The following is a 178307-nucleotide window of genomic DNA, read 5'->3' as shown; positions in this document are numbered from 1 at the left end:
AGAAGACTTATAAAATAAGTCTTCTGAATAGGTCTTTAACCTTCTTTATTTTTTAGATAGTTTTCATATTCATCTTCTCGATGTCTTAAGAAAGGGCTAATACCACTTTTATGTGCAGCTCGAGATAACATATGTCCGGCTACAGGAGAAGATAACAAAATAAAAACAATTGCTAATAGTAATTTTCCACTTACTAATTGATGAGATCCGTATAAAAATAAAAATGCAGCTAGTAATATACTTATAATACCTAAAGTAGGTGCTTTCGTTGCAGCATGCAATCGAGTATATACTTCAGGAAACCGTATAATACCAAGAGCACTTGAGAAAATGAAAAATGTACCAAATAGCAGTAAAAAAATAATTATTATATTCATAATAATGCTAATCAAGATCTCGATCTCGCTCAATGATAACACCCATTTCAATATATTTTGCCAAAGCTAATGTGCCGATGAATGATAGTATGCCAACTAATAAGATAACATCATTCAGCTTTGTTGTGACTAATAAGATAGAGGTTAACGCTGCAGTTGCCATTAAACATACACCGATCACATCTAATGCCGTTGCTCGATCGGGATTTGACGGACCTACTAAAACACGATAGATGAGCAAAATGAGTGATAAAGCAATACCGACAAAACAGATAATAACAGCTATATGCAGTAGTTCTTCAACTTGGTGTAACACTTCAATCATTTTGTCACCTCCATTATAGCTTTTTCAAATGTGTTTTTTATATCATTAATTGATTCCTGAATATCATCAATATGCATCGCATGTATGAAAATTTTGGATTGGTCATCCGATATAGCAACTGACAATGTTCCAGGAGTTAACGTAATGAGATTGGCAAGCAATGTAATTTCCCAATTTTTCTTTACATCAATTGGTAAAGCAAATATTCCAGGCTCGACATCCGGTTTTCTTTTATAAACTATCTTAACTATATCAATATTTGATAAAATCAATTCCCGGATAAAAATAAGAAATAAAACGATCATTTTATAAATTGGTGCTAAATAATAACGGCTTGGGAAGAACCGATTTAAAAGTAAGAGTAACAGTGCACCTAATATATATCCAAAAAGAAAGGTGGTGAATGTATAACTTTCACTTAAAAACATCCACATAAAGGATATAATTACGTTCACTACTATTTGAAAGGTCATAAGTTCTTTACTCCTTTAAAACAGAATTTATATAGATTTCTGGATCAAGTAAATAATTGGCTGTTGTTTCAATGTAAGGGTAAATGAATTCTGCACCAACCCCTAATAGTACAGAGAAAAATAAGAGAAATACAATCGGAAACAGCATTCCAGTCATTTGTTTTTTTACAAAGTTTTCTTTTTTCTCTCCCCAGAATCCATATATAAATATTTTCATTACAGAGTAGAGAATTAATAAACTAGTAAGTAATCCTACAATAGCTATAATGACATGATCGGATTGAAACGCTCCTTCTAAGAGCAGTAATTTTCCTATAAACCCACTGAAAGGTGGTATACCAGCCAAGACAAACGCTGCTACAAAAAGAATCCAACCCAACTTCGGATATTCATGAATTAGGCCGCCCATTTTTCGGAGATCTGATGTTCCAGCTCCATAAGCAATTACCCCGACGATTAAAAAGAGAGCCGCTTTAATAATCATATCATGAATTAAATAATACACAGATCCGCTTAATCCACTTTCATTGAAAAGTGCCAGTCCTAATAAGATAAATCCGATAGATGGAATTACATTATATGCAATCAATAACTTAATATTTGTCGTTGATAGAGCACCGATCACACCAAATATCATTGATAGGCCAGCAATTACAATGAAAAAGGTTTTCGTCATATCCATGTTTATATCAAAGATCAATGTATATATTCTAAGGATGGAATAGATACCAACCTTCGTTAAAAGTGCTCCAAATAATGCAGAAACTACCGGATTAGGTACAATATAGGAATGTGGCATCCAGTAATAAAGCGGAAATAATGCTGCTTTCGTAGCAAATACGAAAAATAATACAATACCGATTGTTGTTAAAATACCTTGCTGATCTACTTCCTGTACTCGTTCAGCAATATGCGCCATGTTAACTGTACCAACTACAGCATATAAAAAAGCTACTGTCGTAACAAAAACAACGGAAGAAAACAAGTTAATTAGAACATACTTTAACGATTCTCTTAGTTGTGTTTTATTTCCTCCAAGAACAATTAACCCATAGGAAGCCATTAATAATACTTCAAAAAATACAAAAAGGTTAAATAAATCGCCAGTCAGAAATGCACCAGAAACTCCACTGATCAATAAAAAAGTAAACGTGTAAAAATAATAGCTTTCCTTTTGATCAGAAACTAATTTTGGTGCAATAAACAGACAAGCAACAGATAAAATGTTGGTTGTCACAACGAGCAATATAGACAGTGGATCAGCAACAAAAATGATGCCGTATGGTGCTGGCCAACTACCAGTTTCTAAAATGATACTACCGGATTCAAATACTACACTTGCAATATAGGCAGTAACCGCTAGATTAATTAAAATAAGTACTTTTGAAATAAATCGTGCAATGCTTAATTTATTATGGAAAAAAGCTACTAAAATCCCTGCAAATAACGGGATAATAATAGGTAAGACAGCTAAATTACTCATATTCAGTACCCCTCAATTGGTCCATGTTATCCGTATTATTTTCTTTGATAGTCCGATAAGCTAACACAAGTACCACACTTGTTACTCCAAAACTGATGACAATGGATGTCAAAATTAATGCATGAGGCAGTGGATCCGTGTACTGTGTTACTCCCTCTTGGATAACCGGTGGTTGTCCTCGTTTTAATTTCCCCATTGTCAAAATAAATAAATGAGCAGCATGTGAGACCAATCCAGTGCCAATCGCAATCCGCAATAACTGCTTTTGTAATAAATTATAGATTCCGGTTGCAAAAAGAATCCCGGCTAAAATACAAATGATAAATTCCATTATTTTGCCTCCTTATTATTTCTAACTTTAATGAGGCCAAATACTGCAAGTCCTGCAAGACCTAAAACAGCAATTTCGAACAAGGTATCAATTCCACGCATGTCAACTAATATAACGTTAACGATATTTTTCCCGCCACCAACTGGAAGCGATGTTTCAATGAAATATTCCGATATTTTATCAAACCATGTACTACTTAGTGCTGAAATCCCAATCATGGTCATTAAAAGACCAAAACCAATTGAAACAATTAGATTAAATGTAATCGTTGATTTTGATTCATTACGTTTAGTAAGTCGCGGAAAGTGGTAAAAACATAATAAGAATAAAGCCATCGTAATGGTTTCTATCACTAGTTGAGTTAGTGCTAAATCTGGGGCTCTATATAAAACAAATAATATAGCAACACCATAACCTGTTATCCCTAGGATTAAAATGGCAGCAACATTATGATTCGAGAACAATGTTCCGATTGCAGCTACAGTGATTGCAATGACCACAACGATTTCAATTGTAGTAATGGAAGCTAAATCAGTAAAGTCAATTGAAAATCCATCCGTGTTATACATAAAAATAAATGAAAAAGTCACGAGTGCTCCAAGAATAATAATCATGTAAAGTCGCAATGATCCTGTCATATACGTGTTTGTAGTTTTATTACTGAGTTTATCAAGCGATTTTATTGATGAATCATAAACATGGTTGAAGCTTAATCTTCCTGGGAATATGTTATAAATAGTTGCCCATGATTTTCTAGTTAATGCTAAAATTGTTCCAATCAAAACGACAATTAACGACATTATAAATGGTGTTGAAAGTCCATGCCAAAAAGCAATTGTTTCGACATTAGCTGTAGGACTGATACTTGCTGCAGCATGAGCTAAAAATGTCTGATTAAAAGAATTTGGGATAAGACCAATAGTAATAACACCAAGAACTAATATAATTGGCGAAATTAACATTCCAATTCGCGGTTCTTTTGGTTTGGAAGGTAAAGACACTTCTTTTGTTTTCTTGCCTCCGAAAACTCCAAAAAATAAATACATAGAATAAACAAATGTAAAAATGCTCCCTATGACTGCTAGATAGGGGATGATTGATGCAAGTATCGCCGAAATCGAACTTGAACCTGCTTGCAATCCTATTGTTGATTCAAAAAATAATTCTTTACTATAAAAGCCATTTAAAAAGGGAAGTGGAAAACCGGCCATTGAAAAGGTACCAAATAATGCCAATGTAGCTGTGATCGGCATAAGTGTAAATAGTTTACCAAGTTTTCTAATATCTCTTGTACCAGTTTGAACATCAACAATTCCTGCAACCATAAATAGACTTCCTTTAAAGGTTGCGTGGTTCAAGATATGAAAAACTGCAGCAAAAATAGCTATATTTGTACCAAATCCTAACATTGCCATAATCATCCCTAGTTGGCTAATTGTAGAATAGGCTAAAATAGCTTTTAAATCAGTTTGTCTAACGGCCATATAAGAACCCCAGCATAAAGTGATGATTCCAAAAATACTTACGATAATAAAGAACCATTCGTAATTTGAAAAAATCGGGAAAAATCTAGCAACTAGATAAAGTCCAGCTTTCACCATTGTTGCTGAGTGAAGGTAAGCACTAACAGGAGTAGGCGCTTCCATCGCATCTGGCAACCAGATATGAAATGGGAATTGAGCCGACTTAGTAAAGGCCCCGAGTAAAATAAAACCTAGTGCTAAAGGCAAATATTCACTATTTAGAATGAGATCCGTTCTCTCAATCATTGTTTGAATATTTGTTGTTTCTGTGATAACGGATAATAAGATAAATCCACCAAACATACTCAATCCACCGAAAATTGTTATGAGCATTGATTTCAAAGCACCATATCTGGAACGTTCTTTAAAATGCCAGTAACCAATTAACAGGAAGGAAGAGATTGATGTTAGTTCCCAAAATGTATAAAGGATAAAAACGTTATTCGACAATACAATTCCTAACATGGCTGACATAAACATTAATAAGTAAACATAAAATTGTCCCAATCTTTCAGAACGATCTAAATAAAAGATGGAATAAAGCACAACAAGCGATCCAATTCCACTTATAAGAAGAACAAATAAGAGGCTTAGACCGTCTAAATAAAGATCGAAATTAATATGTAGAGAAGGTATCCAATTATATGTTTGGGAAAGAGGTGTAAAGTTTGTCCCTATAAATTGTAGAAAATAAAGAAATATTGCAAAGGGTACAAAAAAAACAAAAACGCCGGTATGAATTTTATCTTTCAACTTACCGATCGATGGAACAAATAGTGCGATGAATAACGGTGCTAATACTGCGAAAATCATTACTTTGAGATCCTCCATTCTGCAACAACCATTTAAACTAAATTAAAGAATATATATCATAACAATTAGTATAAAGCTATTCATTTAAAAAATAAAGAATAATAGTAAATCGTCTATTTTTGTTGAATCGCTCTTCGATTTATTTCTTCTTCTATCATCTGAATGAAATCTCTATTTAACTTCAATTGTTTAGCTTTTTCATATGCTTCTAATAACAATCTGTCCGATAAGCAGTCCATACGTATACTCCTTTACACGAAATTATCTTGAATTTAATTTATCATGAAATGAATTGCTGAACAAGCAGTGACTTATGCACATTATGCTGTAGGTAAGTTGTTAGTTATTTGTTTATTTTCTCATGTAACATTGATGAACCAACGATTCTGATGTTAATAAAGTTATCCACAAGTTGAAAGAGCGGTGAAATTTGTCGAACACTTTATATGATTTGCACATAATAGACATAGATATACAAAATGTGAGAGTATATTATAATAGATACAAATGATTATGTAGTATTATAATTACTTGAGGTGAGTATTTGTTAAATTTATTTTTACCTAATAAACATGTAAATAGTATTTTTGATGTAACACCTGAATTTTTACAAACTGAAGGAAAGAAAGGAATTATCGTTGATTTAGATAATACGCTCGTTCCTTGGAATGTAGAATATGCAACGGAAGAAGTAATTAACTGGTTAAAAAAAATGAAGGATGCAAACATTAAAGTTACTATCTTCTCAAATAATAATGAGGATAGAGTAACTGTTTTCTCTGAACCATTGAAAACCCCTTTTGTATTTAAAGCAAATAAGCCACTGAAGCGTGCATTCAAACAAGTTAATGAACAAATGCAATTAAACCGAGACGAAATAGTTGTCATCGGTGATCAATTGCTTACTGATATTCTTGGAGGTAACCGTGCGGGATTTTATACGATATTAGTTGTTCCTATTGTGCAATCTGATGCTCCGATCACGAAGTTTAACAGAAATATGGAAAGACTTATTTTAAATTACTTTTACCGAAAAGGTAAATTAACGAGGAGAATGACAGGTGGAGAATAACTTAATTTGCGAAGGTTGCGGTGTTGAATTACAAACAATTAACGAAAAGGAAATTGGTTATATTCCTAAATCCTCATTGGAAAAGAATAATTTGTTATGTAAAAGATGTTTTCAGCTCCGTCACTATAATAAACACGAAACAGTAGCTCTTGAAAGTGATGATTTCCTAGATATGGTTAGTTCGATAAATACTACCGATTCTTTAGTAGTTCATCTAATTGATATATTCGATGTTGAGGGTACATTATTAAAGAGTTTACCAAGAATTGTAGGAGCAAACCCTATCTTGTTAGTCGGTAACAAAGTTGATTTACTGCCTAAGTCGACAAATCAGCGTAAGCTAAAACATTGGTTGTTCAGTAAAGCGAAAGAAGCGGGAATAAATGTAGTTGATGTCTATTTAATTTCATCTAGTATAGGTCACCAGCTAGATGAATTAGCAGTTGAAATGGAATACCGTCGTCAAAGTAAAGATATTTATGTTGTTGGTGTAACGAATGTAGGGAAATCTACATTTATTAATCAGTTTATAAAAAGATCAACTGGAGTAAAAGAAGCAATTACAACATCTTATTTTCCGGGAACAACGCTTGGTTTTATTAAAATTCCATTAGATCGCGATAGTTCTCTTATTGATACACCAGGAATAATGAATCGCCATCAAATGGCACATTATGTGTCCAAAACAGATTTAAAAGTTATCACACCTAAAAAAGAAATAAAGCCAAGAAATTACCAGTTAAACGAGAGTCAAACACTATTTTTTGGAGGGTTAGCTCGCCTTGACTTTGTAAAAGGAGATAAGCAAACCTTTGTTTGTTATTTTGCAAATGAAGTACCTATTCATCGAACTAAACTAGAAAATGCTGATTCTTTATATGAAAGACAAGTTGGCGAATTATTATCCCCGCCAGATGAGGTAACATTGAATGAATTACCGCCATTAGTAAAAAATTCATACCGTATCTCAGATGAATATACAGATATCGTTTTTCCAGGATTAGGCTGGGTAACAATTCTAAATGGTGAAGTAACAGTGAACGCTTATGCTCCTAAAGGTGTCGCTGTTTCAATTCGTAAATCATTTAATTAAGTATATAGGGGGAAAATCATGAAATATAATTTAGGGTTAATCGGATATCCTATTAAGCATTCATTATCACCATGGATCCATGAACAGTTTTTTAGGCGTACAAATATAGAAGGTACGTATTCAATTTTTGAGATAGACAGTCATCGCTCTTTTTCAGAAGCGATAAAACAATTAAAGTCAAAAAATCTACACGGATTTAATGTCACAGTACCATATAAAGAAAAAATCTTAGACTATCTTGATGAGTTGGATGGACAGGCAGAGCAAATTGGAGCAGTCAATACTGTTCTTTGCAAAAATGGAAAGTGGATTGGATATAATACAGATGGAACTGGTTATGTACGATCTCTTTTAACTAAATTCCCGTCTCTAGAAAAAAATAATAATCTCAAAATTTTACTTTTAGGTGCTGGAGGGGCGTCGAAAGGAATATATTATGCTCTAATTCATAAAGGATTCCGAAATGTTTCAATTGCGAATCGTTCAACGGAAAAAGCTCAAAACTTGTTGGACAATCAAACAATTGGTAACGTTCTTACGTTAAATGAGGCAGAGAAGACTTTATCTGAATTCGATATTATCATCCAAACTACGTCTGTAGGAATGAAGCCTCACGAAGAAAAAAAGATAATATCTTTGACGAATGTAAATGAAAATGTCATCGTAAGTGATATAGTTTATCAACCATTAATGACAGCATTTTTACAAGAGGCAAAAAGTTTACATAGATCTATTCATTTTGGACATACAATGTTATTATATCAAGCACAGTATGCTTTTGAAATTTGGACGAATACAAGACCAGAAATGGAAAAACTGGATGAGCAGTTACAAATTATTTTGGAAGGTTGATTCATATGTTATCAGGGAAACAAAAGAGATTTTTACGTGCAAAATCTCACCATTTAAAACCAATATTCCAAGTTGGTAAAAGTGGTGTGAATGAAAATATGATCGAACAAATAGTAGATGTTTTAGAAAAAAGGGAATTAATAAAGGTGAATATTTTACAAAATTGTCTTGAAGACAAACATGTTGTGGCAGAACAATTATCTGAAGGAACTGAAGCTGAAATAGTCCAAATAATTGGGAATAATATCGTATTATATAAAGAATCTGAGAAGAACAAGACCATAATATTACCTGAATAATAGTTAGTAGAAATGGATAGAGGCAATGATGAAAAAAGTTGGTATTTTAGGCGGCACTTTTGATCCACCACATATCGGACATTTTATTATCGCTGATGAAGTAAAGCATGCATTATCTTTAGATGAGATTTGGTTTATTCCAACGAATGAACCGCCTCACAAAAGGCAAGCGATGATGTCTAATCAACATCGGATTGGTATGTTAGAAGAAGTAACGAAAGAATTTTCTTATTTTAAAGTGAATACAATTGAAATGGAACGGATAGGTAAATCATATACGATAGAAACAGTGAAACAATTAAAAAAACGTTTTCCAATGATACAGTTTTACTTTATTATTGGTGCTGATATGGTAGAATATTTACCACATTGGCAAGAAATTAATGAGCTAATAAAATTGATTCAATTTGTTGGGGTGAAACGTTCCGGATATACATTAAGCACAGATTATCCTATTCTTGAAGTAAATATCCCATTAATTGAAACTTCTTCAACTGAAATAAAACAAAGAATTATCGAAGAACGGCCTATCCATTTTTTCGTACCTGAACAAGTATATTCATATATAAAGGAGCATCGATTATATGGATTTAAATGAGGCTCGACAAATTGTGAAAAAAAGATTAAAAATAGCTCGTTATGAACATACACTCAGAGTAGAAGAAACCGCAGTAGAATTAGCAAAAAGGTACAAAGAATCTACCGAGAAAGCTGCATTAGCGGGAATATTACATGATATTGCAAAATGTGATCCTACACATCAGTTAAAAGATTCAATTTATTTCTATCAATTACCAAAAACACTTTTTAACTATAATAAAGAACTTTGGCATGGCCCAGTTGGTGCAAGGGTAGTTGAAAAAGATTATGGTGTTACGGATCAAGACGTCTTAAATGCAATATATTATCATACGACAGCTAGAGAAAAGATGAGTAAGCTAGAGAAAATCGTATTTGTAGCAGATTATATTGAACCGGGGAGGAAATTTCCAGGTGTGAACGAGGTAAGGGAAATTGTAAATAAAGATCTTGATTTAGCTGCACAAAAGGTATTAAAAAATACGATCATTCATTTAGTAAATAAGGATATAAAAGTCTATCCAGACACATTTTTAGCGTATAATCAGTTTACGAATAGTATGAGAGGGGTCGATTAAGTGAACTTAAAAGAAAAACTCGAAATCGTAGTAGAGGCTTGTGAAGACCGTAAAGCGGAAAACTGTGTTGTACTTAATATGCAACATGTAACACCAGTTACTGATTATTTTGTCATTTGCCACGGAAATAATGAAAGACAAGTACAGGCAATTGCGCGTTCAGTTAAAGAATCACTTGAAGAAAAGGGCCATGAAATAAAAAGAATCGAAGGATTTGAGCAAGCTCGTTGGATTTTAATCGATATAGGGGATATCATTTGTCACATCTTTCATAAAGATGAAAGAACGTATTATAATTTAGAAAGACTTTGGGGAGATGCGAGCGAAGTATCTATAGGAGATAACAGTTAATATGTCTTATAATCGATTTGCATATATTTATGATATGTTAATGAATCACGCGCCATATGAGCAATGGGTGAACTTTACGAATGCTCTCATTCATCAAAGTAACAAAGAAATTAAATCAATTGTGGATTTAGGTTGTGGTACGGGTGAAATTGCAATCCGATTGTCAGATCTGGGTTATGATGTAACAGGAGTAGATTACTCAACGGAGATGTTAACTGCAGCGGCTCAAAAGGCGTTAAATCGCAACAAAAAGATATCTTGGATAAAACAAGATATCCGCGATTTGGAAGGATTTAACAAAATTGATTTAATGGTAAGTTACTGTGATGTTATAAACTATATCACGGAAAAAGAAGATTTACTCGATGTGTTTAAACGTGTCCATGCAAGTTTAACAGAACAGGGTATGTTTATTTTCGATATTCATAGCATTTACTATGCTGAAGAAAAGCTTATTAATCATACATTTGCGGATGTAACCGAAGATATAGCTTATATTTGGGAATGTGAACAGGGTGAGAAACGTGGAGAAATGTATCATTACTTAACATTTTTTCAGAAAGATAAACAGCATTATTCACGATTTGACGAAACGCATCATCAGCAGGTTTATGAAATAAATGTTTATAAGGACTTATTAAAAGCAAGTGGATTTTCTAAAATAGATATTTATGGTGATTTTTTAATAGAAAATCAATTTTCGGAAAAAAATAGTGAACGGATTTTTATATGTGTTCAAAAATAGCTGGAAGAATCTCTACTTCTTAGCTATTTTTATTTTTTTATCCATTTTACATCTGCATAGTATCTCTTTATAATAATAGTGATCTTTCATTCAATAACTGGGAGGGAAGTGAGAATTATTGTCTTTTTTATCGAAAAAAAATGTACTTGTTTTTATTAGTGTTTTATTTTTGTTTGTCGGTTTTTTATTTGTGAGAAAAAAAGAAATTAAACAAGTAGAGAAAGAGATAGAGTTTAAAGATACGTTTGAATTTGTTGAAGAAATAGAAGAAGATGAACAAAATGAAACGATGATGATCGATATTAAAGGGGAAGTTAAATATCCTGGAGTATATGAGATTACTCAGGGCACAAGAGTGATTGATATTATTAAAGAAGCTGGAGATTTTACAAGTGAAGCAGATCAAAATAATATAAATTTATCGCAAATACTCCAAGATGAAATGGTTGTTATCGTACCAAAAAAAGGAGACGAAGTTACTGTAACTGATTTTCAAGGTGGAAGCGATGGTCAAAAAATCAGAATTAATCAAGCGTCAAAAGAAGAAATTGAAACATTAAACGGAATTGGACCTGCAAAAGCCCAAGCGATTATTGATTATCGGGAAGAGAACGGTTTATTTCAGAAAGTAGAAGACCTCTTAGAAATTAATGGTATCGGTGAAAAAACATTGGAAAACTTTAAAGATGATATCATTATTCCATAACGAATAATAGAAGGAGACGAAATAATGGAGAGAATTTCTTGGGAACAATACTTTATAGCGCAAGCGCGCTTAGTTGCATTAAGAAGTACATGTACGAGATTAATGGTTGGAGCAGTAATTGTAAGAGAAAACCGAATTATTGCTAGTGGATATAATGGCAGTGTTGCGGATGGAGATCACTGTATTGATGATGGATGTTATATTGTAGACGGGCATTGTGTTCGAACAGTTCATGCAGAGGCAAATGCGTTACTCCAATGTGCAAAATTCGGTGTTGCAACAAATAATACAGATCTATATGTAACTCATTTTCCATGCTTACAATGTTGCAAACAAATTATACAAGCGGGTATAACTCGAGTGTATTATGAAGCTGATTATCGGAATCACGAGTTGGCGATGCAGTTATTTAAGGAAGCGAATGTACAAATAAAAAAGATACAGCTAAAAGATGTACAAATAATTGTGTGATAAACGTGAAAAAGGGACAAGTGAGGTGATTACTGCTCCTTTTGGAGAATGTGAATGGCTAAAAACTTTTGGTATGTTATTGCATTTAGTTGTGTTGTAAGTGTAATTACTTTAAATACTGAAAATCTGTTTTTATTTTGTTTATTTATTGTATGGCTTCTATTTTTATTTTATCGTAAAAAAGTAACGATGTCCCTCTTATCTTTGGCACTTATTTCTCTTTTATTTTTCTATTTTTATCTCCCTCCAACGACCCTTTCTATTTTATCCGAGGATAAAGTCAAAGAGCAATATACTGGTATAATTGATAGTCCTGTTACAATCACGGAACAAAAGATAGAGTTTATATTAAAAGAAACAAATCGAAAAGACCCTATCCTCGTTTTACACTTTTTAGATGCTGAAGAGAACAGAGACGCACATCAATTTCTAACACTTCGTTATGGTGCAACCTGCACAGTCGAAGGGGTGCTTGAAAGACCTGCTCATGCAAGGAACCCATACCAATTTGACTACGAACAATACCTTCATAAAAAGGGTATAACCAACCAGTTAATATTAGATTCCTTAGACTCCATATCTTGCGAAGATAATTCTTTTTTTGAATATCTTTATTCTTTTCGTATGAAATTGATCAAGCTAACTAGCGATAAATTACATCCAGAGACGGCATCTTGGTTACATGCTTTAGTGCTTGGAGATGATAGCTTACTAGATACTGAAATAATTGAGTTGTTTCAAAGATGGAGTCTGTCACATATATTAGCTATATCAGGGTTACACATTGGAATAATTGTAGCAATTCTTTACGTAGGGCTAGTTCGTTTCTCTATCACTACAAAAGAAAGAGCGAATTGGTTCTTAATCATTTTCTTACCAATATATGCTGTAATGGCAGGTGGACAGCCGTCTGTATGGCGTGCTAGTTTGATGGTCTTATTCATTTCAATCATTCAAAAAGCAAAAATTAAAATCAACTATACAGATGGAATAAGTATCATATTCCTTTTCCTCGTTTTATTCGATAAGTATATTATTTATCATATTGGGTTTCAACTGTCTTTTGCAGTTACATTTGGTCTGATTCTTTCCCAAAAATGGATTGCAAATGCAAAGTCTAATATAGAACGTATTTTCCAAATAAGTTTTGTTTCTCAAATGGTAATCCTTCCTCTTCAGGTACATTACTTTTTAATTTTTCAGCCATTGTCAATTTTGTTAAATGTTATTGTCGTACCTTATTTCTCTTTATTTGTTATTCCGTTCATGTTTAGTTTACTATTTATATCATTTTTACCAGATCCTTTAGTTGACTTTATGGAAGATTTTTTTATTTTCATCCATCAAATTGTATTATGGTTTATTCAAAAAGTAGATTCTTATTTGAACTATCCTTTATTAATTGGTGATTTTCCTTTTTATTATGTTTGTATTTATTATCTTTTATTTGTATTAATGATGGTAAATTTAGAAAACTTTCGGCTAATACGTTCATTTAGATACGGATTATGTTTAATCGCTCTTCTTACCTTTCTATCTTTGCGACCTTTCTTTTCTCCTGTTGGGACGGTTACTATGCTAGATATCGGTCAAGGGGATGCATTTATCATTGAGTTGCCTTATCGAAAAGGTGTTTTTATCATTGATGCAGGTGCTTCATTTTCGTTTCATGATTTTGCACCGACTGATAGAGTGTATAAACAAATCATTCGTCCGTATTTGCAAGGAAGAGGGATTTATAAAATTGATACTATTTTTCTGAGTCACAATGATCTAGATCATTCGGGAAGTATGAGTTATATTTTAGAAGAAATTAAGGTTGATGAAGTAGTGATAAATGAATATCATGCTCTTCAATATGAGGAAATTGATTTAATAAATCAGCATCAAATTGCTCTGACAATTGCTAAATTTAATGAAATAATAGAAAGAAAAGGTCAACTTTTTCAAGTGCTATCACCAAAAACAGATAAAAATGACGAAAACGAAAATTCACTTGTCATTTATACCAGCCTTGGCGGAAAAGGATGGCTCTTTGTAGGTGATATTGGAAAAGAGACAGAACGGTCAATAATCAATTACTTTCCAAAATTACATATTGATGTATTAAAGGTAGGACATCATGGTAGTAATACTTCAACAGATACAGCATTTATTCAGTATACTAAGCCTGACTATGCATTAATTTCGGCAGGAGTGAACAATCGTTATGGACATCCAACAAAGGAAGTGCTTCAAACGTTAAATGAGCAGGCTGTGATTGTATATCGTACTGATCTTCAAGGAGCAGTTCAATATCATTTCATCGGCACAAACGGGATTTTTAAATCATTTTTAGAAGAATAGCAATGTAGAGACAATACAAGGATCTAGTTTAAACATAGTATATGAATCGTAATAAAAAAAGCTTGTAGTGAAATAGGTTTCATTACAAGCTTAGTGCTTTTATAAGCATTTTTAAGTTTTCATATGTATTAGTTGATAAAACTAATTACTGTTCCAATGGCAAAAATCAATACAAAAAATACAAAAGAATAAATAAACCCAGCTGCTGCATGAGGAATATCATTACTTTTTTCTTGTGGATCTCTTTCAAATTCGTTCATGTTCTTCGCCTCCTGTATCTGTACATAGTATAAAATAAAAAAGGAAATAAATCTAGTAACAACAAATAAGTTCTAAATACACATAGCTGATTAATGAATTTATTATAGTATGTGCTTAAATTATATCAATAATGAAAGAATTTTGCTATTATTATCAGTGAACGACCTTGTAAAGGAATGAATGTGATGTCGTCATTAAATCAAGTGATCACTGATCTAAGAAAAGGCCAAATTAAACCTGTCTATTTACTGTATGGGACAGAACAATATTTTATTGAACAATTTAAACAAAATCTTACTCATGTATTATCAAGGGAAATTAGTGAAGATATAACTACATATGATTTAACAGACATCTCGATTCAGGAGATAATTGTCGATGCTGAGACAATTCCGTTTTTTAATGAAAAGAAATTATTTTTTTTGAGTGAACCGACTTTTTTAAAAACAAAACCCGACAGTATTTCAGTCAATCACGATCTAAAGAAATTAGAATCGTATATAGAAAACCCGGCAGAATTCACTGTCATTGTTATCGTCGCTGCATTTGAGAAGTTAGACGAAAGGAAAAAGATTACAAAAACCCTTAAACAAAAAGCAGTTACTGTTGATTGTAATCCGATAAAAGATAAGGAATTACGAAAATGGATTCAGTTTATGGCAAAACAATATAAAATTAACATGGAAGAAGAAGCGTTATTTTTACTGGAAACTGAATTTGGCAATAATCTCTATCTACTTCAACAAGAGATGGAGAAGTTAGCTTTATTTGTTGGTGAAGAAGGAATGATTACAGGTGAAATAGTCAAAAATGTTGCTTCTTCTTCATTAACTTTTAATGCATTAGAGCTTGTAGATGCTGTATTAAAAAAAGATTTACATACGGCAATAAAAATTTATAAAGATTTAGAAAAACAAAAGGAAGAACCGATAGGATTAATTGCTTTACTGGCATATCAATTTAGAGTTATATATCAAGTGAAGTTGCTAAAGCAAAACGGATTTGCCAATCAGCAAATACAAAAGGAAATCAAAGTTCATCCTTATGTAGTTCAATTGGCTGCAAAAAGAAGTGCAGCATTTAGTGAAGAAAGATTATCTGCTATTATAAATGAATTGACTAATACGGATATGGCAATTAAGACCGGGAAAATGGATAAAAATTTGGCATTTGAGATGTTGTTATATCATTTGATTAAGGAACCAGTTTCATACGAAAGAGTTTAATGTATTTTAAATACTTAAAACAAAAAAGCGATCATAGTTGATCGCTTTTTTAAAAATTATGCAGTAACTTTGTTTAATTTTTGAGATAAACGTGCTTTATGGCGATTTCCGTTGTTTTTATGGATAACACCTTTTTGTACTGCTTTATCAATTACTCTTGCAGTTGATTGAAATGCTGTTTTAGCATTTTCCACATCATTTGCCTCGATTAATTTTTCAACCTGTTTAATATGAGTACGCATGTTTGATTTAATAGCTTGATTACGTTCTCTCTTTTTATTATTAGTATTTACTCGTTTGATCGCAGATTTTAAGTTTGCCATGGGGTCACCTCCTGTTATAACCTAAGTAAGTTTACTATACCATTTCAAAATGTTTTTAGGCATCTGGGTATGAGGTGTCCAATTTTAATAATAAATATAATTATTGGACAAAACGTATTTTATCAGATAAAGCACTCTATTTCAATTGTTGTACATTTTTTATTTTAAAAAAGGAAATACTATAAGTCCCATTAATATATGAAAAGGGACGTGTAAAAGATGGAAAAAGGTCAAGAAAATAAAGATGAAAAGCAATATGGCGTTCGTACGGACCTTGCGGTTGAAGCAAAGGATATGTATGTTGAAAAAGAAAAACAAACTGATAAAGTTCCGGGAGTTCGTGTGAAAGAAGATACATATCGCGATGTAAAAATAAGCCATATAGAAATTTCCAAACAAGGGGAAAAATCATTAAATAAAAAGCCTGGTTCATATATAACCATATTTGCTGAAGGTGTAAAAAAACAAGATACAAAAATGCAGACAAATGCTTCAAAAGTATTGGCTGTACAAATCCAAAAGATCATGAAGAAAAATAACATTGAACAAGGGAGTAAAGGGTTGATAGTAGGTCTTGGAAATTGGCAAGTTACTCCAGACGCTTTAGGACCAATGACAGTAGAAAAAGTAATGGTGACCAACCACCTTTTTGAATTAAATTATGAAACAGTATCGAGTGGATACCGACCTGTTGCTGCTATATCCCCGGGTGTTATGGGTGTGACAGGGATGGAAACAAGCGATATTATATTAAGTATTATTGATAAATTTAAACCTGAATTTGTCGTTGTCATTGATGCACTTGCTTCTCGATCCATTGAGCGGATAAATGAAACAATTCAAATAACAGATACAGGAATTCATCCAGGTTCTGGTGTAGGAAATAAACGGAAAGAACTTAGTAAGGAAACGTTAGGCATTCCGGTAATAGCGATTGGAGTGCCGACAGTGGTAGATGCAGTAACGATTGCTAGTGATACATTGGACTATTTATTAAAGCATATGGGCCGTGAATTAAAGGAAAAGGATACACCAAGAAGTACTTTGCTACCAACAAACATACCAATAAGACATGAAAACTTAACAAATGATGATTTGCCGGATGAGGAAAAACGTAGCACCTTTTTAGGACTAGTCGGCAATTTGAGTGACGTAGAAAAAAGATCACTTTTAGAAGAAGTCCTTTCTTCTTCTGGACGAAATTTAATTGTGACACCGAAAGAAATTGATGGGTTTATGATTGATATGGCACATCTTATTGCCCAAGGAATAAATGCAGCTCTACATGAGAAAGTAACAGTTGATCAAGATGCCCACTATACAAGATAATTATTGTGCTAGTCCTTAGACAAATTCGTTAGTCATAGAGAGATCCGAACTTGGTTCAATTAGAATCAATTCGGATTTTTTCTGCTTTTTTTAAGATTGTGTTGCTCTCGGGAAATAAACTGTGTAGTAACTAAAATTAAGAATTCCATCTATTGAACCCAGATGCATCTTTGATTTGCGCTCATGATTTAAAAGTAGAACGATATAAACCGAAAAGTAGAACTGCACAGTAAAAGAAGGTACGCTACGGAAATATGCTACGCTTTTCGCGGGCGGCTGTTGAGCCTCCTCGGGCTTTGCCCTGTGGGGTCTCACCGGTGCCTTTCCTCCCGCAGAAGTCTACGCATATTTCCTTCGCTAGAACAGAGAAATTATAATTAAGAGCAAACGTGATCTCAAAGTGAAGAAATTGTGTGAAATTTATTTTAGGTAATTACCAGTTTCGTTTATATTTAAAATTCAATTAATGTTCTATTTAGACATAAGACATCATAGTTTAATATAGGTATCTTAATATAAAAGGTGAGTTGATGTCTTTATGTTTGAGCGATCAAGTAAGCAAATTATGAAAAAAATGCAGTCTTTTTATAAACAAATTTTTGTATTAATTGTTCTCATTATTTTACTATTTACGACAATTGGGATCATCACAACTACTAAGCCCTCATCACGATTATCATCTTCCGTCTTTTCAACGTGGACAAGCAATGTGGATCAGTCTATCTTCGCTTTACTGTTTAGTATGGAGAATAGAGAATTTGATCTTGTTTATGGAGTTACCCCAGAACAACCGTTGACTGAAGTTTTATTTAATGTCGCTACTAGTATAAAATTAAATGATTTAAAAAGTTTACTAGGACAAGAGATCCCTGGGTTTTTAACTTACGAAAATAAAGTAATAGTGGCAGGAGAGGGATTAAATGAACTTAGTAGTTTTGCCCACGAATCCGGTCCCCCACTTGAAGATATATTAGAAGATCGAAAAGCTGTTGATGACTCTACCAAAGAAAAACCAGAACCAAAGGATCAACCTTTTTCAACGGAAGGGAGAAAGGTAGTCTTTCTTTATAATAGTCATAATAGAGAATCCTTTTTACCTCATTTACCTGATGAGCAAGATTCAAATCGTGCCCATCATGAAGAAGTTAATATAACGAAAGTAAGTGACAGAATAGCAGAGGGATTAGAAGCAAATGGGATTGGTTCCTATGTAGACGATACGGATATAATGAAAGTTTTAAATGAAAAAGGATGGAAGTACGGAAGGTCGTATGAGGCATCCAGACCTGTCGTGCAGGAAGCGATTAGCCAAAATAAAGATCTGCAATATGTTATGGACATTCACCGAGACGCCCTACCTAAGAGTAAGACAACGAAAGAGATTGACGGTGAATCCTACGCGCAAATTTTATTTGTTATCGGAGCGGATAATAAAAATCATGAAAAAAACCTTGCTCTGGCAACGAAACTTCATAACTTAATCGAAGAAAAATATCCTGGCTTAAGTAAAGGTATCATTACGAAAGAAGGGTCAAAAGGAAATGGAGTATATAATCAAGATTTGCTGGATAATGCTCTTCTCTTAGAAATTGGTGGTTATGAAAATAGGCTAGAAGAAATGTATCGATCAGCAGATGTTATTACCGAGACATTTAGTGAATTGTACTGGGAAACAGAAAAGGTGAACAATTAGGAGGGATTGAAATGTCAAGGTTTATTATGATCTCATTATTGCTACTCGTTTGTTTTTTTGGAGGAATTTCGTATGGGTCCTTTGAGCAAGATCGACAAATTAATGTGCCGGAGATAGAGGAAGAACATTTAGAAGTCGCGAAGGTTATTGAACCGACGACAATAGATCCGGAACCTATCACTCATTTGGAAGAGGAAGATGTTCTTGTTCATAAAACAGCAACATTTTTTGAAAAAATGGTTTCTGGCATGTATGAATTAATCATCAATATTTTATATCAAATTGCTAACTTGTTTTTTGATTGAGAAAAAATAGAGTATAATACATGTATATAAAACAATGCTATCAAGTGATACTATTGAAACAATCTAATCGTATTGATATAATCCTTAATAGGAAAATGTGTTTTAATATATTGGGTAGTAGTGTAGGAGTGAGCACCAACAAATGAAAAATAGACAAAGAAATGTACGGAACTTTTCGATTATTGCTCATATTGATCATGGAAAATCAACATTAGCAGATCGGATTTTAGAAAATACAAAAGCATTAACAGAACGAGAAATGAAAGAGCAGTTTTTAGATGCAATGGATTTGGAGAGAGAACGAGGAATTACAATCAAGCTTAATGCAGTTCATCTAGAGTATAAAAGTAAAAATGGAGAAGACTATATTTTCCATTTAATTGATACACCAGGACACGTCGACTTTACATATGAAGTGTCCCGAAGTCTTGCGGCCTGTGAAGGAGCTATATTAGTTGTAGATGCTGCACAGGGAATTGAAGCGCAAACCTTAGCTAATGTTTATCTCGCTTTGGATAATGATTTAGAAATCATTCCTGTCATTAATAAAATTGATTTACCAAATGCAGATCCTGAACGAGTAACGAAAGAATTAGTAGATATTGTCGGTATTGATCCGGATGATGTAATTCTTGCTTCGGCAAAAGAGAATATTGGAATTGACGAAATACTTGAGCGGATCGTAGAACGTGTACCTGCTCCTGAAGGAAGTGTAGATGCTCCATTAAAGGCATTAATATTTGACTCACTGTATGATTCATACCGTGGAGTAATCGCTTCTATTTGTGTGAAAGAAGGGCAGGTTAAAGTTGGAGAAAAAATAAAAATGATGGCGACTGGAAAAGATCATGAAGTACTCGAACTTGGAGTACTAACCCCAAAAGCCGTTCATAAAGATGTACTTACTGTTGGGGATGTAGGGTTTCTTACAGCAGCAATTAAAGAAGTAAAAGACACGAGGGTTGGAGATACAATTACTACAGCTGAAAATGGAGCAGTTACTCCGTTGCCAGGTTATAGGAAATTAAATCCGATGGTGTTTTGTGGATTGTATCCAGTTAATTCAGAGGATTATAACCCACTACGTGAAGCATTAGAGAGGTTAGAACTTAATGATTCATCCCTTCAATACGAGCCTGAAACTTCACAAGCTTTAGGTTTCGGATTCAGAAGTGGTTTTCTAGGACTGCTCCATATGGAGATTATTCAGGAAAGAATTGAACGAGAATTTAATATTGATTTGATTACAACAGCACCTAGTGTTATTTATGAAGTTAAAAAAACAGATGGAGAAGTTATTAAGGTTGATAATCCAACGTTAATGCCAGATCCGCAATCAATTGAAGAAATTTTAGAACCATACGTAAAAGCATCTATTATGGTTCCCAATGATTTTGTAGGTCCAGTTATGGAGCTATGTCAACGAAAAAGAGGGCAATTTATTGATATGCAATATTTAGATGATATTAGAGTCAATGTTATTTATGAATTGCCACTATCTGAAATTGTATTTGATTTCTTCGATCAATTAAAGTCAAATACAAAAGGTTACGCATCATTAGATTATGAATTTATCGGTAACCGCCCATCCAATCTAGTCAAAATGGATATCCTATTGCATGGAGAGGCGATTGATGCATTATCTATCATTGTCCACAAAGATTTTAGTTATAATCGAGGTAAACAAATTGTGGAGAAATTAAAGGATTTAATACCGAGACAGCAATTTGAAGTACCCGTTCAAGCCGCGATTGGTAATCAAATTGTTGCTCGATCTACCATTAAAGCAGTCCGAAAAGACGTAACTGCGAAATTATATGGTGGGGACGTAACTAGGAAACGTAAATTATTAGAGAAGCAAAAAGAGGGTAAGAAACGGATGAAAATGGTCGGATCTGTTGAAATTCCACAAGAAGCATTTATGTCGGTCTTACAATTAAATGACGATAAATAAACTGTGAGAAAATGGTTGGTTTAGTACCTGCCGTTTTCTTTTGTTTTTTAATGATTTTTTTATTATTAAAAATTGCAGGATTCAAAAGACATCTTAATTGACAAAAAAAAATCGATTTGATAATTTATTAGTAGTATTAGCACTCGAAAGTAGAGAGTGCTAACAGAGGTGGATATCATGTTGACAGAAAGACAACTGCTCATATTAGAAACTATAATTGATGATTTTATTCATACGGCTCATCCAATTGGTTCTCGTGCAATTTCAACAAAAGAATCGATTAATTTAAGTGCTGCAACCGTTCGAAATGTCATGGCAGATCTTGAGGAATTAGATCTATTAGAGAAGACTCACTCTTCATCAGGTCGTATTCCTTCTGAAAAAGGATACCGCTACTATGTCGATCATGTGATATCTCCAACAATAAAAGAAAGAGAAATAAATATTATTAAGAACATTATCCAAGATAATATTATTGAATTTGAGCATATTGTTCAGTTATCGGCGGAAGTCTTATCACAGTTAACGAACTATACTACAATTATACTAGGACCAAACGAAGTAGATGCTACATTAAAGCAAATCCAACTTATTACATTGTCATCGCAGACAGCGGTCGCAATATTAGTTACTAGTACAGGGCATGTAGAACATAAATCTATACCTATTCCTAAGGGGATCGATGTTTCCGATTTCGAGAAAATGGTAAATATACTTAATGATCGTTTAGTCGGAGTACCTATTGTAAATTTGGCACATACACTTAAGACTGAAGTATATGAACTCATGAAAAAACATATTAAAGAGTATAAACTTATGTATGAATATATTAAGTCAGTTATTCGTTACGACGAGCAGGCCAAATTATACGTTGGAGGACAATCGAATATTTTAATCCAACCGGAATTTAAAGATGTCGATAAAATTTACGAATTTTTTACGATGTTAGAAGATGAAGCTGAAATTATTAAATTATTAGCTAATCAACATGATGGATTAAAAGTTACCATTGGGAATGAGAATGAAATTGAAGCTATCAAAAACTTTACCTTAATTACTTCCACTTATAAATTAGGTATGAATCAATTAGGTACAATTGCTTTGTTAGGTCCAACTAGAATGGAATATCGAAAGGTGATTACTTTATTAAAATCTCTTTCTAATGAAATGACTGACTTACTTTATTTAACTTTAAATAAGTAAAGTAACTTGTAGATTTGCTATAGGTAATAGTTTATTTTGTAAGAAATTCATGTTATGGTTTATCGTGGCAATTAATATTGGAGGTGCCTTAGATGGAAGAACAGGGCAAAGAAACAACAATCACTGAAGAAGAGACTAAGACTGAAACTAATGAATCCGAGATAGAGACAGCTGATTCGTCTTCAGTAGAATTTGAATCTAATGAATCAGAAGAACCTACTAATTTGGAGGAATTAGAGCAAGAGGGCTCAAATAACGAAAAGTTAGAAGGAGAAATTAATAAGTTAAACGAAGAAATCGAGCAATTAAAAGATCGCCTTCTTAGAAATCAGGCAGAGTTTGATAATTATAAAAGACGCACACAAAAAGAAAAAACTGCAGAGCGAAAGTATAAATCCGAAGAATTGGCCACGGAACTTTTGCCTATATTAGATAATTTTGAACGTGCACTACAAACTGAAATTTCTGATGAAAACAAAAGCTTTATGGAAGGTATGAAAATGGTTTATAACCAGTTCCAGACAGTCCTCGAGGCGCAAGGAATTAAACCAATAGAAGCTGTTAATCAGGAATTTGATCCAACAGTTCATCACGCAGTAATGCAAGTGGAAGAGGAAGATTTAGAATCAAATACTGTTGTAGAAGAACTCCAAAAAGGATATATGTTAAAAGATAAAGTGATACGACCAGCAATGGTTAAAGTAAATAAATAGAAGATGTCGTAAAGGAGAGTTTTATATGAGTAAAATAATTGGAATTGACTTAGGTACAACAAATTCTTGTGTAACGGTTATGGAAGGTGGAGAGCCGGTTGTTATTACAAACCCTGAAGGAAACCGTACAACTCCATCTGTTGTATCATTTAAAAATGGAGAAAGACAAGTAGGGGAAGTTGCAAAACGACAAGCAATTACAAACCCTGATACTATTCAATCTATTAAACGTCATATGGGAACGGACTATAAAGAAACGATTGAGGGGAAAGACTACACTCCTCAAGAAGTATCGGCGATTATTTTGCAACACCTAAAAAGTTATGCGGAAGATTATATCGGAGAAAAAGTAAGTAAAGCTGTTATTACAGTGCCAGCTTATTTTAATGATGCAGAGCGTCAAGCAACAAGAGATGCTGGAATTATTGCAGGCTTAGAAGTTGAGAGAATTATTAACGAACCAACAGCAGCAGCGCTAGCTTACGGAATTGATAAAGAAAATGAAGATCAAACGATTTTAGTCTATGACCTTGGTGGTGGAACGTTTGACGTATCCATTTTAGATATAGGTGATGGTACATTCGAAGTTATCTCAACAGCCGGAGATAATCGTCTTGGTGGAGATGATTTCGATGAAAAAATTATCGAATATATGGTTCAAGAATTCCGTAAAGAGAATGGTATCGATTTATCACAAGATAAAATGGCAATTCAGCGATTAAAAGATGCAGCGGAAAAAGCGAAAAAAGATTTATCTGGAGTAACACAAACTCAAATCTCATTGCCGTTTATTACTGCGGGTGAGGCAGGTCCATTACACTTAGAATTAACGTTAACAAGAGCAAAATTCGATGAATTGACATCAGAACTTGTTGAAAGAACAATGATTCCAGTTAAAAAATCATTATCAGATGCAGGATTATCTGCAAACGATATTGATAAAGTGCTTTTGGTAGGTGGATCAACTCGAATTCCAGCTGTACAAGAAGCGATTAAAAAAGAAACTGGTAAAGAACCTTCTAAAGGTGTAAATCCTGATGAAGTAGTTGCTTTAGGAGCAGCTATCCAAGGTGGAGTTTTACAAGGTGATGTAAAGGATGTTTTATTACTTGATGTTACACCACTTTCATTAGGTATTGAAACAATGGGCGGAGTAACAACAAAGTTAATTGAACGTAACACTACGATTCCTACTAGTGAATCACAAGTATTCTCAACAGCTGCAGATAACCAAACTGCTGTAGATATTCATGTACTACAGGGAGAGCGCGAAATGGCAGCTGACAATAAAACGTTAGGTCGTTTCCAGTTAACTGATATACCACCTGCACCTAGAGGGATTCCACAAATTGAAGTAACATTTGATATTGATGCTAATGGTATTGTTAATGTTCGTGCAAAAGATTTAGGAACAAATAAAGAACAGTCCATTACAATTCAATCATCTTCCGGATTATCTGATGATGAAATTGAACAAATGGTGAAAGATGCAGAAGAAAATGCAGAGGCTGATAAAAAACGTCGTGAGGAAATTGATCTACGAAATGAAGCAGATCAGTTAGTATTCACTACAGATAAAACCCTTAAAGACTTAGGTGATAAGGTATCAGAAGACGAAAAACAAAAAGCTGAAGCTGCGAAAGAAGAACTCAAGAAAGCACTAGAAGGTGACAATCTTGAAGAAATTAAAGCGAAAAAGTCAGCATTAGAAGAACAAGTTCAACAGCTTTCAGTAAAGTTGTATGAACAGATGGCTCAGGAGCAACAAGCACAGCAAGGGTCTGAAGCTGGTGACTCAAATAAAGGTGACGATGTTGTTGATGCAGACTATGAAGAAGTAGATGATGATAAAGATAAAGCTGAAAAGTAATACGTACTAGAAAAGTCAAAGTCAGGTTATTCTTGACTTTGACTTTTTTTGAGAGAATACAAAATTCTATCCTTATAATGGGTTTTAATAGATTTGCTTATAAGAAGTAAACAATGCTATGATTAAGAGTATTGAATTCATGGTTTCAGGAGAGTGAATGAGAGTTGAGTAAACGAGATTATTATGAAGTCTTAGGCATTGAGCGTGATGCTACAAAAGACGATATTAAAAAGGCATATCGTAAATTAGCTCGTAAATACCATCCGGACGTCAACAAAGAGCCGGATGCAGAAGATAAATTTAAAGAAGTTAAAGAAGCATACGAAGTATTAAATAATGATCAAAAAAGAGCACAATATGATCAATTTGGTCATGCAGGAACACAAAATCAAGGCTTCGGAGGCGGAGCAGATTTCTCAGGTTTTGGCGATATTTTTGACATGTTTTTCGGTGGAGGTTCGCGAAGAGATCCGAATGCTCCGCGTCAAGGTGCAGATTTACAATATACGATGTCATTAACATTTGAAGAAGCGATTTTTGGGAAAGAAACAGAAATCTCTCTACCTAAAGAAGAAACATGTAATACATGTCATGGTTCTGGTGCAAAACCGGGAACTAAACCTAAAACATGTACTCACTGTCATGGCTCAGGTCAATTAAATACAGAGCAAAATACACCATTTGGCAGAGTGGTAAATCGTCGAGCTTGTCATTATTGTCAAGGAACTGGGAAAATTATCCCTGAAAAATGTTCTACGTGTGGTGGAACTGGCCGTGTGAAAAAGCAAACTAAAATAAAGGTATCTATCCCTGCTGGTATTGATGAAGGACAGCAGATCCGCGTTTCTGGTAAAGGTGAACCTGGAATAAACGGGGGGCCTCCAGGAGACTTGTTTGTTATTATTACAATCCAACCACATGAATTCTTCAAAAGAGAAGGAGATCATATATTTTTAGAACTTCCACTCACATTTGCCCAAGCGGCTTTAGGGGATGAGATCGAAGTACCAACTGTTCACGGAAACGTAATGTTTAAAATTCCTGCAGGAACCCAAACAGGAAAAACATTCAGATTAAGAGGTAAAGGTTCACCAAATGTTAGAGGGTATGGGCATGGTGACCAACATGTCAAAGTAAGAGTAGTTACACCTACTAAATTGTCCAGTCGACAAAAAGAATTATTAAAGGAATTTAATCAAATTGCTGATAATAACCCAATAACGGAAGATGATGATTCTTTTTTTAAACGTTTTAAGAAAGCATTTAAAGGTGAATAAATATTAAGCACTGAAAATGAAATGAGTGAGCTAAATGGATTGGATAGAGTTAACTGTACAAACGTCTAATGAAGCTTGTGAATCAGTATCTAATATATTAAATGAATTAGGAGCCAATGGTGTTGTGATTGAAGATCCGGCAGACTTAATCAGAGAAAAAAGGGATCGATTTGGCGAACTATATGAATTAGATCCAAGTAAATATCCTGTTGAAGGAGTAAATATTAAAGCTTATTTTCTAAACAATACTATTTGGCCGGAAAAAGAACAGAAAATTAAACAGCAAATTAATAAGTTAGAATCGTATAATATTCCACTAGGCAAAAATAAATTAGTCACTAAAATAGTACAGGAAGAAGATTGGGAAAACGAATGGAAAAAATATTTTAAGCCTGCAAAAATTACAGAACGATTTACAATTGTTCCTAGTTGGGAAACATATGAAAAAAGTTCTCCAGACGAGCTTATTATTTCCATCGACCCGGGAATGGCGTTTGGTACAGGAACACATCCAACAACTATTTTAAGCTTAAAAGCATTAGAGGAAGTATTACGCCCAAACGATCTTGTAATAGATGTTGGGGTAGGATCGGGAATTTTAAGTATTGCATCTGTGCTACTAGGGGCAAAGCATGTGTATGGGTATGACTTAGATGAAGTCGCGGTTAAAAGTACTCAAATAAATCGAGATAAAAATCAGTTAGAAAATAATATAACTGTTGAGCAAAATGATTTGCTAAAAGGTGTTCATAAAAAAGCAAACATTGTCGTTTCAAACATATTGGCAGATATCATATTGCGATTAATCGATGGAGCTTGGGATAATTTACTTGAAGAAGGATATTTTATTACATCTGGTATTATTGAAGCAAAACAACAAATGGTAATAGACGCACTTGAAAATAAAGGGTTTCACATTATCAAAATAAATCAATTTGAAAATTGGATTAGTATTGTTGCCCAAAAATAGAAAGTATAATATAGTAGGTGGAAAAAGTGCAGAGATACTTTGTTCCTGAAAATAACTGGAAAGAAAATAGTATTAAAATAAAAGATGAAGATGCTCACCATATTGCGCGAGTAATGCGGTGTAATCCGGGAGATAAAATTGTATGTGTACACCCAGATGGCCAAGTAGCGAAATGCCAGATTCATACAATTGAAAAAAATGAAGTGAATGTACAAATAATAGAATGGCTTGATGAAAACACGGAGCTGCCTGTTCATGTTACAATTGTTCAAGGCTTACCAAAAGGAAATAAGTTAGAATTCATTTTACAAAAAGGAACCGAATTAGGTGCAGCTGAATTTTGGTTGTGGAAGTCTGATCGTTCAATTGTGAAGTGGGATGATAAAAAATCAGCACAAAAAATTAAAAGATATTGTAAAATAATTAAGGAAGCCAGTGAACAATGTCATCGGAATAAAATTCCAAATTTGAAAGAACCGATGACTATTGATCAAATTATTCAAGCAAGCAATGAATATGACGTGAAATTATTCGCATATGAAGAAGAAGCTAGGACAGCTGATTACGTCTCTTTAAGTTCTCATTTAATAGAAGTAAGTAGCGATAATTCAATCATCATTTGCATTGGACCAGAAGGTGGATTATCGTCTGAAGAGGTGTCTACATTAAAAAAGAACCACTTTATCCCGGTTCGGTTAGGACCAAGGATATTAAGAACTGAAACGGCTTCTTTATATGCTTTAGCTGGCATTTCGTATCATTTTGAAGAATTGAGGTGGAATTAGTATGCCTACAGTTGCATTTCATACATTAGGCTGTAAAGTTAATCATTATGAAACAGAAGGCATTTGGAATATGTTCAAAGATCATGGCTATGAGCGCGTTGATTTTGAACGAATGGCAGATGTTTATGTTATCAATACATGTACTGTCACGAATACAGGTGACAAAAAAAGCAGACAAATTATTAGACGAGCAGTGCGTAAAAATCCAGAAGCGATTGTCTGTGTGACTGGTTGTTATGCTCAAACTTCACCTGGAGAAATATTAGAAATATCAGGAGTAGATGTTGTTGTCGGTACACAAAATCGAAAAAATATGATTCAGTTAATCGAACAACATCAAGAAACACGGCTACCAATAAACGGTGTGGCAGCTATCATGCAAAACCGTGTATTTGAAGAAATGGATGTTCCTGAATTTTCTGATCGTACACGAGCATCGTTAAAAATACAAGAAGGCTGTAATAATTTCTGTACATTTTGTATCATTCCATGGTCACGAGGGCTTCTTCGATCTCGAGACCCTAACAATGTAATGGAACAAGCGCAAAAATTAGTTAATGCCGGATATAAAGAAATTGTACTAACAGGCATTCATACTGCAGGATATGGAGAAGATATGCAGGATTATAATTTTGCCAGATTATTAAGGGATCTTGAAGAAAAAGTTCATGGGCTTAAAAGGATACGTATCTCTTCTATTGAAGCAAGTCAAATTACCGATGAAGTTATTGAGGTCTTAGATCAATCCAAAAAAATCGTGAGACATTTGCATATTCCGTTGCAGTCTGGTTCAAATACGGTCCTTGCAAGAATGCGCCGGAAATACTCAGCCGATTTTTATGCAGAAAAGGTAAGGAAAATAAAAAAAGCTTTGCCTGGGTTAGCAATTACATCAGATATAATTGTTGGTTTTCCAGGAGAAACAGAGGACGAGTTTTTGGAAACATACGAATTTATTCGAAAAATTGGTTATGCCGAATTGCATGTTTTTCCATATTCAAGAAGAACTGGAACTCCAGCAGCCAGAATGGATGATCAAGTTCCAAATGAGATAAAAGAAGCACGTGTTCAGAAAATGATCGCTCTATCAAATGAATTAGCGGCAGAATATGCTAAGCCATATGAAGATACGGTTTTAGAAGTAATACCTGAAGAAAAAAGTTCATTGAAAAGCGGGCAACTAATTGGATATACGGATAATTATTTAAAAGTTCAATTCGAAGGGCCGGAAAGCTTAATTGGTTCGATCGTACGAGTGAAAATTAAAAAAGCCGGTTATCCTTTAAATGAAGGCATTTTTGTAAAAGTAGCAGACCAATTAAAGTCTAGTTAACCTATTGAAATGAATGTAATAACGAATAATAGATGTTGACCCATTCTAAACCTTATAATATAATTGTAACAGGCATATTTTAAGAACACGTATGTATGTCTATCTAATATTGTTTTATACTCCGGAGGGAGGGAAATTAGTATGCCGAATACAACTCGAATTCGAAAAAATGAATCTATAGAAGACGCACTTCGTCGTTTTAAACGTAGCGTTTCTAAAAGTGGTACACTATCAGAATATCGTAAACGTGAATATTATGAGAAACCTAGCGTACGTCGTAAGAAGAAGTCTGAAGCCGCAAGAGCACGTAAACGTAAATACTAAAGAAGGTGCACGAGATGTCATTATTAAACCAGTTAAACGATGATATGAAACAAGCTATGAGAGATAAGGACAAAGAAAAGCTCAGTGTTATTCGCATGGTTAAAGCTTCCCTGCAAAATGAAGCAATCCATCTCGGGGTAGATACGTTAAAAGAAGAAGATGAACTGACGATACTGTCTAGGGAATTAAAGCAGCGAAACGATTCTCTTAAAGAATTTACAAACGCAGGTCGCGATGATCTCGTTGAAAAAATAGAAAAAGAGATTGAAATACTTCAAGTATATATGCCAAAACAACTATCTGAAGAAGAGATAGAAGACATTGTATTAGATACAATTAATGAAGTTAACGCTAATTCTAAAAAAGATTTTGGCAAAGTTATGGGTGCAATAATGCCGAAAGTCAAAGGGAAAGCTGACGGGGCATTCGTGCAAAAACTCGTCCAAAAACATTTACAGTAACTTAATAGGCAATCAGTTCTATAAAATGATCCTTCACCATCTAATTTGTGTGGAAGGATCTTTTTATTTTTCCTATCCATGGTAGATAAGAGCAGTATTTGAAGTTTTAATTGAGTGGTAAAGACATTTAAGAACTGACAAACAGAGATATTAAATACAACGGATATATTGAGGTGTTAATAACACAACAAAAGTGATTAAACGTATGTCATATGGCATTAACGCTTTGAAAGACTACGTAAAAAGATACTATTGAGACAAGCGATTAGGTCTATAATTTAAGAAAAGGAAAAGCAAAAAGAGAAAGCGGAAATACAGAAGTAGATGAAAAATGATGTCTTACAACTAGGGTAATTCAATAATTAGCAACCCAAATATGTGTAGACTCCAGTGGGAAGAAAGAGATCGGCGAGACCCCACAGGGCAACGCCCGAGGAGGCTTGACACTCGCCCACGGAAAGCGAAACATATTTGAGTTGCGGAGTCCACTCATAATTTCCTATAAAAAATTTATCCTTTTCAACTACTTCTGTATACACCACCACATTTGGCAGAGAGCCTAATAAACTATCCATGAATGTACAACGAAGTTTTTAACACCATTTAACGATATATTTAATGATTCAGAGCATGAAATATGGTACGATGAAGTTACTACTATGAATGGTATATAGGACAAAATAGGTGGTGATAAACTTTGTCCAAATATGGTAAAACAACTTGGTTATTTTTAACTTTCTTCCTACTTCTCTCCTTGTCTTTTAACCCTACCTTAGATAAAAGTCAGGCTAATGGCGAGAATAAATTAGTTTATATTATACCAATTGAAAAAGAGGTGGAAAGAGGGTTAGAAGCATTTTTAACCCGTTCTACTAATGAAGCTATTGAAGCAGGGGCAAATCATATTATTTTTGAAGTCGATACTCCTGGAGGACGTGTAGATTCTGCAGGTCAGATTGGTAAGTTATTACAATCGCTGGACATTCCTACAACTGCTTACATCGTAAATGAAGCATTATCAGCAGGATCCTATATTGCTTTAAATTCAGATACTATTTACATGAATCCGAATGCGACAATGGGAGCTAGCGGAGTGATTACGGGTGATGGAAATGCAGCAGATGAAAAAGCTCAATCGGCATGGATTGCAGCCATGAAAAGTGCCGCTGAATCTAAAGGAAGAGATCCGCAGTATGCCGTCGCGATGGCTGATTCATCGATTGATTTACCTGAATATGGTGCACCAAAGGGAGCATTTTTAACATTAACTCCGACTGATGCTTTAGAAGTAGGTTATGCAGAGGGTATTGTGCAAAATCGTGTGGAACTATTACATGAATTAAATTTAACAGATGCTACAGTTGTTGAAACAGAAACAACATTTGTAGAAGAAGTTGCACGCTTTGTAACAAATCCAATCGTGATTCCTATTTTATTATCAGTTGCCAGTTTAGGGCTTATTGTAGAATTATATTCCCCAGGTTTTGGAGTACCAGGTACAATGGGACTTGTTGCACTAATGTTATTTTTTTACGGGCATATAATTGCCGGGCTTGCCGGAATGGAAGCAATTATCTTACTCGTCATGGGAATAATTTTAATCATTTTGGAGTTTTTTGTGGCAGGTGGTATTTTAGGATTACTTGGAGTAGGAGCGATTATTGGTGCTTTGTTTTTAGCTGGTTATGATATAGGCCATATGTCATTAAGTATATCAATAGCATTTATCGTTGCGATTATAGCATTTGTTATCTTATTTAAATGGGTTGGAACAGAGCGCGGTATATTTAAAAAGATTATTTTACGAGATCGTACTACTTCTGATTTAGGTTATATTTCGATTGCAGAACGTCCAGAATTAGTAGGGAAAGAAGGAATAACTGCAACACCACTTCGCCCAGCAGGAACAGCAGTTTTCAATGAAGAACGAATTGATGTCGTTTCTGAAGGAGGCTTTGTAGAAAAAGATAAACATGTTATGATTGTTCAAGTAGAAGGCATGCGAGTAGTAGTTAGAGAAATTAATTAAACTAGGAGGAAATAAATATGGATTTAGGATTTACTCAAGTAGCTCCAATTATCATTATTGCGCTCATTTTAATTGCGCTCGTTATTTTATTTACTTTCGTACCAGTTGCACTGTGGATTAGTGCTTTGGCTGCTGGTGTAAAAGTAGGATTATTTACATTAGTAGGTATGCGATTACGTCGTGTTATTCCTTCACGTGTTATTAATCCTTTAATTAAAGCTTATAAAGCTGGATTAGATGTGAATACGAATCAACTGGAAAGTCACTATCTGGCCGGTGGTAATGTGGACAGAGTAGTAAATGCATTAATTGCAGCTCATCGAGCGAACATCAATTTATCGTTTGAACGTGGAGCAGCAATTGATCTTGCTGGAAGAAACGTATTAGAAGCAGTTCAGATGAGTGTAAACCCTAAAGTGATTGAAACTCCGTTTATAGCAGGTATCGCGATGGATGGTATTGAGGTAAAAGCTTTAGCTAGAATAACCGTCCGTGCGAATATCGACCGACTTGTTGGGGGAGCTGGAGAAGAAACAGTCATTGCCCGTGTTGGAGAAGGGGTAGTTAGTACAATCGGTAGTTCAGAAACACATAAGAAAGTATTAGAAAATCCTGATTCTATTTCTCATACCGTATTAGCTAAAGGATTAGACTCGGGAACAGCGTTTGAAATATTGTCCATCGATATTGCAGATGTAGATATCGGTAAAAATATTGGCGCAATGTTACAGACTGACCAAGCTCAAGCTGATAAGAATATCGCTCAAGCAAAAGCAGAAGAGCGTCGTGCGATGGCTGTTGCTTTAGAACAAGAAATGACAGCGAAAGTCGAAGAAATGCGTGCGCGTGTTGTTGAAGCTGAAGCAGATGTTCCAAAAGCGTTAGCTGAAGCATTACGTTCAGGAAATATGGGTGTAATGGATTATTTAAATTATAAAAACATAAATGCCGATACAGATATGAGAGACACAATTGGAAAAGTATCGAAGAAAGATCATCACGAACCAGGAACAGATGAAACAAAGAAATAAGATAAAAGCCAATAATAAGGAGGCTTAAAAATGGAAAGCTTCTTTGATTTTATATTTGGAAACATCTTTATTATCATAATAATCGTTGGAGCGATAATTAACTTTCTCAGTAAAGGTAAGCAGGAAGAAAAAAAGCAAAGCAGAACACCTGAGAGACCCCAACCTGCTGTACCAGACGTAAGAGAAACTAAAACATATGAAAAGGCACGGGAAACTCTTCATGAGGCAAGGAAGAAGATCGAAAGAGAAGCGGAAATATCAACTAGATCAATCGAAGAACAAGTACAAGAGCAGTATGATCGATTACGTAGTCAATATCAAACTTCCCAAGACCTGGAGTCCGATTCTTTACAATCGAAGTATCGTCAGTCTGGGCTTGAAAAACAAGTAGAAGCTCAGCGGACGGAAGAGGGTAACGTTCGTGTCAACGTTAATGTGGATAAGAAATTAACACATAAAGGACTAATTGAAAGTGTGATTATGGCAGAAGTTTTAGGACCACCAAGGGCACTAAATCCATACCAAAATATTATTATGAAAAGAAAACAAAGATAATTTTAAAACCATCTGAAAATCAGATGGTTTTTTTTACGTAACAATTTAATAATAAGTTTCTAATAAACATGTTCTTATCTTTTTCCTACAAACATATTTATATGAAGAGGGGAGAAATGTTGAGTGAGTTATATGAAGAGAGTTATAAAACCTTTTGTCAATAAGCAATTAACGCTACCTTCTGACACATTGTCTCTTCCAACAGTAACAATTACTGGTGACAATCGTATTGCAATTGAACAACAGTACAAATTATTATCCTTTTCAGAAACGGAAATTACATTACAATGTGAAAAAGGAACACTCAAAATAGAGGGAAATCAGTTAATGATTAAGCTGATGTATCCACGGGAGATAATTTTAGAAGGCTCTATTAAAGAGGTCCGTTTTCAACCATAAAAAGTAATCAAAGAGGGAGGATATATGAAACGAGTACAAGGTAAGAATATTGTAGGTTATATTACTGTACAAGTTCAAGGAGAACAACCAGAATATTTTTTTCAGCTATGTGCAGATCAAAATATCATTGTTTGGAATGTTAAAAAGCTTAATAACAAACAATGTTTAGGTAAGGTATATCTTGTCCATTTAAATAAAGTAAAAGCAATTGCTGATCAATCTCCTTACACGATAGAAGTAATAAATAAAGGTGGTTATTTAAATCGTCTTGAGCGATTATGGAATCGAAAAGAATTAGTAATATCTATTGTTCTATCGATTTCAATTCTATTTTTTCTATCAAATATTATATGGAAGGTAGAAGTAAATGGGGTAACAGAAGATATTGAAAATAAATTAAATAAAGAATTAGCTGCTTACGGTTTATATGAAGGAGCATGGTCCTATTCTTTGGAGTCTTTAGATATTGTACAGCAACAAATATTACATAAAATACCTGAATTACTGTATATAGGAATTGAAAAAAAGGGGACAACCTATACGGTAGACGCAGTTGAAAAGCTGATAGTAAAAGAAGAGGAACCTTTACCTGCTCAGCATTTAATAGCAGCTAAAAATGGTATCATACAAAAAATGTTTATTAAAAAAGGCTCGCCCGCAGTAACCATTAATGATTACGTACAAAAAGGGGATTTACTCGTCAATGGAACCCTAGAAGAAGATCCAGATGAAGAAGATGAAAACGAAGAAATACCAACGAACAATAAAATAATTATATCTGCTGAAGGAAAAGTGTATGCAACTACATGGTATGAAATATCAGTTAGCAGTTCCATGTATCACCACGAAGAGAAATTAACAGGTGATAAGCACAAAAAGTATTACTTGAATATTGGGAATGTAGAATTACCAATTTGGGGTTTTAAAGAGGTTCCATATGAGCAATTTTTTGAAGAAAAAATAAATAATCCTTTATACCTTATTAAATGGAAATTACCTTTTTCGGTCACTGAGAAAACAATTTATAATAAAGCCTCATTTAATCAGGTAAGAAGTGAAGAAGAAGCGAAAAATATTGCGATTGAACACGTTAAAAATGACTTACAATTAAAGCTTGGAAAAGACTCCGAAATAATAAAATATTATGTTTTGCATGAATCAGTAGAGAATGGTAAAGTTAAACTGAACTTATATATTAGCGTTTTGGAAAATATTGCAATAGGAAAAATAATCAATATTGATTAATGCAAAAAGGAGTTAAATAATGGAGGATAACTTGGAACAAATTGACTTGCAAATAAATAATTCAAATGAGGCTAGAGAGTTATTCGGGAATAACGATAATTTTCTTAAACGAATTGAAGAGCAGTTAGATGTTAGAATTATAACGCGAGGAGAACAAATTCAAGTTTCAGGTCGGCATATTAAATTAGTTGAAGTTGTTTTAAATACTTTATTGAATGTCATTAAAAAAGGGCTTATAATTACGGAAAGAGACGTATTATATGCTATAAAACTTGCAAAAGAAGGAAAAATAAATCAATTCGAAACATTATTTGAAGATGAAATTACTAAAAGTCATAGCGGAAAGTCTATCCGTGTTAAAACGTTAGGTCAACGAACGTATGTTAATGCTATCCAAAAACATGATTTAGTTTTCGGAATTGGGCCAGCCGGAACTGGTAAAACGTATTTAGCAGTTGTTAAAGCTGTACACGCATTAAAAGATGGCCAGACAAAACGGATTATCTTGACAAGACCGGCTGTAGAGGCGGGAGAAAGTTTAGGATTTTTACCGGGCGATTTAAAAGAGAAAGTCGATCCGTATTTAAGGCCGTTATATGATGCTTTAAATGATGTGTTAGGTAGAGATCAAGCTGCACGATTAATTGAGAAAGAGATAATAGAAATTGCACCTTTAGCTTATATGCGGGGTAGAACATTAGATAATGCCTTTGTTATTTTAGATGAAGCTCAAAACACAACACCGGCGCAGATGAAAATGTTTCTAACCCGATTAGGATTTGGTTCAAAAATGATTATTACTGGAGATATTACTCAGGTAGACTTGCCAAAAGGTGTTGAATCAGGACTAAGGGTTGCAAATAGGCTGTTAACAAGCGTTAAAGAGATAGCATTTGTTTATTTAGAAGAATCAGATGTTGTTCGTCACCCGCTTGTACAAAAAATTATTCACGCTTATGAAAATAACAATTAATCATCTGGTATTAAAGGGCGGCAATTGGGGTGGATGTAGTGAAGAAAGTTTTAAATAAAATATTTTCAATTTTTAACCATAAATCTAAATGGGTTGCTGTATTTTTGCCTATCTTCATTTTAGGTGTCTTTTTCTTTTTTATAACGATGAATAATGTTTACTCGCAAACGTACGATGTAGAGCGATTTGATCGTGCAAAAGAAACAATTCGATCTCCGATTACAATGGAGAATGAAGTGGAAACGGAGCGGAAAATGCGTGAAACGGTCTTATCGGTTGGGGATCGCTATACGATATTAGAAGAAATAACGGAGGAACAGCTTAATTATTTAAATGAAATATTTGATGCTGTAGACACTCTGACAAACGAGCCAAAAGTAAAAAAAGGCAAAAATGACAAGGAAGACGAAGAACCAGTAGAACAACTAACTTATGAAGAAATCGTTTATCAATTACAAGAAATCTTGTCATCTGAAATTACTGATAAAGTCGACGATATTGTTTTTATGCACTTAATTCAACTAGAAGAAAAAGAACGTACTCATGGAAAGGAAGTATTTTTAAAAGCAACTAAAAAAGTTCTGAACAGTGGGGTACGTATTGAAAATATTCAAGGTGCAAAAGAAGAAGTCAGTTCGGTTATTAAATACTCAACATTACAAGCAGATGTTAAAGAAACGTTGGAAGAACTTATAGATTTTGCAATAGTCGAAAATTCGTTCTTTGATGTGGAAAAAACAATGGAAGCAAGAAAAGAAGCTGCTAGTAACGTTGAACCGGTTATTATTAGAAGCGGGGATATTATTGTACGTGAAGGGCAAATTATTACGAATGAAATATTTGAAGATTTAAAACTTGTAGGTTTATTAAATAAACAAAAAAGCATCTATCCAGGAATTGGGTTGACTGTATTCATAATTATGATCGTCGGTTTAATCGGGTATGAATTAAATCGATTATATAGACGTGAAGAATTAGATAAAGGAAAAATATCAGCTGTTATTTTAATTAGTATCATTTTAATAGCGTTGATGAAAATTGTCAGCTTATACACAGATCAGCTTAACCAGTTATACTTATTGGTCCCGATTGCTACAGGGGTCATGCTCTTAAAAATACTTATTTATGAACGAATCAGTATTGTTTTTTCTATTGTCTATTCTATCCTAGGAAGTATTATATTTAATGGAGAAATACCTGGTACGTTAAATGTAGAAGCAGGACTATACTTTTTCTTTTTTCAAATGGCAGGCATTGTTTTTTTAACGAATATTAAAGATAGAGGTACGATAATACGGGCAGCATTTGGAATGGCTATAATAAATATTATGACTATTTCCATGTATATATTACTTTCATTTGAAAAATTTGAATTAGTCAGTTTGCTAATTCATTCCGCTTTTGGAATTGGGGCTGCTGTTTTATCTGCGGTATTGACAATTGGTCTATTACCATTTTTTGAGACTGGTTTAGGGATACTTTCAGATGGAAAATTACTTGCTTTGGCAAATCCAAATCAACCCCTTCTACGCAAATTATTAACTGAAGCGCCGGGAACATATCACCACTCAGTGATGGTCGCTAATCTAAGTGAATCTGCTTGTGAAGCAATTGGCGCTAATGGATTACTTGCTCGTGTAGGGTCATATTATCACGATATAGGAAAAACTCAAAAACCTCATTATTTTATTGAAAATCAAGTTGCGATTCGTAATCCACATGATTTTATCGAACCTAAAAAAAGTGCTGAAATTATTATTAGTCATGCAACAGAAGGCGCAAATATGCTAAAAGAACACAAGTTACCTAAAGAAATAATTGATATAGCTATGCAGCATCATGGCACATCTCTAGTAAGTTATTTTTATCATAAAGCGAAAGAAACAGATGAGGAGGTCAAAGAGGAAGATTTTCGTTATCCTGGACCAAAGCCATCTACTAGAGAAGGAGCAATTATCTCTATTTGTGATTCGGCGGAAGCAGCAGTTCGATCATTAAAAGAACCTTCACCTGAACGTATAGAAGAAATTGTTAGCTCGATCGTTAATAATAAACTAATGGATGGCCAACTAGATGATACACCGATCACGATTGAAGAGTTGCATATTATACGGGAAACAGTTTGTGAAGCACTAAAAGGTATTTTTCACTCCAGAATACAGTATCCGACGAAGGAGGCAAATTAAATGACGATAGAAATTGATATAACGGATAATACAAATACTTTATCCGATTCTCATATTGGACTATTAAAAGAAGCATTATCTTTCGCTGCAAGTAAAGAAAAAATTATGAATGAAGTAGAATTATCACTAAGTATTGTTGAAAATGAAGAGATGAAAAAGTTAAATAATCAATATAGAAATAAAAATGAACCTACGGATGTATTGTCTTTTGAAATGGATAATCCTTTTATGGAACTGGACAATGAGATTTACCAGGGGCCACTCCAATTGGGTGATATTATTATTTCGATTGATAAAGTAAAAGAACAGTCGATTCGTTTTAATCATTCATTTGAAAGAGAACTAACATTTTTAGCTATCCATGGTTTCCTTCATTTGTTAGGGTACACACACGATGATAAAGAGAATGAAAAAATTATGTTCCAAAAACAAGAGGCTATTTTAGAGGAGTTTAGTCTTGAAAGATAAACGTAAAAACGGAATTGGGATGAAGTTTGCATTAAATGGGCTAAAAGAAGCCTTTCTTCGAGAGCGGAATTTCCGGATACATCTTTATATTGCATTAATCATCGTTATCATTAGTTTTTATTTTAAATTATCAAACATAGAATGGATGTTCATTATCTCTATGATCAGTTTGGTATTACTATCCGAATTAATAAATAGTCTAATTGAACGTCTGATCGATTATTTAAAGCCGGAAATACATCCGCAAGCAAAAATTATTAAGGATATATCTGCTGCTGTCGTCCTAATTTCTGCAATCACCTCAGTTGTTATTGGATTTATTATTTTTATTCCTAAGATTTTTTGACCCGATAAGGGTTTTTTTATCGCATAGGAAATTACTCAACTTTCGCAGCGTAATAAACCTTAGAAGAATTAGGGAGTATAGAGATCCATATCCGTAGTTGATTTTTGAGGTAACTAGTTGCTTGAAAATACAATTATATTCCAAAATATTTTCATCGTCGCATATGATGAAAACTGTGCAGTAAATAAATATTTAGGGATGAACTGATAAAACCGCTGCGGAAATATGTTTCGCTTTCACCACGGGCATAAGAGCGATATCTGTTCGAGCTGCGCTTACGCTTGCTTTCACAGTGTCTCCTTTACCATGGGCGGCTGCTGAGCCTCCTCTCTCGCTTTGCTCGTTGCGGGGTCTCATCTAGGCCTATGCTCCCATAGGAGTCTTCACATATTTCCTCCGCTAGGATGGTAACTGTTGACTAAATTTAGATGCCGACATTCTTTCTATTGAATAAAATTTACATGCTAGCGTAGGAAAAATACGAAGACTCCTGCAGGAACAGCAAATGGTTCTCGATGGGACGAACGTTAGTGGCAGTCCCACGAGTCCGAAGATCCCTGTAGCTTCTCGTTAACGAGAAGCTACAGAAGCTGAGGCCGTGCCCGCGGAAAGCGAAGTATTTTTCCGAAGCGGTTTCCGGAAATTAATAAAATTGATGCAGTTACTGCGCAGTTTACGTACTTTTATGCAAATAGCTTTATCATGATTAAGGTTGTCAAGACTCTAATTGGAAGCATTTATGAGTTAATCGACGTATCTGCTTAAACTCACTTTGTTGGTGCGAAAGTTGAGGAAATTATAATTGTACTTTCAATGTGCTTAACTTACAGAAAGAGCTTCGTCTTGCATAATCACTCGACGACTAGCAAATTTCGATCTTCTTCCTACGATGAAGAAGACATGCTGATTGGCTTTAGACAGATGCTTTGACGCCCTTATACCGTTGGGGAATAGTCAACATTGGCTCTTAGTAGCTGCCGTGTATCCTTTATTTCATTAGAAGCTCTCCAATTTGTACGTCGATAAACGGCCGTCTTAAGCTTTTAGTTCTTTTTCACTGATTGAGTAAAGATGAATATGTTGAAATGTATCCATGAATAATTTTGCGAAAAGTTGCGAAAAACATCTTTCTTTTATAAGCTTTGTCGAAATCATTAAATTTTAATCTGTTATGTAGTATTATATGTAAAATAACAGGACAATCAGGAGGAGCAAAATGACAGAAGAACATCACTCAGGCTTTGTCACTATTATTGGAAGACCAAATGTCGGTAAATCAACTTTAATGAATCAAATTATCGGTGAAAAGATTTCCATCATAAGTGACAAAATACAAACTACACGACATACGATCCACGGAATTGTTTCAGAAGAAGATTCACAGATTATTTTTATCGATACCCCGGGAATTCATAAACCAAAGCATCGTCTAGGTGACTTTATGGTTGATGTATCGATTCAATCTTTAGAAGATGTAGATGTAGTTTTATTTATGATTAATGCAAAAGAGGGATACGGAAAAGGTGATGAATTTATACTAGAAAAGTTAAAAAAAGTTTCTAGTCCTGTTTTCTTATTGATTAATAAGGTTGATTTAATTCATCCAGACCAGTTGTTTCCAATTATTGATCAATATAAAGATAAATGTGATTTTGAAGAGGTAATTCCTATTTCGGCCTTAAATGGAAACAATGTCGGCAATTTAATTTCTTTAATTAAAAAGCATTTACCTGTAGGGCCAAAATATTACGACGAAGAACAAATTACAGATAAAACAGAGACATTTTTGTATAGTGAATTAATTAGAGAGAAAGTATTAATTCACACAAAAGAAGAGGTACCTCATTCCATTAATGTGATGATTGAGAAGATGGAGGAAAGAAGCCACAATAGAATATATATTCAAGCAGTGATCATAACAGAACGAAAATCACAAAAAGGTATTTTAATCGGAAAACAAGGTAGTATGCTTAAAAAAATTGGGCAGGAAGCGAGAAATGAAATTGAAACAATGACGGATAAAAAAGTGTATTTAGATTTATGGGTAAAAGTTCAAAAGGATTGGCGTAATAGACAGTCATTATTAATGCAATATGGTTTCAATAATGAATAACATTGGTAAAAATTAATATTCATTATTGTTCTGATTTAGGAAATTCTAATAGTAAGTTACATTTTCAAAATACAACAAAATAAAGGAAAGGAAGGTTTCTTGTGAACAATATGATCTGGAATTTATTTCTGCAAACAGGAAACGTTGAAACCTATTTATTGTTGAAACAGTTAGAAAATGAACAGCTAGAAAAGGAAGAACTAAAGAGCGAAGATATTGCAACCTTTCAAACAAAAATGTAGCATATAGTATTGAGGAGAAAATTATATGCTAAAACAAGTTGAAGGAATTGTCTTAAAAACCCGGGACTACGGGGAAACTCATAAAATAATTACTATTTTTACAAAACAAATGGGTAAATTGACAGCAATTGCACGTGGTGCAAATAAGCCTAAAAGTAAATTAAGTTCACTATCACAAGTTTTTATCCGAGGAGAATTTTTAATTTATGTTACGAAGGGACTTAGCACGTTACAACAAGGAGGTATTATTAAATCCCATCGTCACATTCGAGAAAATATTGAAAAAACTGCTTACGCATCTTATATAATTGAATTAACAGATAAGTTATTGGAACAGAGTGAACCCGACCCTTTTATATACGATCAACTTTGTCAAACACTTGATTGGATTAATGAGAAGGAACTATTTATGATCCCAGTCATGATGTATGAAATGAAAATGTATAAAAAGGGTGGTTTTGCTCCAATTGTTGATCAATGTGTAAACTGTGGTAAAAAAGAACATCCTTTTATATTTTCAATTCAAGAAGGGGGCTTACTATGTGTCGAATGTTCACATTTAGATCATAGAGCAATTAGGCTTGAAAATTCCATGTCGAGATTAATGACAATTTTTGGGAGTGTCGGACTAGAGCGAGTTGGAAATATTTCAGTAAAAGAAAAAAACATCCAGCTTTTACGGACGCTTTTAAACCATTATTATGATCAATATGGGGGTTATGTACTTAAGTCAAGAAAATTCTTATCCCAATTAGATTTGTTTAATGAATAAAGATAAAATGATTTTTGTTGCAAAAGACCAGAAGATTGTGTATGATTTATTTGTAACAATATGCAACGAAGGGGATAAACGTGTTGTATTCCTATTTATAGCGAGTCCAGGAAGGTGAGAGCTGGATAATAGCACAATGACGGAGGCACCCTGGAGCATTTATAATTAATAAAGTGGCTGGAAACAATTAAGTGAACAGCAAATAGGGTGGAACCGCGGGCAAGAATCCGTCCCTATGTCTTTTTATAGAAAAAAGGCATAGGGACGGATTTTTTTGTATGAAATGACGCAAAAAACACTCTTGTATCAATCTAATTTTAAGGAGAGAAGCAATGAATATCCAAGAAATGATTTTAACGTTACAAAACTATTGGTCAAAACATGACTGTATTTTAATGCAAGCCTATGATGTAGAAAAAGGGGCAGGGACAATGTCACCAATGACTTTATTAAGAAGTCTTGGTCCAGAACCTTGGAATGTAGCTTATGTAGAGCCTTCACGTAGGCCTGACGATGGCAGATATGGTGAAAATCCAAATAGACTTTATCAGCATCACCAGTTTCAAGTGATTATGAAGCCATCCCCGGATAATATTCAAGATCTTTATTTAGAGTCACTAGTTAAGTTGGGAATTAATCCATTACATCATGATATTCGATTTGTAGAAGATAATTGGGAAAATCCAACACTTGGAGCCTCAGGTCTCGGATGGGAAGTTTGGTTAGATGGAATGGAAATTACTCAATTTACTTATTTTCAGCAAATAGGTGGATTAGAGGCAGACCCAGTTGCGGTTGAACTTACGTACGGGATTGAAAGATTGGCTTCTTATATTCAGGATAAAGAAAATGTTTTTGACTTAGAATGGGTAGATGGAGTTACGGTTAAAGATATTTTTCTTCAGCCGGAATATGAGCACTCAACATATGCATTTGAAACATCAAATACAGAGACACTATTTACTTTGTTTTCGCTATATGAAGAAGAAGCGAAAGCGACAATGGAAAAAGGGTTGATTTTTCCGGCATATGATTATGTTCTAAAATGTTCACATACATTTAACTTATTAGATGCGAAAGGTGTCATTTCGGTAACGGAAAGAACAGGTTATATAGCTAGAGTTAGGAACTTAGCAAGAAGCATTGCGAAGGCTTATATTAAAGAAAGAGAGCGCTTAGGATTTCCAATGCTTAAAATGGAGGAAAAAAATAATGAGTAAGCATGTATTATTTGAGATTGGTTTAGAAGAATTACCAGCAAGATTTATTGATCAAGCAGAAAAACAATTATACAATCTTACGAAGAAGTGGTTAGAGGAAAATCATATACAATTTGAAAAAATCAAGACATACTCCACTCCTCGCCGTCTTGCAGTTCAAATTCATTCGATAGCGGACTATCAAACGACAATAACCGAAGAGGTAAGAGGGCCCCAAGAGAAAATTGCAAAAGATGAGAACGGTGAATGGTCAAAAGCGGCAATCGGTTTCACTAAAGGACAAGGGAAAAATCCAGAAGATATTTATATGAAAGAAGTGAAAAATACCCGATATATTTTTATAGAAAAACGAATTGATGGGAAAAAAACGGAGGATATTTTACCAGGTTTTGCAGATATCATTTCATCCATTCATTTTCCGCAAACAATGCGGTGGGGAAGCGATACATATCGATTCGCCCGACCGATCCGTTGGTTAGTCGCCCTTTATGATAATAAAGTTATTCCGTTTGAAGTAGCTCATGTTAAAACAGATAATGTGACATATGGACATCGTTTCTTAGGAGATAAATGCATTCTTACTGATCCATTAATGTATGAAACTATGCTGGAAAAAAATTATGTAATTGCTGACCCATTTAAACGAGAAAAGATTATTGTTGAACAAATTGACGAACTTGCAAAAGAAACGGGCTATTATATTTCGGTTGAAAAAGATTTACTGGAAGAAGTGAGAAACTTAGTTGAATACCCTACTGCTTTTTATGGACAGTTTGAAGAAGAATATTTAAATCTTCCATCTGAAACGTTAATCACTTCTATGGCAGAACACCAACGCTATTTCCCTGTATTGACAGAAGAAAATGGTTCATTACTTTCTTATTTTGTCGGTGTGCGTAATGGAGATGACAAAGAAATAACAAATGTGATTCGTGGAAATGAAAAAGTCCTACGAGCTCGCTTGGCAGATGCTGCTTTCTTTTATGATGAAGATCAAAAGCATTCCATCGATTTTTATTTGGAAAAACTTAAAACAGTCGTTTTTCAAGACAAAATAGGTACGATTTACGAAAAATCGCAAAATATTTCTTTGATTACACAAAAAATCTGCAATCAATTAGGTCTAGATGAAAGGCTAACTAATTTAGCCGTAAGAGCAGCCGAAATATGTAAATTTGATTTAGTTACTGATATGGTAAATGAATTCCCTGAATTACAAGGAATTATGGGAGAAAAGTATGCACTTCATTTTGGTGAAAAAGAAGAAGTTGCAAAGGCTATTAAAGAGCATTATTTACCTGTTCAATCAAATGGCAGCTTGCCGAGTACTGAAGTAGGGGCTATCGTAGCTATCGCTGATAAACTCGATACAATAATAGGATGTATTTCTGTAGGACTCGTACCTACCGGTTCACAGGATCCTTATGGTTTGAGAAGACAGGCCATTGGAATCTTACGAATTTTATTGGATCAGAAATGGGATCTTTCTGTTGAAAGCTTGCTAAACATTACGGAAGATCTGTACGATATAACGGATGAAAAAATAAAAGAAGATATTCATCATTTTATAAAAAATAGAGCCACCTATATTTTAACGGAACGAGAGATTGAACAAGATGTAGTTAAATCAGTAGTAACTAATCAAGTTGGAATTTTTTATTATACAGCAGAAAAAGCAAAATTATTATCACAAAAAAGAAATGATGACTCATTTAGACCGGTGCAAGAAGCGCTTGTTAGGGTAATGAATTTAGGTAAGAAACATCAAGAGAATGTAATAGAAGAGTCTTTATTTCAAACAGATTCTGAACAACAATTGTACAACACATTCTTATCTATTCGCGATTCATTTTCGAAAGCAGAAACAAAAGCGGATGCGGAAGAAGCTCTTTCACAGTTAAGTAAACTAGCAGAACCAATTCATACATTTTTTGAACATAATATGGTAATGGCTGAAGATGAACGGATCAAACGAAATCGTCTTTCACTCGTATATCATCTTTCCAATCTAATTGAACAGTATGCAGATATGACCCAAATTGAATGGAAACAACATCAATAGTAAGTAAAAAGCCTATATCAGCTTAATATAGATATAGTTGAATAGGCTTTTTCTTTTTATCACTATTTATACTATAATAGTACGTAAAGGAAGCATCACATGGAGATAGGTAGGTGGTGAAAAAGTGGAGTTATCAGAGCGTCAAGAAATAATAATAGAAATTGTAAAAGAAAATGGCCCAATTACTGGGGAACAAATTGCTGAAAAATTAAATTTGTCAAGAGCAACATTGCGGCCAGACCTAGCTATCTTAACAATGGCAGGCTATTTGGATGCGCGTCCGCGTGTCGGTTATTTTTTCACAGGTAAAACAGGCTCAGAACTGCTTACAGAAAAAGTTAAAAAATTTAAAGTGAAACAATTTCAGTCTGTACCAGTAGTAGTTAAGGAAGATGCTTCTGTATATGATGCGATTTCAACAATGTTTCTTGGGGATGTGGGGACTTTATTTGTTGTAAATGAGCCTGGTTGCTTAACGGGTGTGCTATCACGGAAAGATTTACTTCGTGCCAGTTTAGGGAATCAGGATTTAAATAATATACCCGTACATATTATTATGACTCGTATGCCGAATATAACTGTGTGTCGATCCGAAGATTTACTTATTGAAAGTGCCAAAAAATTAATCGATAAACAGATTGACGGCTTGCCTGTTGTCAAAGATATGCCAGAAGGTTTACATGTTATCGGAAGAATTACTAAGACAAATATTACAAAAGCATTTGTAGAATTAATACTTGATGAACAAGTTTAGAAAGAGGGATAAAAAATGAATAGTCCATCTGTATATGTGTTATCAGACTCAGTCGGTGAAACTGCCGAACTCGTTATTAAAGCTGGATTAAGTCAATTTACTAATGGAAATTATAAAATTCAAAGAATCCCTTATGTGGAAGATAAAGCAACGATTGATGAAACGTTAGAAATTGTTAAAGATAAGACAGCATTGATCGGATATACATTAGTAGATCCAGAATTAAGAAATTATATGAACAAAAGAGCAAAAGAAATGAATATTGAAGTGGTAGACTTTATGGGCCCAATGATGGAAGCAATGGAAAGAACGTTTAAACACGAGCCCAGACTAGAACCAGGATTAGTTTATAAATTAGACAAAGATTATTTTAAACGAATAGAAGCCATTGAGTTTGCTGTTAGATATGATGACGGACGAGATCCTAGAGGAATATCTCGGGCAGACATTGTACTTATTGGCGTTTCTAGAACATCAAAAACCCCATTATCACAATATTTAGCACATCAGCGTTTGAAAGTTGCAAATGTTCCAGTAGTTCCAGAAGTAGATCCTCCAGAAGAACTGTTTCGTATTGATAAGTCAAGATGTATTGGACTTAGAATTAGTAGTGATAAATTAAATGAAATTCGAAAAGAAAGATTAAAAGCTCTTGGTTTGGGAGATCATGCAACATACGCAACGTTAAAGCGAATCGATGAAGAACTTACTTTTTTTAATAAGATAGTTGATAAAATAGGTTGTGAAGTTATTGACGTATCAAATAAGGCAGTAGAAGAAACTGCAAATATTATTTTACAAAAATATCGGAAAGATAAAAGCATAATTGACTAGACAATATAATACATATATACTATAATGTTATGTTGTACTAAGTATGTACGTTTAGAAAATGATATATTTGGGAATATAGTAAGTAAGTATGGATATTTTAGACGAAACATTCCTTCTTTAAAACAATGAAATATTAAAAGAAGGAACTTTTTTTTCGATTTGTTAAAAAGATTGTCGAAACATGCAGGAGTTTTTAAGGATCGTATAGAATTAGTATATTATCAGTAAAGATGAGATTTGGTGGTGGACATGTTTACAGAGATACCTGAAGACGTCATTGAAAGCATTCGAGGAGAAAATGACATTGTTGAAGTAATTGAAGAATATGTTCAATTAAAAAAACAAGGTCGAAATTACTTTGGATTATGTCCTTTCCACAGTGAAAATTCACCATCATTTTCTGTTACGAAAGAAAAACAAATTTTTCACTGTTTTGGCTGTGGTAAAGGTGGGAATGTCATCACATTTTTAATGGAAATGGAGACATTTACTTTTATAGAGGCTATACAGTTTTTGGCTAATAGAGCAGGAATCCAATTACCTGAAACTCGTTCAAATAAAACATCCTTATCTGATGAGGATCAGCAATTATTATCTGCATATGATTGGCTTACTAAGTATTATCACCATCTTTTAAAATATGCTGACGATGGAAAGCTTGGCTTAGAGTACTTTCAAAATAGAGGATTAAATGAAAATACTATGGATGAATTCCAACTGGGGATTGCCCCATTGAATAGTGAATTTACTGTACAGTTCTTAGAAAAAAAAGGTTTTCATCCTCAACTCTTAGTGAAAGCTGGTTTATTATCGCCCCGGGAAAACAATGAGTTTGTTGATCCCTTTCGGGGAAGAATAATGTTTCCAATTAAGAATCATTTAGGAAAAACAGTTGGTTTTGGTGCGAGAGCATTGCAAGATCAAACTCCCAAATATTTAAACAGTCCAGAACATGCATTGTTTCATAAAGGAAGTATTTTATACAACTTTAATTTAGCTAAAAATCATATTCGAAAACAGAATGAAGTAATCCTTTTTGAAGGGTATATGGATGTAATTACAGCCTATCAAGCAGGTATAAAAAATGTAGTTGCTACTTTAGGTACATCATTAACGGAACATCAAGCTCGCTTATTAAAGCGTTATGTTGATACAATAATTATTTGTTATGATGCAGACGAGGCTGGAGTAAATGCAAGTTATCAAGCTGCAACATTGTTAAAGAATATTGGTTGTGAAGTAAAAGTTGCAGAAGTAAAGAATAATATGGACCCGGATGAGTATATTTCTGCTCATGGCGGTGAAGAGTTTATTAAGCAAGTTATTGATTATAGCAAAACATATTTTAAATTTTTTATGTATGTTAAAAAGAGGGATTATAATCTTTCTATTGATAGTGAAAGAATTGCTTATATCGAAGAAATAATAAAACAATTAGCGACAATCGAAAGTCCGATTGAGCGAGAATATTATGTGAATGAAATTGCAACAGAGTTTAATTTATCAACTGAAATTATACAATATGATATTAACCAATATAAAAAAAGAAACAATTTAAAGGATAACACAGCAAATAACAGTAATACTAATACAAAACCTTATACGTATCAAAAAGTGATGATTCAGCCTGCATATCAAAATGCCGAAAGAAAATTAATGGCTCATATGTTCAAACACCCATTTATTATTGATAAAGTACAAGAAAAATTGGGTGTTGGATTTAATATAGATCACCATAAAATTATTTTAACTCATTTATATGCTCTTTACGAAGAGAAAAATACGGTCAATGTAAGTGAACTGATTGATAAACTTGAAGATGATTCATTAAAGAAAATTGTGACTGAATTAGCATTAACACAGGTCAATGATGCAATTACCGAAGAAGAAATAAATGATTATATTCATCAAATTAAAATGGAGGCCACTGATATCACTTATCTTCGTACTTTAAGAGAAAAGCAAAAAAGCGAACAAAATCCAATTTTGGCAGCAAAAATTGGATTAGAAATAATCGAAATTGAGAAACAGCTCAAAAAGATGAAATAAGTTTGTAATAAGGAGGGAAGGGGACTTATGTCAGAAAATAAATCTTCTCAAACAATGGAAAATGATGCAACACTTGAGCAAGTAAAAGAAGAATTGCTCGAAGCGGGAAAAAAGAATGGTGTATTAGCATATGAGGAAGTAGCAGATCGTTTATCAACTTTTGAGATTGAACCAGAACAAATTGATGAATTTTATGAGTACCTCGAGGAGCAGGGTGTAGAGGTTATTGGTGATGCTGAAGATGAAGAGGCATTAAAAGAGGACCTAACCAATGAAGATAATCTAAGAGACCTCAGCGTACCATTAGGCATTAAAATTAATGATCCAGTTCGAATGTATCTGAAGGAAATCGGCAGAGTTGATTTATTAACGGCAGAAGAAGAAGTTAAGCTTGCTCAACGTATTAAACAAGGTGATGAAGAAGCAAGTCGCGCGCTTGCAGAAGCAAACTTACGACTTGTTGTCAGTATTGCAAAACGGTATGTTGGTAGAGGTATGCTTTTTTTAGATCTAATTCAAGAAGGGAATATGGGTCTTATTAAAGCTGTAGAAAAATTTGATCATGAAAAAGGATTTAAATTTAGTACGTATGCAACATGGTGGATTAGACAAGCAATAACTAGAGCCATTGCAGATCAGGCACGAACTATCCGGATTCCAGTTCATATGGTAGAAACGATCAATAAATTAATCCGTGTTCAACGTCAATTGCTACAAGATCTTGGAAGAGAGCCTACACCAGAAGAAATTGGAAAAGAAATGGAATTATCTCCAGCAAAGGTGAGAGATATTCAAAAAATAGCTCAAGAACCAGTTTCGTTAGAGACACCAATCGGTGAGGAAGATGATTCTCATTTAGGTGATTTTATTGAAGATCAGGAAGCAGTTTCTCCATCTGATCATGCCGCATATGAATTGTTGAAGGAACAATTAGAAGATGTCCTTGACACACTTACTGATCGTGAGGAGAATGTATTACGTTTGCGTTTTGGGTTAGATGATGGTCGTACCCGTACTCTTGAAGAAGTAGGAAAAGTATTTGGTGTTACACGAGAACGAATTCGTCAAATTGAAGCAAAAGCGCTTAGAAAACTGCGTCACCCTAGTAGAAGTAAACGACTTAAAGATTTTCTAGAATAATTTCATAATGTCCTTCATTATGAAATTATTTACATAATTTTCATAACTCTATCCTTTAATTACTTAGGTTATGTATTATTACTTTAAACTAAAAGGATTTTCGAGTAGAATAAGGATAGTCTTAATTCATAAGAAATACATAACAATTACATAAGGAGGAAGTAGCGTCATGAAGAAAAATGTTCTCCCATTTGGAATCATAGCTATCGTAGGTATATTTGCAGCGATTATAGTCTTTTATATTGGCGTTTATCAACGTGATGATATTCGACTTGCTGAAGAAAATGGCGGAGAAGTTGAAGAACAGGGAGAAGTTGCAACAGATCCTGAAGAAATTTTCTCTAAATCATGTGCTAGCTGTCATGGTGATGATTTATCCGGAGGAGCTGGCCCTGACTTGACGAAAGTAGGAAGTGACCATTCAGCTGACGATATTCATGAAATTATTATGAATGGCCAAGGAAGTATGCCAGGCGGTCTTGTAGGAAATGAAGAAGCAGACTTACTAGCTGAATGGCTAAGTGAAATGAAATAATTAACATAATGTAATTTTTAGTGTAAGCTTTCTGTACAAACAGAAAGCTTTTCTCGATTTTATACAAATATAGGTGAGTATGATGAAAATAGAGTCAAAATTATCACATCGATTAAAAATGATCGCGTCTTTTTTAACCGCTAAAACATGCTTTGCTGATATTGGTTCGGATCATGGCTATCTTCCATGTTATGTTTGTTTACACGATCCATTTGCTCAAGCAATTGCTGGCGAAGTTCGAGAGGGCCCGTACAGAAGAGCAATTGAAACAGTACAACAATATGACCTGGCGAAAAGAATAGAGGTCAGATTAGGAAATGGTCTCGATGTGATTCAGGATAACGATCATATTAATGAAATTGTAGTTGCCGGTATGGGTGGTAGCCTGATAAGTAAAATACTTGCGAATGGGTCGAAAAAATTAAATCATGTTAATCGGCTTATTTTACAACCTAACAACCATGCTCATTTAGTACGACAATGGTTATTTCATAATGGATATTCCTTAGTGAATGAAGTTATTATGGAAGAAAATGATCATATATACGAAATAATTATTGGTGAGAAAAAATCAGAAACTTTGTATCAAGAAACAATGTTAATTGAAAAACAATTTATGTTTGGACCAATATTAATAAATGAAAAAACTCCTGTATTTTTAAAAAAATGGGAGCATGAACGAATTAAATTACTACATGTTATTCGTCAGATGAAACATGCTAAAAACATGGATGAAGAAAAACTTACTCTATATGAGACCCAGTTACGGTGGATTGAGGAGGTTTTATCGTGAAACAAATTACTCATGGACAGATTTTTAAAGCACTTGAACAATGGGCACCGACAGATTTAGCATATGATTGGGATAATGTCGGGCTTCAAGTAGGGACTGCTGAAGATAAAACAAAGAAAGTTTTAGTTACCTTAGATGTAATAGAGTCTGTTGTGGATGAAGCAATTGAGCAAGAAGTTAACTTGATCCTGGCACATCACCCGCTTATCTTTAAACCATTAAAGCAAATTAATTTTCAAACAGTGAAAGGAAAAGTAATTAAAAAGCTAATTGAACATAATATTACTGTTTATGCTTCGCATACTAATTTAGATGTTGCGGAAGGCGGGGTAAATGATTTACTTTCTGAAGCTTTGAAAGTAAATCATACGAAGCCACTTGTCGATATAAGGACAGAAGAATTCTTAAAACTAATCGTTTTTGTCCCGGAAACATATGCTGGACAAGTAAGAGAGGCTCTAGGTGATTCAGGGGCAGGTTATATTGGTAATTACAGTCATTGTACATTTCAAACTTCTGGGCAAGGTACTTTTATGCCTATGGAAGGAACAAACCCGTATATTGGCAGTAAAAACAAATTAGAAATTGTAAATGAAATTAAAATTGAAACAATTATTAAGGAAAAAGAGTATAAACGAGTGCTTTCAGCAATGAAAGAAGCTCATCCATATGAGGAAGTCGCGTATGATCTGTATCCATTAAAACATATTGGCAATTCTATTGGCCTAGGCCGTATTGGTACGTTAGAACGTCCGGTTAAAGTTCAAGAGTTATGTAATCAAATTAAAAAAGCTTATCAAATCAATCACTTGCGAGTGACAGGTAATCAAGATAAAATGGTTAAATCAGTAGCAATCATTGGTGGCAGTGGTGAAAAATATTTGTACCACGCGAAAAAAATGGGGGCAGATGCATTTATCACTGGTGACGTAACCTTCCATATGGCACAGGATGCACAGGAAATGGGACTGACTATTATTGATGCTGGTCACTATATTGAAAAGATTATGAAGCAGGCTACGAAAGAATTCTTACTAAAAAAACTACCAGATTTGCCAATCATTGAGTCAAAAGTAAATACAGATCCATTTCAATTTGTTTAATTGAAAGGAGTATATAATGTCTGAAATTAATTTTAAACAAATAGGTTTAAATAATACAATATTAAATATAGTTGATAAGCTTTACTTTCAAACGCCTACAGAAATTCAGAAAGAGGCAATACCCGCAATATTAAATGGTAAAAGTATTATTGGTCAATCCCAAACTGGTTCAGGAAAAACTCATGCTTATTTATTGCCATTACTTAATAGAATTGATGAATCTTCACAAGAAGTACAAATAGTTATCACGGCACCGACAAGGGAATTATCGATGCAAATATACGAAGAGATTAAAACGATGACTACGTATGCTAATAAAGAGCAAGTATGGATTTCACGATTAATTGTCGGCGGTGTTGATAGACAGCGTATGATAAAGCAACTAGAGAAAAAGCCTCATATTGTAGTTGGGACGCCAGGTCGAATTTTAGATATGATCAATGAGGGAGCTCTTTCTATCTATTCAGCAACTTCGTTTGTCATTGATGAAGCAGATTTGATGCTGGATTTTCGTTTTATTGATACGATAGACGAGCTGCTAGTTCGGAGCAAAAAAGATGTACAACTTTTAGTTTTTTCTGCTACGATTCCACAACAACTTCAGCCATTTTTGAAGAAATATTTAGCTCAACCAATTCATATTAAAATAGAAAATGGGATATCTCCTGAAAAGATGGAACATCGCTTGATCGAGATTAAGCATCAGGATATTGTAAATAAAATAATGGACATATCCGAAGTTATTCAGCCATATGTAGCAATTTTATTTACAAATAGTAAAGAGTCAGCCAATGAGTTAGGGGACAAATTGGTAGAAAAAGGTTTAAATGTAGGTGTCCTACATGGCGGTTTAACAAGTCGTGAAAGAAAAAGAATGGTAAAAGCAATTTTAGATCTTCGCTATCAATACATTGTCGCGACAGATTTAGCATCTAGAGGTATCGATATTAAGGGTGCAAGTCATGTAATTAATGTGGAGTTGCCAAAAGAAGTTGAATTTTATATACATCGTGTTGGTAGAACAGCAAGAGCGGGATTATCGGGTACTGCAATCAGCTTTTTTAAGGAAGAGGATACGTCATTAATTGAACGTTTAGAAAAGAATGGGATTACATTTACTTTTTCTGATGTTAAAAATGGGGAATGGATTGAAACGAATCGTTTTAATAAACGCCAGTTGCGAAAAAATGTTTCAACTAAACTCGATAAAGAAGCATGGAGTCGAGTAAAAAAACCTCAAAAAGTAAAACCAGGCTATAAAAAGAAAATGAAGAAACAACAAGAACGAATAAAGAGTCGATTAAAAAGAGAAGGTCGTAGAAATAGAAAATAACGGGGTGGAAAAAATGGTAAACTTAGGTTCTCATGTATCGATGAGTGGAAAGAAAATGTTGTTAGGGTCTAGTGAAGAGGCTGTTTCTTATGGGGCAAATACATTTATGATTTATACAGGTGCACCACAAAATACGAGACGAAAGCCTATTGAAGAGTTAAATATTGCAGCGGGACTAGCACATATGAAAGAAAATGGTATAAATAACATCATAGTCCACGCACCATATATTATAAATATTGCTAACACAATAAAACCAGCCACTTTTGAATTGGGAGTTACTTTTTTAAAAAATGAAATTGAACGAACAGAGGCTTTAGGAGCACGTCAAATTGTTTTACATCCAGGCGCTCATGTGGGAGCAGGGGTTGATGAGGGTATTAAGAAAATTATTGAGGGTTTAAATGAAGTCATCACAAAGGATCAAAAGGTGCAAATAGCATTAGAAACAATGGCTGGTAAAGGAACGGAAATTGGTAGAAGTTTTGATGAAATTGCTAAAATTATTGATGGAGTAACACATAATGAAAAATTAAGTGTTTGTTTAGATACTTGCCATATTCATGATGCAGGATACCATATTGCCGATGGTTTTGATGATGTTCTTAATGAATTTGATAAAATTATTGGTGTAGACCGTATCAAGGTAGTACATGTGAATGACAGTAAAAATGAACGTGGTGCACAAAAAGATCGCCATGAAAATATCGGATTCGGACATATTGGATACAAAGCATTACATTATGTTATTTTTCATGAAGAATTCAAAGATATTCCAAAAATTTTGGAAACACCGTATGTGGGGTCAGATAAGAAAAATAAAAAGCCACCATATAAATTCGAAATTGAAATGATAAAAAATGGTACGTTTGATGAAAACCTTCTTAATAAAATAATGCAATAATATGTAATAAATAACATAAATGAATTCATAAATACTCCATAAACTATACCTACCTAATCGAAAAGGGGGTTTAGCTATTGGAAAATCAAAATTTAAATGATCCGTCAAAGGACAACCTTCTAAATGATGCTGACCATCCTATTGCCGAAGATATTAATACTAATCGACGATTGGATAATGAGCATATTTTTAAAGAAGAAACGGCAGCAGAAATGTTGGAGGACCCACCTACGCCAATCGGTGAAAATAGAGATGAACGTCGTGATTTTGATCGAGATAATGAAGATCGACATGAGGAAGTACAAAATATGTATGGATGGATCGCGATCGCACTTAGTGCAATTTCATTCTTCATAATACCAATTCTATTTGCGGGCGCAGGAATCATTGTTGGATTTATTGCAAGAAATAGAGAAGCACCTATTTTAGGTAATACTGCTATTGTTATTGGTGTTTTATCAATTCTTGTGCGGCTTTTTATTTTACCTCTTATATAAATGATTAACAATTAGACAAAAAAAGGAATTCGAATTGATTTATGTATTTAATCAATTCGAATTTTTTTAGTTTTGTACAAGGTCCTTGTAAACCGGAAAATAATAATACTCCCCGGGTGTTAATTCTAAGGAATTCACATTCGGATTCAGGTTATTAAAATCATCCAATATATTTTCCATTGTCATATCATTTAAAACTTCTCCATTAATATGTTCAGTTACAGATAAAATAGTATCACCTGTAGTTGTTTTTATTTTTATTGATTTAAATCCATTATCCACATATAAGGGTAAACTTGATGAATTATTTGTTATATTTGTTTCTTTTTTAATATCATTATACAAACTTACAATTAACAGTATAATAAAAGTATACAGACAAATTTTTTTAGTAAGCGACATATACATATCACATCCGGAAATTTATTTATTAGGAGGTACTCATATGGATGCAATTTTTTCTACTGATTGGATTGGTTTTGTTATTGTGGGATTGGGTACATTATTCTTAATAGGAGAAATTCTTGTTAATATGAGAGGATTCTTTGGTATTTTAGGAATAGGTTTTATTGTTTTATATTTCTATATGTTTTTAGTAGACCCATCTGTTTTTATAACTATGCTTATTATTTATTTTGTTAGTTTATTACTAATAATCATCGATGGTAAAATTTTAAATGACGGAACACTTGCAACGTTGGGACTTGCAGGAATGATCTTGTCTGTTACAATAGCAGCTCCTAACTTTTACGCAGGTTTATACGCAGTTATCGGGGTATTATTAGGTGGTGGATTGTCTTTTACTTTCCTTAAAATATTTAAAAGACGAAACATGTGGAGTAAAATTACGCTAAAAGACCGTTTAACAAAAGAAGCTGGTTATTCTTCATTGAATAAGGAATTTGAATCATTAGTAGGAAAAGAAGGCATAACATTAACAGATTTACGCCCTGTTGGTACAATTTTAATTGATGAAAAGGATTATAGTGCAATTTCCAATGCACAATGGATAAAAAAAGGCACAAAAGTCCAAGTTACACAAGTAGATGGGACACGAATTTTAGTGAAGGAAATATAAGAAAGTCAAATGGCCTTATATCGTTTGTAAATTTAATGTTAAATATCCGAAATATACTTTACATCTATTTAATATTTCATAATAATAGGAGTGTAATATTATTATGTGCTCGGAGATGATTAACAATTGACAGAATCAATCGACTTACAATCCATTCTCTTTGAATTTATTGGTGGTTTAGGGATCTTTTTATTAGGAATTAAATTTATGGGAGATGGTCTCCAAAAATTTGCTGGGGACAGGCTACGTGATATTTTAGACCGGTTTACAAGTAATCCATTTCTAGGTGTACTTGCTGGAATACTTGTTACAGTGCTTATCCAGAGTAGTTCTGGGACAACGGTATTAACTGTTGCATTAGTTAATGCTGGATTCATGACATTTCGACAAGCAATTGGTGTCATTATGGGAGCTAATATCGGTACTACTATTACAGCTTTCATAATTGGTTTAGATATTGGAGAATATGCGTTACCAATTATTGCAGTTGGTTGTTTTATGTTATTTTTCTTTAAAAGTCAAAAAATAAATGTGATTGGACAAGCTATTTTTGGATTTGGTGCATTATTTTTTGGTTTAGGGTTAATGAGTAACGGGATGAAACCATTACGATCTTTAGAAGCTTTTCACGATTTAACTGTTAATATGAGTGATAATCCGATATTAGGAGTAGTAATTGGTACAGTTTTTACACTAATTGTGCAAAGTTCTAGTGCGACAGTCGGTATTTTGCAAGGATTATTTTCCGAGGGTGCAATCACATTACATGCTGCAATACCTGTACTGTTTGGTGACAATATTGGTACAACAATAACAGCAATATTAGCATCTATCGGTACTTCTGTTGCAGCAAGAAGAGCTGCTTTTACCCATGTCACATTCAATGTTATCGGAACAGTTATATTTATGATTATATTAGGATTTTTTGTAAGTTTTGTAATGTTCTTACAAAGTACATTTAATCTTAACCCAGAAATGACGATAGCCTTTGCTCACGGAAGTTTTAATATAGCTAATACGATTATCCAATTCCCTTTTATTGGTGCTTTAGCGTGGATCGTTACAAGGATAATACCAGGGGAAGATGTGACAATAGAATACAAACCTCAGCACTTAGACCCAATCTTTATCGAACAATCTCCCACTGTAGCGCTCGATCAAGCTAAATCTGAGATTATTCGTATGGGGGAATACAGTGTAAAAGGTTTAGAAGAAACAAGCCTATATGTTATGACCCAACAAGAAAAACATTCAGAGATGGCAATGCAAATAGAAGGAGCATTGAATAATCTGGATAGAGAAATAACGAATTATTTAGTTAGCATTTCAAGCAAAACATTATCAGAAGCAGACAGTTCTAAACATACTGCGTTAATGGATAGCGTTCGTGACATAGAACGAATAGGAGATCATTTTGAGAACATTATAGAATTAATGGAATATAAAATTTCGAATAAGATAAATTTAACAGAACATGCACATGAAGATCTTCATGAAATGTTTGATTTAACTATTTCCACTGTAAATCAGGCTGTAAAATCTCTTGAATCATTGGACAGAGAAGAAGCATTAGCTGTCATTCAAAAAGAGGATCAAATAGATAAGATGGAAAGAAGTTTCCGAAAAAAGCATATTATTCGTATGAATGAAGCTCTTTGTACAGGATCGGCTGGAATTGTATTTGTCGATATTATAAGTAATTTAGAAAGAATAGGGGATCATGCAGTAAATATTGCTGAAGAAGTACTTAATGGAAACCAATAATTCCTCTAAAAATAAATATTTTTAAAAAAGGATTGACAAGATATAAATTCCATGGTAAATTATATCTTGTCGTCTCTTTTAGGGATAAATTATTTACTTAATAAATTCATTTTATTTTATATACATATTTCATTGGACAAACTGATCTCAAATCTATTATAATATCCAAGGGAAGCAAAAGTGAAAGTAAAATGAATGAGATTTTTTACATAGCACTATCTTAAAGTAAGCTGACTTCATATAATAGTATGAGGACAGCGGAACAAATAAACATAGTTAAGAAATAAACTTTTCTACAATTCTTATTCCACAGTAGCTCAGTGGTAGAGCAATCGGCTGTTAACCGATCGGTCGTAGGTTCGAACCCTACCTGTGGAGCCATATGGCGGCGTAGCTCAGCTGGCGAGAGCGTACGGTTCATACCCGTGAGGTCGTGGGTTCGATCCCCTCCGCCGCTACTTATAAGGACCCTTAGCTCAGTTGGTTAGAGCTATCGGCTCATAACCGATCGGTCGCAGGTTCGAGTCCTGCAGGGTCCATTTTAAACTCGGAGGAATACCCAAGTCTGGCTGAAGGGATCGGTCTTGAAAACCGACAGGGGTGTCAAAGCCCGCGGGGGTTCGAATCCCTCTTCCTCCTCCATATACATGAAATACATATTTCTAGGCTCGATAGCTCAGTCGGTAGAGCAATGTGTATTTTTATAAAAAATACACCATCTGCGCCGAGGACCCACTGGACCGTAGGCGACTAATCCGAATAGTAAACGAATAACTGAATTACAATACTACTATTATCATGGCTCGATAGCTCAGTCGGTAGAGCAAAGGACTGAAAATCCTTGTGTCGGCGGTTCGATTCCGTCTCGAGCCATATAAACAAGCGAAAAGCTTGTTTTTTTATTTGTGTATCATTTGGAATACAGTATCCTATTTATGCTTCATCATTTTTTACCTTTGTTAATTAATAAAAAGTGCTAAAGATTTGCACCTTTATTAAAGCTTTGATAACCTTTACATGTAGGGATTATAAAATTAAGGAGAGGATAACATATGTCAAAGTTTGAGTTACCTGAATTACCATACGATTACGATGCTTTAGAGCCAACAATCGATAAAGAGACAATGAATATTCATCACACGAAGCATCACAATACTTATGTAACAAACTTAAATGCAGCTCTAGAAGGACATAGCGACTTGCAGAGTAAGTCGATTGAAGACTTAGTAAGTGATTTAAATGCAGTTCCAGAAGATATTCGTACAGCAGTACGTAATAATGGTGGAGGACACGCAAACCACAGCCTATTCTGGAAAGTCCTTTCTCCAAATGGTGGCGGTGAGCCAACAGGTGAATTAGCTGATAAAATTAATGAAAAGTTTGGTAGCTTTGATAGTTTTAAAGAGGAATTTGCAAAAGCTGCAGCAACACGCTTTGGCTCTGGTTGGGCTTGGCTAGCTGTTAATAACGGTGAGTTAGAAATAACTAGCACACCAAATCAAGATAGTCCTTTAATGGAAGGTAAAACGCCAATTTTAGGCCTTGATGTATGGGAGCACGCTTATTACTTAAATTATCAAAACAGACGTCCAGACTACGCAAAAGCGTTTTGGGATATAGTTAATTGGGATGAAGTAACTAAAAATTATAATGAAGCAAAATAACAAAAGGCACAGGATAAATTCCTGTGCTTTTTGTTTTATTTTTTTACATATCTCACACTTTAGTTGCTCACACTATACTTACTAAAGGAGCGCTTAGAGATATGTGGAAGTTTACATCGCATTTTTTTGATCAAGATAAGACGAATAGGGATTTAATTTTACTTTTAATCATTGGTGGCCTTTATTCTTTGGGGATATTTTTATCCAATACATTTGTTAATGTGTTTTTATGGAGACAAACGAATGACTTTTTAACGATTGCAAATTATAATTTAGCAATTTTTATTTTTCAACCGCTAACTTTTATTCTTGCGGGAAAATTAGCTAAAAAAATTGATCGGATAATTGTATTAAGGTTAGGAGTTATTTTTTTGTCTGTATTTTTTCTCACTGTATTAATAATTGGAGATAAAGCAGCAAAATATAATTTCTTACTAGGGTGCTTATTAGGGATCGGTTATGGTTTTTACTGGCTAGCTTTTAATGTATTGACGTTTGAAATAACTGAACCGGAAACCCGGGATTTTTTTAATGGATTTATGGGAGGCCTAGAGTCACTTGGAGGAATGATTGGACCAGTACTCGCAGGATTTATTATTGATAAATTAGCAACTGATATAGGGTATACAACTGTATTCTCGATTTCATTTTCTTTGTTTATTCTCGCTGTAATCTGTAGCTTTTTTTTGCATAGAAGGAAAGCAGATGGTAAATATGGATTAATTACGGTAATGAAAGAAATGAAAAGAAATAAAAATTGGCAAAATGTTATAAAAGCTAATGTCTTTCAAGGAATGAGAGAAGGAATATTTGTTTTTGTCGTAACAATTTGGGTATTCCTCATTACTAAAAGTGAATTTGCACTTGGGATGTTTAATTTGTTTCTTAGTGGATTTTCTTTTGTCTTTTATTTATTAGTAACAAAGATAGTAAAACCGACATTACGTAAAAGAGCTATTCTTTTTGGAAGTATGATTATTAGTTTGTCTGTCTTTATTATTTTATTTGATCTGTCTTATACTCGCTTAATCCTTTATGCTATTATTATCGGTATAGGTTATCCGATTATAAACGTTCCATTTAATTCGATGAGCTATGACGTAATCGGTACAAGTGAATTTGCAAAAAAACTTCGGATTGAATATGTTGTAACGCTAGAAATATTTGTGAATGCAGGAAGAATTATATCCGTTCTAATTTTCATATTGTCGATTATGTATTTTAAAGACACAAAGCCAATTCCTGTATTACTTGGTTTGTTTAGTCATGCATATTTATTTATTTATCTTTTTATGAGACAAGTGAATTTATCTTATGAAAAATAACCCCATATTAATTAAAATTCCTCTAATATAATGATATAATTAATTAGATAAAATTGTTTATAAAGGGGAATACGAATATGGTTCAGAAAAAGAAAAAAACGTCACGGATTCCCTTGCGTTTAAATCTTATATTTTTTGCAGTATTTATTTTATTTTCTATACTAGTAGTCCAATTGGGAATCGTACAAATTTTGCAAGGGGAAAGTTTTCAGGAAGAAATTGATCGGACAATACAGGATACTTCAAGATCACCTGTTCCAAGAGGGAAAATTTATGATCGGAATGGGGAATTAATCGTTGATAATAAGCCACTTTACTCCATTACATATACACCACCAAAGCGTGTACAAGCTAATAATAAATTAGAGTTGGCTGAAGAATTAATTGATTTTCTTACCATTAATGAAGAAGGACTAAAAAAAATAACCGAGAGAAATAAAAAAGAATATTGGTATTTGAAAAATACCGAAGAAGCATTGGAAAGATTATCTGAAAAAGAGAAGAAAGAGCTAGATGATATTGAACAATATGATCTTATGTTAGAAAGGATCACTGATGAAGATATCGCTAATTTTTCGGATGAGGAACTACAAGCCATAGCAATTAAGCGAGAACTTGATAAAGCATATGCTCTCACTCCAGAAGTGATAAAAAATAAAGATATATCTGTCCAAGAGTATGCTCAAATTGCTGAACATTTAAGTGAGCTTCCAGGTATTAATGCGACAACAGATTGGGAAAGAAAGTATTTATACAAAGATACATTAAAATCTATCATTGGTTCAATTACTTCCCAGGAGCAAGGAATTCCTGCCGAAAAAGAAGAGTATTACTTGACGAGAGGATATAATCGAAATGATCGAGTCGGTAAAAGCGGATTAGAGGAACAATATGAAGATATACTTCGTGGCAGAAAAGAACAGGTCCAATACACTACAACAAAAAATGGAGAAGTTATTGGCTCGGATATTGTTGTACCGGGTGTACGAGGAAAAGATCTTGTTTTAACAATTGATATGGAATATCAGGAGCTTGTAGATGAAATAGTTTTAAAAGAATTAAAAGCAGCAAAAAGTCGAGGAAATTATTGGTTAGAAGATGCACTTGCTATCGTAATGAATCCTAAAACAGGTGAAATTCTTGCTTTGAGCGGACAACATTATAATCGGGAGACAGGTGAATATGAAAATACACCACATAAAGTGTTGTATGATGCACATCGACCAGGTTCATCTGTTAAAGGAGCAACCGTATTGGCTGGATTGCAGTCAGGTGTGATTTCACCTGGAGATACTTTTAATGATCGCCCGATACAAATTGCCGGTACTCCACCAAAAAAATCATACAAATCACTTGGTCCTGTAAACGATATGACTGCTTTAAAGTATTCTTCTAACGTTTATATGTTCTATATTGGGTTGCGAATGGGTGGAGAGTATAGAAACCCGTTTCCAAATGGTTCGTCGGCAACGTTTAATATTGAAGGTGTTCAAACAATGCGTAATTATTTTAATCAATTTGGTTTAGGGGTCAGTACAGGAATCGATTTTCCTTTTGAGTCAACTGGATTTGTTGGTCCGGCTGATCGACCAGGTAATTTGATGGACCTTGGGATTGGACAATATGATACGTATACAGTATTGCAACTTGGACAATATGTTTCGACCATTGCAAATAATGGTTACCGTGTACAACCTCATCTTGTAAAGGAAATAAGACATCCTTCTAGTAACGATGAATTAGGACCAATTGATACGGTGATTCATCCAAATGTGTTAAATGAAGTAGATATAAACCCCAATTATATTAAACGTGTTCAAGACGGTTTTTGGAAAGTGTTTAATGAACAAGGTGGTACAGGTTACACAAACTGGGCAGGAAGAAGTTATCGTCCCGTAGGAAAAACGGGTACTGCTGAGAATGAAGTGTATCAACCAGATGCTAATGGAGAGATAAAGAAAGTAGCTGATGTGGAAAATTTATCTTTAGTCGGTTATGCCCCTTATGATGATCCAGAAGTTGCTTTTGCCGTTATTGTACCTCAATTAGGTAAAAATAATGGACATCATGTTAACCATAAAATTGGCCGCGGACTTTTGGATACGTATTTTGAGTTAAAAGAGAAACGTGATAAAAATAACGCAGATGACACGGAAGAAGAATGATTGATTTAAACGTCTTAATTTGGTCGTTAACCACTTAAGGCGTTTTATTGCACTTTGAACAGTTACATTAGAGCATAATAAAACAGCCTAGCAAATTGCTAGACTGTTTTATTTTATAGGATTAATCTCCAGGATAAGTAGTGACTGTTTCAGCTAATTCTTTAAAACTCATATCACTATTTACTTCAAAAGTTCCAAGTTGGATATAAGGACTATAGTCATTATCTTCAAGGTATTTAGCGAATTTTTTGGAATCTTTAATTATTTTCTTTTCAACTAAAATATCTGCAATATCTTGAGAAACAACTCCGGACTTTGTAGTAAATTTAGCTTTTATTACTTTTTCCTTATCATCTTCAGCTTCTTCTTTTTCAGCTTTTTTTGTATCTTTTTTATCTTTATCAGCCTTTTCTTGCTTTTCCTTTTCCTTATCCTTATCCTTTTCATCTTTGTCTTCAGCTTTATCTTTTTGTTTATTATCGTCTTCTTTAGATGCTTGTTCCTGTTTTTCCTGCTCTACAAAGAAAGAGTAAGAAATAAATTCATCATCTGTAATGACGCGATAGCCATCTTCTTCTACTTTTGTAATCAATTCATCAACTGGTACATTTTCAATTGATTCTTTTGAACTATTATCAAAAAAATTAAAACCGAGCATGATTATTGCTGAGCTTAATAATCCAATTGAAAAAAATCGTATTGGTTGTTTCATCGTATTCATTAATCTCCTTACATACTATATATTATGATTCAGGATTGTTTGAACATCGTGACTGGATAAATCAGTTTGACTTGAAATATCTTCAGTTGAATAACCCTGCTGATGCAAATGATACACCTTTTGTATTAAAAGGGGTTTATCTTGTACTGATTTTGGGATCTGAGTATCATGTTGAAAGCTGTTCTCTGTTAACAGTTCTTCTTCAAGGACTTTAAGTTTTTTCTTAATTTGATATGTATCTTGCATGGTAACAATTGAAATTTGTTCTATTTGATCTTCTAAATTTTTGAACTTGTCCGACATGAAGAAAGAACTAATGAACAGAATAAGAGCAATTACAATTATAGATACTAATAAATAAACCATATTTCTACCTCCTCCACAATCTATTTTAACATTATACTATGAATCTTTCTATTTTTGCTAAGAAAAAAATTAAAGTTAATACTTATTGCGTGATTCACATGTATCTGTTATCATTATTAAGGGTAAAATAAAATAGAAATTCTGATTTAAGTGATTTGGAGGGATAGAGATGCGTGTAAATATTACACTTGCTTGTACGGAAACAGGAGATAGAAATTATATCACTACAAAAAATAACCGTAATAATACAGAACGTATTGAATTAATGAAATACTGCCCACGTCTAAGAAAACATACGTTACATCGTGAAACAAAATAAGTAATAGATTATAAAACTCTTTCCAAACAATTGGATAGGAGTTTTTTATTTTTTTAAAAGAAACAAGCTTGTATAGTAAAAAAAATTCCTTTACGAATCATTTTAATCACTTATGAAGAAAAGAATCAAGTAATACGTTACAATAACGTTGGGGTGTAATCATTGAAAAAGTCAGAACTGAGAAATGAAATGATACAAAAATTAAAAAATATAGATGTTTTCGAAAAGCAACAGATTGAGGAAAGACTTTATTATCAATTATTTAATTCAAGTTTATGGAAAAATTCACAAGTAATCGGAATAACATGGTCTTCTGATTTGGAGTGGAATACAAAGCCCATTATTGATCTTGGTTGGATGGAGCATAAGGAAATTTGTATTCCGAAATGTAAGCCAATTACAAAGGAAATGGATTTTTATCTGATAAATAGGGAAGAAGATGTTCTAAGAGGTTTTGGTAATTTAATGGAACCAGATGATAAAATAACAAAAAGAATATCTAAGAGCCAGATTGAATTATTAATCGTTCCAGGGATTGTGTTTAATAATGATGGATATCGAATTGGATTTGGTGGTGGCTTTTATGATCGTTTTTTAAAAAATTACCACCATAAAACAGTATCTCTATTAAGTAAACATCAACTTTTGAAAAACGTTGATTTTAATGAAGAACATGATATCCCAGTTCAATATATGATTACAGAAGACAAGTGTATAAAGTTGTAAAAAAACTCTTCATTAAGCATAACTACTTATTATGAATGATAAAATGGTAGGAGAGAAGGAGGTGGAGTATGTTTATTACAGAGCAGTATTATATGTATCAATTGGCTGATGATCTTATTAAAAATGATCAATATGAAATGTTACATTTAAATCCGACAACTGATGAAGTATGGCTAGAGAAATATGAAAAAAATGTATCTAAAGTAATTCGACTTATTCATAAAGGATTTGATTGGAAAAATCATTTAAAGTCAGATGTTACTTCCGTTTTTCAACGTGTTCAGACGATGAAACAGTTTTTAATCGGCAAAAATATTGAAATTTATAACGTTTATGTCGCTTCTCATGAACCAGTAGACGATTGGGAAATATTAAAAAAACCAATGCAATTAAAGGCAAAGAAACCTTTAAAAATGAAACTGTTTTATCTCACTGAAGAAAATTATAGCCGTGAGAGAGCAAGACTATTAGAGCAAGTAAATTCAACTGCAATGGAAGAACAGAGCCTCCTTCCGGAATTTGAACAAGAGAATGCGGTTGCCATTTATAAAATGAAGTTAAGTAAACTATTACGAGAGAAAAACAATGAAATGGAAAAGGTTTTTACATATGGAAAGCCAATTTTCACATATGTATTCATTGTACTTAACTTATTTATGTTCTTAATGTTAGAAATAAATGGTGGAAGTACAAATATAGAAAATTTGATTCAAAGTGGGGCAAAATATAATCCGGCTATTATACATGGGGAGTGGTGGCGTATCGTAACGTCCATGTTTCTACATATAGGCCCATTCCATCTTTTCATGAATATCATTGCCCTTTATTACTTAGGAATGACGGTTGAACGAATATTTGGTTCAGTTCGATTTATTATTATCTATTTTTTAGCCGGAGTTGGTGGAGGGCTTGCTAGTTTTGCATTTAATTCCCATGTTTCAGCTGGCGCTTCTGGTGCATTATTTGGTCTATTTGGTGCTTTATTATTTTTCGGCTTTATCTATAAAAAACTTTTTCTACAAACGATGGGAAAGAGTTTAATTGTTATATTAGTGATTAATTTGGCAATTGGCATCGCACTACCTCAAATTGACATGGGTGCTCATATTGGCGGATTAATTATGGGATTTATCACATCAGCTATAACTTATGTACCTGCTAAACAAAATCGTTTTATTCAGCTTTCTGCCTTTATTATTTATATTACATTTACAGTTCTTTTAATTAGTATTGGTTTCCGGCTGAATTCCTTAATCTAAACGTTGGATTAATTTTTGCTTTTGGTTGTTTAATTCATAGATGACTAACAAATGGCTATTATCTTTAGCAATCATGATTAGTGGTACATAATGGCTATTTTGTTCGTTTTCTTTCTCTTTAAGTAAAACAATATAGTTTTTATATAAACCTTCCCAAAGTTGACCGATAATTTTTTCGGTCTCTTTTTTGGATCTATTCGGTAGAGTTGCTTCTTCATATTCAATTAATTTAGTTAAAGGAAAACTATCATACTCATCTTCTTGGATGTTGAAATGGTTAATTAACATATTCCAGTGATAAAACAATTGTTGTTCTGTCATTTCATTCAGTTTTATTTTCCAATTCTTTTCAAGCGTATTACTTGGTTTACGAAAAGCGTGAATTTTTCCATCATCTTTGATAAAATAAAGATGATCACTTGTCATTTTTTGGATACTTGAAATTTGTTCATCTGGATAATGAATTTCTCCATGATGAAATGAAATTGCTTGTAATAAGCTGCTGTTTTGTTGTTTGAATCGCTTTTGCAGTTCCAAGTGATCCAAATGTTGTTTCCACATACTCTGAATACCTTTAAATTTTCCATTTTCAAATAATAATGATACATCTTGTCTTAAATAAGCAATTTCACTGCTTGTAGAACTTATAGACCATTCAATTTCTGCATCATTTGATATAATAGTAATATCTGTTACAGAATCATCGAAAAATACTTGCTCATCAATTGGAAAATATTGCATCGTAGCAATCGATAGTTTACTTTTAAATATGTAAAATAGACTAAAAAAAGAGATAATAAAAACAACAATAACTACATACTTATGCATGTCCAACATCCTCTATTTTGTGGTTTTGTACATTATATGATTTAGAAAATAGTTTATTCGATATAGAGTTGGTGAAAGAATGAAAACAGTATATGATGTACGCACAATCCTTAAAAGGTTTGGTATCTTCATTTATACAGGTAATCGTATAGCCGATCTTGAGTTGATGCAGACAGAAATACGAGATTTGTACAACGCTCATATAATTGATATAAAAATGTATCAGCAAGCGATACTTGTTTTAAAGAGCGAAATCTCAGAAGAAAATAATAAGGTTTAATTTTATAAAGAATAGGGAATAGAAAAAAATGATTATTTATAATTTTAGGAGGATTTTTCATGGAAACTAGGCGGATAAATATACCGCTTTTTCTCCTTGCGGGTTTCATATTTGGTGTAAAGACGTATATTGTTTATCGTTTTATCTTCCAAATTGAAATAGATAATTTTATGCAAGAATTGATCATTTTACTCAATCCATTTATTACGTCCATTGTTTTCTTCGGAATTAGTATATGGATACAGAACCCTCTCAAGCAAAACGCTTTTATTAGATACAGCGCGTTAATCGGAACAATTATTATCTACTTTAATTTATTATTTTATCGCTCATTTACAGATTTCATAACGATCCCTCAATTGTTCCAAACGAGTAATTTATCTGATCTTTCAACGAGTATCATCTCATTAATCAAAATTTATGATATTTTATTATTTGTGGATGTACTAATCATCTGGTATCTATGCAAAAAGTTAAAAGATTCAGGAATCAAAGTATATACGAAACGAAACAAAATTTTAGCATTAGTAATCTTTTTATTAATGCTGTCTGGTAATTTCCTATTAGCAGAGATGGAAAGGCCACAACTATTATCACGTGGATTTGACCGCGAGTATTTAGTAAAAAACATAGGTATATTTTATTTTCATGTTTACGATATAGTTGTCCAATCTAAAATGCGTTCACAGCGAGTCTTAGCGGACGATAATGATTTAATAACGATTAAAAAATATTTAAAAGATGAGGTTCGCAGTGATCAGAGATCTAATCTATATGGAATAGGAAAAGAAAAAAATATTATTTTCATTTCAGCTGAATCCGTTCAATCATTTGTCATAAATAATGAATTAAATGGTGAAGAAATTACACCTTTCTTAAATAGCTTGGTCCACGATAAAGATACTTTTTATTTTGAAAATTTTTATCATCAAACCGCTCAAGGAAAAACATCTGACTCTGAATTTTTAACGGAAAATTCATTATATCCGTTACCCGGTGGAGCAGTTTTTTTTACACATGCACAGAATGAGTATCATGCAATGCCCGAAATATTAAAAGAGAATAATTATGAATCAGTTGTTTTTCACGCGAATACAAATAGTTTTTGGAATCGAAATCAAATGTACAATAGTTTAAATATTGATCAATTTTACGATAAAGATTTCTATGATGTGTCTGAAGATAATGAAATAGGCTGGGGTTTGAAGGATAAAGAATTTTTTATACAAACGCTCCCTTATTTGCGTGACTTGGATCAACCATTTTATGCTAAGTTAATAACGATAACAAATCATTTTCCCTTTGAACTGGATGAAGGAGATCGTACAATCGAACCATATGATTCTAATTCCAATACATTAAATAATTATTTTCCCACAGTACGATATATGGATGAAGCTATTGAACAATTTTTTATACAGTTAAAAGCAGCAGGGTTGTACGAAGATTCTATCATTATTATTATGGGAGATCACGATGGAATAAGTGCTAATCATAATAAAGCGATGGCAGAGTTTTTAGATAAAGAAGAAATTACTCCTTATGACTATTTACAATTACAGCGCGTACCTTTTTTTATTCACATACCGGGATATGGCGAAGGGGAAGTAATGTCGAAAATTAGTGGGCAAATTGATATAAAGCCAACCGTTCTTCATTTGCTTGGAATTGACACTGAACATGATATCTATTTTGGAAATGATTTATTTCACGATGATCGTAAAGGATTTATTGTTCAGCGAAACGGTAACTTTATTAGTGAAGAATATCTTTATACAAATAATACTTGTTATGATCGTGAATCAGGTGATGTCATTGGAGTTGACAGTGAGGGAAAAGAGGATGGAACGCCTTGCACCCCTTTCAAAGCGGCAGTTCAGCAAGAACTAGAATATTCGGATCAGATTATTTATGGTGATTTATTTCGGTTTATTGATTTTGAAGCAAAATAAATTTATTCATATAAAAAAGCTTGTAGAAAAAGTTTTCTACAAGCTTTTCTTATTGACAAATTGAAGCGTTTGTTAAACTGCATACGATTGTCATAACAGAGAAAAATCCGAAGCTTAAAGCTGCTGCAGCCGAAAAAGCCAATGCGAAGTAGTTTTTAATTTTAATTTGTTTAAGAAAAGATACAACAGAAAGTAAAGCAACAATTAGTAAAATAATTGCTAAAATCATTTTAATTACATCCTCCTTATGTACATGGTAAAATGAAAAAAGATTGCTATTTAATGATTATGTAATAAATGAAATTACCTCATAGCTATACTATATTTTATAGCATCTATATTCATTTGTCGAGTTATATTCCTTTTTGGACATTTGAATTACCTATCATTATTAACTGGAGGGTATCCAATGCATGTAGAAACCTTTTCATTAGGTCCTTTAGGTACAAATTGTTATATCATAAGCAAGGACCATCAATGTCTTATTATTGATCCCGGTGGCGATCCGCATATAATAGAGGACTATCTTATGGAAAATAAACTTACACCACAAGCTATTTTACTAACCCATGCTCATTTTGATCATATAGGTGCGGTGGATGAGATTAGGAACAAATACAAATTGAACGTATATTTACACAATAAAGAAAAAGATTGGTTAGAAGATGCCACATTAAATCGGTCCATATTATTTCTAGGAAGTGACGGATTTGTGACAAGTCCACCTGATAAAATTATTCAGACTGGAGAGCTTAAAATTGGAGAATTCGTTTGTGAAATAGTTCATACTCCAGGACATTCTCCAGGCAGTGTTTCGTTTATATTTAGAGATCATGATTTTGTTGTGAGTGGAGATGTATTATTTAATCGTGGTATTGGTCGCACAGATTTACCGGAAGGAAGTATCGAACAGTTAGCAAACAGCATCGTTACTCATTTATACACGCTTCCTGACCATTTTACAGTTTATCCAGGACACGGGCCTGCTACACAAATAGGGGATGAGAAAAAAGCGAACCCGTTTACTTTACAATTTTACAGACCTTAACGAGCCTAGATGAACAGCAGCTCTTAGATACAACCCATTATAGAAATCCGAACGAATAATATGTTAAACTTGAACATTTTATTCGTTTGGATTTTTCATTTAAAATATTTGATAAGGTAAACATCATGGAAATTCACTTGAAATTTATACTAATTTCCGTTCATTATTTTTTAAGTAGTAATTTAAGAGTGAAAGGGAAAATACCAAACCACTTATTACTAACTGATAAAGTAGAATTATTTTGTTTTTGTACTTTTCGTTCCTGTTTGGTTTTATTCATATGAGAAACAATCTGTTCAGTTATAAATTTTACATAGTCATTGTGAGACATACAGTTCATTCCTTTAATAATTTATTCATTATTATTTGTTAGTGAAAGTTATTTTATACCCATTAATAAATTTAATTGTAATAAAGCTTGTAAAAAAAGCAGGAATGATATAAGATGATGTCGAAGAATATATTAGAGTGTTGCTTTTAGTAGGGAGGTGATGATTTGACAAATCCTGCAGCAACATTTATAAAAAACCTTCTGGATGATGCTTGCTCCAAAAATGCCTCTGACATTCATTTCTATCCATTTTCTGACCAAGATAAAACAAACATCTATTTTCGATTACTGGGAAAACGAGAGTTCTTACGATCCATCAATAAATCAGTTTATCAAATGATTTTAACCTATCTAAAATTCACTTCAGGTATGGATATTGGAGAAAATCGCATACCACAAAACGGTACACATCTTCACATAAATAAAGATAAACAATCCTTTTATTTACGACTTTCAACCCTTCCTTTAGCGAATGCAGAAAGTATTACTATTCGCATCCTTCCGCAGCAAGAAAACTTCACGCTTGAACAACTATTTCTTTTTCCTTTTCAATTTCAAAACATAATAAAATGGTTAGATCGTCCATCAGGAATTATTTTATTCACAGGTCCTACCGGGTGTGGAAAAACAACAACGATGTATGCATTGCTGGAATATATGTTGCAAGAAAAATCTTTCCAAGCGATTACATTAGAAGATCCGGTTGAAAAGAAATTAGATGATATTTTACAAGTGGAAGTTAATGAATCGGCCGGAATTAACTATCAGACAGGATTAAAAGCAGCTTTACGTCATGATCCAGATATTTTGATGATTGGTGAAATTCGTGATCAAGAAACAGCTGAATTTGCATTTCAAGCATCTTTAACTGGTCATTTAGTATTAAGTACTTTACATGCTAAAGATGCAGTAGGAACAATTGAGCGTTTACTGGATCTTGGTGTGAATCGCGTAGAATTACAACAATCTTTAATTGCGATCGCTGCGATTAAACTAATCCCGATTGAGAGGTTGGGGAAAATATACCGTCGTGCCGCAATTATGGAATTACTAGACGGAGAGATTCTCACAAATATAATTAAAAACGATATTCATGCCAAAAGTGATTTTCAAACATTTAAATATTTGAGAGAGAAGGCATATTTATATGGTTTCATATCTGAAAAAACGTTTAAGAATTACGAATATTAGGCCAGATGTTAAGGAACAGATACAACTTCGATTTTTACAACGTCTTCATCGCTTATTAAAAAGCGGTTATTCTCTTTTAGCTGCTTTAGAAGTTATGCAATGGGACCAGGAACTTAAACAGTCAGCTGAAAAAGTAGAAAATGCGTTAAAAAAGGGAAACCCAATTGATGAAGCATTTGATGAGGCTTCCTTTCATCGAACTATAGTAGCATATTTATATTTTGTACGAATAAACGGGAATTTGTTAGCTAGTCTTGAAAAATGTTTAATCATGTTTGATAACAGAATAACGTACAGAAAAAAATTTGTTCAAGTTATTCGTTATCCAATTGTGTTAAGTTTTACATTTATTATCTTACTTGTTTTTCTAAAATATTCCGTATTACCTTCCTTTTTAGAACTGTTTACCACAAATACCGAATCCTCTAATGCAGTTCTTTATTCCATTATTACAATTGATTTAGTTAGCACATTATTTATTATCTTGTCATTGATTTTTTTCGTTGGATTAGGGGTCTGGACATCTGTAAAAGAGAAAATTTCTGTTCAAACTCAAATTTCTATCTTCAAAAGAATACCAATATTAAAAAGTTTTACTAAGATGCAAACATCCTATTACTTCTCTACCCATTTGAGTATGTTTTTAAAGGCAGGATTAACCCTCAAAGACACACTAACAAATATGAGTGATCAAGATAAATTACCAATTGTTTCGTATTACAGTTCATTGATGATAGACCAGTTTTCAAATGGTCTGTATATTGATCATTTACTAAAGGAATTACCTTTTATAGACAAAACGTTAGCAAATTTATTTCAAAAAAATATGAATGCTTCCACTTTAGCGAATGATTTAGCTATTTATGCTGACTTTTTAGCGGAGGATATGGAACAAAAGGTAATGCGATTCATAACACTTATACAGCCACTGTTCTTCGTATTACTAGCTTGTTTTATTATTTTAGTATACATGACATTAATGTTACCGATGTTTCAATTAATACAAACAGTTTAGGGGGATAGATAGATGTATAAAAAAGAGGACGCTTTTACGTTGATAGAAATGTTAATCGTATTAACAATAATTACAGTGCTTATTTTATTAGTAGTTCCCAATTTAACCGATAAAAGTACTACTATACATGATCGTGGCTGTGAGGCTTTGGTCCAAACCGTACAAGCTCAAGTAGGGGCGTATCAATTAGATAAAGGAAAAAAGCCGAATTCATTGGATGAGTTAAGGAAAGAAGACTATATAAAAGAGGATCAAAAACAATGTAAAAATGGAAATACTCTGTCATTAAATTCTAATGGTACAGTTATAGTAAATGAAACAAATTAATGGGTTTACATTGTTTGAAATGCTGCTCACCATTGTTATATTGGCTAGTTTAGTTCTTCTTGCAGTACCATCAATTTTTTCTACGATTCAAAAACAAGAGATAGCCCAATTTTTTAAAATATTGGACTCTGATATTTTATATATTCAAAATCAAGCTTTAGGAACGAGGCAAAATGTACGAATTGTTTTTGATCAGGAATATTATGCAGTTTTAACGGAAAGGCAATCGGAAGAAATCAAAAGGTATTATCCTAAACAACTAACACACGAAGTAAAAATAAATAATCGATTATCATTTAGTAATAATGGAACTGTGATCAATCCAACAACATATCTTTTTAAAGATAAAGATACAACCTATCATTTAGTATTTCCATTAGGTAAAGGAAGGCATTACATTGAACAACAATAATGGTTTTACCTTACTCGAAGTATTAGTCGCTATAAGTATTCTATTTATGCTTGTAGCGACAATTATACCTATTCAGTTACTCTTAATGCAGGAGCAAAAGATACTTCAAGACCGCAGAAAAATTTCGTTTACCTTACATGATCGTTTACAGGATAACATTATTAATAATAATGATCCCTTTGAGGAATATAGTGAATTAAACAATAAGAGCGTATTATTTCTTTTTTCAAACGAAAACGGATTAATGAAAGGATGTGCGTCATGGGAGAATGTTAAACAAAAACAAGAAACCATTTGCTTTTATGGATATAAAGAAAAATGAACAAGGTGTCACTTTTATATCAATGTTGTTAACACTTTTCATCATTATTATTACCATGCCGATTATTATCCATTTCCTCAATTATGTTCATCCACTTCATCATGAAGAAGAACTTTCAGCCCAACAATTTTTTGTTTTTATCCGTAACGATATCATCATGGCACAACATGTTTACAGCCAAAATAATAAAATTTATTTTCAATTATCTTCCGAAGAAACAGCAGTGATCGAGCAGTACAAAGACATTGTTCGACGGCAAGTAAACGGAAGGGGACATGAGACGTATATACGAAATGTTGACACGTTTACGGTTGAGCAATTAAAGGATACGGTGAAAATTATTTTAACGAATAAAGAGGGGAGTACATATGATAAAGCGTTTAGTCTCTATGAATGATAGAGGTTTTTTCCTACCGTATGTATTAGCAATCAGTGTAGTAATCTTATGTGTAATAGTTACTTCATTGACAATTTATAATAATGAACGTAAAATGACGCATATGTTGTTAGAACAGCTAGAAGTTGAAACGCTTTTTCAGATGAGTAGAGTTCAATTTAAAGAAGATGCCTTGTATAAAATAAATGATAGAGGGCAAATTACGTATGAATATCCGAATGGTACAGTTATAATTCAGTTTGTCTTGGAAGATGAGCAGAAAGTTTCATTAGATTTTAGTATTAAATCTACAAATGATTTTTTAACTGAATTTCACCATATTATTCATCTTGAAGATAATATAAATGTCACAGGATTGTAAAAACTGTATACTATTTTCGAAAATTATTCAAATCAACATATGATTTATTTACTTTATTTGAAACGTAGTTTATAATGAGTTTGTATTAGGTTACATAAAAGGAGGGGAAAAAGCATGGATCGTATGTTTCGTGTGCTTGCCTTTTGGACAGGAATGTTTACTATTATGTTCTATGTTGGAGATATGTATAATACTGCAGTCTTATTCCTAGTTCAAACGGCTTTTTTCCTAACGCTTAGTTATCTGAAGCTGTCAGAACGAATGTATATGTATTTGTTCGGTGCGTATTTAACAGTGTTTATGATTGGGTTTACATGGTATACTGAATTTATTTTAGTACCTGGATTCGGTCACTAAACAAAAATCCTCTACTAATAGGATGACCATTTCCTGATTAGTAGGGGATTTTTACTTTTTTGGGAATGTCTCTTGTAAATATAAGAGACCTCCATTAATTACTTTGTACGTAATTTTGGGTTGTAATCTTGCATGAATATCTTCTAGTTCTTTTTCCAGTTCTTCTTGTTTATTCTCCTCATCATTATTTTCATAAAAATGATGAATCATGGCAATCTCCTCTTGCAACAATTGTAATGAATCACTAGCCCAAGTATGATCTTGTTCTAAAATATAATGATGAATATAGTTTTCAATCCTTAAAAAACCACTATTTATTTTTATTAATGGAGAGATCGTATAACATCTATCTGAAATAGTTGGAGAAAGTGAAGCGGCCTCTAATTCTTGCATCATATCAAACATAAATGTACCATTTATTAAGTTAAGGCCAATCGAGAAAAGTTCCTCTTTTTTTTGTTTACCTTCATATATAATACAAAAATTGGTTAACAACCAAGGGTGTAATATTGTATTTTTATCTACATTTAACTCTTCAAAGAGATGGATAAATTTTGCATTGGCACCAAGATGATTATTTATTTGTTGTAATCTTGGACTGCCAAAATGGATCCATTCCCCTTTTTCTGCTGATTTTTCCGGATCCAGAATGAAAGTTATTTTTTTAGGTTCCCCTTTATTTCCTGTTGCTTCAATATAATGCCAATAAAATGGTCGATTCATTAAAGCCTTGTCCATTTCTATGGTTAGTTGGACGGATAAGATTCCTGGTTCATTTTGAATAACTTCACAATGATGTGAAGTGAAATAGTTTATTAGAAATTTTTCAATGTCAATTTGATTAACCGTGTTGTTGTTCTTCATTGTGCTGATCCCCTAATTCATGGACGACAGAAACAAAATTATCCATCTTAATTTTCATTTCACCAATGGAGTTCGAATTTTCCATAATATGCATAAATTCATCTTCTAAACTGCTAATTTGCAATGTCGCCAAAATTTTATCTAACTTACCGATTACTCGTTCAAACACATCGATTTTGTCATATAATAAGTTCATGATATGTTCTTCTAATGTATTCTTAATTGCAAAATTATAAACGTGGATATCATTCTCTTGACCGTAACGGTGTATTCGGCCTATTCGTTGTTCTAATCTCATCGGATTCCAAGGTAAATCATAATTAATAATATAGTTACAAAATTGCAAGTTAATTCCTTCGCCACCCGCTTCTGTTGCAAGGAAAACTTGAGCGTTGTCTTTGAAAAGTTGACGGATCCAATCTTTTCTACCTCGTTTTAATCCCCCTCTAAAGGCGACTGAAGTGATATTATGCTGCTGTAAATACCATTGTAAATAATACTGAGAGGCACGGTATTCTGTAAATACGATTACTTTTTCATCTCCGAATTGCTTAATAAGTTCTACTAGTTTTTTTGCTTTAATATGGTGTGGAAGCATTGCAATCTTATTCATAATATCTTCACTTGCTTGTTTTAAACGTTCATTTTTACTGTTTTGAAGTGATAAATAGCAGGCCTCCCGCGATGAACATAACTCTCTTAAAAATGTTATTTTAGATAAACTGGAAAAGGAGTTTAGGAAATCATTCAATTCATTGTAAACTTTTTGTTCTTCAGCTGAAAAATTGATCCAAACTGAATGAACGTTTCTTTCTACATCTTTAAGCAATGTATCTTTTCTACGATTACGTACCATTACTTTTTGAATAAGCTTATTAAGATACGTGTCTTGTAAATTCTCTGTTTTTTTATTGCCAAATTTTTCAGTGAATGTTTCATAATTACCTAAATAACCCGGTTTTAAAATCGAAACTAAATTAAATAATTCGATTATCCGATTTTGAATCGGTGTCGCTGTTAAAAGTAAGCAATATTTCTTTTTTAATGACCTTGCAAAGGAATAGTTTAATGTTTTATGGTTTTTTAACTTGTGTGCCTCGTCAATTATTACCATGTCGAAATTTAAATTCAATATGTTTTCTCGATGTGGTTCACGTTTTGCCAGATCAATTGACGTAACAAAGATTGGATGATCGTCCCAATTATAATTTTTTCGGTAACTGGCTGCAGGAATATAAAATTTATCATGAAGTTCTGTGATCCATTGATTTACTAATGAGGCTGGCACTAATAATAATGCATTTTTTACTAAACCTCTGATCATATACTCTTTTAAAATCAGTCCAGCTTCAATCGTTTTACCTAAACCAACTTCATCAGCTAGTATTGCTCTTCCATTCATTTCTTGCATGACCGTCTTGGCTGTTTTAATTTGGTGGTCTAAAAATGTTACATGGGGCAAGTAAGAGAGCACCTGTAATTCATTAAAATCACGAGCAGCTGTTGCTTCTTTCATTTGATAATGAAGTTTAAAAAGCTCCCAATCTGTCAAATTATTTTTAGCGATTGCATCATTTAGTTGTTCCAAAAATTGATCATCTTTTTGAATAATTATTTTTGACATAATAATCCCCTTTTTCCAAAATCATGTTTATACAAATGTGAATAAATGGTATAATACGTTAAAATAGATAAACATACTACTTATAGTATGAACAAGATAATTCATTTTATAATGCTATATTTATGGGAGAGTCGGAAAAGTCTTAAAAGAGTTTTCATATCATTAGTAAGGGCTCTATTTTGTTATGAATATGTGATGAATATAAAGAGAAAGGAGCTTAATGAATGAGCCTATTAAGACAAACACCCATGTACCCAGAGTACAATCAAATTGGAAAAATGGTAGAATTTTGTGGATGGGAACTACCTGTACAATACTCTGGCTTGTTGCATGAACATGAAGCGACAAGAACAAAAGCCGGTTTATTTGATGTATCACATATGGGACAAATATCTATCATTGGAAAAGACAGTTTAGATTTCTTGCAAAAAATGGTCACGAATGATGTGAGTAAATTATCACCAAATAAGGTGCAATATGCTTTGATGTGTAATGAAGAAGGCGGAACAATTGATGACTTTTTACTTTATAAGAAAAGTGAAAGCGAATACATTTTAGTAGTGAATGCATGTAATATTGAAAAAAATATGATCTGGTTAAATAAACACTGGAACCATACTAGTGATCTCGAAATAATAAATGAGTCAGATCAATATGCGGTGATTGCTCTTCAAGGTCCTTGTGCAGAAAAAATATTAAATAAAGTTACGTCTGAAACGATGAAAAATCTCAAACCCTTTACGTTTAAGTCGAATATATTAATCAACAATTTTAAAACAACGTTTATTTCACGAACGGGTTATACAGGTGAGGATGGATTTGAGATATACATGCCCTCATCAGTTGGTCGTTCTATATGGAAAGCATTAGTACAAGCCGGAAAAGAATTTGGGATGGAAATAGCCGGTTTAGGAGCAAGGGATACACTTCGTTTAGAAGCAGGTCTACCACTCTACAGTCAAGAACTTTCTGAGACGATAACGCCGATAGAAGCTAGATTAGATTTTGCCGTGAAGATCCATAAAAAGGCTAACTTTATCGGAAGGGATGTCTTAAAAAATCAGCTTGAGTATGGAGTTGATCAAAAAATAATTGGAATTGAAATGATCGAAAAAGGAATTCCACGTCATGGGTACGTAGTTTTAAATGAGAAAGGTGAAGAAATCGGAATTGTTACGTCTGGAACCTACTCTCCAACATTAAAAAAGAATATAGGGTTAGCTTTAGTTAAAGCCCCATATTTTAAACCAGGTAATAATATTTGGATTCAAATTAGAAAGAAAACCGTGTTAGCAAAAGTAATTGAGCCACCATTTTATCGTCGATCAAAAAAATGAGTAAGGAGGTATTATTTTGGGTAATCGCTATTTGCCGATGACTGAAGCAGATAAAGAAGAGATGTTGGCTGTTATTGGAGTGAAATCTACAGAAGCATTATTTTCAGATATTCCGAAATCCATTCGTTTTAAAAGAGACTTTCATCTTGAAGAAACGTTAAGCGAACATGAGTTAAAAAGGAAAATGTCTCAATTAGCAAATAAAAATCTTAATTTAACAGAATGCAATTCTTTTCTTGGAGCAGGAGTATATGAACATTTTATTCCATCAGTGGTCAACCATATTATTTCCCGTTCAGAATTTTATACAGCATATACTCCATATCAACCCGAAATTTCTCAAGGAGAGTTGCAAGCTATTTTCGAATTTCAAACGATGATAGCAGAATTAACAGGAATGGATGTTGCTAATTCTTCCTTATATGACGGTGGGACTGCACTTGGCGAAGCTGTCAATGTAAGTCATGGACATACGAAGTTATCAAAGATCCTTTTATCTAAAACGGTGCATCCTGAATATCGAGAGGTTGTTTATACGTATGCAAAGGGGTTTAATTTAGAAATCGTCGAAATAGATCATGTAAATGGAATAATAGATCAGAAACAATTAGAGTCAGAACTTGATGAAAATACTGCCAGTGTAGTTTTACAATATCCGAACTTTTTTGGCCAAATTGAACCATTAGAAGAAATCAATCATTTGATTAAAACTAATTCAAAAGCAATATTCATTGCTTCATGTAATCCATTAGCTCTAAGTTACCTGACTCCACCTGGAGAATTTGGAGCTGACATCGTTGTTGGTGATACCCAAGTGTTTGGGATAGCTGGTCAATTTGGTGGTCCACATTGTGGCTATTTTGCTACAACTAAACAATTGATGAGAAAAGTTCCAGGGAGATTAGTTGGTCAAACACATGATGAAAATGGTGTAAGAGGTTTTGTATTAACATTACAAGCTAGGGAACAACATATTAGGAGAGAAAAGGCTACTTCAAATATTTGTTCTAACCAAGCCCTTTATGCTTTAGCAAGTTCTGTAGCAATGGTTGCATTAGGTAAATATGGATTACGAGAGATGGCATATCAAAATATACAAAAAGCTTATTATTTAATGGAGCAATTGAAAAAAAATGGGTTTATTATTCCATATAGTAATAACTTTTTTAATGAGTTTGTTGTAAAGTTAGATCGTCCTATTGAAGAAATTAATGCTTTATTATTAAAATCTAATATTATTGGTGGGTATGATTTAGAAAAGGTTGATACAAGTTTAAAAGGACATATGTTGCTCGCAGTAACAGAACTCAAAACAAAGGACGAGATGGATATCTTTGTGAAGGAATTGAGGGATATACATGATCAATGAAGATTTTCCTCTTATATTTGAACGTAGTAAAAAGGGTAGAATAAGTACAAATTTACCTCCTTTAGATGTTCCAGTACAAAAGATCGAAATAGAGGAACAATACATTCGTAATGAACCGGCTGAATTACCCGAAGTAAGTGAATTAGAGTTAGTCCGACATTATACTGGCTTGTCTAGGCGTAATTTTGGAATTGATTCAGGTTTTTATCCATTAGGTTCATGCACAATGAAATATAACCCCAAAATAAATGAAGATATAGCGAAACTTGATGGTTTTACTCATCTTCATCCATATCAACCAATCGAAACGGTCCAAGGTGCTCTAGAAGTATTGTTTAGTCTCCAGAAATCATTAGAAGAAATAACCGGCATGGATTCTGTTTCCTTGCAGCCAGCAGCAGGTGCTCATGGAGAGTGGACAGCGTTAATGATGATTCGTGCATTTCATGAAAATAATGGAGATAAAAATAGGACCAAAGTAATTATTCCTGATTCAGCACATGGAACTAATCCTGCTTCTGCAACGGTAGCGGGTTTTGAATCGGTAACTGTTAAAACAAATACTGATGGGCTAGTAGATATAGATGATTTAAAAAGAAAAGTAGATGAAAATACTGCTGCACTCATGTTAACAAACCCTAATACGCTTGGATTATTTGAAACAGAAATAATGGATATCGCGCATATCATTCATGATGCTGGAGGTAAACTTTATTATGATGGTGCGAATTTAAACGCTATTATGGGTTATGTCCGTCCAGGTGATATGGGTTTTGATGCCGTACATCTTAACTTACATAAAACATTTACCGGCCCTCATGGTGGGGGTGGACCAGGATCGGGACCAATTGGTGTTACAGCAGAGCTAGAGCCATATTTACCTAAGCCGATCATCGTAAAAAAGCAAGATCTGTATATGTTCGACTATGAGCGACCAAAATCAATTGGTCGTGTAAAACCTTACTATGGAAATTTCGGGATAAATGTAAGGGCATATGCGTATATCCGATCGATGGGAGCCAAGGGTCTAAAAAGAGTTAGTGAATATGCTGTGCTTAATGCTAATTACATGATGAGGAGATTAGCAAAGGAGTTTGAGTTGCCATACCCTCAGCACTGTAAGCATGAGTTTGTATTATCAGGTAAAAGGCAAAAGAAGCTGGGTGTCCGTACGTTAGATATTGCGAAGAGAATATTGGATTATGGGTTTCATCCGCCTACCATTTATTTTCCATTAAATATCGAGGAATCGTTAATGATCGAGCCTACAGAAACAGAGTCAAAAGAAACATTGGATGAATTTATTGATACAATGTTTGATATTGTTGCTGATATAAAAGAAAATCCAGAAATTGTCCAAAATGCTCCTCATCATACGGTTGTAAAGAGAATGGATGAAACAACTGCTGCAAGGAGACCAATACTTAAATATGAAAAAAGTAATTAAAAATAGTCAGAGTATGTACTCTGACTATTTTTTGTGGTCGATTTTACCAGTCCACTTTTTAAATCCACCTTGTAATACATATAGATCCTTATATTTATTTTTATGAAGTATGTGAGCTGCTCTTGCTGAGCGACTCGTATTTTGGCAATAAAGATAAACAGGTTTATCAGGTCTAATTGCAGCTAGGCTTTGCTTCAATTGTGTAAGTGGAATGTTTCGTGCACCTCTAATATGACCACGATCGAACTCTTGAGGTTCTCGTACATCGATTAACTGTGCCTTCCGATAACCTTCTATAAATTGCTCTTGTGTTAACATTTTTAAGATGGATCTTTGTCTGAAATAAGTAAATAGAAAATATCCGATTAAAATAACTAAAATGATTATTAAATAAATTGTCATGCTGAGTCCCCCAAAAAATGATCTTACATCTACACTTTATATTATATGTATAAAAAATTTATTTTACAAATTACATCTATTTATTATAATAAAGTTCTATAATAAACAGCGAAAACATTGTTATGGCAATGATTTAAAAGAATTGACTAAAAACTCTCTAAAATGAAAATAATACAATATATAGATGTTTAAAATAAAAATCACTACTACATATTGATTTTTTTCTTTTTTTTGTGTACATTGGAAGTAGCAAATAAAACGTCTAATTAAATGTTAAGTAAGGAGCGGTTAAGAATGTCGATCATGATTGACGTAAATACCAAAATAAATGTACAAGCTTTAAACGAAGACATAAAATTATTTCCACAAGTTCATCCAATTACATCAGAAATGAGTATAACACATGAAGGTGTTTCCCGCTTAGTAATGCTTGATCGTTATGCTTTTAAAGATACTGAAAAAAAGACATTAAAACAAGGAGATTTTGTTGTACTCACTGTAAAACCAGATCCCAAATTCCCTGCACGTGGATATGGGTTTGTTCATTCTATTGATTGGGAACAAAAACAAGCGATAATCAAAGTTGCTGATGAATTTTGTACTGTACTTGAAGATGAAACAGAGATCGAAACAGGACTTGTTAAACGAGATTTGGATTCCATCGATAAACCTTTGGAAATCTTTTACGAGCAGATTGCAATGCGAAATGCAACAGGTTTAGCTTCCGTTGAACAAACAGAGGAAAATAGAAATACTTATTTTAAACAATTTACTAAAGAACTTGCAAGTCTAAATTTTGTGCCTGCAGGTAGAGTATTATACGGTGCAGGATCAGAAACTGAAGTAACTTATTTTAACTGTTATGTAATGCCTTATGTTCAAGATTCAAGAGAAGGTATTTCAGATCATCGTAAACAAGTTATGGAAATTATGTCTCGTGGAGGCGGAGTAGGTACAAACGGATCGACATTACGGCCCCGTAACACGTTAGCTAGAGGTGTTAATGGTAAATCATCTGGATCTGTTTCATGGTTAGATGATATTGCAAAATTGACTCATTTAGTCGAACAAGGTGGAAGCAGACGCGGTGCACAAATGATTATGCTTGCGGACTGGCACCCGGATATTTTAGAGTTTATTATTTCTAAGATGCAAAATCCTAGAATTTTACGTTATTTAATTGAAAATACAAATGATGAGCAAATTAAACAGTTAGCTAATGAAAAATTAAAATTTACTCCGTTAACTGAAACGGAAAAAGATTTATACCAAGGAATTGTGAATTATAAAACGATGCCTGGCTTAGGTGGTTTTACGAAAGAAGCGATCAAAGAAGCGGAAGTGAAACTCAACACAGGTGGTACTTATTCCGTACACAATTCAGAGTTTTTAACAGGTGCGAATATTTCTGTCTGTTTGACAAAAGAATTCATGGAAGCCGTTGAAAATGACGAAGAGTATGAATTACGTTTTCCAAACGTTGAAAATTATACCGAAGAAGAAATGCAACAATATAATGAGAAATGGCATGAAATTGGCGATGTCCGTAAATGGAAAGAGCTAGGATTTAGTATCCGTACCTATCGTAAAATCAAAGCGAAAGAACTATGGGATTTGATCAATATTTGTGCTACTTATTCTGCTGAACCTGGTATTTTCTTTATTGATAATGCCAATGAAATGACAAATGCAGTAAGCTATGGTCAACAAGTAGTTGCAACAAATCCATGTGGTGAACAGCCACTCGCACCTTATTCTGTTTGTAACTTAGCTGCGATTAATTTGGCTCAAATGGCGAATAAGGAAACGAAAACAGTTGATTTCGAGAAATTAAAGGAAACTGTAAAAGTCGGCGTTCGTATGCAGGATAATGTTATCGATGCAACCCCATACTTTCTACCTGAAAATAAAAAACAAGCTTTGGGAGAAAGAAGAGTAGGGCTTGGAGTAATGGGGCTTCACGATTTATTAATATACTGTGAGACTCAATATGGATCTAAAGAAGGAAACGAATTAGTTGATAAAATATTTGAAACGATTGCTACGACTGCTTATCGTGCATCTATTGAAATTGCAAAAGAAAAAGGCAGCTTTCCATTCTTAGTTGGAAAAACAGATGAAGAGACGAAACAATTAAGGGAAGCTTTTATTAATACAGGTTATATGAAGCAAATGCCATTTGATATTAAAGAAGATATTATTAAATATGGTATTCGTAATTCACATTTACTAACCGTTGCACCGACAGGTTCTACAGGTACAATGGTTGGAGTAAGTACTGGTCTTGAGCCATATTTCTCATTTTCATATTACAGAAGTGGGCGTCTTGGGAAGTTTATAGAAGTAAAAGCAAAAATAGTGCAAGAATATTTAAATAAAAATCCAGAACAAGACGAGAAAAACTTGCCTGATTGGTTTATTACAGCGATGGAATTAACTCCAGAAGCTCATGCTGATACCCAGTGTGTGATTCAACGCTGGATTGATAGTTCAATTTCAAAAACAGTTAACGCCCCGAGAGGATACACTGTTTCTCAAGTAGAAAGTGTGTACCAACGATTATATAAAGGTGGAGCAAAGGGTGGAACTGTTTATGTAGATGGTAGTAGAGATTCCCAAGTGTTGACATTAAAAGCAGAAGAATCAACGTTTGATGAAGAGCAACATGAGGATGAATATATTATCGAAGAGACCCCAAAAATTGTGCTTATGGATACTATTCAAGAATTGGAAAAAACGAATGTAACAATAGGTTCTGAAGTGGGAGACAGATGTCCGGTTTGTCGTGAAGGACATGTTGCAGAAGTGGGCGGCTGTAACACATGTACAAGTTGTGGCGCTCAATTAAAATGTGGTTTATAAACAAAATTATGAACTAGAATAGAAAAACAGCGATCTAGATTTTTGATCGCTGTTTTTTAATCATCATTTAGTAAACTTATTAGGCTAGTTGTCGCTTTTCTTTTTCAATAACTGATCGTTGTCTATTTAACATCATCCGCTGATATAAATTGTTTAAAATGATCATTAAACATACAATTGTCACTCCTAAGTATTCAAAGAAAGTGATCGTATGTCCTTGCACCATTCGAATTACAATAGTCGTAACAGGAGCTAAATTAATAAATAAAATTGCATTAATAGGTTTTAACATCGTGACACCTTTATTCCAAAATAATAGGGCAAATAATCCAGGTAAAAGGATCATAAATAGCATATTGTATCGCACCATATATACCTCATGAAATGTAGGTACCTCAATAAACCCTAAGAAACTTACAATTAAAACAACTACGGTAGCTGTCAGTGTCCCATAAAGACAACTTAGTGTCGAGTAGCGTAAGACAGACCATCCTGAAAATACTCCTCCACCAATTGTGTAAATTGCCCATCCAGCAGCGGCTAAAAGTAAAATAAATAAAGGGAACAGACGACCTGAACCAAATAAGATACTTAAATCTCCATTTGTTATAACGAGTAAAACTCCGATAAAAGCTCCTATGATACATAATATAGTAAATAAATACGGTTTATTTTTGTACACAAACCATACGATTAAGACTGAAATAATTGGTGCTAATGCCTCCATGACGGAAGCAAGTAATACGCCGGAATCACCTAGCAAATCCTGTCCCCAAAAGATAAATAAATTGTAAATAGTAAAGCCCATCGTCCCGAAAAACCAAAGAATGAATCCTTTCCCATCAGTTTTAAATGCCTTTTTCCCCTCTGAGAAATAAAGTAGAACTATTAAAATAACGACGACAGGTAAGTAGCGAATAATTGTAAAATAGAACGGTTCAATATAAAGAAATGCATGATTTGCAACTGGGAACATAGCGCCCCAGGATGCACTGGCAATCGCACATAGAATTGCTCCGATGAGTATATTGTTTTTCATTTAAGTATCTCCAATCATGATATATGTATAACAACTCTTCTACCATCTATTTAACAATAAGAGTAGTATCATGTAAAATGATTAATAGAGATAATATATATCTTAATTAATGATATATGAGGTGTTGAATATGAATATAAAAGATTTAGTTATTTTTCAAACAGTAGCCAATGAAGGAAGTATTAATAAAGCCGCCGAACAGTTAAATTACGTCCAATCAAATGTAACATCAAGAATCCAAAAGTTAGAGCGTGATCTTGATACTAAACTATTTCATCGTCATAAACGTGGAATTACATTAACGAATGAAGGAGATGCACTCCTTCCATATGTACAAAAAATAATTTCGCTCACAGAAGAAATGAAAATGATAGGTTCCAGTAATAATAATCCCACAGGAAAACTAGATGTTGCTTCTGTGGAAACCGTCATAAAATTACCGCTGATCTTATCTGCATATATTGAAAAATATAAAAAAGTAGAGTTGACCTTATCCACAGGTGTAACTGCTGAATTAAAAGAAAAAGTTTTACAATATCAGTTGGATGGTGCCTTTGTTACGAAAAGTGCAATAACGAATCATTCAGATCTTATTCAAATCGATGTGTTTCATGAAAAATTGGTATTAATATCAAATAATAAAACGAAAAGTATAGAAGAGTTAATCCAATTACCAATTTTGCGGTTTAGTGAAGGATGTGGTTACCGTGCAAAGTTGAACGAATGGTTAGAAGCAAAAAATATTGTGCCTAAGAAAGTAATGGAACTTGGTACATTAGAAACTACTTTAGGTTCTGTTATTTCTGGATTAGGAGTCGCCTATGTACCATATTCAACCGTAAAAGAATATGAGAAAAAAAATCAAATTAAATGTTATTCGTTACCAAAAAAGTATAGTCAAATTACGACTGTTTTTATTTATCGTAAATCAGATTATTTAACGCCAGCTTTACAAAAGTTTATTGAAACAATTGAAGAAGTAAAAGATAATTTAGAACTTAACAGAGATTCTTAAGAGCTTGTTAAAGGGAAAATATAGATATATTCAAGAAGAAATGAGCGAAAATGGGCCATCTGAGGAAATAGATCTCAATTATTTTATACTCAACTTTGTTGTGTGAAAAAGATAAATAAACCTTAGTACTTATTAGGATGTTTAGAGATTTACTTCCTTAGCTGTATTTTCAATTAACAGGTTGCTTGAAAATACAACTTTATTTTGAGATATTTTATCATTGCCTTTGATATAACTGTGCAGTAATTGCTAGGTTGTTTTCCGCTACGGACCATTGCTTTCACCACAGGCATAAGAGCGACTTCAGTTCAAGCTACGCTATCACTCGCTCTCATTGTGTCTCCTTTACCGTGGGCATGGCCTCAGCCCCTTGCCCCGACAAGGGGTATGCCGACGTTGTCCGCAAAGGGCGATTTTAGTCAGCCTTCCTTAAGTACTTCGAGGAGGCTCACCAGCCGCCCGCGGAAAGCGTAGTGTATTTCCGCAGCGGTCAATCAGTTTATTCCTCAATATTAGTAACTGTACAGTTTACTTTTTTGTGCAAAACAGTTTGATTATGATAAGGATGTCATGATCAAATAGAAGCATTTTCAGTTAATCCACGTATCTGTTTAAATTCACTTTGTTGGTGTGGAAGTTAAGTTTATACAGGTAAATAAACTATTTTGTCCTAGGGCAAAATAGTTTATAAATAGTAATTTTTTTTAAAGTACCTTAATCTATCCTTGTATAATGTATAGTTTTACGATAAAATAGAGTAAGAAAAAATGTTGCATAGATAAAATTAGAAAAGAGGGAACCATTTGCCAACACCTACACCTAGTATGGAAGACTATATAGAACAAATTTATAATTTGATAGAAACAAAAGGCTATGCTCGAGTAACAGATATAGCTGAAGCATTAGTGGTTCATCCATCCTCCGTGACAAAAATGGTACAGAAATTAGATAAAGATGATTATGTGAATTATGAGAAGTATCGTGGATTTGTCTTAACAGAAAAGGGAAATAAAGTGGGTGAGCGGCTCGTCTTTCGCCATGATTTACTAGAGGAATTTTTAGAGATCATTGGAGTTGACGAAGAAAAGATTTATGATGATGTAGAAGGGATAGAACATCATTTAAGTTGGAATGCAATTGATCGGATTGCAGATTTGGTTAATTATTTTAAAGCTGACAAAACAAGAATTGAGCAATTAGTTAAAATACAACAAGAAAATGAAATAACAAATAAATAATAAGATAAGGCTTTATCTCCGTGTAATTGACTGTTGAGAATAACTCAACAGTCTTTTTTTACTATCTCTCAACCAGTAATATGTTGTTCATTTAACGTTGCAGTTCTAAAAGCAATATTCATTAGTAAATATATAAGTAGGAATGCATTCGTAGTGTAATATTCCTAAACATCTAATGAAGGAGAACATACATGAGAATAGATTGTGTATTTTCTGGTGGCGGTGTGAAAGCATTTGCTTTTTTAGGTGCACTCCAAAGTATATCCGAAAAAGGACTTCAAATAGAAAGGGTTGCAGGAACATCTGCTGGTGCAATTATCGCATCATTTATTGCAGCTGGATATAAAGACTTGGAGATTGAACAATTACTAAAAGAAATAGATTTAAAGAAATTTTTAGATCCTCCATTGTTAAGTAAGAAAATACCCTTTATTAAATGGTTATTATTGTACTTTCAAATGGGTTTATATAAAGGGGATCTATTTGAGGAATGGCTAGACGAAAAGTTGGGAGCAAAAGGAATCCGGACATTTGGAGACATACCGGAAGGATATTTAAAGGTGGTTATTAGTGATATTTCTTTAGGTAAGTTAATCGTAATTCCTGATGATTTATACCCTGTGTATAATATAGATGGAAAATCTTTTAACGTGGCTACAGCAATTAGGATGAGCGCAAGTTTCCCTTATTTTTTTATGCCAAAACAATTAATAAATAAAGAACGAACACGTAGCTATATTGTGGACGGTGGCTTATTGAGCAATTTTCCATTATGGGTTTTTAGAGAAGATGGTAAAGACAGGCGTCCTGTATTAGGCATTACTTTAAGCGATTCATTGGAGGATCAGCAACCTTATCATATTCAAAATGCATTAGATATGTTGCAAGCATTGTTTCAATCGATGCTAAAGGCACATGATTCAAGATATATTTCTAAGACGATGGAACATAATATTGTTTTTATTCCAGTGAAAAATATTAAGACGACAGATATATTAATATCGGATGACGAAAAACAATCATTAATTCAATTAGGGAAGGAGAGGGCAAGCAACTTTCTTAAATTTTGGCCAAAATAAAATCGAGCCCATTAGTTAGAAGCTCGATCACTATTTTTATTATTCGTTTTTTTACCGTCGATAACTGTTAAATGCGTTACATGCTTTCTTCTTCTTTTTGGTCTGATAGGAGAATCTGACCGCATTGATTTCCTGACTTTTGGTTGGTTTTTATTATATTTCAAATTAGATTGTTTTGCTGCTTTTCGATATTTTTTCATATCGTCATTATTTCCATGACCTCTTTTGTTTACAATGGCACTGAATATGAGGAAAACGACAAATCCAATACCAATCATTACTAAAATACTCATCAAAAAGCTTCCTGGATTTCTTATTAATGAAGCAGTTAATCCGATAACGGCCAATCCAATAATAATATAAATTAAAAGTGGAAATTTATTGCGACCCAACGAAAATCCTCCTTTCTTTATTGAGGTTGACTTGCTTCACTGCTATGTTCGGCATTCACTTCAATAAATTCCTCAACGCTGTCATTTTGTAATACTCTTTTAAAGGAACAAAGTGCAACTTCTACTTGTTTGTCATCCGGTTCTTTCGTAGTTAATAATTGCAGCCATAATCCGGGATATCCTAGTATTTTCAATATAGGAATATCTCTTACTTTATTCGTAAGTTGTAATACCTCAAACGATAAGCCAATAACTACAGGAATTAAAAATATCCGGTTTACGATCCGCCACCAAAGGGGGTCAGTCGCAACAAACATATATACAACAACACCAATAATCACTGTGAACAAAATAAAACTGGATCCACAACGGTAATGTAATCTTGATTGCTTCTGAACCCCTTCCACAGTTAAAGGAGCATTGTTTTCGTAAGCATTGATTACTTTATGCTCTGCACCATGGTATTGAAAAACCCGTTTTATTAAGGGTGTTAAGGAAACGATATAAATATATCCCAGTAAGAGAATTAATTTGAAAAACCCCTCAAGTAATACTTGCCCGGTTTTAGTAGGTACAATACTGCTGAAAAAATTAGCTACAATCGCGGGAGTGACCGTAAATATTAGTTTACTTACAATAAACGATAATACTCCAATTACACCGATTCCAAGAATCATAACTAATTTTGAGGTTTCTTTTTCTTCTGATAGCTTTTTATCATCTTGAGGATCCACATCATAACGCTCAGATGCAAAATCAAGATGTTTTACACCGTTTGCACTTGCCTGAAGTAATGCAACTATCCCTCGTAAAAAAGGTATTTTCTTTAACTTCTTTGTTATATTAGATTCTACCCTTTTTAGCTCAAAATATTCAATACTATTATCTTTTCTTCTTATCGCGGAAACAAAACTGTTTTTACCTGCAAACATGACCCCTTCTACTAAGGCTTGCCCGCCATAAGTTGTAACTCTCTTTTTCACCATATATCACCAGCCTTCCTTTTATTTTACTAGATAAATGTAAGAATCACTAGTGTTGTTACTTTATTTTCATTCTTTTAATTAAAATGGGCAATAATAATTTTAGGAGGTCGATATAATGACAAACAGTAAAGAAATGTCAAAGGTCAAACATAAGTTACTCAAGAAAACGGTGCTAAACGGTATATTTGGAGGAGTGTTTATTGGTGTTTTTTTCTTTGTCATGCATTATTTCAATATGACAGAAGTAAAGCCGAAATTATTTCTTAACTTGATATTTTCTGATAGTAAATGGATAGAAAGATGGTATGCATATCTTATATTACTTGTCATTTTTAGTATAATGTCTACTATTTTGGCGTTAGTATATTATTACCTATTAAGACAACGTAAAAGCTGGGTCGTTGGCGCGGTTTATGGAGGAATAATATGGGGAGTACTTTATTATATCTCGCCTATTCTTATTAATAACTACAATCCATTTCTCAATTTAAACTCTGAGTCCCATATCTCTATGTTATGTTTATTTGTACTTTATGGCGTATTTACCGGTTATTCTATCTCTTTTGATTATGAAAACATAAAAGAGGAATATGAATAATTGGATATTTACTTTATTTTTAGCCATGCCTATTAGGTTTATGATAAGATGTTAACGTAAGGAATTAATATAATAGTAAAGAGGTGAACAAACTTTTGAGAAAAATTGCTGAACTCCGTGCAACATTAGAAAAGATGGATCTTGACGCGATATTAATTACGAATCCTTATAATAGAAGGTATATGACAAACTTTACTGGTTCTTCTGGTGTAGTATTTATTACGAATTCCAAATCACTTCTTATTACTGACTTTAGATATATAGAGCAAGCTACGGAACAAGCAACAGAGTTTACTATTGTAGAACATAAAGGTCCGATTGAAGAAGAATTAACTGAAATAATTAAAAAAACAAATATAAAAAAGCTAGGTTTTGAGGAAGGGAATATTACATACGCAGAATACGCATTATTTAAAGACAAATTCCCTGTTCACCTTGTACCAGTAAAAAACATAGTCGAATCGATTAGGGTTACAAAAACGGATGAGGAAATTACCGTTCTTAAACAAGCAGCACAAATTGCCGATAATGCATTCGATCATATCTTAAGTTATATTAAACCAGGAGTTAGAGAAATTGATATTGCAAATGAATTAGAATTTTTTATGCGAAAGCAAGGAGCAACTTCGTCTAGCTTCGATATAATCGTTGCGTCTGGTTATCGCTCTGTATTACCTCATGGAGTGGCTTCAGAAAAGACCATAGAGAGTGGAGAACTGGTTACACTCGATTACGGCGCGTTGTTTAAGGGATATTGTTCAGATATTACGAGAACAATTGCTGTAGGATATATTAGTGAAGAATTACAAAAAATTTATCATATCGTTTTAGAAGCACAAAAAAGAGGAGTTAAAGGAATTAAGCCGAATATGTCAGGAAAAGAGGCGGATGCTTTAACTAGGGACTATATAGAAGCACAAGGTTATGGTAAATATTTTGGACATTCTACTGGTCACGGAATAGGATTAGAGGTACATGAAGGACCAACATTGTCTAAACGTTCAGATATCATTTTAAAGAAAAATATGGTTGTAACAGTTGAACCGGGCATATATATACCCGAACTTGGCGGCTGCCGGATCGAAGATGATATTGTGATTACCGAAGAAGGAAATGAAAGATTGACAACTGCAACGAAAGAATTAATATACGTAGAATAGTTCAACAGGAGGTAAACAATCAATGATTTCAGTAAATGATTTTAAAACAGGAACAACAATTGAAGTTGAAGGTAATATATGGCAAGTAATGGAGTTTCAGCACGTAAAGCCAGGTAAGGGTGCAGCGTTTGTCCGTTCAAAATTACGGAATTTACGAAATGGGAATATTCAAGAAAAAACTTTCCGTGCAGGTGAGAAGGTGAAACGGGCTCATATCGACCATAAGAAAATGCAATATTTATATGCATCGGGAGATACACATGCGTTTATGGATGTGAACTCTTATGAACAAATTGAACTGCCAGCGAGTCGAATTGAGTATGAATTAAATTTTATTAAAGAAAATATGAATGTAGATATTGTAATGTTTGAAGGAGAAGTAATTGGAGTTAGTTTACCAAATAATGTCGAATTAGAAGTAACGGAAACAGAACCAGGTTTAAAAGGGGATACAGTAAGTGGTGGTTCTAAATCTGCAACTTTAGAAACAGGATTAGTCGTTCAAGTGCCTCTGTTTATCAATCAAGGTGATACACTTGTTATAAGTACATCTGATGGTAAATATGTATCTCGTCATAATTAATTATTATTTTATTATTTAAACAACTCTTGCGAAGGGTTGTTTTTTTATGTTTATTATAATTTTCTCTATATTAGTTTCATGCATAAATAGAAATACAGGGCATAAATTTAGAATATATAAACTGAATAAGGTAGTGAAGAAATGAATGAAATATTAAGAATATTACCAGAAAAAATAAAACAAGCAGTCGAATTACATTGTGCTTCAAAATGGGGAGAGTTAGAAGAAATTCGATTGCGTTTAAATCAACCGGTAGAGCTTAATTTTCATCATAACATAGAATGGTTGGAGAGCATTGAATTCAGTGTGAAAGATAGTATTTATGTATTGAATCAACTAAGTAATCATTCGTTGTATCGATTAGAGGACGAGCTTAGAGAAGGGTATATAACTATTTCCGGAGGACATCGAGTTGGACTAGCAGGTGAAGTGACTACATTAGAGGGAAAGATAAAACATTTGCAGTATATTACGTTCTTCAATATTCGTATTGCGAGAGAAGTAGAACAAATTGCTACCCCTTTTATTCATTTATTAAGAGAAAATGGAAGTTATGTCAATACATTAATAATTGGTCCTCCGCAAACTGGAAAAACAACTCTCCTCCGAGATTTAGCAAGAGTAATTAGTGACAACAATAGCTATGGACCACAGAAAGTAGGAATCATTGATGAACGTTCTGAAATAGCAGCGTCTGTTAATGGAATTCCTCAACATAATGTTGGGCTAAGGACAGATGTACTTGATGCTTGTCCGAAAGTAGCTGGAATGATGATGATGATACGTTCTATGTCGCCAGATATATTAATCGTTGATGAAATTGGAAAACAAGAGGATGTAGATGCAATGATGGAGGCGGTATTTGCGGGAGTGAATATTATTTGTACCGTACATGGTTCATCAATAGAAGAATTGCAAAAACGTCCATCAATGACTAGTCTATTTGATTATCAAGTATTTAAGCGATTTATTATTTTACAAAAGGATGAAAAGAATTATTTTAATATTGAAATATTTTCAAGTGATAATAAAAAACTAACAAATTTGGTGAAAGAGAGATGAAATGGATAGGAGCTCTAATATTAATTTGCACAACTACTTGGATAGGGTTTGATATGAGTAATCGACTAGGAGATCGGACAAAACAAATCAGACAATTTATTCTATCTTTGCAAATGATAGAAGCTGAAGTTGTATATAGTCAATTAACATTACAAGATATTTTCCATACGGTAAGTAACAAAACAGCTTATCCGATCAACGAGTTTTATCGACAAATGACACATAAATTATCTGATGTTGTAACTGATTTTCTTGACGTGTGGGATGAGGCTTTAAACAGGTTAATGAAAGTATCTGCTCTTAAGAAAAATGAACAAGAAATTATAAAACAATTTGGACGAAGTTTGGGGCAACACTCTTCACTTCAACAACAAAAGCATATTGCGTTAGCAATCCATCACTTAGAACGTGAATTAGATGAAGCGCTGGAACAACGAGATAAATACGAAAAAATGATGAGAAGTTTAGGTGTATTGATAGGAATATTTATCGTCCTAATTTTGTTTTAGAAAGGAGTATCCTCATGCTATTAGATGCGACTATTTTGTTCCAAATTGCGGGGATTGGAATTATTACCGCTTTAATTCATACGGTACTGAAGCAAGTAGGAAAAGAGGATATTGCCCAATTTGTTTCATTAGTTGGCTTTATAATCGTCCTAGTAATCGTAATTCATCATCTGGCGGATTTATTTCAACAAATAAAATCGGTATTTTTATTAAAAGGTTTTTAGAGAAATGGATATTGTTCAAATTGTATTAATCGGCATCGTTGCTACTCTTCTCCACATTATCTTAAAGGATATAAATCCTTCATTTGCTTTTTTCATCATCTTAATTACAAGCATCTTATTATTAATTATTGTCATTAAACAAATCGGTCTTATCATTCAATTATTACATTCACTCGGTAATAAGGCTTCTGTAAACTCATTCTATGTTGAAACTATTTTAAAGATCATCGGCATTGCTTACATAACTGAACTTGGCTCAAATATTACTAAAGATGCAGGACTAAGTTCTGTTGCCTCTAAAATTGAGCTTGCTGGAAAAATATTCATATTGTTATTAGCGATACCTATCATCAGCGCAGTTGTCGAAGTAATCCTCAACTTTATACCTGCATCAACGGCACCATTTTAAATGTCAAAAAGGGTGGTAAATATATGGATGAAATACTATAGAATCATTATTTTACTTATTATGTTTGCATTGATGCCTTTATCTACAGGTACTCTTGCTCAAGAAGTAGGCGATGAAACACAGGATGAAACGGAATTAGATGATAATTTATTAGACACCTTGACAATTGAGGAAGTAAATAAGTTTTGGGAACAGATAGGAAGTGATTATGGTGAATTTATTCCAGAAATAAATCATAAAAGTATAGGTGAGCTGATCAAGGACAATGGAACCATTTCGTTTAAGTCAACCTTTAAAGGAATTTTGAGCTATTTATTTTATGAAATTATATTAAACGGTAAGTTACTTGGCACACTCATTATTTTAACATTGTTTTCAGTCATTCTTCAGTCTATGCATGCAGCATTTGAGAAAAGTGTTGTAAGTAAAATAGCATATTTTGTTGTTTATATGGTGTTGATTTATATTACGCTCAATAGTTTTTATCTGGTGTTTACTTATGCTAAAGAAACAATCGATATGATGAGCAGCTTCATGATAGCATTATTGCCACTTATGTTAGGATTAATCGCAACATTTGGACAAGTTATCACCGTGACTTTCTTTCATCCAATCATTATATTTCTCATCCATGTCAGTGGTTTATTAATGACAACTTTTGTATTTCCACTTTTATATTTATCCGCATTATTAATTATTGTGAGTCATTTGAATGAAAATTTTCAAGCTACCCATTTAGCTGAATTGTTTAGATCGATCAGTATAGGTACGGTAGGGTTATTTTTAACCATTTTCCTTGGAGTTATGTCTGTACAAGGAACTGCAACTGCCATTCAGGATGGAGTTGCTTTAAAAACAACAAAATTTATTACTGGAAACTTTATTCCTGTTGTTGGAAGGACGTTTACAGATGCTGCTGATACAGTTTTATCCGCAGCACAATTATTAAAAAATGCTGTAGGAATCATTGGTTTAACAATTGTCGTGATTATTGCTATTTTCCCAGCTATCAAAATAATGGCAATATCTTTAGTATATAAACTTGCTGCAGCATTGTTACAACCCTTAGGAAACAGCCCAATCATTGTGAGTTTAAATATAATTAGTAAATATATTTTATACGTATTAGCTTGTTTGATCACGGTAACTTTTATGTTCTTCTTATCGATTGTAATTATGATAGTTGCTAGCAATATTCCGTTACTATTAAGATAGGTGATTCAATATGAATTTAGTTACAGAATGGGTAATGCAAATTATCGTATTTATATTATTAGGCACAATTGTTGAGTTATTGTTACCAAATAATTCTATGAAAAAATATGTCAATATTGTTGTTGGTTTACTTTTACTTTTAATATTAACAAAGCCAATTTTATATCTATTTTCTGTGGATGTAACCTATCAATTAGATCAGATAGAGAGGGCTATTTTTGACAATAAACAATATGCCGAAACAGAAAATTTAGTTGAAAAGCAAAAAAAAGATATACAAGCTGAACAAGATGCATATATATGGAATGAGGTGAAGTTACAGCTAATGAAGGAGGTAAACCCCATCTTAATAGAAGAATACTCCGTACAGATTATTGATGTAGCATTTTCTTTTAATGAGCCAATAGTGGACAACTATGACAGCCTTGAAGAGGTATTCGTTACATTAACAGAAAATCCGGATGAAGCTGAGAAAGAGGAAAGTTTAGTCCAGCCAATTGTGATCGAAGCGAAACAACAAGATGATCGTCCGGAAAAGGCTAGAAGTCAAAGGGATAAGAAGATTATTAATACATTAAAGGAAGTGTGGGGGTTAGATAAAACCAATATTCAAATTGTATGGGAGGGAGGGACGTCTTGATTGAGAAACTAAAGAAATTAATTCAAAACTATCTCCAGGTAGATAAAGATAATAAAAAAAGAAAGTATGTTCTTATAGTAGGTTTAGTTGCAATCTTGCTAATTATTGTTGGCAATTTACTTAGTCCTAAAAATAAATTTGAAGGGGGAATGAATCAAGAAACTGATGTAGTTGTTAAAGAGGAAGATATAGAAGAAGTGTCCCTCATTTCAAATGTGACTGAAATTGAATCTAGCTATGAAAAAGATTTACAAGCAATGTTAAATCAAATTAAAGGCATTTCAGAAGTGGAAGTAATGGTCAATGTAGATTCAACTAACGTAAATGTTTACGAAAAAGACTTAATATTAGGTACACAAACGACAGACGAAGAGGATAAAAATGGTGGAATCAGACAGGTAGACGACGAAACGAAAGAGACAAAATTAGTATATGTAAGACAAGGGGATCAGGAGGTGCCGGTATTAGTTCAAACAAAAAAACCTGAAGTACGAGGCGTTTTCATTATTGCAAAAGGCGCAGAGAATGCGACGGTAAAAAAATGGATTGTTGAATCTGTTTCAAAGGTTTTGGATGTACCAACATATAAAATATCTGTAATGCCAAAGTGAAAGGGGAAAATGTAATGTTAAAGAAACAAACTGTATGGTTATTGACCATGTTAAGTCTTATGATCGTATTAAGTGTTTATTATATGATGTCCGATAAAGAGGATTTAGCATACATTGATACTGGACAAGAAGGTTTAGAGCAGACAATTAACCAAAATGAGGTAGAAAATGACGTTGAGGTTGAAGGAATTACTCCTGTTCAAGGTAATGAATTATTCACTACGATCCGTATGGAGCTTGAGGATGAGCGTAATATAAAAAAAGATCGTTTGAAAGAAATTGTTGCATCAAGTAGTGCAACAGCTACCGAAATAAACGAAGCATTGAATGAAATTGATACAATGGAAAAAGTAGCGACAAAAGAAAATATTTTACAAGAAACGATTTTATCGACTAACGAGAAATATGAAGATGTTTTGGTTAGAGCGGAGGATAATAAAGTTCATGTTCACGTAATCACTGATAATCTTCCGAGAGAAGAAGCGGTAAAAATTATGCAAATGGTTAAAGATGAATTGGGAGAAATGACGGTAGACGTTAATTTCCAAGCAACAAATAGTTAATAATTCAGGCGAAAAAATAATAGAGACTAAATCTTACTGAGAAATCCGATATGATTCTATACAAATTTGAATCATATCGGATTTTTCATTTCTTATTATTAACTATGTTATACATTAGATGAAAACTGTGCAGTAATTGCATCAACTTTATTAATTTCCAGAACGCTTCAGAAAAATACTTCGCTTTCACCACAGGCATAAGAGCGACATCTGTTCAAGCTGCACTATCGTTTGCTTTTACAGTGTCTTCTTTACCGCAGGCACGGCCTCAGCTTCTGTAGTTTCTCGTTAACGAGAAACTAAAGGGATCTTCGGACTCGCGCTGTTCCTGCAGGAGTCTTCGTATTTTTTACGCTAGCATGCAAATTTTATTCGACAAAAAAAAGCATTGTTGTTATAGGTCCTAAATTTAGAAATTCAGTCAACAGTTACCTTCCCAGCGGAGGAAATATGTGGAGACTCCTATGGGAGCATAGGCCTAGATGAGACTACGAAGTGCGTAGCACAAGGAGGCTCAACAGCCGCCCATGGAAAGCGAAACATATTTCCGCAGCGATTAATCAGTTCATTCTTAAATTTTCGCTACTACACAGTTTACTTTAACCATCTAAAATTCTTTAGAGATAAGTATTATGAAGTTCCTTCTTATTTTGTCATACTCTTAAACGTTTAAGTTATACTCAAGTTATTGTACAATCAATAGGGAGCAAACTAACAGGGTTTTCGAACAATACATAAAAATTTGAGTTGTTCGCAATAAATTATGTTAAAATAGAATTTAATATGTAAATTATGCAAAAAGGAGAGTTAGAAATGCTAAAAGTACAAGAATTAAGAGAAATAATTAGACTTATTGATCAATCTTCAATAAGTGAGTTTGTTTATGAAGATAATGGTTCAACTATAACAATTAAAAAACCTACAGTAGTTCAAAATAGTAATGCAGTACAAGAAATTATACATACACAACCTGTAGTACAAGCTCCTATAGTTGAGGAAAAACAACCAGAACCAACGAAAGAAGTACCAAAACAACAAGCGAAAGAAGAGGTCGTTGAGACAGTAGAAGATGACGACAGTATCGTCGAAATTGTTTCTCCGATGGTTGGAACATTCTATCGTAAACCATCTCCTGAAAGCGATCCATATGTAAAAATTGGCGACAAAATTGATGAAAATACAATCGTATGTATCGTAGAAGCAATGAAGTTATTTAACGAAATAGAAGCAGAAGCTACTGGAGAAATTGTAGAAGTTCTAGTTGGCGATGGTGAACTAGTAGAATATGGACAAGCACTATTCAAAGTTAAAACAAAGTAATGTGAGGGGACGATATAAGTGATTAAAAAAGTATTAATCGCTAACAGAGGTGAAATAGCTGTTCGAATCATTCGGGCATGTAAAGAATTAGGGATTCAAACAGTAGCTGTATACTCCGAAGCGGACCAAGACGCATTACATGTTGAACTTGCTGATGAAGCTTATTGTATCGGCCCAGCGCCTAGTGCAGAGAGTTATTTAAATGTAACAAATATTATGACAATAGCTACCTCAACCGGCGTTGATGCAATCCATCCTGGATATGGATTTTTAGCTGAAAATGTAGACTTTGCTGAAATATGTAAAGAATGTAATGTTAAATTCATTGGTCCTTCGCCTGAAGCGATACAAAAAATGGGTATTAAAGATGTAGCTAGAAGAACAATGAAAGATGCGGGAGTGCCAATTGTACCAGGCTCTGAAGGAATATTACAAAATGAGGAAGAAGCAATAAAAGTAGCAGAGGAAATAGGGTATCCAGTTATTATCAAAGCAACTGCCGGAGGTGGGGGTAAAGGTATTCGGGTAGCCTATAATCAAGAAGAATTAATTAATGGTTTCCGTATTACTCAAAAAGAAGCTGAAACAGCTTTTGGTAATCCTGGAGTTTATTTAGAAAAAAACATTGAAGATTTTCGTCATGTTGAAATTCAAATCCTTGCCGACGAACATGGGAATGTTATCCATTTAGGAGAAAGAGACTGTTCGATTCAACGCCGTTTACAAAAACTAATTGAAGAAACTCCATCACCGGCAATTACTCCTGAAATTAGAGAAGCAATGGGAGATGCATCTGTCAAAGCTGCCAAAGCAGTAAATTACGTTGGTGCCGGGACGATTGAGTATATTTTTAATCGGAAAAATAAAGAATTTTATTTTATGGAAATGAACACTCGTATCCAGGTAGAACATCCAGTGACTGAAATGGTTACAGGAGTAGATTTAATTAAAGAACAGATACGAATTGCAAATAATGAATCTTTATCTATCGAACAGGATGAGGTTCAATTTAACGGTTGGTCTATAGAATGTAGAATTAACGCTGAAGATCCTTTTAAGAACTTTATGCCTTCTCCTGGGAAAATTGATATGTATCTTCCTCCTGGTGGTCTTGGAGTACGAGTAGATTCAGCTGTATACCCTAGTTATACAATTCCACCTTTTTATGATTCAATGGTGGCTAAACTTATTACATATGGGCCTACTAGGGAAGAGGCGATCCACCGTATGAAACGTGCGCTGGATGAATTTGTAGTAGAAGGAGTCCATACAACAATTCCGTTTCATTCAAAAATCATGGATCATGAAGTATTTAAACAGGGAGATTTTAATACAAACTTTTTAAAAGATAATCCAATCGTTCAAGATAAATAAGATTTTTTTCTTTTCAGAGGTCAAAAGGGTTTCCTTTTGACTTTTTCTTCTTGATAAAAGAGAGGAAAAATATTTAATATTTGTTTCTTCTAGCATTGTACGAATAAATTTGATACGATTTTTAAAGATTATACAAATTAGAGGAGAAATTTTATGGATCGTAGGTCAGCAAGAGAAGAAGCATTTAAAATTTTGTTTCAAGAAGATATTAATTCAGATATAGAAATAAATGATAAGGGAATGAATTCTTATACGAAGATTGTTGTGTTTGGAACAATAAAGAACAAACAAGAGATTGACCATCGTATAAGCAGTCATTTACATAATTGGTCCTTTGAAAGGATTCCGTTAGTTGAGAAAGCGATATTACGAATAGCAGTATATGAAATGGACTATTTAGATGACATACCTATTGGAGTGTCTATAAACGAGGCAGTCGAATTGGCTCATAAATATGGAGATGAAAAATCTGGTAAATTCATCAATGGTGTGTTATCAAACATAATTAAGTAGAAGGAGGATTTGTCATGCCCGCTGAAATTATTAATGGTCAACAATTAGCAAAAGAATTAAGAGACAATATGCGAGAAGAAATAGTACAACTAAAAGAGACAGGTCTAACTCCTCATTTAACAGTTATCTTAATCGGGGATGATCCGGCTTCACATTCTTACGTAAAGGGGAAAGAAAAGGCATCTGCAGAAGTCGGTATTTCTTCCAATATTATTAGGTTAAATGCAGATTTATCTGAACAAGAATTGCTTAATAAAATAGTTGAGCTTAATCAGGATGACCACGTACATGGAATTTTAGTTCAATTACCATTACCAAACCATATTGATGAACAAAAAGTTATTGAAACAATTGATCCTGCAAAAGATGTTGATGGATTTCATCCAATTAATATTGGGCGGATGATCGTTGGACAAGATGCATTTTTACCATGCACGCCATACGGCATTATTCAAATGTTAAAATCAAAAAATATTGTCATAGAAGGCAAGCATGTTGTCGTAATAGGAAGAAGTAATATAGTAGGCAAACCCATGGGACAATTATTATTAAATGAAAATGCAACGGTTACGTATTGTCACTCACGAACAAACGATTTAAAATCAATTACCAATCAAGCAGATATACTTATTGTCGCAATTGGTAAAGCAAATATCATTGATAGTTCGTATGTTAAAGAAGGTGCTGCTGTAATTGATGTTGGAGTAAATAGAAATACAGATGGAAAACTTACAGGAGATGTTGATTTTGAGGATGTTAAACAGAAAGCATCTTTTCTTACCCCTGTGCCTAAAGGTGTCGGTCCGATGACGATAACTATGTTGTTAGCAAACACAATTAAAGCGGCAAAGGGATTGAATAAAGGGTGAAGGAAAAATATTTATCCGTTACAGCTTTAACTCGATACGTAAAGAGAAAAATTGAACTTGATCCTCATCTACAAGAAGTTTGGCTAAAAGGGGAAATATCTAATTTTAGTCATCATAGTCGCGGGCATATGTATTTAACGATCAAAGATACGAATGCTCGAATTCAGGCAGTGATGTTTTCAAGTGATAATCGGCAGTTAAAGTTTAGGCCTGAAAATGGAATGAATGTATTATTAAGAGGTCATGTTAGTGTTTTTGAGCCTTATGGCAACTATCAGTTTTATATTAAAAGTATGGAGCCAGACGGGATTGGTGCTTTATATTTAGCGTTTGAGCAATTGAAGGTCAAATTGGAATCGGAAGGATATTTTGAACTGCAGCATAAACGCCAAATCCCTAAATTTCCACGTCATATAGGTGTTATTACTTCACCTACCGGAGCAGCGGTACGTGATATTATTACGACAATCAAGCGAAGGTTTCCCATCGTTCAACTAACTGTTCTTCCTGTATTAGTCCAAGGTGGAGAAGCGGCACCTTCTATCGTAAAAGCTATTGAAAATGCATGTTCTTTAGAAATGTTTGATACGCTTATTATCGGTAGAGGGGGAGGTTCAATTGAAGATTTATGGAGTTTTAATGACGAAAGAGTAGTTAAGGCTATTTTCCATTCAAAGATTCCTATCATAAGTGCGATTGGCCATGAAACCGATGTTACAATTAGCGACTTTGTTGCGGATCTTCGTGCTGCAACACCAACAGGTGCAGGAGAGTTAGCTGTACCTTCCATGCAAGAATTGTCAGATACTGTCCATCATCTAAAAGCTCGGTTAATTAAATTAACACAATTGACAATAATGAAAAAAACCGAATCTTTACAGGTGTTAAGAAAGTCATATGCATTTCATTATCCAAAACATTTGCTCAGTGATAAAGAACAATATGTGGATCGATTAACTGAAAAGCTACAGACTAGTTTCTCATCGATTATTAAAATAAAGAAAACTGAATATGAACATCAGTTAACTCGAATAAAAGCACAACACCCTAAAAAAGTACAAGAATTAGCAAAGGGAAATCTTCTGAAATTAAAAGAAGATTTGCATAAATACAGTGAGGCAATTATTGAAAAGAAAACACAAAATCTCCTTTCATATATCGATAAGCTATCTTTACTTAACCCATTGTACATTATGAAGCGAGGATTTGCTCTTCCAATTAATGAAAAGGGAAAAATTATTAAATCAGTTGATCAAGTAGCTATTAAGGAACATGTGGAAATTAAAATGCAAGATGGTTCAGTCCACTGCTTAGTACAAAATAAACGGAGGGATAATATTGGATGAAAGAAAAGAATTATCCTTTGAAGAAGCAATTATAAAGTTAGAAGAGATCGTTTTAAAACTCGAAGAAGAAGATGTACCGCTTGAAAAAGCGATTGAATATTATCAAGAAGGCATGAAATTATCAAAATTATGTGATGATATTCTTGAAGATGCACAAGAAAAAATGACACAGATTTTAAAGGATGGAAATGAGATAGAACCATTCGAAATACAGGGGGAATAAGACTCGTGTCGATATCTATTGAGAAATATATTGAACGTGGAAAGCTTATAATTGAAGAGCAAATTAACCAGGTACTCATCGAAAAAGAAATCCCAACTTCACTAAAAGAGTCGATGAAGTATTCATTATTCGCAGGTGGAAAAAGGTTGCGTCCGATTCTATTATTTGCCAGTTACAACACGTATGCTGAGAATATAGAGAAAGTATACAAAACAGCGGCTGCTTTGGAAATGATCCATACGTATTCATTAATTCACGACGATTTGCCGGCAATGGACGATGACGACTACCGTAGAGGTAAACTAACAAATCATCGTGAGTTTGACGAAGCGACAGCCATATTAGCAGGAGATGCCTTACTTACCTATGCATTTGAACTTATTGCAGATGACCCAATGTTATCTGATACAGAAAAAACATTTCTCATCAGTTCTTTAGCAAAAGCAAGTGGTCCAGAAGGAATGGTTGCTGGTCAAGTGTTAGATATGGAAGGAGAAACAAAGGTCCTTACTTTAGAGCAACTTGAAAAGATCCACGAACTTAAAACAGGTAGATTGATTTCATTTGCCATTACGGCAGGCGCATATTTGGCAAAAACTACTACTGAGCAGCAAACATATCTTGAAAATTATGCTCATTATTTAGGACTTATATTTCAAGTTCAAGATGATATACTAGATGTCATAGGAGATCCAGATAAATTAGGAAAACCGGTCGGCAGTGATGAGTTAAATGAGAAGAGCACCTATCCGAATTTATTAGGACTTGAGGGAGCGGAACAACAAAAAGAAAAGTACAAAGAAACGGCAAGAAATTCACTAAAACGTGCAAATGCAACTGATTCTTATTTAGAAGATTTATTGCTTTATTTCGGAAATAGAGACCATTAATAAGCGTAAATGAATATAGATTTTTATATCATATTATGGTATACTATCTATTACTAAAGGAATGGTGCAGTATCCTAGTCAGTCCTCCTATCCTGAAGGCGGGCCTAAAAATCTGCCAAAGGGCATATCGATGAAGTTCCTTGTGTTGGCTTGAGGCGCCCAGCCTTGGGTTAATGCTGGGAGTTAAGGTTTATGGGCGATCCACAAAGGCATGTGGGCGTTGACCCATTAACCGCGGAGGCCCATCTCTGTCCTTGATGCTTAACGTGGCTGATAGTATGGAATGGGGTATGAACCTGTCCATAAAGATTATTATTAATCTTTACAAAATTAGACAGCGTAGCCTGCCTTGAGTGGCATCCGAGGGGATTAGAGTTTATTTTGGGAAGTAATTAGTTGGCCACTAATGCTTTTCTATGTTACCTCTATGAAATCGGTGCTGCAAAAGAGGCTAGGGATAGGCTAAAGACTGTTAGAGGAAATCTCCTAGGCTGTTCACATCGACATTTAAAAGGGATTATAGTGCGGACTAAGTGGTAATCCAGTCTAACTTTTGGCGACAAAGTTAAAATAGATTTAAAAGGGAACTGCCTTTGGTGGCGACGCCAGGTATCTATTTGGGAAAACCTACTGGACCTAAGCCGCAGTCTTAACCTATTAAATGGCCATTCCCGTACATATTTTATTACAAGTAAGGCAGGGCCTTTGAATGATTATGAATGAAAAAATAAAACGTTCGATAAGATTTAGTTTAACAATAGCCGTTATCACTTTTGTGTTAGCGGCTATTTTTTCAAGTTTATCTTCTTCCTTGTTAAACAATGTTTCTTGGTTAATAGGTTTGATTCTTGTTTTATTTATTGTATTAATCGGGATTGTATTCGATATGCTCGGAATAGCATCTACCGCAGCAAATGAAGCTCCACTTCACGCAATGGCAGCTGAAAAAGTTACAGGAGCAAAAGAAGCAGTAAACATCTATAAAAATGCAGACAAATTCGCCAGCTTTTGTAATGACGTAATTGGAGACATATCTGGTATTGTAAGCGGAAGCGCCCTAACTATCGTTATTTTAGATATTACTAAATTGATTCATGGTACGGCTGAACCGACTCCTCACATTATTTTATCTGTTGTCTTAACAAGTCTAGTGGCAGCATTGACTGTAGGAGGGAAAGCGTTAGGTAAATATTTTGCAATCAATTCCTCGACTCAGATTATTTTATTAGCTGGAAAAATAATTTATTTTATAGAAGAGAAACTAAAAATTAGAGTTCTTCCGAAAACGAATAAGAAAAAGTAAAGGATTTTATAACATGGGAAAAGAACGATTAGACGTACTATTGGTAAAAAGAAACTTAATCGAAACCCGGGAAAAGGCCAAACGGATGATTATGGCTGGACAAGTTTTTACTCAAAACGAACGATTGGACAAGCCGGGTATGAAAGTGAACGAAGATATACCTTTAACTGTTAAAGGTAAGATAAAATATGTTAGTCGTGGTGGATATAAGCTAGAAAAAGCATTGACAGACTTTCAAACAAACGTTGACAACAAAATTATCGTGGATATTGGGTCTTCAACAGGTGGCTTTTCTGACTGTGCACTTCAAAATGGTGCAAGTCTCATATATGCTATAGATGTTGGGTATAATCAATTGGACTGGAAAATACGAAGTGATGAGCGGGTAATCGTTCATGAAAGAACTAATTTCCGGTATGTAACAAAAGAACTATTTGTTCAAGGGCTCCCTAATTTTGCGATGATTGATGTATCTTTCATTTCCTTGCAGTTAATTTTACCGGTACTTAAAAACTTTTTACAAAATAATGGTGAAGTAATTACATTAATTAAGCCGCAATTTGAAGCGCCGAGAGAACAAGTAGGGAAAAAAGGTGTGATTAGAGATAAGCATGTTCATCGTTCAGTTCTAAAGCAAATTATAACTTTTGCTAAAAATGAAGGTTATTCATTTTTGAATTTAACATACTCTCCCATTACAGGGAGTGAAGGAAATATTGAGTTTCTAGCGCATCTCGGATGGAATAGTAATAAAGCAGAGGTAACAAATGAACTTGATGAAGTGATTAAAGAGGTTGTCATTGAAGCTCATGAAACTTTAAAAAAAGTGTAATTTTTTCTTTTGGAGGTATATAATGAGTAAAATTAAGCGACATATTAAAATTAAAGAAATCATTTCCGAGAACGATATAGAGACTCAGGATGAATTAGTTAATCGATTAAAAAATTTAGGCTTTAAAGTAACCCAGGCAACCGTATCACGTGATATCAAAGAACTTCATTTAGTTAAAGTACCTTCTTCTACAGGAAGATATAAATATAGTACCCCAACTGAACATCGTTTTAACCCACAAGATAAATTAAAAAGACTTATTATGGAGGCATTTGTAAGCATTGATCACGCATCTCACTTTATCGTATTAAAAACATTACCTGGAAATGCTCATGCTCTTGGTGTTATTATTGATGACCTCGATTGGGAAGAAATAATGGGCTCCATCTGTGGGGATGATACATGCTTAATTATTTGCCGAACAGAAGAAAACGCAAGAGAAATAGAGCAACGCTTTTTAAATTTGTTATAAAACGATAGTGAGGTGACTAGATTGTTAACGGAACTTTCAATTCGTAATTTTGCTATAATAGATGATATTTCAATTACTTTTCATGAAGGCTTAACTGTACTTACAGGAGAAACAGGAGCAGGTAAGTCGATTATTATAGATGCGGTTCAATTGTTAACGGGTAGTCGAGCTTCTGTCGATTATGTAAGATTTGGCGAGAAAAAAGCAGAAATTAATGGATTGTTCACTTTGACTGAAAATAAACATCAAATTTATGATATGTGTGAAAATTACGGTATAGAAACAGAAGATGATATGTTAGTATTGGAGCGTACTATTACAGATAAGGGAAAAAGTATCTGCCGGATAAATGGTAAGATTGTTACGTTAACTGTTTTAAAGGAAATAGGTCAATTATTAGTTAACATTCACAGCCAACATGATACGATTCATTTAACCGATAAACGAAGCCATATTCATCTGCTTGATCTTTATGATGTAGAAAAAACGCTCCCATTAAAAGAACAGTATCTAAAATTATTTGAGCATTATACTTCTTTATATAAAAGATATCGGAGCCTAAGTTCTGACGAACAAAAAATGGCTCACCGCCTGGATTTATTACAGTTTCAATTAACTGAGTTAGAACAAGCTGATTTACAAGAAGATGAAGATATTAAATTGATGCAAGAACGGGATCAATTACAAAATTATGAAAAGATCTACCATTCTGTGCAAGAAGCCTATTTTGCATTATCCGGAGAAGGAAAAGGGATAGAATTAATTGATGTCGCGCAGAACACATTACAAGCCGCAAAAGAATATGACCCGTTTATTCAAAAACAGGCTGAGGATTTAACAAATATTTTTTATAATTTAGAAGAAATTGGATTTTCCTTACGTAATTTTATTGACGAATTACATTTTGATGAAGAAAGACTGAACGAAATCGAAGGAAGATTAAATGAAATTAATCGACTTAAGAAAAAGTATGGTTCTTCCGTTCAAGAAATCATGGAATACAGAGACAAAATTACTTTAGAATTAGAAGAAATACAAAATAAAGATTCTCATATTGAAAACATCCAGAAGGAATTAGAGTCAATAAAAGAGAAAGCGCACTTGGTGGCAAGCAAATTAAGTGAACAACGAAAAGAAATAGCAGCTTCTTTAGAACAAAATATTCAATTGGAATTAAAAGATTTATATTTACAAAATGCCCAGTTTTCAGTTCAATTTGATAAACTGAATGTTCTAACATTAAATGGTATCGATGACGTATCATTCTTAATATCAACCAACCTAGGCGAGCCATTAAAAGAACTTTCGAAAATAGCATCGGGTGGAGAACTTTCTCGAATCATGCTCATTTTGAAAAAGATATTTGCTAAACATGACAATATTGGGACAGTAATATTCGATGAAATTGATACTGGAGTAAGTGGAAGAGTTGCTCAAGCTATTGCTGAGAAGATGTATCAAATATCATTATTTACCCAAGTCCTTTGTATTACACACCTCCCTCAAGTTGCAGCTATGTCAGATCATCACGTACTTATTAAGAAAGAAGAAAAGCAAAAACGGACATCGACGCATATGAAAGACTTAAGTAAAAAAGAAAAAATTCAAGAATTAGGAAGAATGATGACTGGAGCGACATTAACCGATACAGCTATTGAACACTCTCAAGAATTACTCGATTTAACGAAAAATTATAAAGAATCCATAAAAGCTAACTGAAAAAGTTGGCTTTTTATTTTATAACAGGTAATGTTACACATCTTTTCTTATCTTTCTCTCGTTTAAAAAGACTGGTTTTAGGTCAAATTAAAGATACGGTTAAAAGGTATGGGATAAAGAGAAGAGGAGAGTGGACGAAATTGACATCTAAGAGTAAAATAAGGGCCTCAATTGGTATTTTACTTCTTATTTTATTTTTAATTTTCCCCTTTTTAACTGACATGAAGCAATACATCTCCATTCCCAATGAAATGATCACATTTCAAAGCGAACAACCGATGTCCATTCCAAACTTAGGAAACAATTATACAGTCACGACTGATAACTCTATTGTAACACGGGACTCTAAAATTTATCCTAATGAACAGGGAGAAACGACCTTAGTATATAAAAAGGCAAATATCCCTGTAAAAAAAGTAAATGTATCGGTACTAAATGGTAAAAAGGTCATACCGGGCGGGCAATCTGTCGGGGTTCAGTTACACACATTAGGTGTACTGGTTGTTGGTCATCATCTTGTTAAGAATAATGATAAATCAAAATCGCCGGGGGATGAAGCTGAAATTCATGTTGGGGATGTCATATTGGAAATGAATGGAAATAAAATCAAGCATTTAGAAGACGTAAAGCCCATTGTGACAAATGCAGGAAAAAATAATGAAAATATACTCGTTAAATTAAAACGAGGTCAAGATATTATTGAAACCAAATTACAACCTGCATTAAATAATAAAGATAATAGTTATCAAATTGGTCTTTATATAAGAGATTCTGCAACTGGGATTGGCACTATTTCTTTTTATGATGAAGATTCTGGTAAGTATGGAGCTTTAGGACATATAATTTCTGATTCCGATACAAAAAAACCAATTGAAATTCATAATGGAAAAATTGTTCGTTCTTCAGTTACTTCTATTGAAAAAGGGAATCAAGGCATTCCAGGTGAGAAACAAGCTAAATTTTCAATGAAAGATAAACAATTAGGGACAATTACTAAGAATAGTCCATTTGGTATTTTTGGTATACTTGATCCTACAGTTTTAGAAGGGAATCAACAAAAGCCTATGGCGATCGGGCTGTCTCACGAAGTGAAAAAAGGACCAGCTCATATATTAACTGTTGTTGAAGGAGAAAAGGTCGAAAAATTTGATATAGAAATTGTTAACACAATCCCTCAAAAATTTCCTGCAACAAAAGGAATGGTCATAAAAGTAACGGACGAACGACTATTAGAGAAAACAGGTGGAATCGTTCAAGGAATGAGTGGAAGTCCTATTATTCAAAATAATAAAATAGTTGGCGCAGTAACTCATGTTTTTGTGAATGATCCGACATCCGGTTATGGAGTCCATATTGAATGGATGTTAGAAGAAGCAGGCATTGATATTTATAAAGAAAAAGAAGCACAAGTTGGTTAATTTTTCAAAAGCTTTCCAAAAAATAGGAAAGCTTTTTTTATATAAAAAAGAGGATTAATGTTGAAGATGTCGAATATATACATTAGCTAGCAAAACAAAGAGGATGGTGTGATAAAAAAGTGGACAAAATTTCTGTTGGTATTGTAGACGATAACCGGGAGCTTGTACATATTATGGAAGACTATTTAAATGAACAAGAAGATATGGAAGTTATTGGTGTTGCGTATGATGGGAGAGAATGTATTAATCTGTTAGGAGAGCTTGACCCTGACATATTAATTTTAGATATTATTATGCCACATATTGATGGTCTTGCCGTGCTTCAAAAGGTAAGGGAAATGAAACATAAGAAAAGTCCGAATATTATTATGTTAACTGCTTTTGGACAAGAAGAAGTTATGAGAAAAGCGGTTGAATACGGAGCATCATACTTTATTTTAAAACCTTTCGACTTTCATCATTTAGTGGAAAAAATTAGAGAAGTTCATTCTCAAAACGCTGAAAAAACTCATACGAAAATTTCAGAAGTTAATCGTACACCTCGTAAAGAAAAAGACAATATTGAATCTAACATAACGAATATTATGCATGATATTGGAGTGCCAGCACATATTAAAGGATATCTTTATTTAAGAGAGGCAATTACAATGGTATATCATGATATAGAATTATTAGGTTCAATTACGAAAATATTGTATCCGGATATTGCCAAAAAGTTTAATACAACCGCTTCTCGTGTAGAACGAGCGATCAGACATGCAATTGAGGTCGCTTGGAATCGAGGAAATATAGATTCGATAACCGAATTATTTGGTTATACGATTAATGTGTCTAAGGCTAAGCCGACAAATTCGGAATTTATTGCAATGGTTGCAGATAAATTAAGATTAGAACATAGGGTTGAATCGTATTAATAATAAGTAAATAAAATAGTCAAATCAATAATGGCTGCTAAAAAATCGCAGAGAACAGAATTCATAAATGGATTAAATTTCATTCAAAATTGTACCAATTAGTTTCGTCCAGATCTACTCCGTTTTCCTCAATGTAATAATTTCTTAAGATTGTCCAAACTTAAAAATGGATTTTCGGCTGATGCTTTCCCTATTGGAGTCTCCGAATATCCGTCTTTTCTTTACTTCTGTTTGTCCGAGCCTGAAGTAAAACAACGCAATTAATGCGTTGTTTTTTTATTCCTTAATTATTGAGTTTATAACTGCTTTATTTGGGGAATGAATAATATAACAATAGGAAGAATAAAATAAATTAAAATATGATAGATAGCTATTTAGAATACACCAATTTTAAAAAACATCATATAGATAATACTATCTACAAAGGATGTGAGTGTTATGAAGTATGTAATCGAACAGGTTAGAAAAAAAGAAAGTCGTCAAATGTTGTCTGTAGTTCGTATGGAAATAGATTATGAACTTGTAGCACTGTTTGATGCAATGAAAATGAAAAATGAAGAAGAAATAAACAAATCAAAAGAAAAACTCAATTATTTAGTTAAAAAACTTAAAGCACTTTCTACCTAAAATAATGATCTAACTCAGGATTTAATCGAATCCAATGATAAATAGTAAGAGTTTTGATACAATGGTTGGTAATTACAAAATTCGAAGACTTCTTATTTTTTAAAAAGAAAAGGAGTTTTACGACATTATCGATTCTATAAAAAGAATAAAAACGCCCTAATCGATAAAAGCGGAGGTAAATGAATGGACGTAATTACTAGAGAAACCTTGTTCAACAGAGTTAGAGCGTGGATATTAGAGGCAGGTGCTATTATTCGTAACCAAATAAATGATCCACTTGAAATTAATACGAAATCCAACCCGAAAGATTTAGTAACGGAAATGGATCGTAAAGTGGAATTTTTTTTTGCCAGTAAAATTAAACAGTATTATCCTGAACATTTACTATTGAGTGAAGAAGGGTATGGAGATACGTTTGAGAATGTTTCAGGCACTGTTTGGATAATTGATCCGATAGACGGTACGATGAATTTTGTTCATCAAAAACAGAATTTTGCAATCTCTATCGGTATATACGAACATGGAATTGGTGAAATTGGTTTCATTTATGACGTTATGAATAATAATCTGTATAGTGCATTAAGAGGGAATGGTGCATTTAAAAATACAAAAAGATTAGCTCCATTAAATAAAAACAAAACGATTCATGAGTCTATTATTTGTTTGAATCATTATTGGCTTACGAAAAATCGAATAGTAGATGAAACAGTTATGCAGCAATTAATAAAAGATGTACGGGGAACTAGGACGTATGGCTCTGCAGCTTTAGAATTCGCTTATGTTGCAGAAGGTGTTGTAGATGCATACATATCGATGGGATTGGAACCTTGGGATATTGCGGCAGGAAGAATAATCATTGAAGAGGTAGACGGAGTGACAACAAATATAAGTGGAGATAAGGTAAACATGCTGGAACGAACATCGATATTAACGTGTAATCCAAGCATTCAAAAAGATCTTATACATACATACTTATTAAAAGCAAAAAAGTGACTTTAATAGTCACTTTTTCTTTTGAGAAAAATTCCATATCCCATAAGAGCAAAACCAAGTAAAATAAATAAAATAATTAATAGTACACTTTCATAAGCAATGGCAACACCGACTAAACAAAACATAAGCACAACTAAAATAGCCAGTAATAACATCGGAAAGTTAATTTTTTTCATTTTAAACACCTCAACTTCATGTCCTATAAAGTATATAATATTTTATTTAAAAACGAAACATAATTGATGGTATACAAAGCTTATATTTAGTATAGTAAGTAGTGGACAAGATACTAATGAAATATGGCGGGGGAAAATATGGGATCAATTATATTTAATTTTTATGTCGATAACTTTGGAACAGATCATATACTTTGGTTTTTTTACATTGTAAATCTTATTTTAAGTGTGATCGCGTATAAATTAGGATTTGCGCGACAATTACCTTTACTAAAATCGATCATTGTTTATACTTTACTTGCAATTGGAGTAATCGTAATAACATTATTTAGTTTAGTTAAATATCCAATGACTGAGACATTAATTATTATATCGATTGTTTTAGGTATATATCGATTTCGATTACATAGAGAACGAAAAAATGATTAATCAGAGGCTGGAAAATAATATAACTAGCAACTGAGAGACGAACAATTTGTTAGTATAGCATAGGAAATACACGCAGACTCCGCATCGGTTAAAAGCTGCTTCTCGAGTCTTTTGTAGCGACTCGAGAGGAGGAGCTACAGATCTTTTGGCTGTGCACGTGAAAAGCGGTTATTTCCTAAGCTGCATATAAATCTAACAAAGTCGTCTTTTTTATTTTTCCAGCCTTTTTTGAATCACTCTAACAAGGTTTACTGGAAATCTTTCACTTCATGTTTATTTTTAGAGCTATATAGATGAAATTTTCCAGTATCGTAACGCTTTTTAGTTTTTTCAGTAATTCGATCATTACATGATTTACATAAATAAGATTGTACTTTTCTATTTAATAAACGCTTCGCTTGCAAAGAACTATCTTCAATGCTTTCAATTTTATCACAAAGTATGCACTGAACTTGCACGATTTTCACCTCAAAATTGTAATATAAATCCACTATAACATAATGTTTATTAAAAGTGTGACAGGGTATTCTATAACTACGATAAATATGCTTCAAATTGAGAGGAATGATTATAAATGAAAAAAAGATATGTATTACCGATAATTGGAGCGGCGGCAACAATAGGTGTAAGCTATTTAATGAAAAATAGAGAAAATAGTTCTTCCGATTCCGAAAGTAGTACAACTGACACTTTTGTGCAAGCCGGTATTCCAGATCAAGTTAATAAGGAAGACCGTACACAGCTTGAAAACGCAAAAATGGTCTCGGAAGGATCCCAATTTGGTGTGCAATATTTCAATAAAACTGCACAAGAAGAGATTGAAAATTTATCAAAAGAATTTAATGAATAAAATAAAAAAAGTAGAGGGTAAAATGCATTTCCTCTACTTTTCGTTTTGATTTCTATTTTATCGATTGGACTGTTCTCGCTGTATTTGGTCCAATTTTTGTTTATCTTCTGCAGGTGTTTTTTCTTCATTTTCATCTCTTTCTTCGGGACGATTTTCTGGTACTGGAAAACTTGGCATATATCTGCCAACAATTTCAGCTAATTCATCTACAACACCAGATATCGGGTACCCTTGTCTAATTTTATCATTCATTTCTCGTAGACGTTCAGGCATATCTGCATCAGCCACTACGACAGCAGTTTTTCCATAAGGATCATGTTGAAGAGCTTCATTTACCGAGTATTTGATCGTTCCTACACGCTGTCTTTCAGTCGCCTCATCAATATCAATTCCTACAACAGCATATGGACCAGCAACGATTGCTGCTGCATCATTTACATCTGGCACTTCGATAGCTAAAGTAGCAAGATGAGATGCGATTTCTTGGTTTGTTAAGTTATAATTTTCCTCATAACTTGATTGTTCAACCCCGATATTTTTATTTGGGTTTGTATTGGGAGTTGAATTTGAATTATTTAGATTACAGCCGACAAGAATACCTCCTATAAATAGAAGAGATAAAAGCGTACGAAAATACATAATTTAGTCTCCTTTACTAACAAATCCATTTGTTCATTCATATTGTTAGTAAAAGAACCCCTTTTATACAATAAAATTCAAAAAGAAATAAATTTTGTTTACATTAAAAAAACACTCTGGTTGTTTGATTTGTCTCACAACCAGAATGTTTAAATATGTAGTAAAATATATTAGGATAATTAATCAATTATAATTTCGTAAATACCTTTTATTGGTGTTTCTTTATTTGATCCATCTCCAAAAAACAAATGAACAGGTCCGTCTTCTTTCAAAGGTTTACCTTCGAGAGCAAATAAGAAGTAGGCTGATTCTAATTGATCTGTACTAATTACTACGTCATCCTCTTTTGTTTTTAATATTGCTCTTGATGCATCATTATTTATTTCTGCTGTTTTTATAAAGTCTGCAATTGGCATGACAAATGAGTTTGTCAGCGTTTTTTCTTTATCAAAACGATTAATACTATTATTAACAGGAGGTTTAATTTTCTTTTGAAAATAAATTTCTTGATCAAATAATTCCGCTGCTTTTGCCAATTTATCTTCCTCAGGTTGATCTTTTCGTTCAATGAATGCTTCTTCCAAAATAACTTTACGATCATCGAAAATCCACACTGTTGGATCTAATGTGATAGGAAAACGGATATTGCCCTTTAATTGTACAATCATACTTACACCTCTTTATAATATATCTCTTCTTAGAATATCAAAGTTAGGACTACATTTCACTAAAATGAATTCTTATCTCCCAAAAAACTAGCTATAATATAACTAACATAATCATATTATCATATATACAATAATACTTGTTTACTATTTGCAATTTATCGTATATAACGATACTATTATTTTAAAGTGTATTGTCCACATTGAGTCTAATAATAGATATTTATAATGTGATGGAGGGAATGAAGTAAATGCCTCAAATTACGATGGTTCAGCGTGAGAAAGCATATTCGTTACTTAGAGACGATGCTGAAAAAATTCTACGACTGATCGAAGTTCAAATAGATAACTTAATGACACCGCAATGTCCGTTATATGAAGAGGTTTTGGACACCCAAATGTTTGGTTTATCAAGGGAAATAGATTTCGCTGTTCGTTTGGATTTAATAACAGAAGCGGAGGGTCGAGAGTTACTCGATAATTTAGAACGAAAATTAAGTTTTTTACATGAAGCGGCACAAAGAACAATTGAATTAAAAAAATAACAGTGATAGATAGAAAAAACTTTGCATTGAGGGTGAATAAGCAAAGTTTTTTTATTTATGTTATTTTTTAATTAAATCCATTTATTTTAGCAAGAAATAATCTTATTCTTAGTAAAATGTGAACAAATTGTGAAATTATGAAAAAAACCTTTGAAATTTTCGAACTTTTCATGTAACGTTGTTAGTTAAAATGAAATAATGCTCTAGCATTTAAGACAAAATTCCCATATAATTTATATATACATTTTTTCTGTATAGTCTTAAAAATGTTTGGGGTGTTATTTGTGAAAGAGAGAATGAAAGGCTATGATTATACGCTTATTATCACACCCGTTTTATTAGCTGGATTCGGGATTGTGATGATCTATAGTGCAAGTATGGTTTCAGCAGTAGTAGATGGTCTGGATAGTACATATTATTTTTTTAAACAACTTCAGTGGTTTGTTCTTGCCTTGATAGGATATATATTTTGTTGTATATTTCCATATAAATATTATCAAAATTTGACAAAAACAATCATTGTAATTAGTGGAATCCTTTTAATTGCTGTACTCCTCTTTGGAGAAACCGCAAATAAGGCGACACGTTCCATTGAGCTTCTAGGTTTTAATATCCAACCATCCGAGTTTGTTAAGTTGGCTTTAATTATTTACTTGGCATCAGTCTACTCAAAAAAACAGCAGTATATCAATGACTTTAAGAAGGGAGTATTACCTCCACTCTTTTTAACGGTTGTAATGGTAGGATTAATTGTATTACAGCCGGACATCGGAACAGCTACGATTATTTTATTAATCGTTGGAACGCTTATTATTAGTTCCGGAATTCGAATGAAACATATCTTGTTGTTGGGCTTATTTAGTAGTGCAATTATTTTAATGATCTTCCCCAAAATGATAACCGAAACTCGAATTGCACGTTTTACAGGTGCATATCAGCCTTTTTTAAATCCTGAATCAGAAGGATTTCATCTCATTCAATCATATCTTGCTATAGGTGGGGGCGGATTAAGTGGTGAAGGTTTAGGACAAAGTATACAAAAATTAGGTTATCTATGGGGAGCTCATACTGATTTTATTATGGCAATCGTTGCAGAGGAGCTTGGAATCTTTGGCGTTATCATTGTTATAGGTTTAATTACAGTCATCGTTCTGAGAGGTCTTTATATTGCTAAGAAGTGTAAAAATAGTTTTGGATCGTTGCTGGCAATTGGAATATCATCTATGATCGGATTTCAAGCGATCATAAATTTAGGAGCCATTAGTGGCCTATTACCAATTACAGGAGTAACTTTACCTTTCATCAGCTACGGTGGTTCATCCTTATTAGTATTAATGCTATCGATGGGAATATTGAATAATGTTGCAAGAACAGTTAATTTACAAGAACAAGAACCAAAAGTAATTGAAACGGAAGATTTAAATACATATAGACATAGGAGAGGAAGTACATGGCCAATATAAAAAAAATCAATAAGATTTTAGCTGCAAATAGGGGTGAAATTGCAATTCGAATATTTAGAGCTTGTACAGAGCTTGATATTCGAACTGTTGCCATATATTCCAAGGAAGATTCTAGTGCACTTCATCGATATAAAGCAGATGAATCATATTTGATTGGCGAGGGTAAGGGTCCAATTGAAGCATATTTAGATATTGAAGGCATCATTGAGCTTGCTAAAAATGTTGGTGTTGATGCCATTCATCCTGGATATGGGTTCCTTGCTGAAAATATTCATTTCGCTAAACGTTGTGAAGAAGAAGGAATTATTTTTATTGGACCTACGAGTGAACATCTTGATATGTTCGGCGATAAAGTAAAAGCAAAATCTCAAGCGGTTAATGCAGGATTACCAATTATTCCAGGTTCGGATGGACCAGTCTCTTCTATATCCGAAGTTGAAAAATTTGGAGAAAATGCAGGATACCCTATTATTATTAAGGCATCGCTAGGCGGCGGTGGGCGAGGAATGCGGATTGTTCATCATAAGGGTGAGTTACAGGAAGCATACGAACGTGCTCGTTCTGAAGCAAAAACCGCTTTTGGTAACGACGAAATATATGTAGAAAAATTCATTCAAAATCCAAAACATATTGAAGTTCAAATAATAGGGGATGAACAAGGAAATATTGTTCATTTATATGAAAGAGATTGTTCTGTACAAAGACGTCATCAAAAAGTCGTTGAAGTTGCACCTAGTTTATCTCTATCAGATGAATTAAGAGACCGAATTTGTGAAGCAGCTGTACAACTAGCAAAAAATGTAGGCTATATTAATGCTGGTACAGTTGAATTTTTAGTAACTGGAGAAGATTTTTATTTTATTGAAGTGAATCCACGAATTCAAGTGGAACATACAATAACTGAGATGATTACCGGGGTAGATATTGTTCAATCTCAGATTAAAGTGGCAGAAGGACGTAGTCTGCATGATCCTGTTGTCGGAATTCCAAAACAAGAAGACATTCGAACAAACGGTTATGCAATTCAGTCACGAGTAACAACAGAAGATCCATTAAATGACTTTATGCCAGATACAGGCAGGATAATGGTATATCGTTCTGGCGGAGGATTTGGAGTTAGACTTGATGCTGGTAATGGATATCAAGGTGCGGTTATATCGCCTTATTATGATTCACTATTAGTAAAAGTCTCTACTTGGGCGCTGACATTTGAACAAGCTGCTCAAAAAATGGTGAGAAATTTAAAAGAGTTTCGTATTCGTGGAATAAAAACAAACATTCCTTTTTTAAAAAATGTTATTTTGCATAAACAGTTTGCTTCGGGTGAGTACGATACTAATTTTATTGATGATACACCAGAGCTTTTTGTGTTTCCAAAACGTAAAGACCGTGGAACAAAACTGTTAACGTATATTGGGGATATGACGATAAACGGGGTAGATGGCGTCCCTAAAAAAGAAAAACCAAGATTTTCACCAATTCATATTCCACATGTAAATCATTTGGATGAAATACCAACGGGAACAAAACAATTACTTGACGAACATGGACCAGATTATGTGGCTAATTGGTTAAAGAATCAAGAAAAAGTGTTGCTCACTGATACAACATTTAGAGATGCTCATCAATCGCTATTGGCTACTCGTATAAGAACAAAAGATTTAGAACAAATTGCTGAACCTACAGCTCGCCTTTTACCTGAGCTATTCTCTGTAGAGATGTGGGGAGGAGCAACATTTGATGTAGCGTATCGTTTTTTAAGAGAAGACCCTTGGACAAGGCTTTTGCATTTACGTGAAAAAATGCCAAATATTTTATTCCAAATGTTACTTCGAGCAAGTAATGCTGTCGGATACAAAAATTATCCTGATAACGTGTTATTTTCCTTTGTTGAAGAAAGCGCTAAAGCAGGAATAGATGTGTTCCGTATCTTTGACAGTTTAAACTGGTTAGAAGGAATAAAACCTGCTATAGAAGCAGTTAGAAATAGTGGGAAAATTGCCGAGGCATCAATTTGTTATACAGGGAACTTACTTGATAAAGGTAGAGGAAAATACGATCTTGAGTATTACACAAAATTAGCGAAAGATCTTGAACAATCTGGTGCCCATATTTTAGGAATTAAAGATATGGCTGGACTGTTAAAACCGGAAGCAGCATATCAATTAATTACTGAATTAAAGAACACATTGGATATTCCGATTCATTTACACACTCATGATACAAGTGGAAATGGTATCTATATGTATGCACGAGCTATTGAAGCAGGAGTCGATGTAGTTGATGTAGCATGTGGATCTATGGCTGGATCAACCTCACAACCAAGCGCACAATCTTTGTATCATGCGTTAGAAGGAACGAAAAATCAACCAGATATCAATGTCAATAATTATGAAGAACTTTCGTCTTATTGGGATGGGATTCGTGATTACTACCAAGACTTTGAAAGTGGGATGAGATCTCCTCATTCAGAAGTTTATTTCCATGAAATGCCGGGAGGACAATATAGTAACTTACAACAGCAAGCAAAAGCGGTAGGATTGGAAGAACGTTGGGATGAGGTAAAGAAGATGTTCCGAACTGTAAATGATATGTTTGGTGATATTGTAAAAGTTACACCTTCTTCTAAAATTGTTGGCGATATGGCTTTATTTATGGTTCAAAATAATTTAACGGAAAAAGATATTTATGAACGCGGAGAGTTTATGGATTTTCCTGCTTCTGTTATTGAATTCTTCCAAGGGGATATAGGTCAACCTTATGGAGGTTTTCCTAAAAAGTTACAAGAAATTATACTAAAAGGAAGAGAAAAAATTGAGGTTCGTCCAGGAAAATTACTAGAGCCAGTAGATTTTGAAAAACTAAGAGATGAGTTATTTGAAAAACTTGGGCGTGAAGTAACAAGTTTTGACTTGATTGCCTATGCACTGTATCCTGACGTTTTTATGAGCTATCATAACTTCACCACGACATATGCAGATGTATCAGTACTTGATACACCAACTTACTTTTACGGAATGCGTTTAGGTGAAGAAATCGAAGTTGAAATTGAACAAGGTAAAACGTTATTTATTAAGCTTGTTTCTATTTCTGAACCACGATCAGATGGAACGAGAGTAATGTATTTTGAACTAAATGGGCAATCACGAGAGATAATAATTAAAGATAAAAGTATTACATCACAAGTAGCCGAGTTACCGAAGGCTAATAAAGAAAAACCAAAAGAAATTGGAGCAACTATGCCAGGTACTGTTGTTAAAATTCTTTGCTCAGAAGGAGATAAAGTAGAAAAAGGGGATTATTTGCTTATCACTGAAGCAATGAAAATGGAGACGACTATTCAAGCGCCATTTAAAGGTGTTATTAAACGAATCCATGTAAGTGATGGAGCAGCTATTTCTGTAAATGATCTACTTCTCGAATTCGAATAAGTATGATAAGGTAGGTAGAAGTTTGATACTTCTACCTATTTTCTTTTTACACTAAAATAGATATAGTTTAATTTCATCAATCAAAAAACGGATAAATACTATGGAGTAAGAACAGGAATAATTACAGAAAGAAAGGAAGTATAGGCTGATTAATATGGAAATACCAATCTTATATGAAGATAATCATTTACTCATTGTAGAAAAACCGGTTAATGTACCTGTACAAGAAGACCGTTCCAAAGATCCAGATTTATTATCGATATTAAAAAAAGATATTAAAAAGAGATATCAAAAGCCTGGAAATGTTTATCTTAGTCTCGTTCATCGTCTAGATAGACCAGTCGGTGGAGCAATCATCTTTGCTAAAACGTCAAAAGCCGCTTCAAGAATGGCTAATATGCTTCGAAAGAGAGAGTTAGCAAGAACCTATTTAGCTGTTGTCCGAGGTAAGGTAACAAATGAAAAAGACACATTAATTCATTATTTAAAAAAAGACAGAAGAAAAAATGAAGTAGCTGTTGTAAATAGTTCTTCTCCAGATGCTAAAAAAGCAATATTACATTATAAAACGTTAGAACGTAAAAATAAGTATACATTGATGCAGATTATGTTAGAAACCGGTAGATCTCATCAAATTAGAGTTCAATTAAAAGAATTGGGTCACCCACTTTATGGTGATCAATTATATGGTAGTCACGTTAATAAAACAGGCCAACAAATTGCTTTATGGGCTCATCAATTGTCTTTTGTCCATCCAGTTAAAAAAGAAAAAATAATAGTCACTTCTAATCCACCACAACTGAACCCTTGGACGAATTGGGAGAAATCCTTAGTTCCCTAAAAAAATGAGATACAGGTAATTTACCTATATCTCATTTTTTGCTTCAATATTGTAAGTTGGAATATTATTTTTTACCGATACTTCATTTTCCTGCTTTGCACTTCGATAGGAGAGTAATATAAAGTAACTTAAATTACCAAAATAACAAGTGATGAACAATGCATGTAAAAGAGCGATCCATAAATTTAATTGAGTAAAGATAATCAATGCTCCAAATAGTACTTGAGATAGGATTAAAATTAAAGTAGAAACCCAACCCCAATACATGATTCGATTATCACGGTAATTTTTCATAACTTTAATGAAAAAACTAATTGTCCAAATTAAGAGTATCCCAGCAAGAAAGCGGTGCCCCATTTGTACCCATTGATGGAAATTGTAATCGGCAAAAGCGAAAGGTGCACTGTTGTTACAAAATGGCCAGCTTCCACAAACTAGGTTTGCATTAACATGTCTTACAAGTGCTCCGGTATAAACTACAACAGTCGTGAAAATAGTTAATAAATATATTTCTATGCGATGGTCTTTCTTAATAACTAATGTTGTAGCATCAAATTTTTTATCGATTTCAAACACAAGCAACATTAATAAAAATACGGCGGCAAATGAGATTAATGAAATTCCAAAATGAATGGCAAGTACAAAATCAGATTGTCCCCATATAACAGCTGCAGCCCCAATCAAACCTTGTAAAACCAAGGATGAAAAAGATAAGAATGCTAAAAATTTAACTTCACGAATATGGCCAATAACCATCCAAGATAAAACAGCAAGAAGTAAAACAGTCACACCAATAATGGAAGAAACCAAGCGGTGGCTATATTCTATAATTAATTCTGCAGTCACTTTGGTAGGAATTAATTCTCCGTTACAAAGTGGCCAGCTATTCCCACAGCCCATGCCTGACTCTGTTTTCGTAACAAGGGCACCGCCTAATAAAATGAATATCATACCTACCGTCGAAACGACCGATAGCCATTTAATTGTTCTAATCATAATAAATAGCCTCACTTTTTGTATATAATCCTATCTGGTTACAATTGATATAAGATAATTGTAATAACCAAATAATAATCAGTATTTTAATGACTATAATTAATCATACTGGCTATATATTGGATAAAGCAATTATTTTAGATCATAAAATTAACATTAGTATTTACTTGTCACAGATTTGTAATACTTTTTCTTGTTCCTGCCAAAATTCCTTTCATAACAATAGAATTCCTTGCAAATTCAAATGAAGTTTGATAAAAATAATGATAGAGGTTTCAAGTAGTATCTATTTGTACTTATGTTTTACTAAATACATTTTGGTATATGGAATCTGAAAAAGATGGTACAATAGGATACTGTGCAATGAATTCAATTATGTAAATAGGGGAAGCATCTATATTGAATAGAATATATTAAGATAGTGTATCTTTTTATATTTTTTTCATTTATAAAAGTGAAGGGAGGCTATCATGAAATGGCTAACGGAGAAGTTACACCTTCTTCTATAACAATCAACGAGTCTGCTAATTTAAATAATGGAAAATTTACAATGAAGGATGTTAAATCTGTCATTAAATTAGGTATAGTAAACTCCAATTTATTTACAGTTTTTGCAGGATATTGGCTTGCCCTTTATTTTACAAACACATCATTCATGGAAAATATCAGTTTATTTTTCCTGACAATGATTGGCAGTACATTAGTATTGATAGGTGCGAGTGTTTTAAATAATTGGTATGATGTTGATATTGATCCAATTATGAGTCGGACGAAAGAACGACCGACTGTAACCGGCAAAATATCATTAAACAATACGTTATTTATAGGTGTTACTTCTACTATATTAGGACTAATTCTTTTATATTTAACAACGGTAACCGCCGCAATCATAGCTTTTATTGGCTGGTTTACATACGTAGTTTTATACACAATTTGGTCGAAAAGAAGATATACCCTTAATACAGAAATTGGTTGTATATCCGGAGCAGTTCCACCATTAATTGGATGGGCGGCAATTAATCCAGATTTATTTCATATCGTTCCAATCATACTATTTTTAATAATGTTTATTTGGCAAACGCCTCACTTCCTTGCATTAGCAATGAAAAACTGTAAAGAATATAAAGCAGCAGGTATCCCTATGCTTCCTGCAGTACATGGTTTTGAATTCACAAAACGACAAATTGTCGTTTACATTGCATGTTTACTTCCCTTACCTTTTTTCTTAGGGGAATTAGGTAATACATTCCTAGCTGTTGCAACAACCTTAAATGTTGCTTGGTTAATCATCGGTTTTAGTGGATTCTTCATGGAAAATGTATTGAAATGGGCAAATTTTGTTTTCTTCTATTCATTAGGATATTTAATTATTATATTCTTAACAATGATAATTGTAGTAATATAATACATAGAGTCGAAAACAGCCCTTGATGAAAATTCAATGTAGTATTATAGGAGAAAGAGAGGTATGCATACATGAAAGGTTGGATGGGAAAATTTAGAGCCTTGTTTTTACTCGGTTCTTTAGCCTTTATACTATCTGCATGTGGTAGAGACAATCTGACAGCACTTGTGCCTAAAGGGTATGGTGCAGATATATCAATGCAACTAATTATTTTAACAACGGTGGTTATGACCTTTGTACTTCTAGTTGTAATGGTATTGTATGTAATTGTGTTAATGCGTTATCGTAAGAAAAAGGGAGATCCAGTAATTAATCCCGAACAAGTTGAAGGAAATAAAACATTAGAGGCTGTTTGGACGATCATTCCAATTATTCTTGTAGTGATCATGGCAGTTCCTACCGTGTTTGCAACTTTCCACTTGGCAGATGATGCAGATGCAGAAGATCATATTAATATTGATGTTACTGGTAACCAATACTGGTGGCATTATGATTATCAAAATGAAGAAATTTCTACGAGCCAGGATTTGTATATTCCGGTTAATACAAAGGTATACGTACATTTAATTACAAAAGATGTTCTTCATTCATTCTGGGTACCAAGTTTATCTGGTAAGCTTGACGTAAACCCGGAAAACGTAAATACAATGTATTTAGAAGCGTATGAAGAAGGGGTATATTTTGGTAAATGTGCTGAACTCTGTGGTCCTTCTCACTCATTAATGGACTTTAAAATAGTCGTTGTAAGTCAAGAAGAATATGACCAATGGGTAGCAGATATGCAAAACTTTGATTCAGAGAAACTTGAATTAGACGCTGTTGCTCAAGAGGGTAAAGAACTATTTGAAGAGAAGGCGTGCTTAAATTGTCACGCTACTGATACACAGACTTATTCTGCAGGGAGTGTACCAATAGGTCCAGATTTAACTCAATTCGGTGACCGTTCAAGATTTGCAGGATATTTAGAACCAACGAAAGAAAATTTAGTTCAGTGGATTCAAGATCCTGAGTCACTTAAACCTGGTAACCTAATGACTGGAGCATATCCGGAAGTGAATGATGATGAAGCAGATAAAATTGCAGAATACTTATTGCAATTAAAACCATCTGAAGTTAGTGCAGAAAGTAAGGAAGATTAGTCTTAAAACTTATACAAGTTTAAAGATCATTATAGGAGGTTGTTAATGTGAGTAGTATTGCAGCTACGGGAAAACGAAGCTTTGGTTCTTTCTTATGGGACTATCTTACGACAGTAGACCATAAGAAAATTGCTCACCTATATCTTGCAGGTGGGGGTTTCTTCTTCATCCTTGGTGGACTGGAAGCACTCATTATTCGAATTCAGCTAATTAAGCCGCAAAACGACTTTATCAGTGCTGGATTCTACAATGAAATGATTACAATGCATGGTACAACAATGATCTTTTTAGCGGGGATGCCCATATTAATAGGGCTCATGAACGCGGCCATGCCATTACAAATAGGGGCGCGAGACGTAGCGTTTCCATTTCTTAACGCATTAAGTTTTTGGCTGTTCTTTTTCGGAGGAATTTTATTAAACGTCAGTTTCCTGACTGGTGGAGCTCCTGATGCTGGATGGACATCTTATGCATCTCTTGCAATGCAATCCCCGGGTCATGGTGTTGACTATTATATTCTTGGTCTACAAATTGCAGGTGCTGGTACATTAATGGGTGGTATTAACTTTATTGCCACAATTGTTACGATGAGAGCACCAGGTATGACATATATGCGTATGCCATTATTTGCATGGGCAACATTTATTACAAGTGTTTTAATCTTGTTTGCTTTCCCACCTTTAACGATTAACTTATTCTTATTAATGTTTGATCGTATGTTTGATACAGCGTTCTTTAACGTTGCACTAGGTGGAAATACGATTATTTATCAGCATTTATTCTGGATTTTCGGACATCCTGAGGTTTACATCCTCATTTTACCGTTATTTGGGATATTTAGTGATGTAATTGCAACATTCTCTAGAAAGAGATTGTTTGGTTATACTGCAATGGTATTTGCAACAATGTTAATTGCTTTCTTAGGATTCATGGTGTGGGCTCACCACATGTTTACAGTTGGTCTAGGACCAGTTGCAAACTCAATTTTTGCTGTTGGAACAATGGCAATTGCAGTTCCTACGGGTATTAAAATTTTTAACTGGCTCCTAACAATGTGGGGCGGTCAAGTTACTATCAATTCTGCCATGTTATGGGTTTTAGGATTTATTCCTACATTTACAATTGGTGGTATGACGGGTGTTATGTTAGGTTCAGCTGTAGCTGACTATCAGTATCATGACACATACTTTGTTGTAGCTCACTTCCACTATGTAATTGTTGGAGGAACTATTTTCGGTATTTTTGCTGGACTTCATTATTGGTGGCCGAAAATGTTCGGACGTATTTTACATGAAGGTATGGGTAAATTTACGTTCTGGGTATTCTTTATCGGTTTCCATTTAACATTCTTTATTCAACACTTTTTAGGTCTAATGGGAATGCCTCGTCGTTACTGGGTATTTTTACATGACCAAGGATTAGAATTAGGTAACTTCATTAGTACAATTGGTGCGTTTTTAATGGGTGTAGGTACAATTGTGTTTATCGTAAACATTGTATATACAGCGGTGAAAGGTGAAAAAGCATCTGCTGACCCATGGGATGGACGTACATTAGAGTGGTCTATTTCGTCACCACCACCTTACTATAACTTTGAACAGCTTCCACTGGTTCGTGGTCTTGACCCATTATGGATTGAAAAAATGGAAGGTGATGGAACAATTCCTCCAGGCGAACCTTTAGATGATGTTCATATGCCAAGCGGTTCATTCATACCATTCTTAATGGGATTAGGGTTCTTCGTTGCAGGATTTGGCTTTATTTACCAAACAGATAATGGCTTATGGTATTTAGCACTTTACGGCGGTATGGCATTCTCGATTGGCTGTATGGTTGTAAGATCTCTTAAAGACGACTTTGGCTACTACATCCCTAAGGAAGAACTACAAAAGGCATTAGAAGGGGAGGCAAAGTAAGACATGAGTCATGATCATAGCAGCTTATTTCCAGAAGTTTTGCCAGCAGAACCAGAGAAAGCTACACTAGAAGGGAAGAATAAATTCTTTGGTCAGTGGTTCTTCCTTGGTGGAGAAACTGTACTATTTGCAAGTTTATTTGGAACCTACCTTGCGTTGAAAAATTCAACTGCAGGGGGGCCTTCCTCTGAAGAATTATTCGGTTTAGGTTTAGTTTTCTTAATGACAATGCTATTATTAACAAGTTCATTAACTAGTGTGTATGCAATGTATCACATGCGTAATAATGATTATAAGAAAATGGTATTGTGGTTAGGAATTACTGGTTTACTTGGAATTGGGTTTTTAGTTTGTGAAATTTATGAGTTTGCTCATTACATCACTGAGTACGGCTTTAGTTTCCAATCATCGGCATTTGGTTCAGCATTCTTTGCGCTAGTTGGATTCCACGGTGGTCACGTATTATTTGGTATTTGTTGGTTGACTACACTACTTATCCGTAATGCGAAAAGAGGATTGAACTTATATAACGCACCTAAATTTAACACATTTAGTTTATTCTGGCACTTCATTGATGTCGTATGGGTATTTATCTTTACGGTAGTATACTTAATGGGGAAGGTGGGTTAATCAATGACGAATGAATCAAATTCAAACTTGGATCAGTCTGAAGTATTTAGAAGACAAAAAAGTAAAGAAGAAATGCAACGTCAATTAATTTCTTTTGGTTTGATGATTGTCTTCACCATTATTGCTTTTGCAATTGTTGCAACTGGAACGATTAGTCGTATGTATGTACTACCAATTCTGTTCATTATGGCAATTGTTCAAGCAGGGTTTCAGTTCTATTATTTCATGCATTTGAAAGATAAAGGTCATGAGATGCCTGCCACATTAATCTATGGCGGTGTTTGGGCAGCATTTTTAACACTTGCAGGATTAATGGTTATATCTTGGTGGTAATAAATAAAAAAATAATAAAAGACTGGGGGAATTTCCTCCAGTCTTTTATTTCTCATAAAAGGATATTTATGAATTTGTCACATGTGACCTGTTTTAGTACCGTAAAATACGGTATAATTATGAGTGGAGTATAGGATGAACGATCATACTAAGTTTTTCAAAGAGGTGGATTTACATGTGGTTAGATATACAAATATTTGGATTTCGCGCTTTATGGAGTCCTTATTTTCTAATATTTTTAGTAGTACTTGCAGGTATTTATTTTATATATACAGGTCCACAACGTAGTCGATTCGGTAATGTAGAGCGTCCTACGAGGAACCAACAGATATTCTTTTATTCAGGAATCTTATTACTTTATTTAGTTAAAGGAGCTCCTGTAGATTTACTCGCTCATATTATGATGAGTGCCCATATGATTCAGATGGCAATTCTCTATATGGTAATTCCAATTTTCATTATTCGTGGATTACCAACTTGGTCGATTGAACGATTTATTGAGTTGCCAATTATTAAACCTATTATTAAATTTTTCACTCAGCCATTAATTGCTTTAGCAATATTCAATAGTTTATTTTCGATGTATCATTTACCAACAATATTTGATTTTTCCAAACAATCTCAAGTAGCACATATTAGTATAACGATAATATTATTTATATTTGCAATTTTTATGTGGTGGCCAATTGTCACTCCATTAAAATCACATGATACATTAAATCCATTGATCAAAATGGGGTATTTATTAGGTAGTATTTTAATAATCTCAATTGCCTGTGCATTGATGATCTTTGCTACTAAATCACTTTATAGTGCATACAGTTCTGAAGGTGCATGGTTACAGGCGATGAGTCTTTGTGTTCCTAGTGATGTTTTAACTGGATTATCTGGTGAATTGTCGGGTGCAGAAATGTTTTCACCACTAAGTGCTCAAGAAGATCAACAGCTAGGCGGTATTATCATGATGTTTTTACAACAAATTATTTATGGCTTTGTTCTTGCTTGGATCTTTTTTGGTTGGTTTTCTAAAAAGAATATGAGTATAGATCCAATGCCTGATTCATTGCCATATTCAAATAAATAATGTTGAGAGGAAGCTTACTTTAGACAGAAAGGAAAACAATGATGGAAATATTGCCTTTGATTAGTACGTTATTAATTGTATTAAGCGCTATTTTGGTTGCGGTTGGTTGGAGGTTAATTATAAAGGGTGAAAAAGAAAAGCATAAAAAAGCAATGGTTGCTGCAGCAATTAGTGCTCTATCTTTTTTAATCATTTATGTGTCAAGAACAATCTTTATAGGTAATACGAGTTTTGGTGGACCGGAAAGTATAAAAATATATTATACGATTTTCTTAATATTTCATATTTTATTATCGATGACTGGTGCAGTTTTTGGCGTTGTAACATTACGTTTAGCTTTTAAAGGGAATTTTAAGAAACATAAGAAAATCGGACCGGTTACAAGTATCATTTGGTTCTTTACAGCGATTACTGGTGTTATAGTATATTTGTTACTATACGTTATTTATCATGGTGGAGAGACTACGAGCATGATTCGAGCTATATTAGGTTATTAGAGAATAAAAATAGATTAGCAATTGAGTAATCCGAAAGTTGATTCAATATGGTTGAATCAATTCGGATTTTTCTTTTCTAAAGATTTGTTGAGCAATGGAGAAGCAAATTTTTAAAATTCATGAAAGTTGCGTATTAAATGTACGATAGTATATGAGTTATAAATGAAGATCATATTGTTTTCAAGTTTATATTAATTAACTCAACTTTCGCAACTTGAAATAGATAAATAAGCCTTGGTAGGATCAGGGAGTTTAAAGATTCACTTTCTTAGTTGTATTTTCTATTAATTGGATGCTTAAAATACAACTATATTCTAATATATTTCATCGTTTCATTTGATATAAACTGTGCAGTAATTTATAAAAAGTTAATAGTATAATCCGCTACGAAAATACACTGCGCTTTCCGTGGGCGGCTGTTGAGCCTCCTTCGTGCCACGCACTTCGTAGTCTCACCGAGGCCTTTCCTCCCACAGGAGTCTCCGTGTATTTTCTACGCTATTATAGATGTTAAAGATAACTAGCGTAGGAAAAATATGAAGACTCCTGCAGGAACAGCGCGAGTCCGAAGATCCCTGTAGCTTCTCGTTAACGAGAAGCTACAGAAGCTGAGGCCGTGCCTGCGGAAAGCGAAGTATTTTTCCGAAGAAATTAATAAAGTTGACGCCATTATGTTGCAGTTTACGTATTTTGTGCAATACAGTTTTATGCTGATAAGGTTGTCAAGATATCAATTGGAAGCATTTTAGGGTTAATCCACGTATTTGTTTAGTTGTTCGTGCGAAGGTTGAGTAAATAATAACTGTAATTAGGGAATTTTGTTATGTTAAATAAATAGCGAAAATATAATAGTCATACTTGATCTTAGTAATGCTAATTCATGTTCTAAATATCCATAAACATTAAATAAAGCTGTCCCCATCAGAAGAAGGAGATCAGCTTTATCTTCATATAATAATAGTATTTTTAATAATTGAAACAAATAGCAACAAATAATGACGTTACCATATGATAGACTAAGTTAGGATAACGTTACTTAATATATTGTTCTAATTCTTCATTTGCACTAATCACTAATTTATTTGCACGTTCAATTAAATTTTTAGGAAAATTCTCATCTTCTCCGTATTCGATCCCATGTGGATAATAGTGCTTTCCCAATAATGGAGTTTTCAATTTAATGACTGCATCTTTCTTATCTACATCGCCTTCAATGGCTTCACCTTGGATACGGATATAATAAGTGACGTTTTTTTCTTGAGAATTGATTTTATAATCATATGTAACACGTTCGTAATCCCAGTTTTCTCCTCTTATAAATGCATGTTTACCCATGATATGATCTAGAGGAACGATATCAATAACTTTATTGTCTATTCCTGTGTTTTCTAATTTCATTTTATACACCTCTTATTTAGTCTCATTAACTTAATCATAGTAGAAAAAAACGTAACTTGCAATAAAATATATCCACGTTCAAGATGTTGACGAAATTTTATATATATAAAGCGACTTTGGGTTAATAAATAGAGTGGTAGGGAATACAATGTGATATGGAGGTTATTATGAGAAAATTAATTTCAATTTTGATAATCATTGGTTGTATTGTTGCAGGTGCTTATATTGTATTGGACAAGGACTTATTAACCAAAGAGATTACATTGTATGATAGTGATGAAGAATTACCAAAACTCAAGTCAAATCAAACATCAAAAGAAATGAAAATACTATTAAAAGGTGATATTTTTGATCAAATGGATCAATCAAGTGATGAACTTATTAAAAAATTTGGTGAACCAGTAAGGAAAGATCTAACACCCTATGGGTATACTTGGTGGATTTATACGGATGAACAAACAAATGTAGTTCAATTTGGAATTGAAAATGATCGGGTTCAAACAATTTTTGCTACGGGAGAAGGTATAGAAAGTGATCCTTTTACGCTCGGAATGAATTATGATGAAATAGAGAAAAAGTTCCCGTTTAAAAATAAAGTTACGTATCAGACAGGGCTTTCTTTCTACTCGTTTTTATTAAATGAAACGGATTTAAAAATGAACCCTTTAATTAAACTATCAGAAGAAATGTTTGCCCAACTATATTTTGATACGTTTACTAATGAGCTTTCTTCGATTCGTATTTTAACAGGTGACACTCTTTTAAAACAGAGGTTCTATGAAATGGAATATCGAGGAAGTTTACCTGAGGATCAGAATCTTTCTGATAAAGATTGGAAAAAGATTGAAGAAGGAATGGAAAAGCAAATCTTTGAATTAACTAATATTTATCGTCATCGTCATGATATTTCTCCTTTAATCAAAGATGATCAAGTAAGCGAAGTCGCGTTTTTACATAGTAAAGATATGTATGAACATAATTATTTCTCGCACTATGGTCAGGACGGAAGTGGTTTAAAAGAAAGATTGGAAAAGAAAGAAGTATATTATTTATCGGCTGGTGAGAATATTGCCGCACAACATACCGATGCACCAGCAGCAATGGAAGGTTGGTTAAATAGTGAAGGACATAGAGAAGCATTATTAAATGATTCATATACTCATTTAGGGGTAGGTGTACATCGGTTTTATTATACACAAAACTTTTTGCTGAAGCCTTAAAGCAAGTTCTATTCGTATAGTTCACTTTCTAGTAAAACCGTGGTAAAATAGTGCTACGGAGGTGCGATTATGATAGCAACATTAGAATATGTCAATATTTTGGATAAAGCAGATCGTTTAAAAAATATGATTTTGCAATCCGAAGTAATGACACAATATGAACATGCGTATAATACGCTGCAAAAAGACCAAGAAGCTCAACGTCTTATTAATGCGTTTAATCATATAAAAGAACATTATGAAGATGTTCAACGTTTTGGGAGATATCACCCGGACTATAATGAAATTATGAAAAATGTTCGTAGTACAAAAAGAAGAATGGATATGAATAGCAGTGTAGCCGAGTTCAAAGTCGCGGAACGAGAATTACAGCGCTTCCTGGACGAAATTAGTGAACATATAGCAAAAAGTGTTAGTGAGCATATAATAGTACCAAAAGATGGTTTAGCTTTAACTGACGGGGGATGTTCTACCGGAGGTTGTGGTTCTGGCGGGTCCTGTGGATGTCAAGCCTCTTAAACTATACATATCATAAGAGATTGGGAGCATAGAAATGCAAATTAATCGTCAAGGCGTAATTGTTTGGTTTCAACACCGTAGAAATATTAAACATATAAAACGATTTGGGAACGTTATTTATGTATCAAAGAAAATGCGCTATACAGTCGTATATGTTAATCAATCTGAAATAGAAGAGAAAGAAGACGAATTATTGAAACTTCCTTTTGTTTCCAAAGTGGAGAGATCTTATAAACCTTATCTAAAAACAGATTTTGAAAATGCACGTCCTGATAAAGCGAAACTATATGATTATAAAATGGGAATTTAACCTTTGTAGACTGTCTACAAAGGTTTTTTTATGTGAGTTAGATATATGCATAATGCGGAAACGGATTATGATTTTACTTAAAAATTGATAAAAAATGTGTTCTTTTCTAAAATAGAGAGTATCAAAAAGCATGAATTTACTTAAATTGGGGTGGATGTATGCGAGTGATTTCAGGAGAATTTAGGGGCAGACAATTAAAATCAATAGCAGGAACGAATACTAGGCCGACAAGTGATAAAATAAAGGAATCTATTTTTCATATTTTAGGGCCTTACTTTGGGGGTGGTACTTGTTTAGATTTATTTGCTGGGAGTGGTTCCTTAGGGATTGAGGCGATAAGCAGAGGTATGGATTCAGTTGTTTTTGTTGAAAAGTCTTCGCCTGCTATCAGAGTTATTAATCAAAATGTGGACTTAGTTAAAATGAACGCTGTTAGCAAAATTTATAAAAATGATGCAAACCGTGCACTACAAATATTATCAAAAAAGGATAATCAATTTGATTTGATATTTCTTGATCCACCATATGAAAAAGTGGATTATGATAAACTGATCGATCAGATTATTGCAGGTAATATACTTAGTTCCTTGGGTAGAATATATATAGAACACAGTCCAGAGAAAGAATTTACATTTAATAAGCAACAACTTGAAAAAGTATATGAAAAAAAATATAATGCAACAACGAGTATAACCATTCTACAAAACAGAGTTTAGGGGGAACAATTGTGGGAAAAAAATTAGCAATTTGTCCAGGAAGTTTCGATCCTATCACGAATGGACATTTAGATATCATTCAACGTGGTGCAAAAATTTTTGATGAAGTTATTGTTGCAATTTTTAATAATCAATCGAAAACGCCTCTTTTTACAGTAGAAGAGCGCATTTATTTAATTGAGCAGTCTACAAAGGATATTCCAAACGTTACTGTTGATGTCTCGGAGGGATTACTAGTTGAATATGCTCAACAGCGAAATGCGCATGCTGTATTACGGGGTTTACGTGCAGTCAGTGATTTTGAATATGAAATGCAGATTACGTCAATGAATAAGAAACTTGAACCTGAAATTGAAACCTTTTTTATGATGACAAATAATCAATATTCTTTTTTAAGTTCAAGTATCGTTAAAGAAGTTGCAAAGTATCATGGAAATATTAGCGATTTAGTACCTGAAGTAGTAAAAGATGCATTAATCTCTAAGTTTAAATAATCTTTTTAAATAAACGGTTACACAAGATACATGCAGCTAGAAAAAGTCCACCAATTGTAATGAGTGGCCCTAAATACATCAAGTTTTCAATAATTAATAAAGAGTTATTATTTTGATGGACGACTGCAGCATCTTGAATGATTACTTTTTCTTTAAAGTAAAACTTGTAGAGCATAATAGATAATAGACAGGCAAAGGTTGCATGTAATAATCGTGCAAAAAAGTAAGGAAAAAAACGAATATCCGTTTTTGCGAGTATACTGGCAACTTGAGCTTGAATCGAAAATCCATTAAATCCTAAAATAAAGCTGATCACAGCTAGTTGAATGACCAAAGGGATATTTAATAATTTAGAGATCATTTCTGCACCCATTGTTATTTCAAATATTCCAGTAACAAAAGGAGTAATTATTTCTTTCGGTAATTGAAATAATATAAGGAATGGGTTGATGATGAATTGAATTAAGTGTGTTACATGAATGACGTTTAATAATGACGTAAAAACAGAGAATAAGATGATAAATCCTCCTACCATGATAAGAGACTGGATGGAGGAAACAACAGCATCACCCAATATTTCACCAAATGGGCGATTGTCTTTCATTCTTGTCTGATGCATTTTTTGTAAAGCAAGCATTATAATGTTTTTTTGATTAGACTCTTTCTTTGGTTGTTTATCTTTTGTGCGACCGTAAAATCGCATACATAACCCAACCATTGTGTTACCGAAGTAATGACAAACTGCTATGAGTATTCCGAGCTCAGCGTTATGTAAAAATCCGACTGCAATAACACCAAAAATAAATAAGGGACTAGATGAATTAGAAAATGAGACGAGTCTTTCAGCTTCTATTTGTGTTAATTCACCTTTTTCTCTTAGAGATGCACTAATTTTAGCGCCAGATGGATATCCGCTTGCCATTCCAACGATCCAAGCAAAACTTCCAACACCTGGTACATTGAACAAAGGACGCATAATTGGTTCGAAAAGGACACCAATGAATTGAACTACACCAAAACTGATCAGTAATTCAGCTGTAATAAAGAAAGGTAGCAGAGAAGGAAAAACTACTTCTCCCCATGTATGTAATCCTCGTATACTTGCCTGGAGAGATTGTTCAGGAAACATTATTAAGGATAAAGTTAAAAAGAGTGTAATGATTGCAAAGAACATCGTTTTAAATTTTTGAGTCAATGAAATGCCTCCTTTTTATACATAGCGAAAAGTGGATAGTTGATAAATACTTGTCCTTTTCTACTATACGCGCATACTATCCTTGAATATGATATATATTTTACATATGGGTTTTTATAAGGTCTGATTTGGAAGGTGAAAGGCTTGAGAATTACAAAAAGAACTTTAGTATATTCATTTATTATTACATTAACTTTTTTTCTATTGTTCACTTTAGATCTTCCCTATTATATTTATAAACCGGGACATGCAGATAGTTTAGAAAACATGGTGGAAATAGAAAATGGTTATCAAGGGAAAGGAGACTTGCATTTAGTAACGGTAAGTGGTGGACAGGCAACACCGATTCAGTATATTTTAGCAAAATTCATGAATTATAATGAAATTGTACCAATAGAAGAGGCCCGTCCAGAAGGAATGACAGATAATGAATATATGAGACATCAACTTATGTTAATGGAAAATTCTCAGCAATCTTCTACTGTAGTTGCTTACCGTGCTGCAGGAAAAAAGTACTCGATTGAGTATAATGGTATCTATATAATCGGTGTAGTGGAAAATATGCCCGCTGATGAGGTATTAGAGCCTGGAGATCGAATAACTCACGTTGATGGGAAACAAATGAAAGAAGCAAATGAAATGGTTGAATACGTACAAATGAAGAAAGATGGAGATAAAATTGAACTAGATATTGATCGAAACGGGAAACAAATGAAAAAAACCATCAAAGTCGAGTCGTTTGCTGATCAAGAAGAAAAAGTTGGAATTGGAATTCAACTCGTTACTGACCAAGAAGTTGTTGTGGATCCGCCAGTACATATTAAGAGCGGAAATATTGGTGGTCCAAGTGCTGGATTAATGTTTTCCTTAGAAATTTATAATCGATTAACGGAGGAAGATATAACGAAGGGATATCATATTGCCGGTACTGGAGAAATCGATTTTGATGGTAATGTACTTAGGATTGGTGGGATTGACAAAAAAGTTGTTGCGGCACATCGAGAAGGGATAGAAATCTTTTTTGCTCCGAATGAAAAAGGAAATAAAGAATCAAATTATCAGGTTGCTAAAAAAACAGCGGAACAAATAGGAACAAAAATGAAAATTGTTCCTATCGACACTTTTGATGACGCCTTAGCTTATTTAAATCAACTAGAACCCAAATAATTAAACCATGATTGGTAATCGAAAATCTTGCTTTCGTAAAGTGCGTTGGTGCATAGAAGTTAACACACTATAATATACATCATTTGCACGTTCATCTAGAAAAAGCTTTGATCGTGTTTCGTTATTTAAATTTGTGAAAATCGGACATTCTATCTGTTGTTTGTACGTATTTAAATACTTTCTTCCTATGTCTGTCATTCCTAGTAGGCGGATATAAGGAATCGAATCCATTTTAACATACTGATTAATTTGTTCTTTCGTTGTATTTGTTAAAATATGTACAAATACCCGTTGTAACCTTACTTTGGTATATCGGCGGGTTTTTATCTTTTCCATCCAATCTTGAAAGGAGAGGGCTTCTTTAACTGTTTTTTTGATACGATTTTCTAATCCTTCTTCCATACCATGAATTTTTTTAAGTTCTTCAATTGTCATGGTTGTTACCCGATATTGAAGTAAAGGAAAATAATCGTCCCAGTGATGCCATAAAGAGGCTATATCTTTATAAAGCTCAAGTTCTCGTCTGCTAGCTAAAGGTAACGTTTTTATCGCTGTTTTAGATAATACACCTTTATTTAATTCTTTTCGAATACTTGTAGCACTTGCAATCTTGTTCGTAATGTCTTCATCATGAAAATCATTTTGGATCCTTTTAATAGTGAAAGGCTCAATCGGGAGTGAGTTTTCTATAATTGATTTGACATAACTGAAACCTAGAATATTATTTGGTTGTATGAATGTTTGTTCATCTAATCCTATTGTTGCAAAAGCTTTACTATTTGCGTGTGGAAATGAAAGTCCTTGCTTTATAAAAGTTCGAAGGCTTTCATCATAGAGAGTTTTGTTTTTAACTAATTTGTTCACACTAGTAATAAAATCATCAATTCGTCCAGATTCACTACCGAAACAAATGTAGGACACTCCCAAAGCATTTAACGTCATTACTGCTCCTTTTGCAAAAAGTTCACTACTTTGAACTGCGTAAGGATAAGGTAGCTCGACGACAAGATCTGCACCACAAGTTAATGCAGCTCTTGCACGATGAAATTTATCAATAATAGCAGGTTCACCGCGTTGTAAAAATGGACCACTCATAACAGCTATGATACAATCAGCATTTGTAGTTTTTCTCGCTTGGTTGATATGATATAAATGTCCATTATGAAAGGGATTGTATTCAACAATTAAACCACATGCTTTCACTTGAACAACTCCTATAGTATAATCAATACAATTGTAGCAAAGCTTTGCCTACATTTACAAATGATGTTGTTTGCAAAAAGGTTGACAAAACTTGAAATTCCTTTTAAAATAACTCTTGTTGCCTAGAGGTGATAATAATGAAGTTTTCGACAATGGAAATAAGGAATAATGCATTCGATGGACCTTATTTGTTTGATGAATTAGTTGATGTATCCGATTTGGTAAAATTAAATAATGACATTAGACAAATTAATCCTGTACGAGTCAAAGGAATGTGTACGGTTGAAAAGGAAGAGTTTGTTTTCTCGTTTACAATAAAGGGAGAAATGATTTTACCTTGTGCACGAACTTTGGTTAATGTTTCATATCCTTTTGAAATCAATGCTACTGAAATTTTTTCAACGGCTTCTACATTAGATCAAGAGGATGAAGAAGATGGGATTCATCTATTAACTGAAGAAACACTTGACTTAACCCCGTATATAATGGAAAATATTATTCTGGAGACTCCTTATCGTGTTTTTTCAGATGAAAAAGCATTAGAGAAAGGGGAAGGCTGGTCATTCTATATAGAAGAGGATGAGCTAAAAACCGAACAAGAAAACAAGATTGATCCTCGCTTTGCGAAATTACAGAGCTTATTAGACGAAAACAAAGGAAACAAGAATAATGATTAGATAGTTCGTTTGAAGGAGGTGTACGTCATGGCAGTACCAAAAAGCAGAACTTCCAAAAAAGTGACGAATCAACGTCGTACTCATAAAAAATTACATGTACCTGGTTTAGTTGAATGTTCAAATTGTGGTGAGTTAACAAAACCACATCATGTCTGCAAATCTTGTGGACATTATCGTGAAGATGAAGTAATTGAAAAGTAATTCATTATGATGATTTAAGCTTTTGAACTATTTCTTACAAATACGAAGAGACAGATCCTTATTATCAATAGGGGTCTGTCTTTTTGTTTTAAGAACATAAACTCTGTAAAATCAGATGAAAACGAATAAATATTCGTTCAAAATGAATTCTTTTTAAAAATTGTTTTCTGGATTGTCAAAAAAGATATGTTATGATGATTAGTAATTAATCAAGAAGATAAATGAGGAGATTTTATTGAAAAAATTAATATCATATGAAGAAAAAAAAGATTATGGTGTCGTATTCATTAATCGACCGGAAAAGAGAAACGCCATCTCGATTGAAATGGCCAATGATCTATCCCGATTGCTTGAGGGGATTAAAGAAAGACCAATTAAATTTTTAGTCGTTAAAAGTGCTGGCGATTCAGTATTTTGCGCTGGCGGTGATTTAAATGATTTTCATGCCACTTTGAATGAGGAAGAGGCTTATCAGACATTACATATAATGAAACAAGTATTATTCCAAATTGTAACATTTCCAGTTCCAACCATTTGCTTACTTCAAGGAAATGCCCTTGGAGGTGGGTGTGAACTTGCAACTGCTTGTGATATTCGAATTGCTAAACAGGATAGTAAATTTGGTTTCGTTCAGTCTAACCTTGGAATACTGCCCGGATGGGGTGGTGGAGCATTGTTATATGAAAAAGTCCATTCCAGTTTTGCACTTAAATGGTTAACAGAAGGAAATATGTATAGCAGTTCATTTCTTTTACAGAAGGGCTGGCTACATGAAGTAATAAATGAAAGTGACTGGGAAGATGAAGAGAGAATGTTAAGCAAGTATACAAATAAATCATATGAACAACTAAGTCATTTAAAAAGTCAATATTTAGAGGCACTATCTGTCCCAAGCTTGTTGGAAAAAATGGAAAAGGAATCTGCGAGATGTTCAAGTTTATGGGCGTCGGAACAACATCAAAAAGTAGTACAAAAGTTTCAAAATAAATAAAGAATCCCTCTTCTAAATAATAGTTTAGATTTTTATATAAAATTATCACTTTCTCTTTTTCATCTATTCTATCATTGGGTAATCTTGCATACATTGATAGAAACGATGAAGGAGGTAAAAGATGAATAGGCCTAGGCAAGATGCATGGACAAAAGATGAAGATATCTTATTAGCCGAAATAGTTCTTCGGCACATCAGGAATGGTAAAACACAATTAGAAGCTTTTAAAAAAGCAGGAGAAGCACTATCGAGAACACCTGCAGCATGTGGATTTAGATGGAATGCTTCCATTCGAAAAAAACATTCAGAAGCTATTAATTTGGCTAAGAATAACCGCAAGCAGTCCATATTTGAAAAGACAGCATCTATGAATATAAATGAACAACATACGATAGAGTCAGCTATTTCAATGTTAGAAAAAGTAAAAGAAAATGTTGTAAGGCAACAAGAAAACTCTATGGAAGATCAACGTGCCCTTGTACAGGAATTACAAAACGAAAATAGTAGGTTAAAAGAAGAAGTGAAAAGGTACCGGGAAGCTTGGGAAGAAATGAAGAATGTATGGGAATGGATTGAAAATAAAAATGAACATTAATTCTCATTAATGTTCATTTTATTCTTATTTATTTATTTCATCTGATTTATTATTTTCTGTCGGTTGTTTTGATTGTGGTGCTTGTATAGCTTCTTTTACTCCAGGTGGCATCCAAATATAAGGGTTTTCCCCCAAGTCTCTCTCTAAGTTATAAGATGCCATCTCAAACCCCATTCTTTCCCAGAAATCATGAGAGTTAATAAAAGGGTTTGTCTTAATAGGTAACTGAAAGCTTTTCGCATAATCCACTAACATTTTTCCATATCCTTGATTTCGATAATCTGGAAGAACTTCTAATTTGAATAAAACTAAATAATCTTGCGGCGGATTAAAATAATGATCATACTTTGCTGAACGTTCATATAAGCTCATTCGTGCCACTAAATTATTTCCGTAGTAAATTCCATAAAAAGGGGATTTACTATCGTTTTCTACTATTTCATTTTGTAAGTCTTCTAACATGGATAATTCTTGATTTCCATATGCTTGAAATCGCTTAAAATCTTCTAATGTCTTATAGTTAATTAAAAGCCTCTCTACTTTTACACCTGCCATAAGATCCTTTCCTTTCCACATCTATGTTGTTTATCTCTTTTATTTATTATAGTATAAATAATTATATAATGAAATGTTAAAAATAATTAGGTGATACAATTTTTCTATAACTATATATATCTTTTGTTTATCAGAGGGGGAAATTATGAACATTGGAGTTATCGGAGGCGGCTCAATAGGATTATTAGCAAGTGGTTATTTATCTCGAACTCATTCTGTAACACTGTATGTAAAACGAGAAGAACAAAAAAAGAAATTTGACACTCATCAATTACAAATAATAAACAGTTCTGAGTCCTATAATAATTTAACCATTAATGTGCAACAAATATCCGATCTTAATGACGAGGCCTGCTTTTTAATTTGTGTGAAACAAGGTAATTTAAATGAGATAATACCATTTTTGGAAAATGTACCTAGTCATACACCACTGCTATTTTTACAAAATGGGATGGGTCATATTCATAAAATAGAAAAGCTTCCACATCCTATTTACTTAGGTTCAGTTGACCATGGGGCAAGACGGGTAAATGACTACCAAGTAGAACACTTAGGTAAAGGTAAAATTAGATTAGCATCTTTTTCCGGAAACAAGGAGGAACTCATTAACATAATAAATGCACTAAATAGTAATTTATTTCCAATCGAAATGGTGGATAATTGGAAGATTCTTTTAGTAAACAAATTAATCATCAATGCTGTTATTAATCCATTAACTGCTTTGTTTGACGTACCAAATCGTTCGATTGTAGAAAATGAATATATTCACTATCTTGCAAAAAATCTTTGTAAAGAAGCTGCAAGTGTATTGGGATTAGATGGGGAAGCTGCTTGGCAACGTATCCAGGAAGTTGCAATAAATACGGGCTTAAATACTTCATCTATGAGAGCAGATATAAAGCAATATCGACAAACAGAAATAGAAGCTATTACTGGCTATATACTTGAAAATTCAGATACAGACTTACCATATACTTCTTTTATTTATCATAGTATTCTTGCTATACAACGAGAAAGGGTTAGCCATTCATGATACATTCTTTACTAGATACTCAATTATTGCTTTTTTTTATAGCGTTTCCGGTCGTTTCAACTATTCTATTGTATTCTATTAGCACTTTTTTATATAAGCATCGATGGAAGGCGATACATTTATCGGTTCAAGGTTCAGCAATATTTTATGTTATTGCCGTTATACTGTTATTGGAAAAACTTATACAAATATCTATTATCGGATGTGCATTAATTTTTATCATTCTTGTTCTAGCTATTATTTTAATTATTCAATGGAAAACTAAAACAGAAGTAGTTTTAAAAGATGGTTTAAAGGTATTGACACGTATTTGTTTTCTGCTATTTGGAGTTATTTACGTTCTGTTAATATCTTATGAGATTATCCAAATGATTTATATAATTTATATGGATTGAAACAGATTAAATGAAATGATACTTCTTTTCCGTTACAATACAAATGGATAAATTAAATTAAAGGAGTATGCGATTCATGCGGATCATGCCTGTCCAATTAGAGAATACAAATAAATTAATTCAAGATTATAGAAATTATAAAAAAGAAATACATACATATTTTGATTATCATCCTTTTGATTCAGATGAAGAAAGATTAGCTGATCTAAAAGAACGTTCTTTTGATCGTGAGGGGTTAGCAACCATTTTACATGAACTAAACACTGAATGGGATGCCCCTGTTCAAACGTTTCATCAAATCGAAAGATTAAAGGATGAGAAAAGTGTTGTAGTAATCGGTGGGCAACAGGCTGGTTTACTTACTGGCCCTATGTATACGATTAATAAAATTATTTCTCTTCTTTTACTCGCAAAGGAGAAAGAACGTCATTTACGTATTCCTGTTATTCCCGTCTTTTGGATTGCTGGGGAAGATCATGATTATGATGAAATTAACCATATCTTTTTAAATAAGGGGAATTCGTTTCGTAAGCATACATCACCTCAACAGCTTTATTTAAAGCAGTCTATTTCATCGGTTCCTATCGACCAAGAAAAAATATTACAATGGATCGAGCAGGCATTTCATGATCTGATGGAAACAGAACATACGAAAAAGTTATATGAATCGATTGTGTCAAGCTTACAGGCATCAATTTCTTATGTGGACTTTTTTGCAAGATTATTGTTTCAAGTATTTCCGGAACAAGGGCTTGTATTAATTGATTCCGCTCATCCGAGCGTGCGTAGTTTCGAATCTGAATACTTCAAAAAACTTATTCAACATCAACCTGAGATTTCTCGTGCAGTGTATGAAACAGTTCAAAAACTACATCAGTTAGAATATTCGGTACCATTGGAAGTTGATAAAGATGATACACATATATTTTATCATGATGCAAATAACGAAAGAATCCTTCTCAAAAGGGCAGGAAATAGATGGATTGGTAAAAATGAAGAAATTGAACTTAGCACGGAAGAGTTACTTGAAACAACGATTAATGAGCCTGAGCGATTAAGTAATAATGTGGTTACACGACCAATAATGCAAGAACTTTTATTCCCGACCATTGCGTTTGTAGGTGGGGATGGAGAAATAAGTTATTGGGCAGCTTTAAAAGAAGCATTTAGAGCAGTTGATCCTACTTTAAAAGTACCACCTGTTATTCCACGATTATCTTTTACATTTGTGACAAAACGGGTTCAAAAGCTTCTGAATACAAGGGTAATAGAGCCAGAGTACGTCTTAAATCATGGTATTGAAGAGTTGAAGTTCAATTGGTTAATGTCACAACAAGATCCACCTGTTGATGTTTTATATAAAGAGATTAAGCAGAAATTTGAGCTGTTACACAAACCTTTGAGAGATTTAGCAACTTCTATAAGTTCGGATTTAGGTGATGAGGCACATAAAAACATTGCGTTTATCCAACATCAACTCGAATATTTAAAACATAGAACTGTTTTAAAATTGGAAGAAAAATATGAACAAGGGATAGAGCAATATGATGAGATAGGAAATCAATTAAAACCTAATCAAATACTCCAAGAACGAATCTGGTCCCCACTTTCTTTCTTAAATCAATATAGTAATGTATTTATTAGCGAAATAGTAGCGGGAAAGCCGCTTTCTTTCCGTAATCATCATTATTTGATTTATTTAGAGTAATGTAATTAAATAGCTAGTCACCTCTCTGCGCTAGGATTATAAGCCTAGCGCAGAGAGGTTTTTTTTGTCATCCAATAGGCATTTAGACTCATTTATCTAGCAAGTAAATATTTCCATGAAAAATAAGTGGTAGATTGTGGGGGAATGTGGTAATATATTATCATGGAAGTGGTGAATGAACATGTTTATGGGTGAATATCAACATAATATTGATACCAAAGGACGTATGATTGTTCCTGCAAAGTTTCGTGAAGGGCTTGGAGAAAAGTTTATTTTGACACGGGGACTAGATCAATGTTTATTTGCCTATCCACAAGAAGAATGGAAAGTACTTGAAGAAAAATTAAAAAAATTACCACTTACCAAAAAAGATGCCCGAAGTTTTACCCGCTTTTTCTTTTCCGGAGCAGTAGAATGTGAAGTTGATAAGCAGGGAAGAATCAACATATCCCAGCCTCTAAGAAATTACTCTAAGCTAGAAAAAGAATGCATTGTAATAGGTGTATCTAATAGAGTAGAAGTATGGGCGAAAGAAATATGGGAAGATTATTTCACAGAGTCAGAAGAATCCTTTGCAGAAATAGCGGAAAATTTAATGGACTTTGATATTTAAAGAGTAGGTGGAAATGTGAATACGCATGAAAGTGTTTTGAAAGATGAAGCAATACAGAGCCTTAATATAAGAGCTGAAGGAACATACATTGACTGTACGCTTGGTAGAGCGGGTCATGCAGGTGCTATAGTTTCCCTGTTGAATGATAATGGCCGACTTATTGGGTTTGACCAAGATGAAGACGCAATAGAAGAGGCTAAGCGCAAATTACCTAAAGAAAAAAGTATCCTTATACATGCAAATTTTAAAAATTTGCAAACAGAATTAAAAAATAGAGAGATTCATCAAATTGATGGTATTTTATTTGATCTAGGAGTATCATCACCACAGCTTGACCAAGGGGAACGCGGTTTTAGTTATCAGCAAAATGCAAAATTAGACATGAGAATGGATCATCGCAATCCATTAACAGCTTATGAAATTGTTAACTCTTGGCCATATGAACAACTAGTAAAAATATTTTATATATATGGTGAAGAAAAGTTTTCTAAGCAAATTGCAAGGAATATTGAACGATATAGAGCTTCCCAGAAAATTGAAACGACATACGAGTTAGTGGATTTGATAAAAGAAGCAATTCCCGCGCCTGCTAGAAGGACGGGAGGGCATCCGGCTAAACGAGTGTTTCAGGCATTACGCATAGCTGTTAATGATGAACTTGACAGTTTTAATGATGCATTACATCAGGCATCTAAAGTTCTTTCAATCGGAGGAAGAATTTCTGTTATTACATTTCATTCGTTAGAAGATCGGTTATGTAAACTAGCGTTTCAAAAATGGAGCACCGAAAAGCCAATGCCGAGAGGATTACCTATCATTCCGGCTGAGTTTAAAGCACCATTTAAGAGAATTACGAGAAAGCCAATTATTCCTAGACAAGAAGAAATAACACGAAATCGCAGAGCACGATCAGCAAAATTGCGAGTTGTCGAGAAAGTCAAAGAATGGGATGAAGAATTTAAGTACATGGAAGGGTGGAAAAAATAATGAATACAAATCATGCTAAAAATTGGCAGCAATCCTACACACAACCCGAGAGACAACAACAGAAAAAAATTGTTATTCGTGTAAAGAAAAAAGGCTGGCTTACGAAAGGCGAGAAAATGATTTATGCATTTTTTGGATTAATTTTAATTTGCATAGGTATATACATCGTTTCGTTCTCTTCTTCAACCGATACATTAAATCGTGATTTACAAACGTTGGAACAAAAAGTTCATAAAAAGCAAGTTGAAAATGAAAGTCTCCAATTTGAAATAAAAGAGCTAAGTAAACCAGAACGAATTACAGGAATAGCAAAAGAAAATGGATTAAAAACTCAAAATACTAAAGTGAAAAGAGCAACAAATTAAGTTTGCGAGTCAGGATGAAGAATAATGAAAAACAAGAAGACAAATTTCTTTGCTAGTTTGTTGATGATCATATTTATGCTGCTCTTTCTAATAATTTCAGGTAGGTTTGTTTACATACAAGCAACTGGTGAGGTAAATGAAGTTTCCCTAACCGATTGGGCGAAGGATAAACGTGAAACATCCATTGTACTTCAAGCGGAACGAGGAAAAATTTATGATGAAAATGGAATGACTTTAGCATATAATCGGCCAGCTTATCGATTATACGCGATTCTTGATCCTGAATATTCCAAAAATCAAAAGGAGCCAAAGCATGTAGTTGATCCAGAAAATACTGCAGAATTATTGGCTCCTTTTTTGGATATGAATCAAAAGGAAATACAAAAAGTCATTGAGCAAGGAATAACTGACGACAAGTTCCAAGTTGAATTTGGTCAGGAAGGTAAAAATTTATCTCAGCAAATAATGAAAGATATATCTGACCTGGATCTGCCAGGGATTTATTTTATCCAAGATGCGATACGCTATTATCCAAATGGAATGTTCGCCTCACATATTCTTGGATTTGCTCAAGAAAATGAAGAAACGAATGAAATTGAAGGTGTAACCGGTGTTGAAAATGCCAAAAATAAATTATTAAGCGGAACGGATGGTTATTTACATTATCAACGCGATAAATTTAATAAAAAACTATTAAACCCAAGTGAAGTTGTTAAAAATCCCGAAAATGGTAATGACGTATATTTAACAATCGATCAAAAGATTCAGACTCTATTAGAGGATGTCCTTTCTCAAGTCGACGAAAAATATGAACCGGACCGAATATCAGCAGTTGTTATGAATCCAAAGACTGGAGAAATATTAGCAATGAGCAGTCGTCCAAGTTATAATCCTAACAACCCTGATCAAGTAGAAAATTGGTATAATGACGTTATTTCTACTCCATTCGAGCCGGGTTCAACCGTAAAAATGTTTACTTGGGCAGCAGCTATTAATGAAGGTATTTATAATGGAAATGAACTTTTTCGGTCAGGAAAATATATTGTTAACGAAAAAATTGAGCCTATCAATGACCATAATAAAGGAGTAGGCTGGGGTACAATCTCATATGATGAAGGCTTTCTTCGGTCTTCAAATGTCGCAGCTTCAAAATTAGTATGGGAAAAATTGGGGGCAGATACCTTTTTAGATTATCTAGAACGATTCGATTTTGATAAAGAAACGGGTATTGATTTACCCAATGAAGTTGCTGGTAAAATTCTTTATAATTGGCCTTCAGAAAAACTGCGTGCAGCCTTTGGACAAGGAAGCACGATAACGCCAATCCAACAGATTAAAGCAGCATCCGCAATTGCTAATGAAGGAAAAATGGTTCAGCCCTTTGTTATTAAAAAGATTGTTGATTCAAATACTGGAAAGGTAATTGAAGAAAAAGAACCCAAAATTGTTGGGGAGCCAATTTCAAAAGAAACAGCAGCACAAATGCTAGATTTATTAGAATCTGTTGTAAACTCAAAAGAAGGAACAGGTAAGCCTTACCGTTTAACAGACTATTCTGTTGCCGGAAAAACAGGCACAGCTCAAATACCGAATCCGAATGGAAAAGGATATTTAACAGGGAATAATAACAATGTTTTTTCATTTTTAGGAATGGCACCAAAAGATGATCCACAGTTACTCATACATGTTTCAGTAAAACAGCCTAAATTAGCTGAGGGTGAGTCTGGTTCAGCACCAGTTGCCTTTATCTTTAATAATGTAATGGAAAATGGATTACATTATTTAAATATAGAGCCAGACAAGGAAAGTGAAGAACAAAACGTGGAAACTGTCAAATTCCCAAATATAATCGGTAAAGATGTTGCAGAAATAAAGAAGGACTTAGAATCATTAGGACCAAATGTAACTATTATAGGGAAAGGAAAAAAAGTTACAGCTGTTAATCTTAATGAAGGCGACGCTTTTTATTCCAATCAACGGATTATGGTTGTAACTGACCAACCTACTATGCCGAATATATCGGATTGGTCCCAACGTGATGTATTTACTCTAGCAAATTTGCTAGATATTAATGTCACTGTAGAAGGAACAGGATTCGCTACTAAACAATCAGTTAAGGAAGGAACAAAAATAGATTCTAAGACAACTTTACACGTTGAATTTTCAGGAAAGATAGATAAGGAAACAGAGTAATGATCGCCTTGATTAATCGGTATTCGGGTGTAAAAAAACGTTCTAATTGAATTAAAAATTCATATAGTAGATACAAGCTAATAAACATAAGGAGATTTGTTTATGATGAAGCATGTATCTACTTTTCTAATTAAAAAAAGAATTATTTTTACTTTCCTCTTATTTGGAGTTGTTATTGTTATTATTCTTATTCGATTAGGTTATGTTCAATTTGTTATTGGACAAGACATTACGGATAAGGCAACTGAATCATGGCTAAGAGATATTACTTTTCGAGCAGACAGAGGAAATATTCTTGACGTAAATGGAAATGAGTTAACAAAAAATATCTCGGCACCATCGGTTATATTAATTCCGAGACAAATCAGTGATAAGCAATCGACAGCAAACCATTTATCTACTATTTTGGATTTAACTGAAAAAGAAGCATATGAGTATGTTACGAAAAACGCTTCTAGTGTGGAAATTCATCCAAAAGGAAGAAAAATTTCAGAAGAACAGGAAGAAAAGTTACAAGTACTTAACCTTGATGGCGTTTATTTAGCGAAAGATTCTAAAAGACATTATCCATATGGGAATTATTTATCACATGTCCTTGGTTTTACCGGAATAGATAATCAAGGATTAATGGGCTTGGAATTAGAGTATGACGAGCAATTGAAAGGTACAGATGGAAGTTTGTCATATTATTCAGATGCAAAAGGAAAGCAAATTGAGGACTCTTCCAATGTGTATAAGTCTCCAAAAGACGGATTGCATTTAAAAACTACAATTAATTTAAATGTACAAACAATTATGGAAAGAGAACTTGATTTAGCAGAGTTAAAATATAATCCAGATGGTGCTCTTGCAATTGCAGTCGATCCAAAAACAGGTGGTATTTTAGGAATGTCAACTAGACCTAATTTTTACCCTGATAATTATAAAGAAGTTGATACACATATATTTGATCGTAATCTGCCTATTTGGAGTACATTTGAACCAGGTTCTACATTCAAGATTATTACGCTTGCTGCTGCACTTGAAGAACAACTGATTGATCTTGAGGACGATCATTTCTATGATAAAGGTCATGTAATGGTCGGAGGGGCAAGGTTAAGGTGTTGGAAAGCAGGTGGTCATGGAAGTCAATCGATGTTGGAAGTTGTTCAAAACTCCTGTAACCCTGGTTTTGTGCATATAGGATCTAAACTTGGAGAGAAAAAATTGTTCCATTACATACGAAAATTTGGTTTTGGATCTAAAACAGGAATTGATTTACAAGGCGAAGGGACTGGAATTCTATTTAAGCCTGAACAAGTTGGTCCAGTTGAATTGGCGACAACTTCATTTGGACAAGGAGTGTCCGTAACACCGATTCAGCAAGTGATGGCAGTAGCAGCTACCATAAATGGTGGTTATTTATATGAACCCCATATAGCAAAAGAATGGATAGATCCGGTTACGAATGAAGTTATTCAATCAGTGGAACCAATTTTAAAAGAAAGAGTCATATCGGAGTCAACTTCTAAACAAATGCGATATGGGCTGGAAAGTGTAGTTGCACAAGGAACAGGTAGACCAGCATATGTCGATGGGTATCGTTTGGGTGGTAAAACGGGTACCGCACAGAAAGTTGGACCAGATGGACGGTATATGACTAATAATCATATTGTATCATTTATTGGTTTTGCACCTGCTGATGATCCACAGATCGTAGTGCTGGTATCCATAGATAACCCAAAAAATACGGTCCAGTTTGGAGGCGTTGTAGCGGCCCCAATTGTTGGAAGAATTATTGGTGACAGTTTACGTACTTTAAATGTACCAATTAGAAAAGATGGTTTAGATAAAGAGTATGTTTGGCCCGAACAGCCAAAGCGGGCAGTTCCAGATTTAATCGGTTTAACAAAAGAAGACGTTTTACAAGATCTTTCTAACTTCTCCATTGAAGTAAGAGGGGAAGGTGACGTCATAATTGACCAGTCACCAGAAGCAGGAATTAAAGTGGATGAAGGTACTAAAATAAGAGTCTATTTATCTAACAAAATAAATCGTGAAAATAATTAATTTCTGCTATAATAGAAATCGCTATGAAATTTTATAAGAAGAAGGGATTAACGAATGCAATTACAAGAACTTCTTTCAACATTACCAGTATATAAATCCAATAAACAAATAAACGATCTAAAAATAAACGGGATTAAAATGGATCATCGAGAAGTGAAACAAAATGATGTTTTTATTTGTATTAAAGGATTTACAGTTGACGGGCACATATTTGCTGAACAAGCGGTCGAAAAAGGTGCTACCGTTATTGTAACTGAAGAAGAACTAGATATTAATCATGCAATAATTATTGTTGTACCAGATACAACAAGAGCACTTGCACTTTTAGCTGCGAAGTATTTCAGCTATCCAACAGAAAAATTCCCTTTAATTGGGATTACAGGCACTAATGGAAAAACAACGATAACTTATTTACTTGAAGAAATATTTAAAGAACATGGTAAAAAAACAGCTCTTATTGGTACGATACAAATAAAAATCGGCGATAATTCGTACCAAGTGAAAAATACAACTCCAGATGCTCTTCACCTACAGCAGACTTTTAATAGAATGGTTGAGGAGAAAGTAGATATTGGGATGATGGAAGTATCGTCTCATGCACTTGATCTTGGACGTGTTTATGGGACAGATTTTGATATTGCTGTTTTTACAAATTTAAGTCAGGATCATCTTGATTATCATCACGATATGGAAGATTACTTGCGAGCAAAAACATTATTATTTACTGGATTAGGCAACTCATACAAACAGGAGAAATATGCAGTATTAAATGCTGATGACAAACATAGTAAGAAAATTAAACAAAGTACAGCGCAACCAATAGTTACATATGGAATCGATAATGAGTCGGATGTTATGGCAACTAATATTGATATTCAGTTGCGACATACTTCGTTTACATTAAAAACTCCGTTTGGAAATATTGACATTACGAGTAAGCTAATCGGTGCATTTAATATTTATAATATGTTAGCTGCAGCTTCAGTAGCTCTGTTGCGGAAAATACCGTTATCGACAATTAAAGCAGCACTTGAAAAAATTCAAGGGGTCGATGGAAGATTTGAACAAGTTACAGAAGGGCAAAATTTTGCAGTTATAGTCGACTATGCACATACCCCAGATTCTTTAGAAAATGTTTTACAGACAATAAAAGAGTTTGCGGAAAGAAAAGTATATGTGGTTGTTGGCACAGGGGGAGATCGAGATCGTACCAAACGTCCGCTTATGGCAGAAGTTGCTTTAAAATATAGCGATACAGCTATTTTTACATCAGATAACCCTCGTACAGAAGATCCGACTGCGATTTTAAACGATATGACAAAGGATTTAACGAATACAAATTATACAGTTATCGAAAATCGAAAAGAAGCAATTAATTATGCAATTAGTCTAGCTGATTCGGGTGATGTTGTTCTAATTGCAGGTAAAGGTCATGAGACTTATCAAGAAATTAACGGAGTTCGTTATGATTTTGATGATCGTGTTATTGCTAGTGAGGCTATAAAACAGAAGGGAACTATTTAAGTGTTTACTTTAAACGATTTACAAGAACTTTTTCCTAGAACAAAAGGAAATATATCGACTAATTTCACGATTGAAAAAGTGATAACGGATAGTAGAACAAAAACTGAAAATGCATTATTTGTTCCAATTATTGGGAATACATTTGACGGACATAAGTTTATACAACAAGCTATTGAAAATGGAGCAATTGCAGCTTTATGGGATGAAAAAGTAGAAATACCGAATCATTTACCTGAGGGTTTTGTCATTTACACAGTTGGTGATACGATCGAAGCTTTACAACATTTGGCAAAAGCATATAGAAATAAAGTAAATCCAATTGTAATTGGGATAACAGGCTCAAACGGTAAAACTACTACGAAAGATTTAATAAAATCTGTTTTGCAAACAAAGCGTAAAACACATGCTACTGCTGGGAATTTTAATAATCATATTGGATTACCATTGACCATTTTAGAAATGCCGGCAGATACCGAAATATTAATTACTGAAATGGGAATGAGTGATTTTGGTGAGATAAAAACTCTATCGAATATCGCCATGCCAGATTATGCAATAATTACGAATATCGGAGAGTCACATATCGAACATTTAGGCTCACGCTCAGGTATTGCTGAAGCTAAGCTAGAAATTCGTCATGGTTTAAAGGAAGATGGTATTTTACTAATTGATGGGGATGAAATATTACTAGAAACAATTAAAGCGGAAGCTAACGTTATTTCTTGTGGAATGGCTGATACAAACACAGTTGTTATTTCGAATATTTCGGTTCAAGATAACGTTACTGACTTTTCCTTGAATGGAGAACAATTTACAATACCATTACTAGGCGCACATCATGCAAAAAATGCTTCATTTGCTATAACAGTTGCTAGAGATTTAGATTATGACAAAATAAATATCCAAAAAGGACTCAAAACTTTTAATCAGAGCACGATGCGTTTTGAAAAAATGACAGGGAAAAATGGAGCCACAATCATCAATGATGCATATAATGCTTCGGCAACATCAATGAAAGCTGGAATTGAAGTAGTAAAGCAATTATCCGGTTTTAAGCATAAAGGGCTTGTTCTAGGAGATATATTAGAATTAGGAGAGCATGCGAAGACATTACATTTGACGGTTGCCGATGTAATTGATGAGTCGATTCAATTTGTGTATACTTTTGGAGAGAGTGCAAATGAAATTTCGGCTCTTGTAAAAAATGAACATCCTACTATTCGTTGTAAGCATTTTTTAACAAAAAGTGATTTAACTCATGAATTAAGCAAAGAATTAAATGCTGATACATTACTTTTCTTTAAAGCTTCAAGAGGAATGAAATTTGAAGAAATAATTGAAAGTATTTTGGAATAGATTGGACGGTTAATTTAAAAAGGAGGGGCAGAATTCAAATGAGTTTATATGTAGTGATCATGGCATTAGCGATTAGTTTTTTAATTACCGTCCTACTTTGTCCAATTTTTATACCGTTTTTACGACGGTTAAAGTTCGGACAGAGCATACGAGAAGAAGGACCAGAGTCACATATGAAAAAATCGGGGACACCGACAATGGGCGGAGTCATGATTGTTATAAGTATTACACTAACGGCCTTAATTCTCATGTATAAATTTATAGAAGTCCCAGCCAGTTTTGAATTTTGGTTATTGTTGTTTGTATTAATTGGCTATGGGCTGCTAGGTTTTCTTGATGACTTTATCAAAGTTGCTTTAAAGAGAAATTTAGGATTAACTTCCAAACAGAAGTTAGTAGGGCAATTGATTATCGCTATTATATTTTATATTACATTACGATTAAATGATTTTCCGACTTATGTTAAAGTTCCCGGAACTGATCTTCAATGGGAGCTAGGTTGGATGTATGCATTATTAATCATTTTTATGTTAGTAGGTTCATCAAATGCAGTGAACTTAACGGATGGGTTAGACGGTCTACTTGCAGGTACAGCAACAGTAGCATTTGGAGCATTTGCTTTAATTGCTTCCTACCATTATCCACATTTTGAAATTATTACGATTTTTTCACTAGCAGTTGTTGGTGCATTAATCGGCTTTTTAGTGTTTAATGCGCATCCTGCAAAGGTGTTTATGGGAGATACTGGTTCATTAGCATTAGGCGGTGCTATTGCTGCCGTAGCGATTTTAACGAAAATGGAAATAATCTTAGTTATTATTGGTGGAGTTTTTGTGATCGAAACTTTATCAGTGATTATTCAAGTAATTTCATTTAAAACTACTGGTAAGAGGGTCTTTAAGATGAGTCCCTTACATCATCACTATGAATTAAAAGGTTGGTCAGAATGGAGAGTAGTAATGACATTCTGGCTCGTTGCAATTATTTTTGCGACGATTGGAATTTTTATTGAGGTGGCATTAACATGAAAAAAATATCTCATTTTCCATATAAACATGTGTTAGTTTTAGGATTAGCAAAGAGTGGGACTGCTGCAGCAAATGTCCTGCTTCACAATGAAATAAATGTACGGGTAAATGATTATAATACACGGGAAGATGCAGATGACGTTCAAATGCTTAGAGATAAGGGTGCGGAAGTTGTAGTTGGGTCGCACCCCATTTCTGTTTTAGAAGAGATTGAATTGATCGTAAAAAATCCAGGAATTCCTTATGATAATATAATTGTTGCGGAAGCACTTGAAAGAAACATCCCAATCATAACTGAAGTCGAGCTCGCTTCATTGCTTGCTAAAGAACATAGGATAATTAGTATTACTGGTTCAAACGGTAAGACAACGACAACAACATTGGTCTCCGAAATGCTGGATCATAGTAATCAAAAAGTCAAGCTAGCAGGGAATATAGGTGTTGCATCGATTGAGGTAGCGCAAGATTTAGAAGATGATGAGAAATTGTTATTGGAGTTATCTTCGTTTCAGTTACTCGGAATACAATCTTTTAAACCTCATGTTGCTGCGCTCTTGAATCTATATGAAGCTCATATCGATTATCACGGCTCGGTAGAAAATTATATTGAAGCGAAAAAAAATATTTTTCGTAATCAAACATCAGAAGATTTTCTTGTCTATAATATCGATGATGAAACAGTAGTAGCAGCAGTCCAAGAAGCTAAGGCAATGCTAATCCCCTTCTCTGTAAGTAAAATACAACCTGAAGGGGCATACGTAAAGGACAAGATCATTTATTTTAAAGAAAAGCCTGTACTTTCTCTTGACCAAGTAGTCTTAGTTGGTAAACATAATCTAGAAAATATCTTGGCTGCGGTATGTGTAGCTTTACTCAGTGGTGCAACAATAGAAGGGATTCAACATGTTTTACGAACGTTTAGTGGTGTGAAACATCGCTTGCAATTTGTTGAAAAAATTAATGATCGACTTTTTTATAATGATTCGAAGGCAACTAATATTTTAGCTACACAGAAAGCCTTAGAATCATTTACTCAACCAATTATTTTACTCGCAGGCGGATTAGATCGTGGAAATTCGTTTGACAGTCTAACACCATTTATTACAAACGTAAAAGCAATGGTATTATTCGGAGAAACAGCCAATAAACTAGAGCAATTTGCTGAGCAAGTTGGAATTTCACAAATATGTTTAGTTGAAGATGTGAAGGAGGCTGCTTCGGTAGCATACAATATTTCAGAAAAGGGAGATGTTATATTATTATCACCAGCTTGTGCTAGTTGGGATCAATATAAAACATTTGAAGAAAGAGGGGACATGTTTATCCAAGCTGTGCATATATTAGCATAGGGGGACAACTCTATTTCTTCATAAATAATCTGATTGTATGCAATCCCCCTATTTTAACTTTAGGGGGTTTTTTCTTGTATAAATTACTTACAACCCATAATAGATTACCGGATCTTACATTACTTATGACTGTTTTAATTCTGTTAATTACAGGACTTATTATGGTGTATAGCGCTTCACATGTGTGGGCCGAATATAAATATAATGATCCTTTTTTCTTCGTTAAAAGACAACTTTTATTTGCAGGTGTAGGTGTTGTAGGGATGATTATTGTTACTTTCATTCCTTATCAATTCTGGCAAAAATATGTAAAAGTAATTTTGTTAATTTGTTCTGCATTACTATTACTCGTTTTAATTCCGGGAATTGGAATAGTAAGGGGAGGAGCACAGAGCTGGATTGGTATTGGAGCTTTTAGTATCCAACCTTCTGAGTTTATGAAACTTGGTCTTATTTTGTATTTAGCTAGTTACTTAACATTACATCAAAAACATATTACCTCTTTTTGCAGAGGTTTCTTTTTACCAATTACATTTATTTTTATCGTTTTTGCGATTATTATGTTACAACCTGATTTCGGAACAGGCGTAGTTTTAGTTGGAACATGTGTGTTAATGATTTTTATCGCGGGTTCAAGAATTACTTATTTTGTATATTTGGCAATATTCGGTTTGGTAGGATTTACATTATTGATTATATCGGCACCTTACCGAATTAGTAGAATCACTGCCTATCTTAATCCATGGGAAGATCCATTAGGAGATGGATTTCAAATTATTCAATCATTATATGCGATTGGGCCTGGGAAATTAATGGGTGTAGGATTTGGAAACAGTTTACAGAAGTATTTTTACCTTCCAGAACCTCAAACTGACTTTATTTTTGCTATTATAGGAGAAGAGTTTGGTTTTATTGGTGCAATGATAGTCATGTTATTATTTTTATTACTTTGTTGGCGAGGCATTTCCGTCGCTTTGGGAGCATATGATTCTTTTGGACGATTTGTAGCATTTGGTATTATCACGATGATTACGATTCAAGTGATGATAAATGTTAGTGTTGTTATTGGACTGATCCCTGTTACGGGTATAACATTACCATTTTTAAGCTATGGTGGTTCTTCCCTCACATTAACATTATGTTCAGTTGGTATTTTATTAAATATTAGTAGATATACGAAAAATTAAAATTTAATTACATTATGTGACTCTAGTATATGTTTTGATATGAAATATGATATAATTCATGTATTATCTATATTTATCTAATCTAAAACTCCTAACAGGTATGTAAAATTTATAAAGGAAGATATAAAATGGAAAAAAAGAAGATTGTTTCCATAGAAGATCGTATTCCTAAATTAAAAGAAGCAAGAAAAAAGAAGGCAAACAGAAGGCTACTTTTTTATCTTTCTATTTTTTTCTTGTTAATCTCCATAATTATTTATTTACAATCGCCATTAAGTTATATCAAAAATATTGAAGTAAATGGAAATGATGTAATTAAAAAGGAGGATGTTGTAAAACTAAGTGGTTTAACAACAAGTTCAAATATTTGGGTTATGAATAAGCAATCTATTATAGATTCAATGGAAAGTCATCCAATAATTGAAACGGTCGAGGTGGAGAGAAAGCTGCCACAGACGGTTCAATTGAAAATCAAAGAATATAACATAGTTGGCTATATTAAATCAGATTTAGAATTTCATCCTGTTTTGGAAAATGGTATGATAATAACAACAAGTAATTTGAATAATATAGGTGATGGGCCTTTGCTTAACAATTTTAACGATGAACAGTATTTGCAAAGGATGGTATCAGAATTAAGTAAGCTTCCTCCTGATATTTTTGATTTAATTTCAGAGATTTCTTGGGAGCCAACTGACAAAAACAAATATAAAATTATGTTATTTATGAATGATGGATTTATGGTTGACGCTACAATCAGAAATTTTGCAAGTAAAATGGCGGCTTATCCATCGATTGTTTCACAACTTGATCCTAAAGAAAAAGGAATTGTACATATGGGTGTAGGAGCCTACTTTGAAAAAATAGAATAATTGATTTGTTGATAGTGGAGGTGCCTTAATTGAGTAATGGAGAAGTGTTAGTCAGCTTAGACATTGGAACATCGGAAATAAAAGTGATCATTGGAGAAGTATTAAAAGATTCATTAAATATTATTGGTGTAGGTACCGCAAAGTCTCAAGGGATGAGAAAAGGAGCAATCGTTGATATAGACGAAACGGTTCATTCGATTAAAAATGCCATTGAGCAGGCTGAACATATGGTCGATATGAGTATTGACCGAGTGATTGTCGCTGTTAACGGTAATCATGTTGAACTTCATTCTTGTCACGGTGTTGTGGCGGTTCAAAGTGAAAACCGTGAAATTGGCGAAGAAGATGTTACTCGAGTCATTGACGGTGCCCAAGTTATTTCTATTCCTCCAGAGAAAGAAATTATTGATGTAATTCCACGCCAATTTATTGTAGATGGTTTGGATGAGATTACAGATCCACGCGGTATGATTGGTGTCCGCTTGGAAATGGAAGGGACAATTATAACTTGTTCTAAAACTGTTTTACATAATATTTTAAAATGCGTAGAAAGGGCTAACTTAAATATTACAGACATTTGTTTACAGCCGATCGCTGCCGGTTCCATTGCTTTGTCAAAAGATGAAAGAAATTTAGGAGTTGCTTTAATTGATATCGGTGGAGGTTGTACAACGATCTCTATTTTCCAAAATGACCATCTAGTTACAACATCCGTTATTCCTCTTGGGGGAGACAACATAACAAAAGATTTATCTATTGGTCTTCGAACAACAACAGAAGAAGCAGAAAATATAAAAATTACATATGGACATGCTTATTTTGATACTGCACTACAGGATGAAACGTTTGAAGCTACAATAATTGGAAGTAATCATAAAGAAGTATACAATCAATTACAAATTTCTGATATGATTGAAGCAAGACTTGAAGAAATTTTTGAGCTTTCAGAAAAAGAAATTAGAAGAATGGGGTTCCATGATTTACGTGGAGGCTACGTACTGACTGGTGGTACAGTGAAAATGCAAGGAGTACTAGAGTTAGCCCAAGACGTCTTTAAAGCAAATGCTAGAATTGCTATACCAGATTATATTGGGGTTAGAGAGCCACAATATACTGTAGGTGTAGGGACGATTCAATTTGCACATCGTAATGCAAAAATTCAAGGGAAGGATTTATATCCTTCATTAATCGTTAACCAACAGCCGTCTAGTACACATCGGAAAACTACGAACCAACAGCAGTCAGTAGAGGAAGATTCAAAGCAATCAAAAGTAGCTAATTTCTTTAAATCATTCTTCGAATAACGTATATAACAGATAAAAAACAATTAATAATCGCTTCCATAACTAGTGATTTACATAGGAGGACTAACCATGTTAGAATTTGATACGAATACGGACCAACTTGCTACAATTAAAGTTATCGGTGTTGGTGGTGGTGGAAATAATGCTGTCAATCGCATGATCGATCATGGGGTAGAAGGTGTCGAATTTATTGCAGTTAACACGGATGCCCAAGCATTGAATCTATCAAAAGCAGAAATAAAATTACAAATTGGTGAAAAATTAACAAGAGGTCTTGGAGCCGGAGCAAATCCTGAAGTAGGAAAAAAAGCGGCTGAGGAGAGCAGAGAGCAAATTGAAGAAGTACTTCAAGGTGCAGATATGATTTTTGTAACTGCTGGAAAAGGTGGAGGAACCGGTACTGGTGCTGCACCTGTGATCGCTCAGATCGCTAAAGATTTAGGTGCATTAACAGTAGGTGTTGTTACACGACCATTTTCTTTTGAAGGAATAAGAAGGCAGAAACAAGCAAAAGCAGGCATAGATGCATTAAAAGAAGCTGTGGATACGTTAATTGTTATTCCAAATGACCGTCTATTAGAAATAGTCGATAAAAACACACCAATGTTAGAAGCATTTAGAGAAGCAGACAATGTACTTCGCCAAGGGGTGCAAGGAATTTCAGATCTGATCGCAAAACCTGGACTTATTAACGTTGATTTCGCCGATGTGAAAACAATTATGTATGATAAAGGATCGGCATTGATGGGAATTGGTGTGGCAACAGGAGAAAATCGTGCTGTTGAAGCAGCGAAAAAAGCTATATCTTCTCCTTTATTAGAAACATCAATCGATGGGGCACAAGGTGTTCTAATGAACATTTCTGGTGGTCCTAGTCTTAGCCTCTTTGAGGTACAGGAAGCGGCCGATCTCGTTACTTCCGCAGCAGATGATGAGGTTAATGTGATTTTTGGGAATGTTATTAATGAAAATTTAAAAGAAGAGGTAATTGTTACAGTTATAGCTACAGGCTTTGATGAAACGAAAAAACAACAGCCGAGAAAACAAGCTCAAGCTCGTACCTCAGCTTACCAACAACAGGCAGCAGCAACTCGTACAAATGAACCGAGGGAAAGAGAGCCAAAGCAAGAAGAGGCTTATCACCAACATGATGAAGAAACTTTAGATATACCAACATTTTTAAGAAATCGTAATCGAAATAAATAAATAGTAAAACCAAGCATGTTTATCATGCTTGGTTTTTTCATTCTTTGTCCTATCTTGTCGGCGAAAGATTTTAACGGCAAATAATAGAATTAGTAAGATCAGTTACAGAAAAGGTAAAATGTCTTTCTATATTCTTCTATATTTATGATTTCCTAATGGCCCTATGCTCTCCTTTCCAAATGAGCGGTTTCCTCGAGAACAAATTTAGCCTCCATACCCTGGGCAAGGAGTATGTCAACATTATCCGTTACAATCGTTTTTAGTCGAACTTCGTTATTTTCGCTCTCGGGGGGGCTTTATTGTTTTGCGCTGTTCTTGCTGAAGTTTTCCCCAGAAAATGAATGGATTCTTACGATTAATAAAAGATTCTATAATTAGGGATAATCATTTTCATTTTTACCACAACAATTGAATTGAAACCTTTTTATTTATCTGGTAATGGTTAAAATTATCATTTAAATGATAGGTTGGACACCTATATTTAATCTACTTTGATCAAACTCCCCAAGTTTTTTTGACAAAATTTCTTATAAGTTGGAGGAAAAAATACCTCCTTACGTACAAGATGTGACATCCTTTTTTTATATACTCTACTATACTATTAATTACAAAAGGGAAGTTAGAGAATGTCTGGAAGGACAGAGTCAATTGATTATCTATTTAGATCTAATTATACTCCTCAATTTACTCTTTAACGTAATGATTTTATTATTAACGAAATACTTGGCGAGAGTTCAACTCACTATCTATCGCTTACTATTAGGAACAATTATCGCTACTTTACTCGTTCCAATCCTTATTTATTTTCCACAATCTTTTTTTAATTCATTTTTAGGAAAAGCTTTATATTCAATCTTTATTATTATCTGTACGTTTGGGTATAGAGGGGTGCAACAGTCACTTAAGCAATTATTTTTATTTTATTTCATTTCTTTTACAGTTGGAGGTGGTTTATTCGGTTTACATTATCTTGTCCAAGATATTACTGGCAGTCAAACAACTAATTTCTTATTAAATGTTAGAAATATATATGGAGACCAAGTGAGCTTGCTTCTCATTATTATCGGTTTTCCGATTGTTTGGTTATTTACGAAAAATCGCATGGACAGGCATGTTAAAGATAAAATTAAATACGATCAAATGTATAAATGTGTACTTTCGTTTAACAATCAATTGCACCAAACGATTGGATATATCGATAGCGGCAATCACTTAGTTGATCCATTGTCAAATCGACCTGTCGTTGTTAGTGATGAACCCTTCATAAGAAAATTTTTCAATGAAGAGGATTGGATGATGTTGAGAAACGCCATTGTTAATAACGACATTTCAACAATACCAAGTGTTGTAAAAAGCCGAATTTCCATTGTTCCTTTCCAAGGAGTGGGAGGAAGTAATGATTTTCTATATACAATACGACCGGACAAACTAACTATATTCTATGAAGAAAATATAATTGAAACAAATAATGTTCTAATCGGTATTCAGCTAGGGAATTTAACTGCCGATCAACATTATCATTGTCTTTTGCATCCGCAAATCATTCATTTACATGCGATAAAAAGTGCATAATAATATGAGAAGGAGAATTAGCAGTGTGGAAATATCGTTTAAGAGTATGGTGGAATAATTTTTTAATTAAAATAGGAATTAAAAAAGACGAAATATATTATATTGGTGGAAAGACAGTTCTTCCTGCTCCTTTAGAAAAGGAGGAGGAGAGGAATCTTCTCGAACGATTACCTACAGGGGATAAAGTTGCCAGAGCAACGCTAATTGAACACAATTTACGCCTCGTTGTCTATATCGCTCGTAAATTTGAAAACACAGGAATCAATATTGAAGATTTAATAAGCATTGGTTCTATCGGATTAATTAAAGCAGTAAATACGTTTGATCCCGATAAGAAAATAAAATTAGCAACATATGCTTCTCGATGTATTGAAAATGAAATATTAATGTACTTAAGGAAAAATAATCGGATTAAAACAGAGGTTTCTTTTGATGAACCTTTAAACGTAGATTGGGATGGAAACGAATTATTATTATCTGATGTCCTAGGAACAGAAGAAGATATCATTACAAAAGGTCTAGAAACAAAGGTCGATAAGCAACTGTTAGTAAATGCATTATCTACATTGAATGTAAGAGAAAAAAGAATTATGGAATTAAGATTTGGTCTTATTGGAAAAGAAGAAAAAACACAAAAAGATGTTGCAGATATGTTAGGGATCTCTCAATCCTATATTTCGCGTTTGGAAAAAAAGATTATAAAAAGATTGCAAAAAGAATTCAAGAAAATGGTATAGATGTAAAAAAGTTTGTGGAGAGATATTACTATACAGGACAGCAATATGTCCGTTTTTCAGGAGTATAAATGGTAAAGTGTGTTGCATAAATAATACCTCTTCCGGAGATACTGACCATGAGCAGTATGACAAACCGGGAGGGTAAAGAGAATGCTAAGACATAAGGTAGAAATATGCGGTGTGGATACATCTAAACTTCCAGTCTTAAAGAATGAAGAAATGCGGAAGCTCTTTAAGCAAATTCAGCGAAATGAAGATGTTACTACAGCTCGTGAAACACTAGTAAATGGAAATTTAAGATTAGTGTTAAGCGTTATTAAACGATTTAATAATCGTGGTGAAAACGTAGATGACCTATTTCAAGTTGGATGTATTGGGCTTATGAAATCGATCGACAATTTTGATCTTAAACATAATGTTCGTTTTTCAACATATGCAGTTCCAATGATAATTGGAGAAATTAAAAGATACTTACGAGATAATAACCCAATTAGAGTTTCAAGATCGTTACGTGATACTGCTTATAAAGCATTACAAGTAAGGGAAAAACTTATTAGTAAAACTCAGGAGGAACCGACTCCGGCTCAGATAGCAAAAGAAATGGGTGTACCTCATGAAGATGTCGTATTCGCAATCGATGCAATTCAGGATCCAGTATCTTTATTTGAGCCTATTTATAATGATGGTGGTGATCCAATATATGTTATGGATCAAATAAGTGATGATACTGAATCCGATGATAAATGGGATGATCACTTATCATTAAAAGAGGGAATGCACCAATTAAATGAAAGAGAAAAATCTATTTTAAACAAACGATTTTTCCAAGGAAAGACACAGATGGAGGTTGCAGAGGAAATTGGAATATCCCAAGCTCAGGTTTCACGGCTTGAGAAGGCGGCAATTGAACAAATGAATGTAGATATGTTTGAATAATATATAGAATTATGAAAAGAAAGAAACAGGATATAAGGGCCTGTTTCTTTTTTTATGAAAATTATTTTAGACGTTATCATATACATATAATGAGGTGGTGATTAATTTGGTTACATTATCAGAATTACAAGAAAAGGAAGTTGTTTTAATGCAAACTGGGAAACGTTTAGGGTTTATTGATGATTTAGAAATTGATGAACAAAACGGTTTAATCACAGCACTCGTAATTATAGAACGGCAAATGAAAGGATCTTTTTTTAATAAACCAGAAGAAAAAGTAATTGCATGGAATCAAATTGTAACAATTGGTACAGATATTATTCTTATCACTGAAGAAAAGAACGGATCTCCGACAAATAATGGCATAAATTAGACGGATTTAATGAAGAATTTTTATATTATGCTAAAATAGAGGTAGAAATTTCTGCAATGATGGAATTTCATAATTTAAATCTAATATTTTAGATAATATATGTACAGGAGAGTATGTCTTCAATGAGTGTTTCAGAGAATTTAGCATCCATTCAAGAGAAAATTGAACAGGCTTGTGTAAGAGCAAATCGCCAAGTTGATGAAATAACAGTTATTGGCGTGACAAAATATGTTACAATAGAACGAACAGAAGAATTAATTGCAGCAGGAATCACGAATATTGGCGAAAATCGTACGGAAGAATTATTACATAAATATGAAGTGATTCAAGATAAGGCAGACTTTCACTTTATAGGTACATTGCAATCAAGGAAAGTAAAGGAAGTAATTGGAAAAGTGAAGGCTATCCATTCATTAGATCGATTATCTATAGCTAAACAAATTAATAATCGATCTCATGACCCGGTTGATTGCTTCTTACAGGTAAATGTTAGTGGAGAAGAGAGCAAACATGGATTAAAGCCGGAAGATGTGCTCTCATTTATAAAAGAGCTTCAACCATATGAAAAAGTAAAAGTGGTCGGTTTAATGACAATGGCACCGCATGTAGATGATGAGCAGGAAATAAGAAGTGTATTTCGAAGATTGGCTATTATTCGAGATGAAGTGATGCGTGAACAAATTTCTAATGCACCTTGCAATTATTTATCAATGGGGATGAGTAATGATTATGAAATCGCAATTGAAGAAGGCGCTACACATATTCGAATCGGCTCAAAATTAGTAGGATGAAAAACCTAAGAGGAGTTGCTTCTAATGAGTTTAAAAGAAAAATTTAAAAACTTTTTTAATACGGATGAAGAGTATGAATATGTTGAAGAAATTGAAGTAGACGAGCCCGAAGACCAACAATTTACAAAAAAGACAAGTAAAAATGTAGTCAGTCTATCTGCTATTCAACAGCCGACCTCCAAGGTTATTTTATGTGAACCGAAATCGTATAACGAAGTTCAAGAAATCGCAGATAATTTATTAAATAGGCGAGCAGTTGTTATTAATTTACAAAGAGTAGACCATACTCAAGCTAAAAGAATAGTTGATTTCTTGAGTGGTACCGTTTACTCTATTAAAGGAGATATTCAAAAGTTAGGGCATGAAACATTTTTATGTACACCTGATACAGTAGATGTTACGGGAACAATATCAACTGTATCATTGGAAGAGGATGAAATGAAAAAGGGATGGTAAGTACATGGCACAAATAGTCGGTTTAATTAGTGGTGCAATTAGCATCTACAGTTATGCATTAATTATTTATATTTTAATGTCTTGGTTTCCAGGGGCTCGTGAATCTCAGATTGGGATGTTTTTAGGTAGAATATGTGAGCCTTATTTAGAACAGTTTCGAAAAATAATACCTCCAATAGGGATGATCGACATATCTCCAATTGCTGCAATTTTTGTATTGCAATTGGCACGAGTTGGTGTATTTGAATTATACAGAATGATTGGTTGGTAAGTAAAAGTGAGTATATACCAACATTTTAGAAAGCATGAACATCCATTTGTTGATCAGGTATTATCCTGGAAAGAGCAGGTGGAACGGACTTATTCTCATTATTTAACCGATTTTTTAGATCCGAGAGAACAACAAATTGTCAGTAGTTTAATCGGAAGCAAAAATGAAACAATGAAATATTCATTTTTTGGTGGAGGTAATACCGAGCGTGGACGCGCATTAATTGTTCCGTTTTATGAAGAAATTAGTGAAGAATTGTTTAATATAATTTTGTTAGAAGGACGTTTTGATCCTAAATTTAATAAAGTAAAACATAGAGATATTCTTGGTGCATTTATGTCATTAGGTATTGAACGTAGGAAATTAGGAGATATTTTTGTTGCAGACGATTATTTTCAACTTATTGCAGCTAAAGAGCTGTCTACTTATATAATGATGAATCTTACTCAAATTAATAATGTTGGTATTCGTTTAAAAGAAAAGAATCTTTTAAAACTTATGGAGAAAACGGATGAATGGATAACATCTGGACAAACTGTTTCTTCTTTACGATTAGATGTAATCGTAAAAGAAATTTATAGAATGTCTAGGAAAGATGCTGTGCAATATATAAAAGGTAACAAAGTAAAAGTAAACTTTACGGATGTAGATGACCCATCTATGCAAGTAATTGTTAATGATTTAATTTCAGTACGTGGCTATGGACGAAGTAAGATCATTACTATTGATGGAAAAACAAGAAAAGATAAGATAAAAATAACAACTGCAAAATTAAAAGCATAAAAAGTATAGAAATAAGATGTTGAATCATTTAATATGTATTATAATAGAAAAATATGTTAAACAGAGAATGTTTGTGAACTATGCTAGCAAATTTCAGGAGGTGTTGATCTAATGCTTTCTCCAATAGATATACATAATAAAGAATTTACGAGACGCATCAGAGGTTACAGTGAAGATGAGGTAAATGAATTTCTGGATCAAATTATTAAAGATTATGAAATGACTATTCGTGAGAAGAAACGCTTAGAAAAAGAAGTGGAAGAATTAAACGAAAAAATAGGACATTTCACAAACATTGAAGATACACTAAATAAGTCCATTTTGATTGCTCAGGAAACTGCCGAGGAGTTAAAAGCAAACGCTCGAAAAGAGGCAAAACTTATTATTAAAGAAGCAGAAAAAAATGCAGATCGGATTATAAATGAATCCCTTGGTAAATCTAGAAAAATTGCGGTAGAAATGGAAGAATTACAGCGTCAGTCAAAAGTTTTTCGAACTAGATTAAAGATGTTAATTGAAGCACAGCTTGACATGGTAAATAATGATGATTGGGAACAATTTTTAGAGACGGCTGAAGATGAATCAGAAATCCTAGCTGAATAAAATGTTATACTGAGGATGCCAATAGTTTTGTTGTATGAATAAAGCTTTATTGTGCTATAATAATATTATTATAAAATCGCGTAGTAAATTTAATAAACGTTTATAAATACGATGAAAGAAATAGTATAAGAGAAAAAAGACTGGTAAAGCGAGTTAGGGTTGGTGGGAGCCTAATCCAGTCATTCTTTTAGAAGATCATTCTGGAGTAGCCAATTGAATTCAGTAGATTTGGCCGGATGATTCACGTTACGAATATAAAGTGAATATAATATATATTATATTTATAAGGGTGGTACCGCGGGTTTCCTCGTCCCTTTAGGGATTTTGAGGATTTTTTTGTATTATAAAAGAAATAAATTTTTTGACATGTGAAACTCTGAAGGAGGATAAATTTTAAATGGACTATAAAGATACACTACTAATGCCAAAAACAAAATTCCCAATGCGAGGTAATTTACCTAATAAAGAACCTTTACGCAGAGAAGAATGGGATCAAAATAAAATATATGAAAAAACGCAAAAAAGAACAGAAGGAAGACCTTTATTTGTTTTGCATGATGGACCACCATATGCGAATGGGGACTTGCATATTGGACACGCGTTAAACCAAATTTTAAAAGACTTTATTGTACGGTATAAATCGATGTCAGGTTTTCACGCACCATATGTTCCAGGTTGGGATACACATGGATTGCCGATTGAAACAGCATTAACTAAAAACAAGAAAATTGATCGTAAAAAGATGAGCACAGCTGAGTTTCGTCAAAAATGTGCTGAATATGCACTTGAACAAGTAGATCGACAGCGAGAACAACGGAAACAACTAGGTGCTACAGGTGATTGGGATAATCCGTATATTACATTAACGAAAGATTATGAAGCTGCTCAAATTAAAGTATTCGGAGAAATGGCGAAAAAAGGATATATTTATAAAGGACTAAAGCCTGTTTACTGGTCACCTTCTTCAGAATCTGCTTTAGCTGAAGCCGAGATTGAGTATCAAGACAAGCGTTCTCCGTCTATCTATGTTTCATATGATGTAACAGACGGACATGATTTATTGGAAAACGGAACGAAAATTATTATTTGGACGACAACTCCTTGGACAATTCCAGCAAGTTTAGGGATTAGTTTACATCCTGACTTAGAATATGTTGTGGTAGACGTAAATGGTGAAAAATATGTCGTTGCACACGATTTATTAGAAGCAATTGCTGAAGAGCTTGATTGGGATAACTATAAAGAAGTTCGTACATTTATGGGCCGTCAAGCAGATAAAATAATTGCAAAACATCCATTCTATGATCGTGACATAATTGTTATGCTTGGTACACATGTAACTACTGAAGCAGGTACAGGTTGTGTTCATACAGCACCAGGTCATGGGGAAGATGACTTTTATGTATCGAAAAAATACGATGTTGAAGCATTTTGTCCAGTTGATGATCGTGGCTACTTCACGAGTGAGGCGCCTGGTTTTGAAGGAATGTTTTATGATGATGCAAATAAAGCGGTAACAGATAAATTAAAAGAAGTAGATGCTTTATTAAATTTAAAATTTATTACGCATTCATATCCGCATGATTGGCGCACGAAAAAGCCGACTATTTTTAGAGCTACATCCCAGTGGTTTGCTTCCATTAAAGATTTCCGACAAAATATTTTGGACGAAATTAAGGAAGTAGAATGGCACCCGCATTGGGGAGAGACCCGTCTGTACAATATGGTTAGAGACCGAGAGGACTGGTGTATCTCGAGACAGCGTACATGGGGGGTACCGATTCCTGTATTCTATGGTGAAGACAATACACCGATCATCACGGATGAAACTGTTGATCATGTCTCCAATCTTTTCAGAGAACATGGTTCAAACATTTGGTTTGAATGGGATGCAAAAGATCTATTGCCAGATGGATTTACATCCGAACACAGTCCTAATGGTCAGTTTACAAAAGAAACGGATATTATGGATGTTTGGTTTGATTCCGGTTCATCTCATGAAGCAGTATTGAAACAACGTCCGGAATTACATCGACCGGCTGATATTTATCTTGAAGGTAGTGACCAATATCGCGGATGGTTTAACTCATCACTTTCTACAGCAGTTGCTGTTACAGGGAAATCACCATATAAAGGAATTCTAAGCCATGGATTTGTTTTAGATGGTGATGGTAGAAAAATGAGTAAATCATTAGGAAATATTATCCCACCTGCAAAAATTTTGAAACAGCTAGGGGCTGATATTTTAAGATTATGGGTTGCTTCGGTTGATTATCAAGCAGATGTAAGAATTTCACAAGATATTTTAAAACAGGTTGCTGAAAACTATCGTAAAATCAGAAATACATTTCGTTTTATGTTAGCTAATTTGGCTGATTTTGATCCAAGTAAAGATGCTGTAGCAGAAAAGGACTTAGAAGAAGTAGACCGCTATATGTTACATCGTCTACAGAGTTTAGTATCCAATACTAAAAATAATTATGATAATTATGATTTTGCTGATGTTTTCCATGACATTCATAATTATATTTCAATTGATTTAAGTGCGTTCTATCTAGATTTCGCAAAAGATATTCTATATATTGAAGCGGAAAATAATCATAAACGCCGTAGCATTCAAACGGTATATCATGAAACATTAGTTTCAATTGTTAAGTTACTGACTCCAATTATTCCGCATACGACTGAAGAAGTATGGGAATATATTAATGGAGTAGAGGCTGAGTACGTTCAGCTTACAGATATGCCGGAAGTACACGAAGTCGAAAATTTTGATCAAAAAGAACAAGAAAAATGGAATCACTTCATGAAAGTACGCTCAGATGTGTTGAAATCACTTGAAGAAGCACGTAACGATAAAATTATCGGAAAACCATTAGAAGCAAAAATTACGATTGAAGCAAATGATGATTTTACGAAGAAAGTATTGGAGTCAATCCCGAATATTCACCAACTGCTAATTGTATCTGAAGCAGTCATTAATCAATCTCACTCACAAGCAAAAGATTATAAAACGGTTCGTATATTCGTTGAAAAACACCCAGGTGAAAAATGTGAACGATGCTGGATGTTATCTGATACTGTTGGACAAAATGAAAAACATCCAGAACTTTGTACACGTTGTGCTGAAGTTGTCGATGAACACTATAGTCATTTAGTGTAATTAGAAAATTATTTATTTCAAATAACATATAAGAATCTGCTCGCTTTTCTATGGATTTGCTGCAAACTGTTCAATTCCTGATTAGTTATGGGAATGGTAAGTGCAGAGAATGTACTAATATTAATTGATGACATCACCTGTTAGAACATAAAATCAGCAGGTGATCGTTGTCATAATGTATGAAGCATCTTTCCAATGGAAACTGACAGATTCTTTTCTTTTTCCTCTTAAAATATGAATTAGGTAGCCACTTTTCTTTTTTCTTAGTATCTCTCCAATATTATATATATAGATTTTGTAAATTACATGTGTTTTTAAGATTGGTCGCAGTTCGGAGGAATGAATATGAAACGATATTACATACTAGCATTACTAGTCATTATTTTTGATCAGTGGACAAAATGGCTTATCGATAAGAAAATGGAAATATATGAGAGTATTCCAATTATAAATAATTTCTTTTATATTACTTCACATCGAAATACAGGAGCTGCCTGGGGTATTTTAAAAGGACAAATGATTTTTTTCTATATCATTACTGTAGTCGTTGTGATTGGTATTATTTATTATATGCAAACACATGCCAAAGAAAATAAATTACTGGCGATATCGTTAAGTTTAATTTTAGGAGGGGCAATTGGTAACTTTATTGACCGATTGTTTAGAAAAGAAGTAGTAGATTTTTTAGACTTTATTATTATTAACTACGATTTTCCAATCTTTAATGTGGCAGACTCTGCATTATCGGTAGGGGTTATTCTTGTTTTGCTTGTTACTTTTCTCGATGAAAGAAAAGCGAAAGAAAGGAAGTAATTCATCATGACTTTTTCATATAAAATTGAAGAAGAAAAAGAGGGCATTCGACTAGATAAACTTTTAACCGAATTAAATAAAGCTAACTCACGTCAGCAAGTGCAGGCGTGGATTAAAGATGAATATGTTACAGTAAATGGAGAATCACAAAAGCCTAATTATAAATGTAAACGAAACGATCAAATAAATTGGAGTATACCTGAAGAAAAACAAGATGAAATAAAAGCAGAACCTATTTCATTACATATTTTATATGAGGATGAGTTTTTGATCGTAATCAATAAACCTAAAGGAATGCTTGTACATCCAACACAAACAGTGACTTCTCACACATTGGTAAATGGTCTAATGTATCATTGTAAACAATTATCGACCTTAAGTGGAGAAGACCGTCCAGGGATTGTCCATCGGTTAGATAAAGATACGAGTGGTATTTTAGTTGCTGCTAAAGATAATAAGACACATGAGTTTTTAAAAGAGCAATTTAAAAATCAAACTGTAACACGCATTTATGAAGCAATTACTTATGGTGTAATGTCTCATTCTAAGGGAGTAATTAAAGCGCCAATTGGTCGTAATCCTAAAAACAGATTACAAATGGCGGTTGTACAAAATGGAAAAGAGGCAGAAACACACTTTCATGTATTGAAGCGATTTCAGCAATATACGCATGTCGAATGTGAGTTAAAGACAGGCCGTACTCATCAAATCAGAGTTCATTTAAAATATATTAATCATCCGATTGTAGGAGATGAAGTGTATTGTCGTAAGAAATCTACCTTAATAAAAGGACAAGCACTATTCTCAAAACAGATCGGCTTTCTACATCCTTCCACAAAAGAACGAATGACTTTTAAAGTTGATCAACCTAGTGATTTCAAAAATTTATTGCAAAGACTAGAAAATATGTCTTGACTTTATATGATGAGTTTGAAATAATAAGCATAGTTTAAAATTAAATATGAGATCCTTTAATATAGTCCAGAGAGGCTAATAAGGAAATGGAACTTTAGCGACGTATGTCCAAAACCTTTTACCTCTACCTGGTGAAAGGTTTTTTATATGTTACAGGGGGTGGGAGAGTGAATAAGAAAACTACTATTCTTGATGACTCAGCGGTGAATAGAGCATTGACTAGAATTGCACATGAAATCTTAGAACGAAATAAGGGTGGAGATAATCTTGTTTTAGTAGGAATTAAAACAAGAGGGACACCCCTAGCGCAACGATTACAACAGAAAATTAATCAAATTGAGAAGATCGCTGTCCCGATTGGAGAAGTTGATATTACGTTGTATCGAGACGATTTACAAAAGAAATCATTAGATCCTAAGTTAATTTCAACAAATATTGAAATTGACGTAACAAATAAAACAGTCATTTTAGTCGATGATGTATTATTTACTGGAAGAACTGTTAGAGCGGCAATGGACGCTGTAATGGATATCGGCAGACCATCGCAAATCCAGTTAGCTGTATTAACGGATCGTGGTCATCGGGAATTACCGATCAGAGCAGATTATGTCGGAAAAAATATTCCAACTTCAAAAGAAGAACTCGTCGTCGTTCAGGTGAAAGAACAAGATGATACAGATGAAGTAAGTATTTTTGAATTAAATAAATAAGTTTGGCCCTTTAATTAAATCCTGTGAGATTTAAAAGGTAGCTCAGATATGTATAACCATACGGTATACGTATGCCTCTTTGCGACCTTTTGCAAAGAGGTTTTTTTTAACCACTTGGGTTTAAAGCTAATCAAACATTCGGGTCGATACTTAGTGCCAATTGTAACTAAAAATAATTAATAAACTGGAGTGTTCATTATGAGAGATTTTATTTCTGTGCAAGACCTATCTGTAGCAGAGATTAAATACTTATTAGAAACGGCAGATCGATTCCGTACACATGATTATGAAATATCAAAGCAGTTATTTGCTGCAAACTTATTTTTTGAACCAAGTACACGTACAAAAATGAGTTTTATTGTTGCGGAAAGAAAACTAGGATTAGAACCTTTAGAATTACATGCCGAAATGTCAAGCATTAAAAAAGGAGAAACATTATATGATACAGCTAGAACTTTTGAAGCAATTGGAGCAAATGTTTTAGTAATCAGACATGAGGCCGATGATTGGATGAAAGAATTAAATGAAAAACTTTCCATTCCTGTTATCAATGCGGGTGCGGGCACGAAAGATCATCCGACCCAAAGTTTATTAGATGCTTATACAATCTACCAAGAATTCGAATGTTTTAAAGACTTAAACATAACGATCGCAGGGGATGTTAAACATAGCAGAGTAGCTAGATCGAATGCAGAAATGCTAAGTAAATTAGGAGCAAATGTGTATTTTACGGGGGCGCCTGAATTAATGGATGAATCACTCGGTTATCCGATCCTGACTCTAGATCAAGCGGTTGAGCAAAGTGACGTCCTCATGCTTTTACGAATCCAACATGAACGACATCATGGGTTCATACATGCTGCAATCGAATATTTAGAAAAATATGGATTAACAGTTGAGCGTGAAAGAAAGATGCAGAATCATGCTATTATTTTACACCCTGGACCTGTCAATCGTGGGGTAGAAATTGATTCAAGTTTAGTGGAATGTAAGAGATCAAGAATATTTAACCAAATGGAAAATGGTGTGTATGTAAGAATGGCAGTGTTAACAAAACAACTATTAAACTGGGGGATTATTCATGATGATCAAATTAAAAAATGCGACACGATTGAACGGAAACAACCAATTAGAGCAATGTGAAATATTAATTGAAGGGGAACTCATTAAAAAAATTGCCCCACAAATTAATGAAACTACTGATAAAGAAATTGATTGTAATGGAAAGTTGATATTACCAGGTTTTATTGACGTCCATGTACATTTAAGAGAACCAGGTGGAGAGCATAAAGAAACAATCTCTACAGGAACTAAAGCTGCTGCAAGAGGGGGATTTACGACTATATGTACGATGCCTAATACAAATCCTGTACCTGACTCAGTAGATGAACTGAACAAACTTCAGAACCGTATTAAAGAGAACGCTCTGATCAGGGTACTGCCATATGCAGCAATTACAAAAGGGTTAGCTGGTGAAGGTAGAACGAACATTACAGAATTAAGTCATGCTGATGCTTTTGCTTTTACGGATGATGGGGTTGGAATTCAGTCTGCAGGACAAATGCTAGAAGCGATGAGAGAGGCTGCGGTAAATAATAAGGCTATTGTTGCGCACTGTGAAGATAACTCCATTTTATATGGTGGGGTTGTACACGAAGGAAATGTAAGCAAGCGATTAAAATTACCAGGAATAATTAGTGCTTGCGAATCTGCACAGATTGCCCGTGATGTTCTATTAGCTGAAGAAGCAAATTGTCATTATCATGTTTGTCATGTAAGTACAAAAGAGTCAGTACGAGTCATTCGGGATGCGAAACGAGCTGGTATCCGTGTAACTGCTGAAGTAACTCCCCACCATCTATTACTAACAGAAGATGATATTCAGCAAAACGATCCTAATTATAAAATGAATCCTCCTCTTCGAAGTACAGCTGATAGGGATGCGTTATTAGAGGGGTTATTAGATGGAACGATTGATTTTATAGCTACAGACCACGCACCACACGCTGAAGAGGAAAAAGCATTAGGGATGTTACAAGCACCTTTTGGCATCGTTGGGTTAGAAACGGCGTTCCCATTATTGTACACGCATCTCGTTCAAACAGAGAAAATGTCCTTGAAACAATTAGTAGAGATGCTTACTTGTAAACCTGCAGAAGTATTTAATTTACCTTATGGAAGATTAGAGGAAAACAGGATGGCTGATATAACAGTAGTAGATCTTGAACAGCAGTTTACGATAGATAAACAAACCTTTTATTCCAAAGGTAAAAATACTCCTTTCGATGGATGGAAAGTGTATGGGAATCCACTGCTTACAATTGTCTCTGGAAAGATAGTGTATAAAAAGGATTTAATTTATAAATAACTTTAACAATTCGATTTAATACTAAAATCAAAAATTAAAAACTTGGAGGATTGCCACATGCCTAAAAATAATGCAATTAAGAAAATTCTTGTCATCGGTTCAGGTCCCATTGTGATCGGGCAAGCAGCAGAGTTTGATTATTCCGGTACCCAAGCTTGCCAGTCATTAAAAGAAGAAGGATATACAGTACTATTAGCAAATTCTAATCCTGCAACAATTATGACAGATCATACAGTCGCAGATAAAGTGTATATGGAACCTTTAACAGTAGAATTTTTGTCGAAAATTATCCGCAAGGAAAGACCTTGTGCTTTACTACCGACATTAGGCGGACAAACCGGTCTGAATTTGGCAGTGGCATTAGATGAGTCAGGAATATTGGAAGAATGTCAGGTGAAATTGCTTGGAAGCTCTCTAGAAGCGATTCAAAAGGCTGAAGACCGAGAAAAATTCAGAACATTAATGGACGAATTAAATGAACCTGTTCCTCCTAGCGAAATTGTAACAACTGTAGATGCAGCTATCCAATTCGCAGAAAAAATTGGCTATCCTATTATTGTGAGACCAGCCTTTACTTTAGGAGGTACTGGTGGCGGGATGTGTGAAAATAAAGAGCAACTGATACACATCGTGCAAAATGGTCTAGCTCTGTCTCCTGTTTCTCAATGTCTAATTGAAAAAAGTATTGCCGGCTTTAAAGAAATTGAGTATGAAGTCATTCGAGATGCAAAGGATCAGGCCATTGTCGTTTGTGATATGGAAAACATAGATCCAGTTGGAATTCATACTGGTGACTCAATCGTTGTTGCTCCATCTGTAACATTATCAGATAGTGAAAGTGAATTGTTAAGGAATGTGTCATTAAAATTAATTCGCGCTTTACAAATTGAAGGTGGTTGTAATGTACAACTAGCCAAAGATCCGTATAGTTCTAAGTATTATATTATTGAAGTAAATCCTCGGGTTAGCAGATCATCTGCATTAGCCTCAAAAGCGACAGGTTATCCGATCGCTAAAATTGCAGCGAAAATTGCGGTTGGTTTAACTTTGGATGAGATAAATAATCCGTTAACAGGTAAAACATTTGCTGGTTATGAACCAGTTTTAGATTATGTAGTAACAAAGATACCTCGTTTTCCTTTTGACAAATTTGTTGCTGGCGATCGTAAATTAGGCACACAAATGAAAGCAACGGGTGAGATAATGGCTATTGGCCGAAATTTGGAAGAATCCCTTCTTAAAGGAGTTCGATCATTAGAGATTGGAAATGGTGATCTTTATCTTCCAAATCTTGAGTCACTAACGTTAGAAGAATTAAAAAAACGTTTAGAATATGCCGATGATGAACGTGTATTTATCCTTGCTGAAGCTCTTAGACAAGGAATAAGCGTGGAAGAGATATATCAGATTACGAAAATTGATCGTTTATTCTTAAGTAAATTTAATCATATTATTCAATTGGAAAAAGAAGCAGCGACTTCACCTTTTAATAAAGAAATCGTATTAAAGGTAAAACATTATGGTTTTTCTGATATTCAATTAGCTCGTTTATGGCAAACAACGGAAGAAAAAGTTTATGCATTTAGAATGACAGAAGGAATACAACCTGTGTTTAAGAAGGTTGATACTGCCGCGGCAACAGAAGTGCCGGCTGCCCCTTACTTTTATAGTACGTATGAACAGGAGAATGAATCAATTCCTTCTGAACGGAAAAAAGTTATCGTTTTAGGGTCTGGCCCGATTCGAATTGGGCAAGGAATTGAGTTTGATTATGCTACCGTTCATTCGGTAAAAGCAATTAAAGAAATGGATTATGAAGCAATTATTATGAACAATAATCCGGAAACGGTATCGACAGACTTTTCTGTTTCAGATAAGTTATATTTTGAACCATTAACATTAGAAGATGTTATGCATGTAGTTAAGTTGGAAAATCCAATTGGAGTTATTGTCCAATTTGGAGGTCAAACAGCGATTAATCTTGCAAAAGGATTAGAAGATCGAGGAGTAACCATTTTAGGTACGAGTCTGGAAGCAATTGATCGTGCAGAAGATAGAAACAAATTTGAGCAGCTATTAGAGCAGTTGGAC

Annotated in this window: 186 protein-coding genes, 5 tRNA genes and 1 other annotated feature (1 of these 192 only partly in view); of the genes, 161 read left to right on the top strand and 30 right to left on the bottom strand. The window is 33.7% G+C overall.

Translation table 11 applies throughout. The features are described from left to right. Positions 1-35 precede the first annotated feature (35 nt). The 7 genes from mnhG to SPD48_RS14350 form a co-directional block, all read right to left on the bottom strand. A complete protein-coding gene (mnhG, locus tag SPD48_RS14380; protein WP_336258816.1) occupies positions 36-410 on the bottom strand; it encodes a monovalent cation/H(+) antiporter subunit G in 375 nt (124 codons plus the stop codon). Next, the gene (locus SPD48_RS14375; protein ID WP_336258815.1) at positions 385-702 is read right to left on the bottom strand and encodes a Na(+)/H(+) antiporter subunit F1; all 318 of its coding nucleotides are present in this window, start codon (positions 700-702) and stop codon (positions 385-387) included. Before SPD48_RS14375 ends, mnhG begins: the two co-directional genes overlap by 26 nt. After that, positions 699-1175 carry a Na+/H+ antiporter subunit E gene (locus SPD48_RS14370; RefSeq protein WP_336258814.1) on the bottom strand — a complete coding sequence of 159 codons (477 nt, stop codon included), beginning with the start codon at positions 1173-1175 and terminating at the stop codon, positions 699-701. The genes SPD48_RS14375 and SPD48_RS14370 overlap by 4 nt, the downstream gene beginning before the upstream one ends. Positions 1176-1182: 7 nt before the next feature. Then, positions 1183-2658 (bottom strand): Na+/H+ antiporter subunit D, encoded by a 1476-nt coding sequence (locus SPD48_RS14365; protein ID WP_336258813.1) that lies wholly within the window; start codon positions 2656-2658, stop codon positions 1183-1185. Beyond that, positions 2651-2989, bottom strand: coding sequence for a Na(+)/H(+) antiporter subunit C (locus SPD48_RS14360; protein WP_336258812.1), 339 nt, complete (start codon positions 2987-2989; stop codon positions 2651-2653). Before SPD48_RS14360 ends, SPD48_RS14365 begins: the two co-directional genes overlap by 8 nt. Then, positions 2989-5325 (bottom strand): hydrogen gas-evolving membrane-bound hydrogenase subunit E, encoded by a 2337-nt coding sequence (gene mbhE, locus SPD48_RS14355; protein WP_336258811.1) that lies wholly within the window; start codon positions 5323-5325, stop codon positions 2989-2991. The genes SPD48_RS14360 and mbhE overlap by 1 nt, the downstream gene beginning before the upstream one ends. 113 nt (positions 5326-5438) lie before the next feature. Then, positions 5439-5564, bottom strand: a complete 126-nt coding sequence (locus tag SPD48_RS14350) for a sporulation histidine kinase inhibitor Sda (protein ID WP_336258810.1) — start codon at positions 5562-5564, stop codon at positions 5439-5441. A 305-nt stretch (positions 5565-5869) separates the two neighbouring features. Here SPD48_RS14350 and SPD48_RS14345 point away from each other — a divergent pair, with 305 nt between their 5' ends. The 11 genes from SPD48_RS14345 (at position 5870) to SPD48_RS14295 (ending at position 14417) form a co-directional block, all read left to right on the top strand. Further along, positions 5870-6397, top strand: coding sequence for a YqeG family HAD IIIA-type phosphatase (locus SPD48_RS14345; RefSeq protein WP_336258809.1), 528 nt, complete (start codon positions 5870-5872; stop codon positions 6395-6397). Next, on the top strand, positions 6387-7490 hold the full coding sequence (gene yqeH, locus SPD48_RS14340; RefSeq protein WP_336258808.1) for a ribosome biogenesis GTPase YqeH: 1104 nt from the start codon (positions 6387-6389) through the stop codon (positions 7488-7490). The genes SPD48_RS14345 and yqeH overlap by 11 nt, the downstream gene beginning before the upstream one ends. Positions 7491-7508: 18 nt before the next feature. Next, positions 7509-8342 (top strand): shikimate dehydrogenase, encoded by an 834-nt coding sequence (gene aroE, locus SPD48_RS14335; protein WP_336258807.1) that lies wholly within the window; start codon positions 7509-7511, stop codon positions 8340-8342. 5 nt (positions 8343-8347) lie between these two features. Beyond that, positions 8348-8641, top strand: coding sequence for a ribosome assembly RNA-binding protein YhbY (yhbY, locus tag SPD48_RS14330; protein ID WP_336258806.1), 294 nt, complete (start codon positions 8348-8350; stop codon positions 8639-8641). A gap of 25 nt (positions 8642-8666) precedes the next feature. Beyond that, the gene (locus SPD48_RS14325; protein ID WP_336258805.1) at positions 8667-9239 is read left to right on the top strand and encodes a nicotinate-nucleotide adenylyltransferase; all 573 of its coding nucleotides are present in this window, start codon (positions 8667-8669) and stop codon (positions 9237-9239) included. Next, entirely contained in the window at positions 9226-9798 is a 573-nt protein-coding gene (gene yqeK, locus SPD48_RS14320; RefSeq protein ID WP_336258804.1) for a bis(5'-nucleosyl)-tetraphosphatase (symmetrical) YqeK, read from the top strand. Before SPD48_RS14325 ends, yqeK begins: the two co-directional genes overlap by 14 nt. Next, positions 9799-10149 carry a ribosome silencing factor gene (gene rsfS / locus SPD48_RS14315; RefSeq protein ID WP_336258803.1) on the top strand — a complete coding sequence of 117 codons (351 nt, stop codon included), beginning with the start codon at positions 9799-9801 and terminating at the stop codon, positions 10147-10149. It abuts the gene before it with no gap. 1 nt (position 10150) lies between these two features. Further along, a complete protein-coding gene (locus SPD48_RS14310; RefSeq protein WP_336258802.1) occupies positions 10151-10894 on the top strand; it encodes a class I SAM-dependent DNA methyltransferase in 744 nt (247 codons plus the stop codon). 118 nt (positions 10895-11012) lie between these two features. After that, a complete protein-coding gene (locus tag SPD48_RS14305) occupies positions 11013-11600 on the top strand; it encodes a helix-hairpin-helix domain-containing protein (protein WP_336258801.1) in 588 nt (195 codons plus the stop codon). A gap of 24 nt (positions 11601-11624) precedes the next feature. Then, positions 11625-12071 carry a ComE operon protein 2 gene (locus tag SPD48_RS14300; RefSeq protein WP_336258800.1) on the top strand — a complete coding sequence of 149 codons (447 nt, stop codon included), beginning with the start codon at positions 11625-11627 and terminating at the stop codon, positions 12069-12071. 54 nt (positions 12072-12125) lie between these two features. Further along, positions 12126-14417 carry a DNA internalization-related competence protein ComEC/Rec2 gene (locus SPD48_RS14295; RefSeq protein ID WP_336258799.1) on the top strand — a complete coding sequence of 764 codons (2292 nt, stop codon included), beginning with the start codon at positions 12126-12128 and terminating at the stop codon, positions 14415-14417. A gap of 128 nt (positions 14418-14545) precedes the next feature. Here the strand turns inward: SPD48_RS14295 and SPD48_RS14290 are convergent, their stop codons facing one another. Then, complete coding sequence (locus tag SPD48_RS14290; RefSeq protein WP_336258798.1) at positions 14546-14677, bottom strand: YqzM family protein; 132 nt, start codon at positions 14675-14677, stop codon at positions 14546-14548. A gap of 186 nt (positions 14678-14863) precedes the next feature. Here SPD48_RS14290 and holA point away from each other — a divergent pair, with 186 nt between their 5' ends. Next, entirely contained in the window at positions 14864-15904 is a 1041-nt protein-coding gene (gene holA / locus SPD48_RS14285) for a DNA polymerase III subunit delta (protein ID WP_336258797.1), read from the top strand. Between the two features lie 56 nt (positions 15905-15960). Here holA and rpsT read toward each other — a convergent pair whose 3' ends face one another. Next, positions 15961-16227 (bottom strand): 30S ribosomal protein S20, encoded by a 267-nt coding sequence (rpsT, locus tag SPD48_RS14280; protein ID WP_336258796.1) that lies wholly within the window; start codon positions 16225-16227, stop codon positions 15961-15963. Positions 16228-16446: 219 nt separating this feature from the next. Here rpsT and gpr point away from each other — a divergent pair, with 219 nt between their 5' ends. From gpr to SPD48_RS14095, 37 genes are all read left to right on the top strand, one after another. Next, positions 16447-17556, top strand: coding sequence for a GPR endopeptidase (gpr, locus tag SPD48_RS14275; RefSeq protein WP_336258795.1), 1110 nt, complete (start codon positions 16447-16449; stop codon positions 17554-17556). Between the two features lie 538 nt (positions 17557-18094). After that, positions 18095-19249 (top strand): stage II sporulation protein P, encoded by a 1155-nt coding sequence (gene spoIIP, locus SPD48_RS14270; RefSeq protein ID WP_336258794.1) that lies wholly within the window; start codon positions 18095-18097, stop codon positions 19247-19249. An 11-nt stretch (positions 19250-19260) separates the two neighbouring features. Beyond that, positions 19261-19554 carry a hypothetical protein gene (locus SPD48_RS14265; protein WP_336258793.1) on the top strand — a complete coding sequence of 98 codons (294 nt, stop codon included), beginning with the start codon at positions 19261-19263 and terminating at the stop codon, positions 19552-19554. A 142-nt stretch (positions 19555-19696) separates the two neighbouring features. Next, positions 19697-21508, top strand: a complete 1812-nt coding sequence (gene lepA, locus SPD48_RS14260) for a translation elongation factor 4 (RefSeq protein ID WP_336258792.1) — start codon at positions 19697-19699, stop codon at positions 21506-21508. A gap of 177 nt (positions 21509-21685) precedes the next feature. Beyond that, positions 21686-22711 carry a heat-inducible transcriptional repressor HrcA gene (gene hrcA / locus SPD48_RS14255; protein WP_336258791.1) on the top strand — a complete coding sequence of 342 codons (1026 nt, stop codon included), beginning with the start codon at positions 21686-21688 and terminating at the stop codon, positions 22709-22711. Between the two features lie 92 nt (positions 22712-22803). After that, positions 22804-23424 carry a nucleotide exchange factor GrpE gene (gene grpE, locus SPD48_RS14250; protein WP_336258790.1) on the top strand — a complete coding sequence of 207 codons (621 nt, stop codon included), beginning with the start codon at positions 22804-22806 and terminating at the stop codon, positions 23422-23424. A 25-nt stretch (positions 23425-23449) separates the two neighbouring features. After that, positions 23450-25294 carry a molecular chaperone DnaK gene (dnaK, locus tag SPD48_RS14245; RefSeq protein WP_336258789.1) on the top strand — a complete coding sequence of 615 codons (1845 nt, stop codon included), beginning with the start codon at positions 23450-23452 and terminating at the stop codon, positions 25292-25294. Positions 25295-25458: 164 nt separating this feature from the next. Continuing rightward, positions 25459-26571, top strand: coding sequence for a molecular chaperone DnaJ (gene dnaJ, locus SPD48_RS14240; RefSeq protein WP_336258788.1), 1113 nt, complete (start codon positions 25459-25461; stop codon positions 26569-26571). Positions 26572-26605: 34 nt separating this feature from the next. After that, entirely contained in the window at positions 26606-27541 is a 936-nt protein-coding gene (gene prmA, locus SPD48_RS14235; RefSeq protein WP_336258787.1) for a 50S ribosomal protein L11 methyltransferase, read from the top strand. 26 nt (positions 27542-27567) lie between these two features. After that, complete coding sequence (locus tag SPD48_RS14230; RefSeq protein ID WP_336258786.1) at positions 27568-28326, top strand: 16S rRNA (uracil(1498)-N(3))-methyltransferase; 759 nt, start codon at positions 27568-27570, stop codon at positions 28324-28326. A 1-nt stretch (position 28327) separates the two neighbouring features. Beyond that, on the top strand, positions 28328-29659 hold the full coding sequence (gene mtaB / locus SPD48_RS14225) for a tRNA (N(6)-L-threonylcarbamoyladenosine(37)-C(2))-methylthiotransferase MtaB (RefSeq protein ID WP_336258785.1): 1332 nt from the start codon (positions 28328-28330) through the stop codon (positions 29657-29659). Positions 29660-29800: 141 nt separating this feature from the next. Next, positions 29801-29983: a 30S ribosomal protein S21 gene (gene rpsU, locus SPD48_RS14220; protein ID WP_336258784.1), complete on the top strand. Its 183-nt coding sequence runs from the start codon at positions 29801-29803 to the stop codon at positions 29981-29983. Between the two features lie 14 nt (positions 29984-29997). Beyond that, on the top strand, positions 29998-30444 hold the full coding sequence (locus tag SPD48_RS14215; protein WP_336258783.1) for a GatB/YqeY domain-containing protein: 447 nt from the start codon (positions 29998-30000) through the stop codon (positions 30442-30444). Between the two features lie 697 nt (positions 30445-31141). Further along, positions 31142-32473 (top strand): NfeD family protein, encoded by a 1332-nt coding sequence (locus SPD48_RS14210; protein WP_442962157.1) that lies wholly within the window; start codon positions 31142-31144, stop codon positions 32471-32473. Between the two features lie 17 nt (positions 32474-32490). Further along, a complete protein-coding gene (gene floA, locus SPD48_RS14205; protein WP_336258782.1) occupies positions 32491-33504 on the top strand; it encodes a flotillin-like protein FloA in 1014 nt (337 codons plus the stop codon). A 30-nt stretch (positions 33505-33534) separates the two neighbouring features. Then, on the top strand, positions 33535-34059 hold the full coding sequence (locus SPD48_RS14200; RefSeq protein WP_336258781.1) for a hypothetical protein: 525 nt from the start codon (positions 33535-33537) through the stop codon (positions 34057-34059). Positions 34060-34191: 132 nt separating this feature from the next. Next, positions 34192-34458, top strand: coding sequence for a YabP/YqfC family sporulation protein (locus SPD48_RS14195; RefSeq protein ID WP_336258829.1), 267 nt, complete (start codon positions 34192-34194; stop codon positions 34456-34458). A 24-nt stretch (positions 34459-34482) separates the two neighbouring features. Further along, positions 34483-35703 (top strand): sporulation protein YqfD, encoded by a 1221-nt coding sequence (gene yqfD, locus SPD48_RS14190; protein ID WP_336258780.1) that lies wholly within the window; start codon positions 34483-34485, stop codon positions 35701-35703. A 19-nt stretch (positions 35704-35722) separates the two neighbouring features. Beyond that, a complete protein-coding gene (locus tag SPD48_RS14185) occupies positions 35723-36676 on the top strand; it encodes a PhoH family protein (RefSeq protein WP_336258779.1) in 954 nt (317 codons plus the stop codon). Positions 36677-36714: 38 nt separating this feature from the next. Further along, entirely contained in the window at positions 36715-38862 is a 2148-nt protein-coding gene (locus tag SPD48_RS14180) for an HD family phosphohydrolase (RefSeq protein ID WP_336258778.1), read from the top strand. A gap of 6 nt (positions 38863-38868) precedes the next feature. Beyond that, positions 38869-39330, top strand: a complete 462-nt coding sequence (gene ybeY, locus SPD48_RS14175; RefSeq protein ID WP_336258828.1) for an rRNA maturation RNase YbeY — start codon at positions 38869-38871, stop codon at positions 39328-39330. Beyond that, positions 39320-39676: a diacylglycerol kinase family protein gene (locus tag SPD48_RS14170; protein ID WP_336258777.1), complete on the top strand. Its 357-nt coding sequence runs from the start codon at positions 39320-39322 to the stop codon at positions 39674-39676. Before ybeY ends, SPD48_RS14170 begins: the two co-directional genes overlap by 11 nt. Positions 39677-40892: 1216 nt before the next feature. Next, on the top strand, positions 40893-41789 hold the full coding sequence (gene era, locus SPD48_RS14165; RefSeq protein WP_336258776.1) for a GTPase Era: 897 nt from the start codon (positions 40893-40895) through the stop codon (positions 41787-41789). 110 nt (positions 41790-41899) lie between these two features. Beyond that, positions 41900-42031, top strand: a complete 132-nt coding sequence (locus tag SPD48_RS14160) for a YqzL family protein (RefSeq protein WP_442962161.1) — start codon at positions 41900-41902, stop codon at positions 42029-42031. A gap of 25 nt (positions 42032-42056) precedes the next feature. Further along, positions 42057-42803 (top strand): DNA repair protein RecO, encoded by a 747-nt coding sequence (gene recO / locus SPD48_RS14155; RefSeq protein ID WP_336258774.1) that lies wholly within the window; start codon positions 42057-42059, stop codon positions 42801-42803. A gap of 332 nt (positions 42804-43135) precedes the next feature. Next, positions 43136-44023 carry a glycine--tRNA ligase subunit alpha gene (glyQ, locus tag SPD48_RS14150; protein ID WP_336258773.1) on the top strand — a complete coding sequence of 296 codons (888 nt, stop codon included), beginning with the start codon at positions 43136-43138 and terminating at the stop codon, positions 44021-44023. Continuing rightward, a complete protein-coding gene (gene glyS / locus SPD48_RS14145) occupies positions 44016-46085 on the top strand; it encodes a glycine--tRNA ligase subunit beta (protein ID WP_336258772.1) in 2070 nt (689 codons plus the stop codon). The genes glyQ and glyS overlap by 8 nt, the downstream gene beginning before the upstream one ends. 124 nt (positions 46086-46209) lie before the next feature. Beyond that, positions 46210-46839, top strand: coding sequence for a helix-turn-helix transcriptional regulator (locus tag SPD48_RS14140; RefSeq protein WP_336258771.1), 630 nt, complete (start codon positions 46210-46212; stop codon positions 46837-46839). A gap of 15 nt (positions 46840-46854) precedes the next feature. Then, positions 46855-47673 carry a pyruvate, water dikinase regulatory protein gene (locus tag SPD48_RS14135; RefSeq protein ID WP_336258770.1) on the top strand — a complete coding sequence of 273 codons (819 nt, stop codon included), beginning with the start codon at positions 46855-46857 and terminating at the stop codon, positions 47671-47673. 249 nt (positions 47674-47922) lie between these two features. After that, positions 47923-49722 carry a DNA primase gene (dnaG, locus tag SPD48_RS14130; protein WP_336258769.1) on the top strand — a complete coding sequence of 600 codons (1800 nt, stop codon included), beginning with the start codon at positions 47923-47925 and terminating at the stop codon, positions 49720-49722. 27 nt (positions 49723-49749) lie between these two features. Beyond that, entirely contained in the window at positions 49750-50862 is a 1113-nt protein-coding gene (rpoD, locus tag SPD48_RS14125) for an RNA polymerase sigma factor RpoD (protein WP_336258768.1), read from the top strand. 169 nt (positions 50863-51031) lie between these two features. Continuing rightward, on the top strand, positions 51032-51397 hold the full coding sequence (gene cccA, locus SPD48_RS14120; protein WP_336258767.1) for a cytochrome c550: 366 nt from the start codon (positions 51032-51034) through the stop codon (positions 51395-51397). 82 nt (positions 51398-51479) lie between these two features. Then, a complete protein-coding gene (locus SPD48_RS14115) occupies positions 51480-52190 on the top strand; it encodes a tRNA (adenine(22)-N(1))-methyltransferase (protein ID WP_336258766.1) in 711 nt (236 codons plus the stop codon). Next, on the top strand, positions 52187-53293 hold the full coding sequence (locus SPD48_RS14110) for a Nif3-like dinuclear metal center hexameric protein (RefSeq protein WP_336258765.1): 1107 nt from the start codon (positions 52187-52189) through the stop codon (positions 53291-53293). The genes SPD48_RS14115 and SPD48_RS14110 overlap by 4 nt, the downstream gene beginning before the upstream one ends. A 16-nt stretch (positions 53294-53309) precedes the next feature. Next, positions 53310-54626, top strand: coding sequence for a DEAD/DEAH box helicase (locus tag SPD48_RS14105; protein ID WP_336258764.1), 1317 nt, complete (start codon positions 53310-53312; stop codon positions 54624-54626). Positions 54627-54639: 13 nt separating this feature from the next. Beyond that, a complete protein-coding gene (locus tag SPD48_RS14100; RefSeq protein WP_336258763.1) occupies positions 54640-55530 on the top strand; it encodes a deoxyribonuclease IV in 891 nt (296 codons plus the stop codon). A gap of 77 nt (positions 55531-55607) precedes the next feature. Next, on the top strand, positions 55608-56027 hold the full coding sequence (locus tag SPD48_RS14095) for a hypothetical protein (RefSeq protein WP_336258762.1): 420 nt from the start codon (positions 55608-55610) through the stop codon (positions 56025-56027). A gap of 66 nt (positions 56028-56093) precedes the next feature. On the opposite strand, the gene SPD48_RS14090 is transcribed toward SPD48_RS14095, so the two are convergent. Beyond that, the gene (locus SPD48_RS14090; protein ID WP_336258761.1) at positions 56094-56429 is read right to left on the bottom strand and encodes a hypothetical protein; all 336 of its coding nucleotides are present in this window, start codon (positions 56427-56429) and stop codon (positions 56094-56096) included. A 43-nt stretch (positions 56430-56472) separates the two neighbouring features. Here SPD48_RS14090 and SPD48_RS14085 point away from each other — a divergent pair, with 43 nt between their 5' ends. The 10 genes from SPD48_RS14085 (at position 56473) to SPD48_RS14040 (ending at position 64023) form a co-directional block, all read left to right on the top strand. Beyond that, positions 56473-57105 carry an NfeD family protein gene (locus SPD48_RS14085; RefSeq protein WP_336258760.1) on the top strand — a complete coding sequence of 211 codons (633 nt, stop codon included), beginning with the start codon at positions 56473-56475 and terminating at the stop codon, positions 57103-57105. A 126-nt stretch (positions 57106-57231) separates the two neighbouring features. After that, positions 57232-58869, top strand: a complete 1638-nt coding sequence (locus SPD48_RS14080) for a Na/Pi cotransporter family protein (RefSeq protein WP_336258759.1) — start codon at positions 57232-57234, stop codon at positions 58867-58869. Between the two features lie 306 nt (positions 58870-59175). Next, positions 59176-59250, top strand: a tRNA-Asn gene (locus SPD48_RS14075). Positions 59251-59253: 3 nt separating this feature from the next. Next, positions 59254-59327 (top strand) — tRNA-Met (locus SPD48_RS14070). A gap of 7 nt (positions 59328-59334) precedes the next feature. Further along, positions 59335-59408 (top strand) — tRNA-Ile (locus SPD48_RS14065). A 10-nt stretch (positions 59409-59418) separates the two neighbouring features. Continuing rightward, a tRNA-Ser gene (locus tag SPD48_RS14060) sits at positions 59419-59511 on the top strand. A 158-nt stretch (positions 59512-59669) separates the two neighbouring features. Then, positions 59670-59742 (top strand) — tRNA-Phe (locus SPD48_RS14055). 179 nt (positions 59743-59921) lie between these two features. Continuing rightward, positions 59922-60533 carry a superoxide dismutase SodA gene (gene sodA / locus SPD48_RS14050; protein ID WP_336258758.1) on the top strand — a complete coding sequence of 204 codons (612 nt, stop codon included), beginning with the start codon at positions 59922-59924 and terminating at the stop codon, positions 60531-60533. Between the two features lie 101 nt (positions 60534-60634). After that, positions 60635-61858: an MFS transporter gene (locus tag SPD48_RS14045; RefSeq protein WP_336258757.1), complete on the top strand. Its 1224-nt coding sequence runs from the start codon at positions 60635-60637 to the stop codon at positions 61856-61858. Positions 61859-61935: 77 nt separating this feature from the next. Further along, positions 61936-64023: a peptidoglycan D,D-transpeptidase FtsI family protein gene (locus tag SPD48_RS14040; RefSeq protein WP_336258756.1), complete on the top strand. Its 2088-nt coding sequence runs from the start codon at positions 61936-61938 to the stop codon at positions 64021-64023. Positions 64024-64144: 121 nt separating this feature from the next. On the opposite strand, the gene SPD48_RS14035 is transcribed toward SPD48_RS14040, so the two are convergent. Together SPD48_RS14035 and SPD48_RS14030 are read right to left on the bottom strand one after the other, a co-directional pair. Further along, on the bottom strand, positions 64145-64735 hold the full coding sequence (locus SPD48_RS14035; protein WP_336258755.1) for a hypothetical protein: 591 nt from the start codon (positions 64733-64735) through the stop codon (positions 64145-64147). 24 nt (positions 64736-64759) lie between these two features. Then, the gene (locus tag SPD48_RS14030; RefSeq protein WP_336258754.1) at positions 64760-65110 is read right to left on the bottom strand and encodes a hypothetical protein; all 351 of its coding nucleotides are present in this window, start codon (positions 65108-65110) and stop codon (positions 64760-64762) included. Positions 65111-65279: 169 nt separating this feature from the next. On the opposite strand from SPD48_RS14030, the gene rpmG reads away from it, so the two are divergent. The 3 genes from rpmG (at position 65280) to SPD48_RS14015 (ending at position 67414) form a co-directional block, all read left to right on the top strand. Then, positions 65280-65429 (top strand): 50S ribosomal protein L33, encoded by a 150-nt coding sequence (rpmG, locus tag SPD48_RS14025; RefSeq protein ID WP_336258753.1) that lies wholly within the window; start codon positions 65280-65282, stop codon positions 65427-65429. A 162-nt stretch (positions 65430-65591) separates the two neighbouring features. Next, positions 65592-66155, top strand: a complete 564-nt coding sequence (locus tag SPD48_RS14020) for a 5-formyltetrahydrofolate cyclo-ligase (protein ID WP_336258752.1) — start codon at positions 65592-65594, stop codon at positions 66153-66155. 68 nt (positions 66156-66223) lie between these two features. Further along, a complete protein-coding gene (locus SPD48_RS14015; RefSeq protein ID WP_336258751.1) occupies positions 66224-67414 on the top strand; it encodes a rhomboid family intramembrane serine protease in 1191 nt (396 codons plus the stop codon). On the opposite strand, the gene SPD48_RS14010 is transcribed toward SPD48_RS14015, so the two are convergent. Next, a complete protein-coding gene (locus SPD48_RS14010; protein ID WP_336258750.1) occupies positions 67406-68242 on the bottom strand; it encodes a hypothetical protein in 837 nt (278 codons plus the stop codon). The two genes, SPD48_RS14015 and SPD48_RS14010, sit on opposite strands and share 9 nt — an antisense overlap. A 79-nt stretch (positions 68243-68321) precedes the next feature. Between SPD48_RS14010 and SPD48_RS14005 the strand changes: the two genes are divergently transcribed. Next, positions 68322-68522 (top strand): YqgQ family protein, encoded by a 201-nt coding sequence (locus SPD48_RS14005; RefSeq protein WP_336258749.1) that lies wholly within the window; start codon positions 68322-68324, stop codon positions 68520-68522. A gap of 59 nt (positions 68523-68581) precedes the next feature. Continuing rightward, positions 68582-70474 carry an LTA synthase family protein gene (locus tag SPD48_RS14000; protein ID WP_336258748.1) on the top strand — a complete coding sequence of 631 codons (1893 nt, stop codon included), beginning with the start codon at positions 68582-68584 and terminating at the stop codon, positions 70472-70474. A gap of 49 nt (positions 70475-70523) precedes the next feature. Here SPD48_RS14000 and SPD48_RS13995 read toward each other — a convergent pair whose 3' ends face one another. After that, the gene (locus tag SPD48_RS13995) at positions 70524-70703 is read right to left on the bottom strand and encodes a DUF2759 family protein (protein ID WP_336258747.1); all 180 of its coding nucleotides are present in this window, start codon (positions 70701-70703) and stop codon (positions 70524-70526) included. A gap of 180 nt (positions 70704-70883) precedes the next feature. On the opposite strand from SPD48_RS13995, the gene SPD48_RS13990 reads away from it, so the two are divergent. After that, the gene (locus SPD48_RS13990) at positions 70884-71522 is read left to right on the top strand and encodes an MBL fold metallo-hydrolase (protein WP_336258746.1); all 639 of its coding nucleotides are present in this window, start codon (positions 70884-70886) and stop codon (positions 71520-71522) included. A gap of 163 nt (positions 71523-71685) precedes the next feature. Here SPD48_RS13990 and SPD48_RS13985 read toward each other — a convergent pair whose 3' ends face one another. Then, positions 71686-71853 (bottom strand): YqzE family protein, encoded by a 168-nt coding sequence (locus SPD48_RS13985; protein ID WP_336258745.1) that lies wholly within the window; start codon positions 71851-71853, stop codon positions 71686-71688. Between the two features lie 165 nt (positions 71854-72018). Between SPD48_RS13985 and comGA the strand changes: the two genes are divergently transcribed. The 8 genes from comGA to SPD48_RS13945 all read left to right on the top strand — a co-directional run bounded on the left by comGA (position 72019) and on the right by SPD48_RS13945 (position 76235). Then, positions 72019-73044: a competence type IV pilus ATPase ComGA gene (comGA, locus tag SPD48_RS13980; protein ID WP_336258744.1), complete on the top strand. Its 1026-nt coding sequence runs from the start codon at positions 72019-72021 to the stop codon at positions 73042-73044. Then, positions 73001-74059, top strand: a complete 1059-nt coding sequence (comGB, locus tag SPD48_RS13975; protein ID WP_336258743.1) for a competence type IV pilus assembly protein ComGB — start codon at positions 73001-73003, stop codon at positions 74057-74059. Before comGA ends, comGB begins: the two co-directional genes overlap by 44 nt. Positions 74060-74071: 12 nt before the next feature. Then, positions 74072-74386: a competence type IV pilus major pilin ComGC gene (gene comGC, locus SPD48_RS13970; RefSeq protein WP_336258742.1), complete on the top strand. Its 315-nt coding sequence runs from the start codon at positions 74072-74074 to the stop codon at positions 74384-74386. Then, a complete protein-coding gene (comGD, locus tag SPD48_RS13965) occupies positions 74373-74798 on the top strand; it encodes a competence type IV pilus minor pilin ComGD (RefSeq protein WP_336258741.1) in 426 nt (141 codons plus the stop codon). Before comGC ends, comGD begins: the two co-directional genes overlap by 14 nt. Beyond that, positions 74785-75120 carry a type II secretion system protein gene (locus SPD48_RS13960; RefSeq protein WP_336258740.1) on the top strand — a complete coding sequence of 112 codons (336 nt, stop codon included), beginning with the start codon at positions 74785-74787 and terminating at the stop codon, positions 75118-75120. Before comGD ends, SPD48_RS13960 begins: the two co-directional genes overlap by 14 nt. Further along, positions 75068-75517 carry a ComGF family competence protein gene (locus SPD48_RS13955; RefSeq protein WP_336258739.1) on the top strand — a complete coding sequence of 150 codons (450 nt, stop codon included), beginning with the start codon at positions 75068-75070 and terminating at the stop codon, positions 75515-75517. The genes SPD48_RS13960 and SPD48_RS13955 overlap by 53 nt, the downstream gene beginning before the upstream one ends. Continuing rightward, a complete protein-coding gene (locus SPD48_RS13950; RefSeq protein ID WP_336258738.1) occupies positions 75489-75878 on the top strand; it encodes a hypothetical protein in 390 nt (129 codons plus the stop codon). Before SPD48_RS13955 ends, SPD48_RS13950 begins: the two co-directional genes overlap by 29 nt. Positions 75879-75992: 114 nt before the next feature. Next, positions 75993-76235, top strand: a complete 243-nt coding sequence (locus SPD48_RS13945) for a DUF2626 domain-containing protein (RefSeq protein ID WP_336258737.1) — start codon at positions 75993-75995, stop codon at positions 76233-76235. Positions 76236-76286: 51 nt separating this feature from the next. On the opposite strand, the gene SPD48_RS13940 is transcribed toward SPD48_RS13945, so the two are convergent. Both SPD48_RS13940 and SPD48_RS13935 read right to left on the bottom strand, forming a co-directional pair. Continuing rightward, positions 76287-77099, bottom strand: a complete 813-nt coding sequence (locus SPD48_RS13940; protein ID WP_336258736.1) for a YqhG family protein — start codon at positions 77097-77099, stop codon at positions 76287-76289. Continuing rightward, entirely contained in the window at positions 77077-78723 is a 1647-nt protein-coding gene (locus tag SPD48_RS13935) for a DEAD/DEAH box helicase (protein WP_336258735.1), read from the bottom strand. Before SPD48_RS13935 ends, SPD48_RS13940 begins: the two co-directional genes overlap by 23 nt. A gap of 224 nt (positions 78724-78947) precedes the next feature. Here SPD48_RS13935 and gcvT point away from each other — a divergent pair, with 224 nt between their 5' ends. The 3 genes from gcvT to gcvPB are packed head-to-tail and all read left to right on the top strand — an operon-like array spanning position 78948 to position 82876. After that, complete coding sequence (gcvT, locus tag SPD48_RS13930) at positions 78948-80060, top strand: glycine cleavage system aminomethyltransferase GcvT (protein WP_336258734.1); 1113 nt, start codon at positions 78948-78950, stop codon at positions 80058-80060. A gap of 16 nt (positions 80061-80076) precedes the next feature. Then, positions 80077-81429, top strand: coding sequence for an aminomethyl-transferring glycine dehydrogenase subunit GcvPA (gcvPA, locus tag SPD48_RS13925; RefSeq protein WP_336258733.1), 1353 nt, complete (start codon positions 80077-80079; stop codon positions 81427-81429). Then, positions 81419-82876, top strand: coding sequence for an aminomethyl-transferring glycine dehydrogenase subunit GcvPB (gene gcvPB / locus SPD48_RS13920; RefSeq protein ID WP_336258732.1), 1458 nt, complete (start codon positions 81419-81421; stop codon positions 82874-82876). Before gcvPA ends, gcvPB begins: the two co-directional genes overlap by 11 nt. A gap of 24 nt (positions 82877-82900) precedes the next feature. On the opposite strand, the gene SPD48_RS13915 is transcribed toward gcvPB, so the two are convergent. Beyond that, on the bottom strand, positions 82901-83278 hold the full coding sequence (locus SPD48_RS13915; RefSeq protein WP_336258731.1) for a rhodanese-like domain-containing protein: 378 nt from the start codon (positions 83276-83278) through the stop codon (positions 82901-82903). Between the two features lie 294 nt (positions 83279-83572). Here SPD48_RS13915 and SPD48_RS13910 point away from each other — a divergent pair, with 294 nt between their 5' ends. Next, complete coding sequence (locus SPD48_RS13910; RefSeq protein WP_336258730.1) at positions 83573-86140, top strand: vitamin B12-dependent ribonucleotide reductase; 2568 nt, start codon at positions 83573-83575, stop codon at positions 86138-86140. Between the two features lie 79 nt (positions 86141-86219). Here the strand turns inward: SPD48_RS13910 and SPD48_RS13905 are convergent, their stop codons facing one another. Further along, a complete protein-coding gene (locus SPD48_RS13905; protein ID WP_336258729.1) occupies positions 86220-87179 on the bottom strand; it encodes a DMT family transporter in 960 nt (319 codons plus the stop codon). 130 nt (positions 87180-87309) lie between these two features. On the opposite strand from SPD48_RS13905, the gene SPD48_RS13900 reads away from it, so the two are divergent. The 3 genes from SPD48_RS13900 to SPD48_RS13890 all read left to right on the top strand — a co-directional run bounded on the left by SPD48_RS13900 (position 87310) and on the right by SPD48_RS13890 (position 90511). Further along, entirely contained in the window at positions 87310-88194 is an 885-nt protein-coding gene (locus tag SPD48_RS13900; RefSeq protein WP_336258728.1) for a LysR family transcriptional regulator, read from the top strand. Positions 88195-89018: 824 nt separating this feature from the next. Further along, positions 89019-89432 carry a transcriptional regulator MntR gene (gene mntR / locus SPD48_RS13895; RefSeq protein WP_336258827.1) on the top strand — a complete coding sequence of 138 codons (414 nt, stop codon included), beginning with the start codon at positions 89019-89021 and terminating at the stop codon, positions 89430-89432. A gap of 191 nt (positions 89433-89623) precedes the next feature. After that, positions 89624-90511 carry a patatin-like phospholipase family protein gene (locus tag SPD48_RS13890; RefSeq protein ID WP_336258727.1) on the top strand — a complete coding sequence of 296 codons (888 nt, stop codon included), beginning with the start codon at positions 89624-89626 and terminating at the stop codon, positions 90509-90511. An 11-nt stretch (positions 90512-90522) separates the two neighbouring features. On the opposite strand, the gene SPD48_RS13885 is transcribed toward SPD48_RS13890, so the two are convergent. Together SPD48_RS13885 and SPD48_RS13880 are read right to left on the bottom strand one after the other, a co-directional pair. Then, positions 90523-90903, bottom strand: a complete 381-nt coding sequence (locus SPD48_RS13885) for an SA1362 family protein (RefSeq protein ID WP_336258726.1) — start codon at positions 90901-90903, stop codon at positions 90523-90525. Between the two features lie 17 nt (positions 90904-90920). Next, a complete protein-coding gene (locus SPD48_RS13880) occupies positions 90921-91889 on the bottom strand; it encodes a DUF1385 domain-containing protein (protein WP_336258725.1) in 969 nt (322 codons plus the stop codon). A gap of 115 nt (positions 91890-92004) precedes the next feature. Here SPD48_RS13880 and SPD48_RS13875 point away from each other — a divergent pair, with 115 nt between their 5' ends. The 26 genes from SPD48_RS13875 (at position 92005) to SPD48_RS13750 (ending at position 114276) form a co-directional block, all read left to right on the top strand. Next, complete coding sequence (locus tag SPD48_RS13875) at positions 92005-92487, top strand: YqhR family membrane protein (protein WP_336258724.1); 483 nt, start codon at positions 92005-92007, stop codon at positions 92485-92487. 95 nt (positions 92488-92582) lie between these two features. After that, positions 92583-93647, top strand: a complete 1065-nt coding sequence (locus tag SPD48_RS13870; RefSeq protein WP_336258723.1) for a M24 family metallopeptidase — start codon at positions 92583-92585, stop codon at positions 93645-93647. 22 nt (positions 93648-93669) lie between these two features. After that, the gene (gene efp / locus SPD48_RS13865) at positions 93670-94230 is read left to right on the top strand and encodes an elongation factor P (RefSeq protein ID WP_336258722.1); all 561 of its coding nucleotides are present in this window, start codon (positions 93670-93672) and stop codon (positions 94228-94230) included. A 141-nt stretch (positions 94231-94371) separates the two neighbouring features. Then, a complete protein-coding gene (gene spoIIIAA / locus SPD48_RS13860; protein ID WP_336258721.1) occupies positions 94372-95292 on the top strand; it encodes a stage III sporulation protein AA in 921 nt (306 codons plus the stop codon). Beyond that, positions 95289-95801 (top strand): stage III sporulation protein SpoIIIAB, encoded by a 513-nt coding sequence (gene spoIIIAB, locus SPD48_RS13855; protein ID WP_336258720.1) that lies wholly within the window; start codon positions 95289-95291, stop codon positions 95799-95801. The genes spoIIIAA and spoIIIAB overlap by 4 nt, the downstream gene beginning before the upstream one ends. A gap of 14 nt (positions 95802-95815) precedes the next feature. Continuing rightward, the gene (spoIIIAC, locus tag SPD48_RS13850; protein ID WP_336258719.1) at positions 95816-96025 is read left to right on the top strand and encodes a stage III sporulation protein AC; all 210 of its coding nucleotides are present in this window, start codon (positions 95816-95818) and stop codon (positions 96023-96025) included. Positions 96026-96029: 4 nt separating this feature from the next. Further along, positions 96030-96434 (top strand): stage III sporulation protein AD, encoded by a 405-nt coding sequence (gene spoIIIAD, locus SPD48_RS13845; RefSeq protein ID WP_336258718.1) that lies wholly within the window; start codon positions 96030-96032, stop codon positions 96432-96434. A gap of 27 nt (positions 96435-96461) precedes the next feature. Further along, a complete protein-coding gene (spoIIIAE, locus tag SPD48_RS13840) occupies positions 96462-97649 on the top strand; it encodes a stage III sporulation protein AE (protein ID WP_336258717.1) in 1188 nt (395 codons plus the stop codon). A gap of 10 nt (positions 97650-97659) precedes the next feature. Further along, positions 97660-98289, top strand: coding sequence for a stage III sporulation protein AF (spoIIIAF, locus tag SPD48_RS13835; protein ID WP_336258716.1), 630 nt, complete (start codon positions 97660-97662; stop codon positions 98287-98289). Next, a complete protein-coding gene (gene spoIIIAG, locus SPD48_RS13830; RefSeq protein ID WP_336258715.1) occupies positions 98286-98900 on the top strand; it encodes a stage III sporulation protein AG in 615 nt (204 codons plus the stop codon). Before spoIIIAF ends, spoIIIAG begins: the two co-directional genes overlap by 4 nt. A 14-nt stretch (positions 98901-98914) precedes the next feature. After that, positions 98915-99463 carry a SpoIIIAH-like family protein gene (locus tag SPD48_RS13825; RefSeq protein WP_336258714.1) on the top strand — a complete coding sequence of 183 codons (549 nt, stop codon included), beginning with the start codon at positions 98915-98917 and terminating at the stop codon, positions 99461-99463. A gap of 813 nt (positions 99464-100276) precedes the next feature. Beyond that, positions 100277-100783: an acetyl-CoA carboxylase biotin carboxyl carrier protein gene (accB, locus tag SPD48_RS13820; protein WP_336258713.1), complete on the top strand. Its 507-nt coding sequence runs from the start codon at positions 100277-100279 to the stop codon at positions 100781-100783. 18 nt (positions 100784-100801) lie between these two features. Continuing rightward, the gene (accC, locus tag SPD48_RS13815) at positions 100802-102157 is read left to right on the top strand and encodes an acetyl-CoA carboxylase biotin carboxylase subunit (RefSeq protein ID WP_336258712.1); all 1356 of its coding nucleotides are present in this window, start codon (positions 100802-100804) and stop codon (positions 102155-102157) included. Between the two features lie 153 nt (positions 102158-102310). Then, complete coding sequence (gene nusB, locus SPD48_RS13810; RefSeq protein WP_336258711.1) at positions 102311-102670, top strand: transcription antitermination factor NusB; 360 nt, start codon at positions 102311-102313, stop codon at positions 102668-102670. Positions 102671-102684: 14 nt separating this feature from the next. Continuing rightward, positions 102685-103539 carry a bifunctional methylenetetrahydrofolate dehydrogenase/methenyltetrahydrofolate cyclohydrolase FolD gene (gene folD / locus SPD48_RS13805; RefSeq protein WP_336258710.1) on the top strand — a complete coding sequence of 285 codons (855 nt, stop codon included), beginning with the start codon at positions 102685-102687 and terminating at the stop codon, positions 103537-103539. Continuing rightward, the gene (gene xseA / locus SPD48_RS13800) at positions 103536-104885 is read left to right on the top strand and encodes an exodeoxyribonuclease VII large subunit (RefSeq protein ID WP_336258709.1); all 1350 of its coding nucleotides are present in this window, start codon (positions 103536-103538) and stop codon (positions 104883-104885) included. Before folD ends, xseA begins: the two co-directional genes overlap by 4 nt. Before the next feature lie 28 nt (positions 104886-104913). Beyond that, entirely contained in the window at positions 104914-105108 is a 195-nt protein-coding gene (gene xseB, locus SPD48_RS13795; protein WP_442962160.1) for an exodeoxyribonuclease VII small subunit, read from the top strand. 5 nt (positions 105109-105113) lie between these two features. Further along, positions 105114-105998, top strand: a complete 885-nt coding sequence (locus SPD48_RS13790; protein WP_336258707.1) for a polyprenyl synthetase family protein — start codon at positions 105114-105116, stop codon at positions 105996-105998. 715 nt (positions 105999-106713) lie between these two features. Next, positions 106714-107301, top strand: coding sequence for a hypothetical protein (locus SPD48_RS13785; RefSeq protein WP_336258826.1), 588 nt, complete (start codon positions 106714-106716; stop codon positions 107299-107301). 13 nt (positions 107302-107314) lie between these two features. Beyond that, positions 107315-108133 (top strand): TlyA family RNA methyltransferase, encoded by an 819-nt coding sequence (locus SPD48_RS13780; RefSeq protein WP_336258706.1) that lies wholly within the window; start codon positions 107315-107317, stop codon positions 108131-108133. A gap of 22 nt (positions 108134-108155) precedes the next feature. Beyond that, on the top strand, positions 108156-108605 hold the full coding sequence (gene ahrC, locus SPD48_RS13775) for a transcriptional regulator AhrC/ArgR (RefSeq protein WP_336258705.1): 450 nt from the start codon (positions 108156-108158) through the stop codon (positions 108603-108605). 21 nt (positions 108606-108626) lie between these two features. Beyond that, positions 108627-110324 carry a DNA repair protein RecN gene (recN, locus tag SPD48_RS13770; protein WP_336258704.1) on the top strand — a complete coding sequence of 566 codons (1698 nt, stop codon included), beginning with the start codon at positions 108627-108629 and terminating at the stop codon, positions 110322-110324. 140 nt (positions 110325-110464) lie between these two features. Next, on the top strand, positions 110465-111742 hold the full coding sequence (spoIVB, locus tag SPD48_RS13765; protein ID WP_336258703.1) for a SpoIVB peptidase: 1278 nt from the start codon (positions 110465-110467) through the stop codon (positions 111740-111742). A gap of 119 nt (positions 111743-111861) precedes the next feature. After that, positions 111862-112656 (top strand): sporulation transcription factor Spo0A, encoded by a 795-nt coding sequence (gene spo0A, locus SPD48_RS13760; RefSeq protein ID WP_336258702.1) that lies wholly within the window; start codon positions 111862-111864, stop codon positions 112654-112656. A 438-nt stretch (positions 112657-113094) separates the two neighbouring features. Beyond that, the gene (locus SPD48_RS13755; protein ID WP_336258701.1) at positions 113095-113283 is read left to right on the top strand and encodes a hypothetical protein; all 189 of its coding nucleotides are present in this window, start codon (positions 113095-113097) and stop codon (positions 113281-113283) included. A gap of 183 nt (positions 113284-113466) precedes the next feature. Then, positions 113467-114276: an inositol monophosphatase family protein gene (locus tag SPD48_RS13750; protein WP_336258700.1), complete on the top strand. Its 810-nt coding sequence runs from the start codon at positions 113467-113469 to the stop codon at positions 114274-114276. A gap of 2 nt (positions 114277-114278) precedes the next feature. On the opposite strand, the gene SPD48_RS13745 is transcribed toward SPD48_RS13750, so the two are convergent. Continuing rightward, complete coding sequence (locus SPD48_RS13745) at positions 114279-114452, bottom strand: DUF5325 family protein (protein WP_336258699.1); 174 nt, start codon at positions 114450-114452, stop codon at positions 114279-114281. A gap of 138 nt (positions 114453-114590) precedes the next feature. Here SPD48_RS13745 and SPD48_RS13740 point away from each other — a divergent pair, with 138 nt between their 5' ends. Further along, positions 114591-114881 carry a YlaH-like family protein gene (locus SPD48_RS13740; RefSeq protein ID WP_336258698.1) on the top strand — a complete coding sequence of 97 codons (291 nt, stop codon included), beginning with the start codon at positions 114591-114593 and terminating at the stop codon, positions 114879-114881. Positions 114882-115129: 248 nt separating this feature from the next. Here SPD48_RS13740 and SPD48_RS13735 read toward each other — a convergent pair whose 3' ends face one another. Further along, positions 115130-115339, bottom strand: a complete 210-nt coding sequence (locus SPD48_RS13735; RefSeq protein ID WP_336258697.1) for a YlaI family protein — start codon at positions 115337-115339, stop codon at positions 115130-115132. 116 nt (positions 115340-115455) lie between these two features. Here SPD48_RS13735 and SPD48_RS13730 point away from each other — a divergent pair, with 116 nt between their 5' ends. Next, the gene (locus SPD48_RS13730) at positions 115456-115731 is read left to right on the top strand and encodes a hypothetical protein (RefSeq protein WP_336258696.1); all 276 of its coding nucleotides are present in this window, start codon (positions 115456-115458) and stop codon (positions 115729-115731) included. A 57-nt stretch (positions 115732-115788) separates the two neighbouring features. Here the strand turns inward: SPD48_RS13730 and SPD48_RS13725 are convergent, their stop codons facing one another. Both SPD48_RS13725 and SPD48_RS13720 read right to left on the bottom strand, forming a co-directional pair. Continuing rightward, positions 115789-116370, bottom strand: coding sequence for a YhcN/YlaJ family sporulation lipoprotein (locus SPD48_RS13725; RefSeq protein WP_336258695.1), 582 nt, complete (start codon positions 116368-116370; stop codon positions 115789-115791). A 179-nt stretch (positions 116371-116549) separates the two neighbouring features. Beyond that, positions 116550-117038 carry a hypothetical protein gene (locus SPD48_RS13720; RefSeq protein ID WP_336258694.1) on the bottom strand — a complete coding sequence of 163 codons (489 nt, stop codon included), beginning with the start codon at positions 117036-117038 and terminating at the stop codon, positions 116550-116552. A gap of 248 nt (positions 117039-117286) precedes the next feature. Between SPD48_RS13720 and SPD48_RS13715 the strand changes: the two genes are divergently transcribed. The 4 genes from SPD48_RS13715 to SPD48_RS13700 all read left to right on the top strand — a co-directional run bounded on the left by SPD48_RS13715 (position 117287) and on the right by SPD48_RS13700 (position 123315). Further along, entirely contained in the window at positions 117287-117580 is a 294-nt protein-coding gene (locus SPD48_RS13715; RefSeq protein WP_336258693.1) for a YlaN family protein, read from the top strand. A gap of 284 nt (positions 117581-117864) precedes the next feature. Then, entirely contained in the window at positions 117865-119043 is a 1179-nt protein-coding gene (locus tag SPD48_RS13710) for an FtsW/RodA/SpoVE family cell cycle protein (protein ID WP_336258692.1), read from the top strand. Then, the gene (gene pyc, locus SPD48_RS13705; RefSeq protein ID WP_336258691.1) at positions 119031-122474 is read left to right on the top strand and encodes a pyruvate carboxylase; all 3444 of its coding nucleotides are present in this window, start codon (positions 119031-119033) and stop codon (positions 122472-122474) included. The genes SPD48_RS13710 and pyc overlap by 13 nt, the downstream gene beginning before the upstream one ends. Positions 122475-122628: 154 nt before the next feature. After that, entirely contained in the window at positions 122629-123315 is a 687-nt protein-coding gene (locus SPD48_RS13700) for an RluA family pseudouridine synthase (RefSeq protein WP_336258690.1), read from the top strand. 24 nt (positions 123316-123339) lie between these two features. Here the strand turns inward: SPD48_RS13700 and SPD48_RS13695 are convergent, their stop codons facing one another. Further along, complete coding sequence (locus SPD48_RS13695) at positions 123340-124311, bottom strand: COX15/CtaA family protein (RefSeq protein WP_336258689.1); 972 nt, start codon at positions 124309-124311, stop codon at positions 123340-123342. Positions 124312-124786: 475 nt separating this feature from the next. On the opposite strand from SPD48_RS13695, the gene cyoE reads away from it, so the two are divergent. From cyoE to SPD48_RS13660, 7 genes are all read left to right on the top strand, one after another. Then, complete coding sequence (cyoE, locus tag SPD48_RS13690) at positions 124787-125716, top strand: heme o synthase (RefSeq protein WP_336258688.1); 930 nt, start codon at positions 124787-124789, stop codon at positions 125714-125716. Positions 125717-125787: 71 nt separating this feature from the next. Then, complete coding sequence (gene coxB / locus SPD48_RS13685) at positions 125788-126855, top strand: cytochrome c oxidase subunit II (RefSeq protein WP_336258687.1); 1068 nt, start codon at positions 125788-125790, stop codon at positions 126853-126855. A 47-nt stretch (positions 126856-126902) separates the two neighbouring features. Then, a complete protein-coding gene (gene ctaD / locus SPD48_RS13680) occupies positions 126903-128771 on the top strand; it encodes a cytochrome c oxidase subunit I (RefSeq protein ID WP_336258686.1) in 1869 nt (622 codons plus the stop codon). A 3-nt stretch (positions 128772-128774) separates the two neighbouring features. Continuing rightward, positions 128775-129401, top strand: coding sequence for a cytochrome (ubi)quinol oxidase subunit III (locus SPD48_RS13675; RefSeq protein ID WP_336258685.1), 627 nt, complete (start codon positions 128775-128777; stop codon positions 129399-129401). Between the two features lie 3 nt (positions 129402-129404). Then, positions 129405-129734: a cytochrome c oxidase subunit IVB gene (gene ctaF, locus SPD48_RS13670; RefSeq protein ID WP_336258684.1), complete on the top strand. Its 330-nt coding sequence runs from the start codon at positions 129405-129407 to the stop codon at positions 129732-129734. A gap of 175 nt (positions 129735-129909) precedes the next feature. Then, complete coding sequence (gene ctaG, locus SPD48_RS13665; protein WP_336258683.1) at positions 129910-130818, top strand: cytochrome c oxidase assembly factor CtaG; 909 nt, start codon at positions 129910-129912, stop codon at positions 130816-130818. Positions 130819-130859: 41 nt separating this feature from the next. Continuing rightward, on the top strand, positions 130860-131315 hold the full coding sequence (locus tag SPD48_RS13660) for a DUF420 domain-containing protein (protein WP_336258682.1): 456 nt from the start codon (positions 130860-130862) through the stop codon (positions 131313-131315). 1032 nt (positions 131316-132347) lie between these two features. Here SPD48_RS13660 and SPD48_RS13655 read toward each other — a convergent pair. Continuing rightward, on the bottom strand, positions 132348-132713 hold the full coding sequence (locus SPD48_RS13655) for a YugN family protein (RefSeq protein WP_336258681.1): 366 nt from the start codon (positions 132711-132713) through the stop codon (positions 132348-132350). A 167-nt stretch (positions 132714-132880) separates the two neighbouring features. On the opposite strand from SPD48_RS13655, the gene SPD48_RS13650 reads away from it, so the two are divergent. The 5 genes from SPD48_RS13650 to coaD all read left to right on the top strand — a co-directional run bounded on the left by SPD48_RS13650 (position 132881) and on the right by coaD (position 135972). Next, entirely contained in the window at positions 132881-133933 is a 1053-nt protein-coding gene (locus tag SPD48_RS13650) for a CAP domain-containing protein (protein WP_336258680.1), read from the top strand. Between the two features lie 69 nt (positions 133934-134002). Further along, complete coding sequence (locus SPD48_RS13645) at positions 134003-134452, top strand: YlbF family regulator (protein ID WP_336258679.1); 450 nt, start codon at positions 134003-134005, stop codon at positions 134450-134452. Between the two features lie 34 nt (positions 134453-134486). Further along, positions 134487-134762, top strand: a complete 276-nt coding sequence (locus SPD48_RS13640) for a YlbG family protein (protein ID WP_336258678.1) — start codon at positions 134487-134489, stop codon at positions 134760-134762. A 158-nt stretch (positions 134763-134920) separates the two neighbouring features. Continuing rightward, positions 134921-135478, top strand: coding sequence for a 16S rRNA (guanine(966)-N(2))-methyltransferase RsmD (rsmD, locus tag SPD48_RS13635; RefSeq protein ID WP_336258677.1), 558 nt, complete (start codon positions 134921-134923; stop codon positions 135476-135478). Between the two features lie 11 nt (positions 135479-135489). Beyond that, positions 135490-135972, top strand: coding sequence for a pantetheine-phosphate adenylyltransferase (gene coaD, locus SPD48_RS13630; RefSeq protein WP_336258676.1), 483 nt, complete (start codon positions 135490-135492; stop codon positions 135970-135972). Here the strand turns inward: coaD and ylbJ are convergent. Next, positions 135965-137167, bottom strand: coding sequence for a sporulation integral membrane protein YlbJ (gene ylbJ, locus SPD48_RS13625; RefSeq protein WP_336258675.1), 1203 nt, complete (start codon positions 137165-137167; stop codon positions 135965-135967). The genes coaD and ylbJ overlap by 8 nt on opposite strands. 144 nt (positions 137168-137311) lie before the next feature. Here ylbJ and SPD48_RS13620 point away from each other — a divergent pair, with 144 nt between their 5' ends. Further along, the gene (locus SPD48_RS13620) at positions 137312-138334 is read left to right on the top strand and encodes a SepM family pheromone-processing serine protease (RefSeq protein WP_336258674.1); all 1023 of its coding nucleotides are present in this window, start codon (positions 137312-137314) and stop codon (positions 138332-138334) included. On the opposite strand, the gene SPD48_RS13615 is transcribed toward SPD48_RS13620, so the two are convergent. Continuing rightward, positions 138335-139537: a nucleotidyltransferase gene (locus tag SPD48_RS13615; RefSeq protein WP_336258673.1), complete on the bottom strand. Its 1203-nt coding sequence runs from the start codon at positions 139535-139537 to the stop codon at positions 138335-138337. A 137-nt stretch (positions 139538-139674) separates the two neighbouring features. Here SPD48_RS13615 and SPD48_RS13610 point away from each other — a divergent pair, with 137 nt between their 5' ends. The 4 genes from SPD48_RS13610 to SPD48_RS13595 all read left to right on the top strand — a co-directional run bounded on the left by SPD48_RS13610 (position 139675) and on the right by SPD48_RS13595 (position 142001). Continuing rightward, positions 139675-140214: a YceD family protein gene (locus tag SPD48_RS13610; RefSeq protein ID WP_336258672.1), complete on the top strand. Its 540-nt coding sequence runs from the start codon at positions 139675-139677 to the stop codon at positions 140212-140214. 27 nt (positions 140215-140241) lie between these two features. Beyond that, positions 140242-140415 carry a 50S ribosomal protein L32 gene (rpmF, locus tag SPD48_RS13605; protein WP_336258671.1) on the top strand — a complete coding sequence of 58 codons (174 nt, stop codon included), beginning with the start codon at positions 140242-140244 and terminating at the stop codon, positions 140413-140415. Between the two features lie 235 nt (positions 140416-140650). Further along, entirely contained in the window at positions 140651-141406 is a 756-nt protein-coding gene (locus SPD48_RS13600) for an enoyl-CoA hydratase/isomerase family protein (protein WP_336258670.1), read from the top strand. Between the two features lie 121 nt (positions 141407-141527). Next, the gene (locus SPD48_RS13595) at positions 141528-142001 is read left to right on the top strand and encodes an RsfA family transcriptional regulator (protein ID WP_336258669.1); all 474 of its coding nucleotides are present in this window, start codon (positions 141528-141530) and stop codon (positions 141999-142001) included. 24 nt (positions 142002-142025) lie between these two features. On the opposite strand, the gene SPD48_RS13590 is transcribed toward SPD48_RS13595, so the two are convergent. Further along, entirely contained in the window at positions 142026-142556 is a 531-nt protein-coding gene (locus SPD48_RS13590; RefSeq protein ID WP_336258668.1) for an N-acetyltransferase, read from the bottom strand. A gap of 145 nt (positions 142557-142701) precedes the next feature. Between SPD48_RS13590 and SPD48_RS13585 the strand changes: the two genes are divergently transcribed. From SPD48_RS13585 to carB, 32 genes are all read left to right on the top strand, one after another. Further along, on the top strand, positions 142702-143589 hold the full coding sequence (locus tag SPD48_RS13585) for a 2-dehydropantoate 2-reductase (protein WP_336258667.1): 888 nt from the start codon (positions 142702-142704) through the stop codon (positions 143587-143589). Continuing rightward, positions 143586-143984 carry a DUF3397 family protein gene (locus SPD48_RS13580; RefSeq protein WP_336258666.1) on the top strand — a complete coding sequence of 133 codons (399 nt, stop codon included), beginning with the start codon at positions 143586-143588 and terminating at the stop codon, positions 143982-143984. Before SPD48_RS13585 ends, SPD48_RS13580 begins: the two co-directional genes overlap by 4 nt. A 76-nt stretch (positions 143985-144060) precedes the next feature. Continuing rightward, positions 144061-145692 carry a bacillithiol biosynthesis cysteine-adding enzyme BshC gene (bshC, locus tag SPD48_RS13575; protein ID WP_336258665.1) on the top strand — a complete coding sequence of 544 codons (1632 nt, stop codon included), beginning with the start codon at positions 144061-144063 and terminating at the stop codon, positions 145690-145692. 181 nt (positions 145693-145873) lie between these two features. Continuing rightward, positions 145874-146305, top strand: coding sequence for a division/cell wall cluster transcriptional repressor MraZ (mraZ, locus tag SPD48_RS13570; RefSeq protein ID WP_336258825.1), 432 nt, complete (start codon positions 145874-145876; stop codon positions 146303-146305). Between the two features lie 15 nt (positions 146306-146320). Then, positions 146321-147292: a 16S rRNA (cytosine(1402)-N(4))-methyltransferase RsmH gene (rsmH, locus tag SPD48_RS13565; RefSeq protein ID WP_336258664.1), complete on the top strand. Its 972-nt coding sequence runs from the start codon at positions 146321-146323 to the stop codon at positions 147290-147292. Next, on the top strand, positions 147292-147657 hold the full coding sequence (ftsL, locus tag SPD48_RS13560; protein ID WP_336258663.1) for a cell division protein FtsL: 366 nt from the start codon (positions 147292-147294) through the stop codon (positions 147655-147657). The genes rsmH and ftsL overlap by 1 nt, the downstream gene beginning before the upstream one ends. A 24-nt stretch (positions 147658-147681) precedes the next feature. Next, positions 147682-149850, top strand: coding sequence for a penicillin-binding transpeptidase domain-containing protein (locus SPD48_RS13555; protein WP_336258662.1), 2169 nt, complete (start codon positions 147682-147684; stop codon positions 149848-149850). A gap of 105 nt (positions 149851-149955) precedes the next feature. Then, a complete protein-coding gene (locus SPD48_RS13550; protein ID WP_336258824.1) occupies positions 149956-151899 on the top strand; it encodes a stage V sporulation protein D in 1944 nt (647 codons plus the stop codon). 54 nt (positions 151900-151953) lie between these two features. Then, positions 151954-153423, top strand: coding sequence for a UDP-N-acetylmuramoyl-L-alanyl-D-glutamate--2,6-diaminopimelate ligase (locus SPD48_RS13545; protein WP_336258661.1), 1470 nt, complete (start codon positions 151954-151956; stop codon positions 153421-153423). Continuing rightward, positions 153424-154779: a UDP-N-acetylmuramoyl-tripeptide--D-alanyl-D-alanine ligase gene (locus tag SPD48_RS13540; protein WP_336258660.1), complete on the top strand. Its 1356-nt coding sequence runs from the start codon at positions 153424-153426 to the stop codon at positions 154777-154779. Positions 154780-154817: 38 nt separating this feature from the next. Continuing rightward, positions 154818-155807: a phospho-N-acetylmuramoyl-pentapeptide-transferase gene (gene mraY / locus SPD48_RS13535; RefSeq protein ID WP_336258659.1), complete on the top strand. Its 990-nt coding sequence runs from the start codon at positions 154818-154820 to the stop codon at positions 155805-155807. Continuing rightward, positions 155804-157156, top strand: coding sequence for a UDP-N-acetylmuramoyl-L-alanine--D-glutamate ligase (murD, locus tag SPD48_RS13530; protein ID WP_336258658.1), 1353 nt, complete (start codon positions 155804-155806; stop codon positions 157154-157156). Before mraY ends, murD begins: the two co-directional genes overlap by 4 nt. A gap of 125 nt (positions 157157-157281) precedes the next feature. Then, on the top strand, positions 157282-158343 hold the full coding sequence (spoVE, locus tag SPD48_RS13525) for a stage V sporulation protein E (RefSeq protein WP_442962159.1): 1062 nt from the start codon (positions 157282-157284) through the stop codon (positions 158341-158343). 128 nt (positions 158344-158471) lie between these two features. Further along, on the top strand, positions 158472-159215 hold the full coding sequence (locus SPD48_RS13520; protein ID WP_336258656.1) for a cell division protein FtsQ/DivIB: 744 nt from the start codon (positions 158472-158474) through the stop codon (positions 159213-159215). 29 nt (positions 159216-159244) lie between these two features. Beyond that, positions 159245-160519 (top strand): cell division protein FtsA, encoded by a 1275-nt coding sequence (gene ftsA / locus SPD48_RS13515; protein WP_336258655.1) that lies wholly within the window; start codon positions 159245-159247, stop codon positions 160517-160519. A gap of 69 nt (positions 160520-160588) precedes the next feature. Further along, positions 160589-161725, top strand: coding sequence for a cell division protein FtsZ (ftsZ, locus tag SPD48_RS13510; protein ID WP_336258654.1), 1137 nt, complete (start codon positions 160589-160591; stop codon positions 161723-161725). 648 nt (positions 161726-162373) lie between these two features. Continuing rightward, the gene (spoIIGA, locus tag SPD48_RS13505) at positions 162374-163297 is read left to right on the top strand and encodes a sigma-E processing peptidase SpoIIGA (protein ID WP_336258653.1); all 924 of its coding nucleotides are present in this window, start codon (positions 162374-162376) and stop codon (positions 163295-163297) included. A gap of 23 nt (positions 163298-163320) precedes the next feature. Next, positions 163321-164034 (top strand): RNA polymerase sporulation sigma factor SigE, encoded by a 714-nt coding sequence (gene sigE, locus SPD48_RS13500; protein ID WP_336258652.1) that lies wholly within the window; start codon positions 163321-163323, stop codon positions 164032-164034. Between the two features lie 150 nt (positions 164035-164184). Further along, positions 164185-164970 (top strand): RNA polymerase sporulation sigma factor SigG, encoded by a 786-nt coding sequence (gene sigG / locus SPD48_RS13495; RefSeq protein ID WP_336258651.1) that lies wholly within the window; start codon positions 164185-164187, stop codon positions 164968-164970. Positions 164971-165076: 106 nt separating this feature from the next. Then, on the top strand, positions 165077-165343 hold the full coding sequence (locus tag SPD48_RS13490; RefSeq protein ID WP_336258650.1) for a YlmC/YmxH family sporulation protein: 267 nt from the start codon (positions 165077-165079) through the stop codon (positions 165341-165343). Between the two features lie 122 nt (positions 165344-165465). Beyond that, positions 165466-166134, top strand: a complete 669-nt coding sequence (locus SPD48_RS13485; protein ID WP_336258649.1) for a YggS family pyridoxal phosphate-dependent enzyme — start codon at positions 165466-165468, stop codon at positions 166132-166134. A gap of 24 nt (positions 166135-166158) precedes the next feature. After that, the gene (locus SPD48_RS13480; RefSeq protein ID WP_336258648.1) at positions 166159-166590 is read left to right on the top strand and encodes a cell division protein SepF; all 432 of its coding nucleotides are present in this window, start codon (positions 166159-166161) and stop codon (positions 166588-166590) included. Between the two features lie 4 nt (positions 166591-166594). Further along, complete coding sequence (locus SPD48_RS13475; protein ID WP_336258647.1) at positions 166595-166861, top strand: YggT family protein; 267 nt, start codon at positions 166595-166597, stop codon at positions 166859-166861. 6 nt (positions 166862-166867) lie between these two features. Beyond that, a complete protein-coding gene (locus SPD48_RS13470) occupies positions 166868-167644 on the top strand; it encodes a YlmH family RNA-binding protein (RefSeq protein ID WP_336258646.1) in 777 nt (258 codons plus the stop codon). A gap of 111 nt (positions 167645-167755) precedes the next feature. Next, the gene (locus SPD48_RS13465; protein ID WP_336258645.1) at positions 167756-168247 is read left to right on the top strand and encodes a DivIVA domain-containing protein; all 492 of its coding nucleotides are present in this window, start codon (positions 167756-167758) and stop codon (positions 168245-168247) included. Positions 168248-168349: 102 nt separating this feature from the next. Then, positions 168350-168565 (top strand) — a binding site (T-box leader). Between the two features lie 79 nt (positions 168566-168644). Continuing rightward, a complete protein-coding gene (gene ileS / locus SPD48_RS13460) occupies positions 168645-171410 on the top strand; it encodes an isoleucine--tRNA ligase (RefSeq protein ID WP_336258644.1) in 2766 nt (921 codons plus the stop codon). 345 nt (positions 171411-171755) lie between these two features. Next, positions 171756-172223 (top strand): signal peptidase II, encoded by a 468-nt coding sequence (gene lspA / locus SPD48_RS13455; RefSeq protein WP_336258643.1) that lies wholly within the window; start codon positions 171756-171758, stop codon positions 172221-172223. A gap of 6 nt (positions 172224-172229) precedes the next feature. After that, positions 172230-173138, top strand: coding sequence for an RluA family pseudouridine synthase (locus tag SPD48_RS13450; RefSeq protein WP_336258642.1), 909 nt, complete (start codon positions 172230-172232; stop codon positions 173136-173138). A gap of 167 nt (positions 173139-173305) precedes the next feature. Continuing rightward, positions 173306-173848, top strand: a complete 543-nt coding sequence (gene pyrR, locus SPD48_RS13445) for a bifunctional pyr operon transcriptional regulator/uracil phosphoribosyltransferase PyrR (protein ID WP_336258641.1) — start codon at positions 173306-173308, stop codon at positions 173846-173848. A 198-nt stretch (positions 173849-174046) separates the two neighbouring features. Then, positions 174047-174991, top strand: coding sequence for an aspartate carbamoyltransferase catalytic subunit (locus SPD48_RS13440; RefSeq protein ID WP_336258640.1), 945 nt, complete (start codon positions 174047-174049; stop codon positions 174989-174991). Continuing rightward, entirely contained in the window at positions 174933-176216 is a 1284-nt protein-coding gene (locus SPD48_RS13435) for a dihydroorotase (RefSeq protein WP_442962158.1), read from the top strand. The genes SPD48_RS13440 and SPD48_RS13435 overlap by 59 nt, the downstream gene beginning before the upstream one ends. Positions 176217-176273: 57 nt before the next feature. Further along, positions 176274-178307 carry the 5' portion of a carbamoyl-phosphate synthase large subunit gene (gene carB / locus SPD48_RS13430; RefSeq protein ID WP_336258638.1) on the top strand. The gene runs 1167 nt beyond the window's last position, so 2034 of the gene's 3201 nt are visible here — the first part of the coding sequence; the start codon lies at positions 176274-176276; the stop codon falls past the right edge of the window.

Source organism: Pseudogracilibacillus sp. SE30717A (assembly GCF_037071985.1).
Lineage (GTDB): Bacteria > Bacillota > Bacilli > Bacillales > Amphibacillaceae > Pseudogracilibacillus.
The sequence above is the reverse complement of the archived record's forward strand: the minus strand, read 5'-3'. Positions and strand labels throughout refer to the sequence as shown.

Coding starts and splice junctions, on each gene's coding strand:
- glyQ (WP_336258773.1), top strand. CDS start 43,136: ATGAATATCCAAGAAATGATTTTAACGTTACAAAACTATTGGTCAAAA.
- SPD48_RS13645 (WP_336258679.1), top strand. CDS start 134,003: ATGATAGCAACATTAGAATATGTCAATATTTTGGATAAAGCAGATCGT.
- SPD48_RS14085 (WP_336258760.1), top strand. CDS start 56,473: ATGGATGCAATTTTTTCTACTGATTGGATTGGTTTTGTTATTGTGGGA.
- SPD48_RS13660 (WP_336258682.1), top strand. CDS start 130,860: ATGGAAATATTGCCTTTGATTAGTACGTTATTAATTGTATTAAGCGCT.
- spoIIIAD (WP_336258718.1), top strand. CDS start 96,030: ATGGATATTGTTCAAATTGTATTAATCGGCATCGTTGCTACTCTTCTC.
- SPD48_RS14290 (WP_336258798.1), bottom strand. CDS start 14,677: ATGAACGAATTTGAAAGAGATCCACAAGAAAAAAGTAATGATATTCCT.
- mraZ (WP_336258825.1), top strand. CDS start 145,874: ATGTTTATGGGTGAATATCAACATAATATTGATACCAAAGGACGTATG.
- murD (WP_336258658.1), top strand. CDS start 155,804: ATGAAAAAAATATCTCATTTTCCATATAAACATGTGTTAGTTTTAGGA.
- yqfD (WP_336258780.1), top strand. CDS start 34,483: ATGAAACGAGTACAAGGTAAGAATATTGTAGGTTATATTACTGTACAA.
- mntR (WP_336258827.1), top strand. CDS start 89,019: ATGGAAGACTATATAGAACAAATTTATAATTTGATAGAAACAAAAGGC.
- SPD48_RS14295 (WP_336258799.1), top strand. CDS start 12,126: ATGGCTAAAAACTTTTGGTATGTTATTGCATTTAGTTGTGTTGTAAGT.
- SPD48_RS13650 (WP_336258680.1), top strand. CDS start 132,881: ATGAGAAAATTAATTTCAATTTTGATAATCATTGGTTGTATTGTTGCA.
- yqeK (WP_336258804.1), top strand. CDS start 9,226: ATGGATTTAAATGAGGCTCGACAAATTGTGAAAAAAAGATTAAAAATA.
- SPD48_RS13785 (WP_336258826.1), top strand. CDS start 106,714: ATGAATGAAAAAATAAAACGTTCGATAAGATTTAGTTTAACAATAGCC.
- gcvT (WP_336258734.1), top strand. CDS start 78,948: ATGAGCCTATTAAGACAAACACCCATGTACCCAGAGTACAATCAAATT.
- gpr (WP_336258795.1), top strand. CDS start 16,447: ATGGAAAAAGGTCAAGAAAATAAAGATGAAAAGCAATATGGCGTTCGT.
- SPD48_RS13915 (WP_336258731.1), bottom strand. CDS start 83,278: ATGACAATTTATTTAATAATCATTTTAGTTATTTTAATCGGATATTTT.
- SPD48_RS13745 (WP_336258699.1), bottom strand. CDS start 114,452: ATGAAAAAAATTAACTTTCCGATGTTATTACTGGCTATTTTAGTTGTG.
- rpmG (WP_336258753.1), top strand. CDS start 65,280: ATGCGTGTAAATATTACACTTGCTTGTACGGAAACAGGAGATAGAAAT.
- bshC (WP_336258665.1), top strand. CDS start 144,061: ATGCGGATCATGCCTGTCCAATTAGAGAATACAAATAAATTAATTCAA.
- SPD48_RS13585 (WP_336258667.1), top strand. CDS start 142,702: ATGAACATTGGAGTTATCGGAGGCGGCTCAATAGGATTATTAGCAAGT.
- nusB (WP_336258711.1), top strand. CDS start 102,311: ATGGATCGTAGGTCAGCAAGAGAAGAAGCATTTAAAATTTTGTTTCAA.
- SPD48_RS14115 (WP_336258766.1), top strand. CDS start 51,480: ATGAAAATAGAGTCAAAATTATCACATCGATTAAAAATGATCGCGTCT.
- SPD48_RS13580 (WP_336258666.1), top strand. CDS start 143,586: ATGATACATTCTTTACTAGATACTCAATTATTGCTTTTTTTTATAGCG.
- SPD48_RS13485 (WP_336258649.1), top strand. CDS start 165,466: ATGAGTGTTTCAGAGAATTTAGCATCCATTCAAGAGAAAATTGAACAG.
- spoIIP (WP_336258794.1), top strand. CDS start 18,095: ATGTTTGAGCGATCAAGTAAGCAAATTATGAAAAAAATGCAGTCTTTT.
- SPD48_RS13910 (WP_336258730.1), top strand. CDS start 83,573: ATGTCGATCATGATTGACGTAAATACCAAAATAAATGTACAAGCTTTA.
- floA (WP_336258782.1), top strand. CDS start 32,491: ATGGATTTAGGATTTACTCAAGTAGCTCCAATTATCATTATTGCGCTC.
- SPD48_RS13555 (WP_336258662.1), top strand. CDS start 147,682: ATGAAAAACAAGAAGACAAATTTCTTTGCTAGTTTGTTGATGATCATA.
- lepA (WP_336258792.1), top strand. CDS start 19,697: ATGAAAAATAGACAAAGAAATGTACGGAACTTTTCGATTATTGCTCAT.
- yhbY (WP_336258806.1), top strand. CDS start 8,348: ATGTTATCAGGGAAACAAAAGAGATTTTTACGTGCAAAATCTCACCAT.
- SPD48_RS13945 (WP_336258737.1), top strand. CDS start 75,993: ATGGATCGTATGTTTCGTGTGCTTGCCTTTTGGACAGGAATGTTTACT.
- spoIIIAC (WP_336258719.1), top strand. CDS start 95,816: ATGCTATTAGATGCGACTATTTTGTTCCAAATTGCGGGGATTGGAATT.
- SPD48_RS13450 (WP_336258642.1), top strand. CDS start 172,230: ATGACTTTTTCATATAAAATTGAAGAAGAAAAAGAGGGCATTCGACTA.
- comGB (WP_336258743.1), top strand. CDS start 73,001: ATGGTTTCATATCTGAAAAAACGTTTAAGAATTACGAATATTAGGCCA.
- SPD48_RS14350 (WP_336258810.1), bottom strand. CDS start 5,564: ATGGACTGCTTATCGGACAGATTGTTATTAGAAGCATATGAAAAAGCT.
- SPD48_RS13940 (WP_336258736.1), bottom strand. CDS start 77,099: ATGAAGAACAACAACACGGTTAATCAAATTGACATTGAAAAATTTCTA.
- folD (WP_336258710.1), top strand. CDS start 102,685: ATGCCCGCTGAAATTATTAATGGTCAACAATTAGCAAAAGAATTAAGA.
- SPD48_RS13905 (WP_336258729.1), bottom strand. CDS start 87,179: ATGAAAAACAATATACTCATCGGAGCAATTCTATGTGCGATTGCCAGT.
- ileS (WP_336258644.1), top strand. CDS start 168,645: ATGGACTATAAAGATACACTACTAATGCCAAAAACAAAATTCCCAATG.
- era (WP_336258776.1), top strand. CDS start 40,893: ATGACAGAAGAACATCACTCAGGCTTTGTCACTATTATTGGAAGACCA.
- SPD48_RS14030 (WP_336258754.1), bottom strand. CDS start 65,110: ATGGTTTATTTATTAGTATCTATAATTGTAATTGCTCTTATTCTGTTC.
- rpsU (WP_336258784.1), top strand. CDS start 29,801: ATGCCGAATACAACTCGAATTCGAAAAAATGAATCTATAGAAGACGCA.
- comGC (WP_336258742.1), top strand. CDS start 74,072: ATGTATAAAAAAGAGGACGCTTTTACGTTGATAGAAATGTTAATCGTA.
- SPD48_RS14015 (WP_336258751.1), top strand. CDS start 66,224: ATGTTTATTACAGAGCAGTATTATATGTATCAATTGGCTGATGATCTT.
- SPD48_RS14010 (WP_336258750.1), bottom strand. CDS start 68,242: ATGCATAAGTATGTAGTTATTGTTGTTTTTATTATCTCTTTTTTTAGT.
- SPD48_RS14100 (WP_336258763.1), top strand. CDS start 54,640: ATGGTAAACTTAGGTTCTCATGTATCGATGAGTGGAAAGAAAATGTTG.
- mbhE (WP_336258811.1), bottom strand. CDS start 5,325: ATGATTTTCGCAGTATTAGCACCGTTATTCATCGCACTATTTGTTCCA.
- holA (WP_336258797.1), top strand. CDS start 14,864: ATGTCGTCATTAAATCAAGTGATCACTGATCTAAGAAAAGGCCAAATT.
- SPD48_RS14090 (WP_336258761.1), bottom strand. CDS start 56,429: ATGTCGCTTACTAAAAAAATTTGTCTGTATACTTTTATTATACTGTTA.
- ftsL (WP_336258663.1), top strand. CDS start 147,292: ATGAATACAAATCATGCTAAAAATTGGCAGCAATCCTACACACAACCC.
- SPD48_RS14000 (WP_336258748.1), top strand. CDS start 68,582: ATGGAAACTAGGCGGATAAATATACCGCTTTTTCTCCTTGCGGGTTTC.
- SPD48_RS14215 (WP_336258783.1), top strand. CDS start 29,998: ATGTCATTATTAAACCAGTTAAACGATGATATGAAACAAGCTATGAGA.
- accB (WP_336258713.1), top strand. CDS start 100,277: ATGCTAAAAGTACAAGAATTAAGAGAAATAATTAGACTTATTGATCAA.
- SPD48_RS13935 (WP_336258735.1), bottom strand. CDS start 78,723: ATGTCAAAAATAATTATTCAAAAAGATGATCAATTTTTGGAACAACTA.
- efp (WP_336258722.1), top strand. CDS start 93,670: ATGATTTCAGTAAATGATTTTAAAACAGGAACAACAATTGAAGTTGAA.
- SPD48_RS14005 (WP_336258749.1), top strand. CDS start 68,322: ATGAAAACAGTATATGATGTACGCACAATCCTTAAAAGGTTTGGTATC.
- SPD48_RS13640 (WP_336258678.1), top strand. CDS start 134,487: ATGCAAATTAATCGTCAAGGCGTAATTGTTTGGTTTCAACACCGTAGA.
- SPD48_RS13875 (WP_336258724.1), top strand. CDS start 92,005: ATGACAAACAGTAAAGAAATGTCAAAGGTCAAACATAAGTTACTCAAG.
- SPD48_RS14310 (WP_336258802.1), top strand. CDS start 10,151: ATGTCTTATAATCGATTTGCATATATTTATGATATGTTAATGAATCAC.
- recO (WP_336258774.1), top strand. CDS start 42,057: ATGCTAAAACAAGTTGAAGGAATTGTCTTAAAAACCCGGGACTACGGG.
- spoIIIAA (WP_336258721.1), top strand. CDS start 94,372: ATGAATGAAATATTAAGAATATTACCAGAAAAAATAAAACAAGCAGTC.
- cyoE (WP_336258688.1), top strand. CDS start 124,787: ATGGCTAACGGAGAAGTTACACCTTCTTCTATAACAATCAACGAGTCT.
- dnaK (WP_336258789.1), top strand. CDS start 23,450: ATGAGTAAAATAATTGGAATTGACTTAGGTACAACAAATTCTTGTGTA.
- ahrC (WP_336258705.1), top strand. CDS start 108,156: ATGAGTAAAATTAAGCGACATATTAAAATTAAAGAAATCATTTCCGAG.
- SPD48_RS13985 (WP_336258745.1), bottom strand. CDS start 71,853: ATGTCTCACAATGACTATGTAAAATTTATAACTGAACAGATTGTTTCT.
- SPD48_RS13675 (WP_336258685.1), top strand. CDS start 128,775: ATGAGTCATGATCATAGCAGCTTATTTCCAGAAGTTTTGCCAGCAGAA.
- SPD48_RS13755 (WP_336258701.1), top strand. CDS start 113,095: ATGAAGTATGTAATCGAACAGGTTAGAAAAAAAGAAAGTCGTCAAATG.
- SPD48_RS13435 (WP_442962158.1), top strand. CDS start 174,933: ATGATCAAATTAAAAAATGCGACACGATTGAACGGAAACAACCAATTA.
- SPD48_RS13890 (WP_336258727.1), top strand. CDS start 89,624: ATGAGAATAGATTGTGTATTTTCTGGTGGCGGTGTGAAAGCATTTGCT.
- SPD48_RS13595 (WP_336258669.1), top strand. CDS start 141,528: ATGAATAGGCCTAGGCAAGATGCATGGACAAAAGATGAAGATATCTTA.
- SPD48_RS13995 (WP_336258747.1), bottom strand. CDS start 70,703: ATGATTTTAGCAATTATTTTACTAATTGTTGCTTTACTTTCTGTTGTA.
- SPD48_RS14135 (WP_336258770.1), top strand. CDS start 46,855: ATGAATAGTCCATCTGTATATGTGTTATCAGACTCAGTCGGTGAAACT.
- SPD48_RS13950 (WP_336258738.1), top strand. CDS start 75,489: ATGATAAAGCGTTTAGTCTCTATGAATGATAGAGGTTTTTTCCTACCG.
- SPD48_RS14300 (WP_336258800.1), top strand. CDS start 11,625: ATGGAGAGAATTTCTTGGGAACAATACTTTATAGCGCAAGCGCGCTTA.
- spoIIIAE (WP_336258717.1), top strand. CDS start 96,462: ATGAAATACTATAGAATCATTATTTTACTTATTATGTTTGCATTGATG.
- SPD48_RS13545 (WP_336258661.1), top strand. CDS start 151,954: ATGCAATTACAAGAACTTCTTTCAACATTACCAGTATATAAATCCAAT.
- rpoD (WP_336258768.1), top strand. CDS start 49,750: ATGTCAGAAAATAAATCTTCTCAAACAATGGAAAATGATGCAACACTT.
- SPD48_RS13825 (WP_336258714.1), top strand. CDS start 98,915: ATGTTAAAGAAACAAACTGTATGGTTATTGACCATGTTAAGTCTTATG.
- SPD48_RS14370 (WP_336258814.1), bottom strand. CDS start 1,175: ATGACCTTTCAAATAGTAGTGAACGTAATTATATCCTTTATGTGGATG.
- SPD48_RS13780 (WP_336258706.1), top strand. CDS start 107,315: ATGGGAAAAGAACGATTAGACGTACTATTGGTAAAAAGAAACTTAATC.
- hrcA (WP_336258791.1), top strand. CDS start 21,686: ATGTTGACAGAAAGACAACTGCTCATATTAGAAACTATAATTGATGAT.
- spoIIIAF (WP_336258716.1), top strand. CDS start 97,660: ATGAATTTAGTTACAGAATGGGTAATGCAAATTATCGTATTTATATTA.
- coxB (WP_336258687.1), top strand. CDS start 125,788: ATGAAAGGTTGGATGGGAAAATTTAGAGCCTTGTTTTTACTCGGTTCT.
- SPD48_RS14265 (WP_336258793.1), top strand. CDS start 19,261: ATGTCAAGGTTTATTATGATCTCATTATTGCTACTCGTTTGTTTTTTT.
- spoIIIAB (WP_336258720.1), top strand. CDS start 95,289: ATGAAATGGATAGGAGCTCTAATATTAATTTGCACAACTACTTGGATA.
- spoVE (WP_442962159.1), top strand. CDS start 157,282: ATGACTGTTTTAATTCTGTTAATTACAGGACTTATTATGGTGTATAGC.
- pyc (WP_336258691.1), top strand. CDS start 119,031: ATGGCCAATATAAAAAAAATCAATAAGATTTTAGCTGCAAATAGGGGT.
- SPD48_RS14160 (WP_442962161.1), top strand. CDS start 41,900: ATGATCTGGAATTTATTTCTGCAAACAGGAAACGTTGAAACCTATTTA.
- SPD48_RS13610 (WP_336258672.1), top strand. CDS start 139,675: ATGAAGTTTTCGACAATGGAAATAAGGAATAATGCATTCGATGGACCT.
- SPD48_RS14365 (WP_336258813.1), bottom strand. CDS start 2,658: ATGAGTAATTTAGCTGTCTTACCTATTATTATCCCGTTATTTGCAGGG.
- SPD48_RS13750 (WP_336258700.1), top strand. CDS start 113,467: ATGGACGTAATTACTAGAGAAACCTTGTTCAACAGAGTTAGAGCGTGG.
- ctaG (WP_336258683.1), top strand. CDS start 129,910: ATGTGGTTAGATATACAAATATTTGGATTTCGCGCTTTATGGAGTCCT.
- SPD48_RS13480 (WP_336258648.1), top strand. CDS start 166,159: ATGAGTTTAAAAGAAAAATTTAAAAACTTTTTTAATACGGATGAAGAG.
- SPD48_RS13550 (WP_336258824.1), top strand. CDS start 149,956: ATGAAGCATGTATCTACTTTTCTAATTAAAAAAAGAATTATTTTTACT.
- SPD48_RS14200 (WP_336258781.1), top strand. CDS start 33,535: ATGGAAAGCTTCTTTGATTTTATATTTGGAAACATCTTTATTATCATA.
- aroE (WP_336258807.1), top strand. CDS start 7,509: ATGAAATATAATTTAGGGTTAATCGGATATCCTATTAAGCATTCATTA.
- ctaF (WP_336258684.1), top strand. CDS start 129,405: ATGACGAATGAATCAAATTCAAACTTGGATCAGTCTGAAGTATTTAGA.
- SPD48_RS13740 (WP_336258698.1), top strand. CDS start 114,591: ATGGGATCAATTATATTTAATTTTTATGTCGATAACTTTGGAACAGAT.
- SPD48_RS13475 (WP_336258647.1), top strand. CDS start 166,595: ATGGCACAAATAGTCGGTTTAATTAGTGGTGCAATTAGCATCTACAGT.
- SPD48_RS13880 (WP_336258725.1), bottom strand. CDS start 91,889: ATGGTGAAAAAGAGAGTTACAACTTATGGCGGGCAAGCCTTAGTAGAA.
- SPD48_RS13955 (WP_336258739.1), top strand. CDS start 75,068: ATGTTAAACAAAAACAAGAAACCATTTGCTTTTATGGATATAAAGAAA.
- rpmF (WP_336258671.1), top strand. CDS start 140,242: ATGGCAGTACCAAAAAGCAGAACTTCCAAAAAAGTGACGAATCAACGT.
- gcvPB (WP_336258732.1), top strand. CDS start 81,419: ATGATCAATGAAGATTTTCCTCTTATATTTGAACGTAGTAAAAAGGGT.
- SPD48_RS13655 (WP_336258681.1), bottom strand. CDS start 132,713: ATGAAATTAGAAAACACAGGAATAGACAATAAAGTTATTGATATCGTT.
- SPD48_RS14035 (WP_336258755.1), bottom strand. CDS start 64,735: ATGAAACAACCAATACGATTTTTTTCAATTGGATTATTAAGCTCAGCA.
- SPD48_RS13715 (WP_336258693.1), top strand. CDS start 117,287: ATGCCTCAAATTACGATGGTTCAGCGTGAGAAAGCATATTCGTTACTT.
- cccA (WP_336258767.1), top strand. CDS start 51,032: ATGAAGAAAAATGTTCTCCCATTTGGAATCATAGCTATCGTAGGTATA.
- glyS (WP_336258772.1), top strand. CDS start 44,016: ATGAGTAAGCATGTATTATTTGAGATTGGTTTAGAAGAATTACCAGCA.
- comGD (WP_336258741.1), top strand. CDS start 74,373: ATGAAACAAATTAATGGGTTTACATTGTTTGAAATGCTGCTCACCATT.
- lspA (WP_336258643.1), top strand. CDS start 171,756: ATGAAACGATATTACATACTAGCATTACTAGTCATTATTTTTGATCAG.
- SPD48_RS13590 (WP_336258668.1), bottom strand. CDS start 142,556: ATGGCAGGTGTAAAAGTAGAGAGGCTTTTAATTAACTATAAGACATTA.
- SPD48_RS13990 (WP_336258746.1), top strand. CDS start 70,884: ATGCATGTAGAAACCTTTTCATTAGGTCCTTTAGGTACAAATTGTTAT.
- SPD48_RS13465 (WP_336258645.1), top strand. CDS start 167,756: ATGCTTTCTCCAATAGATATACATAATAAAGAATTTACGAGACGCATC.
- SPD48_RS13730 (WP_336258696.1), top strand. CDS start 115,456: ATGAAAAAAAGATATGTATTACCGATAATTGGAGCGGCGGCAACAATA.
- mtaB (WP_336258785.1), top strand. CDS start 28,328: ATGCCTACAGTTGCATTTCATACATTAGGCTGTAAAGTTAATCATTAT.
- SPD48_RS14040 (WP_336258756.1), top strand. CDS start 61,936: ATGGTTCAGAAAAAGAAAAAAACGTCACGGATTCCCTTGCGTTTAAAT.
- ftsZ (WP_336258654.1), top strand. CDS start 160,589: ATGTTAGAATTTGATACGAATACGGACCAACTTGCTACAATTAAAGTT.
- SPD48_RS13900 (WP_336258728.1), top strand. CDS start 87,310: ATGAATATAAAAGATTTAGTTATTTTTCAAACAGTAGCCAATGAAGGA.
- sigG (WP_336258651.1), top strand. CDS start 164,185: ATGCTAAGACATAAGGTAGAAATATGCGGTGTGGATACATCTAAACTT.
- SPD48_RS13695 (WP_336258689.1), bottom strand. CDS start 124,311: ATGATTAGAACAATTAAATGGCTATCGGTCGTTTCGACGGTAGGTATG.
- SPD48_RS14375 (WP_336258815.1), bottom strand. CDS start 702: ATGATTGAAGTGTTACACCAAGTTGAAGAACTACTGCATATAGCTGTT.
- SPD48_RS14185 (WP_336258779.1), top strand. CDS start 35,723: ATGGAGGATAACTTGGAACAAATTGACTTGCAAATAAATAATTCAAAT.
- rsmD (WP_336258677.1), top strand. CDS start 134,921: ATGCGAGTGATTTCAGGAGAATTTAGGGGCAGACAATTAAAATCAATA.
- SPD48_RS13720 (WP_336258694.1), bottom strand. CDS start 117,038: ATGATTGTACAATTAAAGGGCAATATCCGTTTTCCTATCACATTAGAT.
- sodA (WP_336258758.1), top strand. CDS start 59,922: ATGTCAAAGTTTGAGTTACCTGAATTACCATACGATTACGATGCTTTA.
- SPD48_RS14045 (WP_336258757.1), top strand. CDS start 60,635: ATGTGGAAGTTTACATCGCATTTTTTTGATCAAGATAAGACGAATAGG.
- SPD48_RS14195 (WP_336258829.1), top strand. CDS start 34,192: ATGAAGAGAGTTATAAAACCTTTTGTCAATAAGCAATTAACGCTACCT.
- SPD48_RS13725 (WP_336258695.1), bottom strand. CDS start 116,370: ATGTATTTTCGTACGCTTTTATCTCTTCTATTTATAGGAGGTATTCTT.
- grpE (WP_336258790.1), top strand. CDS start 22,804: ATGGAAGAACAGGGCAAAGAAACAACAATCACTGAAGAAGAGACTAAG.
- SPD48_RS14360 (WP_336258812.1), bottom strand. CDS start 2,989: ATGGAATTTATCATTTGTATTTTAGCCGGGATTCTTTTTGCAACCGGA.
- prmA (WP_336258787.1), top strand. CDS start 26,606: ATGGATTGGATAGAGTTAACTGTACAAACGTCTAATGAAGCTTGTGAA.
- mraY (WP_336258659.1), top strand. CDS start 154,818: ATGAGTTTATATGTAGTGATCATGGCATTAGCGATTAGTTTTTTAATT.
- dnaG (WP_336258769.1), top strand. CDS start 47,923: ATGTTTACAGAGATACCTGAAGACGTCATTGAAAGCATTCGAGGAGAA.
- SPD48_RS14325 (WP_336258805.1), top strand. CDS start 8,667: ATGATGAAAAAAGTTGGTATTTTAGGCGGCACTTTTGATCCACCACAT.
- SPD48_RS13700 (WP_336258690.1), top strand. CDS start 122,629: ATGGAAATACCAATCTTATATGAAGATAATCATTTACTCATTGTAGAA.
- rpsT (WP_336258796.1), bottom strand. CDS start 16,227: ATGGCAAACTTAAAATCTGCGATCAAACGAGTAAATACTAATAATAAA.
- SPD48_RS13440 (WP_336258640.1), top strand. CDS start 174,047: ATGAGAGATTTTATTTCTGTGCAAGACCTATCTGTAGCAGAGATTAAA.
- SPD48_RS13520 (WP_336258656.1), top strand. CDS start 158,472: ATGGAAAAAAAGAAGATTGTTTCCATAGAAGATCGTATTCCTAAATTA.
- SPD48_RS14105 (WP_336258764.1), top strand. CDS start 53,310: ATGTCTGAAATTAATTTTAAACAAATAGGTTTAAATAATACAATATTA.